This window comes from Paenibacillus qinlingensis (assembly GCF_013204845.1).
Classification (GTDB): domain Bacteria; phylum Bacillota; class Bacilli; order Paenibacillales; family NBRC-103111; genus Paenibacillus_E; species Paenibacillus_E qinlingensis.
Window position 1 is genome coordinate 57672 of the sequence record NZ_JABMKY010000003.1, and the last position, 230686, is coordinate 288357.

Genomic DNA, 230686 nt, shown 5'->3' on the forward strand with positions numbered 1-230686 from the left:
TTCCTCTGGCATACAGTAGAAGACTTAACCGTGTTAGTAGAGAATGCCATGATCTTCGCCTCCGCGTTAAGAAAGAACACAATACCCTTTGAATTGCATATCTTTCCTTATATCGGTCATGGCTCTTCAACGTCAGATGAAACGTGGTACACGAGGGGCCAGGACTACCTAAACTCGGACTCCGCACAGTTGTACAGGCAAATAGCCCTTAAAGAATTGACTGAAGCAAGTGGGAAACCAACTGTCAGTGACGCCGAGCTTCTGGATTTTTTCAACGAACCAGCGCTCAAATATAAGAAGCCTTTACCGGATCCGATGAACTATAATCATAATGCAAAATGGGTCAAACTATGTATAGAATGGCTGAATATCACATTCAGAGAATAGCCCAAAGGACCGTCAGGATAATCATCCTGATGGTCCTTTTTGCATGGCCGGGGATGGAAAAGGGCAGAGGATTGTGACAAAAGCGTCCAATCACAACAATTGGGACATTTTCGCAGAATCACTGTATATTTTTCGATGAAAGCGCTTGCTATACTGGAGTCGTTTCCATCTTAACCAAATTAAAAGGAGGAGATTTATGATGAGATTCAAAATAAAGTGGATAGGAATGATGGCCTCACTGACTCTTTTGTTGTTCTGCACAATGAATGCTTTCGTAGTGAATCAGGCTTCAGCAGCGGATGAATTCGATAGCCTGCGGGAGAAGTGGAAGGTGACACTAACGGGTGGAACCTCTTATAATCCGCTTGATCCCGATATTGCAGCTCAGATTGTTGCACTTACGGCGGAAGCCAATTCGAATTGGAGCACGATGGACAATTCGCCAGGCACTTATCTGTGGAGCGATCTTAACAATGCGTCGAATACGAGCCAAATTACAACGGGATACAATCGCATAAAGACAATGGCTCTAGCTTATGCAACAACCGGTTCCACCCTTCAGAACGACGCTATTCTACTTACAGATATCGGGATCGCGTTGGACTGGATGTATACCAATCGATACAATGAAACCAAAACCAACGTAGCCAACTGGTGGGATTGGGAGATCGGGGCTCCGCTCGCGCTGAATGATATTGTGGTGTTGCTCTACGCTCAATTGACTTCGACGCAAATTACCAATTATATGAACGCTATTGAGCATTTTCAACCAACCATTACATCAACTGGGGCTAATCGTGTTTGGGAATGCACGGTCATTGGCGTTCGCGGTATCATTGTCAAGAACGCTGCCAAAATAGCCAGTGCTCGAGATGGGCTTAGCAATGTATTTAATTATGTGACTTCGGGAGACGGGTTTTACAGAGATGGTTCGTTTATTCAGCATAGTAAACATCCGTATAACGGGGGATATGGCCTAGGGTTATTAAAAGATATGGCGGATCTCATCTATGTCCTACATGGTTCTTCCTGGTCAGTGACCGACGTGGATATCAAAAATGTGTATAGTTGGGTATACGATTCCTTCGAACCCTTCATGTATAAAGGTGCCATGATGGATATGACAAGAGGGAGAGATGTCTCACGTCACTATGATCAAGACCATGATAGCGGCGGCGCGGTAATTGGAGCCATTACACGCATCTCGCAATTCGCTCCTGCAGCAGATGCAGCAGCATTCCGGAGTATGGTGAAAAGTTGGATCGTAGGCGATACATCTCGGGATTATTTTACGTATGCGTCTATTAATTTCATCGTGTTGGGGAAAGAGATTGTTGCGAATGCCACATCACGAACAGCGTTGGTGAACAATTATCAGTTTCCTGGCATGGATCGTTCCGTCCATTTGCGTCCTGGCTTTGGGTATGGCATCAGCATGTCATCCAACCGGATCTACAACTACGAATCCATTAACTCAGAGAATTTGAAAGGCTGGTATCTGGGGGACGGCATGACATATGTATATAATAATGATCTTGCTGCCTATACGGATTTCTGGCCAACTGTGAATCCGTATCGGCTGCCAGGTACAACGGTGGATACGGTAACGAAAGCCAATTCATCAGGGCATGATTCCTTGAGTACTAAGAATTGGGTTGGTGGTACGTCTATTCTGGACAGCTACGGCATTTCCGGGATGGAATTGGATGCTTCCGGAAGCACGTTAACGGCCAAGAAAAGCTGGTTTATGTTTGATGACGAGATTGTCGCATTAGGATCCGGCATTACGAGTACGGACAATCGAACAATTGAGACAATTATTGAAAATCGCAAATTAAATAGCAGCGGCAGTAATGCATTTACGGTAAATGGCACTGCGAAGTCATCCGCCTTGGGCTGGTCAGAAGCAATGACGGGTGTGAATTGGGCTCATTTGGCAGGAAGTGAATCTGGTTCTAGTCTCGGGTATTATTTCCCAACAGGTGCTGCTGTGAAAGGGCTGCGTGAAGCAAGAACAGGCAAATGGAGTAATATCGATGGCCGAGCGGGGACGCCGACAACCAATATAACGAGTAACTATTTAACCATGTGGGTTGATCATGGCCTTAATCCTACGAATGGGATGTATGCCTATGTAACGCTGCCGAATAAAACAACTACGCAAGTAAGCAGTTATGCAAGCAGTCCGAACGTTACGATTTTGGAGAATTCTACTTTCGCACAAGCGGTTAAAGAAACGACATTAAATGTGGTCGGCATGAATTTCTGGACGGATGCATTGACATGGATTCAGGTAGGTGCTACAAATTTTGTTTCAAGTGATAAGAAGTCAGCAGTGATGACGAGCGAGACAGCAAACGATATTGAAGTGGCTGTATCTGACCCGACACAAGCGAACACGGGCAGTATGAACATCGAATTAAATCGAAGTGCTGCAAGTGTTGTCGCCGTTGATCCTGGCGTTTCGGTTACTCAGTTATCCCCGACGATAAAGCTATCCGTTAATGTAAATGCTGCGAAGGGGAAAACATTTAAAGCCAAATTTGGCTACACACCTTTGCCGCCAAGCGAAATCATCATTGATAACACTGCTGCGGAGTTTACAGGAACTTGGATATCCTCGACTGGATTACCCAACTATTATGGTTCCGATTATGTGTACAATAAAACAGGTACGGGTACAGATAAAATCCGCTGGAGACCTACGATTGTGACGGCGGGAGATTATCAAGTTTTCTACCGAATCCCAGATGGGAACACCGGCCGAGCAACGAATGCCCCATTTACTGTGTATTATGATGGGGGATCACAGTTGTTTTCGGTTAATGAGCAAACGATACCTGGAGGATCATGGATCTCCTTGGGGACGTATCATTTTCTAGCAGGAACCACAGGGTATGTGGAGTTGACAGACAATGCGAATGGTACCTACGTGAACGCGGATGCGGTCAAGTTCGTGAAGTAACTAACGTGAGACGATTTGAAGAAGCCGAGCATTTGATGCTCGGCTGTTTATAATGCCATTATTTGTTTTGGAGTCTTGGTGTCGTGTTGCGCTAAGCTAATAACTGGATTTTCTGCAGCTAATTTATGCAAAATCACGTCTTTTCGCAAACTAACTGGATTTCCTCCCTTTATTTTAGCGCGATTTCGCCAAACGGGACATTTTGAGCAATATTAGATGTAGGAAATCCAGTTATACTCCCGAAAAGTTAATTTTAACCGGAGATAGATGCAGGAAATCCAATTAATTTCAAAGTGGAACGGGCACAATCAGTCTGAATAACAAAAAGTAGAATCGTTATACTTTTTAGTATTTTTATTATAGTGTAAGCGTCTAAATTTAGGTACGCTTGAGATACGTTATAGTCAGTAACTTCTAGGAGGAACGTATCTTGAATCAACTATTAAATTTGCCAAGCACTTTTTTTGTAGGCTGTAATTATTGGGCATCACATGCAGGAACCGCGATGTGGTCGGATTGGAATCCCGAGCAGGTCGATCTCGATTTACGCAGATTGTCGGATGCGGGCATAGAGGTTATTCGTGTATTCCCGTTGTGGCCAGATTTTCAGCCGATTGAGAATATGTATACAGGGGAGGGCCAGCATTTCGGCTACCGGTTCGGTGAAGAAAGATTACCAGATACAGAAGCGGGTAAAGCGGGTATGTCAGTGGAAATGATGGCTCGTTTCCAAGCCTTTACCGAGATCGCCAAGAAATATGATATCAAACTCATTGTTGGATTAATCACGGGCTGGATGAGTGGTCGATTATTCGTACCTCCTGCACTCCGGGGCAAAGCGATTCTGACCGATCCGGATGCGATCCGCTGGCAAGTACGTTTCGTTCAATATTTCGTGAAAAATATGAAACATAATGATTCGATCATTGCATGGGATCTCGGAAACGAGTGCAACGTAATGGGCAAGGTTGCCTCTCAAGAAGAGGCTTATGTGTGGACAGCTTCCATTGCGAATGCGATCAAGGCGAAGGATGCGACGCGTCCGCTTATTTCAGGTATGCACAGCCTGTATCCCAAAGGAAACTGGACGATGCAGGACCAAGGTGAACTCACTGATATTTTGACAACGCATCCGTACCCGTTCTGGACACCTTACATGGATTTCGATCCATTAACTTCGATGCGACCAACGATACATGCCACGATGGAAAGCTTATTGTACGCCCATATTGGGGAAAAGCCTTGCTTCGCAGAGGAAATGGGAACGATGGGGCCGATGGTTTGCAGCGAAGAGGTCGCTGCGGCATTCGCACGTACAAGCATGCTTTCGCAGTGGGCACACGGTCTCCCAGGTTTGTTGTGGTGGTGTGCGAATGATCAAACAAAGCTGAACCATGCACCGTATGATTGGGTAGCTTGTGAAGGTGAGCTTGGTCTCATGACGGAGGAAGGGCGCGTAAAGCCAGCTCTCCAAGAAATGGGACGGCTGAAGAAAATCATTCAATCCATGCCGTTAGAAAATCTGCCTGCGCGCAGCGTCGAGGCGGTATGTATTCTCAACAGCACACAGGATCATTGGGCAACAGCAATTGGCTCCTTTCTATTAGCGAAGCAAGCCGGTTTCGATATCGATTTCCGATTCGAAGATCAACCACTGCCGGATGCGAACTTCTATTTGCTGCCTTGTGTAACTGGCGTCTTTGGTGTAGCGAAGCAGCGTTGGGAGCAGCTGTTGGATAAAGTTCGTGAAGGAGCGACATTGTATATGTCCTCCAATGACGGATACATGCTCAACTTTGCGGAGCTGACGGGGCTTACCGTACAGAATCGCCGTCGCAGGGCAAGTGAGGCGGTTGCTTACTTACAAGGGGATAGCGGTGACATTCCGCTTACAATACCAAGCACGTTTAAGCTGGATTTCCGCAACGATCGGGCTGAAGTTTTGGCAGCAGAGGCGGATGGTAATCCAGTTCTGACGAAAGCCACCTATGGCAAAGGAACCGTGTACTTCTGTGCCTTGCCAGTCGAGTTAGCGATGTCACAACAGCCAGGAGTCAGCTACAATCCGGACCAATTCCCGTACTGGAAAATGTATGAAACAATCTCCCAAGAAGCGCGGAACGCACGTGTTCTCCATGTGAAGGAGCCGCAAATCGGGCTTACGGAACACACGGCGGATTTGAATACAACTGTGGCAGTCTTGATTAACTACTCACCGGAAGATCGAGAAGTTCCGTTAGCGATAAAGTCGGGCTGGTATGTGGAGGAGAGCTTGTATGGTAACCGTCCACAGAATGTGAACGGAACTGTGAAGGTAAATGTTGGTGCGAATGATGCAGCAATTGTTATTTTGAGAAATAAACAATAGAATTCTGTGTTTCCTAAGATACTATCCAGCACCAACAGCCTGTCTGCTGTTCAGTGGCTGGATAGTTTTTTTTGGCAACATTCAGTGCTAAACAAAATGCAGTTCAAGGTGTATAATGCATGCTAAGAAGGCAAGGGAGGCGAATTATTTGTTCAGCTATATTAGAAGTTCCTTGCAGTGGAAACTCATTCTTATGATCTCGTGCATCGTCATCTTGGTTGTAGTTACGATTGGCAGCTTTAGCTATTACAAAAGCGCTAGAGCGATCGAATCGGATGCACAACGATTTAGTAATCAAATTTTGAAGCAGGCGACGTTGAATCTAACGCGATATATCAATGATAATGAACAATTTTTTCAAACGCTGGTCATAAGTCAAGATTTTCAGGATTGGACGCGAATTAACCAAGGAGATACTTACAGGAACTATAGTAAACTCAAGGATATGGAGAATCGAATTATTAATCCGTACATTAGTTTTCATAAGGAAACGCTTTCTATTGTGCTCTACAATGAGAATGGGAATCAGATTGTATATCGAAATGAAACACGAGATGCCGTTCTGGAAACGGAGTATTCCTTTGCTGCTTCGAATATGAAAGATAAGATAACCGATACGGGAAGAATTCAGTCATTTGTCAATCTTCGCGCGGATTACAAGAATAGCAATGGTCAAAAAATTCAACTGCCGATTCTAACCTATGTTCAAAAGCTGTATTATAGTGATCAACCAGTCTATCTGGCCGTAGATATTTCCTTGATGCCGACGCAACAGATTCTGAATGAAATTGAACTGGGACGCAATGGACAGGCCTTAATTACGACTGCCGAAGGCAATGTCATCTCTGCACCAGACCTGCATATGATCAATACGAAATTGGCTCATCCCATGATGGAAGCTATGAAGAAAAATCCATCAGGTTACATGTATAATCAGGATCATACTCAGATGATTGTGTATCAATCGATTCCGAAAGTGGATTGGCGTGTCATCGTTTTCGTGCCATATGAGGACTTAGCACAACGTATTATTGAAATTCGCAATTGGACGATCGCAATCGCCTCGCTTAGCTTGTTAAGTGCAATTGTATTAGTGTACCTGGTATCACACTCCATTACCAAGCGAATTAAGTTGCTGCGCAGGACGATTAGTACGACAAAACTGGGTCGATTCGATATTCGCCCGGATGTGAAAGGGACGGACGAGGTAGCGGATTTGGCCGAATCATATAATTTGTTGCTGGATCGGATTGACGCCTCGATTCATTTATTAGCGGAGTCCAAAATGGTTCAGCAGCAAGCGGTGTTATCAGCACTGCAATCACAAATCAACTCCCACTTTCTATATAACGCTTTAGAATCGATCAATGCGATGGCCAATTTGGCTGGGCATCAACAGATCCGAAAGTCAACCATAGCCCTTTCGAACATGCTGCGATATACATCGAATTACAAGGATTCTTTAGTTACCCTAGAAGAGGAAATCCGCCATATTCGCGATTACATTCAAATTATGGATAATTTGTATCCGAACGAGTTAACGTTTCATTTTGACATTGATCCCGAGGTGGCACAATCCGCATGTTTAAAAGCATGCATTCAGCCGTTTGTAGAGAATTGTATTAAACATGGCTATGAAATGACGGGGGAGAACCTCCAAGTTCGAATCTCCGCGTATCAATGGGAGAACGATTACATTCGCGTAGATATTGTAGATGATGGGTCTGGCATATCGCTTGGAAAGTTAAGCGAAATTCGGGAGGCACTGAGTCAAGTTAGACCTGAACAGGAATTCCTACAGCTGTTAAGGATCGGGATGTTAAATGTTCATTATCGTCTCAAAACATTCTATCCGCATCATGCACATGCAGGGATTATGGTAGAACGCGTTTCAGATAAAGGCGGCACACAGGTAAGTGTTATTTTTCCAAATCAGGTAAAGGAGTGAATAATAGATGATACGCGTACTTCTTGTGGACGACTCTTCCTTAATTCGAGATAGTCTGTCAGTTTCGATTGATGCTTATCAGCAAACAACCGTCGTTGCCGGAACCGCTGCTAATGGCGTTAAGGCATTGGATTGGCTGGAGGAACATTATGCCGATTTATGCATTACGGACATCCGGATGCCGATGATGGATGGGTTAACGTTAATAGGCGAAATTAATAAGCGATTCCCGTGGATGCGATGTGTGGTTGTCTCGAGTTATGATGATTTTCAATATGCCAAAATGAGTATTCAACTGCATGCCTTGGATTACATTATGAAGCCAGTTGATGAAGAGCTGCTGTTCAGTGCCCTTGATAAGGCCAAGGAACGATTAGAGGAAGATCGCAACCGTGATGCAGCTCAGCTGATGCTGAGAAAGCTTCCCCATCATAAACAATGGGTAGATAAATGGTTAGAACACATACGAACCTTGCATGTAGAAACACTGCCTTTACTCATCGTAGAAACGTTGGAATTGTTAGAAGGTTGGGTAGAAGGCAACTTTAACTTATTGAATCCATTGAGCAATTTGTGGCTTCGAACGATCATTGAAGAGCTGTCATCCGAACGCTTCCAGCTGGAGCTGGATGAAGGGAATGATTTGGGCTTAGGTGATACGACACTTTCCCTGCAAGCAGTTCGGAGCTATTACCGTCTCTGCGCGGTGAGAAGGCTGGAAGAAGGCTCTCATCTTCTGGTGGAAACGATGCGGGGGATTCGTGATCAGCAATCGGTGAAAGTCATTGATAAAGTGAAACAATACATTGATCTACACTTCGGTGAGCAAATTAACTTGCAGGAACTTGCGGATCACGTTGCCATGAACAAAACGTACATGTGTACCCTATTTAAGCAAGAAACAGAAATGACCATCGGCACCTATACGGTATCGATTCGAATGCGGGAAGCACGTAATATTTTGATGGAAACGTCGGAGAAAATCTACACGATTGCCAATCAGGTCGGCTACGAAGACGTCACGTACTTCTCTCAATTGTTCAAAAAGCACTACGGATTAAGCCCGCTTGATTATAAGAAGCGAATGAAATCATAAGATGACAGGAGAAGGACTGTCCCCTGCGGGGGATGGTCCTTTTTTTGGCATATAGGAATGTGCGTAAGGAGAATAGATGGATTTTCTACAGTTAAAATCGAAGATTTTTCGTTCAAATGCAAGTTAGATGGAAAACCTACAGTTAATCTCAACCATTTCAGCTGATTTGAGCAAAAGTAGTAGTTTTAGCTGCATATTTTACAGTTAAATCCAGATTTCAAGGGTATTCTGCTTACATAGATGTATATTTTCCAGTTAATGCTAATGCGTAGAGCGAGCCCTCTTTCAAACATGTACAGCCCTTCGGCACTGCACCCCCGCCAGCTTTCCATTACCTCAACAAGCACTCGCCTTTTATTCACCAAACGCAGGGTAATTGGTTTCAATGATAGGATTTCTGTCTTTTCATCTAAATTTCCGAAGATTGTCGTAGAAAAACGAAAGTCCCTCCACTGTTTGCAAGATGACCGCAGTCCTATAATTGGAGATAGTAAACAATGAGTCAGCAAGTTCAGGAGGAATGTAAGTTGCAATTAATGGGAGATGCATTAACCGTATTAGGATCACGACTGGGAATCGGATGGGATCCTGCTGGGCACCAAGCTTATCTAGTTCGTCATGGCAATCATCCGGGATTGCCGATTCATCTGCATGCAGGGATCGAAATAGGAGATCGCACACTCTCACTACCTTTGTGTGGTGATAAGCAATCGTTTGAATTTATGGATCAAGAAATGACAGCGACCACGATGACGTTAAGCGGAATTGATCCGACGACAGGGATTCATGTGAAACTAACAGCTCGCATTCCGTTCCGACCGAGAGACGAGGTCTTCAGCACAGTTCCGATCGTTTACTTGGACCTAGAAGTGGATCGTTTGCCATCCTCATTTCGATGGACTGCGCAATACGATGAAATTATAGAGGGGAAGCTGTTCCTAGGCTTTTCGGGCGAAGGGTTCAAATTTGAGTCACAATCACAATCAAGGAGCATCGAAGCTACGTACGATTCCGTTATCTTACGTCCGTTTGAGGAAGATGATCACAGCAAAGCGATTCGATCCAATGAAGAAACAATAGCATGTAAAGATCAACTTGCTATACTTTCAGGTGCATGGGATGGAACCAACCTAACCGCACCTTTTTCCTTACGTAAAGGGATGGAAGGGACGAAACTTTCCCTTGCTTGGTGTACGTACGATCAGCCTTTACTCAATGTATTAGGCACTCGCAGCCCCTTCAAATACACGCAAAGCTTTGCGAATCTTGAGCAAGTTGTGGATTGGGCAATCCAGCATGTCGAAGCGGTAAAAGAGAACTCGATTAAAGTAGATGGCATCCTATCCAATCATTCGTTGGGCGATTCCACATCGAAATTACTCGCACAGACGCTGCACGCTTGGCTAATGAACACATGGTGGGTGGTTCGCGAGAACGGCCAAGACTGGTTTACCGTATGGGAAGGTAATTGCTACTTCCACTCCACGGTGGATGTCGAATATACACAAGGACCGTTTTACTTGGCTTTCTGGCCTGAACTACTGGAGCTAGAACTCAACGAGTGGCCGTTGTTTGGTAAAGACGGGAAACGAGTTCTAGGAGAAAGCGGCGAGGGCACGTTATTTTTATCACACGATATGGGCGTATTCGGGGATAGTACGAAACAGTACTACCATCACGAAATGGAAGTCGAAGAGAGTACGAATTACATTCTTCTTGCGTATACGCATTGGCGACGAGCAGGAAGAGACGCAACAATTGTGCAGCATAGCGGATTCATTCGTCAATTAATGGATTTCATCGTTCGCTGCGATACAACGGGCAATGGCATTCCAGATAAGGGCTGTGCGAATACCGTGGATGACGCCTCTCCAGCGATTCAGTATGGCTCTGAGCAGGTGTATCTCGGTGTGAAAGCATTAGCAGCGTGTCAGGCTGGTATCCAGATTTTGCGTTATGCAGGGGAGTTGGAGCTGCAAGCATACGAGCATTTCGCTTTGGCGGCACTCACGACCATCGAGGAGCAGGGTTGGCTGGAGGATCATTATGCCGTGACGTTATCCCGAACGATGGATGGCACGGTGGATCCATGGACAGGCGAACCTCAGACAGGGGAACTGCTGGGTTGGGATGCTTACCATATTTACACGGTAAATGGACTTTCCTTACTCGATATGGTCGGACATCAAACAGGCCTTCGCGATGGTAGACTCCGTCAGGATATGGAAACAGCAACTGCGAAAACCTTGGGGCGTTACGGATGTCGTCACACCAGTTATATTGATATGCAAGATAAGAGTATTTTCATCCCTGGTCTGGCAAGTCATTCGCGCAAGGTGGGATGGGTTTCAATGAATATGCTGCGAGACATCGGAGCTGCTTATCGAGGACTCGATCTTTTTCATCTCACAGAAAACTACTGGAGCTGGCAGAGCACGACGAATACACAGGGCATCTCGATGTTCTTCGAAACCTTCTACGGCAACAGCTTAAGCTTCTATCCTAGAGGTGTGGCGGTATTTGGATATTTGGACGCAGCAGCGGGCTTTGCCTATGATGCGGTTCTTGGGACGAAGTCTTTTGCCCCGGTCCGTGGCTCTCTCCAAGTACCCCTTCTTTTATTCGCTGATTGGGAGAAAGGTACCGTCCCTAAGGTTATTTCGAGCTTGAAAGACGGTCATATTACGTATAGTGTCGAATCCTGAAAAGAACAGAAGATTACCATGAACTTCGAAAGATTCCCTACTAGGACCTCTACACATGAATTTATATAATAGAGATACAAAGAGATAAGGAGTGGGACCAATGAATAACGAGACCATAGAGGTAGCATCGGTCCAAGTGAGGAAACCTGCTGCAGCTAAGAAGAACAAATCAGGGGAATTAAGTTTCCTTGGATTTGTAAAGAAAAACAATGCCTTGTACATCATGTTGATCCCCGTTTTCATTTATTTTATAACCTTCAAGTATGTGCCCTTGTTAGGCAGTATTATCGCTTTCAAGGACTACAATATTTTCGATGGTTTCCTCAAAAGTAAATGGGTCGGGTTCCAATGGTTCGAACTGATGTATACGAATCCGCAATATGCTCGGCTCATTAAGAATACGTTATTAATCAGTCTTTACCAGATTGTATTTTCATTCCCAGCACCGATCATCTTGGCTTGCCTCTTAAATGAGGTTCGAAACATGGCGTTTAAGCGCTCTGTTCAGACAGTCCTGTACTTGCCTCACTTTTTATCCTGGGCGCTTGTGTATGGATTAGCCTACATGATGCTCTCGGAGCAAAGTGGTCTTGTGAATGACATGCTCAAAGGTTTAGGCTTACCGACCATGGATTTCCTGCAGTCGCCATCTGCTTTTCGTACTGTAGTTGTATCGGCAGGGATGTGGAAAGAGATGGGCTGGAGTACCATTATATTCTTGGCCGCACTGTCAGGGATCAGTCCTTCCTTATATGAAGCAGCCAAAATTGATGGAGCGGGTCGCTGGAAACAATTCCAGTACGTCACATTCCCAGGTTTACTGCCTGCGATTACGATTCTTCTTCTTTTAAAAATAGGAAATGTCATGGATGTAGGTTTTGAACAGGTGTACATCTTCTTAAGCCCGATTACATATGAGGTAGGCGAAATTCTGGATACCTATGCTTATCGATTAGGCATTATGAATGGACAGTTCTCTATGACGACAGCGATTGGATTATTCAAATCCGTTATTGGTTTCGTGCTTCTCGTAGGTGCGAATAAGATTAGTAAATCGACAACAGGTGAAAGCTTATACTAGGAGGCATCTTATGAAGATCAAACAATCCACGGGCGAGAAAGTATTCGATGCCTTCAATCTGATTTTACTTGTGGCGATGAGTCTTATCGCATTGCTACCACTACTACACGTTGTTGCCGGTTCCTTTTCCTCCAATAATGCGCTCATTCAATCCAAAGTTTCCTTCTGGCCTGTTGAGCCAACGTTGCAGCAATTCAAATATGTGATTGCCACGGATACGTTCTGGAAAGCGGGCTGGATGACGGTGAAAGTCGTCGTGATCGCGACAATTCTTAATATGATTTTGACCATCGTAGGGTCGTATCCGCTGTCCAAATCGTATCTGAGAGGCCGCAGAGCTATAATGGTCTTCATCATTTTTACATTGATTTTCCAGGCTCCGCTCATCCCGACCTACTTGGTGGTTAAGGAACTTCACATGATTAATACGATGTGGGCTTTAATCGTACCTGGAGCGATCAGCGCATTTAACATGATCCTCTGTATCACATTCTTCCGTAATCTACCTGAGGAGCTCTTCGATGCAGCGAAAGTGGATGGCATGAGTGACTATCGCATTGTATGGCAAATTGTCGTTCCACTATCCAAGCCGATTATGGTAACGCTGCTCTTGTTCTATGCGGTTGGTCATTGGAACAGCTATTTCGCGCCACTCTTGTACATTAATGACAGACATCTTCAAACGTTGCAAATGTACTTATACTTCTTAATCGCCGCAGGCAGCTCGAATGATATAGCTTCCGCTGTTGCAGGCGATACAGGTGGTAAGCTGCTTCCGAAAGCGCTTGAAATGGCAACTATTGTCTTAGCCACGGCGCCGATCGTCATTCTCTATCCGTTTTTGCAAAAGCATTTTGTGAAAGGGGCCACACTTGGCTCTGTGAAAGAATAAGTCGTTATGTCGACACTTGGTAAATGTTGCATGCACTTATGCGTCCGACATTTACCGCAAGTCTTCATATATAATGAAACACAACAGGGGTTATAAAAAGGGAGGAAATATCGAATGAATTCTTCAAAGAAATGGGTTGGCTTAGCTGTTGCTGTATCAATGGTAAGCGTACTTGGTGCTTGTGGCACCAAAACGGATAGCAGCTCCACGGCAAGTCCTGCTGCAACTGCGCAAGGTACGGAAGCTCCGAAAGCACCAGCTAAATTCAGCATGCTGTTAACAGACAATAATCAGCCAGTCCCTGGTGGAAATCCGATGGAAGATCCAACGATCAAATATATGGCTGAGAAAACAAACACAATCTTAGATATTACGTTCTTACCTGCCGCACAAGCAGATAATCTCAAAAAAGTTAAATTTGCGAGTGGTGAATTGCCGGATGTCATCTCAGATTTTGGCGTTAACGGGGAGTTGTTCGCAAATAACCAGTTGATCCCTTTAGATGAATATATCGATAAATATGGTCCTAACTTGAAAAAAGTTATTCCTAAAGCAGCTTGGGATGGCGTAACACGTGGCGGGAAAATATATGCAATACCAGAATCCTCTGCAGGAGATTCCCAGGTTAATCGGATGTTCTTCGTGCGTAAGGATTGGATGGACAAAGTAGGGATCAAGGAATCACCAAAAACACCTGAAGAATTCTTAGCCATGTTGCGAGCTTTCCGTGACAAGGATCCGAATGGCAACGGGAAAAAGGACGAAATTCCATTATCAGGTCGTGAAAACTTCACTTGGTTAGATACGGTATTGGGTATGTTTGGCGCCAACGCATTCGGTGGGAAATTAGTTAATGGGGAAGTCGTACCATCCAACACAAGCCCACAAATGAAACAAGCGCTTGCCTATGTGAGACAATTAAATGAAGAGAAATTGCTCGACAGCGAATTCATGACGAATAAACGGAATACGTGGGAACAGAAAATTCAGAACGATCAAGTCGGCGTATGGGTTCATGATCCTAGTCTTGCGTGGGATTGGCAAGACAAATTAAATAAAGCGCTGCCAGGCAAGGGTGCAATAGTTGCTCCGCTTCTATCACCTAAAGCTCCTGGTGTAGAATATGCTGGATTCGGGATTTCCGCGTTCAATAAAACGTTTTCTGTAACCAAAAAAGCAAAAGATCCAGCAGCGATTGTTAAATTCTTCGATTGGTTAGTGACACAAGAAGGGCAAGAATTTATTAACTTCGGTGTTCCTAACAATACGTTTACCAAAGATGCGGCAGGTAAAATTACTTATAACTTACAAAAAGATACAGATAATAAATCCGTATTATGGAGAAGCCAAATGTTCAATCTTGCTGGTTGGAATCCTGAACTGAAGAAAGTTCAAGTTGGTGCAGATGCTGTAGCTAAAATGGAAGAATTCTTTGCAGTGGGTAAAAAAGAAGGTCAACCGAACATTTTATTAGGAGCTCCACCATTTAAGTCTACACAACCGGAAATCGGAGAGTTCATTCAGCCAGGTACAATGTTCGTTGAAACTGCAGCTAAAATTGTTTTGGGGAACCAACCTGTTGATTATTTCGATGAATTCGTGAAAAACTGGAGAACGCGTGGCGGTAACGACCTGATCAAGCAAGCTACGGATTGGTATAACGCGAACGGTAAGAAATAGAATAGTTTCTCTTGGAATGTGAGAATCCAGATTCTCACATTCCGTATAATATCATTTTGAAAGTACATCCCCAAAAGGATGAATCAAGTTTACCTACCTATTATTTATAGAGCGATGGATATTTTTCAATAATTCATTTTTTAAATTTAATGAAAACGCTTGCAATAAGTTGGGAGTGTATAAAGTTTATGGAAAAAAAGAAATGGTGGAAGAAGACAATTAGTGGGCTAGTTATGCTTAGTTTGGTCGTTACTTCCTTAGGGGGGGCACTGACCCCAATTGAACACGCTTACGCTGACTCGACCGCGAGTGTATATCCACAGGCAGATGCGTATGTTCTCAGTACATCTCCCAAAATTTCTTATAACTACAGTTTAACCGCTCAGCAATTGCTGATAAGAGAGAATGGTTCTACTAGAAGTGCTGCTTATATGCGCTTTAATGTGAATCCGAGCACGAACACTAGTGTACCTCCTCTTAGCAAAATCAAAAGTGTGAAATTAAGAGTAACGTCAGTAAATGCAACAGCTACTCCAGTAACTACATATGTTTACGGAGCAGCGGACAATTGGAATGTTTATACAGCAACGGATTCATTTGATACGACAGCATCAGGTAACTATATTACTTGGGATAATAGACCTGCCAACACAGGGTTAATTACTTCCTTTCCCGCAGCAGCAGCTGCTGCTGCGACGTCTGAGGTAGACATTACATCCTACATAATTCAAGAGATGCAAGGAGATGGTTTGGCATCCATTTCTCTTCAAGTACAATCTTCAAGTGGAGATGTTCAAAGAAATATTTATAGCGCTGATCGTGGGTCAGACGCTCAAAAACCTGTACTGATCTTCACAGTAGACGATGTGCCTCCGGCTTATCAATCTTCTACAGTCAATGCAAACTTCAAAGACATTCAACTGAACTTCAGCGAACCGCTTGTACTGAACGCAGGAGCAACATTGAAGGATAACGTATACCTGGCAACCAATGGCATTGACTTCTCACCGCTGGGTGAGAACGGTACGGCAACGCTGAGCGGCAGCGGGATTCAGATTAGCTTACAGCAAGGGTTGGTCGGAACAGCAAATAAGATCAAAATTAATGGGGGAGCTTTGAAAGATGCTGCTGGCAATGTCATTTCGACACCTACGATAACAGAAGCGCTAACTGGTCAGCCAGATTCAAACCCGCCTGTATTTAACACGGCTGTCGTGGGCAGCAACGGCAAAAGTATAACATTGACTTATGACAAGCCAATCAGCATGACGGGCACTGCAGCTCAATTGAAGGATAGTGTCACTTTATCTCTTAATGGAGGTACAACATACGCAGCTTTGCAAACCGCTGATAGTGTTTCCATTAACAGCAATCAATTGATTATTACGTTCAATCAATCCCTGTCTGGATTGCAAAATAAAGTGAAAGTGGCTTCCGGCGCACTGAAATCCACAAGCAATAACGTAGTAACTACAGTCGACACGTTAACTGCGATTTTAGGCGGTTTGGAGAATAACAGAACGATTACTGTCTCTGAGGATGCCGGTGTAGACAGTGGTGCTGCAAATGTTAATACCAACTATGGTACTACAGCGGTTTTGAATCTGAAAGAAGGCGGCAACACATTTAATCGACGTTTCTTTATGAAATTTGCCGTAGGTACAGCTGGTGTTTTCAACTCGGCGAAAGTACGCGTGAACTTTGCAGATGCTACAGCCACAGAGGAGCCGTTAAAGCTCTATGTGGTTGGAGATAACTGGACGGAAGCGGGACTCACTTATACGAACCAGCCAGCATACGGAGCTGCTATTAGCAGTACGCAGGTAGGTGGAGCTAACGGTTGGTATGAATGGGATGTTACTTCCTACGTACAGCAACAAAAACTGGAAGATGGTACCGCATCTTTTGTACTCTTAGGTAACTTAAATCCTGCTAATCGCACAGTGAATGCCAAGGAAAGCGGAGCTGCTACTGCTCCACAATTGGTACTAAACTATGATACAATTCCACCTTCTTATTCCAGCGGCACGGTTAGTAATGAGAATAAGACGATTGATCTCCTGTTTAATGAACGTCTTACCAATGCAACTGCCAATCCGAGTACGTTGAAATCGGCAATTACAATTGCTAGAGACGGAAGCAACTTCGTTTCCCTGAACGGTAGTGATCAAGTCTCGCTGGATGGTACGAAGCTAACGATTACACTCGCCAATCGATTGAGCGCAGCTGGCGCGAAGTTCAAGATTGAAGCCAATACCTTGCAAGATGATGGGCAAAATATACTAACAAACAGTGTAACGACGAATGCCCTGTCTTATGATGTTACTGCACCTGATCTCAATTCGGTTTTACAAACGGATGCGCAAGGTAAGATTTTTACGGTGTCAGCGAACGAAGTATTAGTATCAAATATGGCGAATCTTGCTGATTTGAAATCTGCGATTACGTTCTCCACTGATGGTACGAACTTCTTGCCATTGAAGATAGGGGCTACCGAAAATGATAACGATACCGTGGCAGTCACTGGTGGCAAGCTCATAGTAAAACGAGTTTCACAGTTAACCGGCACTACGAATAAGCTTCGTATAGCGTCGAACACGCTTAAGGATGCAGCTGGTAATGTGATTTCAAACCAATACACGTCTGATCCCGTTGTTGCGGATACAAACGCACCGCAAATTCAATCCGTGTATCCTTCTGATTTTAACAAGAAAATTGTTGTTGTGTTCAGTGAGAATATCGTAAATAACTTTGCGGATGAAAACCAGCTTAAACAAGCGATCATGTTTTCTTCGAATGGAGGAGCAAGCTATAGTGCGCTTGGAAATTCAGAGCGTGTCATTCTGAGTGGAAGCATACTTACCGTGATACTTGCGGGGCCTCTTGAAGGAAGCAACTTAAAGATTCGTATTAACGCAAACGCATTAAAGGATGTTATTGGGAATATTGCAACAACAGATCTAACAACAGCGACATTTGCAGCGGCAACTATCGTCTATCCATTTCTGCCACCAAGAAAAGTCGATTTGGAGAAAGCGATGGGCGACACCGTTAATATTACTTTTGGCAACGCGGACGCAGCAGTAGGTTCTGCTGTGGAGCTGAAAAATACGAAGGGACTCAGCTTCCTTGTCGAAGAAATACTATCAGGTGATCGGGATCCCATTTATATCAATCGATATGTGTCGACTGTGAAGAAGATGCTTAGTACACCTGCGAATATGCCCAACCTGCAAGGTGGCCTGGACAGTAGAGGTCAGTCTCCGTTGATCTACAGCATCGGGCTCATGTGGAATGATCAAGAAGTGATGAATATGTTCACAGCTGATGAGAAATCCAAGTTATTGACGTTGTTCAAAGCGGGATTGATTAGTACAGCTTACACGATTAATGATTACAATGAGTCCGGGAATCTTCGTCCGGGGGATCGCCTTGGTATGAACGGGGACGCTAATAACTGGATTGGTACTGGAGTTAACTACTGGGAGCCTAATCTAACAATCTTCTATGCTGCTTCCTTTATTTTGGGCTTGGAAAATGTGAAGGATATCCTGCAGAATTATAATCATGCCTCCTTTATTAATGAGTTGAATGAAAAGGGATTAACCAAAATTAAGGAATCGTTCGAGAAAACGAACAATTTCTCCACTGCAGCTACAGAAGCAGCCAAATTGGCTGAAAAAGGTGTTAAAGTACAAAACACCATTAAACCATCTAACTGGTCTTTCAAAGGGGTATCGTTGGAACAATTCCTTCAAAATCCATTGAAACTTCATGATGCAACACAAAGCAAATCATGGACGCATCCGGCACAAGAAGGTGATTACTTAGGTCAGTTAGGCATGGGTCATGAGTTTGATGCAATCGATTCGAAGGGTTCCAGACAAAGTGCAAGCTATACGGTGCTCGGAATTGACCCGAGTTTGCAGAATACAAGACTTATGGCGTATTTTGGTTATTTGAATGCTCCAGGTAATGAATCCATGGCTGATAATATTACAAAGCTGCAACGTGTTGGCGTTTCGGATTACTATGCCAAAGTCATTAATGGCTACTTCACGCAATCTTCCTACGAGATCGCTATGAGCTACTTGCCAGAAAGCTTCTATATCGGCAGTATGAACTCGATGGGATATTTGAAGCTGGCTTTGTTCAACGACACGTTTAACTATGACGGTGTAACAAGTCGAATTACAGACAACTGGTTGTTGAAAAGCGGCAGCTGGCAGTCGGTTAATGACAGTATCGTCCCGTATAATACGAAGGAACCTGTGTCACACATGACAGGCGCCAAGCCAGTCGATGAAAATGAAAAGCTAGTAACTCAAAGCAATGCATCTGGTAGCGCAGTCATGTATTCCAAGCAAAGCTTTGATAATGTGAGCTACTTTGCTTGGATTAAAGATATGACTGGTGGGGAGACTGGTCTTCTGGCCAGAGTACAGGACGAAAATAATTTCTATCTATTCTCCTATAACAATGGCAAATTAGCTATCAAGAAGAAGTCAGCAGGTACTCTGACAACACTTGCTGAGAAAAATGTAACTTTAAACGCAGGAGCTGCTCATCGCATGAGGGCAATCCTGAACGGAGCTAACTTGGAGCTTCATGTGGATGGTGTGCAGCAATTAACTACGACGGACTCCACATTCGCTGCGGGTGCTGTCGGACTCTATTCTAATCAAGCTAGTGCAAAGTTCGATGGCATACTCGTTCAAAATGCTGGCACTCATCCGCCAGATTTCCAGTCCCTTAGCGTTGGAAATGGGAAGCTGTCGCTGTCGTACACAGCGGTAGAAGGCGTGAGTGCCTATAAAGTGAAATACGGCACTACATCAGGTGACTATACGAAGTCTTTTGTCACGACTATCACTAACCCGGTTATTCCAGGTTTAACGAATGATACGACGTATTATGTGGTCGTTTCCTCCGTCGATCCTTCAGGGGAAAGTGTAAATTCCCAGGAGCGGTCTTTAGCGCCGAAGGTGCCAGACGCAGTCGTGCCAACAATTACAGATATCGTCTCTGATGATAACAAACTCCGGATTAATTTTACAACGGATCCGAAGAATACGTCGTATACACTGAAATATGGCATCAGTTCAGGGAATTACACGAAGTCCATTGATAATATCACTGCTTCAGGTTATCTCTTGACGGTGCCTGTATCGCAAGCTCCTTATTATTTTGTACTTGAAGGCCGCAATGCCAATGGTGCAAGCGCCCTTTCCGCGGAAAAGGTAGCAAACGCGAACAGCACGACGCTGTTCACCGATGATTTTAATGATGGTGAGTATGTCAATGATTGGGTGCTGTCTACAGGCTCTCCTGTCATGGAAAACGGCAAAATCAAGACAAGTATTGGTAACCCGGAGCGACTGTGGCTGACGCAAGGCTCTACCTGGAGTAATTATGCGGTTTCAGCTAAATTCACACTTCCAACTGATGATGTAACGAAGGATGTTGCATTGCTTGGCAGAACTAACACATCAGCAAATTACTATGTGGTAGGGTATAAATATGACAAAGCTGCAAATACAGAGAAAGCAACCTTCAGAAGAAAAGTGAATAACGCATTCTTACCGGACATAACGTACGATTTCACCCTAAATAAGGCATTGCTCGAACACACGTTGAAGGCAACCTTTGAAGGTGACCGCATCAAGCTTTACATTGACGATGTGTTGGCTTATGACCTTGTCGATACAACATTAACGCAAGGAACTGTCGGTATTTTCTCCGTACTTACGCCTGTGTATTTTGATGACTTCAAGGTTGAGTTATTGAATGGTTTAAGCCAGCCTACTAATGTCAACCTATCCACTACAAACGCGACGACGTCAGTAGCATTTAATAAAGTTGCGGGTGCGGAAGCTTACAAGATTAAGTATGGAACGCAGTCTCACACCTATACGAATCAATTAACTGTTACGCAAAATGCGTATGCAGGGACAGAAATTCCTGGCCTTACAGCAGGTACTACCTATTACTTTACAGCTAGTGCAACGAACAGCTTATTGGAAAGCTTGAATGCGGAGGAATATAGCTACAAAGTACCGACGATTGTGGTTCCGGATCCAGGCCCAGGTTCAAGTTCAGGTCCAGGTCCAGTAACTTCAACGCCACCAACACCAGTTGATGGCAAAGTTGAGATCAAGCCAGTTCTTAAGGATGGTACAGCTCAGGCTGGAATTGATACGGCTACGCTCTCCAAAGCATTCGAGCAAGCAACGCCTGATAACAAAGGGAATAAAGTAATTAGTGTCACACTAAGTGAACAACCTGGTGCTAAGACATACAGCTTAGATTTGCCTAAAACAGGCTTCCTAGTTGGAAAATCAGGTAATGGTAAATCCGATAAGGCAATTAGCTTGCAAACGCCAATCGGTACCGTGACTATACCTGATAACATGTTTAAAGCCAATGATGTAAAAGAGACTACGCAAGTAGGTGTGTCCATTGGTTGGGCCGATACCTCACTTATAAATGCCGAAACGAGAGAGAAAATTGGTAATAAGCCGGTTATTGAGTTGAATGCGATGGTAGATGGAAAAGTAGTGCCTTGGAAAAATAACAATGCGCCAGTAACCGTAAGTATCGCTTATACACCAACAGCACAAGAACTGAAACATCCAGAGCATATTGCCATTTGGTATGTCGACGGGGCAGGTAAGATTACGAAAGTACCGGCCAAATATGATGTGTCCACAGGCAAAATAACATTTAAAACGACGCATTTTAGTATGTATGCCGTGGGATATGAGGTGAAATCGTTCACCGATCTCACTCAGGTGAAATGGGCTGAGGGAGCAATTCAAGTGTTGGCCTCCAAGGGGATTGTGAACGGAACCTCAGACACAACCTATAGTCCAAGTGCCAACATTTCCAGAGCAGATTTCCTTCAATTGTTAGTTGGAGCACTTGGGATCACGTCAGAAGTTGAATCGAATTTCGTTGATGTTTCCAAGACCGATTACTATTATGAAGCAGCAGGAATTGCCTTGAAATTAGGTGTTAGCAACGGAGTAGGAAACAATAAGTTGAACCCGACAGCAGCCATATCAAGACAAGATATGATGGTGATGGTGGAACGCGCTTTGCGCATATCGGGCAAGGACTTAAGCAGTGGAGCAGGAGTTGACTTATCCTCATTCCAAGATGCTGGGCAAGTAGCCGACTATGCGAAAGCAAGCTTGATTGCGTTGATTGCTAACGGATTTGTTGAAGGAGCTGATCATCTGCTTAACCCGTCTGGTCAAACGACACGTGCGGAAGCAGCCGTATTAATGTACCGCGTGTATAACTAATCTTAAAGGAATTGCAGGGGACTTCGGTCCCCTGTTTTTATCGCACATACTGAATACGCTTACAATTTATGTAAATGAATGAAAACTATAAAGGAGGTGATGGTGGAAATAGGCAATAACCCAATCGTATGTAGTTCTAGTCACACAGAAGCATGGTCGTTTTGGGAAGCAGTACAAAATTAAAGGAGTGAATGAAGAATGAGAAAATTAGGAAAACGAGTCATCCAGTTATGTAGTAGCCTAGGCATGCTTAGTTTGGTTATTAGTGTTACAACAGCGTTTGCGGCAACCCCAGGATCAGTCATTTTCCAATCTGGTTTTGAAGGCGGTTCAACAATTTCTCAGCTTAATGCGCAGAAAGATGATATTACAGGAACAGATACCTCGTATTCCACCTCAAATAATTGGGTTGCAGATTTGGAAGGCAATGCACAGATTGGCAATTTTGAAATCCAATATGAAGGCGGTACCATGACGGATCGCTATGCCAAAATTATTGCAGATCCCAGCTTATTCAAGCAATAAAGTGCTCCACTATTGGATGAAGAATGGCGTAATCCCAGACGGCAGCTATAACAAAGGACGTATTCAAGCCAATATCTATGATGAAAGTGGCAATCCTCAGCAGTTATTGAACGAAGTGTACTATAAAGTTCGCTTGAAGCTCCATCCTGATATGCAGAAGCTTGAAAGCTACTCTAATGCAATTCCTTGGCTGACATTGGCTGAATTCTGGAATGACGGGACTTGGTATGGGAGCAGTTACCCATTCCGGGTTACATTTGGGTTGAATAAGGATGCGAATGCGGGTTCGAACAAACCGTTGTACTTTGAGGTAAACGCAGAAAAAATGGATACTAATCCCCGAGTTGAATTATGGCAAGCGGAGGCCAAGTCTTTTCCGATTTCGTATAATCAATGGATAACCCTAGAGTTTTATTATAAAAAAGGTAATGCTACGTCTGGCCGTTTCTATGTAGCGGCAACGCCGGATGGCGGCAGCAGACAAGTTCTCTTTGATGTGAAGAATTGGACGTATCATCCCAATAATCCCTCGCCAGTAGGACTGGCTAATTTTAATCCTTTTAAGCTATATACAGGGGATTGGTTGATCGACCATGTTCGTAACAATGGCGGCATCATGCAGCTATATTGGGATAATTTTGAGCTATGGAATGGCTGGCCTCAAGCTGTTTATCAAGCTGAATCCATGATGCTCGGAACCACATCGGGTGAAGCACTAACGAATTCCAGCGATACCAATTGTAGTGGAGGGGTATGTCAGATTTTTGACAGTAATGGAGTTGCTGACTATATCAATTATTTTGCCAACATACCTCATGATGGCAAATATGATATTAAAGTCGGGGTCAAAAAAATAAATACACGAGGTAAATTTCAGCTATCTATTGACGGGGTCAATAAAGGAACTGTACAGGATTTATACTCGGCTACTGCACAGTACGCAGAATTGTCTATCGCGAATGATGTCCAGCTATTGGCTGGTGATCGCAGATTTAAATTTTATGTAACAGGGACGAGTGGCACGGGCTATCAACTCGGTATTGATTATATCAAGGTGATACCCAAGGATTAAATAAAACGTTACAAGCTCGGCATCCGATTTTTGGATGCCGGGCTTTTTTCATATGAGGTGAAATGTTATAATTTCTTTACGATCCGCTTCATCTAGAGAGGGAGAGACGGGAACGAGCATGAGTACTCACCAAATCTATTATTATCGTGATTTTATGGAGAAAGACTTCCCATTTAAAGTGGATTTCCGTATTGAAACCAATTTAAATCAGCAAGCACATGCGCATGAGCATGTCCAAATTTGCTATGTCATGCGTGGAACGTGTGTTCATTATACGGATAATCAGACCTATATGATGACCAAAGGGGATATGCTGGCAATTCCACCGTATGTACCCCATTATTTTGAACCTTACAAAGAGGAGAAGGTCGAACTTGTACAGATTGATTTCATGCCGCTGATCATTGACGAAACGGAAACAGGTTCAGAATCCTCACTTTCGAATCAATATTTTCCGAAAATTCAAATCTCATCCCAAACACAAGACGTTGTAGAGGGGCTTATCTCCAGCATGAGACGGGAGAATGAGCAGAAGCAATCGGGTTATCACTACTTGATCAAAGCGGATTTAATTCGATTACTCGTGACCATTTTCAGAGAAGCCACGAAAGAAGGGCCGTCCACAAGATTGAAGGATTCAACAGGAAGACGGTTGTTTCATGAAGCTGTAAGCTATATTGATGTACATTACGCAGAGAATCTTCAACTCGAGGATGTGGCACAACGTGCTGCTATGTCACCGACGTACTTCAGTTATATGTTCAAGGTGCTGAAAGGCCTACCTTTCGTGCAGTATGTGAATGATGTCCGCATTCGTAAAGCGATTGATTTACTGCGAATGACCGAAATGAGTGTATTGGATATTTGCTTTGAAACAGGCTTTAATAATGCAAGTCATTTTAACCGAATGTTTAAAAAAGTGACAGGGATGACACCACTGAAATACCGTCAGCAATCCGAAGCACATTCCTAAAAAACGTGTGTTTTTTCGTAAGATACTGCATGTAATACACATAACCTCGAGGTATAGTAGACGTATGTCAACTATACTTGGAGGTTATTTCACATGAAATTATCCTTTAGCACACTGCCCTGTGAAGGATGGAGTGTCGATTTACTCATTGCAAGCTGCCAAACCCTTGGTTACAAAGGAATAGAGCTCAAGGAGGATCATCTAAATGCCGTTAGTTTGGCTACACCAGAGGCTGAATTAACCGATATTGCTGCGAAGTTTCGCACGGCAGGTATTACAATTACGAATATTGGAAGCAAAATTATTTTTAACGGTATTGGGCCGGATGAAGAGAAAGCGCTATCAGAACTTAAGCAAGTTATTCGAATGGCTTCTACACTTAGGGCAAAAGGTGTTCGTATTTTCCTAGGAACGTATCTCCGCTTCGTGGAGCAACGTGTACAGCCCAAGGATGAAGCACGAATCATTACGTACGTACAGGAAGCTTGCGATTATGCCAAGGCGTATGGCGTGGAAATTTGGCTTGAAACTCATAATGAATATTCAACAGGGGCAGTTCTCAATCAGTTCCTTCAACGGGTTGATCGAACGAATTGCAAAGTGATTTATGACATCATTCATCCATATGAATTTGGCGAAAAACCTGAAGATACGATTCGACTTCTTGGAGATCGCTGTGCACATGTGCATGTGAAAGATGGTGAGCCATTTGCAGATCCGAAGATCCACGAATGGAAGTACACACCAATGGGAGAAGGACAGTTGCCGCTACACTCGATCGTATCACTTTTACTAGAAAGTGGATATGACGGCTACTTCTCGTTCGAATGGGAACCGAAATGGCGTCCAGAACTAAAAGAACTTAATTTGGAAGTACCATTGGTTTTAACTGATTATGTAACGTATATGAAACAACTTGCAGTGAGCAAATAAAAGCTTGAAGAGGAGAATTACAGGATGAAAACACTACTTGCAATTCAGGATTCCTATTTGAAAGAACTTTTTTTCCATGACTCGGTTATCAAAAAATTGCATGCATTCTCCGATGTAACTTGGTATGAATCTACGGAAGAAGAGTGGAGTTCGGATGGATTAGCTCGCCTGATTGGTGAGTATGATGCGTGTCTGACTTCGTGGGGGACGCCATTTTTTACACGGGAAGTACTTGCGAATGCAAGTAAACTGAAATTTATCGGACATGTGGCAGGCTCTCCTACGTCAGTAGTCGATGAGCGGGCATTCCACCAAGACATTACAGTTGCTACCGCGAATACCGTTTTGGCTAAATCAACAGCTGAAGCTGCCTTCGCATTAATGATGGCGGGAGCTTGGGATTTGCATGGATATAGTACAAGACTAAAGCGTGGACAGTGGGGTAATAACAGCAGAGACACCGTCATGGGTGTATCGAACCAAGTGATTGGTTTGATTGGATTGGGTGAAATATCCAAAAATGTGATCCGCATGCTCAGCGGGTTTCCTGTTCGGATTAAACTGGCTTCCCGTTATTGTACGGAAGAACAAGCTAGAGCACTCGGCGTGGAGTTGTGTTCATTAGAAGAAGTGCTGCAAACGAGCCAAATCATCTCGCTTCACAGCACGCTAACACCATCGACGGTAGGTTTCATTGGGAAACGAGAATTCGCTCTTATTCAGGACGGAGCGTTGTTCGTTAACACGGCACGCGCCAAAATTGTGGATGAAAACGCGATGATGGACGAATTGCAGTCAGGACGTATTTTTGCAGCCTTAGATGTGTATCACGAGGAGCCCGTAGCTGCTAATCACCCGCTTCACAGTTTGGAAAATGTCCTATGTGTGCCGCATATTGGCGGGTTTGCCAGCACGTTCAAAAGGTCCATGGGTGAGTTTGTTGTGGATAACTTACAACACTTTACACGTGGGGAAAAAGAACTCCCTGGTGTAATCTCATTGGAAGAGTATGGGCGTATGACGACGATTAGCCTACAATAATAGAGTAACTTACTAGATCGCTTCTTCGATTCATGAAGCGATCTTTTTTTATTTCATATTTAACATACATTTTGTAAAAATTATACCATTAAACAAATTAGTATAGCGTCAAACAGCCAAAAAGTGGAGTGTTTTCGAGGGTTAGTGAAGTATACAACAGGGTATGACATCATTATTATGAGTATGAAATGAGTCATCTTTATCACATATGAAAGGGGAAGTCGTATAGAGCGTTACCCGGTTAGCGAGAAAAATGTTAAGATAGTGCCTTTTTTAAAAAAAAGAAAATTGTTAAACCACCTAATTAAAGCGCTTACTAAAAAACGGTAATAGGAGGTATGGTTAATGTTAAAGAAACGTTTTCAACGAGTGTTCTCATCTGTCCTAGTTTGTTTAATACTCTTTACATCCATAATCACATGGCCCCCTCAGGTTCAAGCTGTTGCAGCAACCTTCAACCCAGATGTTATTATTGAGGCAGAAGATGGGGTGATTACTGGGAATATGGGCATCTATAATGATGATGCAACTGCGGCCGGAAGCTATATTACGTCAAAGAATAACCCCTCACCTGCTGCGGCTCCCGCCAACACAGACTCCCCGGATGCACTAATTTCAATCAATCTTCCTTCGGCTGCAAGTTATGCCATTTGGGCGAGAGTTTACTCTACGGATGGAGGTAATGACTCCTATTATTTCGCTTACGATCAATCAGCTTATGCGTTAAAAAGCATGACTGTCGTAAAACCAGAGTGGCAATGGATTAAAATGGACACCCTACAATTTACGCAGGGGGCACATGCGTTAAAAATCAAATATCGCGAGAATAATTTCAAAATTGATCGCTTTGTCGTGACGGGTAATTTGTTATATACACCAACGGGCATGGGCGTGAATGTCGCAGACAGCATCATTCAGGAAAACATCTATCCCAATCCCTTTCCTACTCCAACCATAACACCACCGGCTAACGAGCATCCTCGTCTATTTGTGCGAAGCAGTGATATTCCAACGATTAAGGCTAACTTAACCAAAGGTGAATTGGTGAAAGTATGGAGCCGAGTTAACACGACGGCAGCGATGAATGTGACGGGGTTATTAAATCCTCCAGCTTCAGGACAATCCAACTACGATGATTCACAGCGTAAAGTCATTGAGGCCAATGCTCTCTTATATTTACTTGACGGTAATCAGGCGGCAGGACAGAAAGCGATAAGTATTATGAATAACTATATCAATACGGCCATGATACCTATTGTCGGTGATTCGACTAGAGCGATGGGGCAAGTCATTATTACGGCAGCCATGGTTTATGATTGGTGCTATCCAATCATGACGAATGAGCAGCGTCTTAATTTTCGCTTAAATATGGATCGTATCGCACGCAATATGGAGATTGGGTATCCACCACTCGGTCAAGGAGCGGTTGTAGGTCATGGCTCCGAGGCGCAGCTCATGCGTGATATGATCGGTTTCGGTGTGGCTGCTTATGATGAAAACCCGAACATTTACAATATTGCAGCGGGTAGATTTTTCAAAGAATTCGTGCCGGCAAGAGATTTCTTGTATCAATCTAATAGTTACTCTCAAGGGGATTCGTATGGTCCGTATCGTTTCCAATGGGATATGTTTGCTTCCTATATATTCAAACGTATGGGAGCTGGGAATGTGTTCTCAGCAGAGCAGCAATATGTGCCTTACCAATCGTTGTATACGAGAAGGCCTGATGGTCAGCTATTGAGAAACGGAGATTCCTATACTCAAAATTACACAAGCGTAGGTACATACTGGAGTGTTTCTCCATCGTTATTTTATGCAGCTAGTTATTATAATGACCCGTATCTGAGATCCGAATTTAAGAAAGAGTATGACTACAATAATAATATCGTTGAAGATACCTGGATGGTATTGTTCGACAATCCAGATCAACAAAGTGAGAGTGTTGCTTCACTTCCACCATCTAAGTACTTTGGAGAGCCAATGGGTCAGATGGTAGCGAGAACAGGCTGGGGAACAGGTTTTAATTCCAATACAGTTGTCGCTAGTATGAATATTAGCAATTATAACTTTGTCAATCATCAGCACTTGGAAGCAGGAAGCTTTCAACTCTATTACAAAGGTGCACTCGCTATCGATAGCGGTGTTTATCAAGGTACTGGTGGTAAATTCGCGGGCAACCATGATGGCAATTATAATAAGCGAACGATAGCGCACAATGCCATGCTAGTCTATGACCCGAGTGAAGAGTTTCTTTTATACGGAAGTAAAAAGACATCCGATAATACAGACGTCATAAACGATGGTGGACAAAGATTCCCTAACAGTTATAACGAGCCTAGTACAATAGAAGAGTTGAAAGACCCTAGCAAAGGTTATGAGGTTGGGAAGGTTTTGCATCAAGCGATTGGAACGGATGCAGTGAAGCCAGATTTTACTTACATCAAAGGAGATATTACGAAAGCTTATACAAGCAAAGTGTCCGATTATAAACGTTCCATGGTATTCCTCAATATGAAGGATTCAACTTATCCTGGTGCCTTGATCGTGTATGACAAATTAACAGCCAGCGATCCTACTTTTAAAAAGACTTGGCTGCTGCACAGCGTAAATGAGCCTGAAATATCAGGCAATACGCAAACGATTAGGAACGGGAATGGCAACTACAACGGCAAGATGGTCAATACGACGTTGCTGCCTGTGCAAGGAAATACCGATATTACTAAGGTCGGTGGTGCTAATTTCCGTTATAGCTTCAATGGCATTAACTACCCAGAACCTATAGCTAGTGGCAATTCGGATGAATCGGGTTCCTGGCGTATTGAACTCTCTCCGAAAACGCCTGCTGCTACGAATGAATTCTTGAATGTTATGCAGGTCATGGATAATGACGAAGTGAAAGCCCCGCTCCTAACGGAACCCGTTACAAGTGATAAAATTATTGGAGCTAAAATTTCAGATCGCGTTGTAACGTTTGGCAAAGAAAGTCAGCAGTTATCGGGTTCTTTTCAATTTCAAGTTACTGGGAATGAGAGCAATCTCTATTATCTCGTAACAGATTTGGCGCCCGGCTACTGGAAAGTAGAGAAAGATGGCGTCACGGCAACTACACAATATGAAGTCACGCAAGAGAATGGGACTATTTATTATAAAGGGGCACCAGGTACGTACACATTAACTCATTCTGCTCAATTGACATTACCACTCGCTGCAGCAGTTAGTGATGATGACGCCATCGTTGTTGAAAAAATCGGATTAAACATCGACGGTGTTAAGACAGCAATTACACCAGCTCCAAAGCGCATCAATGGTATCCCTATGCTTCCACTGAAAAATGTGATGGAAAAACTAGGTGCCAGAGTGAATGAGGATGTGGCAGCCAGAACCGCTACAATTATCAAGTTGGGTAAAGCAATTACGTTGAATGCCGATAGTAAAGAAATAACTAAGAATGGTGTATCCCATCAATTAACTCAAAATGTTGTGATTTTGGATGACGCATTCTACGTCCCTACGGATCTCATTAAGCAATCGGGATGGGGAACGGCTGATTGGGATGAGTATTATGTAAGTTTTAATATCAAATCGATACGTCCTGTCGATAATAACGGTCTTATTGCCGTTACGGTTAGCGATGGTGGACAATATAACGGTGAGAATACGATAGATCTAGACGCTTCCAGCATTTGGTCAGCTCCCGGAGATAACGCAACAATTACGTACGATCTGGGGTCTTTAAAGCCCATAAGTAAAATTGGGATTGCCTGGTATAAAGGCAATGAAAGAAGAGCGATCTATGAGGTTCAGACATCATCAGATGGCCAGAACTGGGTCACTCAATTTGATGGGATGAGCTCTGGTACAACGAGCCAAATGGAGAGTACGGTATTTGATAATACCATTACCAGATATATCCGAATTGTTGGACATGGGTTTCTGTCGCCGTATGGAACGATTCATAATACGGCCATTTCCGAAGTGACCCTCTATTCAGCTATATCACCTATCGTTGGTGTGAAAGCTAAAAGCACGGATATTACGGATAGTGAAACAACGAAAGCATATGATGGAAACTTCAATACCTATTGGACACAGCAAGGTGTGGATCAATGGATTCAATTTGATCTAGGTGTAACGAAAACGGTTAGCGGCTTCGGAGGTGCATGGTGGAGAGGAGATATAAGACAAGAGATCTTTCAAATTAAGATCTCCGAAGATGAAGAGAATTGGACGACTGTGTTTGATGGGAAAAGCAGTGGTACGACGCTAAACATTGAAGATGTCTACTTTGCACCAGTGCAAGGAAGATATGTAAGGATTGTATGTAACGGGAATACAGCTTCTACGACTGTTCCGAATAATGGTTTTAACTCTTTGGCCGAAGCCGTCATCTATGCGAGTGATGCTAGAACGGTGGTAGCGGAACATTCCGTTTCTGTAGGCGCCATAACCTTCAAAGATGAATTAAACCATGAGATTTCCGCGATACCTGCAAATAGCAGCTTTACTGTGCATGCTGCTGTAGCAGGCAATGTAGATTCTGCGAAAGTAAAGCTGATGTATGCGCTGTACAAAAATAATGAAATACTAGCAATTGGGCAAGTTGAAGACACGCTGCAGAAGGATCAAGTGAAAGATGTTTCACTTGAGATTATAACGCCAGCGGATATTCAAGATCACGCCGTACGTATTTTCGTCTGGGATGAATTAAACAGACCCCTAACAAGCGCAGTTGTATTTCCCAAAGTTATTTCTCATGATGCGACGTTGAGCGGATTGAAAATTAATAATCAGGATTTGGCTGGTTTCGCAAGCCATACAAATGCTTACACATTCACACAAGGAAACACGACACCACCTGTATTATCGGCTACAACGACGCATAACTTGGCCACAACTGTCATCACGCAAGCAACAAGTGTACCAGGAACCGCAACGGTCGTGGTTACGGCTGAAGATGGTCATACCCAAGAAACGTACTCAGTGTCAATCAGCAAGCTAATGGGGACAGCTGCCACACTTAGTGATATGAAGATTAATAATGTTACGGTAGCTGGTTTTAATAAAGACACGTTAAGCTATTCGGTTACTTTGCCTTCTAAAGCGATTCCGACGCTTACCGTTACGAAGACGGATATCAACGCCAATGCCGTTGTGACTTTGCCTACGGTTCTACCAGGAACCGCGACAGTTGATGTTACATCGGAAGATGGATTACAGACGAAAAGTTATTCCATTTTGCTGGATTATGTAAGGTCAACAGATGCTTCATTGAAAGATTTGAAAGTAGATGGAACGATGGTTTCAGGGTTTGCACCTGCAACAACGGTTTATTCGTACACCTATGGGTCTACAGGTACACCGGTATCTAATCCGTTCCCCGTATTTACGGCAACGGCAACGGATCCTAATGCACAAGTGGTCATCAATAGCGGAGGCTTTGGCATTATTAAAGTAACTGCTGAAGACGGAATTACCATTAGGACTTATAAAGTGAATGTTATTCATAATTTGAAACCGACGGATGATAATTTTGTCAATAAAACCAACGCTACTACGGTAGCTGATGCTACTTTGCAACAAATTGGGGCAAAGTACGGCAGCGACACGCAATATGTACTACAGCAATTTGATTTGACTGGTATCACTGGCACAGTAAGCTCGGCCATATTAAACCAAAGAATTAAGGTGTCACAAGGTACATCAACTCCGGGAGTCACATCAGTTGTCTATGCATTTGACAGCAGCGACACGTCTTCATGGGCGGAAACAACCGTGAACTATGCTGCCGTTTCCACCGCTATTACCAGCGCAATCGCTTCACCATCGATAGGTCAATATGTTGTTGCAGCTAATACCGACTGGACTGTACTAAGTCTTGACGTTACAAGCTTTATCAATCAATTCATTGCTGCTGGCAAAACCAAAGTAACTTTTGTTTTTACTGGAACGGTGCAAGGTTTAGATCCCCTTATTGCAACAAAAGAAAAGGGTGCTGGTTATGTTCGACTATACGTGAATATCGTACCTTAAACTAATCAGAATGCTCGAATGTCAGCAGTAGGTTAATTACAGTAGTTGCCTACTGCTGATGCTAACAAACAGGAACGGAATAAAGGAGGAGCACGATGAAAAGAGTACTGATATTTATGATGATTCTTTCAATGAGCCTGGCTCTTTTACCAATCAGTTCTTTGGCTGCAACGATTGCAACTACAACGGTTACTTATGATGCAGATTCAAGAAATATAACGGTAGAAGGGAACCTTTCATCTGGTAGTGGAAAGTCGGTTACATTGACAGTGTTAGATCCAAGTAATTCGGTTGTCATCGTTGATGAAATAATGAGTGGTTCCAACGGCGACTTCCGTTTTGTGAATTCGTTAACGGCGAACGCACAAGATGGTGTATACCATGTAACGGTAAGCGGTGAGGGAGTCACAAGCTTATTGAATAAGACTTTTACAGTAGGGAACCTTCAAGATCAAATTGCATATCTCAGTGCGTTATCTGTCGGTGGGAACCGAATAACAGGATTTGATCCTGAGAAAACTGCGTATCAAGTCAACGTCGCGTCCTCAACTACAAATACTACGATTACTGCGACTTTAGAGCAGAGTTTAGCGACCTTGGAGATTAATAACATAGCGACTGCTAATCAAATAGCGTCTGCACCGATTGCCTTACATGAGGGAGAGAATGTGATACCCATTAAGGTAACTTCAAAGGATGGCTCGAATGTTAAGCAGTATACGGTTAAGGTTATTAAACCAACGACACCGGTAACGGATCCAAATCCAGATCCAAATCCAAATCCAGATCCAAATCCAAATCCAAATCCAAGTCCAAATCCAAATTCACCACCCACATCAACGCCAATCAATGGAAAAGTAGCACTCACGCCGGTACTGGCGGGAGCTACTGCACAAACTCAGATTGAAGCGGCAGTTTTAAATAAGGCTTTCGAGCAAGCACCAAAGGATAGTAAAGGAAACCAAGTTGTTACCGTGGCTATCAAAGAAGTTGCAGGCGCGAAGGATTATGCACTGGAGTTGCCTCGGTCAGCGTTCCGGGAAACGAAGCCGAATGATTCACAGTCCGATCGACAAATTGCCATCGAGTCGCCGTTTGGAACAATTACCATTCCAGACAACATGTTTAAGTCGAAGGATCTCGGTACGGCATCTTTAATTACGATTTCCATCGGCCAGGTAGATACCTCCGGATGGAAGGCCAATTTGAAGGAGCAAATCGGAAACAAACCTGTTGTGGAACTGAATGCTTACCTTGACGACAAGTTAGTTTCATGGAAAAACAATCAAGCTCCAGTTACGGTAAGTGTGGCTTACACACCGACAATAGAGGAGCTAAAACATCCTGAACATATCGTCATTTGGTATGTAGATGGAGAAGGCAAGATTAATAAGGTGCCATCTGGCAAATATCATGCAGGAACAGGTAAAGTAACCTTTACGACGACACATTTTAGTAGCTATGCGGTGGCATTTGACATCAAAACATTTGCGGATATCGGGCAGTTTACTTGGGCCAAAACGCAGATTGAGGTATTGGCATCCAAAGGAATTGTGAATGGCACAACAGAAACAACCTTTGCACCTGGTGCTTATGTGACAAGAGCGGATTTCTTACAGCTGCTGGTTGGCGCATTGGGAATAAATGCTGATTTCGATGCTAGTTTCGATGATGTTACGTCGGTAGATTATTACTATGAAGCTGCGGGGATTGCAAAGGCTCTCGGAATTAGTAATGGTGTAGGTGGTAACAAGCTGAATCCGAAGGATCTCATTTCTAGACAAGATATGATGGTTATGGTGGAGAGAGCGATGAGAATCGCAGGGAAAGATCTGAGTGGTGCGAAAGCGATAGAACTCAATCGCTTCCAAGATGCAGCCACACTTTCTGACTATGCGAAGGACAGTCTCTTTGCACTGCTTCGAAATGGTTTGATTGAAGGGGATGGGGAACGCTTGAATCCAGCAAGTCATACATCTCGAGCAGAAGCTGCCGTCCTACTGTACCGCGTGTACAATCAGTAGAATTCCATCAATGAAGGATCGGGAGTGAGTGATCAATTCGCTCACTCTCAAGATTTCATGATGTTCATTATAGATACTACACAGAAAGGAGCACTTAGAAAGTAAAACTATATATATGACGAGGTGAGTTTAATGAAGTTGAGCCGAAGATGGCTCATTTAATCGTTCGGTTGTTTTGAAAACGTTTTCAATAATGCGCATCTCGAGTAGAAGCGCGGCGGTAGCACAAAAAAGAGGAGTGATAAATATGAAAGCACCACAAAGTGCTAAGAAGTTTTTGTCCATGGTTTTAGTTGTATGTATCATGTGCATTTGTTGTTCATTATTAGCCCCCAATACAACGCTGGCCGGAACGCTTGATGCTTATATTGATGCGGAAGCCGCATCCGTAAATGCCGGTAATGATGTAACTGATAATGGTTTAACCTATTGGGGATATGAGCAAGGCACCTACTTGGCACCAGCTATAACAACGGCTCAAAAACGTGCTGGTTCCAACTCGATTAAATACGAAATTGCCAGTGATAGCTCAACGAATGGTGTACCTTATGATCGAGACAGAATAGAAAATTATGTTGAGTTGAACCGAAGTGACTATCCTGGTCTGAACCATAATATTTGGCAGACAACAAAGTATCTTGGGTTAAGTGTATATATTCCAAGCGATTTTATTACGCCATCCGACTGGTTTGTTTTCTATCAAATTAAACAACATGACGGCAGTATAAACCCTTCTCCCAACATTGCATTGGAAGTTGATACCAGTGGCAATGTAAGAGTTGCACTGAGGCACGGAACTGGAAATCAAGACTCGAGCACGGTTACAACATTTACCAACATTGGAACACTGGCAAGTTTTAAAGGTAAATGGGTCGATTTTGTCATCAAATTTAAAATAACGACAGGATCAGATGGGATTGCTCAAGTGTGGAAAAAATTATCAACTGAAACCACGTATACGAATGTCGTTAATTATAGTGGAATGACAGGATTTACAGCGTGCAGTACCACTTCGTTTGAAATAAAAGGCGGTATCTATCGAGCTGTAATGCCAATTAATCATAAGCTATATTTGGATGAAATCCGTTATGGCAATGCGATCAATGATGTGAAATTTCCTGGCACGACGATCAATGAAGGAGGGACTGGTACGTATTCCTTCCAAGCTGCAGCGGCTTCGTCACAGAGCGGTTTCTCTCCATGGGCAGTTGTCAATGATGCAGGAGCACCTAGCGGCAAATATATTCATGCTCCTGGTTTAAACAGCACAGTATCAGCACCAGCAACCGGCCAAGCTGTTTATAATTTTTACCGTCCAACTGCGGGTAATGCGACCCTTTCTGCGACAATACTTGCCCCAGATTTAGCATCGGATTCTTTCTGGTACAAAATTGACAATGGCAGTTGGGTAGTTTGGTATGCGCCATCTGTCAGCAGCAATTGGCAAACGTTAACGAAAACGATTACCGGCTTATCAAGTGGAAATCACACGGTAACGATTGCCTATCGTGAAGGGAACATGAAACTAGATTCACTAGGTATCAATTGAAATAAGATGCTAGAAGAAGCTGTACCTACGGAAGTAGCGTAGGTACAGCTTCTTTTTCATTACCGCGACTACCTAGTCATATGTTGAAACTGTTCAAAGGGGACTCGATAGAGAAGCTCATCTCCCCGCCCGAAACGTGCGATTTCCTCAACCATGGTGAGACTTAGCCGCTCTAATTCGACCATACCTGCAACATGCGGCATCAGGACTGCATGATCCAGTGCCATTAACTCACTGGACAGGGGGAGCGGCTCTTGTTCAAAAACATCCAACACCGCATGAATACGTCCTGTTTGTAGTTCTGCAATCAACGCTTGCTCATCAATAATAGCGCCTCTAGCTGTATTAATAAGCAAAGTGCCATCTTTCATAAGCGCTAATCGCTCTTTATTTAATAAATGCCAAGTTTCTTCTGTTTTGGAAGCGTGGACAGAGACGATATCTTGAGCGGATAGGGTGTCTTCCAAGCTGCAAAGTGTGACATTCGGATACGTTTCCATCATTTCCTGGGTAATATAGGGATCATAGATCTTGACCTTGACGTTAAAAGGTTGAAGCATTTCCAAGAGAAATCGCCCAACCGTTCCGAGGCCAATAAGTCCTATTCGAGCATTGAGTAGACTGCGACAAGGTGCGGGATTCCAGATGCCGCGCTTCATTTCAGCTTGTCGCTGCACGATTTGCCGCATGCCAGTTTGCATGTAGGCGAGTGTTCCTTCCGCTACGTACTTCGCCATCACCCGGTTGGCACTGCAGACTTCAATCCCCCTTTCATAAACAGCTTCAGTTAGAAAGGTGGCGACACTTCCTCCTGGCGTTACAATGAGCTTGAGATCCTTGGCTTGGTCAAGGACCTCTTTCGTAAAACGAGGAGCGCCTTGCCATGCCATGACTATGCAGACCTCGATTTGATATAACATCACCTTTAGTTCATCAGGGGTACAGACGGTGCTATGTGGATTTTCTCTCAGGTTGCCAAGTGCTCTAAGTTGTTTGAGAAGCGGTGAAGGGAAGAATTGCTGCTTCAATTTGCCCGTGTGCAGAGATAATAGGATATTCATACGTGACTTCCTCCTGTAACAAATTGACAACGATTGTAGCTATTCGTTCATAAGATTTCGCATATAGGAGATGAAGGCAGGAAGCGCAACTTCAGGGTCGGCAAGGTAAGGCCGCCACAGCTTCTCCCACTTAAACGTTACCCAACCTTGGAAATCATGCCCACCAAGTGTACTTACGTACGCATGCATTGGGATTTCTCCCATCCCTGGTAATACATCTTCATAGCCGTTCTCGTGGATTTGAATATCAGCGACATAGAACTGTTTCGTTATTCCCGTTGCTGCAAGTCCAACGGTCTGTGGATCTTCACCTTGTAGCCAGCAATGGTCTGAAGATACGATTAGCCCTAGCTTGGAAGTCCCACAATGCTGAATGATTTTGGCGCATTCCTGGATATTTAAATTGTTATAGTGATTCTGAATTAACAGTGTTAACTGATTCGAAGTTTGGCCTAAGACCTTTTGTATCACCTCGGTCAGTCGCGCAAGATAAATAAGTGCTTCGGATTGATCCTTTGGTTTCTTACCAAGGCCGATTCGCATGGAGGTTGCCCCCAGCTTATTCGCAAGCTCAATATGGCGTAGCAGGCTCATTTCCATTTGATTCCACGAGGCAGGACCCGATCCCCCATATTCGTTATAGGCCCAGAGACTGGCTAAAGCTATACCCTCACCATTTAGCGTATCGCTCAGCTCTCTCAGCTGCTCCTTCGAGGCATCAAGCGTCAGCTCCCCGGACATTTCAGAAACGCGCAAGTCTATGCCATCAAACTCATGAATTCTCGCTAGCCTTATAGCCTCTACACCGGATAGATCTGGTGTTGCTAGGGTGCTATAACTAAGTTTCATAGGTACTCAATTCCCTTCACTAGGCGGTTTAAAGCAGTTATCTATGCTTTCCACTATACAATTTTAGAAGCGAAAATACTTGTGTTGTATGAATGTCAAACATGTGTTATTTTGATATCGAGTCGTGATTGTTTCGAAGGGAGTTTATACCTATGCAGATCCGACATTTTACAGCAGAACAGGTCATTGATCCAGCAATCGAAGCTTACTATCGCATCCATAAAACAAGCAACAATGTTCGAATGTTGCATAATCATGAATATTACGAGCTTCATTGCGTGTTAAAGGGAACGCTCAAACATGCTTTTGCAGATGGGACAAGTCAACATTTACCTGTAGGGAGCTTACTTTTCATACGGCCAGATGATGTGCATGTATGTTTAGCCGGTTCCGAAGAGGAATGCGAATATATTAACATTGCTTATTCGGTAGATACCGTGAATGCGTTGCTTCATTTTCTAGGAAAAGGTTATCAACCAGAACGCTTGTTGGCTTCTCCTTACCCACCGTTGTATTTGCTATCAGAGTCAGAGCGGAAACAGTTCCTACACCAATTCGAGCGGATCGCCGCGATGCCAGTGGGGAAGAAAGAGGGGATCAAGACAGGTTTGAGGTCGATTCTGGTGGGCAGCTTGACCCAATATTTCTCCACATATACAGAAGCTAGAGAATCCGACGCACCAGAGTGGCTAACTAACGTGTATGGGGAGATGTTTAAGAAAGATAATTTCGTAGGGGGTCCCGAACGGATGGTAGAACTGTCGGGCAAGAGTCATCATCATGTATGTCGGGAGTTTAAGAAGTATTTTCAAATGACGCCTACGGACTTTATTAATAGCCTTCGGTTGAATTATGCTGCTAATATGCTCGCATACAGTTCCCAAAGCGTGATGGATATAGCCATGGATCTCCATTTCTATAATCTGAGTTACTTTCATCAATTGTTCAAAGGAAGATTTGGCATGAGTCCAGTGAAATATCGAAAGCGCCAAGGGACATAGAGACTTGCGGAGTGTTAGGGTAGGAGGCCTTACTTCCCAGGAACCGCGAATCTTGAATATGAGTGTGCAATGTGTGACAATGGGAGAGGTAAATCAGGAGCATGTAGGAATTGAAACAGTTTTAAAGGAGGATGTATTGGATGATTAAAACAATGAAGCTTGGAACCAGTCCCTTAGAAGTTCCGGTTATTGCAGTAGGATGTATGAGAATTAACTCGCTGGACAAGCTTGAAGCTGAACGGTTCGTCCAAGGTGCGATGGATATCGGAGCTAATTTCTTCGACCATGCGGATATATACGGTGGTGGTACTTGTGAGGAAATTTTCGCCGATGCGATTCATATGAACGCTAATGTACGAGAAAAGATCATTTTGCAATCCAAATGCGGCATTCGAAAAGGGATGTTCGACTTTTCCAAAGAGCATATTTTGGAATCGGTTGATAATATTTTGAAAAGGCTCAGAACGGATTACTTAGATATCCTGCTTCTACATCGTCCAGATGCTTTGGTAGAGCCTGAAGAAGTCGCTGAAGCGTTTGATCTACTGGAAAGCTCGGGGAAAGTCAGACATTTCGGTGTTTCCAATCAGACGCCTCTGCAAATTCAATTACTGAAGAAATCGGTTAAGCAGCCGCTTGTAGCGAATCAATTACAATTAAGCATCACCAATGCAACGATGATTTCGAATGGTATCAATGTCAATATGCTGAATGATTCCGCGGTTGACCGTGATGGCGGCATTCTTGATTTCTGCCGTTTGAACGATATCACGATTCAGCCTTGGTCACCTTTCCAATATGGGTTCTTTGAAGGTGTATTCCTTGATAACGAGAAGTTCCCAGAGTTGAATCTGAAGATTGATGAAATCGCAGCGAAATACGAGGTTTCCAATACGACGATAGCGATTGCATGGATTCTTCGTCACCCAGCACGGATGCAGCCGGTTACAGGGACAATGAATATGGATCGTTTAATCGATTGTGCCAAAGCTGGCGATATACAGTTGACTCGTCAAGAATGGTATGAGATTTATCGTGCCGCAGGAAATGTTCTTCCTTAGTGTTTAGAGTTAAAATCGAAACGTTCACTCCGATGGAGTGGACGTTTTTTTTGTCAACTAAACCGAAAATATTCTCCTATTCTCCCAGTTGCATTTGGAAGCATTTGCTATAAACTAAATACGAAGATGCTATTGGAAAATGTAATCAAATGGTGGATTTGGTACAGAGCGGGAGGTATTCAGATTGCGCGGAGTCAGTTTAATTTTTAAAGTATTGCTTGGATTTGTCGTTATTACTGCAGCGCTCATTCTGTTTCTCTATTACAATAACGCCTATGGGATGAAGATCCTGCGTGAAGAAGTGTCCAAAACCAACTACACCTTATTGCAATCACACGGTTTACAGATGGATAGCGGACTTCAGGAAGCGACATATTATCTACTCCGGTTAATAACGAGTGATACCTCATACCCTGATTTGATAACGCTTTCGCTATTTCCGATAGATTCGAGTAACTACTTTTTTGCGAAGCAGCGAACGATGAGATCGTTCACGAATAATTTAGATGTATTTCGAGAGGTCGATATCTTTTTTGTATACTCCAAAACGACGGATGATATCATTTTTGCTACGAGAGATCAACACTTGCTAACGGAATCGGATCGTATGATTCGCACAGAAATGCTCCAAACCGCTGACGATCCGAACAAAAGCTGGAGGTCGACGAAGCAGGGGGATCACAGATATTTATATCGTACTGAGAAAATTAGCCCAGAACTCATTGTTGGTGCCGTAGTTAATGTAGGTACGTTCCTGTCCCCGTTAGGTGATGTTCGATTCGGAGATAAAGGTATGGCCATGCTGTTGGATGTTAACCGAGAACCGATAAACGATAGTTCCATACCTGCTGAGCAAATGGCGGTCGCTCGAGGCGCCAAAGGTTCGGAACCGTTAGGGGATGGGACATTCCGAATGAGTTATGAGGGAGTGCCGTATTTATTAATCGGGTATCCATTGAAGGAAACGGGACTTGAATTGGCGGCTATTTTGCCAGAACAGGATTTGTTGCGAAGGTTGACGTTTTTCCAACGCATGATCTATATGATTCCGATTGCAGGTACGTTGGTACTCATCTTGTATTTCCTATTTCTGAAAAATGTGCTGCAGAAACCGCTCCAAGAATTAATGAACGGGATGCGCAGTATTATGCGCGGTAATCTGGAGTTTCGAATTGCTGCAGGGAATGTCAAGGAATTTGTATTTCTAACGGATACGTTTAATAAAATGGTCACGCAGATACGATATCTCAAAATGGATGTGTATGAAGAGCAACTGAAGAAGAAAGAGGCTGAATATAAGCATCTTCAGGCGCAAATTAATCCGCATTTCTATTTGAATTCACTCAATCTCATCTACAGCCTTTCAGAGCTAGAGGAGAATGCATTAGTTCAAAAAATGACCGAGCATCTGGCTGATTATTTTCGCTTTATTATGCGAGGCAGTCGAGAATATGTGACCATTGAAGAAGAAACTGTGCATATCCGTGACTATTTAGAAATTCAAAAGCTCCGTTTCCCAAGCAAAATGTTCTATACCTGTGAGATTTCTGACAAGCTTTTGGAGATCCCTCTTCCACCGCTAAGTATTCAACCCTTCGTTGAAAATGCGGTTGTTCACGGGATGAAAAAGCCAGGGCATGTGTTTCGATTAGATATCTCAATTAAACAGTCTGATACGAATCCAATGTGCATGGACATTCGGGTAGCCGATAATGGTCCTGGATTTCCAACTGACCTCTTACGTGCTTTACAAGAAGGCAGCTACGCAGGTAACAGTTCTGTGAAGCATCTAGGAATCTGGAATGTGCAAGAGAGGCTGAGACTGAAATATGGGCAAGGGGCAAGATTCACTTTTGAGAATCTGACTTCTGGCGGGGCTGTAGTGATTCTAACTGTACCGATCGAGCAACGAAGAGGAGATGAGGATACCCATGATTAATCTGTTAATGGTAGATGACGAAGAATATACCGTGAAAGCACTGTATAAGGCGATTGATTGGGGAGCTGAGGGGGTAACGACGATTTACACTGCCTCTGATTCAGATGAAGCGATGTCGCTTATCCAACAGCATAACATTGACCTCATCATATGTGATATTGAAATGCCAGGGATGAACGGACTGGAGCTACAAGAATGGGTGAACCTTTATGAGCCAACCATGGTTACGATTTTCTTAACGGGACATGCAGACTTTACCTATGCCCAAAGAGCGATTCAGCTGGGAGGCTTTGATTATCTGCTGAAACCTGTGAAAAGAGATCATTTACGCAAAGTCGTGGAAAAGGCAGTGAGTCAAGTTAGGCAAGAGAGAGAATGGCAGCACTACAATGACAATGTTCAGAAATATACATCCATATGGGAAAAGCAGAAGCCTGTATTAATCGAACGGTTTTGGCAGGATGTACTGGACGAGCGAATTCGAATGGATGCAAATGAACTACAACAATCTTTAGTCGCCTCCGAATTAGCACTGACATTGACAACGTCAATCGTTCCAATATTAATCAGCGTGGAACGTTGGCATAAAGAATTTACACTTCGCGATGAAGAGATTATGAATTACGCGCTGCGGAATGTAGCTAGCGAGATGTTGCTGGGAGGTCAAACCGGAACCGTCATTCAAGATCGAAGCGGGTTGAACCTTGTATTATGTTATGTGAATGAGGACAAAGGGGGCTTACCATGGCAGGAATGGGAAAAAGCTTGTGAAGCATATGCCCATGCCTGCTCCCTTTATTTGTATGGCACCGTATCTTGTTTTATTGGCAAACCTACGGTGCTTTCCAATATTTCGCAAACGGTATATGAGTTAATTGACAAGGAGCATGAGCATGTATCTGGTCAGAGTATCATTCGACTCGTTGATAGCGAGGTGCAGAAACCAATGAATGTTCGGCAATTCGCTATTCCCATCGCGTGGGAGGAATGGATCAAGTTATTCGAGAGCGGTAAACGAACGGAATTAACAACTCGACTTCAGGCCTTGTTTACGGAACTTCGTGAATCGGATGTGGACGCGGAGATTATTAGTGCGGTGTACCATTCCTTGCTAAATTTCATTTATCATGCTGCACATAAAAAGGGTTGGCCCGTCAAAATGCTATTGCCTGAAGGCAGGCGGGGTGAGGAGAAGAATCCACCACGTTCCCTTAACCAGTTACAAACGTGGGCGGAACGACTATTCTCGGCGGCTATGAGACAAATGGCGGAGAGCGGCGTGGAGAATCTCGCCTTAATTGAGACGATTAAAGCGTATATTTTGGAAGATTTGAATGGTGTGACACGTGAGAAAATTGCCGCCTATGTTCATCTCAATGCAGCTTATTTATCTCGAATTTTCAAAAAAGAGACGGGTCAATCCATGATGGATTACATTATTGCTGAGAAAATGAAGCAAGCCAAAGTGCTGCTCATTGAATCACGCACACGAATTAGTGATATCTGCGAGCAATTGGGTTATGAGAATTTCTCTCATTTCAGCAAAATGTTTAAACGTGTCGCGGGTATGACGCCTCAAGAGTATCGGAAGAGCTATCAAAGTCTATACCTCGATTCAGGGAACGGTAGTCATTCTTGATTTGGAGCTGCACATCACGCAAGGCCGAAGCAGAATGGATTTCCTGTTTCGGTCTTTTTAATTTCAATCAAGTCATAAAAGCAGTAATAATGTCATTTGACTTCGTAGTTCAGATTCTCTTCCAGCGATAAACTAAGCTATATAAAGTTCAACTGGAGAGAGAGGCGGCACACGTGTACAAAGCAATACGTTTCAAATTGTTTCTTCGTAAAGTTATCAAAGATCGATTCTTGCTGTTGATGCTGCTTCCTGGGACATTGTATTTATTAATTAATAACTACGCGCCCATGTTCGGTACATTAATTGCCTTTAAGAGCATTAATTACGCCGATGGTATTCTGAGAAGCCCTTGGGTGGGGTTCAAAAATTTCGAGTTCCTCTTCCAAACGACAGATGCATGGTTAATTACACGGAATACACTGCTTTACAATTTAACCTTTATCGTATTAAATCTCATTTTCGGCGTTGGTGTTGCCATTGCGCTTAACGAGCTTCGAAGCCGATTTATGGCGAAAATGTATCAGAGCGTCTTATTCCTACCTTACTTTTTATCTGCGGTCATCGTAGGATACCTTGGATTTTCCTTACTGAATCAAGAGTATGGGTTCATCAATAAAGCTATTCTTGAGCCGTTAGGCTTCGAGGCTATCGCTTGGTACAGTGAGCCTAAATGGTGGCCATACATTCTTCCTCTCGTGCAGCTTTGGAAAAATATTGGCTATGGAAGCATTATCTATCTAGCTGCCATTATTGGCATCGACGGTGAATATTATGATGCGGCTCTGATGGACGGAGCTTCAAAATGGCAGCAAATCACGAAGATAACGATTCCGATGCTGAAGCCGATCATGATCATATTAACGATACTGGCTGTCGGACATATTCTAAATGCTGATTTCGGCTTATTCTATCAAGTACCGTTGGATGCGGGTGCCTTGTATAGCACAACGAATGTCATTGATACGTATGTATACCGTGCTTTGCTTCATTTGGGTGATATCGGAATGGCTTCCGCTGCTGGCTTATATCAATCCATGGTAGGATTTGTTGTTGTTGTCGTTGCGAACAGCATTGTTCGAAAAATAAATCGCGAACATGCGCTATTCTAGGAGGTTCAACGTGAATTCAATTGCTATGGAAACGAAAAAAAAGTCGTCTGCTTCTCCGATCACACAGCGTACTCGAAACCCGAACAGCATCTCGAGACCGGCAAGTATGGTACTGAATGTATCTTTTATCCTGTATTGTGTGCTCAGCCTGATACCAGTTCTACTTGTCTTATCCGTCTCTTTCTCGGATGAAAATGCCATCGCTCTGCATGGTTACAGGCTAATCCCGGAATCCTTTAGTCTTGCCGCCTATCAATATTTGTGGCAGGATGCTGCGCATATTGCTAAGGGATATAGTATTTCTATTTTCGTCACATTGGTAGGCAGTTTATTGGGTTTAACGGTGACCGCCATGTTCGCCTACCCACTCTCGCGTATGGATTTCAACTTTCGTGGATTTTTCTCCTTCTTCATCTTTTTTACGATGATCTTTAGTGGCGGGCTGGTACCTTGGTACCTCGTATATACGAAGTTGTTTCCTATCAAGGATACGTTATTCGCTCTGATTATTCCGAATCATCTCATGAATGCTTTCTTCGTCATTATGGTGCGAACCTTTTTTCAAACGACGATCCACCCTTCATTAATCGAGTCGGCCAGTATAGATGGGGCAAGCGAGATGAAAATATTCCGCAGTATCGTTCTTCCCTTATCGCTGCCAGTGCTTGCGACGGTGGGTTTATTTTATACCATTGGTTATTGGAATGATTGGTTTAATAGCTTGGTGTTCATCAACAACGATAACCTCGTGAACTTGCAATATATGATGTATAAGGTAATGAGGAACCTACAGTATTTGACTGCAAATGCCCAAGTAAGTGGAAGTATTAATATTTCATCTGAAATTGCCAAACTACCTAATGAGACCGTTCGTATGGCTATGTGTATTACGGGAATGGGACCCATTGTACTCGCATTTCCGATGTTCCAGAAGTATTTCATTAAAGGGCTTACTGTAGGCGCGATTAAAGGCTAGTTCCGGAATGTAACCGGTTAGCATATATGATTTGTACAAATAGGAGGGTTCATATGGCAAGAAGAAGCACAATTCCAGCTCTACTGGCTTCAGCAGTATCGATGTCACTGTTGTTCAGTGCCTGTACGTCATCGAATTCGAGTGAAGGCAACAAAGCATCTAGTGCACCAACAACCGCACAAATGACACCAGGAGCGACAACGAAAACACTTGCGCCTTACAAACTCAGCATGTACATTCCAGCAGCGGGTGCGCCTGCCGATTTGAAGCTAGTGAATGAGGAAATCAGCAATTACTTAAAAGATAAGATCAATGCTACTTTCGAATTGAATGTGTTAGCTTGGGCTGATTGGCAGGACAAAATGAATTTGAAATTTGCTTCCAGCGATGCGTTCGATTTGATTTGGACAGTGGCGTGGGATAACTTTACGACCAAAATTCAGCAGGGTTCGCTGATTGATATGACAGCACTTATTGATAAATTTGCTCCCGACGCGAAGAAAATTATTAATCCAGCTCTGCTGGAAGGCTCCAAAATTAACGGCAAGAATTACTCGCTTCCTGTTAATAAGGAGTTGGGTAGTCAACGTGGCATCATGCTGCGCAAGGACTTAGTGGAGAAATATAAGATTGATATTACACAAATTAAATCCATGTCGGATCTGGAACCTGTTTTCCAGATGATCAAAGAGAAGGAACCTAAGGTAACTCCGCTTTATATCAATAAAGACAGCAATGTTGTATATACACTGAATGTTGCTAATTTCGATGGAAATCTGATGCGAAATGCGACGGACTTTAAGGTTGTCAACATGCTTGAAACAGCGGAATATCGCAAATCACTGGATTTGGCACGGAAATGGTATCTGGGTGGTTATGTCAATAAAGACGCTGCCACGCTGACCGACATGATGAGCGGGCTGAAGTCAGGTAAAGCGTTCTCCTTCTTCGAATGGTTGAAGCCAGGGAAGGATGCGGAAGTCAGCACATCGATAGGTGTTGATTGGGTGCAAGTGCCTTTGACGCAGCCTCTGATTGCGACGAGTGACACAACTGGTTCCATGGTCTCTATTTCCCGTACATCCAAGGACCCAGAACGTGCTGCGATGTTTTTGAATTTGCTCTACACGGATAAGAAGCTGTTGAATATGCTTGCATTTGGAATTGAAGGCAAACATTATGCCAAGGTAGAGGGTAAGAACGATGTCATTGATTTCCCGAAAGGTGTAACAGCGCAAACCTCAGGTTATAACCTAAACCAAGGGTACATGTTCGGTAATCAGTTTAATGATTATCTCTGGGCGAATGAAGACCCAGCGAAATGGGATAAATTTAAATCGTTCAATGAAAAGGCAGAAACCTCCAGGTTGCTAGGCTATAATTTCGATCAGTCTAGTGTGAAGAATGAAATGGCCGCCATCACCAATGTGAAAAAGGAATTTGAACCTGGACTTGTTACGGGTACGCTTGACCCGAATGAGATTCTTCCGAAATACATCGAAAAGGCGAAATCGGTTGGTCAAGAAAAAGTATATGCGGAGCAGCAGAAGCAGATTGATGAGTGGGTTAAAACAAAAGGAAAGAAGTGAGTACAGACAATGGTAACGAAGGTCCTGACGACGGAAGAAATAGAGCAATTTCAGGAGCGGGGATGGGTTAAGGTTACGCAAGCATTTAGCCGTGAGCAGGCGCTTGCTTGTCAGGATTTCCTGTGGAATAAGGTTGAAGAAGCCTATGCCGTAAAGCGCGATGATCCAGATAGCTGGATTCGCTCTCTTATTTTTCACCAAGTTTCGTACAAAGGTCCTGAGTTTGATATTTGCAATACCCAACGGATGGCCGATGCTATTGAAGATTTAGTGGGCGAAGGGCGGTGGCGGGAGCACGTTGTTTATAACGGAGAAGATGCCGACTACCCCACTTGGGGATGGTGGCCAGTGAACTTCCATATGGGAAGAGATAAGCCATGGGATGTTCCTATGGATGGTTGGCATTGGGATGGTCAACATTTCCATCACTTTGTGGATAGTCCAGATCAAGGATTGTTATGCTTGTGCTTGTTCTCTGACATCGGTTCACAAGCAGGAGGTACCTTAGTCGCGGAAGGATCGCATAAGGTGGTTGCCAAGTTTCTTGTAGACTACTCGGAGGGAATTGACCTTGGCCAAGGGATTCAAACGCTGAATGCGAAGCATCCTTGGTTAGCCGAATTGACTGGATTATCGCCTGCAGCAACTGAGAATCAATCGCGTATAGATCGGTTTATGAATCAATTCACGACAGATTCAGATGGTTTCAAGCTGAGAGTAAAGGAAGTTACGGGTGAGCCAGGCGATGTTATCTTGTGTCATCCTTTCCTTTATCATGCTCCGTCTCAGAATCATAGCGGTAAGGTACGATTTCTGTGTAATCGAACGACACCATTGTTTGAACGGATGAATCTGGACAGAGCTGACGAAGTGAATTATTCACCATTAGAAAGAAGTGTTCGAGCGGCATTAGGTAAGGTGAAATAGCCGTATTGACTAGAGGGTTACTTCCATCGGTTTCGAAATGTTGGTTGCCGGTGGAAGCGGCTCTGATAGATATCAGAGGAGTATCGAGAGGGGGGATTAAAAAAGATATTTCTGTTGCACTGAATGAAAACGCTTTCAATAAAGCTAAATTCAGTTTTATAGTTAACATCCAATAGGAGGCGAAAGAATGAATCTAATGATTAGCAATCGATTCGTGGCTCGACTGTTCTCACTAGTCCTTGTTATGACACTGCTTGGGGCACAATTGCTGCTTGTTGCACCTACTTCTGTATCAGCAGCTGCAACAACCTATTATGTTGATTCCGATGGAGGAAATGATGGGAATAGCGGCACAAGCGCAGCATCGCCATGGAAAACATTAGCCAAGGTTAACAGCATGACTTTTGGTGCGGGAGACAAAGTGCTTTTCAAATCGGGCTCCTCGTGGACGGGGACCTTACAGCCAAATGGATCTGGCAGCAGCGGCTCACCTATTATTTTTGATAAATACGGAAGCGGGTCTAATCCTGTTCTGAATGGCGCGGGAGCAGCTTCAACGGTGTATCTTTACAATGTCCAATATATCACGGTGCAAAATTTGGAAATCACCAATGATGCAGCAACGGTTGCGAAACGCAGTGGAATTCTTGTTGTAGGTAAAGGTTCTGGCCTCTTAAATAGTATTCATCTTAGAAATCTGAATATCCACAACGTCAAGGGAAGCTCTAACCGCGATACCGACATGTACCTGAACGCAGCGATCTATGTGATGACACAAGATGGTCCGACGGGATCTCCGCTGGCTAGCTTTAACGATTTGGTCGTGGAAAACAATAATATCCATGATAATACAACAATGGGCTTCTACTCGAATGGCACGGGTACACATTGGAATGATGTGACGACGTTCCAGTCCTGGTATACGAATGTCCAAATTAAAAACAATACGATCGCAAGAACAGGCGCGGACTGTATCGTAGTTGGTTATGGCAATGGGGTGTTAATCGAACATAACGCTTGCTATGATATCGGGGTGAATGGCACGAATCATCGCTGGATCGCTGGCATATGGACATGGGCGACCAAGGATGCGACGATTCAGTACAATGAAGTAGCAAGAGTACATTTCCAATCAGGTACAGATAATGATTCAACGGCCTTTGACAGTGATATTCACACGTATGGCACACATACGTATCAATACAATTATTCGCATGATAACTCAGGCGGTTTCTTCATGAGTATGGGGGATTTGAGAAGATTCGGAGGGCAAAATATCGTTCGCTACAACATTAGTAAAAATGATAACCATCTACATTGGGCTGACGCTACGTTTTCCAGTGCTGATCAGGAAGCCACACATGTCTATAACAACACCTTCATTCAAAACAGTGGAAACGGCTTTAAAATTCAAGGTTTGAAATCTGTGTCTTGGGAAGGCAGCTATTACAACACGAAATTCGAGAATAATATTTTTTCTATCTCAGGAGGCGGACCCATCGATTTCCCATCTACGCATATTTATGATAGCAATTTGTATGACGGCTTCACGCCGCCAACCGATGCGAATGGTGTGATCGGTACACCACAATTCGTCAATAGCTCCTCAGGCGGGGATGGTCGAGCAACAACAAGCGGTTATCGTTTACAGGCGACTTCACCTGCTATTGATGCAGGTAAAGTAATTGCGAACAACGGCGGCCAAGATTTCTGGGGCGGTCCTGTCGGCAGCAGTCCAGATATCGGAGCAAATGAATACAATGCCTCCTACACCGATACACAAAACCCAACGACTCCTGTTAATGTGACTGTCTCAAGTGTAACTGATGTTTCTGTTAAACTTACCTGGAATTCCTCTGTGGATAATTTCGGTGTGATGGGATATAACGTGTATAAAGATTATAATGCCATCACACTTACACCGGCTTCTGCCAATTCTGTATCTATCGTTGGTCTTCAGCCGAACACAACGTATGTCTTCTATGTAAAAGCTGTAGATGCTGCATGGAATTACTCATCTGGAGGTAGCGCCTTGACCGTGACGACGAAATCGGCGCCGCCTGCCGTTTCAGCCATTCATACAGCTGCCCCCGTAACGATTGATGGCAATCTGACGGAAACAGACTGGCAGATTACAACGCCGATTACTAAAACGGTGAGCGGAGCCACCTATACAAGTTCACAGTTCGGTGTCATGTGGGACAGCACCTATTTATATGTCGGTGTGAACATAGCGGATCCTGCACTCTTCAATGATTCTACCAATATCTATGATGATGATTCCTTTGACATTTATATCGATGCAAATCATAATCGAAATTTCACGTACGATGCTTACGATCGTCAATTTGCGTTTGGATACAACGATTTGACAGGATCAGAGAAGGCTGGTCATCTCACAGGTGTGTTGTTCAAAACAACACCAATCACAGGTGGATATAGCCTGGAAGCCGCTATTCCTTGGAGCAATTTAGGTATAACACCAACTGCGGGTATGAAATTCGGGTTTGATATTGCGAATAACGACGACAGTAATGGCGGCGCTCGTGATAGTCAGACGATGTGGAACGGAACTGGTAACAATTGGACAAATACGGCTGCATTTGGTGATGTGCTGTTACTGCCTTAGATTTTAAATAATGATAGGGAGTAAGAATGGAAGGGAGCCGCGGTATGAAGAACAAAGCGATCTATCATCGAACCGTTGCAGGTAATGGAAAAGGTGCATGGCATTCGATGCGCAGTCCTAGGCTCATGCTATTCGCGGCCTGCCTAATCGGGTTTACTTTCATAGGGATTCTGTGGTGGAATTTGACTCAAGCGCAAGCAAAGGTCACAACCATTGACAATGAAGAGGTGATTGCCACGGTAAATGGAGAGTCCATCGTGGAGCAGGAACTCCAGTGGCAGATGAAGAAGCTGCGTTCTCATGCAGATGGCAATCTGGAAGAAAATGTTGCAGACAAACGTGAATTAGCGTTAAATGAAAGTATACAATTGAAAGCGCAACTTCTTGAGGCACAGCGAAGAGGATTACTCGAATCGGTTCGGTACGCGGATTACGTGACGAAATGGCAATCAGAGCAAATAAGAAGAAAGAACGCAGCCTTGAACAACGAAGTTGTCTATGGTCCTATAACGGTTGAGGAAGATCACTATTATGACTTTTTCGTAGCCGATATCCTTGCTAAATTGCGAGATCACATGATGGCAGAGAAACCTTTCTCCCAAGAGGAGATTGCTGCGTATTACCAAGAACATCTATCTCTATACAAAAAACCGAACCGCCTTCAAACGAATATGTTTGTGATAACGTTCGGTAAAGAGTTATCCAAGGATGAGGCATTTCGTACGGCTCAGTCGATTGCGGAGGGCTTGAAACGCGGTGAGGATGCGGATAAGCTTCTTCAACAGGAGAACAGAAAGAATTTTGTGCTGCAACAGCGAGCATTTAACGAACAAACAGCCAAGCAAGACACGATGAATGGAACGGACGTGTGGCGCAGCGTTCAAACGTTACGAGAAGCTGACGTAACGAACCCAATTGAGGAAAACGGCAGCTATTATATTTTCCAATGCTTAGCGTTGGAGGACACCGGCTTCTTACCGCTGGAGAAGGCTAGTCCAGGTATAGAAATCGCGCTCATGGAACAAGCATTTCCACGGATGACGGAGCGTTGGGTCAAGGAATCGACTGTTATTATCAAAACGTCAACTAAACAAGCGGAATAGGATGCCTCATCTAAGAAAACGACCATCATTTCTCCTATATGGAGGAAATGATGGTCGTTATTTCTCATCATATTCGATTGGAAATCGTATCCAGTAAAGTTTGAACATAGGCATCAATACTGAACCAGCGCGTATCTATGGTAACAGGGACTTTATTTTGTACCATTTCAATAGCTTCTCTTGGATGCAGAAGATCATATCGAGGGCTGTACATTTCGGTGAATGGAGGCAAATCATCTCGACCCTTGGGAGCAATTGGCGCAGCGCCTAGCAGCTGAGCTTCGTAGAGCGCCAAGGTGAGACTGCCGCCAATCGTCACGGATACGGCAGCTGTTGCTTTTGATAAAAGTTGATAGTACTCAGCATGCGGCAGCCTTCCCACTTCAATGCCTAATTCTCTCCACATGGCAACAGGATAGTGGGACAACGGTGTAACAGGTGAGGCTATGACCACGCGATACCCTAACTCCATAAATTCAAACGCCAAGCGGACGGAGAGATAAGGCTGATAGAACTCATTCATACGGCCTGGGAAAACAATTAGTTTCTCCCGCTCATTAGAAGGTTGGATGCCATTCAAGGTGGCGTTCACATAGTCATGATCATAAGGAAATCCCGCCGCGATGACTTCGACTTGTGAACCAGGAGGCAGGCAACGTTTGCCCCAAGGCACCATGCTGGGATTCGTATAGAAAATGGCCTTCAGAGAAGGATGCTGGAAGATCCATAATGACTCTAAGTCTAACACGTTCGTAAAAGGGTTCCAGACGTCATGTTCTTGAATATACAGATGCTGCGGAACAGGATTGGCATCTTTGATCATATCAAATAGGGTGAAGCGTGTTATGAGAACGGGATGTTTGGGGTCTTTTGGCAGTTCCGGGGTAAAGATATACGGGACTCCCGCGGATTCAAGCCCTTTTTTCAAACCACTGAGATAATTCGGATACCACGCTGTTTGATCATTTTCGTCTACAAGTACATGTAACATGATAAGTAAGCCTCCATGGGGACTATGAATTAACTTTATATGCCAAATATATCATATTTTCTAATGGATATCATGCCCATTAAACTATGTGATAGGGGAAGTATAGATGATAAGCAGGACAAGGATGGTGAAAATAATGGTTCTTATGGACAACCAAATCTTCTTAGAATCTGGCCATGTTCGTGACGATATTCCGCATGTAAGAGAAGTTATCTACGTGGGTCGTAATGGTCAGAAAGTTGAGCGGATTCACATTCAGGCAGATGATACCACGACAAGCTTTATTTATAAACCACTCACGAATTATCCCAATAAGGGGAAGGAAGTATGGTTACAAGAGAATGTACACGTTCGAATTCCTGAGGTTCACATCCCCAAGATTCTTTACTATTCACAAGAGTTGGAACCGGAAAAGGAATGGATGGTTTTCGAAGATCTAGGTGAATTGGAACATAACTTTAACAGCGATATGATGCTAAAAACGGCGGAGTTCATTCCCTATTGGCATCTCTTGCCGACATCGCTTCTGCCTGAAGAATTTGATGGGCACTCTCCGAGAGTGAAAGAAATTCAAAGCTTTATTTTGTCTAAGGATGTGCAAATGAGGCAAATATGCCAGAGATTGGGATTTCTTGATGATGACATTGCCTACTTTGATCAGAATATTCTACGCTATGATCATCTTGACTTGGAAACCGTCGTTTCACATGGCGATTTGTATCCGTTAAACATCGGTGAAGTGAATCATACAATCTTCATTTTCGATTGGGAGTACGTACATACGAACAGTGTATTCTGGGATTTATATTCTTTGATGGACATTACGAGCCCGCAATACAGGCGCTTGGTCATTGGGCAGGATTCACGTTTAGCTATTCTTACTAAATATATCTCCGTACGCGAAAGTCTGCAGTCTCCCACACATGGCAGCTTCATTGCGGAGTATCATATATTCAGTGCGTTGTATTCCATGTGGTTGTTGCTTCTAATAGAAGAGGATATAGCACAAGAAAAATTTGAGAAATCTGCCCTGTTAAGGCAGTATAATGAAACAAGTGAGATTTTAAAAATCGTTTTCGATTATCTAAAATACACCAATGGACAATTTTTTTAAAAAAACTGCAAAATTCGACAAAATTGCTTTATAATAAGGTTACTAAATGCTGCTGAGGGAGATCGTAAGCATGTTTTCATCATTAGACAAGTTCCCATTAAAAACGATTCTTATCTTCTTAATCGCCATATTAAGTATGAATTTAACGTATTTTCAACATTCCAAGATACTTCTGAATAATCATCAAAAAGAGAAAATAAATCTCGTTACTTCTACAATTTCTGCCGAACTTGGTAAGCAAAGTGAAGTAGAGGCAACCTATGATGAAATGCTTGGACATGAACTAAGAACCGCTTCAATTGTTATTCAGAAGTCCTTACATCCTGATTTCCACCAAGTTACGAACGATCAACTGGTCGCCTTGGCGAAGGAGCTGAATATTGGCGGGATTACGTTATTCGAGAGGCAAGGTGATGACTTCATTGGAGTAAGATCCTCGGATCCCAAAGAAATCAATGCAAGCTCGAAAACGTGGGGAATCGTATATTCCGCCCAATTACAATTAACGGATCGTAAACGTGTAGATGTTGGCACGGGATTAACCCTCGATAATTTCTGGAGCGGCCCCATTGATACAGCTTCGACGGATGAAGCGAACATCAGGAAATGGGGAGAATATTACGATGGAACGACCAATTATATTATTAATCCCTATTTAAACGTATCCAGTAGTCTTGAGAATTATCGTGAAAAAGTAGGGGTGGATGTCAGTATCCAAGAACTCCTCGAAAGTAACAAAGGAAATTTAATCGAAATCGGCGTATTAAATCCGGAGAAGATCTTCGATAAAACGCCAACACCTAATAATAGAGCCAGCTGGTATTCAGAGCGACTCGTATTAAATGGAAGCTATAAGTATAGAGACGGCGTTGAAGAGAGTAAAATCAAGGAAGCTTTGACTAAGAATAGTACGGTTTTTTACAATGTTGTGATTAATGGAACGAATATTCTAAAGAGCTTTACTCCGATGGTCACAAGCAATCTGAAGTATAAGCGTGATGACTTACCCAAAGTGGTTATGGTTGCAACCGATTACACGCAGATCGAAAAAACATTGCATCAGCAGTTTCGTGAAGTATTTATATTCATGAGCATTGTCACACTTCTAGTTTGTGTTGTTATTATCATTCTGTATTCGATTACTCGGAAGAAGAATGAGGGAGCAGTGAAAACAGTTCAAGACGTGTATCTGGCGAATATTAATTCAATTGTTCAGTCGATCAAAGAACAGCGTCATGATATCATCAACCATATTACGACCATCTCGTGGATGATTAAATTGAAGAAATATGAAAGTCTGCAGGACTATATTGATCCTTTAATCCAAGAAGCGAAAATGATGGATAACAAAATTAAAGCGGTTGAAATTAATATTCCAGCATTAAGCGGAATTATCCAAGCGAAGTTGGCACAATCCGAATTGCATAACATTGACATGCAGGTTGATTTTAAAAATATGGAAAATTTGCGGTTGACAACGATTAAGACGACTGACTTAGTCCGCATATTAAGTAATTTGATTGATAATGCGTTTGACGCGACGATCGAGCTGCCTGTCAACGAAAGGAAAATCAGTGTAGAAGGCATCGTTCAAGCCAATCAACTCACGATTCAGGTGCAGAATTCTTGTAATCCTGTTACTCCTGACATCCACACACGAATATTTGAATCAGGCTTCTCCACCAAAACAGGAAAGAACAATAAAGGTCTCGGACTTCATATCATTAAGCAGTTAATTGAACGGTATAAAGGGAAAATTGATTTCACAACGCAAGAGGCTGGAGTTACGTTCTCCATCGTCATTCCATTAAAACATGAAAAATGAGAAAAAGAATGTATAAGATTTCCTTACACTCCACATCCTAAGTGTACACCACGAGAAGGAGTGATTTACGAATGGCTAACAACAACACATTGCTAGTTCCACAGGCCAAAGCCGCTTTAAATCAATTGAAGTATGAAGTTGCTCAAGAATTAGGGATTGCCTTGCAACCAAATGGTTATAATGGAAATCTCCTTACACGCGACGCTGGTTCAATCGGTGGTACAATCACGAAAAGATTAGTACAAATTGCTGAACAACAACTGCAAGGCTTCAAACGCTAGACCATTGGTTATAGGCACAAGTTTAAAAAAGACTACAATCACTCTTCCTACTCGGGTGACTGGAGTCTTTTTTTCTTTACAAATCTAATCGTTTAGGGAATTATGTAATTTGAGACTATGTTTAAAGTGAGAGGAATAAACTATGATTTTACCTGGACTAGTATCCGTCACATTTCGTGAAAGATCAGCAATTGAAATTCTTGAATTGAGCAGTCATTGCGGATTGAAAGCAATTGAATGGTCAGAGAACGCGCATGTTCAACCTGGGGATGCAGCTGGCGCTCACAATCTGTACGCAAGGACAATCGATTCCGGTATGCAGATTGCCGCATATGGTTCTTATTTTCGTTTGCTTGTGAACCAACAACCTGAGCAAGTTTTTCGAGAGAGCCTGATCGCTGCAAAAGCGTTGCACGCCCCGCTTATTCGCATATGGGCTGGAACCGTTCCCTCTTCGGCAGCATCATCAGACTATTATGCTCGCATTGCACAAGAAGCAAAACTTATAGCTGAGATGGCTGCAGCAGAAGGTATAAAAGTTGCACTTGAGTGGCATAGAGGGACATTAACAGATACGAATCAATCGTCTATGCGGCTGCTGGAGGAGGCAGATCATGCCAATCTGTTTTGCTTGTGGCAGCCAACACCGGAGCTTTCCGTGAAAGAGCGGTGTGAAGGACTGCATGAATTAGCGGAGCGTAAGAAGCTTTTAAACCTCCATGCGTATTATTGGGAAGGCGATATTCGCAGACCATTTGCTGAAGGCATTCACGAGTGGTCACAGTACTTGGCACAGATAGACAGCCGAGAAGACCGTTACATGCTAATGGAGTTCGTCATGGGTAACACCGTTGAACAATTTAAATCAGATGTCGCCGCTATCCAGCAATTATTAAATGAATTATCTTAGCGTCTTAATATGGAAAAAACGGAGCACCGCGATAAGCGTGCTCCGTTTTTTTCCATATTCACACACATCCTTAACATTTAGGAGTGTAGATAACTAACACTTATAGGCTAAAGTGAGTGTATTGAGCGAAGTTATAACCGGTTACAACCAACTGGATAGGGGAGAAAAGCATGACTCAGCATTTGCAAAATTTATTACTGGATAGTGTCCGAGCATCAATTGGCAACATGCTACCACAATCATTAGATCAAACCGAAGTTAGCACAAGTAATGAACCGATCCGTATGGATGAAATCGGCGTCTCCATCAATTTCACGAATAGTGAATATTGTATGATTTTAGACGGGCAGCGTGTCGTATTTAGCCGAATGAGTGAAGCGATTTTTGGGATGTACATGGAAGGTGAAATGTTAGACAGCTGTGTGAGTGAAATTGCCAACATCATTGCAGGCAGAACCACTACGATCCTTGGTGAACAAGGTGTTGCACTGGATATTACGCCGCCGTCTTTATTAGAGGAAAATCACCATTTTGATAATCAGGCTAACAAGCTGATGCTGCCCATTTCCATCCAGACGGTTGGCGATATCCGTATCGTTTTATTGAAAGAGCAGTGATAAGAGGAGTGAGAGATCATGGCAAAAATTTTAATCGTTGATGATGCAGCTTTCATGCGAATGATGCTGAAGGATATTTTGACTAAAGGCGGACATGAAGTTGTTGGTGAAGCGGAGAATGGACGAGTAGCTATCCAGAAATATCAGGAGCTTAAACCAGATATCGTTACGATGGATATCACAATGCCTGAGATGGAAGGTGTAGAAGCCGTTAAGGAAATTAGGAAAAAAGATGCGAATGCGAAAATTGTGATGTGCTCAGCAATGGGGCAGCAAGGCATGGTCGTACAAGCGATTCAGGCTGGTGCCAAGGATTTCATTGTCAAGCCATTTCAAGGAGATCGTGTGTTGGACGCCATACGCAGAGCTATATAATACAGAAGAGAAACGTTCTTCCCTTGCTATTTTTGCAAGCGGGATGAACGTTTTTTTTCTTCTCCCAAGTTATTCTGCCATCATCCGCTACAGACTATTTCCGCTTAATGAGAAGAGTAACGATTAGCGTATCCGTTTTTTGGTTTTTATGTGTAAAAGCTCAAACTTTTCTTGAGAACGTACCGTCTTATTCATATCTGATTATAGTGTTTATTGTAGCAGCAGGAGGAAGCATCTTATGGGAAATAAGTCGGTAAGTAAGCTGATGGTGAGCAGTGTCAGCGATGGTAGGCACTACATGCCAGGATTAGACGGGCTGCGAGCGCTGTCGGTGCTGGTTGTTATTGTCTATCATTTGAATAGCTCATGGATTCCAGGAGGTTTGTTGGGTGTGGGGGTATTCTTCACATTATCAGGTTATCTGATTACTGATCAGTTACTTATGCAATGGCAAACAACAAGGCGAATTGATTTGAAGCATTTCTGGAAAAAGAGGATGCTAAGGCTCATGCCGGCTATGATCTTCATGCTTGTGATCGTTGGCTTGTGGCTGCTAATCATAGATCGCTCAAGATTAATGCCACTAGCGGATGAATTCATATCGGTATTATTTTATTTCAATAACTGGTGGCTTATCTTTCATCATGTATCCTACTTTGAGAGTTTCGGTCCGCCATCTCCGATTGGTCATCTTTGGTCATTGGCGATTGAAGAACAGTTTTACTTTCTTTGGCCACTGTTACTAGCAATTGTCCTGCAGGTTGCGAAGCGCCGAGGTTATCTCATTTTGTTCACGTTATTGGGTGCGCTGGCTTCTATGCTTGTAATGGCTATGGTGTATCAACCAGGTGTAGATCCGAGTCGTGTTTACTATGGGACAGATACACGGGCTTTTGCGCTGCTCATTGGCGGAGCGTTAGCAATTGTATGTCCGAGTCGAAGGTTAACCAAACACGCGGCAAGCGGTAGATCGAGTTCGATGCTCAACGGGATCGGTGGGGCTGCCTTTGTCGGTATCTTGCTCATGATGTGGAAAAGCGATGCCTACGATGCGTCTCTTTATTACGGTGGGTTAGCTTTATTTTCAGTGTTGTCGGCCATTGTCATTGTGGCCATTATTCATCCTGCTTCACGACTGAGTAAAGTCATGGGGTGTAAGCCATTACGTTGGATCGGCAAGCGATCATACAGTCTGTATATTTGGCATTATCCAGTCATTATTCTTACTAGCTCTGCCATAGATACTGGCGAAACGAATTGGGTCAAAATGGGCATGCAGGTTGTCCTAAGTTTCCTTCTGGCCGCATTTTCATTTTCCTATATTGAGGAACCTTTTCGACGGAATGGATTTCAACCGTGCTTTTGGAAAATGAATTTCTGGTCGCCAACACGATTCCGGTATTTGGTAGTGATCACCATGATGCCAATCCAATTATTTGTCATTTCTTGTTCGAATAATTTGTCCGCTCAGAAATCAATAGACAGTCTGTCTTCGGCTATGGAGGGAGTATCGACAGTCAATGTGACATCAACAACCGGAGCATCAACGGGGGCATCAACATTACCAGTAACATCACCAGTAACGGAAACTCAATCAACACCAGTACTAGAACCGCCATCACCGTCTATCCCGACACCGGTGCCGTCAGGAACACAAAATGCGGAAAAGACTGTCGTACCTGCTGCCGATCCCGCGCATGAAAAGGAAAAACGCATAACCGTTATTGGTGATTCTGTTATTTTGGATGCAGCGCCATTCCTTGAGGAGTTATTTCCGGGCATTGTGGTAGATGGCAAAGTTGGCAGACAGATGGTCCAAGCGCAGTCAACGATTAATGAACTCAAGTCTAAGGGATTACTAAACGATCGCGTGATCATTGAGCTGGGTTCGAACGGGGCGTTTAACCCGAACCAATTGCGTGACTTGTTAGCTTCGCTTGGAGAAATGAAGCAGATAATACTAGTGAACACTCGTGTACCTCGAAGTTGGGAAGGCACTGTGAATGCCACACTTAAAAAAGTAGCGACGGAATTTCCAGCAGCGACAGTTGTAGACTGGTACTCTGCAAGTAAAGGAAAGGGAGCGTACTTCGTCAATGATGGCGTACACTTAACTGAAGTTGGTGCACAGACATATGCCACACTTATTAGCAAAGCAATCCATTAAGTTAGTGATTAAACTGGAATATATTAGTAATTAATGGCAACAATAATGAATAGGTGTCGAAGAAGGGGTGAGCAAAGCTCGCCTCTTTTTGACATGCTTGAGGAGCTAAGCATTAGCTAATTATTAGTAAAAAACATGGTTATCTAAAATTCGAAATAGAAGTTTCACAACAATTCATCGGTAAGATAAAAATATTGAGAAGTAACAAACTTTGCTATGGAATTGCGAGGGCCCTACAACAATGAATCTAATCCACTACTACCGCGAGCAATTTCTCGAATTAAAATCACAATTCGAGCCAAATTGGGAGGAGGAGCCATTTTATCAATTTGGATATCGATGGAACGCATTTACGGCGAATATGTATAAAGAATTTTTTCAGATGACACAGATGCAAAATGAACCATTGTGCTTAATGTATGCGATTGAACTTCCGGAGATATACAAGAACACGAATATAAGTGAAGTTGTTAAGCGTGTATCTTCTTCCTACGAGCTTTCCATGTATGTATTCTCGGAAAAGATTCTTCTAACATCGTGTATCTCGATTGAAAATCTACAGCAAACTTCATTAGGTTTTTTAAATCAAGCACGTGGGGAAATTATTGATCTTGTGTTCTCAGCGATTCAATTAAATAAAGGATAGTTCTTCTAGAAATCCCGAATTGCCGGAGACGGCGATTTGGGATTTTTTGTGCGAAGTGATGCAGGATGCGTGGAATAGTGAAAGAGAATCGTTCATTTACCTACTGGTTTTGAACGGAAAATCAATCTTATAATATGGCATATTGAAATTAAGAGGAGGTCACACATGTTGCTTCAGCCAAAAAGATTGAAACGGTCATCCTTATTCCTCGCCATTGTACTCGTAATTGGAATGGTAAGTTCTCTGCTTCCGGTATCTCGTGTTCAGGCGGCACCTGTCACGGGAATGATCTACTATGTAGATGCGACAGGAGGTAATGATTCGCATACAGGTACGAGTGAAGGCTCAGCATGGCAAACGCTTGAAAAAGTAAACGCTACCACGTTTCAGCCTGGGGATCAGATTTTGCTTAAGTCAGGTGAAGTTTGGGAAGGTCAGTTATGGCCTAAGGGCTCAGGTAGCTCTGGCAAGCCGATTATCATTGATCAGTATGGCAGCGGGAGTAAGCCAGCCATACAGGGGAAAGGGTTAGTAGAAGATGCGGTACGTTTATTTAATCAGGAGTATTGGGAGATTCATCATGTAGACGTTTCCAATGCGAAGCCAGCAACGGCAACCCCAGGTGAGAACCTTGGTGATTACAGGGGTATTCATATATCTGGTGATAATAGTACAACGTTGGATTATTTCCGTATCGTAGCAGTCGATGTTCATGATGTAACGGGGCAAATTAACTGGATTAGCGGTACACAGCCAATTCCACCACAGCCAGGCATCCGTTTTAAGACAGGCTGGGACGGCTCCAAAAAAACAGGAGGCATCGTATTTGACACAACTGTGCCGAATATATTTAGTCCCCCTAGTCAAGCGACCGTTATAAATGATGTAATCGTGGAACAATCGACAATTACGAATACTTCATTTGCGGGTATTACATTTAAGCAATACACAGGGGATGGGAAGGATGCGGATGGGAATACCATCGCCGTATCAACGGGCTGGGGCGAGCGTGCCAATGGGACCGATCCGAAATTCACCCCGCATACCAATATTATTATTAGAGACAATTACATAACGCAAAAAGATACAGCATATGGCTGCAATGCGATGTATTTGACAGATATAAGAGGCGGACTTGTTGAAAATAATGTGGTCTATAAAGCAGGAACCTCAGGGATTGAAATGTACTATGCAGATGATATCGTCGTGCAGCACAATGAAGTTTATGAGACCACGCAAAAAGCAGGTGGAGCCGATTCCAATGGGATTGATCCGGATAAAGCGACAACAAAGATACTCATTCAATATAATTATATTCATGATAATGGAGATGGCATTCTAATCTGCCAATTTTCATTTGGCGATACCGTGATTCGTAACAATGTGATAAAAAGCAACACCAGATATCCCATTTATCTGCACTCGGATAAGAAAGCGATAGCTGAGGTGTACAACAATACCATTTATAATGATAAAAGTAATTATTTGATCTATGGCTATGGTACATCCTTAGAAGCAACCTACAACATTCGGAATAATAATCTGTACACGACACGTGCAGGAGCAACGATAACTACAAGTGGAACAACGTTCTACGAGAATAACAATTATTTTGGTACGGGATTAATGATTCCTACTAGCGATACCAAAGCCCTTCAAGTAGATCCTAAATTTGTTAGCACGGTGGCTGGCCCCTCTGGAACCATCGAAACAGGGCCAAGGTTAGATTCAGCGCTGGGTTTTCGTTCAAAGTCAGGTTCAGCGATGATTAATGCCGGTATGGCGATGCCGAATAACGGATTGAAAGACTATGCAGGTAAGTCGCTGTATAACGGACTCCCGGATATCGGGGCATTTGAATATTACACAGAAGTAGGCAGCACAACAGAATCAGTGAATGGAAAGGTAAAGGATGGCTCTGGCAAAGCAGTTGCTGGAGCGAAGGTATCCATGGTTGTTAATACGGTGAGTTATACGGCAACCAGTGATGCGAAAGGCTCGTTCGTGATTGCGGATGTACCGTTAGCTACGGGGGTGGAGCTTAAAACTGAAAAAACAGGTTATACGACGACAACTTCGACAATCGCTATTCAACCACCGAATATGACGACATTGGACATTGTTATTACATCCACAAGTCCTTATGGCAGTTTACGCGGAAGCATTTTGGATGAGAAGATGTCCGCTCTTGAGGGAGTTTCTGCCAAAGTCATGTATGAAGGTGAGGAAATTGTTAGCGGAACAACGGATAGCGCAGGAGCTTTGCAATTAGATCAGGTGCCAATCGGTGAGAATTATACAATTATGCTCTCGAAAGCAGGCTACTTTCCTGTATCCAAAGGGAATGTGACTATCACACCGGAGAGTCTCACAGATATTGGCAAAGTCTTGCTATCGAGCAAACAACCGCAAGTGCTATACAACCATACATTTAACAGCCTTTCGACAGGAGCATTGAGCTCGGGTAATAATTTGACTGTAAGCGCTAGTGGAGGGAGTGTTGAGGTCGCTGAAGTCCCTAGTGTGTCAGATAAAAGTGTCCTCTTAACGAGAAGCAGCAACTCTGGAAGCACCAGTTTGTCGCAAACTTTTGCTACACCACTAACAGGGATTGTCACCATTGAAGCTGATTTGAAAAGAAAAGACACGTATGTTAGCGGGAATAACTGGATTAGCTTGCCCTATGTGTATGGCAGTACGAATCTAACGAACCCTGGCATTAGCTTTGCTTTTGATAAAGGGACAATAAAGGGATACAAAGGTACAACGACGACTGATTTTATGAAGTATGTTGTAGGCCAATGGTATAACATGCGTATGGTGATCGACATGGCTGCGCAGAGTTTCGATCTATACATCGATGGTCTTAAAATAGTAGACCGTGCCCCATACCGAATCGCCATGGCGGATATTAAGAAAATTGATTTTTATGCGAACAGCACCAATTATGGCAGCGTGTATATCGATAATATCCGCGTCACACAAGGGATTGGTTACTCAAAGACAGACGCAACCCTTGCGGATTTATCAAGTGATGCAGGAACATTAACACGTCTGGATGAAACACATTACGCGATACAAGTGCCGACTGATGTGGAGTATGTGAATCTGACACCTTTAGCTAGCTCTCCTAATGTAAAATCAATTCTTGTAAACGGTGTACCTGTGGGAAGTGGTAATAGCTCCGATTCCATTGCTTTAACTGGAGATGATACGGACATACCCGTTGTTGTAAGGGCAGAAGATAATCTGACAACGGCGACATATACCGTTTCAATTCATCGGATCTCTGCTCAGGTCGATGCATCTTTGCAAGGACTACTTGTGAATGGTGGTACACTATCACCTGATTTTGATCCGAACATAACGCTATATCAAATCAATGTACCCTATGACCTTCATGACATCACACTCGTTCCGACTGCAGGCAACAGCCAAGCGGATATCACGATCAATGGGAAAACGGTGTTAAGTGGTGCAATTTCAGAAGCAATTTCTTTATTGGAAGGACAAAATCTAATTCTTGTTTATGTGGTTTCACCTGATGGAACTGCTAACAGAACGTATGAGATTACCGTCAACAGGGCGAATAGTCCTTATGGTCAAATAGCAGGAACTGTCATGGATCAAAGCAACCATCTCGTATATGGTGCCAATGTAACGCTTACTAAGCTTGGCGAGTCAAGAACTGCGATAACAGATGCGTCTGGTACATTTACCTTCTCTGACGTGGTACCTGATACAGAATTTACGATTACAGCTCAAAAAGCAGGCTATGACGAATCGATGGTGGGCAATGTCACTGTGACGGTTGGACAGACTACGTTGGTGGGCCCATTGTTCTTGCAAGCACACGGAGCCATTGCATCTTTAACAGGCGCCGCAGAAGCGATACCAGGACAATCAATGCAATCTACGTTCCAAATTAATAATGTGTCGAGCAGTGTGTACTCGGCCGTGTATTCGGTTGACCTCATAGTCGACTATGATTCGACGAAGCTGCAGTGGATATCCACACTTCCAAGCTCAAGTCAATTGAACATTATACAGGGTGATCAAACAGCTGAGGGATCACTTACGATCAAAGTGTTGATGGCGGATGTCACTCAAGCTATCCAGCCTGATACGGATCTCTTCGTTGTAAATTGGAAGGTTAAAGATGCAGCTCCTTCAGGAGAAACCGTAGTCAAATTAACGAAATCTGACTTAACGAATGGTCGGGGAGATTTATTTCAAGCGACGGCTTCAGAGCATGCGTTTGAGATCAAACGGGTAGTAATTGTAGATCCAGATCCAGATCCGAAACCAGATCCTGGTCCAGATCCAACGCCAGATCCAGATCCTGTGACTGAGCCAGACACGGGACAGAATACGACCAAAGACCCGTCCCAACTTGTGCTACAGTCGAACGATCAAGGAACTGCTATGATTACGAAGGCTATCTTAGAAAGCGCTATTCAATCTACATCAAATGATCCAAATGGCCAAAAGGTGATCGTTGTTAACTTGAAATCCAACGCGTCCCTAGAACAATTTGGCATGCTGCTACCAGCCCATCTGTTGAAGGCGAATAAGCACGCATTCCAACTTAAGCTTCAATCGGAGCTAGGCACTATTGTAATCTCTGATCAAATGCTGAATGGTCTTGATAATCTAGGCGAGATGGTGGAAATTCGCTTAACGAAAGCTAACTCGATTGATAATCATCCTGTTTATGACATAGGGCTGCTAGCGAATGGAGAGTCGATTGCTTGGCATAATCCAGAAGCGCCAGTTACGATTCAGATTCCTTATTTGCCTTCACTCGAAGAAAAGCAGAATCCGGATCACATCGCCGTTTTTTATGTCGATCCACAAGGACAGATGATCCCTGTACCGAATGGGCATTATGACGTACAGTCAGGTCAAGTCATGTTTACAACTAAACATTTTAGTCAGTATGCAATTATATATAAGAGCCCGGCTTTCACTGATCTAGCTTTTGTGAAGTGGGCGCAACCTTCAATTGAGACACTCGCGGCCAAGGGAGTTATTGAAGGCAGAAACGTACACGAGTTCGACCCACAAAGCTCCATTACTCGAGCAGATTTCATGGTTCTGCTCATGCGTGCATTGGATCTTCCGGCGCGAACTGCAGATACCTTCACGGATGTTGACAGCCGTACATATTATTTCAATGCGCTGACCAATGCCAAGGCATATGGCATTACAACGGGTACTGGAAATAACCTTTTTGAACCGAATAAACAGATCACTCGTGAGGATACGATGGTATTGACTGCCCGAGCGCTCCAAGTAAGCAAGCAGCTTGCTAGTAGTTCAAGTTCAATAGGGGCAAAACTAGACTATAAAGATGCTTCTGACATTTCTGATTATGCCATAGGTAGCATTGCTGCCCTTACCGCTAATGGCTTTGTTCAAGGTGATGAGACAGGCATTCATCCCAAGCAGAACCTCTCCCGTGCACAAGCTGCCGTTCTGATTCATCGCATTATCGTGAATAATTAATCGTATAAAGGCAAGACCCAGAGCGACAGTGCTCTGGGTCTTCTTTTTTTTACACACTAGAATTTAAATCAGCTTCTCCTTATTTCAATGTTATCAGCGTGAGTTATGGCGTTAGGCGTTGCTGCACGTGCTGGTATAGGCACAAGCATTAGCGCTAGCCACAGTGCTAAGCGAATAACTGGATTTCCTGCAGCTAATTCAAGCGAAAACACGGCATTTCGCAAACTAACTGGATTTCCTCCCGTTATTTCAGGCCAATTTCGCCAAACGGGACATTTCGAGCGAATTTAGATGTAGAAAATCCAGTTAATGCCCGAAAGCAACCCAGCCTGGGAACGTAAAAGAATACCACAGTCCAAGAAGACGGCGTAGACGTTTTTACTGTGAAATAGTGAAAGAACTTCATTCGATGCGCAATGTAACTAACTTGGGATGCCTTTTATAATAAACCTATAAGATAACAAGCGAATCTCGTAGCGCTTTGAACAGGGAGTGGAATGATCAATGGAAAGCACCGTGGAGCAAACAGGCCGTTTGCTTGCAAAACCGAAGAAAAAGAAAATCCCGTTTCTGAGCCGATGGGAATCTCCCGTAGCCGGTTACCTCTTTTTATCCCCGTGGCTGATTGGGTTTTTCCTGTTAACACTAGGGCCAATCCTGATGTCCTTGTATTACTCGTTTACGGATTACTCCTTGCTGGATGCACCGCATTGGCTAGGAACACAGAACTACAAGCATATCGTGATGGAGGATGATACCTTCCGCGAGTCAATCAAGGTAACTTTGCTATTCGTCGTATTCTCCGTACCGCTGAAGCTCGTTACTGCGCTATTGGTGGCGATGCTGCTGAATAAGAAAATAAGAGGGATCTCCTTCTATCGGACGATGATCTACTTCCCATCATTAATTGGAACGAGTATCGCAGTTTCGATTCTGTGGAAAAATATTTTCAGCAAAGACGGCTTTATTAACCAAGCCCTAGCGCTTGTCGGCATTCAAGGGAAGTCATGGATTGCTGACCCCGACACTGCTTTGGGGACACTAGTACTTCTAATTGCATGGCAATTTGGATCGGCGATGATTATTTTCCTTGCAGGACTTAAACAAATTCCAATGGATTTGTATGAAGCCTCCTCCGTGGATGGCGCTAGCAAGGTACGGCAATTTTTCACGATCACACTGCCGATGTTGTCCCCGATCATTTTGTTCAACTTTGTGCAATCAACGATTAATTCCTTCCAGATGTTTACGCAGGCATTTATCATTACCAATGGGGGACCTGTGAATTCAACCTATGTGTACGTCATGTACTTGTATGAGCGAGCGTTCTCGAAGTTTCAAATGGGTTATGCCTCCGCGCTAGCTTGGATTCTACTGGTCATTATAGCAGCGGTAACTGCACTTATTTTCGCAACCTCTAAATACTGGGTTTACTATGAGACGCAAGGAGGGAAGGGGAAATGATGGCAAGACGCCAAGGTTTGACCCATCTGTTATTACTAATTTCAAGCCTTATTATGATGTATCCTGTTTTCTGGTGGCTAGGTGCTTCGCTCAAAACGAATGATGAGATGCGCTCACCGAATTTATTTCCCGAAACATTCCGCTGGGCTAACTACACGGAAGGCTGGGTGTCGGTTCCTAACTATGATTTCAGTGTATTTTATATCAATAACTTTCAGCTAATTTCGGGGGTATTATTTACAAGTATCGTATCTTGTTCTCTTGTTGCCTTTGCTTTTGCTCGCCTGGATTTCCCGCTTCGTAAGTTGTGGTTTGGCATTCTGCTTGTGACGTTAATGCTTCCGACACAAGTAACAATCGTACCGCAGTATGTGTTATTCAGTAAATTTGATTGGATTAATACGTATTTACCCTTCTATGTCCCCCATTTGCTTGCAGGCGGTGTGGGAGGCCCCTTCTTCATCTATTTGCTTGTGCAATTTATTCGTTCCATACCGAAAGAGTTGGATGAGTCTGCGAAAATAGATGGATGCTCTTGGTTCGGTATATATTGGCGCATCATTATCCCGTTGACCAAGCCTGCATTGGTTACTGTCGCAATCTATTGTTTCCTTTGGAATTGGGATGATTTCTTTGGTCAATTACTGTATATCAATTCTGTCGATAAATACACAGTGAACTTAGCATTGAAGCTGTTCATAGATTCTGCGGGAACGGTGCCGTGGGGGCAAATGTTAGCCATGTCTTTAGTCTCTGTTATGCCTGCCGTGATCATTTTCTTCATCGCTCAGAAGCATTTCGTCGAAGGTATTGCTTCGGGTGCTTTAAAAGGATAAGCTTAGAAATGACTAGGAAAGCTGCTGCATTTGCCGCGGCTTTCTTTGCATAAGAGCTTAGTTTGAATCATACGGAGGGCAGACATATGCTGCAAAATCCATTCAAAACATATCGCATTATCGCGGTTTATTTCTTCAGCTCAGCCGTCATTATTGCCATGTTGATCGGCATTATCATTGCCGTTAGTTATTCGGGGACTTCAAGCGAGATTGCGTCGAATACCTCTTTTTATCAGCAACGCTTGTTGAATGAATTGAGCAAGAAAATGAGCACAAGCTTAATTGGTATTGAACAGACCTCGGGAACCTCGGCCAAAAACGTCGATCTCCTTTACGGTCGTTTGCGAGATAAGGACGCTTATGAGCGCCTGCAAATCGAGACGGATTTGCAGAGTCAATTGAACTATCTTGTCTTCGGCACGCCGATTCTGCAATCGATCCATGTCTATTCCGATTACCCGTTCACATCGGATACCCAAGGTCCTGTTACGTTCTTCCAGATGTCGCAATTAGATAAGGAAGCCTGGTATCCCAGCATTCTAGAAACGGACAGCGCGTGGCTTGGCGAGCACAAAATCATGTCCAATGGACGTGAAGAATCGGTGATAAGCTTCGCCCGCAAAGTCATCAATAATAGCAATCAGTATTACAGCTTAATGGTTTTTAACATTAAAGTATCGAGCATTCGTCATCTGATTTCAACAGAAGACGATACGACCAATATGGCGTTACTTGATGCAGCAGGCAGACTAATTACGCATGCTGGCAACAGCAGCAAATTGCAGCAAGCGACACTCACGTTGAAAGGGGAGATGGATAAGCCAAGCGGTTCCTTACGGGTGGATGATGATTTCTTCGTTTGGGCCAAATCACCAGATTCCCAGTGGACACTCTTCGAGGCAAGCTCTTGGAGTGAAATGACCAAAGGCAGTAAAAGCATGGCGAAGCTCTTCCTTCTTCTTGGGGCTACCTCGATTGTGCTCGTGCTGCTACTTACTCTATTCCTATCGCATCGATTCATGAGACCGATGAATCAATTGATTCGGGCCATGGGACAATATTCGCCTGGTGAAGACCAAGGTTTACCTACCGACTATAAGAATGAGTTCGGCAAGTTATTTCATGGGTATCGAAAATTAACACAACGAATCGAGGACCTCTATGAATCTCTGCGGGAGCAGCATGTGCAGCAGAGGGCAGCCGAGCTGAAATCCTTGCAAATGATGATCAATCCTCATTTTCTATATAATACCCTCGATCAGATTAACTGGACAGCGATTGAAGCGGGGCAGAATAAGATTAGCTCTATGCTCGCACAAGTAGCGAGTATGTTTCGTTTAGCGCTATCGAATACGAATAGTCTGGTGGCAGTAACAGAGGAAGTCGCGCATATTGAACACTATTTGAAATTTCAGCAGGTGCGTTGGGAAGATAAAATGTCGTATCTCATCACAGTGGATGAAAGTTGTAAGACTACATTGATGCCGAAGATTTTTCTGCAGCCGTTCGTAGAAAATGCTTTTATGCATGGCTTTCATGGCGCTTCCGAAGCTGAGATCGGTGTAGATATCTATCGAGATGAGAATAACTTATATGTAACCATTACAGATAATGGAAAAGGGCTCAGTGATAACTGGCAGAACAAGCCGAGGAAGCGCGGAGGCTACGGACTACGTAATGTGAAGGAAAGACTGGATGCCTTATTCGGCAATCAATATAGCTTACAACTGAGTAATCGGGAGCAAGGCGGCGTTCAAGTGGACATTCGATTCCCGTTATCAGACCAATAATATATTCACAACATAAGGGAGTAAACGACTATGTGGAAAATAGCCATCGTGGATGATGATTTTCAGGTTTTACGAGGTTTACGACATATCATACCTTGGGCCGAGCTGGATGCTGAATTCGCGGGAGAGGCAATTGACGGTGAAAGTGGACTAGTGTTAATCCGTGAAGTAGAGCCCGATATCGTCATTACGGACTTATATATGCCTGGTATTAGTGGAATTGAAATGATCGAGAAACTGCGAGGGGAAGGCTTTCAGGGCAGATTTATTATTCATAGCGGTTATACCGACTTTGAGTATGCTAGGCAAGCGATTCGACTGGATGTTGATGATTATTTGAATAAACCGATTACGATTGAACAGATTCGTGAAGTCTTATTTCGGACGATTGGTCAATTAGAAGATTTCTATCTGGAAAAAATGGAGAAGAAGAGGCTTGTTCGTTTTGTGCAAAACTATGAGAAACAAATGGCCGATGAGCAGCTTGCAGCTCTGCTTAATGGTACTCTTCAGCCTAATGCGGTTGACATGAAACTGCCTACAGTCGAAGCGTACTGGACAGACTATGATCAGCAGGTAGTCGTGCTGGAATTGGTGAAAACAGACCGAATTACCGATATCTCGGTGGCAGATTGGCATTTATTTCGCTTCGCCATGTCCAATATCACGAAGGAGCTGACGCAGCAGGAATGGCCGGAATCGGCGTTTATTTGGCTATTCGGGCCGTATTCAGCACTTGTTCTACATATTCCTCGGGGCGAAGCAGATGAGCAATCTCTTGAAAGATCTGCGCGCTTCATTGAGACATTAACAAGCAGTATGCTGCGGTATCTGGGCTTAACGGTGAAAGCGGCGGTAGGTGAACGCATAAGTAAATGGGAAAATTTGAAGGAGTCAGCAGACGTTGCTTTCGAATCATTACAAGCATTTGAACAGGGACAAGGTGCGGTGGATCTCGTACGTTATCTGTCCCAATCATTGCAGGAAAGCAGTGAGGAAGAGTTATGGTCGCATATTCAGCGATTCATTCATCGGCAAGAGGCGTCAGCGAAAGGCGGAGATCCCAAGTTATTTTATCGCGTCCTAGCTACGGAAATTTGGACGCTGCTGCAATACGCAGCGCAACAAGCTGACATGTCGATCACCCCTACGGATGAGAATGAGTTAGTTACGTCAACGGACACGATTATTCATCGTGCGGATGTGGAGAGCTTCCTGCAAGCGAAGGTGAAGAGCATAGGACTTAAGCGACAGCCAACCATTAACCAGAAACATAAAGGGGCAGTCGATTTTATGCTTGGTTACATTCATGAGCATTATGCGAAAGACATTACGATGGATGAGTTGGCGGGTCAGTTATTTATCTCGAAAAATTATTTGAATCAGTTGTTTAAAAAGGTGACAGGGGAAACCTTTATGAACTATGTTATTCGTGTCAGGCTTGAGAAAGCGAAGGCTCTTCTCTTAGAAGGGAATTTGTTGATTTATGAAGTCTCTGAGCAGGTTGGATATCAAAATGTGCCATATTTCAGTACGCTTTTCAAGAAATATTGCGGAATTAACCCGAGTGATTTGCTGAAAAAGTAGAATATCTCCCCACTTGTTTCAAAAACTGAAAGAAATCAGTTCGATCCTCTCCTATACCGTTCAGGCTTTCAGCGATACGATAAGTGTGTGAGATCGACATATGCGAGAGGGGTAATTATACAATGAAGAAAAAATTAATGACTACTGCATTATCACTTGTTGTCGTGGCATCCATGTCAGCTTGTGGATCCAAAACGGAGGAAGCTCCAGCGAAAGCTTCGGTTCAACCAACAGCAGCTGCCACGACTAAAGCGGAACCGGCCACTCCAGTCAAATTGCGTATTGCTTGGTGGGGGGCGCAAGAACGTCATGATGCGACTCAGAAGGCACTAACCCAATATACGGCACTACATCCGAATATTACTTTTGAAAGCGAATTCTCGGGTTGGGACGGCTACTTCGATAAGCTCGGCGTTCAGTTCGCAGCGAAAAATGCCCCTGACATTATCCAAATGGATGCTGCTTACTTGAATGAGTATGTTGGACGTAATTTGGTCGCTGATCTAGGCAGCATTAATGTTGCAGATATGGATAAAGCGCTTATCGAATCAGGTAAAGTGAATGGCAAGCTCTTCGCAATGCCGTTAGGAACTGCCGCACTTGGCATGGCTTACGATAAAACGGTGATCGAGAAATTAGGCTTAAAAGCACCAGCTTGGGATTGGACTTGGGATGACTATTATAAATTCGGTCAAGATGCCAAAGCCAAGCTAGGGAAAGATAAATACGTTTTCGTCGATCAAAGCTCAGATTTAGTTGACTATACAGCTTATCAGCTAAGCCATGGCAAAGGGCAGTCTTTTACAGATAACAAGCTATCCATTGACAAAGATACTTGGATTAAATATATGAATAAGCAAACTGAAATGCGTAAAGCAGGCATCGTTACACCTGCTGATATTACGGTCACAGACAAAGAACTTGATCCGAAAATGGATAGTGTGGTCAATGGAACAGCGCTTGCTCGTCACATTTTCTCCAATCAAGTGGGTGCAATCAATGGTCTTAAACCAGACGCTTTTGGATTTACAACACTTCCGAAAGCAGGTCAAACGGGTGGTTGGTTGAAACCAGGCATGTTCTGGAGTGTGAATGCAGGATCCAAGCAACAAGATGAAGCGAAGAAATTCGTTGATTGGTTCATTAACGACCAAGAAGCAGGGAAAACATTATCATTAACACGTGGTATTCCAGGAAATGCGAAAATCGTAACGACATTAGCACCAAATTTCAGCGCGTCCGACAAAACATCCGTTGATTTTATTAACAAAGTAGGGCCGGCGGCACAGAAATTCGTCGCTGAACCTCAAGGCTGGGGTAACTTTAAAAAAGATTACAAAACGATCGTAGAGAAAGTCATGTTCGACAAAGCAACAGCGGATCAAGCTTACGAAGAATTGATGAAAAAAGCTAAAGAGTATGATACAGCAGTAAAAAAATAATAGATGGCATTGAATCATGGCGTTGTCGCTTCTTAGGACGCGCCATGATTTTTTCCTTCGTCAGGGGTGTAGACATGGGTTTAAATGTGAATAGTAAATCTACGTTACGACTGGAGGGGGTAATTTCCATTTGCCCGCCAGATCACTTGGCAACGCCAGTTCGCCATGCTTTGAATATGCTGACGAGAGATATCAGGCAAGTGCTCGGTACGGAGCCCATTTTAGTGAATGAACAAGCCGAGGCTGAGATCGTCGTTCGTTATGCGTCTGAGCATGATGGCTGTGCGGTGCATCCAGAAGCTTTTGCTCTGCGATACGCGCACGATGGTGAGAAGTCGCAGCTACATATCGTTGCTAATGATCACTTGGGACTCGTTTATGGCATCTTGCATGTGAGTGAAACGGTTCTGGGGATTCATCCATTCTGGTTTTGGATGGATCAGTCGATACAGACATACACGTCGATAGATGTAATTAGCGAGCCGTATGACTCACCCGTTGCTAAAGTTAGATTCAGAGGGTGGTTCGTCAACGATGAGGTATGTCTCATTGGATGGAAAGAGGCTTACCCACCTTCGCGTGAAGTATGGTTGCCAGTGTTGGAAGCATTGCTTCGCTGCGGTGGGAATATGGTGATCCCAGGGACGGATTTACCGAAGACAGGCATTCATTTGGAGCTTGCGGCAGAAATGGGGCTCTGGTTAACCCATCATCATGCGGAGCCTTTGGGTGCAGAAATGTTCCTAAGGGCATATACAGGGAGATCAGCCAGTTACAAAGAGGCTCCAGAATTATTTGAAAAGCTATGGCTCGAAGCCATTGAGAAGCAAAAGGATCAGAACATCCTGTGGGTACTCTCATTCAGAGGGCAGGGGGATAAGCCTTTTTGGGAGAATGATCCATCGTTTGACACGCCAACAAAGCGTGGGGAAATGATTTCCCGCGTCATTTATCGCCAATACGAGATGATTAAGGAAGCCGTTGTTAACCCTGTCTATTGTGTGGCGTTATACGGTGAAATTGCCGAGTTGTACAAAGACGGTTATATCGAATTGCCTCACGATGTGATCAAAATTTGGGCCGATAATGGGTATGGCAAAATGGTTTCGCGCCGGCACGGGAATTTGAATTTGCGGATGCCAGCGCTGCCTTCTGTCGATGATGGTGGTGGGCATGGTATCTATTACCACGTGACCTTCCATGATCTTCAAGCGTCGAATCATTTGACGATGTTTCAAGGTTCGGCTGCCTTTGTGAAGGAGGAAGTGGAGAGCGCTTTTGAAGCGGGATGCACCGATTATCTCCTGCTGAATTGCGGGAATATTCGTCAGCACGTGTATATGTTAGATATCATTCGTGAGCTGTGGCTTCAAGGAATAATGGATACGGAGACTCATTTACACGCATTTGTTAGTCGTTATTACCCATCACATCAGGAAGATATTGCCGATTTGTATCGCACGTATACAGATGCCTCCATTGCATATGGGCCTCATGCTGATGATTTGGCTGGAGACGAGTTTTATCATCATCCTGCGCGAAGATTGATCGGTCATTGGCTGCAAGGGCGCACAAGTGAAGCGGACCGCGGAATGCTGTGGGCGACGGGAGAAGGTAGTTTCGCTGAGCAAATAGCGTGGTTCGAGCAGCGAGGTGAAGAGGGGCATGCATCTTGGTCCAAGTGGGTCAAAGCATGTGAGGAGTTGCTGAGCAAGTTGGATGGTGAGGATAAACAGCGAGTTATTGACCATTTGTGGTTGCCGGGCGTCATTCACCTGACCGGTTCGGAAGGCTTGCTCTGGCTCTGCCGTTCCTATGCAGCTGCAAGAAGTGAGCAGTATGCGCAAGCCTTCGTATTTGCTTCCCAATCTATGTGGAGCTATGACAGAGGCCTACAAGCACTTCGCTTGGCTGAGCACGGCAAATGGGCAGATTTCTATCGAGCCGATTGGCTAACGAACATTGCAAGTACCATTAATAATGTAGATACACTGCGCCGATTCCTGCGCATGCAGGGGGATAGTCCAGACTTTTTCCACTGGTACAAAGAATATCTCATGCCAGAAACGGAGAAATATATTTACTTGGAGAACACACACCGGAATCCACTTTCGGATGATGAGCTTGCTAACCAATTGCAGCACTATTTTCATAAACAAAAATAGCGTGATTTGAACCATTCTTTATTCCGACGTATAATAACAGGACTTCGAGATAAAGGATGATGGTAATCATGAAAGACAATGATGGAAGAATCTATATTCGGTTTCTGGATGCAAATGACACAGATGATATGCTGAACCTCATGCTGCGCAACCGTGAATTATTCGAGGGAGTAAGTCCTAAGCGCAATGAATCTTTTTATACAAGAGACGTACAAGCAAAAAGCATTGAAAACGGGATCAATCAAAGAGAAGAAGATAAGCGATACGCTTTCGGCATTTTTCTAACGGAAACGGATCAACTCATAGGTGATATTTCGCTATTTGAGGTGCAGCGTGGGCCGCATCAGAAGTGCATTCTCGGCTATAGCATGGACCAGGCGCACAATGGAAAAGGGTACATGACAGAAGCAATTCAACTAATCATGAAATTTGCTTTTAAAGAAATAGGCTTACTGCGTGTAGAAGCTGGTGTCATGCCGCGAAATGTGGGGTCGATGCGTGTCTTGGAAAAAGCGGGATTCAAGCAAGAAGGACTGGCTCGCAAGTTGTTGGAAATTAATGGCGTACGTGAGGATCACGTGTTGTTCGCTATGTTGGCTGAGGATTATTAGATAATACTAATCAGGTTGAGTGAATAAATGGAAAATATCCAGTTCTTTCAACTCGATTGGACTCAAAATCGATTTTAACTGGAAAACCTCCATCTAATTTTAGGTGATTCTGCTACAATTGCCGAGAAAGCTTGATTTTAGCTGTATGTTTTCCAGTTATTTCATAAAACATGGAAGAAAGCGCGGAAATAGATGTACTTTTTCCATCTAATCTAGCTGATAGATTCATACGTACTCTCCAACTGCCGCAGATCCCCGATCTGTGGCAGTTTCTCATTTCAGAAGTCACAATCGTTGCATATCGCATAGCACAATCGTAGCAGACCAAACATTCTAATCTCGCTATACTAGGACATTATTATATAATACAGATATCACTAGGCTGAGGAGTGCCCATCCATGAAGAAATCAAGTTTGCGATCACAATTGATCATTGGGTTCCTACTTGTCACGGTCCCGCTCATTGTGCTGCTGATCCTAAATAATTGGTATGCGATCGAAGTTGTACAGAAACAGGTAGCGGGTTCGAATAAAAACCTAGTTACGATGAACATGAAGCAAATGGATCAGAAGCTAGCCGAAGTTGAAAAATATCTGTTAAAGACATCTCTCCAGAATGCGGATCTGCAATCGTTTGGCTCTTATCCAAGTGGAAGTGAAGAAGCCGTCTACGGCAAGGTGAATACGTTTAACCTATTGACCCAAGATATAACGTACTATGCGGATATGGATGCTTTTTTTGCGTATAGTGCGAACGCTCGAGAAGTCATTGTAGCCGCTCAGCAGAGCACAAGCTATGAAACGAAAGAACGTATTCGCATGAAATTGAATGAATTAATGACGAGTAGCATCAAACTTCAATCATTCACGAAGCAATGGACGGTGCTGGATCTTGGCGGCGAGTATGCCATGCTGCGTATTATCAAATCAAATGAGGGCGCATACATGGGCGTTTGGGTGGATTTGAACCGATTCCTAAGCCCGTTTCATACATTGGAACTGAGTGATAAGGGGCGAGTCGTCATCGCTTCTTCGGATGGCATGATCCTCACGCACGAGACCGATGCGGAGAAAGGCATGCTCGCAAGGAAAGATTTGGAAGAAGCACTGTCTGAGCAAGCAAATGCCTATAATTTGGTGAGGGTAGCAGGTACGAAGGCGAATGTAATGATCGTCAACAAACAATCGCAAGCGGCGGATATTCATCTAGTTGTTATTCTGCCAATTAAGAGTTTGCTTCAGCAATTACCGCTATTCCAATGGTTTATTTATATCATGCCTGCCATAGTTACAATTATATTGATCCTATTTCTGTTGTATCTACAACGTTCGATTACACTGCCGGTACATCGTCTGCTCAAAGGAATGCGGAACATTCGTGAAGGTAACTTCATGACACGCCTCGAGCCTTCACGATTACGTGAATTTAACGATATTGATCAAACATTCAATACCATGTCGGATGAAATCGAGAACCTCAAGATCGGTATTTATGAGGAAAAGCTCAAAACGCATCGCGCCGAGCTCAAGCATCTGCAGGCCCAAATTCATCCCCACTTTTTCACGAATTGTCTGAATCTCATCTATAATCTGGCGCAAGTTAAAAATATTGCATTAGTCCACAAATTGATTCTTCTCCTTGTTCAGCATTTGCGATTTACGATTCGGACGAATATTACGTCGGTCTCGGTAGAGGAAGAACTAAATCATATTCAGAACTATTTGGATATTCAGAAAGTCCGCTTTCCCGAATCTTTCGAATATGAGATTGTTCGGAACCGAGGTCTAAGTGTGTATGCTATACCGCCATTAACGATTCAACCCTTTATTGAAAACGCGATGGAGCATGGTTTCATGTATAAGGATGAAGAGCCATTTCGAATTCATATTTCGATGGGGATAGAGCGTCAAGACCATGCGAGTATTGATTATCTCGTAATCCAAGTATCCGATAACGGAGTGGGATTTCACGCTGATATTCTAACGAAGCTGCAATCAGGTGAATATTTCCAGCATGAGTTCGATGATCATATCGGGATTTGGAATGTGCATCATCGCTGCAAATTGTTCTTCCGGTCAGAGACGCTCATTACGTTTGATAATAGCTCCAGTGGAGGCGCTATCGTAACGCTTAAATTGCCCGTTGAATATGAGCAGCCAGAGAGGCGGGATTCACATGTATCAGGTACTCATCGTTGACGATGAAATATATGCGGTAAAAGGAATTGTTGATGGCATCGGCTGGGAACACTTGGCCATTGCCGAAGTTCATGAGGCTTATAATGCGCAGCAAGCGAAGAAGATTTTACAGGAGCATCCCATTGATGTGATGATTTGCGATATTGAAATGCCTGTTATGAATGGCTTGTCATTGCTTGAATGGGCCAATACGGAATTCCCAGATTTGAAGACGGTTTTCCTCACGAGCCATGCCGAATTTTCGTATGCGCAGCGTGCGATGCAATTAGGAAGCAAGGATTACATGCTGAAGCCTGTCATTTATGAAGAGATGGAGGAGGTCATCGCCAAAAATCTCAAGGAACTTCAAGACAAGCGGAACCATAGCTCGCAGACGGAAACGTTCAAGAAATACTACCAGCTTTGGCATGAGCAGAAGCCTGAATGGGTTCAAACCTTTTGGCGAGATGTGATGAATGGTACGGGGGATTGGAAGCAGCAGAAATTGGAGCAAGCGATTCGTGCGTATGATTTGCCACTTTCTGAGAAGGATCATTTGCGATTAATCCTATTGAGTATAGAGGAATGGACCAAACCGTTGAATGCGCACGATGAAGAATTGATGGGTTACGCCCTTCGCAAAGCGGCAGAAGAGATTATCATCCCTGATCAAGCTGGACATATCATTGAAGATGAGCTTGGCAATCTCATTATTATCATCTATTTGCGTGATCATGTAGAGAAGGGTGACAGTTGGAAACTTCGTTGCGAGGCTTATATGGAAGCCTGTCAGCAGTACTTCTTTTGTCATGTGTCCTGTTATATTGGCAATGTATCTGCGATTGCTGAAATGAGTTTACGCTATCATGAACTGCTGGAGATGGAGTTTCGCAATGTGACAAGGCATCATCAAGTCATTGTGCATGCCGAACACGTAAGCCAGCAGCCGCAGAGCGAGCAGATGTCTTTTTTGAAATGGACGGAAAGTTTGGAGTCCGGCAATTTGGAGCAGATCAAGGGATATATGGCGGAAACCTATGACTGGATCCGTGATCATCAGGGACGGAAAGAAGCGTTGACAACGGTGTTCCACGGTGTTTTACAGGTTGTATATTATGTTTTGCTGCGCAAAGGGATATCGCCAGATACGTTATCTCGTCAAGGAGTCGCCTCTGACCCGCAGGAAGTGACGCGTTCTTCGGTGCATGTACAGATGTGGATGGAGGGAATGATCAAGGCCGTCTTGTCGCTGACAGACCCGGGTTCTGAAGACCAGCAGGCAAATAGCATTGTGTTACAAATTCAAAGTTACATTCATCAACATATTAACCAAGATATTACGCGAGACGATTTGTCGGCGTTGGTTCATCTCAATCCATCGTATTTATCCCGGTTGTTTCGACTCAAAACAGGCACATCGATTACCGAATACATGCTGCATGAGCGCATGAACCGAGCCTCGGATTTGCTGGCATCTACACAGGATACCATTAGCTCCATCGCGATGTCGCTCGGGTATGATAATTTTTCTTACTTTTCTAAAATGTTCAAAAAAGTCCATAACGTCACGCCTCAAGAATTTCGGAGAGCCCGTGACGAATAGCAGATGAAAGCGGAGGTGCTGAGGCGCCTTCGCTTTTTTACATACCATAAGTCGTAACAATTGTTGCATACAACTGGTAACTCACGTAGTAGGGGAGATTTCCTAGAAATCATATAATGGCCATATAGGGATCAGAAAGATAGAAATGGCAGTCAGAAAGTCAGACAGGAGGGGCAGTCGACAATGAAGTCACAAGAGGCAACAGTTAATCCATCACAGCCAGTCATCAAGTCTAGTAGAGCATCAGCCAAATGGGTTTTGTGGAAAAAAATGAAGCAATATCGGTACCTGTACCTGCTTATGCTGCCGGGTTTACTGTATTTAATACTGAATAACTATGTACCGATGTTAGGTGTCATCATTGCATTCAAAAACATCAATTTCACCAAAGGCATATGGCATAGCGACTGGGTTGGTTTTCACAATTTCACTTACTTATTTGCGACCTCGGATGCCCTAGTTATTACCCGGAATACAATTCTATACAATGTAGCGTTTATTATCATCGGTTTAGTGTCATCGGTCACGGTGGCGATCCTGCTCAATGAAGTTCGCGCCAAAATAGGCAAGTTTTATCAGAGTGCCTTGCTGCTGCCTTATTTTATCTCCATGGTCATTGTGGCGTATCTGCTGTTTGGCTTATTGAGTCCGGAATATGGTTTCCTTAATAAAACGATTCTGCCACTCTTCCATATCGATCCGATTTATTGGTATATGGAGCCGAAATATTGGCCGTTCATTTTAATTATCGTGAATGTGTGGAAAACCATTGGCTATTCGAGCGTCGTCTACATCGCCGCCATTGTTGGGATTGACCAAGAGTATTACGAGGCAGCGGAGATTGACGGCGCGTCCAAATGGATGCAGATTCGGCACATCACTTTGCCATTATTAATTCCGATTATGACAATTATGACACTGCTAGCCGTTGGTAGAATCTTTTACTCTGATTTTGGCCTGTTCTACCAGGTACCCATGAATTCGGGAGCATTGCTTCCCGTCACAAATACGATCGATACCTATGTGTATCGAGGTCTCATGCAGCTTGGTGATATATCCATGGCCTCCGCCGCTGGCTTGTACCAATCTGTCGTAGGTTTTGCCTTGGTGTTATTTTCAAACTTTGTTGTGCGAAAAGTCAGCCGAGATAACTCATTATTTTGAAGGTGGCATGGCATATGGGAAATAAGAAAAAAGATTCATGGGTTATTCATCTCCTGTTCAGCTTGCTGTCCTTCGGGATGATCATCCCCTTCGTACTGGTGCTGATTGCATCGTTTACGGATGAAAAGGCTATCTTAGCCAATGGTTACTCATTTTTTCCAGCCCAATGGAGTATGGATGCGTACCGTTATCTTTTTATATCGGATCCAGGTGTAATTCTTCGTTCTTATGGTGTCACGATTGCCGTGACCTTGATTGGTTTGGTGCTGAGCTTACTTGTCACTTCCATGCTGGCTTACCCACTATCTCGTGGCGAGCTGCCGCTCAAAACCGCGCTTTCGTTCTTCATCTTCTTTACCATTTTATTTAACGGCGGCTTGGTGTCATGGTATCTCGTGTATTCAACGGTATGGGATTTGAGAGATACAATTTGGGCCTTAATCATACCGAATTTATTGCTAAACGGATTCAATGTCCTGATCATGCGCACCTTTTTCGCGACAACGATTCCTCCAGCTTTAATCGAGTCAGCTTATATTGACGGAGCGGGTGAACTACGGATCTTTGCACAATTTGTAATTCCCCTATCTAAGCCAGTGTTCGCAACCATTGGACTGTTTAATACACTCGCTTATTGGAATGATTGGTTTAATAGCTTGGTGTTTCTATCCAAAGCGAAATTCTACAGCTTGCAATACTTGCTGAATATGTCGCTTTTGAACATTCAGTTCTTATCACAGAAATCGCAGAACGCGAGTACCGCATCACTCATGGATATGATTCCTCAAGAGACGATGCGCATGGCGATGGCCATTATCGGCGTGGGTCCCATTATTCTGGCCTATCCTTTCTTTCAGAAGTATTTCGTCAAAGGTTTAACGATCGGTTCGATCAAGGGTTGAACGGTGTATGTTGAGTGCCAATAGGGGTTCGACAGAAGTCCGATTACCATAGATAATGAAATTACGGGAGGGTTTAACATGAAAAAGAGACTTGGAACGATCATGTTGGCGGTTACGATGGTCTTGTCACTATCACTTGCTGCTTGTTCGAAAAGTAATGAAACGGCATCTGTGAGCAATTCACCAGTACCAACAAGTGCGGCAACAGAGAAAGCAAATAGTTTAAAGCCTTATAAGCTCGTTATGGCGTTTCCCGGAAGTACACCGAAAGATTTGGCAGCGGTGAACGAAGAGATGAGTAAATATTTGAAGGACAAAATAAATGCCACCATCGAGCTTCGTCCGATCGATTGGGGAGCTTGGAATGATAAGACGAACCTGATGTTTGCCTCGAATGAACAGTTAGATGTCATGTGGACGTCTTCCTGGATGGGACTTGGGCAGCAAGTAGCCAAAGGACAAGTGATTGCACTAGACGATCTAATCAACTCGAATGGGCAAGGCATTAAATCCATCATTGACCCAGCTGTCGTTGAGGGTGGGAAGATTAATGGGAAAGTGTACGGCGCAGTCACGAATAAGGAATTTGCCTCTACCAGAGGTATTGTGATGCGGAAAGATTTGGTGGAGAAATACAAGATTGATGTGACGCAGCTCAAAGAGTTGAAGGATTTTGGTCCAGTTTTTGAAAAAATCAAGCAAAATGAGCCGGGGATGACGCCTCTCCAAGCCGAAGCGGGCAACTCGCCGGTGACGCAAATGTTACCTTTTGACTCGTTAGGTGACGGCCCTGGTGGCTTGGTTCGCGGAACGACGGATCTGAAAGTGGTCAACATGATCGGTACACCAGCGTATATGGATCTTGCGAAGCTCATGCGGCAGTGGTTTGAAGCGGGGTATGTCAATAAGGATGCAGCATCACGCAATGATGGGGTAGCTAATGCGGTGAAATCGGGTAAAGCGTTCTCCTATGCGGTTGCGATGAAGCCGGGGATTGAACTCCAAGAATCACGGAATACGGGGACGCCGATGGTTGCGATTGAGCTAACAAAGCCATTCATGACCACAGGGGATACAACAAGCTCCATGTTGGCGATTCCAACGACGAGCGCCGATCCGCAGCGAGCGATGATGTTTATCAACCTTTTATTTACGGATAAAACGCTGATTAATATGCTTAATTGGGGCCTTGAAGGCAAGCATTTCGTCAAAGGTGCTGATGGTTCGATTGATTATCCAACTGGCGTTACGGCGGCAACTTCTGGCTACAACTTGAACCAGTCCTGGATGTTCGGGAATCAAATGAACACGTACTTGTGGAAAGGCGAGGATCCGAAGCTTTGGGATCTCTACAAGAAGTTTAATGACTCCGCTGAAAAATCGCCTGCACTAGGCTTTGTATTTAACCCGGATTCTGTTAAAAACGAAATTACAGCGATCAATAATGCTAGTCAGCAATATTCAGGGATCGTGGCAACGGGCTCGTTGGATCCGGAGAAAACGATACCGCAATATTTGCAAAAGTTAGAGGCAGCTGGTGTAAACAAAGTCATTGCAGAGAAGCAGCGTCAATTGGACGAATGGTTGAAAACGAAGAAAAAGTAGGGGGACAATTGGGGCTAGAAGGGTTGTTTTCCTGGATAGCCCCTTTCTACTAAGCAAATAAGTCAAATTCATACGCGGATAGGAGCAGCGCAGATGGCCAAAGATACGCCGAAAAGTTTAAGAAATCAAGTGATGTATGCCATTTATATCCGGAATTATAGTGAACAAGGAACGTTTGGAGCGGTTGAGGAAGACTTGGATCGAATTCAGGCGTTAGGGGTAGATTGGATTTGGATTCTCCCCATTCATCCGACTGGTCAGCAGGCTCGAATTGGCGAACTTGGCTCGCCTTATGCGATTCAGAACTATCGGGAGGTTAATCCAGAGTTTGGTACCTTGGCAGATTTCAAAAGTTTAGTGCAAGCCATTCATGACAAAGGGATGAAATGCCTCATTGATGTGGTCTACAATCATACTTCGCCAGACTCGTGGTTAGCGCATCATCATCCTGAGTATTTCTATCGGAATGCCGAGGGACGAATGTACAATCGGATCGGCGATTGGAAAGATATTATCGATTTAGATTACAGCCATCTTGCTTTATGGGAGTATCAGATTGATACGCTTAAAATGTGGGCAGAAATCGTTGATGGCTTTCGATGTGATGTAGCGCCGCTAGTGCCGCTAGATTTCTGGCTGCGCGCGCGAGAAGAGGTGGCGAAGATCAATCCAGATTGTCTGTGGCTAAGCGAGTCCGTTGAGCCAGCTTTTATCATGGATAATCGGGCAAGAGGCATGGTCAGCTTGTCGGATTCGGAGATTTTCCAGGCTTTTGATATTTGCTATGACTATGATGTTTTCGAATACTTCCGAGGGTACTTAACCGGTGCTAACACGCTTAGTGCGTATGCGCTCCGAGTGAATATGCAGGAGTTCATCTACCCGGACAACTATATCAAGCTTCGCTATTTAGAGAATCACGACCAAGCTCGGGCGAAAGACATCATTCCTGATGGCCTGTCACTCATCCATTGGACGGCGTTCATTTATTTTCAAAAAGGGATGACCTTGCTCTATGCGGGGCAAGAATACGAGAACGATTTCCGACCGGACTTATTTAATCGAGATACGGTGAATTGGGATACGGGGCGAGATATTTCGGAATCACTGAAAGCGCTTTATTCGATCAAAAGCAAAGAGATCTTCGCGAATAGCCGTTACCATCTAACAGCCTTAGATGAGAGTGATATATTGGTGGGCACGCATACTTGGGGAGAGGAGAGACTGATTGGCGTATTCAGTTGTAAAGGGAAACCTGCCGAAGTAGCAGTTCCACTTGCAGATGGTGTGTATCACAATTTGTTGTATGGCAACGATGTTGTAGTGAAGGATGGCAAATTAGCCATTCATGTTGCACCTATTATGATTGAAACACGAAGTGACACATAATCGTTAGGGAGGGAATTAAATTAATGAAACTTGGCATGAGGGCATGGAAGGTAACGTTTGTGTTAGGTGTTATGATTGCGATCATCGGTATGCTGCTGCCGAATGGGGCGTATGCGAGGGACAGTTTGAGTACGCGAAAAGGGACCTCACTTTACCCGCTGTATTGGACGGCTTATGAAAATTCGTTTGTCAATGATGCACCTATTTCCGAAACGAGATGGAAGGATAACATTGATTGGGTGTCCAGTACCTTGCTTCCTCATGGTTATAACATGGTAACGACCGATGGCTGGATTTATGGTGCTACGCAGACCAATGCGAACGGTTATTTGCTCAAATATAATGATGCGTGGTCCCATGATTGGGCCTATTGGGTGAACTATGCGAGCACCAAAGGGTTGGACATGGGTGTGTACTATAACCCACTCTGGATCGAGGGCAATGCTGCAGCGGATCCGAACAAAAAGGTTGTAGGAACCAACATCGCCTTATCCAGTATCGCGTCTAGCGGTTGGGTTGATGTAACCAAAACAGGAGCGAAAGAATATATCCAAGGCTATGTGAACTATTTTAAAAATATGGGGATCCGCTTCCTGCGTATTGATTTCTTGTCGTGGTACGAATCAGGTGCTGCTGCGGGGGCACCGGTTGGATCGCCTTCGTTCGGAACGACGAATTACGCGACTGCCCTGCAGTGGATGCATGAAGCAGCCGGAGATAATATGGAGCTTAGCTTGGTGATGCCAAACTCGTTCAATCATGCCAGCAATGAGCTGAAATACGGCGACTTGATGCGGATTGATACGGATACAGCCAATGGTGGTTGGACGTGGCTTAATCGTGGGAGTTTCGGAGATGAGCGTCAAACTTGGAATTCTGGCTTTAGCCAATGGGCCAATCCGTTCCAAGGGTTTACGGCATTTGCTGACATCGCAGGTCGAGGTGGACTGACATTAGACGGAGACTTCTTGCGATTCAGCACCTTTAGCGGCACTTATGCGGATAATGAGAAGAGAAGCGTCGTATCGTTATTTACGATGGCAGGCTCGCCACTTGCAGCGGCAGATCAGTATGATACGATCGGGACGAACTTATCTTATTACACGAACAAGGAAATTCTTGCTTTGAAAAAGGAAGGGTTCGTTGGAAAGCCAGTATTCAACAATGGGAACCCGTTTGAGCCATCCGTTAGCGGGCAGCCCGACACGGGAAGCCGCGATTCTGAGCGCTGGCTTGGGCAAACGGCGAATGGCGATTGGATCGTCGCGTTATTCAACCGTTCGGATTCAGCAGTGACCAAATCCATTGATTTTGCGAGTAGTTTGGGACTCGCGAGTGGCGGACAAGTGCGTGATATTTGGAATCATACGGATCTTGGTTCCAAAACCAGTCACAGTGTGACGCTGAACCCCCATGACGTATCGATGATACGGATTCGTCCGAATGCTTCCAGCTTATTTACCAACCGGTATGAGGCTGAAGTTGGCACTTACCGTGGGGGTGCTCATTTCAATAATGATCATACGAGTCGTTCAGGGATGGGTTTTGTTGATCAATTTAGTGGCAGTTATCCAGGCGCCAATGTGGTGATTGGCGTTCAGGCGGAGCAGACGGGGACGTACACCATGGGCATTCGTTATGCCAATGCAACTGGTAGTGCGAGTACGGGAAGTTTCAAGGTAACCGATATCAACAATACGCAGATCTCGACAGGTACGTTCTCGCTTCCAACCCTTACGAATTGGGATACATGGGGAACTGTCAATAAAACCGTGACGTTAAACAAAGGGTTAAACTTGATCACGATGACGCGTGGTTCAAGCGATACAGGCGCATTTAACCTGGATTATCTTGAATTAAATAATCGGAATCCTGTGATTAACGGTGGATTTGAAAGTGGATCGGATTGGAAATGGATAGAATGGCACCCAACAGGTCAAGTGGCGTCCTACGGCGTTGATGGCAGCGATGTAAATTCCGGTACACAAAAAATGTATTTTTATAATGGCACCTCCGCCTATCAACAAAGCGTTCATCAACTCATCTCCGTTCCTAATGGCACTTACACGGTACGTGCAGCGGTCAAATTACAAAGCAGTACCACACCGACAACAGCGAGAATGGAGCTAAGTAATTATGGTGGATCACAGTTGAATGTGAACATCTCAGTGAACAGTTCTTATCAGACGATTTCACAAACTGTGACGGTGAGCAATGGGCAATTGGATATCGGTTTTTATTTGAATGCACCAGTAAACGCCTCTTTGCAAATGGATGATATTGTATTGGTTCCATAAACGAAAGCGAAAGGGATCGGGCAGTTATTTGCTCCATCCCTTTTTTCGAGCAATCCATGATTCTTCCTAAAATGAACTAGGCTTGATGAAGCGCCGCAGGTTGTTAGGTACAGCGTCGTGGAAAGTGGAGAAGAGCAGAAGAGTAGAATCGGGGAGGGGAGCAGAGCAGAAGAAGAGCGGGAAGGTAGCTGGAAAGTAGAATGAAAGGAGTAGGAGATAGCAGGAGATTAGTATGAAGGAGTAGGAGAGTAGCAGGAATTTAGAAAGAAAGGTGCAGGAGAGGGGCGAGGAAGGAGAAGGAATGTAGTAAGAGTAGAGTAAGAGTAGTGAAATTGTAGGGAAATAGTAGCAGTGAATGAGCATTCCTGGAAAATAGAAGGATTTTCTGTAGTTAAATTGTTGAAATTTCCGATCCCATGAAGAATAGATGGAAAAAATACAGTTGATTTTAACCATTTTGTCCAATTTGAGCAAATCAGGAGTAATTAACTACAGGTTTTCCAGTTAAATTCAGATATTGGGCGAATTTCCTATTAATAACTGTATATTTTCCAGTTAATGATAGTTGTGAGGCTTCAGAGCCAATCAACCCACTAATTCATCAACTTAGCAATTCATCACCTCATCACCTCACCCCCATATCAAATCCGCTCCTCAGCACTCCAGCACTCCAGCACCCCATCAACTCAGCCCCATCCTCCTTGCCGCCGTATAACCAATCTTCGTGTACCTAAATTCCGCTAACAGTATGCCATACGACCTTACGAATCCTTCACAGTACATAGTTACACTGAACAAATTTGCTAGTTTTCACGTTTGTAAGTGCAAGAAAATTCACTCTGAATTCAGTACGATGAAAGGGAAGTAATCATTGGATAATGAGGAGGCTGTCGCGATGTCACAAGTTACGAACTTTCAATTAACAGAGGAAATGATTAACCAGTTTTATCGAGAGGGATATTTCTACGCGCCAGGGTTTATAACTGCGGAGACTGTGGATGCGATTAACCATGAGAATGCCGCGTTCGCGAATACGCAAGGTAATGGGCAATGGAAAAGTCATGCGATTATCGATATCGCCAGTGAAAAAGCTGCTTATCCTGAAACAACAAGTTTTCTGACGAATCAGGATGTCGTTCGTGTGTTTGAACGGATTCTGGGCGATGACGTCAAGCTATGGATGGGGATGTACGCTGTCGTGGACCCGCAAGGGAAGGGACTGGAGTGGCATCAGGATAATCAATATACGCACATTCTTGGACATATGCTGAACGGTTTTATTGCACTTGATTCGATCACGCAAGAAAATGCGGGACTTTGGCTAGCACCTGGCTCTCATCTACTGGGCCGGCAACCGAATTTGAATACAGAGGAGGGGCATAAGCGAGCAGCTGAGCCGGCTAATGGAGCGCCATGCGATCCTATGGCACCGGGGGATGCCGTATTTTTCCATCGCGAAACACTTCATCATAGTAAAATGAACCATACAGATAAGCCAAGAAGAGCCTATGCTTTTCAAGTTGGAGCGGCGAACTGCCGTTATGCGAAGACGGGCAAGTTGTTGGAAGACCGCGTGCAGTTGTCAGGTTACCAACGCTAGTCTGTAGGGGGCGAGGGTTCAACGCTTGCGGTATTCTCTTGGCGTCATGTGATGGAACTCTTTGAACACTTTATTAAAATAACTCGCTGACCCGAAGCCACAAGTTAAGGCGATGTCTGTAATGGATTTCAATGTGGATTGCAGCATATGTCCGGCATACTGAAGCCGTAACCGAACGATAAATTCATTCGGAGTTAAGCCTGTCACTTCCCTGAATTTGGTGTAGAACCATGTTCTCCTTAGGTGTGATTGTTCAATCACATCGTCCATATCGATTTCCTCGGCCCAATGCGTCATGAGATATTCGATAGCTTGGATAATGCCCTGCGAGTAGGATTCTTCTTGTTGTTGATCGCGATTATACGTCATATAGTATCTCTGCATATGAACTAGCATTTGGATCATCAAGGTTTGTTGCTGAAGTTCCCAGCCTGGTAGTGATTGCTTCCCCTCCTCGAGAGCTTCAAGGGCCAATCGTTTCACCGCTTGAGCGTAGACCGTATCCGCAGGAATGAGTGGTGAGGTATTCGTCATGTAAAAGGGTGTAAGCAAGCTGGAACCTCGGGGCATGAGCCCGACGAATGAAGGAGAGAAAAGCAGCATGATCCAACGACTAGGCTGTCCCTCTTCTTGGATTAGATTCCAATGCGGCTCAAAGGGGCGCAGCAGGAAGATATCCCCTGGACCTGCATTATAGCAGGCATCTCCAATCTTATATTTCATCCCTTGATCCAGCGCAATGCTGACCTCAAGTGCATCATGCATGTGTAATTCATGGTCGGTGAATTGGGCGAATTTCTCTTGAATAGTGTAGCCGGAAGATAGGGGCAAACGCTCGTACTGCAAGGTTGGATCACTCCCATCGGAGATTCATATGAACTAGTATAACTTTTTCGCGAAAAGGAAAACAGCTGTATATCCGAATATCTGCGCGGGAGGTATCTTCTCCTTTTGATTGGATATAGAGGGAGTGCGGTACAAGCCGTTTCATTGCATAACGCTTATTGGAGCGATGCAGTGGAACGGTTTTTGTTAGTAAAGAGTATTCAGAAGGTGACGATTGTTTTCGTATGTGAGATGCGCACCTAGGTGAAGCTGTACGGACACGCTGCACAGCAACTGAGCCGCTGCAACCATTTTCGAATGACTTGCGTTAAAGATATCGAATACATCTTAGAGAGGCTGGTTGAATAACAATGTTGAAAAAAACAATCGCATCCACTGCTATGGCAGCCGTGTTATTGGCATCTGTCGTACTTGGTTCTTCCGTAGAAGCCATGGACAATGAACATACATCGGGTAACACTGTTATTAAAAATTTCCCGCTTTCCGCGGTTTCAAGCCCATCATCTCCATATTTGGAGGAGGGGAACATGATGGTACCGGTTCGCGAAATGGCCCAAAGTCTAGGCTGGGATGTCAGTTGGGACGGGAATCAGCAACAAGTGAAGCTCGTTAAAGGCAACAATGTCATTCGGCTCACGATGAACAGAACCCACGGTACAATTGGCGACTCCGAGCCATTCTTGCTGACGACACCTGTCGTGTTGAAGAATGATATTTCCTTTGCTCCGCTTAGGGTACTTACAGCTAGAATGGGGGCAGTTACATTGTGGGATTCCGCGACTAGTACGGCTTCTATCGCGATTCCCAATGACTCTCAGCAAAATCACCTCACCTTTGATTTCAAAAAGGATAACGGAGGATGGCAAACAGGCGTCGCAGATCTCCCTGTCACGTATCAAAATGAGGATTACCGTATTAATACTAAAGTAGATAAGGTTAAGCTAAGCGATGACACCGAAGTAAACGGTATGTTGCTAAGCGGAATGAACCGCAGTGACGACTTGTTCATGTTTATGTCCAAAAAGCTGGACAGTACCGCGGGGGTGAAACCAAATACAGAGTACGAAGTGAAATTACGATTCGACATGGCCACGAATGAAGCTGAGAGTTCCTTCGGGATCGGAGGCGGTTCTGCTTCTGCGGTATATGTGAAAGCTGGCGTTGTTGGCAGAGAGCCTTCTGTCATCAAGGACAACACTATCGAGAATACGCCTTACTATCGCCTAAACATCGATAAAGGCAACCAATCGACCGATGGCAAAGAAGTAGCTCTTCTTGGCAACATTGCCAAACCAGACGCTGAGAAAAGCGGGTTTCAGTTGAAAAGTTTTGAACAGACATTTCAAGTGAAAAGTAACGCGGCTGGTGAAGTATACGTCATTATCGGCACGGATTCTGGTTATGAGGGTTTGCAGACGCTCTATTTCACGAATATCGACGTGACACTCGCACCTAAAATCTAACCTGTTACTATATCCAGCTGAAAAAAAGATCGCTCTACCACTGCCACAGCTGGTTAGAACGATCTTATAATGTGCATGAGTCGCCTTTACTGAATGATATCGGATACTTCGGGTATCGAGGAGCCGTCAGTCTTGGCGGCTTTTTGGCGTGCACGGAACCGCCGGACTTTCAATAAGTTGCCACACAATTTATCGTCACAGAACCGTTTGGAACGGTTTCGAGTTTCGTCATAGTAGACGGCTAGGCAATCTGAATTTTCGCAAATGCGCAAGCGAGACGGCTCGCAATCGGTAAGGACGCGACCGAAGGAAGTCGCCACCGCCGCTCCGATACGGGACCAGCCAGCTTCTAAAGGGATGGATTCTAGGCGGAAATTCGAATCCGATTCCGTGATCCGCAGATACATCGGTCCGCCGGACAGTGCCCGATTCAGCCCTTCCAGATCGGCGGGGTCCGCAACCTCGCGCACCGTCAGCTTCTGAACGATACGTCGCATGTGCCCCCGCAACCGTTTCAGTTCATCCAATTCTTTCGTCGACGGAGAGCCAGGAAAGGGGAGATTGTGGATAGCCAACCATTGTTCCAGCCATCCCGGCTTGTCTAGTCGGTCTTCGGACTGACCAGTGCCTCTCCAATCGTGGTAGTCGCTTTTGATAAAATCGTCCCATAACATCGCGCCGCAACTCCCTTGTTTTCAAAAATATAGATGTTATATGTTTCACATACTAATTTGTCTATATTTCTCCATAAACACTGTGATTCCGTCCTCAAGGGACGGCGTAGCCGTTTATTGTGTGTGGAATGGTTTTATTGTAACATCCAAATCCATACTAAGCTAGTGTCTTAACGGGAGTGGACTCATGTTCTTATTGTTCACTTAATGGAATAACTTTCGTTCCTGAATTGAGGATTTTTATTTTTACGTTAATGTGAAAGGGAACTACTGGAAAAACTTCATCCCATTTTGGCTTAAAGGTATGTCTCCATTCTTTGCGATGCTGTTGATAGAAATTGAGTCCTATTCTTAAAATGTCGGAATTCTCTTTTTGTGCTTTTGTTATGGCAGCTTCGAGTTCTTTTTTTACGTTTCCTTCCAGATTCCGTTCACATGCTTGGAGAACTTCCTGCGTTATGGCTCCAATGTTACCATCGAATTGGACCATTGTAGCGGTGACTTTTGTTGAAATGAACACTTCGGGTATCTCAGAGCCGGTCTTGATTTTTATTTTTGTTGAATTATCTTGAAGTCGAAATACAGCAGATGCAGGAGTTCCTGTATCGGGATCTGTAATGGTAACTTCGGATAGTTCCTGTATTTTTTGATTGGTTATTCGTCCAACGCCTTTTGTTTCGTTCCCATCCAGTATACCTGCCAGTTTAAAGCCTTTAAATACAAACATATCCGACAAATAGAGTTTTCCATCTCCATTTATTCTAATTAAAGGGGCGACAGGCTCAATGCCTTCTGCCATCAGCATTTTGTTGAATTCTCTTAACCTGACTGGAAATGAGAGGCCTACATGCGTTGTTACCTTAAAATAATCCACTAACGCTTCTCCGACCATGATCCCTGTTTTTCCTTCGGACATGCGCAGAATATGTTCTGGTTTCTCTTTTGTAAAGGCGATAAATACTGACTCTCTTATGCTTGGTGTAATAAAAAAAATATCCAAAATATTTTTCAATTGTTGTTTTGCCGCGCCTTCGCTGATAATGACAGTTGTAGCATAGCCTAAGAAACAGGTTCCTGGCACCATGGTTTGGATGTTATCGAAGGCTTCTGGCAATGTTTTTCCTGTTCCTTGGATAATCTGACTGGCATTTCCTCCATCCTGATTTTTCTTGCGGGTCTGTATGATCTCATAAGTCAACAGAATCTTCCCTGTCTTATCCATATCGATACCGATTGCACGCACTAAAGCCATGCTCTCATATTCCATGTAATCCCAGCACCCGGTGCATGCAGTTAGAAGGACAATACTTAGCAGGAGTCGTGTCCATGTCGAGTAGGTCATGTTTTCCTTAATACCGCCTTTTTACCTTGTGCAATCATTAGAATAGAAACGGTACCCAGAGCTACGATGTAGAATGGATATACGCAATATTGAATGACCAACATGTAATAGTAGAAGGCTTGGTTAAATGAGCGCATACTCAATGTGAATATAAAGGTAGCTATCGTAATGAGGATGATAAGTACCTTGGAGCTTTTGTTTATGATGGTTTCGGATGCTACCCAGCTGCTATAGAAATTGCCGGATAACTTTAATATGGTGATGATCACATAAGGAATAAAGATGAAAATTTCTAATCCTTGAATGAATTTTCCTATCGTTATTGAGAAAGCGACATTGACACCAGCAAAGGAAATTCTGGAAGCCTCTTCTGGAGAAATAGCAGCTGAGAATAAAAAAGATGCAACTCCCGGCATGAGAACGACCGATAGAAGTAAACCAATCGTAAGGGAAGAAAATTGCTTCCGAGGTTGATGCAAAGATTCAACCATAATGAACATGAATAAAATAACTTCCGAATGTCCTCCTCCTGCCAATAAGACAGCCCTGAGAAAGGAAGGAACGTCGCTGTCCAGCATGGGGAGAATGTTGGAAGAATCGAATTGCGTGATGACAGCAATAGCTAGAACAAAAGTAAACATGATGCCGATCAAAATCGTCTCCAAAGTTGAGCTTAACCTGGCTAAATTTTCAATGCCGCTGCTTGCGATTAAAAATGCCAGTAAAAGCATCAGAAACATGGGTGCCCATATCGGTGAATTGTGCAAAACAAAGGTCTTCACTAGCCCTCCGCACATCATTAACAACAGGGAAGACAGTACGATGTTTAAGGCAACATAAGGGATAACGAATAGGGCACTGATCCATTTTCCGCCAAACATCTGGAGAATTTGAAACATATTTTTTCCTGGATATTTTTTGGCAACGGTCAAAATCCATAAGGCAAAGCCAATATTGATAAACCCGCTAATGAACTCCGCAATCCACGCACTTCTTCCTGCTAAATGGGTAATGTAGGAATGATAAAAAAAAACGCCGCCATATGCCGTTGCAAACGTAAGATAGATGGCTTGTAGATTTGAAATCTTTTGCTTTTGCAACATGTCCCTTGAACGCCTCCTTCATTATTTAGGACCTGGCTTACGGGTACTATCCCCCATTGACGTTTTGTTTTCTGACAATAATTTGGAGCGGGTTCTCAATTTCCATATAGGAGACCTGATCAGCATGTCCTTCATCAGGCGAATATCTCCGACATCCATAGGATGGGCAATGGGGATGCCGAAAGAACGCAGGGTAACCAATCGCCATTGCAAGAAAAGAATACCGATAATGACGCCAAATAGCCCAAAAATAGTCGCTAAGAAGATTAAAAAGTAATTCGTTACTCTTGACATATTAGTCAGGTTTACGGATGACAACGCAAAGCTTGAGATCGCAGAGATCGCAACAATGATGATCACGCCAGGGCTGACATAACCGGCTTCCACAGCCGATTGGCCGATAACGACGGCTCCAAGGATACCCATGCTCTGCCCCAAACCTTTAGGCAGTCTTAAACCTGCCTCTTTCAGGACATCAATCATGAAGGTCATGAGCAGCACCTCAATGACGGAAGGGAAAGGAACTTGGCTTCTTCCCTCCGATATACGAATGGCCAAAGCCGGGGGCATAATCGAATGATTATAGGCGACAAACGAGACATACAGGGAAGACAATGTCGAAGAGAGGAAAAAAGCGGCATATCGCATAATTCGCATGATGGAACTGAAGATCCATTTTTGTGAATAGTCGTCAGGTGTCTGAAATTCCTGTAAAACCAATAAGGGTACAATGACTACAAATGAAAAATTATCGCATAGTATCGCTACGCGTCCCTCGCCCATATTTGCAACGGTAACATCAACGCGTTCAGTCAGCTTATGCTGAGGCCAAATCGATAAAGGATTATCTTCGATAAGTTCAGTTATGACGGATATCGAATGGACGATGTCGATGTCGATGCGGGCTAATCTGTCGCAAATCTCTTCAATAATTTCGGGCTTGGCTGCGTTGTTTAGCCAAACCATTCTTACTTTCGTATGGGAGGTCCGCCCGACTTCCATTTGCTTAAACCTAAAGTCTGGGGAAGGCAATCGGAGTCGCAGCAGGTTCATATTTTTACTTAAATCTGTTGTAAACGCTTCATTTCCGCTCTGTATGGAAGGCTCTGTTTCTGATTTCTCAGCAGCTTCACGCTTTAGTGCGGGAATAACTAAAGCATAATCAGCATCCTTCCATGCTACTGCAACATGACCTGTAAGAATCGCTTGTACAAGGTCAGCTTTCTCGTCAGAGCGATAAACTTTCGCTGCGGCGATGACGCTTGATGTCATCATCGCCATGAAATCGTCTACACTTGATGCACTTTCCTCGGGGTTGCTGTCCTGTAATCTTTCGATAACATAGGTATTCATCATGTCGTTTTCAACTAGATTTTCTATGTAACTGACATGGACTTCGCCTTTACCGTTCATTACGGCAATGTTCCTCGTGACGAAATCAGCGTCGTTGCAGAAGGCTTCTTTTAAATATGCCTGTAAACATATCTTTTCTTCGATAATCGACATAAATAATGAGACCTCCTTATTGTTCTGCCATAATACCAATAGTTATGTTCATATTGCTTCTAAATTATGTAAAAGCCAACAAGTAACCTTCTAAAATATTTTAGGAGGTTACTTGTATTCTGGTTTAGTTCGTGCTATATTACGTTTTGTAACCAATAAAATATAATTAGAAGGTTACATTAATTGCGGAGGGATCGTATGATCCGAGTGGAATCATTACTTTTTTTCTATGATAAGTTCCTGAATGTGCTATTCATGTCCGTTGTGATCACGGTCTTTTCTAGCGATAACCACGCAAAAACCAAAAAAACCAAAACAATCAAAAGGAGATTAACAAAATGACACAAACAACTACTAACAGCAACGCCATTCGTCCATTTCAAGTACATATCGCGGAGGAAGAAATTATTGAATTGCGTAGACGTATTAACGCGACAAGATGGCCTGAGAAGGAAACCGTCACGGATCAATCGCAAGGCGTACAGCTAGCAACGATTCAGGAACTGGCTCGTTATTGGGCGAATGATTACGACTGGCGTAAAGTCGAGGCTAAGCTTAACGCCATGCCTCATTTCATTACGGAGATTGATGGTCTGGATATTCACTTCATCCACGTGCGTTCAAAGCATGAAAATGCCATGCCGATCGTCATTGCACACGGTTGGCCAGGTTCGATTTTCGAGCAAATGAAGCTTATTGAACCATTGACTAATCCTACGGCGTTTGGCGGAAACGAAGCGGATGCGTTCCATGTGGTCATTCCATCGATGCCTGGTTACGGATTCTCGGGTAAACCGACAACAACCGGCTGGGATCCTAAACGGATCGCGAGTGCTTACGGAGAGCTGATGACTCGCCTTGGCTACACGAAATATGTGGCACATGGCGGTGATTGGGGGGCAATTGTTGTTGATTTCATGGGTGTTCAGGAGCCAAAAGGATTGATTGGACTTCACACCAACATGGCTGGTGTCATTCCGGCAGACGCTGACGCGGCGATTTGGTCTGGCAATCCGCTGCCGTCTGGTCTCTCCGACGAAGAGAAGAAAGCTTGTGCGCAAGTTCTCGAAAATAAATTCGCTTACGCCGCCATGATGGGAACTCGACCGCAGACGCTGACTGGATTGGTGGATTCACCTATCGGTTTGGCAACGTTTATGCTTGATCATGATTGGAAGAGTCTTGCCTTGATTGCAAGATCTTTCGCGGGAGTCCAAGAAGGGCTAACGCGCGACGACGTTCTCGATAACATCTCGCTCTTCTGGTTTACGAATTCAGGCATTTCCGCATCCCGTATTTATTGGGAGAATGGGCAAGCTGGCATTTCCTTCTTCGGCATCAAAGGTGTTAAACTTCCGGTTGCGGTAAGCGTCTATCCAGATGAGCTATATGAAGCGCCGAAGAGTTGGGCAGAGAAAGCTTACCCGAATCTGATCCACTACAATAAACTTCCTAAAGGCGGACATTTCGCAGCTTGGGAGCAGCCAGAGTATGTGACGTTAGAACTTCGCACGGCATTCAAGACGCTGCGCTAAACGGCATGATGGTTGGATAGCAAGAAAGGTGAAGATCATGGATCCAGCAGAAAAAGAGCTTATGGAATCACGGTTAGTTCAATTAATTAAAAAATACCCAGGCATTACACCAGAAATGGAAGCTATGTTTTACATCGCCTATACACGAGGATTTAGTGATGCATGGTGGAGTCAACAACATAACAATCAACAGGTGATACATTAGGTAGTAATCATATCTAAATTAGAGACCCGCAGCCCCTTGCTGTGGGTCTTTTTGTGCTGGACATTCATAGGACATCGCGATCTGGTTAAGACTATATCAATAGGGTGAAAATCCCTTACATGGCGTCACATGAGAAGGGAGTTATCGATGAACCCGAAAGTTACGGATATGGTCTGGAAAAATCCTGCTTCATTGAGGTGGCTGTTCGGGCTGAAGCTCGTGTATGATGTCGTCCTGACGGGTATGTTTTATTTTGAAAACTCGATTGCAATCTTTTGGAGATTAAGTTTTATTGTACTGTCATTGTTCGTTTTTCTATTCGTGAATCTGTATTACGCCAGAATGAAAAAGCAGTGGCTCTTGTTCCTCTTAATCATCGATTTCTTGTTAACCGCTTCTTACGGCTATGTGTATATCGGCGGCCAAATCCCTAATCATTTATTTAATGGCATTACGGCATTAGCGATATGCATGTTTGTCAAGAATACCCGTGCGCTGATCTTAACTGGCATAGGTTTATTAGTGATCTATTTGATTACGATGGGCAGCATTGATTGGTATATGTTTGGCCGATTTGATAAGGCAAGTTATTTTATTTCTTCTTCTTTCATTGTGTTTGCATGCATAGTCAGCTATTTGATTCATTTTTATCAAAGGGCAAGCAAGGAAACCATGGAATTGTATACACAATTGATGCAATCTCACGAACAACTGCAGGCCTATGCGCGCCAGACGGAAGAGTGGGCAGCCGCGAGGGAAAGAGTTCGCATTGCACGGGATATCCACGATACGGTGTGCCATAAACTGACAGCCTTGTTGGTCCAATTGCAAGCGGCTCGCAAGCTAAGCGGAGTGGATCCTCTGCGCAGCGAACAAACCTACTTGGTATGTGAAGAGTTGGTCAGGTCTGCCTTGCTAGAGGTACGTCTTTCTGTAAGAGCTATACGCGATGAATCGATTACATCAACTTCATTAGCAGAAAGCCTGACCCGTATAGCCGAAGAGTTCACCCGATTTGCCAAGGTACAAACGGTTCTTGAAGTCGCGGGTACCCCTGTTGCCCTCCCGGGAGATCTTCAATTAACAGCGTATCGAATTGTACAAGAATCGCTTACGAATGCGCAAAAGCATGGCCATGCGGCCCATGCTGTCATTGTATTGGCTTTTGACGAAACAGAATTTTCACTAAGCATACGGAATGATGGTGAATTGCCTAAGGAACTTAATCTGGGGTTTGGTTTGCTGAATATGAGGGAAAGGGTGAAGGAGTGGAAAGGAGATGTACATTTTGATATCGATCAGGAAATAGGCTTTACTGTTGAAGTGAAGCTCCCCTATTCGCAAACAGAAATGGAGGAACCTCCTTGAGAATCCTGATTGTCGACGATCAGCGGCTGATGCGAGACGGTCTTGCTACAATCATTAGTTTGGAGCTGGGGATGGAAGTGGTTGGAACCGCTGAGGACGGCAGAGATGCCTTTGCCAAAGTCGTCGAATTGCAACCGGATGTTGTGTTGATGGATATTCAAATGCCGGGGATGGATGGCGTTGAAGGTACGGAATTGATTCTGAAACACTATCCAGAGACGAAGGTGTTGATTCTAACTACTTTTGATGATGCGGAACTCATTATGAAGGTGTTGGAAAAAGGGGTTCACGGCTATTTACTGAAGGATATGCCCTCGGAAGCGATCATTAGTAGCATTCAAACAGTGTACAATGGTGGAACCGTGCTTCAACATGATATCACATCGATGCTGCTCAAAGAATTAATTGCCAAGTCGGATAGGCTCCCCAATCAGACACCTGTATTAGGTAACCCAGAACCGGAGCAGCTAAGTCAATTGACTGATCGAGAGAAGGATGTGCTCGCCTTATTAGGACGCGGGCTTAATAATAAAGAAATTGCAGGCATGCTGTATTTGACAGAAGGGACCGTAAAAAATCACGTTTCCAGTTTAATAGCCAAGCTAGGGCTTCGTGACAGGACACAAGTAGCTTTATTTGCAGTGCGTCATTTACTTGGTTGAAGGGGCATGACTTTTGGCATAGAAGCATGAAATTTATCATGTGCGGCTATCCGAAGTTGTGCTTTTTTGCGTAGGCAGATCATGACTTTTCACAGCTTTGTTTACAATCTATTCATGTTATACTTCTCAGGCATAGAGGTAAAGGAAGTGAATGGATGAAAAAAGGCTGGTTTGAACTGGACAAATTCAAGCATGCGGATTGTTATTGTTGCGATTGTCCGGATTGCTTGAAAACATGGAAAATTCATATTTATTCTTACGAAGCCGACGACGATTCAGCACCTGATGTTACCTTGATTTTGAATAAGTCGACAGAAACCGGCAACGGATATTATGTCATGGAGTATTCGATTACTTATGTGGGGCGTGCGATTATGTTTGATGAGGCAACGGCCATGGTCAAAAAGATAGATGAGATCAGCAGTACCAATGACGCAATGGGCTTGACCGATCATTTGGTCATTTGCCGCGAATTCTTTGATTGCGGGAAAATGAATAAGACTTGCCCATCGGATGAAAGCTAAAGGAAGGTTATTCCAAAATACACTTTCCGAATGGAGCGCTATTCCTTATGAGCATCAGGTACTGGCATCGCTTTGTAATGATTTTGGCTATATCGCTTGTAATGACGGCCTTCGATTCCCGCGCGAATGAGATAGAAAAACAGCCTGTAGACAAAAATGCTATTCGTCCTTTTCATATCCAAGTTTCAAATGAGGAGCTTGCCGATTTACGTCGTCGCATTCATGCGACCAAATGGCCTGAGCAAGAAAGAGTCGCGGATGCATCGCAAGGCGTGCAGCTAGCAATGATGAAAGATCTAGCACACTATTGGGCAAACGATTACGATTGGCGTAAAGTGGAGGTGAAGCTCAATGCATTGCCTCAATTCGTCACGGAGATCGATGGGCAGGACATTCATTTCATCCACGTCCGATCGCCCCACAAGAACGCGCTTCCGATCATCATCACGCACGGTTGGCCTGGCTCGATACTTGAGCATATTAAGTTAATTGAGCGACTGACCGATCCAACGGCGCACGGCGGGAAGGCCGAAGATGCATTTGATGTTGTCATCCCGTCTTTGCCAGGCTACGGCTTCTCAGGGAAGCCGGCGAGCCCGGGCTGGGGGCCAGAGCGCATTGCGCGAGCTTGGGCAGAGCTCATGAAGCGACTCGGTTACACTCATTACGTCGCACAAGGCGGCGACTGGGGGGCGATTGTCGTCGATCAGATGGGTTTGCAGGCACCCAAGGGGTTGCTCGCCATCCACACCAACATGCCGGGTTCGGTTCCCGTTGAGATTGATAAAGCTCTAGCGGGGGGTCCAGCCCCTACGGGGTTGTCGGCAGACGAACAACGTGCCTATGATCAGTTGGTTCGTAATACCATGCAAAGTGAATATGGCAGGTTTATGGGGTCACGTCCTCAAACCTTGTACGGCATTGCAGATTCACCAGTAGGCCTTGCCGCTTGGCTTCTCGACCACAATGATGCTGAGGGCCAGCCAGCTGGTGCGTTCGTCTCAGGACTGAAACGGAAGTCGAGCAAGACTGGCGAACTAACGCGTGACGAGATCCTCGACAACATCACATTGTATTGGTTGACGAACACGGGAGTCTCTGCGGCAAAACTCTATTCGGAATATAAAGGTGGCTATTTCAACACCAAAGGTGTCTCTATTCCGGTGGCTGTGAGTGCATTTCCAAACGAAATCTATCAAGCTCCGCGGAGTTGGGTAGAGAAAGCCTATCCCAACCTCATCTATTACAATAGACCTGACAAAGGCGGTCATTTCGCCGCGTGGGAGCAGCCAGATATTTTCGCAAATGAGCTCCGTGCCGCATTCAAATCGCTACGCTAATTCGCATTAGTTGGAACCATCAGGTAAATCATGCAGCCCAAATTATCATTGGGTTGCATTTTTAATAAAATGCATTTGTAACTATCATTAATTTAAATAGATAGTTACTTGTAATCATTCCTTATTCATGGTATATTCGTAACCAATAAAATAAATATAAATAGTTACATCGTTGTCGTAATTCACTAATTCATGAAAAGGGGTTTTCCGATATGCGAAAAAAATTAGTTATTGTCATTCTTCTCGTTATTCTAACTGCGGGCTCTTTTTATGAAGTTAATTGTTTTTTGAACTACTAATAGGGGGAGGAACAATATAATGAGAGCTGAATTCGCATTACGCTTATTGGATAAACACATGAATCAATTCATACATGTATGCAATCAGTGCCCACCGGACAAACGCGGCGTCATTCCGGAAGGATATACAAACAATATTCATTGGCATCTGGGTCATGTTCTTTATATTGCACAATTGGAAGTGCTCGGTCTTTCTAAGCAGACAATGGTCCTTCCGGAAAGCTATAAAGGCTTTTTCGCTTACGGTACGAAACCGACAGATTGGAAAGAAGAACCCCCGGAGTGGAACGTGCTAATCGCTCATTTGAAAGAACTCTGCAATTATATCCTAGATACGTTACAAGATAGACTGGATGAGCCCGTGAGTGAGAATTTCCTGCATGCGGAGAATATTGGCGAACTCATCTACGCGACTACGATGCATGTGAGCTATCACCATGGCATCGTATACGGCATGAACAAATCACTGAAGTCGCAAGCGAACGAGGCTCAAGATCAAGATGTGTTGACGGCGGTTAATGAAAGCTCAATTCCGTCAACCGATAGGGCTGTTTTTGCTGGCGGCTGCTTCTGGCATATGGAAAAGTCGTTCCGTGAGCTTGAAGGCGTGACGGATGTGTACACCGGCTATACAGGTGGAAAAGATGACAAACCGACTTACGAAAAAGTCGTTTCCAAAACGTCCGACCAACTTGAATCGGTTGAGATTCATTATGACCCCAATGTGATTACGTATGAGGAGTTGCTCCAAAATTTCTGGAAAAACGTCGATCCAACGGATGCAAGCGATCATTCTGCCATTTTTTACACAAGTCCTGAACAAAAAGAGATCGTGGAAGCATCCCAAAAAGATTTGGAAGCATCCGAACAGTATTCTAAACCTGTTGTAACGAAGATTGCCGCTGCATCAACGTTTTACAAAGCCGAGGACGAACATCAGAACTATTACAAAAGAGCTCGTGTAGCAGTCAAGAAGACGTTGAACAAGTACTTCTCTGATCCTCGTTATCTTGAACAAAATATGTGGGATTGGGAGTGATGAGAATGAATACGAACTCAAAGCAAAGTTATAATGGCCATTTTGATAAAGAAGAAAAGTTAAAAACACTGACCAAACAACAATATAATGTAACCCAGCATGGTGTGGACGAGAGTCCGTACGCGAATGAATACTGGGATAATGAAGCTGAGGGTATTTATGTAGATATCGTTTCAGGTGAGCCGCTGTTTAGTTCGAAGGACAAATTCGATGCACGTACAGGCTGGCCGAGTTTTACCAAGCCATTGGAATCCACTAACGTTGTGCTGAAAAATAAAGGATTCTTTTCTGGGTGCGAAGTCAGAAGTCGAAATGCAGATTCCTTCTTAGGAGATGTATTTAATGATGGACCAGACGAGACAGGATTGCGATTCTGCGTGAACTCTTCATCCATGAAATTCATCCCGAAAGAGGAACTTGAAGAAAAAGGATACGGTACCTATCTCTCACTATTTGGCGAGGAATAGAATCAAACCTTTATGCCGTGTTCATATAAATCTGTGGAAAAGGGTATCTTCCTTACTGATTACTAGTGTGCGAGCACTGGAATTGGATAGGGATTTGGATATCCTTTTTATTTTAAAGCAATGCCAACATCTGTTTGAGCTTAAGATTTATAAAGATCGTTAATTAACGTTATATATCTGAACATAATCGTGTAGAGATCTCTTTGATTTCATTCCTATAATGGATATGAATGTAATTACATTGTAGAAGGAGAGATTTTATGCGAGATAGGATTGCGAAATGGCTAGTTGTGTTCATGCTTTTGTTAGTGGCGCTACCAGCCAACGCGGGTATTGGCGTTCAGACTGCGTATGCGGAAGGTCAAAGCTATGAAGCAGAAGCCCAGGTTAATGTTATAAGTGGTAACGCTTCAATAGCCGAATGTCCCGTATGCTCGGGAGGAAAGAAGGTAGGAGGTCTCTATCAAGGTAGCTCACTGCAATTCAATGACATTAGCTTGAACGAAGTTGGAAGTTATAAGGTGTCCATTTCTTACATATCCGGTGATCCTCGTTCGGTGAACATCCGTGTAAATGGAGGTAGTGCGGAAAATTTCGATTTTCCCAAAACGGCTGACTGGAGCACGGTTGGCACATTTGATGTTACGCTTCAGCTGAATGCCGGTACGAATACGATCGTGTTTGACGATGGAAATTGGTATTCGCCGGACATTGACAAAATAGTAATCGATTCCAAAGTAACTCAAAATCCTGGTGGTGGTGACGGAGGCGGAACAGAGCCGCCATTCGCACATAATTATGAAGCTGAGTCTGCTGTAAATATACTTACTGGCAAAGCTTCGGTGTCCAATTGCGGGAAGTGTTCAGGAGGCCAGAAAGTCGGTAATTTGTATCAAGGCAGCGACTTACAATTCAATCAAATCCAAGTGAATGCTCCTGGTCTCTACTCCGTGAACTTATACTATATCTCAGGTGATCCCAGATCTATTCAAGTCAGTGCGAACGGAGGAACGTCTGAGTTGTATGATCTGCCGAAGACGGCGGATTGGAATACAATCGGCACGTTTGACGTTGATCTTCATTTAAAGGCAGGCAGCAACACGATCGTCTTGTCTGACGGCTATGCTTACTCTCCTGATATCGATATGATCGCTGTGTCGCCTAAAATCGTAACCTATGAAGCAGAAGCTTCCGCTAACACATTAGCTGGCAAAGCGAGCATTTCCAATTGCAGCAACTGTTCAGATGGCAAGAAAGTCGGCAACTTATATCAAGGCAGTTCCCTGCAATTTAATGGGGTTGAAGTGGCTTCAACAGGGAATTATCAAATAACAGTATCTTATATATCTGGCGATCCTCGCTCCCTACAAGTCAGTGCAAATGGTGGATCTGCGGAGACATATGATTTTCCCAAGACACCTGACTGGAACACGGTGAATACGTATGTGATTACTTTAGCTTTAGTGGCTGGCAGCAACACGATCCAGTTTGCTGATGGCAACGGTTACTCCCCGGATTTGGATAAAATCGTTGTCGGTCCAAAGGTTGTACCGAATCCTGGTGAAGACGATAACGTCGACAGCAACCTTGGCGATCTCGGCGAGTCCAAACAGTACGGTGCCATCACCGTAACGCATTATACGTATGGCGCGACTTTTTCGAACGGTGACACGACCATTACGTACCATACGGATAGCGGCATGGCAGATTATGCATGGGAGGGTGCCAAAATTGTAAAAGGTGTATATGGCAGCCTACAAGTGGGCGAACTCGTCACGAGTAAGAGTTATCCACGGCATATCTTATCGGACGCAGCAATCGTTCCCGTTCATGACGGCTTCGGTGTAGGACTTCGTTTCACCGTTATTAACGAATCGCCTGGCAAACCTAAGCTTCATCAAGTCTATACCTTGTATGAAGGAAAGAACTTCTTCCTGACTCAGTTAAAAGCGGTTAACTCCTCATCCATGACGACGAATACGATAGCTCCTATCGTTGTGAACAATACTGGCGGGGTGGATATTGGAAGCTATGAGGATAACCGAGCACTATTCGTCCCTTTTGATAATGATAATTGGATTCGGTATAAAGCCCAATCGATCAACACTTCGAACACGGGTTATGAAGTAACGGCTATTTACAATAATGCGAATCGGAATGGTCTCGTAATCGGCTCTGCTACGCATGATACGTGGAAAACGGGTATTACCTGGAACGGGTCTAACCATAAATTAAATAACCTCACTGTGTATGGCGGGGCATCATCCAACATTACACATGACACTGTGCCTCATGGAAGTATTTCGGGTACGGAAGTAACATCACCTACTATGTTTGTTGGCTACTTTGCGGATTACCGTGACGGTCTCGAGGAATATGGGCGTGCGAACGCCGTGTTTACTCCGCCATTAAGCTTCCAGGGCTCTGTTGCCCAAGAAGTGCCGGTAGGCTGGAACAGTTGGGGAGCCTATGGCAGCGATCTAACCTACCAAGATGTCATCGATACGTCGAACTACTTCAAGGAGCACCTACAGAACAAATCTTTTAACAATAAGGGATCACTCTATATTAACTTGGACTCCTATTGGGATAATTTAACGGATACGCAACTGCACAATGCGGTGACAACGATTCATCAAAATGGTCAGCAAGCCGGTATTTATTGGGGACCTTTCGTCTACTGGGGCACGAATATGAGTCAGATAGTTGAAGGGACGAACAATCAATATACATACGGCGATATCGTATTAAGGGATAACACCGGGAAGATTTTGCCGACGCTGGATGGCGCTTATGCACTTGATCCAACTCATCCGGGCACGAAGGCACGAATGGATTACTTTTTGGGCAAATTTAAAGGTTTAGGTTTCACGTATATTAAATTGGATTTCTTAACGCACGGTTCGTTGGAAGGGAAGCATGCCGATCCGACGGTGACCACCGGTATTCAAGCCTATAATCAGGGGATGGCGTACGTGAATCATGTCATTAATGGCAGCATGTTCATTAGCGAATCAATTGCGCCGTTATTCCCTAGTCAATATGCGCACAGCCGTCGAATATCTTGTGATGTGTATGGCAAAATCAGTGAAACCGAATACGAGCTGAACTCGCTCACGTATGGTTGGTGGCAGAATGGAACGATTTACCCCTACACCGACCCAGATCATATGTCGTTGTCGAGGGCAAGTTCCATGGACGAGGCGCGCAGCAGAGTTAATTCCGCCGTTATTTCGGGCACGGTTTTCTTGAATTCGGATGATGTTCATAATGAGACTGCTCAAGCCTACATGAACGAATTGTTGACGAACAAGGCAGTCAACCAAGTCGCTTTACTAGGTAAGGCCTTCCAAGCAGTGGAAGGGAATACGGGAGCGAATGCGGCCGAGACTTTCGTACTGAATCACAATGGGACTTACTACGTGGCTGTCTTCAATTACAGCGGAGCTTCCTCTTCGACGAAATCCATCGATTTGGCCCGTGTTGGCTTGAATGGCGTCAGTACCTATCTAAGAACGGATCTATGGACAGGATCCGAGGATAAGGTGAGTGGTATGCTGAACGTAACCCTGAAGCCGGCGGAGTCTAAACTATTTAAGCTTCAGCTAGATACGGTACCTCCTACGACGAATGTCATCTTGGATGGGATCAGCGGGTCAGGCACTTTTACCAAGAAAGACATCAAGATGACCTTTAACGCAGTGGATCAACCAGGAGGCACTGGGATACTCATGACGGAGTATCAGCTGAATGGTGGGAATTGGGTAACGGTTAACGGACCTGTGACGCTATCGACGGAAGGTGTTTACATCATTCATTATCGTTCGAAGGATCGATACGGCAATGTGGAGGCAGCCAAGCAAGTGACAGTAGGTATTGATCGCACAGCACCTATTGTCCGAGTCAACGGTCCATTAACCATTTGGCAGACAGATCCCTTAAACCTGTCTGTTCAGATGACAGATTCGTTAAGCGGCCTAGGCAATAGCACCATTCAATTGGATAAGAAAAACACGGTCAATCCAATTCAAGCTGCTCCTGCAACTTTAGCTGTTGGAAACCATCTCATTGAGATCATCGGAACTGATTTGGCTGGCAATGTGACGGCGAGTACGTATACGCTTCAGGTACAGATAGATACCAATCATTTCATGGATCTCATCAACATCGGTGTTACGAATGGTGCAATCACCATTTCAGACAGAGGCAAGGAGTTGCTTGCCAAAGTGGAAGCGATTGTGCGCAGCCATAATAAAGAAGCGACTGTGCTGCAATTAAAAGCGCTGCGAATCTTTGTGCAAGTTGTAACCGTCGGTAAGAAAATCACCAAAGAATTCTCTGACATTCTTATTGCCGACATTGATTATTTCATCCAACAAGCCAGTAAATAGCAACAACAAAGGGGCTCTCGCAAGAGCCCCTTTGTTTCACATTTTCAATCATGTTTGAGAACTAATACCATGCAGAGGAATCCGTATCTGCGCCTTCGTTCCGATCCCAAACTTACTATACAGAGTAACACCGTATTCGTCGCCAAAAGCTAATTTGATCCGCTGGTCAACATTCGTAATCCCATACCCCGAGATGCTATCGGTTTTATTTAGCGCGCGTGCCATTGTTTCAGCTCGCATGCCCATCCCATCGTCAATCACTTGCAGATAAATATCGCAATCATCTCTATACACCTTAATGATGATATTAATGCCGACTTCATCGTCCCAAACAGCATGATTGATGGCATTCTCTACAAATGGCTGCAAGGCTAGCTTGACTGTCTGATAAACAAGGACAGAATCATCAATGTCATAATGGATTCGAAGCAGTCCCTCAAACCTATGCTGTTGGATGGCGATGTAATACTTCGTGAGTTTGATTTCTTCACTGATAGGCAATATCATTTTTCCTTTGTTTAATGAAATTCGATAAAACTTAGCGAGGTGCGAGACCATTTCGTTAATTCGGTTATCCCCATGCTTAATGGCTAATGACGAGATTGAAGCCAACGTATTATATAAAAAGTGAGGATTGATTTGGGCTTGCAGCATGTTCATTTCCGCTTCTTTTTTGGCAATTTCCTTCTTGTAGACCTCATTGATCAATTCTTTGAGGCGACCAATCATCTTTTGGAAGGCAAAGGCCAGCTGTCCAATTTCGTCATGCCCCATAAACGTCATATTGACATTGAAATCTTCTCTTTCAACCCGCCGGATGACTTGAAGCAGGGATTCGATGCGTTTGGTGAAGAACCGTGAGGTGATATAAATCAAAAACACGGAGATCGCTATAGAGCTCAAAGCCATGAGTAGAACTCGTTTGGATGCTTTTTGGGCGTTAGAAATGAAGCTCTTGTAGGGGATAACGGAAATCGTTTTCCACCCATTTTTAATCGTGTTGTACACGACGAGCGACTTCTGACCATTGTACATGCTGTCGAAGCTTCCTGATTGGTTTTCACCGAAAGTACCTGGGATTAAGCTTGTGATATTTTGATTCAGAAGCGATTTATTACGGTTGGATAAAATAGTGCCGTTCTCGTTGACGATGTAAATATCTTTTTGTTTATCTTCTTTCTCCATGAGTCGGTAAATGTCGGCTTCGGCAATCTCGAACGTAAGGATACCATAAGGATAGTTAAGGCTGTTGTTATTTAGCAATCGCGCCAGCGTGAATACAGGCTCAGTGGTATCCGTATTGGCAGAAACGCTGTAAGTCACATTGCCATGCGAGTTGGCGATAGATGCGTACCAATTGGTTGCTTTGGCTGCAGCATCAATTCGCTTAATATAGACGCTATCCGCAGGAAATGTGGTATTGCTTATGTAGATGGATACCGCTCGAATATCGGGATTCGTTGCTAATACGTTTTTCATTACATTATTGAAGTAAATATAGGAATCCAAGTATTCTGTTTCGTCTTCGGAATAATCTTTGATCAATAGCAGACGTAACGTATTATCCAAATAAATGGAAGCTGATATTTTGGAATAGGAATCGAGCTTCGTTTCCAAATTTGTGTTAATTTGATCGGTCGTTGCAATCATATTGGAGTAGATTTGCGTCGTTAACTCTTGTTTGGTCGTGTCATAGGAATATTTGACGAAGAATAATAAGGGCAAGATCGAAACGATGCAAAAGACGGCGAACGATTTGCGGTGCAAACTGAGATTAAGAAACGTTCTAGCTATAAACCGGAGTGGCAATGGCAATTGTCTTTGTATCATAATAGTTTCTTCCTGTATTCATTAGGGGTCGTTCCTTTGAACTTCTGAAACACAGAGCAAAAATAAGAAACGTTTTCGTATCCAACGGATGCAGCAATCTCATGGATTTTCTTGGACTTATCTTTCAGTAATTCAGCGGCATGATGAATCCGTACACGTGTCAGATATTCCAAGATCGTTTCTCCTGTTTTTTCCTTGAATAAGGTTCGAACATAATTGGGTGACAGGTACACTTGTTTAGCGATATCCTCGATGGTTAACGGTCTGCTGAAACTGCGGTCAATAAGACTAACGATTTGATGAACAATATGAAGATTTTTGTCCTTGTCCTTGTCCTTCATAAGGGAGAGGATGGAATGGCAGACATCAAGGATATGTTCTTCGATTTCATTAATGGTTGAATAATTGGCTATACGCTTCCAATCGTCGACGTACATGGAATTGACGGAGTCACCTCCGATTATATTGGCAAAATGCTGCTCTATAGCTGTAATAAGACGCAATGAGCTTGAGCAAACTAGATCTCGGTCAACTTTGGAAGTGCGCATTTCTTCATAAAAATCTCGAATCAAGGTAATGCTTGTAGATTCCTGTAAGTGGGAAATGGCATGACAAAGTGATGCTATGACCGTTTCATGGTTAATTTCTTTATACACCGGCTCAACAGCTTGATCGGCCTTTGTACAGGATCCTAAGCCGAAATAAAATTTGCTTTCATTCGCTCGTCTGGCGGCTGCTGATAATTCGTACAGGCTATCCAAGCCCATACGAACATCGGATACACCGATTGAAATGATGGCGTCGTTCCTGTCATTTACATACCGAATCAGTTGCTCTGATGCAAGGTAAAGCTCTAATGACGATACATCAAGCTTGTGGCAGAGGAGTACGAATGTTCCTTCTTTGATTTGACAGAGAAAGGAATGAGGGATTTTCGCATGAGCGAAATTGCGGATATGAGTCACAAGCTCCACACTATAATGGCTAACAGGGTCGACCGTTATATAACTCATTTGAAAAAGCCCGCTCGCTGGCAGCTGGGATGGCAGCAATAACAGTTTCTCGATCCATTGCGATCTAATCGAGGGACTACTTTCTAGGAGCAGTTCCCTCAGATAGGATTCCTTTAATATTTCCGAAGTTTGGGAGGAAATCCGGAATTCATCGCACTTTTGTTTGATTTTCTCCATTAAATGCTGGAGTTCTCCCATGTCGAGAGGCTTCAACAAATAGCCGATCGCTTCCACAGACAGGGCTGCTTTAATATAGTGAAACTCATCGTGGCCACTTAGGAAAGCGATTTGGACATTGCGATTGATCTGCTTAGCCCGCCTGCTGAATTCCAAACCGTCCATGATTGGCATTCGGACATCCGTTAATATGATATCAGGTCGAAGCTCTTCCATGCGTTGAAGCGCTTCTCTGCCATTCTTCGCTGTTCCAGCGACACGAATGCCCATGTCTCCCCAACGAACGTAATCGGCTAGCATTTCGAGCTCTATTTTTTCATCGTCTACAAGTAGAATGCTGTACATTGAAAGCGTTACCACCTTTCTGAACGCTTAATCTTACCAAATGTATTGTAAAACGTATAGCTCAAATAAACAATGACTTCGGAAAAGGATCGTTCTTTTGGAATATGTTTCTGAAGAAACTTGTATAGAATTTCCTTTTGCCCATTCCTATAATGAGAATATACAAAACGATTATGGTTGTGACGGAGTGACACAAGCCGCCGCAGCCTGGAAAAGGCGGGTTATTCATATGGAAGCGCAACTTAAAAGGATGAAGGGGCAAAAGTATTTGTACCTCATGATCCTGCCGGCCTTCATCTCTACCATCTTATTTTCATATGGTCCAATGTTTGGCCTGTACATGGCATTTATTAATTACTCGCCCGGCGGAGGTTCTTTTTTTCACCAGTTTTTCACGAGTAAGTTTGTTGGTTTCGAGTGGTTTCGATACTTCTTCACAAGCGGTGATTTTTATATCATCATGCGCAATACGCTTGCGCAAAGCTTCTTATCGCTATTGGTTGGATTTCCGGCACCGATTCTATTGGCTCTTATGATCAATGAGGTGAAGACCGGAGTGTTCAGAAAATTGGTACAAACGGTATCGTATTTACCTCACTTTATATCTTGGGTTATTGCTGCAAACATCATCATTACACTGCTATCTTCGCAAGGTCTAATCAATAAGCTGTTGATGCTAATGAACATTACGGAACAACCGGTACAATTTTTCCAAAATGGCCATTATTTCTGGGGGATCATCGCCGTATCTAATATGTGGAAAGATATGGGGTTTAACGCAATCATGTATTTGGCCGCCATATCCGCAATCAATCCCGAACAATATGAAGCAGCAAGAGTTGATGGTGCTAACCGCCTACGCCAAATGTTTCATGTCACACTTCCGTCTTTACGTCCCACGATTGTCATTCTGGCTATTTTATCAATAGGAGGTATCTTGAACGCGGGGTTCGATCAGCAGTATTTGTTGCAAAACAACACCATATTGAAATATTCAGACGTTATCGATACGTATACGTACAGATACGGACTGCAGAATGGCATGTTTTCTTATGGTGCTGCGGTGGGGTTGTTCAAATCGGTTATTGCTTTCATCCTAGTGGTCAGTGTCAACACGTTCTCCAAGCGAATGAATCAGCAATCTTTGTTCTAATACGATTTAGATAGGAAAAGGTGGGTTTGAATGAGAAGAAAATCGAGTGGTGATATCGTTTTCACCGGGTTCGTTTATGGATTCCTTTTTCTGGTGTTCCTTGCAACGTTTTACCCCTTCTGGAACATATTAGTGCTGTCACTCAATAGTGCGGAGGATACGATCAGGGGCGGTGTTTATTTCTGGCCGAGGGTGTTTTCCTTAACAAGTTATGTGCAGATTTTAGGCGATCAGGAGATTATTAATGGGGTCAAAGTGACGCTGGCACGCACATTGATCGGCACACCTCTCGCTGTTCTGGTAATTAGCCTACTTTCCTACCCGCTCAGCAAGCGTGATTTGGTCGGTGGGAAGTTCATCACACTTTTCTTCATCTTCACGATGTACTTTGGCGGAGGGTTAATTCCCTACTATATGATCTTAAAGAGTCTGCACCTCATTGATACTTTCTGGGTGTACATTGCGCCAGGTCTGATGAATGTATTTTTTATGATTCTAGTTCGCACATTTATTCAACAGCTTCCTGGAGAATTAGATGAATCTGCGAAAATGGACGGCGCGAACGATCTGCAAATTTTCGTCAAGATCGTGTTGCCATTGACGACGCCAGTACTTGCTACGATCGGTTTGTTTACGGCGATAGGCCATTGGAATTCTTGGTTCGATTCTTACGTATTCACCTACAAACCTGAACTGAAGACGCTGCAAGCTGTTCTTGTAAAAATTTTGAATCAATATCAGACATCCTCTATGGTGTCGGATGCTCAGCAGATGGCGGATTCAGCAAAACGCCTCGCCGTATCGTCGGATTCGATCCGTATGGCTGCAACGATCGTCGCTACCTTGCCTATTGTCATCGTTTATCCGTTCTTGCAAAAGTATTTTGTCAAAGGCATGACCGTGGGAGCAGTTAAAGCCTAATCCTACTTGCTCACTCTTGAAAGGCGGTGGTTGGGAGCCCAATCCACACGGGATAGGACGATACCCTAGTAATTAAAGTAATCAGATGTATCCAATACAATTAGTCAAGGGGGATTTTATTCCATGTTCAAAACCAGGAAATCGTTCCATGTGCTGCTTTCAACGCTCCTTATGGGTTCAGTCATCGCGGGTTGCTCTACAAAGGAAAATACAGCCTCTTCAAGTGACAAGCCAGCTGCTGCAACGGATAACAAAGCAAACGATACGACACCGATTAAAATGACATTCTTTGATAAAAATACGGGTGATGCTTTCACGAACGATGTTGCGAAGGAAATTACCAAACGGACGGGTGTTACGATCGAAATTCAGCAGCCAACGGGTAATCCTTCCGAAAAGCTGAATCTGATGCTCGCCAGCAGCGATCTGCCGGATCTTGTTCTCATGGACCGCGGAGATATTGTAAGTAAATACATTGCTGCAGGGGCGATTATTCCGTTGAATGATCTCATTGCGAAATACGGTTCTAACGTGCAGAAAATGTATGGGGATACGTTAAAACAGACGCGATTTACCGACGGGAAAAACTATTATCTTTCGAACTGGTACGGCCCGGAGAATGAGCCTGTATTCGGTATTAATATGCGCAAGGATTGGCTTAAACAGATTGCTCCGGACAAAGCTGAGGGCGGAAAAGCGTTCACGGCAGATGAATTCGAAGCACTGCTGAAGGATTTTAAAACAAAGCTAGGCAAAGTGGACGGCAAAGACGTGTTCCCAATGAGTTTCAACGGTGAAAACATGGGCGCTGTGCTCGGAACGTTTAAAGGCATGTGGGGAATGAGAACGTACTTCGAAGAAAATGGAAGCCTGAAGTATGATGTGAAAGACCCTAAATATAAGGAAATGCTATTGTACTTGAATAAACTGTACCGCCAAGGATTGATTGATCCGGAATGGCCAGTCAACAAGAAGCAAACGTGGGAGCAAAAGATTTCTAACGGACTCGTATTTGCATCGCCAGGCGCTTATTGGGATTTCGGTACGCCAAACGGTGTGCTTAAGAAAGCAGGCGGACCTGAAAAACAGCTATATCCGTATAAACTAGTAGGACCTGGCGTTGACCCTGCCAAAACGACATTAGGACCTAAAAGCTCGCTAGGTTGGGATGCGATAGCAATCACAAAAACGAATAAAAACCCAGAAAGAACGATGAAACTTATTGACTTCCTTGCTAGTGAAGAAGGTCAATACCTTCTCATGTGGGGGATAGAGGGTGTGCACTGGGATAAGAAGGACGGTAAGCATACACCGCGTCCGGAGGTTCTTCAAGGATTTAAAGATGATTGGGATAACTATGCGAAGAAAACAGGTATTCGCAAATGGACTTGGTTCGTAAAGAACGGTAAAGGCTCCGATGGTACACCGTTTGATTTGCCAGGACGTTATCAACGTAATGAGATCGACCAGATGGCACTGAAGAACTTGTCCGACACGGTGTGGGAAACAGCAGCTTATGATAATCTCGGCCCTGCCGGCGGCACCCCGGATGCACTTGTCAGTCAGAAAATTTCAGATATCATGAGCCAGACAATTACGAAAGTGATCATCTCCAAGACTGAAGCGGATGCCTCAGCATTGTTCGATAAAATGCTTGCCGATATGAAGGCAGCAGGTGACGAGAAAGTAGAGAAGATCATGAACGACAACTACAAGAAGCGTATGGATCTTTGGAAATAAGCGAGGATGCAGATTAGGAAGCCGATGCACTGTTCGGCTTCCTTCTTTATTAAATAAGCATGAGGGAGAGATTCATAATGATATCCACTAAGATTATCTTTCAAGAGTTGAATGGGCAAGTGGTTGTAGAAAATGGGTTCTGCCGAATAATCGTCGATTTGGCAAGCGGATTAACCGAATATGAATGGGATTCTGGGAACCGCTTGAGCAGCGCATACAGTGCAGCCCGGGTCAAAGGCCAATACGTTGTCTCGACTGAATATTCAGCGCACAAACTAGCTATAAGCGACTCTCACATGATCCATGATGATTTCGGCACTGGCTGCCGCTTCTCTGTGGTTCATTCAGCTGAATCTCTTCCGGTTATGACGCAGACGTTCTGGCTCTATGAAAAAGCACCCTTTTTTTTCATTCAAGTCGAGTTGGAGAGTGAATCGGAAGCTTTGGAGACGAATTATATGTCTCCATTAACGGTGAATCCAACTAGGGGATCATCAGCGATTTCTTTGGACATGGAGGTACAGGAACTACGTGCTTTGTTGATCCCTTTCGACAATGACAAGTGGGTGCGTTACGAATCAATTGCCATGCCGAATCAATTGGAAAGCTACGAGGTAACGGCTATTTTTGAACCTGTAACCAGAAAAGGGTTAGTTATTGGTTCTGTTACACATGATACTTGGAAAACCGGTCTGAAAGTGGTCGGATGTGAAGGAGCCGCTGTACACCATCTGGAGGTATACGGTGGTGCGGCAGGGGAGTACACACGCGATTCGATGCCACATGGTACGCTGATCGGCCATACAGTTGCTTCACCGCGCATCTTTGTGGGCATGTATGAAGATTACAGAACCGGACTGGAGGAATACGGGAAGGCTAATGCTGTAATCGTGCCACCACTTGAATGGGAACACGGTGTTCCGTTCGGATGGAATAGCTGGTCTGCGGCAGGTGGGGAGCTCGACTACGAGCTTTATACCCATACGTCGGATTTCTTGAAAAGCTTGTACGATGGCGGTTTTCATCATCAGGGTACGGTCTATATCAACTTCGATTCCTTCTGGACGAACTTATCACAGGAGCAGCTCCAAGAAGCGGTGCGCCACGTTCGTGACAATGGACAAAAACCAGGCATTTATTGGACACCTTTTGCTTTCTGGGGGAAAGATTTCGATCAGGTTGTGGAAGGCACCGATGGCAAGTTTACGTACCGAGATCTTCTGCTGCGCGATGAACAGGGACAAATGTTACCCGAGTTGGATGGCGGGCTTGCAATTGATCCTACCCACCCTGGCAATTTGATGCGGACGGAATGGCAACTTGAACGTTTTGTCAGGTGGGGCTTCGAATACATTAAACTCGACTTCCTAGGACACGGTGCTTTGGAAGGCATGCACTTCGATAAAGAAGTACGTACAGGACTTCAAGCGTACAATCTGGGCATGGCGTTGATCAAGACTAGGCTTGATCCTAAGGTTATTGGGCGTCCATTCTTTATAAATCTGTCCATTGCGCCGATGTTTCCACATCAATACGCGCATAGCAGGCGCATTTCATGCGATGCTTTTGGTACACTCGAAGATACGGCGTATATGTTGAATTCACTCACATATGGTTGGTGGATGAATGGCACCCTATTTCCTTTCAACGATCCTGACCATACCGTGCTATACAAGAGTTTCAACCAGGCATCAACGATGTTATCAGAAGGTAGAAGTCGTCTAAACGCTTCCCTTATTGCCGGTACGGTTCTTCTCATGGGAGATGATTTCCGAAATGAGGAAGCGAGAACGAGGGCAGGGGACTGGTTGAGCCGTCCGGAGCTGCTTACGATTGCCAAGACGGGAAAAAGTTTTGTTCCGGTTGAAGGCAATACAGATGCTGGTTCTGATCATGTGTTTTACCAAATGACAGATAAGAACTGTTGGATAGCCGTGTTTAACTTTAATAAAGATGAAACGGTTGAGAAACGTATATCGATTGAGCGCTTGGGTCTGCCCCAAAATGCGACGTATTGGCTGCATGATCTTTGGGAGGATACTGTTCTTCAGTCAAAAGGGGATATAAGTGTGCGCTTAAAACCAGCAGAGTCGAAGATTTTTAAGTTAATTCAGTAGCGAATAGAGCTGTATCGGCGTAAAAGAAAATGTCAGGAAAGCCAGGCACGGCTGTATCTCTCGTAGATGTTATACGGAGAGATACAGCCTTTTTACGTAATTTCAAGGTGTTTTTCCAAAAAGATTTGGTGGAAGGTCTTCGCTTTTTTGAGATTCAGTACTATAATTTCAATAAAGTTAGTTGGAAGTATTTTACTTTGGAAGGAGAAACACAGACATGAGTTATCAGAACGTCAGTAATCCGCCATCTCTCCCATGGGACCTTGCTGCCCTATATCAGGTGCCGATTCAAGTTTCCATGCCCGAAATGGAAGAGGACAAGATTAAAGCCATCATGTATGAAGCGCTGCCGTACGAAAGAAAGCAGACACGCGTATTCGCATATTACGGGATACCCGATGCACCAGCAGGGACCAAGGTACCAGGCGTAGTTCTCGTACATGGAGGCGGAGGGACTGCATTCAAAGAATGGGTACAGCTGTGGAACGACCGGGGATACGCCGCTATCGCCATGGATCTGGAAGGACACCTTCCATTATCCAAGGATGAGGAAGGTGTAAGGCCAGTCCACGCATGGAGCGGACCTTCTCGGCAAGGCGAATTTGCCGATTATGAAAGCCCGGTGGAGGATCAGTGGATGTTCCATGCCGTTGCCAACGTGATCGTTGCCCATTCGATCCTGCGTTCCTTCGAAAGCGTAGCAACGGATCAAATCGGTTTGCACGGGATATCATGGGGAGGCATTGTGACAGGTATTGCTGCAGGGGTGGACGAACGCTTTTCATTTGCCATTCCAGTCTATGGATGCGGTTATTTGTTCGAGGCTAGTAATAAGTACGGACAAAGCTTTCAGCAAATGCCGCCTTCTTATGCTCAGAAGATTAAGCAACTGTGGGATCCTTCGGCTTATTTCGATCGCATTAGGATTCCCATGCTATGGGTGAATTGGAGCCATGATCCTCATTTTCCGCTTCACTTATTTAGCAAATCGTATCAAGCATCGCGTAATGGCAACATGAATTCCAGCCTTAGCATTCATTTTGGACTAAGACACTCGCATGCAGCGGGATGGAAACCTACTGAGATATATGCCTTTGCGGATCACATAACGAAGGGCGGGCGCGCACTGCCACAAATTCTACGAGAAGAAGTGACCGTGAGAGAAGTAGTAGTCGGATTTAGGTCAGAGATTCCCATTGTGAAGGCAGAGCTGCGATATGCGACAGAGATTTCAGACTGGTTTGAGATGGAATGGCTTACGAAGGAAGCACACATCGCGTGTGGTCCCAATGAAATTCGCGCATATCTTGAGGAAAATACGTCTGCGTATTTTATTCAAATCACAGATGAACACGGTTACATCGTGAGTACTCCTGTGCATATCTTTACACACCTCAACTAACCATTTTCAAAACAAACACAAGTTAAGTGTAAAAAAATACATGTCCTTCGGTTATTTGGAAGATTAAGATAGGAATAACCAAGTGAAACTTGAGAAATTTTGAAAAAGAGGTGGGCATGTGAAACAAATATGGGGTAAAGTATGGCTCGGTGTCTTGGCGATTAGCGTTATTTCAGGATGCAGCAGTGAAGTTACACAGAAGAGCAGTGAAGAAACTGCAAAGGTTAATGAGAAGTTGAAATTCTCCATGTCAATTACAACATCTGGGAATAAATACGCCGAGAAATCAGCAGATGTCAATAAAGAAAAGTGGGTTATGAAGCTCGAGGAATTGACCAAAGCGGACTTAGACCTTCGCATGATTCCACTCAAAGATTTTGATTCCAAAATGTCCTTGATGTTTTCATCTAATGATATTCCTGATGTCGTGCAGAATGTTGGAGGTGCCACCACTAAAGGCATGTCCGGTTCCGTGGAAGCCGGTGTGTTCATGCCGCTTGATGATCTTTTGAAACAATATGCGCCGAATATTATGAAAGCGGTACCGAAAGAGGCATGGCAGGAAACGAGCTTCAATGGGAAAATATACGGCATACCCTCTTGGCTATCCAATCCATCCAGGCGTGCGACATTCATTCGAGCTGATCTGTTAGCCCAAACGGGTTTAGCGGCGCCGAAAACGGTTGATGAGTTCTTGAATGTCATGCGAGCTTTTAAAAAGATTGGGGTTGAAAATCCCTACCAACTACGTGAGAACTTCAAATATGCGGATACCATACTGGGAGCTTATGATGTCTTACCGTCCCAATTCGAAGTACAGGGAGACCAAGTGGTCCCAAAATTTTTTGATGTAGATAATATGTCCAAAGCGCTTCAAGCGTACAAAGCCATGTTCGATGAAGGATTAATACCGAAGGATTTTGCCTCTATTTCCTCTACGGACTATGGCAAAAACATTGATGCCGGAAAAGTCGGGATGTGGTCTGCCAACGCGGCGGGACTATCCAATTATCGCAATAAAGTGAAAACGGCCGTTCCGACTGCTCAAATTGACATTATTTCATCGCCACGCGGACCTGAGAATTGGGGAGGCCACATGCTGTATTCAAGTATTAACACATCCTACTACTTGAATAGTAAGGTATCGAAGGAGAAAGCGATTAAAATCATTCAATTCTTTGAATGGATGACGACACCGGAAGCTGAAAAATATTTCTCATTCGGTATTGAAGGCGAAACGTACACGATGGAGAATGGCAAAGTGAAGTTTACGCCGCCAACCAAACCAGAAGAGATCGATGAGGATGGATTCCGAAGCATGTTCTGGTTCGTCCATGACGCTAAATACAATAAGGCAAGAGAAGAGTTGACGCCCGAAGGTCGAGATATGATTCAATATTTAGATACGGTTGTTTCCAAAGAAGGTCTAGGATCAGTTCGTTTTGTACCAGGGCTTGAAACCTTCTCCAGATATCCAGATTTGGCGCCAATCGGAGATGATGTCGGCCCTAAACAGATCATTGACCATATGATCAAAATGATTTATGGCAAAGAGCCGATTTCAGACTGGCCGAAAGTCATTGAAGAATACAAGAGCAAAGGCGGAAACGAGATTCTTAAAGAAGCTAACGAGCGTTATAAAAAGGGTTCAGGTGTGATCGTTTCAAGTAATCGAAAATAGCTGCCAAAGTGATGGAAAGTATTTGTTTGGTCTTCCGAGCAAGTACTTTTCCGTTCTTAATGCGCAAAGACAAGGAGGATACATCATGAACACGAAACATCTCATCTCAATGAACTATCCGGCTTCCTGGTGGCGTTCATTATGGCGTGAAGCACTGCCTTCCGGTAACGGTAAGATTGGAGCGGCTGTCTATGGAGGGGTTCATGAAGAGACAGTTCTGCTGAATCATGAGGACCTGTGGTGGGGTGGTGTAACGATGCCGCTGCCAGATGTTAGTGAACGATTAGCTGAGACAAGACGCTTACTAAATGAAGGTCAGGCTCACGAGGCAGACAAATTATTGTCAAATTCGCTGAAAGATCTCGGTTACCAACCCAAACTAGCTTCCCCTCTGCCACTAGGAGATCTTAAGATATTTATGCCCACGCGACGAGCATTTCGCTCGTATAAACGAACCTTGCAAATGGAGACCGGAGAGGTGTCCGTTAGTTGGACAGATGGGGAGACCCGTTATGAGCGAAGGTTGTTCGTATCTCGAACAGCGGATGCCGTCGTTATGGATATTCGCAAATGGGGGCCGCATTCCATTGAAGCAAGGTTGCGCATGCAGCTTCATGATAAACGAGATTATCGAAGGTCAGGCATTGTGTTCCCCGAAGGAGAAGAAATGAAATCAGAGGGTGACACCCTATATTATGCCGCTCAACATCCAGACGGGAGTGATTTCGGAGGGGTAGCCCGCGTCATCCATCAGGGAGGACACACAGATGATCGTCAGGAAGGCATAACTGTGAAGAACGCGGAGTCTGTGTTGGTCGTAATCAAACTATTTACTGGGGGAAATAGACAAGAGGAATGGCGCAGATTGGATGAAGAGCTGAACGAGCTTCCAATGTGCTATGATACCTTGCTTTCAGCGCATGTGCTTGAACATGGCCGCTTGTTTCACGCGATGGAGTTTGACATTGAAGCAGTAGGAAGGGAACTCTCCAACGAAGAGTTGCTGATGCAAGCTTATCAAGGAGAAACACCGGATGCACTTATTGAGAAAATGTGGGCGTATGGACGATATTTGCTCATTTCTAGTTCACGTGCGGAAGGGCAACCTTGTCATTTATATGGTCTATGGTTTGGCGATTATGACGCTGTTTGGGCGTTTCACATGGTCAATGAAAACCTGCAGATGATGTATTGGCAGGCTTTGTCGGGCAATATGACTGAACTGCTGCTTGCCGTCTTTAACTACATGGAAAAGCTGATGGTTGATTTCCGTGTCAATGCCCGACAGCTATATGGCTGTCGCGGAATCTTTATCCCGGCTCCAAGCGTACCTGGCTCAGGGCTGCTAAAACATACTTCCCCCCACATTATTCATTGGACAGGTGGAGCGGGATGGGTCAGCCAACATTATTATGATTACTACTTGCATACGGGAGATTTGGTATTTTTGCGAGAGAGAGCACTTCCGTTTATGCGGGAGGCGGCTTTGTTCTATGAAGACTTTTTTACGATGGATGATGACGGATATTGGATGAGTTCCCCATCCAACTCGCCGGAAAATACCCCGGGGAATTATTGGAAGGGCCCTGGTATGTCGATGGGAACGACTATGAATGCGACGATGGACTTTGCCATTGCCAAGGAGCTTCTGACACATCTTATTGAAGGGGCGCAGATAACGGGGATATTTCTAGAAGACATCTCGACCTGGCGGCAAATGCTTGAACGAATCCCACCATACCAGCTAACAGAAGATGGCGCCGTTAGAGAATGGATGCATCCATATTTTGAGGAAAATGATCATCACCGCCATGAATCGCATGTGTACCCTGTATTTCCTGGAACAGAGGTGACGCGTGAGAGCGATCCTATTCTTTACAAAGCTTTCGTCACATCCATTGAGAAGCGCTTAGGATTGGGACTGAAAGAACAATCGGGCTGGTCACTGGCGCATATGGCGAACAATTACGCTCGAATGGGTCAAGGCGATTCAGCACTCGAATGTTTGGAAACATTAGCCCGATCCTGTGTCATGAACAATCTAATTACCCTGCATAATGACTGGCGCGGTATGGGAATTGGTGTTGACATGGATTGGGCACCCGTACAGCTCGATGCCAATATGGGATGGACTTCAGCGATTCAGGAGATGCTGCTCTTCTCGATTCCCGGTGAGCTTCATATTTTGCCTGCGCTGCCTGTTCGTTGGAGAAAAGGAAAAGAGGGTCCATTGCTTGCGCGTGGTGGAGTCGAGTGCACCTTAGAGTGGGACGTTTCGGAGCAGCGGCTCGATATCATGCTTCGCTCAACGCATGGATACAAACCAATAGATCTAGTATTGCCTGAAGCAGCTGTTGGACTAAGAGACAGCTCGGACCCATTTGAATTGAAGCTGAGGCAAGTAGTGGTCTCGGAAGCTCCGCTTCATCTATCAGTCATACTTAGGCGTATGGAGGCTTGAAGAATGAAAGTACTGATTGTGGATGATGAACCGATAATTCGCAGCGGGATGATGAAAATGGTACAACAATATACGCAACCGTTTCAAACGATTGAGACGGCGAATAACGGACTCGAGGCAATCGATCGGTTTAGCCAATTCGAGCCGGACCTACTCATTACGGATATCCGTATGCCCAAAATGGACGGATTGGAGCTTTGTCGGATCCTGCATACTAGTCATCCTAATTTACTCAAAATCGTCATTTCCGGTTATAACGATTTTGAGTATGCACAAAAGTGTTTGTCTTACGGGGTTAAGCACTATTTGTTGAAACCAGTTACACCGCCTGATTTACACGATATATTCGATCAGATTCTCAAGCTGCATGCACAGAGCTGCCTATCGATTTCAAAATATGTAGAGTGGATTGAACGTATAAAAGGGAGCGTTTGGTCGCTGCAGATGGATGAAATGTCCCGACTCCTGGCGGAGTGGCGAGAAAGCTGCAGCTTGTTAACTATCAATCAAATAAAACATCTATTGGATGAAGTATTGCATCTATTGGATAACTATTTTCAAGAAAAGAAACAATTTAACATGCCAGGTTTGCAAGAACCGTTAAGTGCTGCTACAAGAGAGGATCTATATATCTTGTTTGAGTGTCGCATGAGAGCGTTGATGAAAGAACTGCAATGTTCACGACAAGGAAATTACAAGGATCCGATGGAAGAAGCGAAGGTCTACATCGATACGCGATTATCTGTGGAGGTCACGCTAGCAGAGGTGGCGGATTTGATCGGAATTTCTCCCTCCTATTTCAGTACGTTGTTTAGAAAGATGACGGGCGAAACGTTTGTAAGCTATCGGATGAATAAAAGGATGGAGAAAGCGAGGGACTTGCTGTCCATCCCCCATAAACGAACGTTTGATATTGCCATTGAAGTCGGTTATGAAGACTATCCGCATTTTACAAAAACGTTTAAGAAGATTTATGGCGTGTCTCCGTCGGAATACCGTAGCTCTATGGGGATTAAATGAGAAATTTCAATTTATATCAAAAGTTGTTTCTATCCTACCTCGTCGTTATTTTAATTTCGTTAACCAGTGTTGGTTACTTTTCGTACAAAGCCTCTTCGCGTGAGTTGGAACACATTGTTGAGAAACAGTTGACACAGGTCGTAGGTAATGCGGTGTATCATACGGACTATTATATTCGCGCCTATGAGCGCGCAATGGTGTCTCTCCTCAGCAATAATGATGTCAAACGATTCATTGATTTACCAGAAGGGGAGATTGGATATCCGTATTACGAACTTCGTAAACTGGTTAAAGAAGTTGGCATCGAACCTATTTTTATAAGAAATCCAGAAATTACTGACATCTTTTTAATGAATTTCAATGGTAACGCCATGTATGTTTACAACGGGATTAACGCGGGTTCGTTTACGAAGGAGCAAGTAAAAGAGCAGCTAGACTATTTCCGAAATAATACGACGCCGGATGGCAGTTTGGTTGTACTGAATCATAGTATTTTACCGGAGCAAACCAATCAGACACTGACACTGGTTCGCCGTATTCGCGGACTTTCTTCGACTGAACTTAAGGGTGTTCTCGCCATTGAGTTGAGAGCCTCTGAGCTTTCTGAGTTATGGAAGGGCATTGATTTAGAGAGCGATGGTTATTTCTTTATTACCGATGGCAATGGGAACTATGTCTACCATCCGAATGCTGCCCAGATCGGCAAAGGGATGCAGGAAGCGATTCATCAACAGGTTATCGAAGCTGGAGCTCATGCATTTACCTCTACGATTGATGGGAAATCACGCATGTTTATGAGTCGACGCTCCCAATATGGCAATTGGCGGCTTGTCGTATCCATGTCCGTAGATGAATTGCATAAACCCACAGACACGATACGTACTACAACGCTTATCGTTGGTGGTTTTACACTCATTCTCGCCTTATGGCTTGCGATCAGGTTTGGTAAGTCGATCACGGGTCCGATACGCAAACTAAAAAGTGCGATGCGTGAAACGGAGAAGGGAAATTGGGTCATACTGCCGCTTCCCAATCACCGTGATGAAATTGTAGAGCTGATTAATCGCTATAATCTGATGGTCAGTCGACTAGCAGAGCTTGTTGATGAAGTGTATCAGGCCGAGTTAAGGGATCAGGAAAATCGAATTGAACGTCAGAAAGCGGAGTTACAATCGCTGCAGCTTCAAATTAATCCTCACTTTTTGTATAACACGTTAGAAACGATTGTTTGCTATGCGGTTATTAAGGATAGTAAGGAAATCTATGAGATCGTGAAGGCAATGGCCTATATGCTTCGCTATTCTGTACAAACCCATTTGGAAGAAATCACAGTAGCGAATGAACTTAAACATGTCCTGCACTACTTACTCGTGATGAAACATCGAATCGGACGAGAGTTTGATATGGAAGTGGACATTGATCCGGCGTATTTGCTGCGTCATATGGTGCGGTTAACACTTCAACCGTTAGTAGAAAATACGTTTCAGCATGCTTTTGCGGACGGAGTGGAGGACCACCATTATATACGTGTTCATGCGGGTGAAGACGATGCGCTTTTTTGGATCAGCGTAGAGGATAACGGAGTAGGGATTGAAGAAGTGAGGCTGCGAGAATTGCGTGAAAAGCTTAGTGAAAACCGGCTTGCTGAGAGCGGGCGGACGAAAGGGATCGGTGGCATTGGTATCGTTAACGTGCACCGTCGAATTCAGATGGTGTTCGGCGAGCAGTATGGGCTGCAGATCGTCAGCGAGATAGGCCAAGGAACGAAGATTATGATGTTGATGCCAAAAAAATGAAAGGAGCTAATCGAATGGCTTCGAAAACGGACATCTCTGGCGAAAAACAGTTCCAGTTTGCCAATGCGCGAGCTCAGTGGGCATTTGTTCAGAAATATTGGCCTTTGTATGTGCTTTCCATTCCAGGACTCTTGTATTTTGCCTTGTTTAAGTATATCCCCTTGTTCGGTTCCTCCATTGCTTTTCAAAATTATAATATTTTCAAGGGGGTATCCGGCAGCCCTTGGGTAGGTATGGCACATTTCAAACGATTGTTTACGTATCCAGAGTTTCTGATTATTCTGAAAAATACGCTGTTAATCGGCATGTATGACCTGATATTTGCCTTTCCAGTACCTATCATTCTTGCTTTATTGCTGAATGAAATTCGGTTCAATGGTTATAAGCGGTTAGTGCAAACCGTCATCTACATGCCGCACTTTCTGTCATGGGTCATTGTCGGTGGGATTATTATTGGGTTGCTGTCTCCAACAACGGGGATTGTAAATCAAGTGATGGGTTGGTTTCATATCGAGTCCATTTATTTTATGGGCGAGAGCAGTTATATCCGCTCTATTCTGATAGGATCTGGGATATGGAAAGACAGCGGATGGGGAACCATTATTTATCTTGCTGCCATTGCAGGCATTAACCCAGATTTATATGAAGCGGCAGAGATTGATGGAGCGGGTCGGTTTCGTCAGGTGATGTCGATTACCTTACCTTCCATTCTCCCTACGATCACCATTCTACTACTTCTCCAAATCGGACATTTTATGGATTTCGGTTTTGAACGAGTGTATTTATTTCTGAACCCTCTGAACAGCGAGAACGGAGAAATTCTGGATACCTATGTGTACAGATCTGGTCTGATTGACCGACAATATAGCTTCACCACCGCGATTGGACTTTTTAAGTCTTTTGTTGGTTTAGCATTGATCATGATCGGCAATACCCTGAGTAAAAAAACGTCGGGAGAGAGTCTATACTAACATTCGTCATAAGGAGGTCAGGGATGTGATTTCTACAACTAGTCAGCGAGCTTTTCAGGCAGTTAACATGATGTTACTGTTGATGATTGGACTTACTATGCTGCTTCCACTTCTTCATGTAATCGCTCAATCCTTCAGCGACGCTGTTGCAATCAATAATAGACAGGTCAGCCTATGGCCGGTAGGATTCACGCTTGAGAATTATCATATGATATTGAAGGATTCCACGATCTGGATGGCGTTTCGGAATAGTGTGACAATAACTGTACTCGGAACGTTCATCAATTTGGCAGCTACATCAAGTTTAGCGTATCCGCTATCTCGTTCAGAATACGTATTTCGGAAACCTGCATTGGTTTTTGTTTTGATAACCATGATATTCCATGCACCTCTGATTCCGAATTATCTGCTATTGAAAAACCTGCATATGCTGAATACACTCTGGGTGTTAATGATTCCATCCGCAATCAGCGCTTTTAATCTATTCGTTATGCGCTCTTTTTTTATCCATCTTCCGGTTGAGCTGTTGGATTCTGCCCGTATTGATGGTTGTGGCGAGCTGCGGATGATATGGAAGGTCGTACTGCCACTGTCCAAACCGGTCATGGCAACAATGGGGATTATGTATGCGGTATCGAATTGGAATATGTATTCGCAAGCCCTCTATTATATTGATAAACGCTCGCTGATTACGCTCCAAGTGCGGTTACGCGAGATTGTTATTACGGATAATATGGGATCATCGGATACAACCTCGGATTTGATGCTCTTGGTCTCACCCGAGGGACTGAAAATGGCTGTTATCGTCGTTGCTACATTACCGATTATGTTGGTGTATCCGTTCTTGCAAAAGCATTTCATGAAGGGAATGATGGTTGGGTCTATTAAATCGTAGGTCGAGCTGGGGATGGGATATAGTAAAATAAGGAATAGGATCGTAAGAAAACATAATACATGGAGGTGACGGAGAGACGTATAGTGTAGAAAAAAGTTACTTATGAATTATCACTGTGGTAAAATATGCACAAGGATTTTTTTTAACCTAGCGTACAGAGGGAGTGCTTGCAAAGTGAAATATATCCTCATAGTGGATGACGAACCGATGGTTCGGATGGGGCTGGCCCAACTCGTCAGACAGTGCAACCCCTTGTTTCGCACGGTTGTCTCAGCGAATGGCATCGAGGCACTTGAACAAATCAACAAGCAACGCCCTGATTTGCTTCTAACCGACATTCGTATGCCGAAGATGGATGGTCTGGCCTTGTGCAAAGCCATTCAAGAGCTGCAAGTGAATTTCCCTGTTGTTGTTATTTCTGGTTATGATGATTTCTCTTACGCGCAGAAATGCCTTACTTTCGGCGTCAAAGAATACTTACTGAAACCGCTTACGGAACATGAGTTGTATCCGGTGCTTAATAAATTGCTCATACAACAGGATCAGGTGAAGCAAATCTCCTTCTTTCAAATAGAGGAGTGGTTGGAACGCGTTGAAGCAACGATTTGGTCTGCGGATTTGGATGCCCTCCATGCCCTGCTAGATGAGTGGTCACAAAGCGACATGTTGAAAGGGATACAAGTTCAGCAGTTGGATCAGATGATGGCAGATGAGTTGAAGAGTGTAGTGAAAAAACTGAACTCTCGTGGCTTAGTGACCTTTACGACGCAGGCTTCGCCAGTACAATTGAATAGCTTGACGGAGGCTATGGACTATTTAAGGTCAGAGTTCGTCTATTTGTATCATCAGTTATTTCAATGGCGGGGTGGGAATCAGAAGAGCTTGTTTGAAGAAGCGAAAACCTACATTGACAATAACATTTCCGAAGAGTTGAGCCTCGAAGAAGTGGCGGAGAAGATGGGACTTGCGCCAACGTATTTCAGTTATATTTTTAAGAAAATGACGAATGAAACATTTGTTCAATACCGTATGAAGAAGCGGATCGAAATGGCTAAGAAACTTCTCGAAATGCCGCACTATAAAGTTGTTGACGTGGGTGTGACGATTGGCTATCAGAACTATCCGTATTTCACTAAGATTTTCAAGAAGATGACAGGCTGCTCGCCGACGGAATACCGCAGTATGTTGGGGATCAAATAATGAGATCTAGCTTGGCATTGCGTATGTTCGTTTATTTCGTGATCGTCATTGTGATATCTTCCTCTATCGTCGGCCTAGTCCTGTATGTTCAATCCACCAAGGAAGTGGATAAGCAAACCAATGAGCTCTTAACTCAAATCGTCGATAATGCCATGAATCATACGGATATGTATTTGAAGAAATACGATCGCGCGACCGTATCAATGATGACTTCTACCAATGTGAAAGAATTCTTGAATTTGGACAGCAATAATTTCATTCCATATTTTCTATCGATCAGGCCAATGAAAGAAAAGGTCCTTCAGCCACTTTTTATTAATAATCCTGAAATTAGTATGGTGTATTTGCTCGGATATAACGGGCTTAGCATCTATGATCATAATGCGGATACGTCAGATTTCAGCAACTCGCTCCTGTTGGATAAGCTGGACTCCTTGAAGGAAATTACAGATAAAGACGGCAAATTAACGATTATGGATTGGAGTTTTCTAGACGGGAAGCTAGCACTAACACGGAAAATCTCAGATCGCCAGACATCAAAAATTTTTAAAGGGATACTTGGTATTGAGCTTAATATTGAAGAGCTGACATCGTTGTGGAAGGGTATCCGTCTGGGGGAAACCGGGTATTTCTATATTGTGAATGACACGGGGAAAATTATCTATCATCCGATGTCCGGGATGATAGGCAAGCAGCTGGATGCCAAGCTGTTTACCAAACTCCGCGAAAATCAAAATCAGATTTTCGATTATAAAGATGATGTTGAACGAGTCCATTTTAACCGAAGATCGGACTATACGGGCTTGACATTGGTAGCATCCATGCCCCTAGATGAACTTAGAGCCCCTGCATTAAATATTCGTAAAACGACGGTATACACCTGTGCAATTGCGTTAATAATCGCGTTGATTCTTGCCTACCGATTCGGGCAATCCATTATTCGGCCCATTAAAATGCTGGAAAACGGCATGCGCAAAACGGAAAAAGGTAATTGGACACATGTCGCCATCAGCGGTAGAACGGACGAAATGGATCGTCTTACGATCAGCTACAATATGATGGTCTCACGACTGCAAGAGCTTATGGAGCAAGTGTATGCCGAGGAGCTGAAGAATAAGGAATATTTGCTGAAAAGGCAGTCTGCCGAATTTCAAGCGTTGCAATTGCAAATCAATCCTCACTTTCTCTACAACACGCTTGAAACGATCGTCTGTTACGCCGTCGTGCAGGATTCGCAAGAAATCAAAGAGATTGTACGCTCTCTGTCATATATGCTGCGTTATTCAGTGCGTGCCGACTTGGAGGAGATTACGGTTGCCAATGAGTTGAAGCATGTGCTGCATTTTATGAACATTATGAATTATCGATTAGGCCACGAATTCGAAATTGAAGTTACGGTTCCGCCAGAGCTTCTATTGAAAAAAATGGTGCGCCTCACCTTACAGCCGTTAATCGAGAATGTGTTTAAGCATGCATTTCCCGATGGCATCGAGAGCCACCATCAGATCCGTATTGATGCCAGTATGGATGAGGATGATTTCATCGTAACGGTTACGGATAATGGTGTGGGTATTACGCCAGAAAGACTGGAGGAGCTGCAGACTAAGATGGCAGAACAGCACGTGAGTGTGTCCCAGCTGCCTGTTCGTATAGAGCGCGAGGGTGGAATCGGATTAGCCAATGTGCATAGTCGAATTCAAATTGTTTTTGGCGAGCAATATGGGTTAAGTATTAGCAACAATGAGACTGCGACAGGTGCTCAGCTTACATTGCGCATGCCTAGTCAGCGAGAAGAGCGGAGCTGTGCCCCAGAGGCGGTAGCGATTTAGAGCGATAGGATGAAGTTCCTTCTATGGGGCAACATCCTATTTTTTGTTTGTTTGTACAAGGTAAATGAAAACCATAAATTAGTTATCTAGGTGCTTAAAAAACTAGTATGTTGGCCTTCTCTTGAAAACGTATCATGAAGATAACAAAAGAGAGGAGGAAGCCTGGAGTGGAAATCGTCAGTAAAGTGACTAGCTCACAACATAAGGTCAGAGCCAATTTTGCTAGTAAGTTATTGGCTAACATTAGAAAAGTGCCTCAATTGTATTTACTATCCATACTGCCCATCTTGTACATACTCATTTTTAAATATATACCGATGTACGGTGCAGTTATTGCCTTTCAGGATTATGTACCTCATAAAGGTTTTTTTGGGAGTGACTGGGTTGGATTGAAGCATTTTAAAAACTTTTTTAACTCCTATGAATTCTGGAAGGTGATTAAAAATACGCTGGGCTTAAGCTTCTACAGCTTGCTTGCAGGGTTTCCGTTTCCGATCCTTCTGGCACTTTGCTTAAACTATGTGAATCGGTCTTTTGTCAAAAAGTCGGTGCAGTTAATTACCTACGCCCCGCATTTCATTTCGATGGTCGTGATGATGGGGATCGTCATCCAACTGCTCGATCCCAAAACAGGTATCGTCAACATGATTATTGCCCAATTGGGCTTTGAGAAAATCGATTTCTTCGGAAATCCGGATAACTTTAAGTCACTGTATGTCTGGTCAGGTATTTGGCAAAATGTAGGATTTGGCTGTATCATTTATTTAGCCGCTCTGGCAGCCATTGATCCTTCTCTGCATGAGGCCGCTGTCATGGATGGTGCGAGTAAAGTTCAACGCATGAGGCATGTGGATATTCCCGGGATACTGCCGGTTGCCGTTATATTATTGATTCTTAGTGTTGGGAATTTAATGGATGTTGGATTTGAAAAAGTGCTGTTGATGCAAAATCCACTTAATCTCAGTTCATCAGAGGTTATTGATACCTATGTGTACAAGGTAGGGTTGCTCTCTACGGGAATTAAATATTCCTACGCTTCCGCAATTGGATTGTTCACCTCTGTCATCAATCTTATTTTATTGTACACAGTCAACAAAGCAGCCAAAAAATTAGGGCAAACCAGCCTGTGGTAGAGAGGTGCAAAGAAAAGAATGAAGTCGACCCGAATTCAAGAATCCAGAGGCGATCAACTATTTAATATCGTGAACTACACGGTGCTTTGCCTCTTTACACTGTCTGTTTTATATCCGCTTATTTATGTGTTAAGCGCTTCCTTCAGCTCATCAACGGCGGTTATTTCAGGAAGAGTATGGTTGTGGCCTGTCGATATCACATTGCAGGGATACGAAGCCGTATTCAAGAACAATCGCGTTTGGGTTGGGTTTGCCAATTCATTGTTCTATGCGGTTGTAGGAACCATCATCAATGTGATGATGACTCTGATTGCAGCGTACCCTTTGTCACGTAAGGACTTCTATATTCGCAATGGGGTAATGGCACTATTTGTATTCACCATGATGTTTGGCGGAGGGTTAATACCAAACTATCTCTTGATCAAGGAACTAGGCATGCTAGATACCCGCTGGGCATTGATTATCCCAGGTGTCATGAGCGTCATGAGTGTCATCATTGCAAGGACGTATTTCCAAACGACGATTCCCGATGAAATCCTAGAAGCCGCACATCTGGATGGGTGCAGTGATTATAAATTTCTAGTGAAAATCGTGGCACCCTTATCAGGACCTATCATTGCTGTACTCTCGTTATTTTACGCAGTAGGACATTGGAATACCTATTTTGCCGCTCTGCTTTATTTGAAGTCGCCGGATCTGTTTCCCCTTCAAATCATTCTGCGTGAAGTGCTCGTGAAGAACACATTCGATGAAGAAATCATCACGGATGTCGTAGGTGCAGCACAACGAGAAGGTATGCGAGAACTTCTCAAGTATTCATTAATTGTTATTGCGACCATTCCGGTTTTAGTTGTTTATCCTTTTATTCAACGTCATTTCGTCAAAGGGATGATGATCGGTTCACTAAAAGGGTAAGCTTATATACATTTTATAGATAAATAAGGGAGGATTTTCACATGCAAAGAATGAAATTGTGGGGCCCAGCGATCAGCCTCATCTTAAGTGCAACAGTGGTGCTAAGCGGTTGTAGTAAAACAGCGGATACGAGCTCTGAGGCTACGAAACTGCCAGATTCAACAGCAGCAGCACAGAACGAAGTCGTGAATCCACCTGGTGTGCTTCCGATTACCAAGGAGAAAACGACACTCAAAGTGTTGTCGCGAACGAATCCAGCGGTAGAAAATTTTGCAACGAACGAGTTTACCAAATGGCTGGAAGAAAAAACGAACATTCATCTCGAATGGGAAGTAGCAAGCGATCCGAAACAGAAGTTAAATATTTCTCTTGCCAGCGGTGATTATCCGGATGTTTATCTAGGATTCAACATTGATCAAATCCAATTAACCTTATATGGCAAAGACGGTGTGTTTATCCCACTGAACAAACTCATCGATAAATATGGCGTTGAATCCAAAAAAATGTTTACAGCACTCCCGTACACGAAAGAACTTTCTACTTCACCAGATGGCAACATTTATGGTCTACCGTCAGTTAACGAGTGCTTTCACTGTACGCAGCCTACCAAATTATGGATTAATCAGAAGTGGCTCAATGCGGTTGGTATGAAGATGCCAACAACGACAGATGAGTTTTATCAGGTATTGAAAGCGTTTAAAGAGAAAGACCCGAACGGCAATAAAAAAGCGGATGAAATTCCGTTTATCGGAGCCAACATTGCCAACTCTTACATTGATACTTTCCTCTTGCAAGCATTTATTGACAGCGATCGTAATATGCAGTTTATGAAAGACGGCAAAATTAACGCGGCCTTTACGCAACCAGAATATAAGGAAGGGCTTAAGTATATTAACAAGTTGTTCAAAGAAGGCTTGGTTGATCCCCAATCATTAACACAGGACCGGAATCAATTAAGGAAATTAGGTGAAAATCCGGACAATGTTATCTTGGGTGTAGTTGCGGCACAACATCCTACGATCTTCAACACATTGGAAGGAACGCGTTGGTTGGATTACGTTGCTGTGCCACCTTTAAAAGGTCCTAATGGCGTCCAAGCTTCCAAATATATTCCGCAAAGTATTACATCTGGATCATTTGTGATTACGAACAAAGCCAAGAATCCGGAAATTGCCATGCGCTTAGCAGATTTCCTGTACTCGGAGGAAGCCACTAATCGCGCCATACTGGGCAGACCGGATATGGAATGGAAAGTAGCTGCTCCTAATGAGATTGGTATCAATGGCAAGCCTGCCAAATACACGTTAATCGGTAATACTTCCCCTGGAGCAAAGAATGCTACTTGGGGACAAGTGGGTCCTTCGCTCCGTACGAACGAGTGGCGTTTAGCGCAAACAGCTGATCCCAAAAATCCACTGGAAGACATCCTGTATAAAGAAACGCTGACGAAATATGAGCCGTATAAACCGGACCCTAAGAAGATGATTCCGGCTTTAAACTTCACAAACGAGCAGACAGATGAAATCGCTAATATTAGTAAAACCATTGATGATTATCGGAAAGAATCAACCGCGAGAATGATTATCGGGGACTTGGATATTGATAAAAAATGGGATGAGTATTTGAAGAATTTGGATAATATGAAACTGCCGAGGTACTTACAAATCTACCAACAAGCATTCGATACTAAGAAAAAATAAGGGTAAGACCTTTAATGACGAATGGGAACTATGCTTCGCCTGCCTAATGGCAGGTGGGGCTTTTCTCAATTCGATAAAGGATGTGGAAGCTGTGCCCATAACAAATCATATGTTGTATCATCAGCTTTCCGATTTAAGAGTGAAATTATTATATGCGAAGCATTCCGTATGTACCCAGGACTGGAAACATCTCAATTTTATTCCCGCTTATAATAAATTCTATTATATTTGTGAAGGCGAAGGATGGATCCAAATTGAGGGCAAGCTGTATCAACCGAAGTCTGGGCAATTGTTTTTCGCTCCAGCAGGGGTTAACCAGTCCTTTTCCGTAACAAACGGTCCACCGTTTACCATGTACTGGTGCCATTTCACATCCAATATCCGTTTCAGTCAACTCTTTCGATCGATCGGGATCCCCCCTATCATTACTGTGGGGAATAGTTCGCGATTGTTGGGTTATTTCGAGGAATTGATTATCAATCGAGGTCATGTTGGACTGACATCTTCTATTAAAATCCAGGCAGCCTTGCTTGAAATGATGGCTTTTTATATCGACGAAGGATGGAAGGAAACAAAAATAAATATCAAGTTATCATCCGTGAACAAATTGGTTCACACAATCAAATACATTGATGAGAATTTGGACAAAGAATTGACCATTCAGGAGCTATCGCAAATGGCACATTTTCATCCCAATTATTTCATTCGTTATTTTAAAACACATTTCGGCGTCTCGCCAATGCGGTATATTTACGATCGAAGGATGGAGAAGGCCAAAGAACTACTCGTGTACTCATCCTTCTCTGTGACCGAAGTCGCTTATATGACAGGATTTCAAGATGGTTCCTATTTCTCAACCTCCTTTAAAAAACATGTAGGCATGTCACCATCCGATTATCGGCAGGTCTATCAATTAGGTTAGTTTAACAAAAAAAGTAGTTAGCAGCACTTATTCCTATTTTTATGAAAACGCTTTAATATGAGTGGGGGAATGAATAAGGAGGTGCTATATCTCCAACTTATGATGTTGAATGGCATGACAAAAAGTCGAGCATGATGTCAGCAAATACCCCAGCCGATGGGGATGTGTAAAGAGGGTTGTATAATGTCAGCTTCCATCATTTCTTACAACAAGAAGAAGCCATATGGTTTTACTTTCTCCCAAAAACAACTGATTTTATTTGGACTCATGTTCGCTTTTCTCATTGGCATGTTCCAGGGAAACCATGCCTCGGCCGCCGGGCCCATGGTGGTTGACAGTTTCGATGGACCCATCACACAGAACGAGATAAACTCCTTCAAATCCTATATTCAGACGGTGGAGCCTGTTGTCTGGCCCAATACCGGCTCCATGCAAAGCGAATATGCGCAGGGCAAAAGCGGTGAGAACATCAAAGCGATGGGGCTCATGTATGAGTTAACGAATGATACAGAAATCCTCGATCGTATGATCTATTTCTGTGACGTGCTGCTTTCGCAGCGTAACGATATCCTCCCTGCTCCATATGGGCAGCGCACCGTGTGGACTAACACGATTGCGCCAGTATGGCCGGGGAATAACGCCGGTACGGCTTCTGCAGATTCAGCCAATGGCGACTCCATTGGCCATCTTGCCTACTGCGGCAGGCTGATCCTGCAGACACCGGGAATTGCGAACACAACGGTTCCCATCGGCGATGCTTATGGACATGGCGCGACCTATGTTCAACGGGCGAATACCTTTATTACAGAAGCCGATTATGTGGTTAGCCAATTCCTCTTTCCCAAGCTGCTAGATCTGTCGAGAGGGAATAAACTGTACTTCCAAACGCAATCGCCTTACATGCCTGGCGGGGTATTTCCGTGGAATCAGCAAATGATGATCACCTACGGCCTGCAGAATTTGGCAGCGGCTCATGCGATTAAAGGAGATAACCCTTCTCTCGTTACACAATACGACGGGATTGTTCAGACGAATCTCAATTGGTTTTTTAGCGACAATTCAGCCAAACAAACTTATACGGACAGTAAAGGAAACACAGCCTATAACTGGGGTTATAATCCGACCCTGCTGGGAGGCGAAGATTCCAATCATGGCGCACTGGATATATCAGGCTTTTATCGAGCGTTTCTGATCGGTCGTTATGGTATTACAGCGTCGATGATGACGCCATTTGCCAACATGTATGCCGATGTAATGATGAGGGGACCTGGTGATTACGCGGGTCGAGTTGACGGAACGGACGGGACGGGGCATGGTGCGCCGACGACTTATCCTCGCAGCGGCAATCTCCAATTAGCAGCGCTCCGCCCGGATGTTTATTACACGTTGGCTAATGCGACCATGCCTAATATGACAAGTACAACGATGGCTTCATTCGCCCGTCTAATGTATGTGAAAAATCAAAGATACACGGGCAGTGATACGCAAGCACCGACTACACCGACCAATTTGACCGCAACCGCAGCATCAAGCAGTCAAATCAATTTGAGCTGGACGGCTTCTACAGATAACGTGGCCGTTACTGGTTATAACGTCTATCGTGGTGCAATATTAGTCGGTACTTCTACAACGACATCCTTCACCGAAACAGGACTCAGTGCTTCGACGGCCTACAACTATACGGTAAAAGCGAAGGATGCGGCAGCTAATGTATCAGCAGCAAGCAATACAGCTAGTGCAACGACATTGGTCTCATCTGGCAATCTCGCGTTGGGCAAAACTTACAGCGCGTCCACCACATGGAGCGCAGCATACTTGGGGGATAAAGCCTTTGACGGAGATACAGCGACTCGCTGGTCTGCATCGAGTGGTTCCTTTAACAATCAATGGATTAGTGTTGATTTCGGCTCACCTGTCACGTACAACCAAGTCGTGATCAAAGAAATTTCGTTCCCAAGGGTCACGGCATACAAGCTCCAGTCCTCGACGGATGGAACGACCTTTACGGATATAGCAGGAACCACAGGAACGACAATCGGTTCTAATAAAACGATTACTTTTTCGAATGTAAGCTCCAGATATGTCAGGCTTTATATCACTTCAGCCAGCAACATACCGAATATCGAAGAGATGGAAGTATACGGCACAAGCGGAACGGATACTACAGCACCATCGGCACCGACCAATTTAACAGCAAATGCGGCATCCAGCTCTCAAATTAATTTGAGTTGGACAGCTTCGTCAGACAATGTAGGGGTAACAGGGTATAATGTCTATCGCGGTGCCACATTGGTCGGGACTTCAACGACAACGTCTTACAGTGATACAGGACTCACTGCCTCAACAGCCTACAGTTATACGGTAAAAGCGAAGGATGCGGCAACTAACATTTCAGCAGCAAGCAATACAGCTAGTGCAACGACGCAAGCGCCTTCAGATACCCAAGCGCCGACAACACCGACGGGCTTGACTGCAACGGCAGCATCTAACAGTCAAATCAATTTGAGCTGGAGTGCTTCGACAGATAATGTGGGGGTAACGGAATACAATGTATACCGGGATGGCACATTAGTTGGGTCTTCAACATCGCCATCATACAGCGATACGGGGCTTAGTGCTTCGACCGCATACAGCTATACGGTAAGAGCAGAGGATGCTGCAGCAAACTTGTCCGCAGCAAGCAATACAGCTAACGCAACGACGCAATCGGGCGGGGGCAATCTCGCTTTGGGCAGAACGTACAACGCATCTACGATTTGGAGTGCCACTTATCCTGCGGCGAATGCGTTTGATGGCAGCTCAGCTACCCGCTGGTCAGCATCAAGTGGTTCCCTGAATAACCAATGGGTCAGCGTCGATTTGGGTGCCGCCACCTCGTTCAATCAAGTCGTTATCAAAGAAATTACCTTCCAGAGGGTGACGGCTTTCAAGCTTCAGTCCTCTAGCGACGGCACGACCTATACAGATATTGCAGGTACATCGGGCACCACGATCGGCGCAAGCAAGACGATCAACTTCACAGGTGTGAACGCCAGGTATTTGCGATTATATGTAACCACTGCCAGCGCTGTACCGACAATCGACGAGATAGAGGTATACAACAACATTGGGAATCTCGCTTTAGGCAAAACGTATAATGCATCTACGATATGGAATGCGTCTTATCCTGCCGCAAATGCGTTCGATGGAGATACCACCAATGCGTCCCGCTGGTCAGCATCGAGTGGTTCCCTGAATAACCAATGGATCAGCGTCGATTTGGGTGCGGCCACCACGTACAATCAGGTAGTGATCAAAGAAGTCACGTTCCAGCGAGTAACGTCTTACAAGCTCCAGTCATCGAGCGATGGCACAACCTTTACGGACATAGCTGGAACATCGGGGACGGTAATCGGTACCAATAAAACGATCAACTTTTCTTCCATTTCATCCAGATTTATGCGACTTTATATCAGCACGGCAAGCGATACTCCGACGATAAACGAGATGGAAATATATAATCAGTAAGTCAATTGTCTCTTTTATCTGCGAACATACTTGAAGTGGAGGTATTAGCATGGATGAGATCCAAGTAAGACCTGTCACAAACAGGAGGAACAAGTGGTCAATTGCTGTGATATGCGTTACCCTTTTTATGGCACCCATTCTTTCGCCGGCTTTCGAGCAGAGTGCGCATGCGGCAGGTGAGCAAAAGCCTTTTCCACAGCAAGTCAACTATCCAGGGATTACAAAGCCTGATCATATTTCGCAGTCTCAAATGAATACAGATGTCGCAGCGTACTATAATTCATGGAAATCAAGCTATTTGAAAAATAACTTGTCCTCCTTGCCTGGCGGTTACTATGTGAAAGGGGAAATAACTGGTGACGCAGATGGGTATGTCCCCCTAGGCTCTTCTGAAGGTCAAGGATATGGCATGGTCATTACGGCGTTAATGGCAGGCTATGACGCCAATGCAAAAACGATTTACGACGGGCTGTTTAAGACAGCTAGGGCTTATAAAAGCACACAAAATGCCAACTTGATGGGTTGGGTAGTGGCAGATAACGCGGGCGCACAAGGACATTTCGATTCGGCGACTGACGGTGATATGGATATTGCTTATTCCTTGATTCTAGCTCATTATCAATGGGGATCAGCAGGAACGATCAATTACTTAGCGGAAGCCCAAAAAATGATTACGGACGGAATTAAAGTCAGTAATGTTACAACCAATAATCGATTAAACTTGGGCGATTGGGATGGCAAAAGCGTTTTGAATACGAGACCGTCTGATTGGATGCTCTCTCATTTAAGAGCCTATTACGACGTTACAGGTGATCAAACTTGGCTGAATGTCATTAACAATCTGTACAGTGTTTACAGTTCATTCAGCACTTCTTATTCGCCAAGTACAGGGCTGATTTCGGACTTTGTTGTCGGTAATCCTCCGCAGCCAGCTCCCGCCAATTATTTGGATGAGTTTCCTGAAACGAACGAATATAACTACAATGCGGCTCGCGTACCGCTCCGAATCGTTATGGACTACGCGCTCTATGGAGATGCGAGAGGAAAAACAATCGCTGACAAAATGGCTGTTTGGATTAAGGGGAAAACAGGCGGAAATCCGAACAATGTGAAAGACGGTTATAAGTTGGATGGAACCGTGACTGGTTCAGCTAGCGGACCAGCAGGCGTTTTCGTCTCTCCATTCATTGCAGCAGCCGTTACGAACAGCAGCCATCAAGCCTGGATTAATGCGGGATGGGATTGGATGAAAAGCCATAAAACAGGCTACTACGACGAAAGCTATACGTTGTTAAACATGCTTTTCATCTCAGGTAACTGGTGGAAGCCAGTGGCAGGTAGCACACCGGATACACAAGCTCCTACAGCACCAACGAATTTGACGGCATCGCCAGTTTCGGGCAGTCAAATCGATTTGAACTGGACAGCTTCAACTGACAATATAGGGGTAACGGGCTACGATGTATATCGAGGAACTGCTCTAGTCGGAACTTCGACGACAACTTCGTATAGCGATACGGGACTTAGCGCATCGACAGCTTATAGCTATACGATTAAAGCCAAAGATTCGGCAAGTAACGCATCCGCTGCAAGCAACACAGCAAGTGCAACGACGTCATCTTTGTCGGGGAATCTCGCTTTAGGTAAAACATATAGTGCTTCAACGACATGGAGTGCATCTTATTTAGGTGATAAAGCGTTTGATGGAGATGTTGCGACTCGTTGGTCTGCATCGAGTGGTTCCTTCAACAATCAATGGATTAGTGTTGATTTTGGCACACCTGCCACGTACAACCAAGTCGTGATCAAAGAAATTTCGTTCCCAAGGGTCACGGCTTACAAGCTCCAGATCTCTAACGACGGTACCTCTTATACAGATATCGCCGGTACGGCAGGTACGACAATCGGCGCCAATAAAACGATTAACTTTGCGAGTGTGAGCTCCAGGTATGTAAGACTGTTCATAACAACAGCCAGCAACATACCGAACATCGACGAAATGGAAGTATTTGGTCCAAGCGGAACAGATACAACGGCACCATCAGTACCGACAAATGTGACAGCAACGGCAGCATCAAGCAGTCAAATCAATTTGAGCTGGAGCGCTTCGACAGATAATGTGGGCGTAACGGGGTATGATGTCTATCGTGGTGCCGCCTTGGCCGGATCTTCGACGACAACTTCGTTTAGCGATACGGGACTCGCTGCATCGACCGCATACAGCTATACGATAAAAGCGAAGGATGCGGCAAGTAATGTTTCTGCTGCAAGTAATACGATCAGCGCAACGACTTTGGCAGCAGGAGGCAACATCGCATTGGGCAAAACATATACTGCCTCAACCATATGGAATGCGTCATATCCTGCCGCGAATGCGTTTGATGGTGAGATCTCGAATACCTCTCGTTGGTCCGCATCCAGTGGTTCCCTGAATAATCAATGGATAAGCGTCGATTTCGGTGCTGCCACCACGTTCAATCAGGTTGTGATGAAAGAAATCACGTTCCAGAGGGTAACTTCTTACAAGCTGCAGTTCTCGAACGATGGCACAACCTATTCGGATATTGCCGGAACATCAGGAACCGCAATCGGTGCTAGCCAAACAGTTAACTTCTCTCCGGTGACTTCTAGGTACCTGAGGCTGTACATTAATACGGCAAGCGCGGTACCGACGATTAATGAGATGGAAGTGTATAATTAAAGAAATGAACGACTACATAGCCGTAATAGGTTATGTGGTCGTTTTTTCGCATAGGAACTTAGCTACGGTCCACGATTAATGAAGAATCATAATTTTGTTGAATAGGTGCTTAAAAAACTAGTATGCGAGCAAGTGACACAAAAACTATGATAAATGATGTAAGCGATTACAATGCATCGCGAAAATAAGGAGGGTACATAATGTTAGCTGCAATTCCAGCGAAAATAACAAAAGGATGGCGCAAATTACTGGTCTCATGCTTGGCGATTACACTAAGTTGTTCGGGAATATGGGCTCCTTTAACGACGCCAAACGCATCTGCTGCCACAGGGGCGCCTATGGTGGTTAACAGCCTAGACGGTCCTGTTACGCAAGAGGAGATTCTTTCGTTTAAGCAATATATCTTATCTACATCTGTCGGTCTGCCGGTTAGTAATATAGGCAATGATTTCGTCTATGGTCCTAGCGGTCAGAATGTTGAAGCAATGGGCTATATGTACGAAATTAGTGGAGATCAAGCTATTCTCGATCGGATGATTTCCTTTAGCGAGAATATGCTTTCTGCTAGGAATAATCCAGTTACTGGCCGTGTTCTGTGGAATGGAAACAGGGAGCTGGCATGGCCAAACAAAAAGGTTGGCGAAGTTAATAGTGATGGTTTGCTCATTGATGGTTATTCAGGCAGCGAGAATGGCGATGTGATTGGACACATTGCTTACAGTGCGAAACTGATTCTTCAGAACAAGTCATTGTGGAACCAAGTTGTTCCTTATGGCAATGGCTCACTATACGGTGAGACGTATTTGCAACGAGCGAAATCGTACATCACCGAGTTAGATAAATCCATGGATACGTATATGATCCCAAATTTCGTGAAGCCAGATACCTTGCGCCAGTATTGGCCGAACGATGTACGCTGGAGTACAACGGGAAGTGGAGCTCCTAACTCAGCGATTCCATGGAATCAGCAAATGATGATCAATAACGGTTTAATGCGTTTGGCGGAATGTCATGAACTTCTAGCCGACGATCAGACAAGAGTAGACCTCTATGACCGCATTGTCCACGCATCGATCGATTGGTTTACGGCTTCCTTAGAACCCTATCAAGTACAAGGCCATGATGTGTATAAATGGTGGTATGTGGCCGACTACTTCGGTAAAGTCGAGGACGCCGACGGTGTTCACGCAGCGAATGATATCATGGGCATGACGAGGGCATATGATCGCGGGAAATACGGCGTTACGCAAGACACATTAATTAAACTTTCCAATACGATTCGTTATGTGATCGCTACGGGTACAGGCAACTTCTATTGTAAAGTGGATGGACTCCCAACGAACTGCACCTTAACGAATCTCTGGAGTGAGTACCTTCATATTTCACCGTACAATCCAGATCCAACGGTATATAAATTGCTTGCAAATCCCTACTATATGAGTACGGTTTTAACCAGTCCCATTTATTTTGCCCGCATCATGTGGGTGAAAGACCATACGAGCTGGACGCGTCAGGTTGATGCTGATTTATCGCCAACGTGGGAAGCGGAGAGTTACGCGAGCAGGACGGGTTATTTTACGAGAGGGGGTTGTGACCCTTGTTCCAAAGGCGCTTTCATGCGATCCCCTGAAGAGGGGACAGCCTCATTAACGTATGATTTGAATGTCTCGCATGGCGGCATTGTATATTTGCATGTGTTAGGCTCCTCAAGCGGAGCAGGTGAGGGAAGCTTACAGGTATCCGTGGATGAAGGGACTGAAGTTCATTTACCTGTAGCTGCGGGATCGACTTGGGGATGGACGACGGCAGAACTGCCTTTTGCATTAACAGATGGATTTCATGAGGTTAACATAAAATCGCAAGGAAACGGTGCCCGGCTGGATAAGCTCGTTTTGTCTAAGAGCCCTACACCGCCAATTGAATCATTATTGCCGAAATTAACGGATATTCAAGTCAACGGTGTATCAATGGTCAGTTTTTCACCTTCGAAGTATACCTATGCTGTAGCTCTGCCGCTGGGTACGAAAGTCATACCAACAATTAGCGCTAAGAGCGATCATATTGTGGAGATTGCGCAGCCGCAGCAGGTGTTCGGAACAGCTGTCATTACTGTGAAGGATCGACAAGATCCCTATTTGCAAGCTAAATATGAGGTGCAGCTGACGGGTTATCCTATTTACGGTGAGGTGCCGGATCGTTTCATTACTTATCCCATTCAAGCTGTGTCGGCTAGCGCAGGTTATCATGCGAGCTTCCCGCCTGCCAGTGCCATCGATGGTGATTTGACTACTCGTTATGCGGCAAAGGGGATTACGCATTGGATTCAATTCGATCTTGGCGAAGTGAAGCCGATTCGATCAGTGCTTCTTGCTTTTCTCAAAGGGGATGTCGATAAATACAACTTCGATCTGCAGGTTTCACAAGACGGAATGAACTGGAAGACTGTGTATAGTGGCAAAAGCAGCGGGAAAACAGCAGGCTTAGAGATTTTTCAGTTCGGGAAAGAAAATGCGCGATATGTCAAATACAACGGAAAGGGCAACTCCAAGGATACGTGGAACAATATTAATGAAATCTACGTAGGCGGAGATGCAGATGTGACCGCGCCAGCTACGACAGATGATGTGGGAAGCGGATGGCACAAAGATGTACAAACGATTCACCTTGCTGCAACAGATGGAGGCAGTGGTGTTGCACATACGTATTACAGTGTGAACGGTAGTAGCTTCATAGAAGGAACTACCATTCAGATTGATAGCGAAGGTACGACGGAGCTCAGGTATTACAGCGTTGATGTGGCTGGCAACGAGGAAGCTCAGAGATCAACAACGATTCAATTGGATCGAAGCGGTCCTCGTATCACCTCATCAGTCTCCATGGCTGTTTACGCAACAGACACCATTCACTTGGACTTTGGCATTACGGATGCCCTAAGTGGCGTTGCGAATCAAACGATACAACTGGACGGCAAACCGATTGATTCGCCATATGTCATTGAACCGATGTCACTTACACTGGGGAACCACTTGGTTACTGTTACAGCGACAGATCGGGCTGGCAATATAACCACGCAGCAATATGATCTGCAAGTTCATATGGATGTAGATCACTTGGACGAAGTCTTAGCTGTTGCGAAACAAAAGGGGTGGATCAAAAACGAAGGCATCTACAGAGGCTTAATGTCCCTCGTAAACCTGATTCAGAGGGCTTCCAAACAAGAGCTCAATCCTAAGCTATATGCACTACAAGCACTTATTCAAGCACAAAAAGGTAAATTCATTGAGGAAACGATGGCAGCCCAATTGCTGGACTGGTTAAGAGCTTTACGGAATTAGAAGTAAAGATACTGAACAAGAACCGTCCGGGTGAATGACCTAGGCGGTTCTTTGTGTCATAAACAGCGCTCCATCATAAAAAAAGACATAGGGGTATAAGTATGAACAATGACAAAGGGGAACAGGGATAGTAACATCGAATCGAAGGTCGAGTATTCTCACTCTTTGGCAATTTCTGATAAGGAGGTCCTAGCATGCAGTACAGACGATTAGGCAAGAGTGGCTTAAAAGTAAGTGAAATCAGTTTAGGCAGTTGGTTAACCTATGGTGGTGCGATCGATGCCAAACAATCGGAATCGATTATTGATAAAGCCTACGAGTTAGGCATAAATCTGTTCGATACAGCGAATGTGTATCATAAGGGAGAGGCAGAACGTGTGATGGGCAGGGCACTGTCCAAGTATCCAAGGGATTCCTACGTGCTAGCGACCAAGGTATGTGTGCCCATGGGGGACGGGCCTAATGACCGCGGATTGTCCCGTAAACATATTAGGGAGCAATGCGATGCCAGCTTGCTAAGGCTCGGTGTAGATTACATTGACCTGTATCAATGTCATAGGTATGACACGGATACGCCACTTGAAGAGACGCTTCGTGCCTTGGATGATCTGGTCGCGCAAGGTAAGGTTCTTTACACGGGTGTTAGCATGTGGAAATCTGAGCAACTGCTTGATGCCGTTCATATGGCCAAGGCGCTGCAATTACATCCAATCATCTCCAACCAACCCCAATATCATATGTTTAGGCGTGGCATCGAAAAGGAAATTGTTCCCTTAAGTGCAAGGGAAGGAATCGGGCAGATCGTTTTTTCGCCGCTAGCTCAAGGGATATTAACGGGTAAATATAAACCGGGAATGCCGTTCCCAAGCGATTCAAGGGCAGGGGATCCCGAGCAGAATGGCGCTATTTTTCAACTGATGAAGGATGAGCAGCTAAGTAAGGTGGAGAAGCTAATACCCATCGCAGAGCGTAATGAATTAAATCTGGCACAGCTAGCATTGGCATGGATCCTGCGGTTAGAGAATGTTGCTAGCTGTATTATAGGTGCTTCTCGCCCCCAACAAGTGGAAGAGAATGTTAGGGCGTCGGGGGTCAAACTTTCCGAAACGGATCTATTGGATATTGAACGGATATTTCAGGCTTAGGCTGTTGCAGAAAAGGGGGAACTACGATGTCGACGAAGGATCATCTCATGGATAATGCAGAAGCGAATAATCTACAACAGATTCGTTTCCAAGACGAAGATGTGCTGGCAGTTGAACAGCGTGAGCTGCGAATCGCGTGGTGGCGCGAAGCAAAGGTAGGCTTGTTCATTCACTGGGGATTATATTCATTGCCCGGCGGTGTTTGGAAAGGTGATCCTGTGAATGCGGCTTACGCGGAGCATTTGCAGCTAAGGGCTCAAATTCCGATTCACGAATACGAACAGATAGCCGATCATTTTCATGCTTCACGATTTGACGCGACTGCGTGGGTTCGGGTTGCGAAAGATGCCGGGTTGAAATATATGATTTTTACAGCTAAGCATCATGAAGGTTTCGCCATGTACGATTCGCAAGTCAGCGATTATTCGATTGTTAAAGCAACTCCTTTTGGCAGAGATCCTGTGGCGGAATTAGCGGCTGCTTGTCAGCGCGAAGATATGGTTCTTTGCTTGTACTACTCGCACGCAATGGATTGGCATCATCCAGATTCCCAAGGAAACACATTGGATTATCCAGCTAATATTGGTGCTTATGATGCGCTCCACACATGGGAGAAGGATGATAACAAAAGCACCCGTTATGAGCGATACTTACAAGAAAAAGCCTTCCCCCAAGTGAAGGAACTTCTAACACAGTATGGCCCTATCGGCATTCTTTGGTTTGATTGTGGACATAAAATTACGGATGAACAGGGTAAGCAATTTGTGGATTTGGTCCATGACGTGCAACCAGGCTGTTTAGTCAATCGCCGGGTTCGTCGTGAGGGATTCGGCGATTATGAGAACACTGGCGACAATCAACGCCATATGCGAACACCAAGGAGAGACTGGGAATCGATCGCAACGTTAAATCATTCGTGGGGCTATAACCAAACCGACCAACAGTGGCGAAGTTCCGAAGATATTCTCCATGATATGATCCATGTCGTTAGTTTAGGTGGGAACTATGTCATCAATGTAGGGCCAACGGGAGATGGAGAAATTGACGCGAAATCAATCGAATTACTTGGCGTCATCGGCACTTGGTTAGGAGTGAATGGTGAAAGCATATATGGCTCTCAAGGAAGTCCGATCGGCAGAACACCATGGGGCCGCTGTACGTTGAAAGGAAATACGTTATATCTGCACGTTTGGGATTGGCCTGCTGGAGGGAAGCTATTGCTGCCTGGTTTACTTAATTCAATTCAGAAGTGTTACCTCTTGGGAGATTCGTCGAAACGAAACTTACCCCATCAATTGTTGAATGATTTTGGTGATCATATCATCCTGCTGCCTAGTGAAGCACTTGATCCAATCTGTACCGTAGTAGCTGTGGAATTTCAAGGAGAAATAGCTTCAAATCCGAAACAAGTCGTAGTTGCCAATGGTGTGTCTCATGTATTCGGGGTATTCGATGGTGAATTAACCGGAGAGACAATTCGTTATGATACGGGGAAAAAAGGGAGAGACAATCTTAAAAACTGGTCTTCCATGCAAGACTCAATCTCATGGGAGTTTCGCGTGATAACGGCTGGCACATATCGGGTTGCTGCTGTGTATGGGGCAGGTGATGCATCCGTTGGAGGCATCTTCGAAATTGCAGCGGGTGACAATAAGGTAGTTGCTAGCGTCATGCAAACAGGTGGGGAATACGAATTCCAGACCTTTGAGATTGGGCCTTTATATGTTGAGAATTTTGGTGAATATACACTGACTATCCGGCCTCAAGCTATTTGCGGTGCTGTATTAATGAACTTAAAAGAAATTAGATTAATGAGTGTCTAGATGACGAATAAACAATAGAAGGAGAGCGATCATATGCTTTACAATTTCATGCCTGCACCTGTGAACGGGGGCTTCCAAATGGAAGATTACTGGGTCTGGTGCGGTTCCGTAGTTCAAGGCGAAGATGGCCGATTTCACCTATTTGCCTCGAGATGGCCGAAGTCACTTCCGATGCATCCGGGCTGGCTTGTCCAGTCGGAAATTGTACGTGCTGTTGCCGATCAGCCCGAAGGACCCTTTACATTTCAGGAGGTAGTCTTACCTGCACGTGGAGCCGAGTATTGGGATGGCCGCAGTACACATAATCCGCATATCGTTAAGCATAAAGACAAGTACCTATTGTTCTATATGGGATCAACGCATCCCTTTCCTGATCCGATTGCTGGTGATGGATATGACCTCCAAGATCCGCGATGTATCGTAGCGCGAGCGAACAAGCGTATTGGATTAGCCCTAGCGAACAGTGTTAACGGACCGTGGGAAAGACGCGATGTCCCTATTATATCTACAAGGCCAGGGAAGTTCGATAGCTTCTTAACGTCCAATCCTGCACCGTGCGTAGAGGAAGACGGTTCTGTGTTATTGATTTACAAAGCTAGACAATATGAAGGTCACGGCCATGGGAAGATGACATTTGGCGTTGCGCGTGCGGCTCATTACGAGGGTCCTTATCTGGTCATGAGTGAAGAACCGCTATTCCCGCCAGACGTTCATTTGGAAGACCCTTTCATTTGGCGAACTGAGGATGGATATGAATTGATTGCGAAGGATATGGACGGCAATTTGTGTGGTGAAAAGTATGGCGGTGTACACGCGTCTTCGACGGACGGCATGAATTGGCGAATCCTTCCATCACTCGCCTATTCCCGAAATGTGACTTGGGATAATGGAGTTACACGTACAATGGGCAATTTGGAACGACCTTTTTTATTCTTTCAGGATGGGAAGCCAACGCATCTGTTTGCAGCAACATCGGATGGTACCAAGGGCTTTCATGATGCGTCGCAGACGTGGAATATGGTCATTCCGATAGGCAAAGATGAATAGCAACTGGATCAACATAAGGAGGTTGAGAAATGATGTCTAGAACGGAAGCTGTATGCGAAGCCAATCTCGCACTAGCATGTCCGGTAACATGTAGTTCAGAAAGTGCGAATGGCGCTGGCAGTCAAGCGGTAGATGGTTCCGAGAGTACCTATTGGCAACCATTAAGTGTTGATCAGAAGGATGATAACCGCGTCTGGTTAACGGTTGATCTTGGCCGAAATTTCTCGTTCAATAAAATCCAATTAAAGCTGGCGTCAGGCTTCATAAGTAGTTACCGTATCCGTTATTCGGATGACGGAGTAGCTTGGCAGGATGCGTATAGTCGGCAGACGGATATAGGCGGAATCGGAACGATTGAAAGAGCTCTGTTCCCGAAAGTTAATGGACGGTACGTATCACTGGATTTAATACTATTTGATCCGGAACGGGATGTTCAACTCATCGATTTCGGCTTATATGAGCAGGTATCTATTCCTTCGGGTCCCTTGTTAGATCACTTGGTATTCGATGTTGGTGGCAGGGTTTACAGTCAAGATGATACGTTAGCCATGCAAGTGAACAACCATGTGCAATTGGCGCTGAGAGGGATTCTGACAGACGGTTCGGACGCTGATTTGACGAAAGCGGAAGTCACGCTCAGCAGCCGCAACGAAAATGTGATGTCAGTTAATGAGAGTGGCAAACTGACCAGTCATCAATCAGGAATTACCCAGATCCATGGTGTTGTAACTTTACATGGTGTGATCAAGGAAACTAGTTTCTTCGCAGATGTTTACGACTCAACAGAGTGGTTGGTGGATCTTGCGTTAGAACACCCTTCGTTAGTCTGCGAGACGGGTCAGCCTGCTTTCTTGGATAGGGACAGCCCATTCCCCATACTGCATGTGCGAACGGCAGAAGCTGTGACTTTGCAAGTAACTCTAATGAATGTAACTGGGGATCAAGAGATATGCGCACATCCAGCAACGAAATTTGCTGCAGGCGAGGCATCAGTTTTTACATTTCCTGGTGAAGTAAAGGAGCCTGGGCAATATCGGATAAACATTGAGATTGAAGCAGAAGCTGGATTCACTTACTTTGATGCGTTTTATTTTACAGTCCAGAATCCTCTGATTTCGACGGAGGGACAGAGTCGCATTGTTCATATTGGTGAGAATGGGAAACTGGTCTATGTGCCTGATTTCAAGGGGAATCAGATCATCGATTTCTCCAATTGCGGATATGGTGGAGGCGGCGTAGCGATCCCAGATATCGCACCTGTTATTTCACTTCAGCCCGTTGAGGGAGATAATACGACGCACATTCAGTCGGCGATTGATCGGGTTGCTGATCTGCCTCGATCTTCGTCAGGTTATCGTGGAAGCGTTCTTCTATGTAAAGGTGTATACCCCATCAGTGGTTCATTGCAGATTATGACTAGCGGCATTGTTTTGCGTGGTGAGGGACAGGAAGAAGGTGGCACCTTATTATATGCAACAGGGACGAAACAACGGAATCTCATCGACATTAGAGGTGAAGCCTCTCCTAGTCTTTTGCCAGATACGCTGACCTCTATTTGTGATCTGTATGTACCATCAGGTGCACGTATAATCCATGTGCAGGATGCTTCTGGTTATCGTGTAGGAGACACTGTTAAGGTGATTCGTTACGGAAATGCACGCTGGATTCATGCTATTGGCATGGATGCGATTCGCTTGAGGCCAGTTGCAGGCGGAACCATTCAATGGTCTCCGTTCCAACTGGAGTTCGACAGAGTGATCACCCACATGGTTGGCAATTGCATCACATTGGATGCGCCTATCGCGAATGCGATTGAAAGCCGCTGGGGAGGCGGAGCACTTATGAAATACGAGGATAAAGGCCGTATCGAACAGATCGGCATCGAGGATATACGGGTGGTTGTTTCGTATGATCCTAGTATTGGTGACACGAGAATCGACGGCAATGAGGGCACTGAAACCTACATGGCTGATGAGCAGCATGCGATTACTTGTATTCATCTTGATCATGTCAAAAACGCATGGGTCCGCAAGGTGGTCGGCTTCCATTTCCAACACGCATTGGTCCAAGTTGGGCGCGATACGAAATGGATCACCATTCAAGATTGCTCCGTATTCGCCTTTATCAGCGTGATTACGGGAGGACGTCGGTATCCATTCCATCTTATGGGTGAATTAACGCTTGTGCAGCGAGCCTACACAGAAACCGCGAGACATGCTTTTGTCGTTGATGCGCGTGTTGCAGGGCCAAATGTATTCCTCGACTGCGAGTCGCAAAAAGATTACAACTCGAGTGAACCCCATCATCGGTGGTCAGTGGGCTGTCTCTATGACAATGTAAACGGCCGCATCCATATTCAGGATCGCGGGTGGTTGGGGAGCGGCCATGGGTGGTCTGGAGCAAACTATGTCACTTGGAATACCACGCATGAGTTGGTCTCCCAGCAGCCTCCAACTGCTCAAAACTATACGATCGGACATATCGGAAGTCGAGGCAAGCCACTCCTCCCTAGTCCCTATGATCAACGGCAGCGCAAGGATGCGTACTGGGAAAGCTTCGGGAGCCATGTAAGTCCACGCAGTCTTTATACACAACAGTTACTGGACCGGCTCATACAGCCTACTCTCACCTAAGGAGTGAAATGAAGCATGACAAACGCTGCGATGATTGACAAGTATAATCCCATCATTTTGAAGCTGATCCGACAAATGAAAAATTTACAGCCAGCATTTCAAGAAAGTGTCGCGATTGGTATTGTTTCGATGGACAATTGGGAGTGGCCGCAAGGCGTTGGGTTGTTTGCTTTATACGCCTATTACAAGGAAACAGGCAACTTGGCGATCAGAGATGAGCTCATTCAATGGTTTGATAAACGAATCGCTGAAGGTTTACCAGACAAGAATGTAAACACGATGTGTCCTATGTTGACGTTAAGCTATTTGGCTGAGGAAACAAGGAATCCAATATATGTGGCGCTTTGTAAAGAATGGGTCACCTATGTTATGGAAGCTATGCCTAGAACAGATGAAGGCGGACTTCAACATTGCGTTACTCGGAATTTGAACGAGGGACAATTGTGGGATGATACGTTGTATATGACCGTTTTGTTCGTTGCACGCATGGGTGTCCTGTTACAAGATGATGCCTATTTCCAAGAGAGCATTAGACAGTTCTTAATTCATCTCAAATATTTATCGGATGTGAAGACAGGGCTATTCTTTCACGGGTGGACATTTCTCGGGCATCATCATTATGCGCAAGCCTTATGGGCACGTGGCAATTCTTGGTATACAGCCGGACTGGTCGATTATCTGGATATCGCTCCTCTACCAGTGGGTGTAAGCCAGTTCCTGATCTCGTCGCTTGAACGACAGGTGAGAACGCTCGCCACCCTCCAGCATGAAAGCGGCCTATGGCATACACTATTGGATCAACCTGATTCGTATTTGGAAACATCGGCTTCTTCAGCGTTCGCCTATGGCATCCTGAAGGCAGTACGAAAAGGTTTTATTGATGAGCGTTATCGCGCTGTGGGTCTGAAAGCATTGGAAGGTGTACTGAGCAAAATTGATGATGAAGGTATTGTCCATGGTGTTTCTTACGGTACAGGGTTAAAAGATAATCTTGATTATTACCGCAATATCAAACAATGTCCGATGCCGTATGGGCAGTCCATGGCACTGATGCTCATGGTGGAGGCATGTAAGTAAATCATTCGAATAATCGTCGGTGGTCCATGCAATTGAGCATGGGCCTCTTCCTATGCCTTGACATCCATATTTGAATAGCGAGTTTAGGTAATGAGGGTAATCATTTTCGATTTTGAAGATGCATTCACGATTATGATGATGCTTATTTTCCGAGATTTGTATTAAATTGGAGAAGAGTGTACGCACTCGAAATGAATGAAAGGAGTTCAAAGATTAACTAGGATTCATGGGTTCAAACGAAAATCAAGGGAGGATGTATTTATGGGGAATGGTAAAAAAGTTGGTATTGTTATGCTATTAATTAGTTTGCTTCTGACCATGATTCCTTTCGCTGGTTATGCGGCAGACGCGAAATTCACGGTCGCGGCTTCTGGTGTGACAGCAAGTAGCGATGATGGGAACGTGCCTGCCAATACGGTGGATGGAAGTTTAACAACTCGTTGGTCAGCAAGCGGAGACGGGCAGTGGATCAAATATGATCTAGGCGCGGTGAAAAAAGTATCTTTCATTAAAATAGCTTTTATTAGTGGGGATACAAGAACCTCAAATTTTGATATTCAAACATCGACAGACAACGTTACGTTTACGACGGTTCAGTCCAATGTGACAAGCAGTTTGAATACAAGTCTGCAAACCTTTGATTTTCCTGATGTAGATCCAGCTCGTTATGTGCGAATTGTCGGACATGGCAATTCTGCGAACTTATGGAATAGTTACACCGAGGTAGAAATTTACGGCGACAATTCTGCAAGCGCTTCCGTAAATACAAAATTCACCATAGCTGGTGCTTCCGTAACGGCAAGCGCGGATGATGGCAACGTGCCTGCTAACACAGTGGATGGCAACTTAACCACTCGTTGGTCAGCTAGCGGCAACGGTCAATGGATCAAGTACGATTTAGGCACAAGCGTCAGGGTTGGCTATATTAAAATGGCATTTGTAAGCGGGGATACGAGAACGTCCACTTTCGATATTCAAACGTCAACAGATAATGTGAATTTCACGACGGTTCAGGCCAATGTGACGAGCAGTTTAAATACAAGCCTACAAACGTTCGACTTTACGGATGTAGCGTCAGCACGTTATGTGCGAATTGTTGGCCATGGTAACTCTGCCAACTTATGGAACAGTTATACCGAGGTCGAAATTTATGGAGATGCACCAGTAGTACCGGGTGTTTCTGTTTCCACATCCGCACAGTTAGCAACAGCCTTAAGTAATGCTAGTGCGGGTACGACAATCGTACTAGCCAATGGAACTTACTCGCAAACAGGACCTTTTGTCTTAAGCAACAAAAATGGTACAGCGAGCAACCCCATCACGATCAAAGCAGCTAATTCAGGCCAGGCAATCATTTCTGGCGGTGCTTCACTTCAAATTCAGAATTCGTCTAATGTCGTTATCGAGGGATTGAAGTTCACAAACTTAGGAAATACAGCACTGCTTTTAGATGGTTCTAACAACATTCGTGTGACTCGAAATCGATTTGCCCTACAAGCAACTGGAGGAACGCTCATCTGGCTGCAAGTTAGTGGCGTCAATAGTCATCATAATCGCATCGATCATAATGATTTTGGTCCGAAGAGCGACACGGATCCGCTTATTGCCTATCAAGGTGATGGAAACGGAAACATCTCTCAGTATGACGTTATTGAATATAATTATTTTCATGATGTGGGACCATGGGTCGCAAATGGCAAAGAAACAATCCGTCTTGGCTTGTCTGGAATTTCCTTGTCCAATGGATATAATACGATCCAATATAATTTATTTGAGAACTGTGACGGCGAACCAGAAATCGTTTCAGTAAAAAGCAGTAACAACACGGTTCGTTATAATACTTTCAAGACTTCCAAAGGTGGACTTACTTCCAGACATGGGCATAACAACTCTTTTTACGGCAATTATTTCCTTGGTGATGGTGTAGAATCAGAACAAGCGGGCATTCGTATTTATGGGAATGATCATAAGATTTACAACAACTACATGGAAAATCTAACAGCCAATGCGATCATTCTGGATAATGCTGATTATGATGGTGGTACAAGTGGCTATCCTTCCAACCCATCCGCGGATGACTTGAAAGAACAATGGAAAATCTACCGTGCACAAGTCGTCAACAATACGATTGTGAACAGCACCACGGGCATCATAGTTGGTTCTGGTAAACCCTTAGCTCCTCAGGACAGCAGAGTAGCTAATAATATCGTGAAAAATTCCACAGGAACACTATATTATGAAGTTGGCACTACCAACACAGTATTCGAGGGGAATATAGGTAACGGCAGCACTGTAAGCAACAATGGTTCGAGGACTACAGCACAAATATGGGCAACCAATCCATTGCTCACGACGGTAAACGGATTGCAAAAGTTGTCATCCACAAGTCCGGCGATCAATGCTGCAGTAGGAAGTTATACGTATGTGACAGAGGATATGGATGGAGAAACACGTTCCTCTAATGACGTTGGAGCGGATGAGCGCTCTTCAAGCACATCTTTTGGGAAACATCCAATGGCCGTTTCTGAGGTTGGACCTAATGCACCATAAGTAAGATATATATAGTTCGAATAGCGCGAGTTTATCAATCAAGAGCGTTACAGCTTAGCTGTGCGCTCTTGGTTTATTTTGCAATCGTTATCATTTTAATGGTTATAAGGCAGGATAATAGCCGAGAAAGGAGAATAGTATTCTTGTGTTTGCGTTACTTCCGAGCTTTTACGATCTTAGACACTGTGTATGAATGGGACTAACTCAACATAATTACTGTGTGAGGGGACGAAGACGATATGGCAGGAAATAAAGCGGTTGTGTATAGCAAACCAGGAACTGTTGAAATTCGTGACACCGATTATCCAGAATTAGTATTAAAAGATGGACCTGGCGTTAATCCACTGAATGTAGGTAGAAAATGCGAGCATGGTGTTATTCTCAAAGTGGTAACGACTAATATTTGCGGTAGTGATCAACATATGGTTCGAGGTCGGACAACTGCACCTTCAGGGCTTATTCTGGGTCATGAAATTACAGGGGAAGTCATTGAAGTAGGTCGTGATGTCGAGTTTATTAAAAAGGGAGACCTCGTTTCCGTGCCCTTCAATATTGCCTGTGGTCGATGCCGCAGCTGTAGAGAACGGAATACGAATGTTTGCTTGAATGTCAATCCAGATCGGCCAGGTTCTGCCTATGGCTATGTCGATATGGGGGGATGGGTTGGCGGTCAATCCGAATATGTGATGGTGCCATATGCCGATTTTCAGCTGCTAAAATTCCCTGATAAAGAGAAAGCCATGGAGAAGATTCTCGATTTGACGATGCTTTCAGATATTTTCCCAACAGGTTATCATGGCGCCGTTAGCGCAGGTGTTCGTCCAGGCTCTACCGTATATGTAGCTGGGGCAGGTCCCGTTGGTCTTGCTGCTGCCCATTCTGCACAGTTGCTAGGAGCAGCGGTTGTAATAGTTGGGGATCTAAATGCAGAGCGCTTAGCACAAGCGAAAAGCTTTGGCTGCGAAACCGTTAATCTGCGTGAGAATTCGGATCTTGCGGGCCAAATTGACCAAATTCTAGGCTCCCCTGAAGTGGATTCAGCGATTGATTGTGTGGGGTTTGAAGCGCATGGTCATGGCAAAGCGCACGGTGAAGCACCAGCAACTGTGCTCAATTCCATCATGGAAGTTACTCGTGCTGGAGGCAGCTTGGGAATTCCGGGGCTTTATGTCACGGGAGACCCTGGTGCTGTGGATGAAGATTCCAAGATCGGTACGTTGAAAATTCGTTTTGGTTTGGGCTGGGCGAAATCACATACATTCGTCACGGGACAAACACCGGTTATGAAATATAACCGAGATCTGATGATGGCGATTCTTAGTGGCAAGGCTCAGATTGCCAAAGCGGTCAACGCGACACTCATTTCTTTGGCCGAAGCACCTCAAGCCTATCAGGAATTCGATCGTGGTGTTTCTCGGAAATTCGTCATTGATCCGCACGGACTTGTGAAATAATTTCATTTTATTCATTTGAGGCTGTCCTATGGGACAGCCTCTTTGTGCTGCTAACTTTTTCACCCATTCATTGTCATTTGTATAGCTTCATGAATAACATGTTACAGATGCCTAAGCCTACGGGATATAACAAGAAAGGATATGATCGTTAACATATGAAAAGAACATATAAGGTTAATGAGATCGCACGTTCCCTAAGAAAAACCCAAGGGACTGTCGTGGAATGGTCCAAACAATGGGCTGAATTTCTTCCAACCACCGCTGTTGCAGGAAGCTTAAGATATACAGAAGAAGCACTAGAGGTCTTTCGCGTGATTTCAAAAATGAAAGATGCCAATAAATCAGTGAAGATGATTCACGAACATTTACAAGAAATGTCCCAGAAAGCAATTCGTATACCTAGTGTTGAGGAGAACCTTGTCACTCCAACACCTCCGATTGTACCAGATTTGAACTTGCCACTTGTTGAAATCAAGTCTAGCCAGCTAGTAAGTAATGACATCTTGGAATTACGTAACCTGGTACAGTTTTTAACGCAAAAAATAGAAGTAAATAAAACCCCAAGGCGTATGAACGAACAAGTAGATGATAGTCAAATGGTGGGTATATCTTCTATTTCAAGCGGTAGACAAGTAGCACCAACTAAAAATTACGTCAACATTCTATTCGATGAAATTACGAATGAAGTCGCAGAACTTCGCAATATTGTCCTTTCATTTATGGAAAAGATGATCGAAGTTACGAAGGACGCTAATCAGAATGAACATTTTACAAAAATTGCTGAATCACTACATCTTCAATTTAATGGCATATCCGAAGAAGTTGCAGAGCTGCGTAATATCATTAAGATTTTTACTTACAAGGTAGCAGAGGTCATTGAGCAAGATGACAGCAACGAAGTGGCGGCTAACGTTGACGTACTCAACATACAAGTTAAGAATGTTTCAGAGCAGGTTAATGAACTGCAACATGTGCTCTATACCGTTCAGCCTAAACTAATAGAAACGTTTGAGCACGATCTCAAAGGTGAAATGCTTGCAGGGACAAAGAAGATGCAGGAGCAGCAACATGAAAGCTTAACGAAGTTAGAAGATGAACTTCAAGAGCTTAATACCCTTCAGCTCAAGATGACAGAAGCTCTAGAGCAAAGTCTCAGAGGAGAAATAATTGCATCATCCAATGAGTTACAGAAGCAATTTCATGAAAGCGTCTCGTCATTGGAACAAGAACTCCATGAGTTTTATACGGTTCAGCCAAAGCTGAGAGAATTGCTGGAGCAAAATCTCAGAGGTGAGATGCAGGCAACGACAAATGAGTTACAGAAGGAGCTTCATGAAAGTGTCTTGACGTTGGAACAAGAGCTTCAAGAGCTCCAAGAGCTCAGTATTGCTCAGCCTAAAAGGACAGAAGCACTGGAGCAAAGTCTCAGGAGTGAAATACTTGCAACGGTAAGTGAATTACAGAAGCAACAACAAGAAGGTGTCTCGGTATTGGAGCAAGAACTCCAAGAGCTCCAGGAGCGTAATATTGTTCAGTCCAAGTTGACAGAAGCTCTGGAGCAGAATCTCAAGGGCGACTTGCAGGCTACGACAGTAGAAATAAAGAAACAACTTCAAGAAAGTGTCTCTAAGTTGGAATATGAGCTCCAAGAACTCCAAACGATTCAGCCGAATTTGACAGAAGCTCTAGAACACAGTCTCAGGGCTGACATGCAAGCAGCGACCAGTGAGTTAAAGAATCAACTTCATGAGACTATCTCGAAGATGGAGCAAGAACTCCTTACCATTCAACCCAAGATCACAGCAGTTCTAGAGCAAAATCTCAGGAATGAAATGCATGCAGTGACCTATGAACTGCGAAAGCAACATAAGGAAAGTATCACAGAATTAGAACAAGAAATGCGCGATAATTACGCTATCAATACTCAGAAATTAAATGAGTTAATCGATGAAGCAATTAACAATCAAGTTCTTTCCAATGAAGAATTATTAAACAATCGATTTGACACGATATCGATACAGTTGTCTTCCCAACAACGTTTGCTTGATAAACTTGCCAAATTTCTGGGTATTTAGTGAAGGCCTATAAAACGCCACATCAACTGTGTGGCGTTTTTTTACGTGCAGATCTAACTAAAAATAATTGTTGATATTATACAATATACAATATACAATTTAATCAAGAACAGAAACCTAACGAAAAGAGGAATCACATCATGGCGACTATTACGAGTTTGAAAGATGAGAAGTATGTATTACCGATGGATTGGGGCAAAATTCAATGGCTCTGCGGCCAGGAAATTGATCCCGATTGTGAGATGACATTTGGCATGGTATACATTGATGCCGGAACTTCAAATCCGCGTCATATTCATCCGAATTGTGAAGAGTTCATTTTCGTCCTATCTGGCGAATGTGATCATTCGCTTGGCGATGAATCTTATCATTTGGAACCAGGCATGATGCTTCGCATTCCAAGAAATGTCCCGCATAATGCGACTGTTACGGGTTGGGAGCCTTGCAGGATGATTATTGTTTACTCCGCTCCTGATCGCAAAACGATTGGCGAATAGCTTGAAGTAGCCATCCCAAGGAGGGATTCTCATGATAAGCTTAAGGGGAACTGTCGTTATCGTTGGCGCCTTGGATACCAAGGGAGTCGAGTTTCGTTTTGTACAAGAAATACTACAAAAACAAGGATTGGGCACCCTGCTCATTGATGTTGGTGTCTTGGAAGATTCGGGCATGCTGGTGGATATTACGAGCAGCGATGTCGCCGTCGCGGCAGGAACAACGATTGAACAGCTGCGCTTCTGGAATGATCGTGGAAGAGCGGTTACCGCGATGTCAGAAGGTATTTTTCACATTGTGAATCGTCTTGTGCAAGAGGGAAAAGTGGATGGTATCTTCGGTATGGGTGGGACTGCTGGTACTACAGTAGTCGCTTCCGCCATGAAAGCCGTACCGATCGGAACGCCAAAGTTGATTGTCTCCACGGTCGCTTCAGGTAACACACGACCTTATGTCGGAGTAAAAGATGTCACCATGATGTATTCCGTTGTTGATATAGCTGGTTTGAATCGACTGTCACGCACCATTCTAAGCAACGCTGCTTATGCACTGGGTGGGATGGTGCTCGGAGCTGCATCCGAAGCATTAGCTCTTGATGAGCATGAACAACCAAAAACCACGATTGGGATGACGATGTTCGGTGTCACAACCCCATGTGTAACGAAGGTTAGGGAGATTGTAGAAGCGCGAGGATACGATGTGCTCGTTTTCCATGCTACAGGTGCTGGAGGACTTGCTATGGAAGCCTTGATTGATGCCGGATTTATTCAAGGCATTGTAGATATAACAACGACGGAACTTGCCGATGAGTTGGTTGGTGGTATTTTCAGCGCAGGACCTGAGCGACTCGAAGCGGGAGCAAGAGCGGGAATACCGCAGGTTGTTTCTGTAGGCGCATTGGATATGGTGAATTTTGGCTCGCCAGATACGGTGCCAGCCCAATTTCAAGACCGTCTCTTCTATCAGCATAATGCGACGACGACGCTTATGCGCACGACAACATTAGAGAATTCAGAGCTAGGCCGAGTATTGGCAGGTAAACTGAATGGAGCCAAAGGGCCTGTCGTGCTCATTTTCCCATTAGGCGGAGTATCTTTGTTAGACCGGAAAGGTCAACCGTTCGAAGGAAATGAACAACGAGCAGCCCTGCTAACTAGTATTAAACAAAATCTAAGAACCGATATCCCTCTTATCGAGGTAGAACAGGATATTAATGATGAAGCCGTGGCAGAAGCGATAGCCGAACATTTTCTTCGAATTATAGGGAGTGAAATGAAAAGATGACAATCAGCAGAAGTGAGATAAGGACACGTTTATTACAGCAAATAGCAGAAGGTAAGGCCATTATTGGTGCAGGTGCAGGGACAGGCTTATCAGCCAAAAGCGCCGAAGATGGCGGTGTTGATCTTATTATTATTTATAATTCGGGTAAGTATCGGATGGCGGGAAGAGGGTCATTGGCGGGTTTAATGCCGTATGGGGATGCGAACCAGATTGTCGTTGAGATGGGTCGTGAAGTGCTGACAATTGTGAAGGATACACCGGTGCTTGCTGGGGTGTGCGGTACGGATCCTTTTCGCTCCATGGAATTATTCTTAGAAGATTTAAAGCGCCAAGGATTTGCGGGTGTTCAAAATTTCCCGACTGTGGGATTAATTGATGGTGTTTTCCGTCAAAATCTGGAGGAAACAGGCATGGGCTATGCCCTTGAAGTTGAAATGATCCGCATGGCTCATGAGTTAGATCTCTTCACGTCCCCTTATGTGTTTAGTGAAGAGGATGCGATCGCGATGGCCAAAGCAGGAGCCGACCTGCTCGTCGCACATGTGGGACTTACAACCAAAGGCATGATTGGTGCGCAAACCGCAATGTCGCTCGATGAGTCGGTTGATTTGGTGCAACGTATTCACGATGCAGGAAAGTCCATTAATCCAGACATAATCGTCATTTGTCACGGCGGTCGAATTTCAGAACCTGAAGATGCTGCGTATGTGCTTAGTCGTACAAGAGGCGTATACGGTTTCTTCGGAGCATCAAGTGTGGAACGACTGCCGACGGAAGTAGCGATTTCGAATCAAGTGAGGCAGTTCAAGGAACTGAGCATTCATCAACACTAGACAACAGCAGGGAGGTCATCCCCATGGTTCAAGTAACAATGTTGAATAATATGGTTGATGCAGATTTCATCACAGCGCTGGATAAGCATGTAAGGTGGGGAATTCCTGTACTTGATCTTAAGCAAGGAATCTTCGGCAAGTCACTTATTGATTTGACGCTTGAAGAGGCGGAAGAAGCAGCAGCAGCTATCGAAGAGAGAGATTTGTCCGTGTACTGCTTCTCAACGGAGTTGTTCCATGGTGAAGTGGAGCAGGGGGCAGCTTTTTTTCGAACCCACTATCTGGATAAAATAGATCATCTTCTTGACCTGGCCCAGATTCTAAAGCCAACCGTCATCCGACTTCTCTCGGCCAAAACGAATCGCAGAAATGACATTGCTGATAGTACGCTGTATATCCTTAATGGACATGCGTGGCTCATTCCGATGTACCAAGAAGCAATTGATCGCATCGCGGCAGCAGGCTTTGAGGTGACGATTGAAAACGAATGCAGTGCTAATGTATTCGCAACACCAAAGGAAATCATTGATTTCTTCCACGTAATCGATCGCGTAGATCGCGTGTATTTCACCTATGATGTGCAGAATTTATGGCAAATGGGTACGTATCCCACGCTGTCTGTTTATCGGGAGTTGGCGCCAGTTATTGGCTTTTACCATGTCAAAGGTGGGCAAAAGGATGAAGATAGCGACAAGCTTATTTGGAAATCCAGCTTAGAGGATGCGTCCTGGCCAGTTGCCGAAATGACCTTGCAGGTTATTGCAGATGGAAGAAGTCCCGTGATTTGCATCAATCCTTCACATGGGACGACGAAACCTGGCTATAACTACGACGATGTGTATCAACGTGATCTTGCTTTTATGACCAACCTCATTCATGGCGGTGAATAAATGACGTATCAAAGAGAGTTTGAACAGGTATTGAAAGTTGCTGTCGTAGGCGTAGGGAATCATAGTTATCGAAATATATTGCCTACACTGCATCATTTACCGATTCAATTAGTTGCCGTCTGTGATCTGGATGCAGACTTAGGTCGTCGTACTGCCGCTCAGTTCGGCTGTCGATCTTACACAAGTACGGCGGACATGTACGAAAAAGAGCAGCTGGATGCCGTATTTCTCTGTGTGTCTCCCAAAGCGCATCCGAAGCTTGCCATTGAAGCCTTTCAAGCAGGACTGCATGTTTGGATGGAGAAGCCAGTAGCGATGAGAGCTTACGAGGTGGAAGAAATGATCCTCCATCGCAAGGATCATATTGCCACGGTTGGCTTTAAGAAAGCCTTCATGCCTTCGACAGACAAAGCGATTGAAATTGTGCAGTCAGCGGAATACGGCCCACTGCATTCGATGCTTGCAGTGTATCCGATGAGTATGCCTGACAAGGGTCAAGAAGTCCTTGATACAAGAAGTGCCACGAATTGGCTGGCAAATGGCGTGCATCCTTTATCGCTGATGATGGCCGTAGGCGGCAAGGTTGAAGCGGTTACCGTTCGTCGCAACGCCATGGGGCGAGGCGTGTGCATGTTGGATTTTGCAAGTGGTGCCATGGGGAACTTCCATCTTGCCTCTGGTCCGCAGCCGCTGGAGTCGTATCGCTTTTTCGGGGATTCCTGGCATTTGGAAATCGAGAACTCGTTGCGCGTTAAGTTCGAGAGGGGCATACCGCACACCTATGATCGCACCCACAATTATGTACCATCGGGCATGGACTCAGGTGCCATTGTTTGGGAACCGCAGAACTGCTTAGCTACGTTAGAGAACAAGGCTATTTTTACACAAGGCCTGTATGGGGAAATGAGCTATTTCTGTGACAGTGCGCTTCTTGGGCAGCAAAGAGAGAGAGGTTCGCTGGAGTTTGCTTTAGATCTTATGAAGGTTTATGAAGGTGCATTGGTATCCGAGGGCAAAACGATTATAATATGAGTGGTTGTATTATGAGAAAGCTCACTCGGAAAAGGTCGTGAAACAACGTTATGTTATCCAATAAATTAGCGAAACAACCCATGAAACAAGAGGTATATAATCATCTGCTTCAAGCCATTATTCAAGGCGAACTTGAACCAGGCAAACAGCTAGATGAAAAGGAAATTTCGGAGAGTTTAGGTGTAAGTCGGACACCACTGCGAGAAGCGATTAATCGCCTAGCACAAGAAGGTATTGTGATGGAGATTCCGTATCGGGGTAATTTCGTTAGAAAGTTTAGTACGAAGGAAGTTACTGATCTGTACGCGGTGCGTCAAACACTTGAGGTTATGGCGATTCGACTAGCAGTCGCTCACATGACTACAGAAGAGGCGGATGCGATTGCAGACCTTGTTCACCTGACAGCGAAAGCCGAGGAAGAAGGCGATTTGGCATCCTATGCGAAGTATGATACGGATTTCCATAATCTTATCGCAGTATTTTCCGGTAACCAAATGCTTAACCAGATGTTGAATTCCATGAGTACACAAATTAAAATCATTCGCCATATGGCTAACAGCAGTGAGAAGGTCGTCAAGAAAGCACAGTTCGATAGAGAGCTTATTCTCAAGGCGATTATGAATCGTGATCCAGAGGCGGCAGGGCAATTTATGCAAGAACATATCCAACATGTTATGGAAGAAGTCATTCATCATTTGGAGGACACAACCGAATCATAATACTTCTTTTCATATGAGAATAGGAGATTTTCTACTGTGGCAAATAAACCTTCATTTATATTGTTGGGAACGGGTGGTTTTGGGTCTTATTGGTGTCAAAAGTTTTTGCCTGATCTCGTTGGTCCGGATGGGATCGCAGAGCTTGTCGCCATTGTCGATGTCAATCCAGCAGCGCATCAGAATGCGATTGAGCATTTGAACCTAGCTCCTTCGAAGTGTTACACGGATATTCACAAGGCGCTGCAAGAAAATCCATGCGATTTTGTGGCTATCGTGCTGCCTGCACATTTGCATGAGTACGCCGTGGACATTGCGCTTGAGTATGATAAACACATCCTGATGGAGAAGCCGATTTCAGATTCCATGGAAGGCAGCTCCCGTATCTATCAGAAGGTTAAGCAAGCCGGCAAGAAAATGGCGATAACAAGCTCGCATCGTTTTGATCAAGATAAAACGACGTTGAAAGAACTTATTCAGTCCAAACAATACGGTGATCCGCATTATTTGGTTGGTCGCTTCACTTGCAACAATCGCGCAGCGGTTTCGAATCCAAGGGAATATGCGCATCATCATTTTTTGATATCATCTGCGGTGCATCATTTTGACATCATTCGTTCTCTGTCAGGAGCGAATGCGAAGACCGTATATACCCAGTCATGGAATCCCGCTTGGGCACCATTCAAGGAACATAGTACAGCCCTCATCAATATTGAAATGGAAAATGGTGTACGCGCTTTCTTCGAAGGCTCGAAGTCCAACGCAACACAGTTAAACGGGTGGAAGAACGATTATTTCCGTGCGGAGTGCGAGCTGGCCACATTGGAGCTGGATCATCGTAAAATTACAGTAAGAAGCGACCTCGGGTTCCCGCATCCGAAATATGCGGAAATTCCGCTGCTCGAGCAGAAATATTGGACACACCAGTGGCTTATCGAGCAGTTTGTACATTGGTTACAGGGCGGAGAAGCGCCGCCTAACAATCTCGAGGACAATTTCCAATGTACAGCATTGCAATACGCGGCCATTGAGAGCGGATTGACGAATCAAGTTATCGATGTTCAGGCGTTTAAGCAATCATATTTGAAGGATTAAAGGTGATTAAGCGTTCGCTCTTTGGAGCGAACGCTTTTTATATATCATAGAGGAACTACACATTTGATTGGATCAATTGGAACTAAGTGACACTATGTGTAATTAGGGTGAAATATGTTTTAGGTTTAGGAGCATCTTTTTGCTTCACTGAAAACAGATGAAAGAACTCTGAATGGTGGCATAGTCAAATAGAAGTATAATAAATCGCATGTAATCCTGTTGAATAAATGGATTTTATGCAGTTAAGTTTGGGGATTTTCTGGTCAAAAGCTGATTAGATGGATAACCTACAGTTAATTTTAACCATTCCGCCCAATATGAACAAAAAAGGTGAATTTAAATTCATATTTTACATTTAAATTGAGTTTGCGAGGGAATATCTCATAAATAGCTGTACATTTTCCAGTTATTACAAGAGTGGTCATCGATCTGAGTACACGGGACTTGGGATGCGAGATACGTCCACCAATCTAGTTGTTTTTTTGTATATAAAGCAGGATTTCCAACACACCTGAAGATAGTCTCACTATACCTGTGAATAAGGTGAGAATGGTTTCCTCCTATGATTTATGATGAGCATGTAGAACAAATTCAGCCATAGGAGTGAAGATCATGTTGAAAATTTCGGAGTCAGGTGCAGCGCAGTATCAAGAGAAAGGGTATTATTTGTATAAACAACAGCTTTTTTCCGAAGATAAGTTGAATCGTATTGAATCCATTTTCGATGATCATTTACGTGAAAAAGGAAGCAAGCTATCCGATGAGCTGGATAGACCGCATATTCGCGATCCACGCTTACTAGAGTTCCTGCTTAGCGACGAAGTGCTGGATGTTGTCGAACCGATTATCGGACCGAACATTGCTTTGTGGTCAAGCCACTTTATTTGTAAGGACCCGTACGTAGGTCGGGCAACCCCATGGCACGAGGATTCTGCTTACTGGAAGGGTCGGGCAAGCTCTTTCGAAAATATCGTGACAGTATGGTTAGCGATTGATCGCAGTAATAAGGAGAATGGTTGCATGCGAGTCATTCCGGGTACACATGCGGGCGGCTTCTCGGATTACGAGAAAATCGATGCGTCAACCAATACATTTGATACACAAATCAAAGGCGTAGATGAATCCGCAGCGGTTTACTTTGAATTAGAGCGCGGCGAGTGCTCACTGCATGATTCCCGCATTATTCACGGTGCGACCGCTAATGAGAGCCCGTTCCGTCGCTGTGGTTATACGATGCGCTATTTCTCTGCAGATACGAAAGTATTGGATAAAAGAGAGATTTGGCTTGCCCGCGGAAAAGATCTCGCTGGCAACGTCTATCAGAATGTGTAAGAGTTCTCTACTTATAGCATTCTGGGTAATGGAGCCTCTTTATCACGAACAAAAGTTTGAATCGAATCCGGCTGCAAGTTATGATGAGATGGAATCCTGAATACAGAGTTTGGAGGAGTAAACGCCGAGATGATGGAACCGACACGACTTATTATTCATGATTTTGTCTTGAGTTTACCTTCTTTTCATATGGCCATCCATGAGCTGAAGGAAAGTGTGCCGATGCATTGGCACGACTTCTACGAATTGAGCTATGTGATCTCAGGCACCGGCACACACAATTTGAATGGTACCGTTCAACCCCTTGCGAAAGGGGTTTTCATGCTGCTCACCCCAGCAGATTTCCATGAAGTGATGCCAGATGAGGGGAATCTGCTACGTAAATTTAATGTGATTTTCAAAGAGGATATGCTTGAGCCTGAGTTGGCTTCTCTGTTATTTCAAGATTTGAGTCATAAAATGGTGGCTCTCGATGAAATGGATTGTGCAGCCATTGAAGCCGATTTCAACAGGTTGTGGATGGAATATAGCTCCAATCAGGAAGGGCGCAGAGTTGGTGTTCGAAGTACACTTAACCGATTATTACTCGATCTTTTTCGCAAAAGTGAAGTGCAGATGACGAAAGAGGGCTCGCCAGCTATAACGAATGAGACGATACGGCGAGCATTGATTTTTATCCAGCATCATTTTCGTGAAAAGCTCACACTGCAAGAGGTTGCCGCGAGGGTGAATCTTTCGCCGAACTATTTCAGCGAGCAATTCCGCAAAGAAACCGGCATCACGTTTCAAAGTTACATCTTGGAATTACGATTGGATTATGCAAGATCTTTGTTGAGTGCTTCAACCCTATCAATTACGGAAATCTGTTTCACTTCAGGTTTTCACACACTAAGCCATTTTGAACGTGCGTTTAAGCGGAAGTTCGGTCAAACACCAAGAGAAGTAAGATGAAATCCTCGAAATAAGTGATAGCTGCGCTCAAGGTGTGCGTGCGATGGGCATCTCCTAGCTCTGTGGTGTACGACATGGTAAAATGGTTGCGTGCGTGGAATATAAGGTTCAAGGAGGAACTTCCTGTGCAAGTGACCATTGGTAAAATAAGTGAAATCAATAGGTATCCTATAAAGTCATTCGCAGGTGAGCGTTTGACATCTTGCCAGATTGAAGCCTATGGCATGCTAGGCGATCGGTTTGGTGCCTTTTATGATGAATCCAAATCGGGCTGGTGGCGATATGTAACGGCACGAAATATACCTAACATGTTGACCTATCAAGCAACTTATCTTGATGGAGATATCCGTATTACAGCAGGAGATGGGCGAGTATTCGGCTGGAATGACGTACTATTGCAAGAAATACAAACTCAAACGAAGACTCCCCTTACCATGTCGCGCTTAAAGGAACCGCATCCAGAGCATCCACAACTGCTTTCTGTTGATGGTGCCAGCATTCTTCTTGTCACAGATGCCAGCCTAAGAAAACTCGAGAGTATGCACGGTAAGGATTTGGATCAACGTCGGTTTCGAGGCAATTTCGTAGTTACGTTAGATGACGATGCCTGCTCCGAAGGAGAATGGATAGGTCGACAGATTGCTATAGGCGAAGTACAATTGCAGGTAGACAGCTTTTGTACGCGCTGTATGATGATTACGATAGATCCAGATACGCTGGATAAAGATCCTTCGGTACTCAAACAAGTAAACGAAGGCTTTGATCTACAGTTTGGTGTCTATGCTTCTGTCGTTCAAATAGGTCAAATTCGACTCGGCGATACGGTCAAATTACTGTAATGCAGCTTTAGTTGAAACGGTTATAGACTGTCAAGTTTAAGTGAGGTATACGCATGGAAAGAAAATATTGGGTCCCCGCACTGGAACGAGCACAAGATGTTCTCCAATTAATAGCGGATAAGCCTTCTAGGCTAAAGTTAATGGACTTGAGCGTTGCAACGGGGATTAATAAGAGCACGATGTTTTCGCTTTTACATACGATGGAGACGTTGAATTGGGTCATCAGAGAAAAAGGGGATACCTATGTGCTCGGCTCCTTTTTCGGTGTCATTGGCAACGCCTATTTCGCTGGCATGTCGCTAGTGAAATTATTCGAGGAGAAAGCTGCTCGTTCCGTGGAGCGACTCGGCGAAACCTTTCAGTTGGCTAGATTGGAGAAAGGCGAGCTTGTGTATTTGGCTAAAAAAGAGGCACCAGCGCAAGTTCGTCTCATCTCTGAGCCTGGCATGAGGTTGCTGGCGTACGCAACAGCGATGGGTAAAGTATTGCTGTCTGCTTTGGAAGATTCACAGGTGCTCGCTTTGTTCGAAGAAGGCAGCTATCAAGCTTTTACGCCACATACTGTTCAAAGTGGAGAAGAACTGCTGAAACAGCTTCGAACGGTAAGACAACAAGGCTATGCAGTGGATCAAGAAGAAATCGTACTCGGCTTTTGCTGCTTGGCCATGCCAATTGTTGATCGTAACGGGAAGTGGATCGCAGCTGTTAGTTGTTCAATGCCCGTACATCAATGGGCGCATAAACGAGATCTGGCGAAGGAAGAGATACAGATTCTCACACAAGCGTTATCGGCCACAGTACCACTGTAACCACCAAGACGAAGTTCCAGGTAAACCAGTTAACACCCGCGGTCGTTGGGTTGGATCTGGTTTATTTTGCGTTGACGCGAAAGATATTGGATGCTAGACTTAGTGTATGTAAATTTATAAACTAAGTTTATTATAATAAACTACGAGGTGAAACCAAATGAGATTACAACATAAAGTAATCCTGATTACAGGTGCTGGATCTGGTATCGGGCGAAGCACAGCATTGCTTTTTGGCCAAGAAGGTGCACAAGTGATCGTCAACGATTTGGATGCGGTCAAAGGTGAGGAAACGGCCTCAGAGATTCGAGATAATGGTGGAGAAGCGCTTTTCTTGCAAGCGGACGTAACGGATGCTGATTCCGTGAAAACGATGGTAGACCGAGCAATCGAAACATATGGACGAATTGATGTGCTTTTTAATAATGCGGGAATTAGTGGTGTTGGTGCCCTGCATGAATTAGAGCCAGAGCAATGGGATCGAGTTATTCGTGTGAATATTCGCGGTGTTTTTCTTCCATCCAAATATGTCATTCCTCATATGATGGAACAGCGCAGCGGATCCATTATCAATATGTCCTCCTGCATTGCAGAAATTGGGTTGGCTAGACGCGCATCTTACGCAGCTACCAAGGGAGCTGTATTGTCATTGACCAAATCTATGCAAGTCGATTATGCGCCTTATCAAATTCGGGTGAATGCCCTGCTGCCTGGCACGATTTTAACACCTTTTGTTGAGAATTATTTGAAAACCTCTTATGATGATCCTGAGGCTGCCATTGCTGCTCTGAAAAGTAGACAACTCAGCAATGAACTCGGAACGCCAGAGGATGTAGCGAAAGCTGCCTTATTCCTAGCATCAGATGAATCCAAATTCATGATGGGCTCTCCCTTGTATATTGATGGTGGCGTTGTGTTCGGTAAGAATGCGTAAATAAAGAATCGAATTTCCAATTATTCGAAAAGAGAGGATGTTAACTTTGAAACTAGTCACAATAGATCATTCCGGTAGTAGTCATCTTGGTGTGAAGTTGGACAACAACGTATTTAATATAACAGAGGCATTGAAAGCGTTCCCTGAGGAAGGAATTCCAACGGATATCATGTCAGTCATTGCGAACTCTGAAGCTGTGATTCCTCAGCTTGAACGTTATATTGCAAGAGTCCTTGAAGGGGCAACAGCGGGAACTCCATATCTTTTGGATGAATCTCAAGTAAATTATGGTCCATGCGTCACCAATCCAGGTAAAATCATCTGCGTAGGCTTGAACTATCGCAAGCATGCCGAAGAAACGAATGCACCAATTCCTCAGTATCCTATTTTGTTCAACAAGTTTAATAATACGATTGCTTCGAACGGCGATGATATTCCGCTTCCTAATCGTGTCACGAGTCAGGTTGATTATGAAGCTGAGCTGGTTATCGTCATCGGCAAACAGGCGAAATATGTGTCCAAGGAACAGGCGTTAAGCCATGTTTTTGGCTATTGCAATGTGAATGATTTATCAGCGCGTGATTTGCAAATGCGTACCCAACAATGGTTGCTGGGGAAATCCTGTGATAAATTCAGTCCGCTTGGTCCGTATTTGGTAACGGCTGATGAAGTTGGGGATCCGAATCAGTTGACGATTACTTGTACGGTGAATGGCGAGACGAGACAGAATTCGCATACATCGGATATGATTTTCCACTGCGATGAAATCGTTAGCTATATTTCCCAACACATGACGTTGTCGCCTGGTGATATTATTTTGACAGGAACGCCTGAGGGTGTTGTGCTCGGTAAGCCGGTAGATCAACGCGTTTATTTAAAGCATGGCGACGTGGTTACGATTGCGATTGAGAAATTAGGTGCGTTAACGAATCGCATGGTGGATGAGCACGTATAGCTGATTTCGTTAATCGCTTGTATAATAAAAGAATACCGCTTAGTGAGAGCAAGAGACAGCCTGCGGGTTGTCTTTTTTCTGTCCAACGAAAGGAAAGACTGTATGAATCAGATCCGTTTGCACACGGGGTACTTTCCATGGATTCGAGATATGGGGAAGACGTTGACCCAAGAAGGCTGGATTCATCCGGACCGAAATTCGGATTTTAATGTATTTATTTTTGTTATTAAGGGTCAAATGCAGGTGGTAGAAGAAGGCAAAGAGTATTTTTTGCAGGAGGGTACGGGCTTTTTTCTCAAAAGTGGTTTGCATCATTGGGGAGGTGCAGGCACACTGCCTGATACTTCAACGATATGGATTCATTTCTATGATCGGCAGGAGGAACAGACACCTACGAAGGAAGTTCATATAGGGAGTTTGCCATCGTTACAAGCTTCTCAATCCTATCAATTATTCACACCAAGTGATTATCAGCATGAGCTGGTGCTGCCCAAAATATTTCATCTAGCCCAACCCTCTCCCTTTATTAGTAAACTAAAAGAGCTGTACGAGTTGTACAGCTCCGCCCCTTTATTTAGTCACTTGTCTTTGAGTATGAAAACCATGGAGATTTTTCTGGATGTGTACCGTCAATCCCTAGAACGACCCAAGTTATCTAGCAAATCGGATGCTGTTGTCCAGAAGCTGGCAATCTATCTGGAAGAGCATTGGGAGAGTAAGCTGGATCCTGATCGAATCGTTTCGGAATTTCAGCTCAATTATCGGTATATGAGCACGTTGTTCACGAGCAAAATGGGAATATCTTTGTTTCATTATCATGAACGTCTGCGCATTCACAAATCAGCCGAGCTTCTGCGCAATACGCTATTAAATATTTCAGAGGTCAGCCATCAGCTCCAGTTTACGAACCCGTATTATTTCTCGCGTGTTTTTCGAAAAGTGATGGGCGAGTCACCTTCCGATTATATTCGCAATATTTATCGGTCATAAATGAAGGGACTATTCAAAGCTAGGTATGACGACGGCTTTACCATCTTGCATCGCGGATTCGTGCGCGCAGATGCCTGCTGCAGTCCAATTCGCTGCAGTTACCGCATCAATGTAGGGCTTACGCTCTTCTACGATACTGCGCAGAAATTCATGGACTAAGTGAGGATGCGAGCCATGATGACCATTGCCTTGCAGCACGGATTGATGCGGATTGTTCTCATCAAGCACGGCTTGGTGCGTAATATGGTAAGCAAGCTCTTCAGGAAGCAAGTCTGGCCGTGATGGTGCTTTGATCTTGGTCACGTCGGATTTGCGGCCACGTTCGCCCTGCAGCTCGGCTGTTTTAAACAGGGAAAGCGGTTCATCCTCCATATGCCATTCCAGCGTGGCTTCTTCGCCATAAATGTTGAAGCTTTCCATATAAGGACGCGTTGTTTGGAAAAGTGTACGTGTAACTTCTGCGCTTACTGGCGATTCCTCCAATTGGAAAATGGCCGTTTCAATCGGATACGGATTGCCGTATTGCTTGACAAGCTCGTCTTCCATGACGCCTGAGCCGATACAATTTACTTTCGTTGCACGTTTCCCTAGTAAAGCAAGTAGTGGGGAAATAGCATGTGTAGCATAATGCATTGGTGGAAGGCCTTTCCAGTAAGGAGGCCAATTGACCATGTCTTGATAATGCGCGCCACGAAGGAACTGAACGCGACCGAATTCACCTTTGCGGTACATCTCTTGTGCATACAAGAATTGGTACGTGTACACAGCCGTTTCCATCATCATATAATTACGATTGCTTTCTTTCTCTGCTGCAACGATTGCGTGCAAGTCTTCTAGACTAGTCGCCATTGGAACTGTACATGCGCAGTGCTTGCCAGAGCGAAGTACCTCTACGGATTGCTTGCCGTGTAACGGAATCGGAGAAACGAGATGAACCGCATCATAGTCATCCGAATGGAGGATGTCTTCTAAACTCGTGTGACGTCGTTCGAAGCCATATTTATCACCGTATTGATGCAATAGTTCTTCATCCGTATCACAAATACCAACATATTCGACATCCGGATGCGCATGATAAATGGGGGCAAAAGCACCTCCAAATCGAAGTCCTACTAAAGCAATTCGTACCTTTTTGTTAGTTGTGGTGCTCATTCTAGTCGCTTCCCTTCCTTGTCAAATGCGTAGTCTACATCTTTAATAGTAGACGTATCGGGTGCTGATGTGAATGAAGCAATCGATAGAAAAGTTGTACAATGTTCAGGTTTTAAGGGAATTGCACTGGAGAAGGTGAAAAAGGGGCTTCAGCGAGACAAGCCGCTTAGCTCCTTGGTTTGTGAAACATGTGTGAGTGTAGTGCAGATGCTGAAAAGGCTGGGAGATGCGATTAACTGGAAAATGTACAGCTATTTTCACGATTTACGGCTGACATTCACAATTAGATGGAAAAAAGGTAGTTATTTTTCGTGTATCTACTAGTTTCACTGAAAATCGGTTCATTTAACTACATATTTTCCATCTATTCCAGTTTATCGGGGAATTATGCTGGATTTAACTGTAGGATTTCCATCTAATTGGCTGTTCGACCAACCCGCCCCTGCCTTCGACTCAGCTTAACCTCAACCATTCGCTGACCCAACCTAATCCAACCCCGAACCCGAACCCGAACCCGAACCCGAACCCGAACCCGAACCCGAACCCGAACCCGAACCCGAACCCGAACTCAAACCCAAACCCAACCCGAACCCGAACTCAACCCCAACCCCAACCCCAACCCCAACCCCAACCCCAACCCCAACCCCAACCCCAACCCCAACCCGAACCCAACCCAAACCCGAACCACTTAGTCAAGATAGCCCCTCTGCCAAGATACTAGTCGTACCCACTGCATGAATGTATAGTGAGGAAATTGAGAACGAAGTGGACGTCCCGATGAATTTTGTGAGCCCGATTGTAAGAAATGTGGGGTATCGCGAAGAAGTAGAAGTAGAAGTAGAAGTAGAAGTAGAAGTAGAAGTAGAAGTAGAAGTAGAAGTAGTAATAGAAGTAGGATGTGGATCTGAATGTGAATGAGGAGTAATATTGCTTAGGAGTGAAGGCGGCGAATGTAGTGCAGATGGAGCATGGGTGTTGATCTTCTGATAATTTTTGCACCCCCAAATCATTTAAATCTTCTCCCCCTGTCAAAATTGCAAAAGAGCACTTTTCGAATGGTTTTCCGCACCGTTACCCCCAAATTGATGCAAATAGGCATCAATTTGAGGTGATTTCAGAAGATTTTCATGAAATACCTTAAAATTGTTGCCTTTTTGCACGCATTTGTTAATTTCAGCCATAAATTCGTATAAAGGTTGTATTTTTGCATTTTTGAGAAGGGGGGATGGGAATAACCCCAACCCAACCCCAAGGTTTGTTTGTAATATAAAATTTACACGTCGAACGAATCTATCTCTACGTCTTTTCTCAAATCTCTAACACCGGCATGCTTCCCCTAGAGCTTGCTTGCTTCGCATAATGTTTCGGCAGGACACCGACTTTTTTCTTGAACATCCGAAGAAATCCCGTGTAATCGTTAAAGCCTGAGCCCAAACAACTTCCGTCACGGTGGCCCCGTCTTTGAGCAGTCTTTTGGCAAGCGCAATGCGTTTGAACACGATATATTCATGTATGGTGCTGCCGGTATGCTTTTTGAACAGACGACTGAGGTGGTATCTGCTAATATAGAATTGTTTTTCTAACTGTTCTAAGGACAAATCCTCTGCCAGATGCTGATTCAAATAAGCAAGAATAGGCGTCAAGCGAAGGGGTAAGTCGATTCCAAGCGCCTTCTCTTTGTTGGTCTCATAAAACCGATGCACATGCGAAAGGATGGCTAACAGATATCCTAGCTTCATAAGAGCATCTCCTTCAAAGGGATGCTTTTTGGCATGGTTATATTTCTGGAAAAGGTCAACCAAAGTCGTGTGTTCCAGTTCGGTAAGTGTGATTTTATTATTTTCACCAAGAGGCCGGTCATAGAAGCATTGCAAAGGTTGAAAGAATTCTGTTTGGAAATGTGCGAGCAAAGCGGGATTGAATTCGATCGTGACACGTTCGTACATGGCATCGGTCGTTAAAGCTGGCTTGTGAATTTCGTGCTCGTTCGTAATGATGAGATCACCATATTGCAAGGGATACACCGTTTTCTCTACAAAGTAATTCACATCACCGCGGATAAGGAAGAAGATTTCGCACCCTTTGTGCAAGTGGAAATGAACATTAAAAGGCGGTTTTCTAGTTGCATGCAGGAAATTGATATGATCATCGATTTGTGTCAAATAGTCTGAAATCATCTGTTTTCCTTCTTTCACTGAGCAAGATTATCCATATCTGCGGCAATTTCTTCAAGGAAGTAGTAATTAGAATGATATAGGATGGGAGTGAGATATTCAATATGTGGGAGGGAATAGGCATGAGTAATACTAGTATTAATTTTGGACTTGTTGGCATTGGCAACATTGGTCGCGCGCATCTGAAATATTTGAATGAGATGGATAATGTGGCTTTAATTGCTGTCTGTGATGTGGATCAAGAGAAGGCTGATCAGTTTGCCAGCACATATGGAGCACAAGCCTACTATAGTGCTAGTGACATGTTAGCGAATGCGGGTATCGACGTCGTGATTATCGCGGTTCCGCATTATGATCATCCGACAATCGCCATTGAAGCTTTCGAACGTGGCATTCATGTCATGTGTGAGAAGCCAATCGCGGTGCATGTTAATGATGCGAATCGCATGATTGATGCCTATGAAGCAGCAAAACAGACGTATCCGAACCTCCAGTTCGCGATCATGTTCCAAGAGAGAACACTCCCGTTCTATGCGAAGCTGAAGGAAATTGTGGCAAGCGGCGAACTTGGGCAGTTGACGCGTGCGACATGGATCCATACGAAGTGGTTCCGCTCCCAAACGTATTACAATAGCGGCGGTTGGCGCGCGACTTGGGCGGGTGAAGGCGGCGGGATCCTGACAAATCAGTGTCCACACACGCTGGACATGTATCAGTGGTTGTTTGGCTTGCCAGCACTCATCTCTGGTCACGCGCATATTGGAAAGTACCACGATATTGAAGTTGAGGATGAGGTAACAGCTTATTTGGAACATGCTAACGGGATGATTGGCCATCTGATTGTAACAACGGCAGAGTTGCCTGGGACGAATCGTTTGGAAATCGTCGGAGATCACGGCAAGCTGCTTCTCGAAAATGGCAAACTGCTCTACTACAAATACCCGGAATCCATGCTTACTTTTACTAGAGAGACGGAGCAGCAATTTGCCTCATGGGAGCTTGAACCGGAGGAAGTTCCTGTAGATACGACAGTTCCGAATGGACATGCGGTTGTAACGAGACGCTTGGTGGATCGATTGATCGGCTTAGATGTGGACTTGATTGCAGAGGGTCCTGAAGGGTTAGGTGCGCTGACTTTAGCGAATGGGATCATGCTTTCCTCTTTCGAGAAGCGTCCGGTCACAGTTCCGATTGATGGTGATGCATTTTTAAGACATTTGGAAGAGAAAATTCGAACGTCCAGTTTTATTAAAAAAGTAAATGAAGGACCTGAGACGCTCGTTGATATGTCAGCATCCTTCGGGACTGCGAAATAAGGGAGGAATCGTTTTGTCTACAGTAAAAATAACTTGTTTCGCTGATGAAATCTCACATGATTTGGAAGAACAGCTGGATGTTCTTGCGCAAGAAGGGCTTGCCCATTTGGAACTTCGCAATGTATGGGGAAAAAATGTGCTCGATTTAACCGAGGATGAGTTGTTGTCAATTCGTACTATACTGGATCAGCGAGGCTTCACAGTCTCTTCGATTGCTTCGCCAATCGGTAAATATCCTGTAGTGGACGATTTTGCACCTCAAATAGCGGCTATGCAGCGTGCCATTCATGCCGCAAAAACGGTAGGTACACCGTACATTCGAATCTTCTCCTATCATCCACCAGAGAATGGCGATCTAGATGCGTGCAGGGAAGAAGTATTGCTCAGAATGAAACAGCTAACACAGCTTGCTGAACAGAATCAGGTCATTCTTATTTTAGAAAACGATAATAATCTGTATGGCTCGAAGGATGACCGTGTGTTGGATATTTTACAACATTGTAACTCAATCGCGCTTCGCTCAGCGTTTGATCCTGGTAATTTCGTTATGAATAACGTCAAACCGATGGAAGAAGCTTATCCGAAGCTGCATGCATATACCGATTACATTCATGTCAAAGATGCAACGCGCGAGCCCAAACAATTCGTTCCTGCAGGCGCAGGGGAAGGTCAAATAGCTGACCTGTTGCTCCAATTACGTGAGCGCGGTTATACAGGGTATCTCTCGGTTGAGCCGCATTTGCAACATTATTTGCCATATGCCAGTAATCCCAAGCGCGTGGTATCAGCGGTTCGTGCTTTGAAGGATTTGCTTGCCCGTGCTGAGATGGCTTGGGAGTAAGATTGCTTACTCTTCAAGATGTTCATACGTAACCTGTAATCGGTCTCTACGATAGCGTTTAGGAGAGACACCTTTAATACGCTTGAATTGTTTAATGAAATAGCTGGTGTGATTAAAGCCAGTTTCCAAAGTGATTTGTGTGATACTTTTCGTCGGGTCGAGCAGTAATTGCTCGGCTCTTCGTATTTTGATAAACAGGACATATTGGGTGAATGAGGTATGCATGACACCTTTGAAAAAGCTCGCGAATCGACTATAGCTCATTAAGCATAGCTTGGCTGCTTCTTCTGCGGTAATCGTTAGTGTGCTATCTTCATTGATGGAGACTAGGAGTTGGCGGAATGCGGCCATCTTCTTCGTGTCTTCACCGGCGTCATCTGTAAAAGTATGGGATAGATGCGTTCGCTGATAGCGCAGCAACCATAGAATTAACTTAAATATCGAGGATGATACAGCAAGCTCGAAACCGAAAGTTTTCGAATGGTACTCCGCGTACATCTCCTCAATAAGCGTGTGGAGGTTATACGTGTCCTGAACCCCTGGTGTCAACCAAGTCGTCATACCATGAAGCGGAGTCGTATAAGGCAAATAATACTGGAGCTCAAAGGCTAGCTGCGGCATGGGGCTTAACATGTCAGGATCGAAACCAATGACATAATGCTTGGAGGGTTGAAGAGGTTCAACCGTGACACTATGTACTTCACAGGGATGAATGAGTATGAACGCACCTTGTTCGGCTTCAAAGCTATGATTTCCTACTGTAATCGTGGCTTTTCCAGATGCGATAAAAAGGATTTCCATATGATAATGCCAATGCGAAGCAATCTGGTAGCCCTCATGATGCGTGGTTTGGCACCCCACATAGAAGGGTCTATCGATATCGGTTAAACCACTTTGGTTTTTATTTTGCTCAAAATAAGGCTGTTGTGACATAAGGGTTTATGCATCTCCTTCATGTTAATTGTTGCAGGCGATATCGGCGAGGAGAGAGTCCTGTCTCTTTTTTGAAAAGGGAGCAGAACTGCGTATCATTGGAGAAACCACTCTCATTAGAAACGGCGGAGATGGAGAGACACGTTTGCTTCAACAGTCGTTTGGCCAGTTCGAAGCGCTTGGACATCACGTATTGCATAGGTGAAAGACCATATTCTTCTTTGAACAGATGCCGGAATCGATCATAGCTGTAGCCAACCAAATCTGCTAGTAGGTCAACGCTAATTTTCTGACTGACATTCTCATCAATGTAATTTTTGGCATAAATGACTTTATCTACAGATGGCTCAGAGGTCGTGAATTCATCATAACGAAGGAGTTCAATAATCAATTCGCCAACAAGGTGATTCAACTTAGCCGTATAGAAAGAGCGTTTATTCTGCATCTCGATGATCATTCTTTGCAGCAAAGCAAGAATTGCTCCTTCGGATTGGTCGATATATAAGCCTTCCCGAAGGGGATATTTGCCTAACTCCGCTTGAAATCCAACAAATAGAACTTCGCTGTCAGTCGCATGTTTCTCATCATGCAGGGTACGAGGCTTAATTAACGTGAAAGTGTCATTGTGAAAAAGGTGAGTGTACTCTCCTACTCGAGTTGAGCCACTTCCTTGCATATAATAAACCAATTCATAGCACTCGTGTCTATGAGGATAGATCATCGAATTCTGAGACCTTGTTGTTCGGAAAAGAAAATCCAAATGTCCATTCATTGCAGTTCGTCCTTCCACTTGCAATTTCATATAGATAGCCGAATCGTATAAAAAATAAGCCGATCTATGATAAAAATATAGCATGAAATTAGGTAGAATATCACTATATTCTCATTTGTAGAGTAAATAGGTAAGCCAATTCATGATATAAAATATGAGGAGTTGTCCCATGCAATATCCAATAATTACGGAAACGCAACGAATGGAACGCTTGAGTTCAAGAACTGGCAAGTTAAGAATGGTATTGGATACGGATACCTTTAATGAAATTGATGATCAGTTCGCTGTCGTGTATGCTTTGCAATCCCCAGAAAGACTTCAAGTAGAAGCTTTCTATGCAGCACCTTTCTTTAACGATCTATCGACTGGGCCGAAGGATGGCATGGAGAAGAGCTATCATGAACTGCACAAAATTCTAAATCTGATGGGTCGCACCGACATTCCTATTTACAAAGGGTCTGAGTCGTATTTGCCAGGTCCAGATACGCCGGTGGAGAGCGATGCAGCACGTAATTTGGTGGAACGCGCAAAGGCTTCCTCTCCGGAGGATCCCTTATATGTTGTAGCCATTGGTGCCATCACGAACGTAGCCTCCGCGATTCTTATGGAACCATCCATTATCGAGAATATCGTAGTTGTATGGCTAGGGGGGCATGCGCTCCACTGGCAGAATACGCGGGAATTTAATTTGGAGCAGGATATTCCTGCGGTTCGCATTATTTTGAATAGCGGTGTGCCACTCGTGTTAATTCCATGTATGGGCGTTGCCTCGCATTTAAAAACAACGCTATCCGAGATGAAGGATTATGTGAAAGAATCAGGTGTGATTGGTGAGTATCTGTACGAGACGTTCCGACAAGTTCATCCAGATCATTTCGCTTACTCACGCGTAATTTGGGATATTTCAACGATTGCCTATCTTGTGAATGAATCAACCACTCCAAGTGTACTTCTATCAAGTCCGATTGTATCCGATGAGGCAAGATGGAGCCAAGATCAGTCACGACATCTCATTCGATATGTTCATTATATTGATCGTGATGGAGTATTTCGAGATTTTTTCCAAAAGCTGCGCAGCAGTTCAACCTAGTTTTTGATAGAACCGTTTGTGTATGATACTCGGCAAAAAAGGAATTCCTACCCAATGGAGCGAACCTTTAGTGACAACGCGTAATTACAAATTCCGGGATTCTATCCCATGAAAGGGTCTAACTTACATGAAGACAGTACGTATTGCTGTTGTGGGCAGCCTGAATATGGATTTAGTCGTGTCCATGAGCCGAATGCCTAAGATTGGCGAAACCTTGCAAGGAGATGAGCTGCATACAATTCCTGGTGGTAAGGGTGCTAATCAAGCTGTGGGTTGTGCGAAGCTCGGAGCTCAAGTTTCCATGATCGGCGCGGTGGGCCAAGATGGCTTCGGGGATGTGCTCCTAGCTCAAATGACCGCTCACGGTATTCACACAGAGGCCATCGTTCGCAGAGAGGATTGTTCCACGGGAACGGCAACCATTTTACATACCAAGGATGACAATTGTATCGTCATTGTGTCGGGAGCGAACGGCAAAGTGACACCCGAGCAAGTGCATGAGCATGCGCAGCTCATTCAAGAAGCAGATGCTGTGCTGGTGCAACTCGAGATTCCGCTGCCTGCCGTGCAGGCGGCGCTTGAGATTGCACGTGAAGCTGGCGTTCGCACCGTACTTAATCCGGCACCAGCAATCGAGCTTCCTACCGAGTTGTTGCAGCTAGTTGACTTCATTACACCGAATGAAACGGAGTTTGAGCTGATCAGCGGGGGTAGTTACACGAACGAGCATGAGTTGTTGGCTGGCATGCAGCAATGGGAAACTGCGGGACCTCGGTTGTTGCTCACACGAGGAGAGAAGGGCGTAGCTATGTTGGCAGAGGGCAAGCTGACCACAATTCCAGCACCTCGTGTCCAAGTTGTGGATACGACGGGTGCAGGGGATGCATGTAATGCAGCTTTCACAGTCGCTCTGGCTCAAGGCAAAGAGGTGCTGGAAGCAGCAACGATTGCTGTTAAGGCGGCTTCGTTGTCGGTGACGCGCTTTGGTGCACAGGCGGGGATGCCGCTGCTCGCGGAATTAAGCTAGTCGCTATATAAGAAGCTCGGCCGGTTTTTTAACGGCCGGGCTTTATGTATTAGTCCGATATGGCCGAACTAAATAGAGGCTTTCTCTTCTAAAGTGTCATTATTCCGATTTAAAGACAGAATAACGATTTGTCTTTTATTCATAAACAGCGGTATACTTGATCATATTGATGATGCAAAGGAGCCGTCACACATGGATATTCCGAATCGAATTGCTATTGGGATATTAGGGCCAGAGGCTCTGGTGAATAAAGTATTGAGTGTGATATCGACGTCATTCCCATCCTTTGAACCTATCGCACGTGCATGTTCGGCAGAAACGGCGTCTGATATTGCGGAGCAACTGCTTTTGGAGGTTGAAGTACTGTTAGTTACAGGCCCGACACTCTATCGACGAGTCAAAGAGAACGTTCTTACACATTTGCCAGTGCATATGATCCCGTTGACGGACACCGGGCTATTTAGTGCGTTATATCGACTGCGCAGTAAGCCGCAGCTTCATGCGGTGGACGCGATTTTTAGTATTGATTCTTTTACATCCTCTTCGTTAAGCAGGCATGTCAAAGAGATTGGTGAAACTCCGTCGAGCTTCCTGATCTATGATGGCGTGCCATATCCGCAAGTGGAGACGATGACGCAGTTCCATGAGAATGCCTTCCGCAGGGGAGCAACGAAAGCAGCGCTGACCACGGATATTCAAGTCGCTGATACGCTTAATAAGCAGGGGATTCCGTGCGAGTGGATTACTCCGACCGATCAGAACATTACGGTAGCCTTGGAGCGTGCCCTTCTTTCAACGGAAACACGGCGTAGTAAAGAAGCGCAGATCCTAGTTGGTATGATCAATGTAGATGAATTCGGCAAAAAACTGCAACTGCAAAGTACAGAGCATGATATTCAACGATTCAAGCTGGAAGTGCACAGAAAACTGATCGACTATGTAGAGTCGTTAGATGGATATTTAACACATCTGGGTGCGGATGAGTATTTGTTTTTCACGACACGGGGGATTTTCGAACGCGAGACGGTTGGTTATAAATCGGTTCCACTAGCACGCGAGGTGTGGAAATCACTGGGTCTCTCTCTCAGTATGGGGATCGGCTTCGGTCGCAGCGCGAATGAAGCGGGTACGCATGCTCGCCTTGCGCTGCGCAGATGCAAAGAAGCCGGAGGCAATACGTGCTTCATTGTGCGGGAAGACAAGACGTTAATTGGCCCTCTAGAGATGGCCGACCCACTCAGCAGGGACTTGTCGATGACGGATCCTGAGCTGCTGAAGAGTGCAGAAGATGCTGGGATGACATCGACGTATTTGAGTCGTCTAATGACGACTGTGGCGCGGACGAGCAAGCTGGATTACGAAGTGCACGAATTAGCGAGTATCCTTGGCGTAACTGTCAGGAGTACGCACAGGCTCTTGCTGCAATGGATGGATCACAACTTGATTTCGAGTGTGGGCTATGTGAAGGTGCCGAAAGGAAGACCGAAACAAACGTTCCGACTTCACTTTCTAGAGAATTTGGCAGCTGATCCGAGCAGAGTTTAAGTTCTTGAAGAGAAACCGTTCCATGAATGGCTTCAGCCACGTGGAGTGGTTTCTTTTTTTTAGCGAATAGATGGATTTTCTCCAGCTATATAATGGGATTTCCCGATAAAACTAAGGATAGCTGGAAACCATACAGTTCATTTTGTGGATTCTTGCCGATTAGAACAAAAGGAGCAGTTTTAACTGTGTTTTTTACAGTTAAATCCAATTTAAAAGGGGATTACGTATATTTAGCTGTAAATTTTACAGGTAATGGTATCAATTCGTAGCTATTGGTGAACTACCACCACATCGACCCATGATCCGAACGCTAGAGCATCCGCATTCTCGGATGTTAATTCATATATTGAAGAAAGAAGTTATGTTTATTTAAAGACAATATAAAGATTTGTCTTTTATGTTTGAGAGTCCGTATACTACAGTCAGGAAGCTTAAATATAGATCATGACGTGAGGAGATTACGAGAATGAGAACATTAGAAGATTTGGATGGAGTCATGTCAACACCTTCACCTGCCCTAATCCAGTTTATGCAGGAATTAGAGGGAGATATTATGCTGCTTGGTGTCGGTGGGAAAATGGGACCGAGTCTAGCTAGGCTTGCGATGAATGCCATTCGGGCAGCAGGTGTTGATAAAAAGGTATATGGGGTTTCGAGATTCTCCGAAAGTGGGTTGCAGGAAGAGCTACAATCCTTCGGTGTGGAAACGATTGCCTGCGACCTGTTAAATGATGAAGCACTTCAGGCATTGCCAGATGTTCCTAATGTGATCTACATGGCTGGTACCAAGTTTGGGACTACAGGTAAGGAGCATTTCACATGGGTGATGAATGCATACCTGCCAGGTCGAGTAGCTGAGAAGTTTAGCAAGTCCCGTATCGTTGTATTCTCTACCGGCAATGTATATCCGTTCACACCAGTAACGTATGGCGGTGCTCATGAAGCGATTAGTCCAGCTCCAATCGGCGAATACGGTCAGTCATGTCTAGGCCGCGAGCGGATGTTCGAGCATTATAGTCACAAGAACGGAACACCGGTTTTGATCTATCGTTTGAATTATGCCATTGATTTGCGTTATGGCGTTCTGCTGGAGATTGCGAAGTCCTTGAAGGAAGGCCGCGCTATCGATCTATCCATGGGGCATTTCAATTGCATTTGGCAAGGAGATGCGAATGAAATTGCGATTCGCTCCCTGTTGGCCACACAAAGTCCAGCTAATTTCTTGAATGTAACGGGTCCAGAGACCGTTTCCGTGAAATATGCAGCAGAGCAACTGGGTCAAAGACTGGGAATTGAGCCTATCTTCAAAGGTCAAGAGTCGGAAACAGCATTGCTCAGTAACGCAGCGAAGAGCATGCAACTATTTGGATACCCGCGGGTATCATTGCTCCAGATGTTTGATTGGGTAGCAGAGTGGATCGAGCATGGGGGCAGTATGATTAATAAACCTACTCATTTTCAAGAGCGAGAGGGGAAATTTTAATTATGACGATACGTAGGGAATTAACGAATGAGCAACGTATTGCACTGCATGAGGGGCTTGTTATACCTGCCCATCCGCTTGCTTTAACCGCAGATCGTCAACTGGATGAACAAAGTCAACGGGCATTGACACGTTACTACATGGCCGCGGGTTCCGGTGGTATTGCTGTTGGTGTTCATTCCACACAGTTTGAAATTCGCGATCCGAAATACAATTTGTACGAGAAAGTGCTTCGAATGGCTGCTGAAGAGGTAGACCGTGCAGGACTCACTCGACCATTTATTAAGGTTGCTGGGATTTGTGGTCCAACGGAACAAGCGGAGCAAGAGACAGATATCGCGATCTCGCTGGGCTATGATGCTGCCTTATTATCTATGGGTGGCTTAAGCGGATGGACAGAGGCGCAAATCTTGGAGCGTACGGCACGTATTGCCGAAAAAATGCCTGTCATCGGCTTCTATTTGCAGCCATCCGTTGGCGGTAAGGTATACAGCTTCGACTTTTGGAAGCAATTCGCGAACATTCCAGGCATTATCGCGATCAAAATGGCACCCTTTAATCGCTATCAAACGATTGACGTCGTGAGGGCTGTCTGCTACTCAGAGCGCCGCGATGAAATTGCCCTATATACAGGAAATGATGATAACATTATTACTGATCTTCTAACTGTTTATAAATTCCAAGTCGAGGGTAAGAACATAGAGAAAAGAATTGTTGGTGGTTTACTTGGACATTGGGCCGTATGGACACAAAAAGCAGTTGAACTGTTAAATGAAATAAAAGTGGTAAGAATGAATCCGACACTTGCCTCCGAGTGGCTTACCCGCAATATCGAAGTTACCGAAGCGAATGCAGCGTTCTTTGATCCTGCCAATGGCTTCGCTGGATGTATACCGGGAATTCATGAAGTGCTCCGTCGACAAGGTTTGTTGAAAGGAACTTGGTGTTTGAATCCGCATGAAGAATTGTCCCTGGGACAATCGGAAGAAATTGACCGCATGTACAAGGATTATCCACATTTGAATGATGATGCTTTCGTGAAAGCGAATCTTTCGAATTGGTTAGTCCAGTAAGGAAAAGATAGCCCGCCAGAGAAGTTTCTGATACATTGAAAGAATGTATTAGACTTATATTTGGAGGGATTCTTATGCGCATTCGATTTGATCGGTTTCCACAAGGTGTTACCAAGGCTTTAACGCTAAGTTTCGATGATGGAAGGGTACATGATCGCAGGCTCGTGCGTATAATGAATGACTACGGACTTAAAGGAACGTTTCACTTAAACAGTAGTTTCTTGGGGAAAGAAGGCTACATTGAGGCATCCGAAGTCGCATCCTTATTCGAAGGACATGAGGTATCTGCTCATACCATTGATCACCCTTTTTTGGAGCAATCACCGCTTGATCAAATTGTTCGCGAAATTTCACAAGATCGCGAAGCGTTGGAATCGTTAGTTGGCTATCCTGTGCGTGGTATGAGCTACCCCTTTGGATCTTACTCGGATCTAGTCATCCAGGCGCTTCCTACACTAGGTATTGAGTATGCGCGGACAGTTGCTAGCCACGGCGGCTTTCAAATGCCGAAAGATTTCTTGCAATGGCACCCAACGTGTCATCATAAGAACATGCTCGAGCTTGCTGATTCGTTCGTACAGTTAGAACAACGATTTTCACGTATGGCGTTATTGTATGTATGGGGACACAGCTATGAGTTTGAGAACGATAACAACTGGGAGATCTTTGAGCAATTTGGTGAGAAAGTAAAGGGCAGATCCGATATTTGGTTTGCAACCAATGCTGAAATTGTGGCCTATATGAAAGCGCTTGAAAACCTGCGGTTCTCTGCCGATTGCCATCTCATTCACAATCCTTCGGCCATCACAGTTTGGCTTAGTGCTGAAGGAGAAATTGTGGAAGTTCCAGGGGGGCAATTCATCAAAATTTAACAATTTACTGTAAAATTTCGTAAAATCGTGTAATTTGCTAATAGTTTCTTAACATTAATTGATTATGATAAAGGTAACAAAACGTGTGAGTTATCCACAGTAGGAAATTTCGAAATCGGAGGGATCAATATGGGATATCGATATGAGTTGGAAGAGAAGATTGAGGCATTGCGCAATGAACTGAATCTCGCTAGTCAAACATACGGCCTATTGTCTGAAACGGTATTGAAACTTTCTATCGAGCTGGATGAACTTTTGAATGCCTATTATCAATATCTTTTTCTCAGAACCATCGCATAATTAGAATGACCGAGTTCACACTTGCGGGTGTGCATCTCGGTTTTTTTTGTTTTTAAGTGAAGAAATTCCCCATAAGAGAAGGGGGACACCTAGCATGTGGATTGGGAAAATGTAGGGAACAGCGATTTTTTGTGGGAAAAATACGGAACTATCAAAATAACTGCGTGGCAACATGGCAATGAGTAGAATAATAGGCGTTACAATCCATAGCATGCGCCGCCATTTCGCAACGTTGAATACTTGAGCGGTACCGTAGGTACACACAAACAAGTACAGGGATACCTTCATGAAAACACCGATGATCCAAATCGGAATTAGGATGGCGTCTAAGTTTTGGAAGAAGTTGTACACAGAGATGTAACGAACGAGATTGAAAAAAGGATAGGTCTGTCCTGCAGCCATTTGTGAACCAAAGAGTGTAACGAGAACGAAAGTTGCTGCACTGGTAAGCAAGCCGGTTGTTGCGACACCGAATACGGCGGGCTTCGTGCCCTCGTCGGGATGGTTTAAGAAAGCAAGCAGAAAGACAAGCATGACACAATCGCCTAGAAATGTACTTGTTGGCAGTGAGCCCTTCAGAATAACTTTCCAACCCGAATCTACATAGAAGGGGAGAATATGCTTTAGTTGGATATCTTGTATACTGAGCAATAAACTTAAGATTATTATGATCAATAGGAATGGGCCCAGTACTTCACTGCAACGTCCAATGCCTTCAATGCCGATTCTCGTGACATAGACGGCAACAAGCAACATGGCAACAACGGGCACAAAAATTGGCGTTTGGGGCAAGATCGTGGCAAGAATGAAGTCGGCGTATTGCAGCAAGACCATGGCAAGTACGACAAACCAGAATGCCCCGTAGATGACAAATAGGAATCCTGCCATCCATTTACCAACTAATTGTGGAAGATAGGTAACAAGAGTTTGTCCTGGATATTTACGATTGATTCGTGTGCAAATGAAGGCGATAAACATGCCAATAAGTGTCGCACTGAGCATAGAGAGCCAAGAATCTTGTTTGGCCGCTATTAAAGCCGGATGTATGGTTAGCAGAATGGTCATGCTGACTTGCATCGTAGCTATCATCCAGAATAATTGTTTACTGCTAATCCGCATGTCCATTCTCCTTCATGAATCTATCACTTTGCCTAGCGGTCGAAAAATAACGTTCACCCAGTCTGTAGGACCTGGAAGACTGGGATGAAGGAAGAGCATAATAGCCAAGATCCAACACAAGCAAAGAATAGACCAATAAGTCACTCTTTCCTTAGATGTTATTTTTTTTCGAATACAATACCATTGTACTCCTGTGATTAGCAAGCAAAGCGACATGATCCATGGAATAGCTTGCGACGTCATCTTCGCGGTTTCTCCTCAAATTCGACTTCTTTGATACTTGTAAGTCCTGGCCGTTGAATTGTAGCATGTGGGTGTATTGTCACCTCTAATTTGGGAAATATCTCTTCCCAGTTTCCTTTGTTTTGTTCCCATTCTTTGGGGTATGCACGATGAAAGGCACCTCCAAAATCGAAAATGTCCGCTTTTAGCTCTTTTTGAACTTTATTCAACGCAATGCGGACACGATCTTCGATATCCTTATTCATCGCAGTTTCAATGATTTTAACCGCTTCGGGATCCGCACTAATCTTGAGCGATGTTGAGTTTTGCAAGGCGTTATTTTCTGTTCGTATTTGGATATCCATCGACCAGGTTCCGTTCTTAATCAATGGACGAATTTTGGTTCTACTGGTTATTAATCGAAGTGAAACGGAGTTAAGGCTATTTTCTTCCGGATTCACGGTAACGACTGCTTGTTTAATGTCATTGCGGATCCAAAGTACGCCTCGAGTGGTAAATTCATCGATGACTCCAACCAATTTGCCATCCCGAAAAATAGCTGTACCATTAACGGGAGAAGGCATACTATCGTAATTGTTTGGTGCGGATACAGGCTGCATATCAATCCATGGGGTTGCTGCTGCGCCAGTCTCATCGACAAGCATTCGAGCAAGTTCAGCGAGTGTCGTACTAAGAGAAAGTTTACCTTTTGAGATTTCTCGCATAATCTCTGCTGAATTTCTTTCAAGGAAAGACTGCGTTGTAAGCATTTGTCTCGCCTTTCCTTTGGCTACATACATATAGGCACGTTCCCGCGGCTGTGGAGCGCGCATTAAATAGTCAATTTCATCCCGAATACCATCCTTCGCAATATCCTCGCTAAAAATAAATACCTCCGAATGTCCCCAAAACAGCTTCCTAGGCAACTTCTCTTGAATGTGGGAAAGTGCATCAGCAATATTTTCTCCTGTAGCAGAAGTGACGATTGAAGCTTGGTTGCCAACATTTGCTCCTTGATTACCCATTGCATTGTTAGAGGAACTCCTTGGGACGAAAATTTGGACAGATAGCAAAATAGTATTTGGGCCTACTTTATCTATTGCTGCACCTGTAATTAAAGCGACATCATTGACTTCAATGCGATCCCAACAACCAGTGAGAGGCAGTAAGCTCAGTACTAGCGCTAACAAGAATCCACGGTGACGTGTAGGAGCACTCATCGCCGGAGTATCCTCCCTTTGACTACGACTGTAACAAGTAGACATGCTGGGATGACCACTTGCATCAACAGTGAGAAGAAAGGGATGCTCGTGCTAAGTGCATGATTCATTTCCTGGAAAGTAGGGGAAATCCAAATGCTGCACAGTATGACTAGGAATCCTATAGGTATTATTATGGGGCGATAGTCAGAAAGCTTAAACAATTGAGCTGTTCCCTGCAAGACCAAATAATAGACCATGGCAATTTTCACGAAAATTCCAATTAACCATATGGCCATCAAGAGGGATTCAAGATGCTCCGCAAAATCAGAAAGAGCGATGTAACGTACAGCTACCAAAAAAGGATAATTCATCGCTGGTGTAAGTGCACCAAAAGTTAGCAAAATAGGGAAATTAATAGCTAACATCGTAACCATGACGGCCAGCACACTGTAGATGCTCCATTTCATTGCATGTTCCTTTTTATTCAAATATGGATATAGGAATGACAGAATGAAAAATTGGGAGAACCAAGAGGCAGGAACGATAGATCCTAGTAGTGGAGGCAGTGGACCATTTCCAAAAATAGGTTGCATTTGTTTTAATTGAAAATCAGGAATCAAGGCAATCACCATTGCGACAATAATAAAAATAGCTACCGGAATCAAGATCTGTGTAGATCTAGCCAGCACTTCAAGACCCTCATATAGTGCATAGGCACAAACGGCAATGATGGGTATTACAACGAAGAGCATCGGGGTGTTCATTAAGAAATTACCCGAAATAAACTCACCGTACTCTCTTACACTTATGCTTGCGGAATAAAGAAAGGCTATGACATATGCAAGGGAAACTAGTGCACCTGCAAATCGTCCCACAATCCGCGGCACATATTGCACGAAAGTCTCATTTGGAAACTTCATATGCAAGTGATAAACGATATAGATGGTTAAAAGACCGACAAGTGAGGACAGGATAGGCGCCATCCACATATCTGTTCCTGCTACTCTCATGGTGATGGAAGGGACAGAAAGCGCTGCTGTAGCCATTATCGTCGGATGCATGATGAGCGCCATCTGCATAGGAGAGATTCTACCTTTTTCGATCATGGGCATCATTTCCTTCAGGATGATCTGGTTTTTGCCCCTTAGGTTGACGAATAGGGTTCGTGCCGGCAGTAAATAAAGGTCTGCGTCTCATCGACCAAATCGGAGCACGAACGAGAACATCCTTCAGTTCACTTCCTTTCATAGGAGCAAGTGGCTGAAGATAAGGTACACCTAAGGAGCGTAACGAACACAGGTGAATCACAATCACAATGAATCCGAGCATCAAACCTAATAAACCTAACATGCCGGATAAGAACATGATCGGGAACCGGAGCATGCGCAGCGCTATGCCTGTCGCATATTGCGGCATCATGAAGGAGGCGACGCCGGTAATGGCTACTACCATAACCATCGGAGCAGAAACTAAGCCGGCTGATGTAGCTGCTTGTCCAATGACGAGTGCACCTACGATACTGACCGCCGCGCCAACTTGCTTAGGTAGTCTAACTCCGGCTTCACGCAAGGCTTCGAATGAGATTTCCATAAGCAGTGCTTCAACAAGCGCTGGGAAAGGAATATCCTCACGGGACTTCGCGATGCTAAGCAATAACGAAGTAGGAACCATTTCTTGATGGAAGGTCAGAATCGCGATATACAGAGACGGCAATAAAAGCGTTGTAAAGAAAAATACATAGCGCATCCATCGTATTAAGGTACCGATAATAAAACGTTGGTAATAGTCCTCTGGAGATTGCAGCATGGAAAAGAGAGTTGCAGGCGCAATTAATGCGAAAGGTGTCCCATCGACAAGGATCGAAATTTTGCCTTCTAGGAGTGCGGCGCAGACCACATCAGGTCGCTCGGTTACTTGAATTTGAGGGAATGGCGAGAAGGGACTATCCTCAATCAGACCTTCAATGTAGCCGCTCTCCAAGATTCCGTCGATTCGAATGTCACTAATTCGCTGATGTACTTCCTCAATTAACGAATCTCTCGCGATGCCTTCCATGTAAACGACAATAACTGTAGTCTGCGTATGGGTACCAATGGTGTAAGCAATCATTTTCATTGCTGGACTCTTGATTTTTCTACGCAGCATGGAGGTATTGATCGGGAGTGTTTCCGTAAAGCCTTCACGAGGTCCTCGTACGACAGATTCAGCACTTGGCTCATTAATTGCGCGTTTCTCCCATTTGGCCAAGCCTAGAGCGAAGCAAGTGGGAACACCTTGAATGAATAGTCCAACACACCCGCAAGATAAATGGGATGTCAACTCATCCATACTTACAGTTTCAGTGATATTTGAGATAGAGACAAGAGCAGATAAATCCTTGACTGTGTAGTTCCATTCGGCTTCAGGTTCATTAATTAAGGGTGTGAGGACGTCTTTATTTAAAAGCTCGAGATCAATTAAGCCCTCCACATAAATAACAAAAGCTTTGGTCGTTTGACCGATGTTAAATGTGTGAATGTGAATATCATGACATTTATGATAAATGAGGTGGAGTTCACGAAGGTTATCTTCCAACTGGTCAGAGATGTATGTGGGCTTGGGTGGGACTGTAGACATGGCATCCATGAGCAAGACTCCTTGTCCAAATTGACACACCTATCCGAAATGGACGGCATCGTCGTATATTTTGGTAATACGTATCTTTTTGTCCAAATTTGTCATTATTTAAACGCAAGAGCGTAAAATGCATCACATCTTTCATTGATATTAGTTGTACACGCGCTACCTTGGACATGGTATAATTTGTGAGGAAATTATTTGTATGTAAGAAGAAGCAGAAGTGGTCAATCAAAGGAGGATTCGTTCGAATGGCAGTATGGTTGGAGCAAGGAGATATCGTACTATTTCAAGGGGATAGTATTACGGATGCAGGACGCATTCGTGACAATGGCAATGATTTAGGCAAAGGCTACGCACTTATGACTGCTGCGCAATTTTCAGCGAAATACCCAGAGAAACAAGTTAAATTCTTAAACCGCGGGATTTCTGGTAACCGTGTGCCTGATCTTCAGGGGCGGTGGCAAGAAGATTGTTTGGACTTGAAACCTAATCTCGTTTCGATTTATATTGGCATCAATGATACATGGCGCAGATTTGATCGCAATGACGGGACTTCAACTGAAGCTTTTAAAGAGGGATACCGTCAACTCTTGGATCAAACCGCAAGCACAGGAGCGAAGTTGCTTCTTATCGAGCCTTTTGTACTACCTGTACCAGAAGATCGTAAGCTATGGAGAGAAGATTTGGATCCGAAGATTACCGCTGTGCGTGAATTAGCGAGAGAATTCGGTGCGCGTTTATTATGTTTGGATGGATTATTTGCACAAGCGTCAACACAAGCTGACAGCGCTTTCTGGGCACCGGATGGCGTACATCCATCACCAGCTGGACATGCTTTAATTGCCAATGCGTGGCTAAAGGCAGTCGGAGCAGCAGAGTAATTCATAGTGTCGGGTGAAGAAAGCTTCCGCTTGTTGCGTGAGGCTTTTTTTTTCTTAGCAGCGAAGAGGTCAATTTTTGACGTATATAGGTAAAGATAATAGCTAGTTCGTAGCAATCGTTTGCGGTTATATTTAAAGGTAAACGAAATCACATTCACATAGGGAGGTAGTGGCTATGAATAGTCGATATCTATTAAATGCTTTGTTAGAAGCTGAAAGTGATCATGGCAGTTTGTTTCAAGAAGCTTTACAGATTGCCACATCACCAATTAGGCATACGGAAAGTCCACTACTTACTACCATTTATAATGAAATATCACCATTGGTTAAGGAGTTCGGGAGCACGCCAATTGCAGCCTTACCCTTTCGAGAGTGGGATTTGTATCGTTCAAAGGGAACACGTATCGAATTCGAGGCTTTGTATTTCGATCGTCGTCGGCGGTTAGCGGCTTTGGTTGTGGCTGCGCTGAAGGATGGTGTTGATCCTTATTTGCATGCTTTGGAAGATACAATATGGGCTATTTGTGATGAGTATACGTGGTGTTTGCCTGCTCATTTGATGAACCATGATGCTGCTGCAGAGGGAGAAGAATATAAGCATATTGATTTATTCGCTTCAGAAACGGCACATGCGTTAAGTGAGACTTGCCATATGTTCCGCGATCAGTTAAATGGTCTCATCGTGAGAAGAGTACAACGCGAAATTATGGAGCGAGTTCTCGAACCTTACGTGACGCTCAAGAGAGCCTATTGGTGGGAAACGTGCGAAATCAATTGGTCCGCTGTGTGTGCAGGGAATATTGGGATGGCGGCCATTTATCTTATTCAGGATTCGAAAGTACTGATGCCTGTCATTACACGAGTACTCACAGCGATGGATTGCTTTCTTGAGGGGTTTTCAGAGGAAGGCGCTTGTTTGGAAGGCTTAGGCTACTGGTATTATGGTTTCGGCTACTATGTGTACTTCAGTGAGCTTCTGAAGCAGCGTACAGGCGGTAAAGTGGATATTCTGCAAGCGAGTGCCAAAGCTCGGAGAGTTGCCCAATTCCCGCAAAGTTGTTTCCTGCAAGGCAATCATATCGCCAATTTCTCCGATTGCTCGCGGAACAATGGAATTCAAATTGGCATCTTCAGCCGCTTATGCGAGCAGTTTGCTGAGATTCGGATTCCGACCTTAGACAATCAGCCTGCAACGATTGATCATTGTGGCCGCTTCGCAAGTGCCATACGGAACGTGGTGTGGTTGAATGAAGATCTGCTTCGTGAACGTGAAGAAATGCCATTGCAAACAGATTTCTTGCCAGAAGCACAATGGATGGTGAGCAGGGCGAAGGTGGGAAGCAAGCTTGTTAGCTTTGCGGCAAAAGGCGGGCATAACGATGAACCCCATAATCACAATGACATCGGACACTTTATATGGATCGTCGATGGTGTCAGATGGTTTGAAGATTTGGGAGCAGGTCTATATACGAAGCAATACTTCGGTGAGGAGCGGTATTCAATTCTCTGTAACAGCTCAGCGGGTCACAGCGTTCCGATCATCAACGGTAAACATCAGGAAGCTGGCATCGATCATCGTGCAGAGTTACTGGCAGCAGAATGTACGGAGGGAAGTGACAGATTCAAGCTTGAACTGAGTCAAGCCTATGCCGTGCCAACACTTGAGAAGCTTGAGCGAAACTTCGAGTTTGATAAACTGCGAGGCAAGCTGACGATTTCGGATACGTTTGCGTTCCTTGAGTCAGGTGCTTCGGTAACGGAACGCTTCGTCACACAACATAAACCGGTTATCGTGCAGGATGGAGAAATTCGGTTGGAGCTTGGTTTGGGTGAGCGACAGCAAATAATTCGTTATGATGCGAAACAGTTGAAGGCTTCGATTGAAACCGTGGAACATCAGAATCACGAGGGCGGGACAGAGATTGTCTACTTAATTGATCTGTCTGCAGCTGAGGTGGGAGACCAGGTAAGGATATGGGTTACGTTGGAGCTGGAGTAGAGTAGATTCTTTCTCGAGGTGCCTCAAGGAGTCTCATTGGGGAGATAAATGTAAAAAACACAGCTAATTTATCCATTTTTAGTACGATATAACATTTAAATGGAAAACCTACAGCTATATTTCAGGTTTTAGCTGCAAATGCAGAGATAAGCCCGAATTAGCTGTAGGTTTTCTGGTTATTTCTATCATTTTGGCGAAATCGACGGATTTAGCTGTAGTTTTTGCATCTAACCATGCGTCCTCCACGTTCTGAAAGCTCCACCTAATCGTTCAACCATAGTCCGAATTGCTGCCGATACTGCAGCGGGGTTAAGCCGGTTTTGATTTTGAACATGCGCGAGAAATAGTTGGCATTCTCAATGCCAAGCTCATAAGAAATTTGAGACACGGGCTTCTCGCTAGTAGCGAGAAGCTTTTTGGCTTGCTCAATTTTAATACTGTGTACAAAATGAAGTGGCGCCTGTCCAGTTTGTTTGATAAACAATTTACGCAAATGGGAATCACTCAACTGAACAAGCTCAGCCAGTTCATTAATTTCTGGCATCTGTTGTGGATGTGCATGGAGATAATGGATGATAGTATGAATCCGCTTATCCAACTGCGAATAGTTGGTACTCTGCTCAGTCACGCCTCCATGATGCAGCAACTCATATATAATTCGTAGCAGCGAAGACTGCTGCAGCAGATGAACGAAAGATGTCGCATTACGCTCAGCTGTATGCATTTCATGAATAATGCGTTCAATCGAGTTAGTGTTGTCCTCGTAAACGAGCGGAATATTTAAAAGCTGTACCCATCCTCGATTGCTGACTAAGGAGATTTCGGCATCAAAGTTAATGCTGGTTAACAGCAGATCATCCGAAATGGCGTGAAAGCTAATTAAGCTATGAGCAGGCAGAATGATAATTTGCCCTTCTTTACAACGGAACGCGGTTTGATCAATCGTAAGTTGGAAGCTTCCCTTATGCACGAACCACAGCACACAGTGCCGCAATTTACGCTCTTTGGCCTGCCAATGATAATCTAGCTGATATTGTGTGAGATGCAGAAAGCGAACTTCTAATGCTTCGATCATCATCTGAAAAGAATTCAATGCGTATCCCTCCGCACCCACGATCTAGTCTTATTATTCTATCATGCTGGATGCGGAGGTGACAGCGATTTCCTAACTAATCTTGCGGCACGACGCCCTTGATATCTTCGTTGCGTTTCAAGCGATCCTCACCATTCACGAGGAAGGTACGGATGCGCGAAGTGTCTCCGCCCCATTCGTCAATTTTGAACTTGACCTCAGGGGTTGTATAGCGAACGGAAAAGGCTACACGCGGTATATTCGATTTATTATTTTCAGAACCATGGAAGGTAGCTTCATTAAAGAAGGCAATCTGCCCTGGAGACATCTCAAGGTCTATGGCTAACGATTCATCGATGGACTCCGCAGGCAATCCTTGCTCGAAAGCGCTTTGATCAGTTCCCGTTGAAACGTGCTCAACGATGGATTTGTGTGTACCTGGAATCACTCGAAGACAACCATTTTCACGAATCGACCAGCCTAAGCTCACCCAGGCCGTCGCATTAATCGCAGGCTCCATCGGCCAATAATTAATATCCTGGTGCCATGGGATGAATTTATCGTTATTAGGCTCCTTATACCAGAAATGCATGGCCCATAGTACCAAATCATCTCCGAGAATCTGCTTCATCGCGTTTACGATACTTGGATGTGTAGCTAGCGTATAGGCCCAATGATGGCGCTGATGCCAGGCAGACAAATTCATTTTGGAAGGACCAGGTTCATATTTATTCTGTTCAATTACTTCGAAAAAGTGGTTATAGTACATTTCGGATTCCTCAAGGGAGAGTCCTTGCATAGGTCCGCTAAAGCCTTCGTTGACATATTGGCTGAGTGAGAATGGATTACCTTTGGTTATCATTCGTGTAACCTCCCGTATTTGCAAGCTTTTATTTACTTTCATATTGTCATTGTAAGGGATGAAGCGCTAGACGAATAAGGTGGTAAAACGATTATGAGTAGCACAAAACGATTATTGGAGTCATAACTGTACAACTCGCTTTAATGAATAGAATGGAGAATGTGGAACTACTCAGGAAGGGATCCAAAAGTACGATGTCGAATACATAGTACAAACTGCCTATTGCGGGCCAAAAAGCTTAGGTTATTCGAATAAAGGAGTCCTACGGATGACAATTCCTGCAACGACAACATTGGATTTGAATTTACTGCAAATGATGCTGGATGATATTGAAGACTCTATTTACATTATGAAAGCGACAGGGCCTGAAATCACGTATTACTACGTAAATAATGCTGCTACGAAGTTTAGTGGAATCACGATGGATAGAATGGGAACTACTTTTTTTGAATCAAATTCGAGCCAAATGGCGAATTACTTATATAACAAATATGCCAGAGTACTCGAGGAACGTCGGACGATTCGATACGAAGATGGCGTTATATTACCAAACGGGACTGTAAGCGGAGAGAGCATTTTAACACCTATTCTGGACGAGAATGGGAATGTTAGTTTTATTTTTTCGGTGACTCGAGATATTACAGAACGGAAACTGCATGAGAATACCCTGTACAATTATGCTTATCAAGATGATCTCTCTAATTTGTTCAATCGCAGATACTTACTCGAGCATGTGCTGGAACCTCCCACGATTTATTTAATGGATTTGGATAATTTCAAGAATATTAATGATACTTTCGGCCATCAGGCGGGGGACTCGGTGCTTGTTGAAGTATCGTGCCGATTGATTGAGGTGTTTGGTGATAGTCGTTATGTACTGGTTCGACTCGGTGGAGATGAATTCGTAGTCGTGGATTTAATCGCATCCGACCAAATCGAAGAGACAGCGGGCCAATTAAGCGGGCTTTTCCATGAACCCTTCCGTGTCGATGAACATGCCGTGAGAGTGAATGTGAGTATCGGAATCGCAGAGCGAAAGCACAATGAAACTATTCAAGATCTGTTAAAGCAAGCTGACATTGCTTTGTACACCGCTAAAGGAACGGGTCGAAAGCGCTATCATTTGTATGAAGCATCTTCTAAATACGATCATGTCGAGAATTTTATCCATGAACTAGCTCTTTCACAAGCCATGGATAAGGACGAACTTCATTTGCATTATCAGCTTATTTATAATCCAGCCTCGGAAAGGGCTATTGGCGCGGAAGCACTCCTACGATGGTATAGCGAGAATGGCGGGTACATACAGCCTGGCGACTTTATTCCTATTGCTGAGAAAACAGGACTGATCGTGCCTATCGGTTATTGGGTTATTCGTCAAGCCTGTAAGGATTGGCATCAGTTGAAGGAAATGTACGGTCCTTTGTTCAAAATATCTGTCAATATCTCACGCATCCAACTCAATGAATTGAATTTTGTTGCCCAGGTCTTGCAAATTTTGCAAGAGGAGGGGGTAGACCCGACCTCCGTGGAACTTGAAATTACAGAAAGTACGACACTGCACTCGTTGCATGAGGTACAACTCATTCTTGGTAAGTTGCGTCATGCAGGCTTTACCATCGCTTTGGATGATTTCGGAACGGGATATTCATCGTTAAGTATGCTGACGCAGCTGCCGATTGATAAGCTGAAGATTGATCGCATCTTCATCGCAGATGGCAATGTGCCATTGATTGGGGCTATTCTAGCTATGGCGAAAGCATTGAACTTAGAAGTTGTCGCGGAAGGCATTGAAACAAGTGATCACTTCAACATGCTCGCCGCTATGCAGTGCTGGGGTATACAGGGATATTACATCAATAAGCCGATGCCCTATAGGGATTTACCTATGCAGCCAGAAATAATAAATCGTTAATATCCAAGTGTCACCATTCGCTGTAGAGCGGGTGGGGATACTTTTTTTTGGTTCCACAATGGGATATGTTAAAATAACAATGGTTAATTAAGCGTGGGAGGTCACTTATGAAAGCATTAACTTTCGCACAATTCGGCGGACCCGAAGTTCTTGAATATAAAGAAATTCCAGAACCTATCGTAAATGGGGATCAAATTCTGATAAGGACGAAAGCGATTGGTCTCAACTTCGCAGACGTCTATCGTCGCAAAGGAAATTATCATTTGGCAGGGGAGCCGCCGTATATTCTCGGGTATGAAGGTGCCGGGATCGTCGAAAGCGTGCCAGAACACATCAAGCATATTCGAATTGGGGACCGGATCGCTTTTGCCGATGTCCCCTTTGCCAATGCAGAGCTTGTCGCTGTTCCTGTAGACCGTGCGATTCCATTGCCGGAAGACATCTCGTTTGAACATGGGGCGGGCCTGCTTTTACAGGGCATGACTGCCCATTACTTGGTGAACGACAGCTATCGCGTCCAAGCCGGGGATGAAGTTCTGATCCATGCCGCTGCAGGCGGTGTGGGTCAGCTTTTGATCCAACTGTGTAAAAGTAAAGGTGCAAAGGTGATCGGTCTCACCTCTTCGGAAGTGAAGAAGCAAGTCGCGCTGGACGCGGGTGCAGACCATATCGTCCTTTATTCTACAGACTGGGTCCAAGAGGTGTTACAGTGGTCTCAAGACAAAGAAGGTGTCCGAGTCGTCTATGATTCGGTAGGCTCCACTTTAATGGACAGCTTCGCTGCGGTAAAAACGAAAGGGACCGTCGTATTCTACGGTATGGCCGGTGGGGATCCAGCCCATGTAGATCCAAGAATGCTGATGGATACCTCCAAAACCTTAACAGGTGGTGACCTCTGGAATCATGTGACTAGTTTAGCGAATCGGATCGAGCGGGCCCATGCTTTGTTCGACGCACTTCGTGCCGGCAGTCTCAAGATGGATTCCGTGACAACGTTTGCCTTGGAGGATGGCGCTGAAGCTCATCGATTACTCGAAAGTAGGCAAAGTACAGGAAAAATTGTGTTACTACCCTGAGCGAACAACGGTTAACCTTCGGTGCGATTTTGAACATATAGTCCATGCACCTGCTTATACTAGGTATTCTCGCTATGTCCAAAGCATGTTAACTTTAAGGAGTAGTTATTTAAAGGAGGCTTGAATGTGCAATGAGCATAAACAAATTGAGAATTGGTGTTATTGGTGCAGGTTCAATTTCAGATTTGCACTTTGCGTCATATACGAAATCAGAGGATGCTGTTATTGTTGCTGTCTGTGACCTTAATCGTGAACGTGCTGCCGCGAAAGCGGAGAAGTATGACATTGCGAACATTTATACTGATTATAATGAGCTTTTGGCTAACCCTGAGATTGATGCTGTCAGTATTTGTACATGGAATAATACACATGCCGAGATCAGTATTGCTGCTCTTCATGCTGGTAAGCATGTTTTGGTAGAGAAGCCGCTATGCAAAACAGTGGAAGAAGCGCAACGCATTCAAGATGCGGTTCGTGAAACAGGAAAAATTCTGCAAGTGGGATTTGTAAGAAGATATGATACGAATGCTCAGTTAGTGAAGCATTTTATAGATAATGGTCAATTAGGTGAGATTTATTATGCCAAAGCATCTTGCCTTCGTCGATTAGGAAATCCAGGCGGGTGGTTCTCTGATGTTGAACGCTCCGGCGGCGGACCGCTGATTGATATTGGTGTGCATGTGATTGATGTGTGTTGGTACTTGATGGGCAGACCGAAGCCTGTTGCAGTAAGTGGGCATACGTATAACAAGCTTGGAAACCGGAAGAATGTGAAGAACTTATCTTTTTATAAAGCAGCCGACTATGATGCGGAGCGCAATACAGTTGAGGATTTGGCGAATGTGCTGATTCGTTTTGAAAATGGGGCTTCCCTTATGGTGGATGTGAGTTTCACGCTGCATGCCAAAAAGGATGAAATCGCTGTCAAGCTCTATGGTGACAAAGGTGGCGTTGAGCTTGAGCCTGAGATTGTGTTCGTAACAGAGATATTGGATACGATTACGAATGTGACGCCTCAAATCAATAACAAATCGATTGACATCAATGGCGCTTTCCAAAATGAGATTAATCATTTCGTATCCTGTTGTCAAACAGGCGAAACACCAATCAGCCCGGTTGAAGATGGTCTTGAGATGATGAAAATCCTTTGCGGTATTTATGAATCCGCAGCAAAGGGACAAGAAATCAGATTGTAGCCCGAACGAATCGGAGCATAGGAGTATTGGAGGAGCGCATATGAAATTAGGGGTTAGCACATATAGCTTATATCAGGCTTTAAAGTCTGGCGAAATGTCGATTATGGACGTCATCGATTGGATTGCGGATCAGGGAGGTGAACATGTCGAGATTGTACCATTGGGTTATGATTTACCGGGTAACTTTGCGCTTGCGGATGCGATTCGTGAGAAAGCTCAGGCTCGAGGTATTGATATCTCCAATTATGCTATCGGCGCTAATTTCCTGACCGAAACAGAAGAGCAGTATCAGGAAGAAATCGAGCGTGTGAAGGGCGAGGTTGACCTGGCTGCCCGATTAGGTGTAAAGAAAATGCGGCATGATGTTGCTCGAAGTGAGGATCTCTCGATTCGTAATTTCAATGCTAACTTGGAGCTATTAGCAGTAGCTTGTCGTCAAATCGCTGATTATGCGAACCAATTTGGGATTGTAACGAGTGTTGAGAATCACGGTTTCTTCGTACAGCATAGTGAACGTGTTCAAGCCCTGATTCATGCTGTGGATCGTCCGAATTTCAAAACAACTTTGGATGTTGGTAATTTTGTTTGTGTGGACGAGGATTCCGTTGCCGCTGTGACGAATAATCTTCCTTATGCTTCTATTGTCCATGTGAAGGATTTCTACATTCGCCCCTCTAATCAGAATCCAGGAGAAGGCTGGTTTAAGTCTTCCTACGGCACCTATTTGCGCGGAGCGATTGTGGCGCAAGGTGATTTGAATATTCCTGAAATCCTGCGTGTGGTCAAAAGCTCAGGTTACGATGGTTACATCTCCCTGGAATTTGAGGGAATGGAAGAGTGTAAGCGAGGCACATTGATCGGATTACAAAATATCCGTAGAATTTGGGACGAAATTAACTAACGTTAAGCTCGCGATAAGGAGTGTTTGAAGACATGGTAATCAATCCAATCGGTATTATGGTAGATAGTTTGCGTCTTGGACTACGAGACGGATTAAAGAAGTCGAAAGAGCTAGGAGCAGATGGCGTCCAAATTTATGCGGTTTCTGGAGAGATGGATCCTGCTAATTTAACGGCGGGAGCACGTAAAGAGTTACGTGACTACATCGCGTCGTTAGATCTTCAAATCTCGGCACTTTGCGGGGATCTAGGTGGACATGGTTTTCAAGATCAAACCGTTAATGCAGCGAAAATTGAGAAATCCAAGCGCATTCTTGATCTTGCGGTTGAACTAGGTTCGTCCGTGGTAACGACGCATATCGGTGTTGTACCCGAGGATCGGAATGGCCCCATTTATCAAACGATGCTGCAAGCATGTGAAGAACTGGGTGTGTATGCGAGCAGTTTAGGTGCCTATTTCGCAGTAGAAACAGGGCCTGAAACGTCGGCACATTTGAAAAGCTTTCTAGATAACCTATCCACCAAAGGTGTATCCGTTAACTTTGACCCAGCGAATATGGTGATGGTAACCGGAGATGATCCTGTTCAAGGTGTCTACACGTTGAAAGATTATATCGTTCATACACATGTGAAGGACGGTGTCCGTCTTCGTCAAGTTGATCCGCGTGAAGTGTACGGTTCACTAGGCTATAAGCCGATGACACACGAGGACATTGCTGAGGCGGCAACATCAGGAGATATGTACCGTGAGCTAGCGTTAGGTGAAGGTCATGTTGATTTCGGACGCTACTTTGGTGCGCTGCAAGAAATTGGCTACAAAGGCTACCTAACCATTGAGCGTGAAGTTGGTGAACAGCCAGAGAAAGATATTGCTAGTGCGATTGCTTTCATTCAAAAGTATAAATAAACTTGGAAACCCTCGTCATTGGCGAGGGTTTTTGTTTGCTGCTAACGCTATATGGAGTAACGATATTTACAAAATGGGCTTCTTAATGTTCGAAATTAAGAGTAAAATAAAGGACAAGAGGAGGATTGATCTTTGATGAGTACACTGAAGCGTTTCACGGATTCGGAACAACAGATTTCGTTGGAGTTTAGAGATGATCATTTGACAGTGCTTCGTTTCTACGGTGAAACATCCATTTACCCGTTCAAAAATATTTCACTTGCCTCTGACCCCATACCCGAGTATCCCCTTAATCGCGTTGCGCTAAGTGTTATTGATTTCAACACAGGTGTAACCGATTTCAAATTTTCGTCGAATTTACTAGACTTTGAGATTTTCGTCCAAAAGCTGCTCGAAGTGCATCGTGAATTCATTCCTAATCATTCTATTTCATAAGCCAATGTTTTGAAAAACCGCTGTGGCGGTTTTTTTTGTTTAGAAGTGGACATCTCGAACGATTCGAGGAGAATAACTCAACTGAAACATTGGCTAGAGTAGCAATTTCGGAACTGATGGCAGCACGAGCAGCAACCCCAGCGACCCCGGCAACCCCGGCAACCCCGGCAACCCCGGCAACCCCCGGCAACCCAAGCAACCCCGGCAACCCCGGCAACCCCGGCAACCCCGGCAACCCCAGCAACCCCAGCAACCCCAGCAACCCCAGCAACCCCGACAACCCCGGCAACTCCGACAACGCCAGCCCACCCCGGCAACTCCGGTAACCCCGGCAACCCCGGCAACTCCGACAACGCCAGCCCACCCCGGCAACTCCGGTAACTCCGGCAACTCCGACAACCCCGGCAACTCCGACAACGCCAGCCCACCCCAACAACTCAAGCAACCCAACCTCACCAACAAGTAAACACAATAACTGGAAAACATACATCTAATTTCAACTGAAACGAAGATATATTTCAAATAAATGTAAAAAGTACAGTTAATTTCTCACTTTCTCAACAAATTAGAAAGAACCCAGAGAAATAGCTGTACATTTTCCATCTAAAGTTCAAATTGAGGCCAAATAGACAGAAATAGATGGATTTTTTCCAGTTATTTGGCACATCCGTGAGATCTATTGGCTACAAGTAGCCAATAGATCTCACGTTTACTTCAAATACGGATGTCTAAATACATCCGGCGTCAGCCCAACGGCTTTGCGGAAGGTGGAAATGAAATGCGATGCATCAAGAAAGCCAGTGGCTTCGGCGATTTGCTTCACTGTCTGATCAGGCTGCGCAATCAGCATTTCTTTGGACTTCTGCAGGCGAAGCTGAAGCAGGTATTGGTACGGAGAGAGCCCGAATGCACGGCGAAATAATGTATTCACATGCTGCGCTGAGACTCCGAGCTGAGTCGCCATCCAGCTAAGCCCAACGTGAGCAGCGCCGAAGCTATGCTCCAGCTCGAGCAGGAGCGGCAGAAGCCGCTCATGACTTTGCGAGAAGGAGGCGCTTTTATTGATAATGCCGTGCTTCTTTAACAGCGTCAGGAATTGATAGATTTCCAAGGAACCGTTGGTGCCGGTGAAATCGTGACTATCATGATATTTATGATAGTAATATTCGTGAATACTAGCGAGCGGCGTCTCGGATCCCCAGCTAATTTGCGTAGAAAGTGGGATTTCCAGAGCATGTACAATAGAGGCTGCTAACGCACCATCAAAGGTTAAATACCACGTCGACCAAGGTGTATCTGGCACTTGATAGGCATGAGGGACTCCGCCAGCCAGCAGCATGCCTTGCCGTTCACTCAGCTTGACGGGGACGCCGTCTAGAATGATTTCGCCGCTGCCGGAAATCGTTTGCAGCCAATGAAAGCAAGGATAGCCTTCTTCGCGTTGATAATATTGCTGTTCGCTCTCATAGCCGATCGTTTCAAGAATGAGTGGGAGCTTGCGGTCTGTTTCCGTAATGACAAAAAACTTTCGATAATCACTAGCCAAGGAATAACCATCTCTTTCATTTTTTAATATATCATGCGTTATTTCTTATATTTTAAAAGAAATAATTGTCTTGTACAATAAGGTGATAAACAAAATCCTTATTCAAAAACGTAAAGTGAGGAAAATCATCCATGGCGAATAAATTTGTATACACGGCTCCTGAAAACGGTTACCCCGAATGGAACAATAATCCGCACATCTATCAATTGAATCGCTTAGATGCACATGCGACGCTGATGCCCTATCATACGGAAGCAGAAGCGCTGGCTGGAGTTCGGAATGCATCGCAATTTTATCAAGACTTGAATGGCACATGGAAATTCCATTTTGCAGAAAACGCGCAAGCCCGCCCGCAGGAGTTCTTCAAAACGGACTTCGACACTAGGAATTGGGCGGATATGCCTGTGCCGTCACATTGGCAGCTGCAAGGTTTTGATTTTCCGCAATACACAAATATTATTTATCCATGGGTAGGTCACGAGGATCTTAAGCCCCCATTTGCCCCTGTAAAGTATAACCCTGTTGGCTCTTATGTGCGCAGCTTCTCAATCCCTGAGGGTTGGAACGGCCAACCTGTGTATCTAAGCTTTCAAGGTGTGGAGTCAGCTTTCTATGTATGGGTGAATGGTGATTTGGTTGGTTTTAGCCAAGATTCCTTTACACCAGCGGATTTTGATATTACGCCTTATTTGATCGAGGGTGAGAACAAGCTTGCTGTAGAAGTGTATCGTTGGAGTGATGCAAGCTGGTTAGAAGATCAGGATTTCTGGCGTTTGAGCGGGATTTTCCGCGATGTGTATCTGTATACGACACCAACGGCACATATTGCTGATTTCAAAGTAAATACGAATTTGGACGCGGCTTGCGAGGATGCTGAACTGCACATTCAAGCGACGATCACGAACTATGATGGGAAGAGCCAAGGCGTACATCATGTGGAAGCGATGCTATACGATGGTGAGCAGCAAGCCCTATGGCAAGCGCCGCTTCGAGTAGGCATTCAAACAAGCAACATTGCGAGCCAAGCCGTGGAATTGTCCGCGCATATGGATCGTCCAGCCAAATGGAGCGCTGAAAGTCCATACCTGTATACACTCGTTCTTCGTTTAGTAAATGAAGAGGGCACGCTTCTCGAGACGGAAAGCTGTAAAGTAGGCTTCCGCAAGTTTGAGATTGAAGATGGTTTGATGAAAATTAACGGTGAAGTCATTGTCTTCAAAGGTGTTAATCGTCATGAATTTGATCGTGATCGCGGACGTTCCGTTGATGCGGAAAGCATGCTTGCCGATATTTTGCTTATGAAACAATATAATATCAACGCTGTACGGACTTCGCATTATCCGAATAATCCGTTATGGTATGAGCTTTGTGATCAATATGGTCTGTATGTAATTGATGAAACGAATTTGGAGACCCACGGCTCATGGAGTTACCCGCAATTCGAATTAGGTGAAACGGTGCCAGGAAGTCGTCCTGAGTGGACGGGGGCTGTGCTTGATCGTGCAAACTCCATGATGCAGCGAGACAAGAATCATGCGTCGATTGTCATTTGGTCTTTGGGGAATGAGTCTTTTGGTGGAGATAATTTCTTCAAAATGCATGATTTCCTTCGTGAAGCCGATCCTTCCCGGGTTGTTCACTATGAAGGCGTGTTCTGGTGGCGCGAATCAGAAAGAGCGTCGGATATGGAAAGTCAAATGTATTCCAAAATTGAAAAAATCGAAGAATACGCCAAAAACAATCCGAAAAAGCCATTTATCCTTTGTGAGTATAGTCATGCGATGGGGAACTCTTGTGGTAACCTATTTAAATATTGGGAATTGTTTGATCAATACCCTGTCTTACAAGGTGGATTTATTTGGGATTGGATCGATCAATCCATTCGCACAACGACGCCAGATGGCATCTCGTATCATGCCTATGGCGGGGATTTTGGCGACACGCCGAATGATGGCAACTTCTGTGGCAATGGCTTGATTTTCGCTGATCGCTCGGTTTCACCGAAGCTGCACGAAGTGAAAAAGTGCTACCAGAATGTGAAGTTCGAAGCGGTAGATGTGGCTAAGGGACAATTCAAAGTAACCAATCAATTCTTGTTCACCAACTTGAATGAATATGATTGGACTTGGACGATTGCACGCAATGGTTTAGTGGAAAGTAAACCATTTACCGGAACATTCGCAGTTGCACCAGGTGAAACTACAACGGTTGAGCTAGCACTTGATGCTGTTGAAAGTCTTTTCCCGAACGATGAATTCGTGTTAACACTAAGTCTGGTTCTGAGAGACGCTACATTGTGGGGAGTAAAAGGACATGAAATCGCATGGGAGCAGTTTATTCTTCCTGCAGTGAATGCAGCGGCTCATGCACGCAACTGGGAAGTGGAACAAGAATCCGCGGTTACACTCTCTGCGGAGGCAGCTGTTCAAGTCACGCACACTGCTGAAAGCATCAGCTTGCAAGGCGAGCGTTTTGCACTTCGAGTTGACGCAGTAACTGGCGATATCACTTCTTACTTATTTGACGGAGTCGAGTTATTCCAAAGTGGGCCAGTACCTAACTTCTGGCGTGCCTATACCGATAACGATCGCGGGAATCAGCACCACATTCGTTGTGCACCTTGGCAAGAAGCAGGCAGCGGACGTAAGCTCCTTTCCTTGAACGCGAAATCATTGGATGCAGGACACGCTGAGGTTCGGGTATGCTATGAACTGGGAACAAAGCCGGCTTCTGAAGTTCAGCTTGTTTACACAGTGTCAGCAAACGGGGAAGTTGAAGTAGGGATGCAATTAACACCGGGTAATAAATTGCCAGAAATTCCTGAAGTGGGCGTCATGTTCGAACTAGATGCTGCCTTCGAGAACTTGACTTGGTACGGTCGCGGGCCACATGAGAATCACTGGGATCGCAATGTAGGAGCTAAACTTGCGCTTCATAACGGAACTGTCGAAGAGCAATTCGTTCCATACTTGCGCCCACAGGAATGTGGCAATAAGACCGATGTTCGCTGGGCGACAATCACGAATGCGGCTGGGCGCGGACTCCGCATCGGAGGCTTACCAACCGTAGAGCTCAATGCATTGCCATACTCGCCATCCGAGCTGGAAGCACATAATCACCCTTACAAGCTGCCTACGAGTGATAAAGTTGTGGTTCGTGTGAATTACAAGCAGATGGGGGTTGGCGGAGACGATAGTTGGGGAGCAAGAACACATCCCGAGTTTACGTTATTCGCGAACAGAACTTATGCGTATGCATTCACTTTCCAAGGTATCTAAACGTTGATAAAAGCCGTTCCGAGGGTGGTTATCCCTGTGGAACGGCTTTTTTGGATTTTTGGTGGAAGTGAAGCAGATCCCTGTGCGGTATCGCCGCCGCCAATCGCCCGCTAGCGCACAAATAATGTGCGCAAGGGCTTAATCGCCGCCGCCAATCGCCCGCTAGCGCACAAATAATGTGCGCAAGGGCTTAATCGCCGCCGCCAATCGCCCGCTAGCGCACAAATAATGTGCGCAAGGGCTTAATCACCGCCGCCCGTCTCACGCTAGCGCACAAATAATGTGCGCAAGGGCTTAATCGCCGCCACCCATCGCCCGCTAGCGCACAAATAATGTGCGCAAGGGCTTAATCGCCGCTGCCCGTCTCACGCTAGCGCACAAATAATGTGCGCAAGGTCGGTATCGCCGCTGCCCGTCTCACGCTAGTGCACAAATAATGTGCGCAAGGGCTTAATCACCGCCGCCCATCGCCAGCTAGCGCACAAATAATGTGCGCAAGGGCTTAATCGCCGCCGTCAATCGCACGCTAGTGCACAAAAATTGTTCGTCATATCACGTTTGACCAGAAGGAGAGAGGGTGATAAGTTTAAATGGAGATAAAATCGACAACTAGGTAACGGGGAAAGGTGGACATCTATATGACAGAACTTACGGCACAACCAATCATAGGACTCATTGGAACAGGCGTGATGGGTAAAAGTATGGCGGGACATTTGATTCATGCGGGATATGAGGTTCATGTGTATACACGTACGAAAGCTAAGGCACAGGAGCTATTGGAAAATGGGGCACAATGGCAGGAAACGCCAGGCGCATTAGCGCAGAAATGCCAGGTTATTATGACCATGGTCGGATTTCCAAGCGATGTCGAAGACATTTATTTTGGGCAAAATGGCATCATTGCTATGGCAGAGCCCGGTAGCTTCCTGATTGATTTTACGACGTCGAGCCCGTCTCTGGCCAAACGGATTTATGAGGAAGCGCTGACGCGTCAGCTTTTCTCTTTGGACGCTCCAGTTTCTGGTGGAGATATTGGGGCAAGAGAAGCGCGATTGTCCATTATGGTCGGAGGCGCTCGAGACGTGTTCGAGCAGATGTTGCCTATTTTCCAAAAGATCGGCACAAATATCGTCCACCAAGGTGAAGCGGGTGCTGGGCAACATACGAAGATGTGCAATCAAATTGCGATTGCAAGCAACATGATGGGTGTCGTCGAAGCGCTTGTTTATGCGAAGAAAGCGGGTCTTAATCCGACAACTGTGCTGCAAAGCATTGAAACAGGTGCCGCGGGTAGCTGGTCGTTAAGTAATTTGGGGCCACGCATGATTGCGGATAATTTTGCACCAGGTTTCTATGTGAAACATTTTATTAAGGATATGAAGATTGCTTTGCAATCGGCGGAAGAAATGAAGGTAGAGCTTCCAGGCTTAACGCTTGCCAAATCGCTATATGAACAATTAGCTGCAATGGGCGAAGAGGAAAGTGGTACCCAAGCGTTGTATAAATTAATTAATAAATAAGCGTGTGCTGTTCGACCTGGAGGTTGACTTATGAAAATCGTGATTGCACCTGATTCGTTTAAAGGCAGCCTTAGTTCAGAAGAAGCGGCCAAGGCGATTAGGGATGGAATTCTGCGGGCTATGCCAGCTGCAGAAACCGTCCTCATCCCTATGGCAGACGGGGGAGAGGGAACCGTTGATAGCCTCGTACAGGCGACGCAGGGCAGCAAGATCTCAGTTCCCGTGCGAGGTCCGTTGCAAGATGAGGTGATAGCCACGTATGGCGTCTTAGGCGATGGCGTTACGTGTGTGATTGAAATGGCTTCGGCTTCCGGACTCGAGTTAATTCCAGAGGAACATCGCAATCCGATGCTGGCGACAACCTACGGCACTGGCCAATTAATTCGCCATGCGCTCGACCACGGTTATCGTTCCTTCATTCTTGCACTCGGCGGTAGTGCAACGAACGATGGTGGAAGCGGCATGCTCCAAGCGTTAGGCTTACGACTCCTAGACGCAGATGAGCGTGAGATTGATACAGGAGGACAAGCTCTGTCTGACCTAAAGCGTATTGATGCCTCGATGTGGGATGCGCGCGTTATTCGTGAATCGCGGTTTATCATTGCATCAGATGTCACGAATCCATTCATTGGTCCGCAAGGGGCGTCCTATGTCTTTGGACCGCAGAAAGGTGCGACACCGGAGATGGTTGAAACGCTCGATGCAGCACTCACCAACTGGGCAGATGTGATGGAAGCGCATACGGGGATTGCGGTGCATCATCTGCCTGGAGCTGGCGCTGCAGGCGGGCTTGGCGGCGCTTTTCAAGCGTTTTTCCCGGCAAGCACGAAGCGTGGGATCGACGTGGTGATCGAGATGACTAAGTTAAAGGAGCAGCTGCAGGATGCCCAACTCGTCATCACTGGCGAAGGTCAGACCGACGCCCAGACAGCCTCCGGCAAAGCACCGATGGGAATCGCACAGGCTGCTTCGAAACTTGGCGTGCCAGCTATTGTTTTATCAGGATCCGTCGGGCAGGGGATTGAGAAGCTGTATGAATATGGGATGACAAGTATTCATAGCATTGTAAACGGTCCGATGACGCTTAAGGAGGCGATGTGTCGTACACCTGAGCTTTTAGCGCAAAAGGCAGAGCAAGTTATGCGTACTTTTTTGGCGGGACGAAAGAAGGAGGTCTAGACCTTGTCAACGAATAAACAAGAGGAAGAACAATGGGTACTTCCCAAAGGTGTGGCAAGTCCAGCGAGGCGAGCTTTAGCAGGGGCAGGTATTACGAAGCTCCATGATTTCACACGTATTACCGAGACAGATCTTATGAAGCTGCATGGCATGGGTCCCAAAGCGAGAGATTTGATTCGGGAAGAACTAACTGCGAAGGGCTTATCTTTTAAACCAGGCTCCTAGTGAATGAAAGTGGTATACCTACAAGCTCCTAGTCATAAATAAGGTTATTATGATGTGTAAAGGAGTAAGCTCATGGCTATGGCAACCCAATTGTATGTAGCAACAACCGGAAACGATGATCAAGATGGAAGTAAAGATGCGCCATTCTTAACGATAACCAAAGCTCAGATGACAGTTCGGGAAATCATCCTCAAAGGGATGAACCACGATGTCATCGTCTTTGTGTTCGGTGGTACGTATTATTTAGAAAATACATGGAAATTGGATGAGCGCGATTCAGGCAGGAATGGGTACCGGGTTAGTTATTGTAATGTACCTGGTGAAGTGGTAAATATCATAGGTGGCAGGCCAGTTACGAACTGGGAACCCTATAGTTCCGACATGTGGCGGGCGTGGTTAGGGGCTAGAAGCAGCTTCCATACGCTATATGCGGATGGCGAACGCATAACGAAAGCTCGTTTGCCAGCAACGGGATATTTTCAAGTGGACGGGGAAGCTGAGGCAGCCTTCCGAGATGGTATTTACTATGGGAATGGAGACATTCCAGTAGGATGTGACCTTACTCAAGCTCAAGTATTCATTTGGCCAGGGAAAGGGGAATGGAACTGGTTCTCAGAGCTGCGATCCGTGAAATCTCATGATGCTGAGGCTAGATATGTTGCCTTTCAGCTCCCTTCCATTTGGGAAATAGGTGAAGGCTCACGTTATTTTATTCAAGGTTCACTTGATTTTCTTCAAGCACCAGGTCAATTTCACTGGGATGAAAAGGATGGTTGGCTCTACTACAGGCCGCGTAAAGGTTCACCCCTGCACCAAGAGATTATTGTACCAACGGTCACAAGGTTGATTGAGATCAAAGGCAAAGATCAGGATGAGCCAATTCAACATCTTGACATTCATGGTCTGCACTTCTCCTGTTCAGACTTCTGGTCCGATTACCAAATGATTCAAGAAGACGAGGGCTTGAGTAATGTAGAGCGAGATGAGCACCGTGAAGGATTGGTTTACATCCAGTATGCAGCCGATATTGAAATATCGCATTGTCAACTAATCAACTCGGGAAGCTGCGGTATTTTCTTGGATCAGCAAACGCGAAACATTCGAATACATGGCAATCATATTGAGCATTTGGGGTATATGGGGATATGTGCCTCAGGTTATTCACCGCTCCAAGGCTCATTTACATCCGCAGACGCTTCTTATACCAATAAAGAGCATCGGATTACGAATAATGTGATTCGGTATGGCGGCGAGCTGATTGGGCATGGCTGTGGAATTCTGCTGTATCAAAGTGGACATAACCAAATTACCCATAATCGGATATCTCATATGCCTCGCTATGGTATTTCCTTGAAAGGCTTGCGCCATAAGGTCATGCCAGCAAGCATTTATGGAATACCAGTAACGTGGGAGAATCACTGGGATTTCTTGCATACGCGCAATAATTACATCGCTTATAACGATATTTCGAATGTCATGATCGACAGTCAGGATGGTGGAATGATTGAATCCTGGGGTGTTGGGGCAGGGAATGCGATTCATAGTAACCGCTTACACAATAGTGGGATTCATTTTTCTTTTGGTTTCGGCATTTATTTGGATGATGCTTCAGACTACTTCACGGTTACCCAGAATGTGCTGACGGGTCTCTACAGCACAGGGGAGGGGAAGCTCTGGATGCTCATTTTTTCCAAAGGCATTGGCAACCTCATTCAAGGGAATTTGCTGGTGTCTAACCCAGATGCTATAGCTGCAATTGGCACACAAGAGATGGCGGGTGAAGAGAATAAAGAGGTGACGGTGAAAGGGAACATGATAGTTAATTCAGGGTACCTTTACTACTTCGTCAATTGGCGGGAAGATAAGTTTGCTGAAGCGGATTGTAATCTCTATTGGACGGATCGAGCCCAGGGCGTTTGTCAGGTAGCAGGGAAACTACCACTGCCCTCGTCAGGAACAGATTTATTAGGGCGGGATGTCTATGACTGGGAGGCATGGCGCTCCTTACTGGGTGGGAAATTCGATGCCCATTCGCACATAGCAGATCCTCAATTGATACCTTTACCAGATGGAAAGATTCGCCTTGAGCTAACATCACCCGCCTATGCGCTTGGTTGGGTTGATATTGATGATAATCAAATAGGGCCACAGTAAATTCGTCATAACGAGAGGGGGCTTGGTACTTATGAAAGGATTTGGTTTCTATAAATCCAAGAAATATTTGCAGCGCGTACTAAGCTCGATCATGTTATCGATGGTTGTTGTCCTATTAGCCTCTTCATTTGCCAATACGTATCTGCTGGAAAAGTCAGTAAAACGGATTCAAGAGGACTCGAATCTCAAAATTCTCACACAAATGCAGTACAATTTTTCTTACATGAACGAAATCATCACACACTTATCTTACTTTGTTTTAAAAGATAACTTGCTCATTCCTTTGATGTTTGATGAAACTTTACCCAAAATGGATTTAATTCGCGGTTACCAACGCATGTCCAGTATCATGGACAGTTCCTCCTTCTTGCATTCCATGGTCGTCTATAATCATTCTCAAAATGAGATATACGGAACAACCACCAATTTCTTGTTGGATGGCGGTGTGACCAAAAAGAAAATTTCGGATTGGTTGCTAGATCCTATCAACCAACATGAAACGTCCAGACTTATTCCAGTCAGTCTCGAACGTGAGGACGGTCAAATCGATGCCTTCGCGTTCGTCGTAACCGAATCATTAAAGCCTTTTTCACGCGGCGAATCCGCCATTGTTCTCTATATCAAGTCGGACTGGGTCTTCGACAGCTTGAAGAAAATGAACGATACGGGCAGCCGATCGCAAGGTGATATTCTTATGGCAGACCAGGAAGGTCGCTTGTATTCCTCTCATAACATAGATGGGTACGGCAGCAAAGCCACACAGGAAACCATCCACACCTACATTAAGAATCATAAGTCTGCAACGGGTGATCCTTCCGGATTCGTTATTGGGGATGTGGAAGGTGAGAAAAGTATGATTACCTATATGGCAGATCCGATTCCGAATTGGACGATTCTGTATGTACAGTCGTATGACCAGTTGATGGCAGAAGTCACTCAGACACGTGTGAAATCGTTAGTTGTCTCTGGCGTTCTCCTATTGATTGCGATTGCCATCTCGGTCTGGTTGTCTTATAAATTGTATCATCCCATTGAAGATATGCTGCATCGGATTCGATTTCAGCATCCACGAGGTGAACCTACGAGGCGAACTGAGGGGGATGAGCTTCATGCGATGAGTGAGAATTATTTGAAATTGTCTCATACGCTGCAAGAAATCAGCTCTGAGCACATCGTCAATAAATATTACATCCGTAAATTTATGACAGACGGTCAAATGTTCTCACACCACGATATGATTAGCTTGATTGACAAGCATCAACTGAATATTGCGTACCCTGCCGAAATTATCGTGTGTGTCCTTCGTTTGGATCATTTTCAAGCGTACACGAACCATACAGCTCTAGCGTTGAAGAAGATGCATAGCTTTGCTATCACGAATATTGCGCAGGAAATGATGTCCAAAGCGTATCCTTGTGAAGCAGTAGAGGTATGGGGGGATCATATTATTCTCATTGTATCCTTGATGGACGCGCCTACAGTGGCGAAAACAGAGAGGATTGTTCCCATCCTTCGGGACATTCAGCATACGATTGAGACATATTACGATCTGAGCCTCTCTTGTGGACTTAGCGATCCCATCTCTCAATTGACACGGCTGTCATTTGGTTATACACAAGCGTTGCAGAATAGCTTGTACACCCTTATTTTCGGCTACAAGTCCATTATTATGAGTGATATGGTCAAGGAGAACAACGCGAATAAGCGAGTCTCAATCCCAGAAGCCATCGAACGTAAACTATCCGAGAGCTTGAAGAAGGGCTTAATGACAGAAGCGGGGATTGAGCTTGAGAAAGCGTTCTCCCTTTTTGCCACCTTTCATTATCATGATATTCACCGCGCCGTAACGAATTTAACATGGGTAATCAAATATACAGTCGTTGAAATTATGGAAAATCGCGTAACGAAAATGAGCTTTAATGTGGATTATATTCATCACATTCCGCAAGAGAATGAAACGTTAGAGGAAATGTATCTAGCTTTATTAGCCTTATGTTCACAAATTTGTGAAGGTCAGAAGCCGTCGAATGTAGAACGGAATGATATGATTCTCGAAACAGTCAAAGAACTTATTCATCAGAAGTATGCGGATATTAACCTGAGTCAGCAAACAATTGCAGCGACCGTAAAACTGTCATCCGCGTACTTGGGAAAACTGTTTAAGGACAGCTACCAACTCACGCTTACGGAGTATATCAATGAAGTTCGTTTGCAGCACGCCCAGCATCTTCTTGAGAACGGGGATCATTCAGTCCTAGATATTATGGAAAAATGCGGTTATGCCAATCCGAGCTATTTTTTTCGGTTGTTCAAAGCCAAATTCGGAAGTACACCGAAGGAATATCGCATGAAGAAATCGATTTCATAACAGGGGAAATGTGATCTAGTGGCCGCCACTTCTTCCACCAATTGGTGTATGGAAGGGCGGTTTTGTGCTTTTTGATGGGAAAAAGAGAGTAATTCGAACATTGTACATATGGTTTCTACATGTTTTCGAACATCGTACGCTATGTAAACGCTTTATCCTGTGGCAAGATACGAATAGGGAAGGAGGAGCACAATGACGAAATCACATCCCAACAAACAACGAAAACTATTTCGAGAATTCAAACACCTGCGTAAAAATCGCGAACTGCTGTTGCTTGCGACTCCAGGGATTTTGTTTGAACTGGTCATTAAGTACTTGCCCATGATCGGTCTCATCTTAGCCTTCAAGTATTTCAGGTATGATCAAGGGATTCTAGGGAGCAAATGGGTCGGCTTCAAAAATTTCGAATTCATATTCAAATCACAGGATGCCTGGCGTATTATTCGAAACACCCTTTTATACAACATGAGCTATATCGTACTTGGAACGCTTGCTGCGCTCGTCCTTTCTATCCTGTTATATGAGGTAAGCGGCCGCATGGTGAAGGTGTATCAAACTACACTATTTCTACCGTATTTCATTTCATTAGTATTGGTCGGTTACATTGCGTATGGTTTCCTAGAGCATAAGAGTGGTTACCTCAATAGCTTTCTAAGCAACATCGGGCTTTCTCCGCACAAATGGTACTTCGAGACGACACCGTGGCTCTTCATTTTACCTGTGGTTGCTGTATGGAAAAGTGTCGGTTTCTCGACATTAATCTACTACGCTGGGATTGTTGGCATAAACACGGAATATTACGAAGCAGCTAAACTAGACGGCGCATCACGCGTTCAAATGATATTTCGGATTACATTGCCGCTTATGAAGCCATTGATAATCATTGTGTTTATTCTAGGCTTAGGCAATATCTTCCGCGGTGATTTCGGATTGCATTACTTTGTGCCGAATAATGTTGGCGCTAATTTGGCGACGACAGATGTCATAGATACCTATGTGTATCGTGCCCTTGCGAAGCTTGGTGACATTAATTCTGGGGCAGCTGTGGGTTTTCTTCAATCAGTTGTGGGGCTAATCACCATTGTGTCAGCAAATGCAGCGGTGCGCCGAATGGATAAGGATAACGCATTATTTTAATGGGGGAGGAGCCTTGGCGCTTTATGGAGCTTGTTGTAGCTAAACCAGTGAAAACGGTATCGATATGGTATATCCATGTGTTTTTCACTCTGATATGTGTGTTGATGATTATCCCTTTCGTGCTTGTCATTGCGGTGTCACTGTCGTCGGAGAACAGCTTGATTCAATTCGGTTATCGATTTATTCCGAAAGAGCTAAGTTTAGAAGCATACCGAATTGTCTTCAAATCTCCCGAGATTTGGCTGAAATCGTATGGGGTGACGATAGGCATCACCATAATTGGGACCGTGCTATCCCTGTTATTAACAACATTGACGGCTTATCCGATGTCACGACGAGACTTTCGCTACCATCGGCCGCTTACGTTTTATATTTTCTTCACCTTGTTATTCAATGGGGGGACGATCCCGTTCTATATCCTAATGACACAATACTTGCATTTGAAAAATTCCATCCTGGCACTGATCATTCCACTGCTCATGAATCCTTTCAATATTATTATTATGAAAAGCTTTCTAGATAAAATTTCGATGGAAATTATTGAATCTGCCAAGATCGACGGCTCTAGCGAGCTTCGTATTTTCTACCGTATTATTCTGCCGCTTTCCACACCGGCGTTAGCAACACTCGGATTATTCATCTCTTTTGCCTATTGGAATGATTGGTTTAATGCCTTGTTGTTCATCGATGATAACAAATATGTGCCACTCCAACTGCTTCTCGTTCGTATTCTGTCACAGATTGAATTTCTAGCGAATTCGCCTCTAGCCGAGGCGGCGAGTAAATTACAATTTGCAAACTTCCCAACACTATCTGTCCGGATGGCGATGGCCTTGGTTGCGGGCGGTCCGATGATGATCATGTTCCCTTTTTTCCAAAAGTACTTTGTGAAAGGGATTACGGTAGGTTCACTCAAAAGCTGAGAGGAGGTGAGGGCGCCTGTAAGGAAGGTTCGATGTTCTGATGATACTAGGGGTTCTTACTATGGAGGTGTGAAGGTTGATCCAAGGAAAAAAAATGTACCTGAGCTCTGCAGCCATTATGCTTCTGAGTATGTCCGTGTTAGCTGGATGCAAGACCGACACGGCAAGTGAAACGACATCACCGGCAGCAACAACACCTGCAACAACGACAAGCGCGACGCCTGCAACACCTGCACCTAGCACATTGCCTGAAGTCAAATTAACATTCTATTATCCAAGTAATCCGCCAGGTAAAGATCAGGCACTCGTGAATGAGGAAGTCAATAAATATGTGAAGAGCAAAATCAATGCAACCGTAGATCTTAAACCACTTTCCTTTGATGAATATGATCCGAAATTGAACACGATCATGGCCTCTGGTGAAGCTTTCGATGTGGCATGGGGCTCGAAATATTGGCTGCTCAGCTATCAGCCGAACATTGATAAAGGTGCGCTCTTGGAGCTGACCGATGCGATGATCAGTAAAAATGCTGCAGCAGCCCGGAAGAATATTCCCGATAAATTCTGGCCAGATATGAAAGCAACGGATGGCAAAGTGTACGGCTTCCCTGTATATCAAATCGCAGCCAAGACGAAAAGTCTTGTCATTCAAAAGCAATTTGCGGATAAGTATAAATTGGATGTTAATTCAATTAAGACGTATAAAGACCTCGAGCCTTTCCTGAAATCGATTAAGGACAATGAAAAAGATGTTATTCCTTTCGGGATGGCTCAGAATTCATGGGGCCTCTATACAGACCCAAATCTAGTCGCCGCAGATGGTCTTGCGGTTGCTTACAAGAAAGATGACAAAACGTACACGTCCATCACGAAGATTCAGCAGCTGCAAAACAAGAAAGACTTCTTCACGACGATGCATAAATGGTCACTAGCGGGATATATCAATGAGGATGCCCCTCTTTTGAAAAACATTACGGACCTCAAGAAAAAGGGGAAAGTGGCGGTAAGCCTTGAGTTTACAACGAAGCCAGGCGGCGAAGTCGATGAGATGGCTAATAACGGTAACAATGCTGTCGTGTATGTGCCGATCTCCGACTCCTACTTCACAGGCGTTGCGAGTGCGATGCAGGTCATTAGCAAAACGTCCAAAAATCCAGATCGCGCCCTCATGTTCATTAACCTTCTGAACACAGATAAAGTGTTATATAATCTGATTTCAAATGGATTGGAAGGCAAGCATTATACGAAGAAGGATGACAAATATATTGAACCGATTAAGGATTCCGGCTATGCACCGAACGTGGATTGGGTGTTCGGCAACCAATTTAATGCCTACTTGAAAGGTGCACAGACGCCAGATGTATGGGACAAAACGATAAAATTAAACGAAAGCGCCATGGTGCCGGTTTCCTACGGTTTTGATGTGAATCGAGACACGATCAAATCTGAGGTTGCCAATGTGACGGCCGTAGATCTGGAGTTCCAAGTTGCTCTTGAAACCGGTGCGGTAGATCCTGCGGATCAACTGCAGAAATACATTGACAAGCTGAAAGCGGCTGGTCAAGACAAGATTGATGCGGAAACGACGAAGCAATGGCAAGCTTTTTTGAAAGCGAAAGGCTTGTAAGAAACGTGATGCAAGAAGCCGTCCCTTGGGGTCATGAGACCTAAGGGGACGGCTTTTGCTTCGTTGCATCATATTAGGCCAAGCTTTCGAATATAGATGAGTAAACGTAAGACGAAGTAAGCTATCTTTTCAAAGTAAAAGGATAGCTGTTTTTGTTTAGATGCATATACTAATCATACAAAAGCAGGAATGAAAGAGGTGATCTTGGTGGGAACACGGCTACTTTCGGAACAGCTTGTGAAAACTCGCTTTCCCCATTTAAGGTACATCCGAATTCACACTTCAGATAAATATAGGGCAACGATTTATGCTTGGACGGATGATTTGCAGCTATCGAAACAGGATGCGTTGAATGTCGAAAAATATGCAAACGCTTACTTGTACCCGTATGTCGTGTTTCAGGTTAAGGCATATTGCGCAGTTCGAGCAGATAAAGTGCCATTACTGCAAGAAGTGCCATCCGAAATTGTTTTAACGGCACTCCGCTCAAACTTGAATCAATATGGTATTCTAGCTGCTATCAATCGGCAATTCCCTTTTGGGCGTTTGCGATTTAAGCACTATGATGTCATCAATAGTATCATTCATTTTGATTTCGACGCATTAAAGCGAATGGGAGAGCAAGAGAAGGAACACATGCTGCGCTGCTTGCGTGAAATGATTCCACTCGGCTGCTACTGCGAGGTTCGCTTTTTGGAGGATGATAGCTAATATTCGTGAATAATTCACCTAAAGTCTCCATGAAAATCGGGGACTTTTGTTTGTGTTAAAAATATTAATGCTTGCCAATCGCATGCTTTAGTATGTATCTTTTTCCAAGGGGCTATTCGAGTATTCTGACTTAGTCCCATCTAAGAAATTCAACCACTTAATTAAAGGAGCTACTCATGCCATGCTGAAACGATCCCCCTATCTATTATTAATTCTCGCAACTTGCATTTGGGGAGGGAACTTTGTTGCAGGTAAGTCACTCGTTTTACATATTCCTCCGATCACACTCGCAACAGGACGTTGGGGTATTGCCTTCTTATGTTTACTACCCTTGTATGGCAAAGCAGCTTGGCGGCTTAGAAATGAGTTTCTAGCGAATTGGAAAATGGTACTATTCCTCTCCCTGACAGGTGTAGCGGGATTCAACTCACTTACGTATGTTGCTGTGCAATATACGGGCTCAATCAATGCCTCGCTAATGAATTCGGCGACACCAATATTCGTTGTCCTCATCACTTGGGCAATTATGAAGGAAAGACTTGCTTGGTGGTCACTTCCAGGAATTGGTATATCCATCCTGGGTGTGTGTTGGATTATTAGCCAAGGGGATTTGTCTGCGCTCCTTCGGTTGTCCGTCAATCAAGGTGATATGTATATGTTGATCGCCGTCTTATGTTGGGCTTTATATTCAGTGGGCATGAAGAAAATGGCTGGTCGTTTTCCTGCAAGCCCATTTTTACTGGTACAAGTAATTGTGGCGCTTGTGGTGTTGATTCCAAGTTCTTCTATCGAGTGGATGATCAAGGCACCTCACGTTTCATGGAGTCCTGCGTTAGTCAGTGGTTTATTGTATGTAGGCATCTTCGCGTCTATCGTAGCTTTCCCGAGCTGGAATAAAGCTATTGAGCTTGCTGGTCCGCAGCGATGTGCTGGATTTCTCAACTTCATACCTTTGTTTAGCGCTATCTTCGCAACCACGTTTACTGGGGAATCGTTGCAGCTATATCACCTATTGGGAGCCTTCTCGATTGTGTTAGGTGTCTATGTGACGAATAGGGCTATGAAGAAGCAAGCTCGCCCCTTTTTATCAAAATGAATCAAATCGTACAAAGGAAAAGCGGCTTATTGGGTGGAAGTCACACATTATAAGCATATTCACGAAAAAGGATTACGATTATTGATTGGATTTCCCTCCTACTTTAGTTCAAAATAGAATTAAGTGGGAGGTAAACGTTATGACAGGGAATATTCTAAGTAAGTTGATTCGCATATTTTGGACATTTCTACGAATTAGTCCATTGACCTTTGGTGGTGGCTACGCGATGCTGCCTGCCATTCACCGAGAAGTTGTCTACATGAAGAGGTGGATGTCAGACGCGGAAATGTCAGAGCTTCTGGCCATCTCTGGTGCAGCACCGGGTGGTGTCGGCGTCAATGTTTCGGCATTGGTCGGTTACCGTCTAGCCGGCATCGCTGGTGCCATTGTGGCTGTTGTCGGAATTACACTTCCGACCTTCTTGATCGTCCTCATGCTAAGTGTGCTGTACGCTTGGCTTGAACATTACGCCAAAATGCAAGCTCTTATGGAGGGGATCCATGCTTCGATTATAGGTCTTATTGCGGCAGCAGCGTACAAAATGGCGAAATCATCGATCTTCGATCGGCTTACCCTCCTTATAGCGGTAGGCACTGTGGTTGTGATGCTCGTCGTTCAGGTATCGCCTCTCGTCTTGATCACACTCGGTGTATTGGTTGGTCTCATCGCAACTTATCTCAAGAACAAATGGGGCATGTCGAAACCCCTTTCTCATACAGAACCACCTGTATCTACAAGTGCTGACAACAAGACCGCTGACTGGTATATGGCGGATGGGATTTAAGAAATGAGGTGCTTCGTAGATGCTACTCCAATTATTTCTCACCTTTTTCCAAATAGGACTCGTATCCTTTGGCGGCGGCTATGCCATGATTCCTGTCATCCAGCTTGAAGTTGAGCAGCATCAATGGCTGACAATGGATGAATTCCATCATGTGATTGCCTTGGCTGGAACCAGCCCTGGTCCCATTGCTACGAATAGTGCCACGTTAATTGGCTATGAAATAGCGGGTATCCCTGGAGCAATGTTGGCGACATTAGGCATGGTACTGCCGTCTTTGGTTCTCATCATTTTCGTAGCGGCATTCTTGATGCGCTGGCATTCGCATACGTGGTTTAAATCTTCCTTTTACGGTCTCAAGCCTGTTGTAACAGGTTTTATCATCTATGCAGCGCTGCATTTTGGCCAATCATCCTTTGGAACTGTAGAGACAGGAGTTACTTGGCAACAAGTTGCAACACTCCTCATCGCAGGTGGCGCTTTTATAGCTATCGTCAAGTATAAACTGCATCCGATTTTTGTTATCGTTGGCGCAGGCATGTTGGGCATCGTTTTTTTCTTGTGAAAATGATATTCCAGTGGGAGATGTATGACTCAGCAGAGGGGGCAATAATCGCCGTCTCCGCACTGAATCCGCACCAAATTCCCACTGAGCCGTCGAAAATCGCCCTCTCAGCAGCAGCGATCAAGTAACCGAAAACTCCCATGTTGCCTACTAAGGCAATAAAAGGGAGTTTTTTTGTGATAAATATTTCTTTTATAGGCAATAAACATCTTTATATTTCAGATATTTGTTATATAATGTACAATATATAACAAATAGAACATACTATATAACGGTATTTCATTGCTTTAGGAGGGAAACATCATCGAACTTACGGCTCGCCAGTTAGAAATAATTGATCTCGTCGGCAAATATGCGCCAATTACTGGCGAACGCATCGCTGAGCTGCTCGGCATTAGTCGTCCAACCATTCGATCAGATTTAGCTGTATTAGTCATGCTACGGCATATCGATGCCAAGCCGAAGGTAGGCTATTTTCTAGGAACAGCGGCACTGGATGTACACACACCTTTCAAGTTGATCGATTCGATGAAGGTCAAGGACGTGATGGGAATCCCCGTCTTACTTCGCGAGACGGTCACTGTGAGCGACGCAGTGGTTACCCTTTTTCTCGAAAATGTAGGGAGTCTAATGATTGTCAATCAGGAAGGTACATTAGCAGGAGTGGTATCACGAAAAGATCTACTGAAGGTTACGTTAGGACATGCTACGGCAACGGCCATGCCAGTCTCGCTGGTGATGACCAGGCAACCCAACATTATTACGGTCAAGCCTGAAGATAGCGTGCTAGAAGCAGCTCGGAAAATGATTCAGCATGAAGTGGACAGCTTACCCGTCATTAATGCGATTGAGGGTCGGGAAGGGCTGGAAGTTGTAGGCCGAATTACGAAAACAACAATGACCAAATTGCTGCTGGATGTAGCGCTAGGTACGTAAATCAGGGGGAATTTACATGGGAGAGAAGCTGCATACCATTTTCGTATGTTCGGATTCGGTAGGAGAAACAGCAAATACAGTTGTTCAAGCAACGATTCGGCAGTTTAATGCAAGTCAGGTTGTCGTTAAGCGACATGGTTCCATTCGAACCGAAGATGAAGTACGTGCGATCGTAGAGGAAGCCTCCCGACAGAAGGGATTTATCGCCTACACGCTTGTTTTGCCTGAACTTAGAGAAATGATGCGGCAAGAAGCCATCCGATTGAATGTGAATGCCATCGATATTATGGGACCCATGATGCAAGCCTTTATTGACACGTTTAAGGATTCGCCTAAGCGTAAAGTCGGGCTGCTCTATCAACTGGATGAACAATATTATCAACGGGTTGAAGCCGTAGAGTTTACAGTCAATAGTGATGATGGCAAGGATCCTAGCACAATGAAGCAGGCACATATCGTCCTGATAGGACCATCACGAACTTCCAAGACTCCGCTTAGCATATATTTGGCGCACAAAGGATTTAAGGTATCGAACTATCCTTTAGTTCCGGAGGTAAAACCGCCTAGCATATTGTTTGAACTTGATCCAAAGAAGCTAGTTGGACTGACGATGAGTGTGGATAAGCTGATTGGTATTCGTACAGAACGGCTGAAAGCCGTTGGACTTCCTTTTGGTGCTAAATATGCAACGAAAGAGCGCATAGAGGAAGAATTAGCTTTTGCCATGAAACTATATCGTGAATTGGGTTGTTCGATTATCGATGTGAGCGAGAAAGCAATCGAGGAAACAGCGGGTTTAATTTTGGCGGAGAGATCATAACGCATCAGTTAAACAAATCAAACCAATTTCGGGAGGGTGGATCGCTTATGCAAAGAGACTTATCGTTGGAAATTGTACGGGTAACGGAAGCAGCAGCCATTGCATCATCTAGCTGGACAGGTAAAGGGAATAAGCATGATGCGGACGGGGCAGCAACCTCTGCGATGCGGGAATATTTTCGTGCCGTTCCTTTCCGGGGGACGGTTGTCATTGGTGAAGGGGAAATGGATGAAGCGCCAATGCTTTACATTGGTGAAGAGGTAGGCAGCGGCATTGGACCTGAATTTGATGTGGCCGTTGATCCCTTAGAGGGAACTGATATTGTGGCAAGTGGTCGGAATAATGCCCTATCTGTTGTGGCTATCGCTGAGAAAGGCAATCTCCTCCATGCCCCTGATATGTATATGGCGAAGTTGGCGGTGGGTCCACGGTTGGCTGGCAAGCTGAGTCTTGAAGATCCGCTTGAGATGACTATTCAGAAAGCGGCAAGTATTCTGCAGAAGGAAATCTCAGAGATGACGGTCTCCATCCTAGATCGCAATCGACATGCCGAACATATTATGATTTTGCGTAAACTAGGGGTCAAAATATATTTACTAAGCGACGGCGATGTGGCCGGGGCGATGGCAGTGGCTTTCCCAGAAACGGGAATTGACCTGCATGTAGGTTCTGGGGGAGCACCTGAAGGTGTTCTTGCAGCAGCGGCTTTGCGCTGTATGGGAGGCGAACTGCAAGGGCGTTTGCTGCCCGAGAATGAAGAGGAACACGAACGTTGCCTAGCCATGGGGATTTCGGATCCTTTGAAAGTTTTGGGTATGCGGGACCTTGTGGGTGATTCCGATATTATTTTCGCAGCAACTGGAGTCACATCAGGCGATTTCTTAAACGGTGTCAAATATGGCTGGGGCGGTCGTGCGCAAACCCACTCGGTCGTAATGAGAGCACAGACGCAGACGGTGCGTTTTATCCAATGTGTTCACCAGTTGCAGGAGGAACAACGCGGGAGCGCCTAACCTAATTCAACTAATTCTGCTAGACATGTGCCAAGTTCCCCTCCGCATATACTTGAGTTGAGAAGATGCGAAAAGAGGGATAACATGAGCTTGTCTTCAATTGATTTTCTTTCTGTCGTCCGCAGTTGCATACCTGAGGAGGCCGAGATTGTCGTGCTGAAGCAGGAGGGAGATCCCGCGGCGATTCTTTACGCCGATGTGGATGGTGATGGGTTTCCAGAAATCACAGCCCTATATAGATATTTAGACCATCAATATTTGTTTTCCTTGAAAGAGTACTCAGGCAATTGGTTTCCGATCGGGTCAGCATCAACAGGGAAGAATCTGGCTGTGAAGGACTTCGCTGCAGCTCCCGTTTCACGCAAAGAAGGCTGGGATGTCCTTATTGGTTGGGAGCGGGTGGATGAACCTGCAGTAGAACTGGATATTATTCAATGGACACAGACAGGCTTCCAGCGCGTAATACCACCGGGAACGACCTATTCACATTTGGAAATCGAGGATATGCCGACACGCAATGGTCAAGACGGCCTTTGTGAAATCGCGTTATGGACGCAGGAGCAAGGTCAAGCTTATCGTGTAGAAACGTATCGCTGGGATCCCTACCGGCTTGTGCCGACAAGTGATGTGCATGCCTACTATTTCCAAAAGGTTGCTCGCTACTACGAGAATTTAACACAGGAACAACCGAATGAGGGGCTGTACCGAAGTTATTTAGAGGATGCTCAGAAGCGGGCAGGGGCTAACTAGGGGAATTCAATAAAAGTCAGGAGGATTTTTCTCTTGGCTTTTTTTGTGTCGCAATATCTGAGTATGATTGTCCGAATGTTAGACTAAAAATAAGCGTTTTCATGTGCTACATTTAAGAAAGTTGTCTAAATATCATATATGCACATGCAAGGAAAAAACCTACTGGAGGTCTTCACATGTCACGTAAGTATCGAATTGGAATTATTGGTTGCGGTGGAATTGCGAATGGTAAGCATTTACCTAGTTTAAGTAAGCTCTCCAATGTTGAATTAGTCGCATTTTGTGACATCATTCAAGAGAGTGCGGCAACTGCTGCAGCGAAATATGGGATTGAAGGCGCGCTAGTTTGCGAAGATTATAAAGAAATTCTACAAGATGCCACGATTGATATCGTGCATGTCTTAACACCGAACATTTCACATGCGGAAATTTCAATTGCTGCTCTTGAAGCTGGCAAGCATGTTATGTGTGAGAAACCGATGGCGAAAACAGCTGAAGATGCGAAACGTATGGTTGAAACAGCGAAACGCACTGGCAAAAAGCTGACCATTGGCTATAACAACCGTTTCCGCCCGGATAGTCAGCATTTGAAAAATGTATGTGCTGATGGCGAGCTTGGTCACATTTATTTTGCTAAAGCACATGCGATTCGTCGTCGTGCTGTACCGACATGGGGTGTATTCCTTGATGAAGAGAAACAAGGTGGCGGTCCGTTAATCGATATCGGTACGCATGCCCTGGATCTTACACTTTGGATGATGGACAACTACAAGCCGAAGGTTGTATTAGGTACGTCCTACCATGAATTGTCCCAAACGGAAAACGCTGCTAACGCATGGGGGCCATGGGATCCTAGTAAATTTACCGTTGAGGATTCTGCTTTCGGGATGATCGTGATGGAGAATGGTGCAACCATTATTCTTGAATCCAGCTGGGCGTTGAACACACTTGAAGTAGACGAAGCGAAATGCTCGCTGAGTGGTACGGAAGGCGGCGCGGATATGAAAGGCGGCCTTCGCATCAATGGTGAGAAGCATAGTCGTCTATACACAACTGAGGTTGATTTAAAAGCAGGCGGAGTTGCTTTCTACGATGGCAAAACCGAGAGCGCTGCTGATGTGGAAATGCGCACTTGGATCAATGCGATTGATCAAGATATTGATCCGGTTGTTACGCCTGAACAGGCTTATGTTGTATCGCAAATTCTTGAAGCCATCTATGAGTCCGCTCGCACGGGCAAAGCTGTTTACTTAAACCAATAGGATTGTCAATGGAAAACCATGAGGATGATAAGTCCTGATGGTTTTTTCTTTGCTGTTGATTTTGATGGGATTTGAAAAATGGCGCTGTGATGGCGTATGCTTATCAATAGATTGCCATTATATTGTTATTGAGGGAAAGGAAGCGAACCATATGCAATTAGGCTTGCAAAATAAGGTGGCTTTAATCACCGGAGGAAGCAAAGGGATCGGACTCGCTACCGCCATTTCTTTGTCCCGCGAAGGGGCGAAAGTGGCTATACTTGCGCGAAATGCAGAGCAGCTTCAGGAAGCTGCGATCCAAATTGCCAATCTAACCGAGGGCGAAGTTCTCACGATTGAGGCGGATGTGACTTCAGAGGCTGATTGTCGGAGAGCAATTGAAGAGACAGTTCAACGTTTTGGCGGTTTACATATTCTTGTGAATAATGCAGGGACTTCTGCGGCGGCACCGTTTGAACAAGTAGGTTCGGCCGTGTGGCGCCAAGATTTGGAATTGAAGTTATTCGGCGCGATTCATTGCTCGCAATTTGCCATTCCACATATGCGAGAAGCAGGCGGCGGCTCGATCGTGAATGTTACAACTTCTGCAGCCAAGACTCCTCCAGCATCTTCTCTGCCAACATCGGTTAGTAGAGCGGCTGGTTTGGCATTAACGAATGCCATGAGCAAAGATTTGGGTTCTGCCCAGATTCGGGTCAATACCGTATGTATTGGAACAATTCGCAGCGACCAAATCGAGAAGGTTTGGAAAAAGCATGCACCAGAGCTTACTTGGGAAGAGTTCGCTAGTGATCCGCGACATGATATTCCCTTAGGCCGTATTGGCAATGCAGAGGAAGCAGCAAATGTGATTACCTTTTTGGCATCGGATGCAGCGTCCTATGTAACGGGGACCTCTGTGAATATTGATGGTGGAAAAGGCGCAGCCTTATAGAAGTTCAAATGCAACAAAGCCTATGTCTCTCCGTTAACGGAAGGGCATAGGCTTTGTTCATCTTCTATGTTTCTTAGGGGAATGGCTAAGATTACGCTCTACGTTTCTTTCTTAGATACCAGACGACCATCGAGATAGCGTCTCGGATTGAAGTGTTTTGGTGAAAAGCGAATGTGATTGTCATAAGCAAGAAACCTCCCTAACCCTGAAAGAATGTCAAGCATGAATAGTATTACGTAAGTAAATCGACGTTGGTTCTATTTTTTTTTAGTGGGTTAAGCCTATTTTCTTAAATAAATCTGATCGATGGTTCACTTTAACTATAGGCATTATTTTTGGATCCTCTAGCTTGTTCAAAAAGGACGTCAAAAATGTTAATTTTGCTTGACAGGTTAAACGTTTCAATTTAATCTAAATATGAGTGTTAAACGTTTAACTCGCTAGTGAAGTTGAGGCAGTTATTGAGCAACCTATAACAAGGGATACGGAGTGATTCTATCATGTGGAAACAAGCTATTGAGGATGCTTTGCAGAAGACGAAAGTGAATATTGAGCGTTTCGGGGATCTATTCCCTCATGTCAGTGAGAACGATATTTATCATTTGAATCCGAATACCGATTGGACGGATGGCTTCTGGTCAGGGATATTGTGGCTGAGCTACCAGTATAGCGGCGACAAAGTATTCCAAGAGGCTGCACAGAAAACGGTGGCAAGTTTTAAACAAAGACTTGAGAAACATGTTGGATTGGATCATCATGATATTGGCTTCCTATATTCTCTTTCTTCGAAAGCGCAGTGGATTCTTGAGAAGGATGAGAACGCGAAGCAACTTACCTTGCAAGCTGCTGATGTATTGATGAAGCGTTGGAGACCGAAAGGCCAATACATTCAAGCTTGGGGACCTGAAGGTGACGAGCATAATGGCGGGCGAATCATTATTGATTGCCTATTAAACCTTCCATTGCTTTACTGGGCATATGAACAAACCGGAGATTCAAATTATAAAGAAGTAGCAATCATCCATGCAGATTTGTCACGCCGTTACTTGGTGCGCGGTGATGATTCATCGTATCATACGTTCTATTTTGATCAAGAAACAGGCGAACCGCTGCGTGGTGGAACGCATCAAGGTTATCAAGATGGATCGACGTGGACAAGAGGACAAGCGTGGGGCATTTACGGGTTTGCGCTTTCGTACCACTATACGAAAAATCCGCTCTACTTAGAAACAGCTAAACGTTTAGCGCGTTATTTCTTCGAGCGTTTGCCAGAAGATGACGTTGTATACTGGGATTTCAATGCGCCAGTCAATGCGGAAACGAAACGTGATAGCTCTGCTTCCGCGATTGCTTCTGCAGGGGCGTTGGAGATTCTTGAACATTTGGCAGCAGATGACCCGGATCGCGCGTACTTGGAAAATGGCGTGCAACGTTCGATGGCTGGACTTGTGAAATCCTACGCTACAATTGGCAAACCGGATGCACAAGGATTCCTAGAGCGCGGTTCCTACAGTGTTCGCGGCGGTGCTGCACCGGATGATTATGTCATTTGGGGAGACTACTACTATTTAGAAGCATTGCTTCGTCTTGAAAAAGGATTCAAGGGGTATTGGTATGAGTAATTCCCAATCGGCGGTGGTAACAGATCGCGCCTATTGGGTTCAGACGATGCTTCGCATCGCTGAGCCTGTCCTTCGGGCGCTGGCAAGTAGACAGCTTAGAGCCACAATGCCAGTTGAATGTAAAAAAGAAGAGCAACGCGCGTTCACGTATCTCGAAGCGTTCGGTCGTACACTCGTCGGGATGGCGCCTTGGTTAGAAACACCAGCGTTAGATGCCGAGGAAGAAGAACTTCGTTTGGCATATGGTAAGCTTGCCAGAGAGGCTATGGATGCGGCTACGGATCCAGAGTCTCCGGATTTCTTGAACTTTGCGATGGGCATGCAGCCCATCGTGGATACCGCTTTTCTGTCGCATGCGATTTTACGTGCACCGAATACGCTGTGGCATAACTTGGACCCTCGCGTTCAAAAGAATCTTACTGCCGCGATGAAAACTTCGCGGACACGCAAGCCAGGCTTTAATAACTGGCTGCTTTTCGCAGCAATGACAGAGACTGCGCTTGGTGTGATGGGCGAAGACTGGGACCATATGCGTGTTGATTTTGCGTTGAAACAGCATGAGCAATGGTATCTAGGCGATGGCATGTATGGGGATGGCGTAGACTATCATGCAGATTACTATAACAGCTTCGTTATTCAGCCGATGATGGTGGATATCATTGAGCATGTGCATGCGCTATATTCGGATTGGGGCAAAATGCGTGAGAACATCCTGAAGCGCGCGCAGCGTTATGCTGCCGTTCAGGAGCGCATGATTTCACCTGAAGGGACGTTCCCTGCGATTGGCAGGTCGTTAGCTTACCGCTTTGGGGCTTTCCAAGCGCTGGCGCAGACATCACAGCGGCGCGAGTTGCCCATAGGCGTTCAACCAGCACAAGTACGGGGAGCTTTAACAGCTGTCATTCGCAGATTGATTGAAGCACCAGGTACCTTCGATGAAGGCGGTTGGCTACGGATTGGACTTTGCGGACATCAGCCAGAGCTTGGCGAGCCGTATATCTCAACAGGGAGCTTGTACTTATGCTCTGCGGTCTTTCTACCGCTTGGCTTGGCGGCAAATGATGAGTTCTGGCAAGGTGCGGATGTGCCGTGGACCTCACAGCAGGTTTGGTCGGGTCAGACGGTTGCAATAGATAAAGCGTTATATGAGTAGTTGAGATAATACAAAGCACAAAGCACGTACTTGTCCCGATGGGATGGGTACGTGCTTTTTTGACGGCATATTGTTCCAGCGGGGGAATCGGCGA

166 protein-coding genes and 1 pseudogene (1 of these 167 running past the window's edge) are annotated in these 230686 nt (G+C 44.5%); 145 read left to right on the top strand and 22 right to left on the bottom strand.

Annotation, left to right across the window (positions count from 1 at the left end; all coding sequences use genetic code 11):
• The 18 genes from HQN88_RS07095 to HQN88_RS07180 form a co-directional block, all read left to right on the top strand.
• Positions 1-387: the final stretch of an alpha/beta hydrolase gene (locus HQN88_RS07095; RefSeq protein ID WP_173109556.1), read on the top strand. It extends 606 nt beyond the left edge of the window; 387 of the gene's 993 nt are visible here — the last part of the coding sequence; its start codon lies off the left edge, out of view; its stop codon occupies positions 385-387.
• 196 nt (positions 388-583) lie between these two features.
• On the top strand, positions 584-3352 hold the full coding sequence (locus tag HQN88_RS07100; protein WP_173109557.1) for a polysaccharide lyase family 8 super-sandwich domain-containing protein: 2769 nt from the start codon (positions 584-586) through the stop codon (positions 3350-3352).
• Between the two features lie 430 nt (positions 3353-3782).
• The gene (locus HQN88_RS07105; RefSeq protein ID WP_246320107.1) at positions 3783-5720 is read left to right on the top strand and encodes a glycoside hydrolase 5 family protein; all 1938 of its coding nucleotides are present in this window, start codon (positions 3783-3785) and stop codon (positions 5718-5720) included.
• A gap of 148 nt (positions 5721-5868) precedes the next feature.
• On the top strand, positions 5869-7668 hold the full coding sequence (locus tag HQN88_RS07110) for a sensor histidine kinase (RefSeq protein ID WP_173109558.1): 1800 nt from the start codon (positions 5869-5871) through the stop codon (positions 7666-7668).
• 7 nt (positions 7669-7675) lie between these two features.
• Positions 7676-8764 carry a response regulator gene (locus HQN88_RS07115; RefSeq protein ID WP_173109559.1) on the top strand — a complete coding sequence of 363 codons (1089 nt, stop codon included), beginning with the start codon at positions 7676-7678 and terminating at the stop codon, positions 8762-8764.
• Positions 8765-9261: 497 nt separating this feature from the next.
• On the top strand, positions 9262-11469 hold the full coding sequence (locus HQN88_RS07120) for a glycoside hydrolase family 52 protein (RefSeq protein WP_173109560.1): 2208 nt from the start codon (positions 9262-9264) through the stop codon (positions 11467-11469).
• Positions 11470-11569: 100 nt separating this feature from the next.
• Positions 11570-12550 carry an ABC transporter permease gene (locus tag HQN88_RS07125; protein ID WP_246320108.1) on the top strand — a complete coding sequence of 327 codons (981 nt, stop codon included), beginning with the start codon at positions 11570-11572 and terminating at the stop codon, positions 12548-12550.
• 10 nt (positions 12551-12560) lie between these two features.
• Positions 12561-13442 carry a carbohydrate ABC transporter permease gene (locus HQN88_RS07130; RefSeq protein WP_173109561.1) on the top strand — a complete coding sequence of 294 codons (882 nt, stop codon included), beginning with the start codon at positions 12561-12563 and terminating at the stop codon, positions 13440-13442.
• A 114-nt stretch (positions 13443-13556) separates the two neighbouring features.
• Entirely contained in the window at positions 13557-15122 is a 1566-nt protein-coding gene (locus tag HQN88_RS07135) for an extracellular solute-binding protein (protein ID WP_173109562.1), read from the top strand.
• Between the two features lie 188 nt (positions 15123-15310).
• Positions 15311-22429 carry a CBM96 family carbohydrate-binding protein gene (locus HQN88_RS07140; protein ID WP_173109563.1) on the top strand — a complete coding sequence of 2373 codons (7119 nt, stop codon included), beginning with the start codon at positions 15311-15313 and terminating at the stop codon, positions 22427-22429.
• A gap of 198 nt (positions 22430-22627) precedes the next feature.
• Positions 22628-22954 (top strand): hypothetical protein, encoded by a 327-nt coding sequence (locus HQN88_RS07145; protein ID WP_173109564.1) that lies wholly within the window; start codon positions 22628-22630, stop codon positions 22952-22954.
• A complete protein-coding gene (locus tag HQN88_RS07150; RefSeq protein WP_173109565.1) occupies positions 22914-24026 on the top strand; it encodes a carbohydrate-binding protein in 1113 nt (370 codons plus the stop codon). The genes HQN88_RS07145 and HQN88_RS07150 overlap by 41 nt, the downstream gene beginning before the upstream one ends.
• A 118-nt stretch (positions 24027-24144) precedes the next feature.
• Complete coding sequence (locus HQN88_RS07155) at positions 24145-24999, top strand: AraC family transcriptional regulator (RefSeq protein ID WP_173109566.1); 855 nt, start codon at positions 24145-24147, stop codon at positions 24997-24999.
• A gap of 93 nt (positions 25000-25092) precedes the next feature.
• Positions 25093-25932 (top strand): sugar phosphate isomerase/epimerase family protein, encoded by an 840-nt coding sequence (locus HQN88_RS07160; protein WP_173109567.1) that lies wholly within the window; start codon positions 25093-25095, stop codon positions 25930-25932.
• Between the two features lie 24 nt (positions 25933-25956).
• Positions 25957-26973, top strand: a complete 1017-nt coding sequence (locus HQN88_RS07165) for a hydroxyacid dehydrogenase (RefSeq protein ID WP_173109568.1) — start codon at positions 25957-25959, stop codon at positions 26971-26973.
• 345 nt (positions 26974-27318) lie between these two features.
• The gene (gene hepB / locus HQN88_RS07170; protein WP_173109569.1) at positions 27319-33003 is read left to right on the top strand and encodes a heparin/heparin-sulfate lyase HepB; all 5685 of its coding nucleotides are present in this window, start codon (positions 27319-27321) and stop codon (positions 33001-33003) included.
• A 95-nt stretch (positions 33004-33098) separates the two neighbouring features.
• Positions 33099-35027 carry an S-layer homology domain-containing protein gene (locus tag HQN88_RS07175; protein WP_173109570.1) on the top strand — a complete coding sequence of 643 codons (1929 nt, stop codon included), beginning with the start codon at positions 33099-33101 and terminating at the stop codon, positions 35025-35027.
• A gap of 247 nt (positions 35028-35274) precedes the next feature.
• On the top strand, positions 35275-36576 hold the full coding sequence (locus HQN88_RS07180; protein ID WP_173109576.1) for a heparin lyase I family protein: 1302 nt from the start codon (positions 35275-35277) through the stop codon (positions 36574-36576).
• 68 nt (positions 36577-36644) lie between these two features.
• Here HQN88_RS07180 and HQN88_RS07185 read toward each other — a convergent pair whose 3' ends face one another.
• Both HQN88_RS07185 and HQN88_RS07190 read right to left on the bottom strand, forming a co-directional pair.
• Positions 36645-37637, bottom strand: a complete 993-nt coding sequence (locus HQN88_RS07185; protein WP_173109578.1) for a hydroxyacid dehydrogenase — start codon at positions 37635-37637, stop codon at positions 36645-36647.
• Between the two features lie 39 nt (positions 37638-37676).
• Positions 37677-38486: a sugar phosphate isomerase/epimerase family protein gene (locus HQN88_RS07190; protein ID WP_173109580.1), complete on the bottom strand. Its 810-nt coding sequence runs from the start codon at positions 38484-38486 to the stop codon at positions 37677-37679.
• A gap of 152 nt (positions 38487-38638) precedes the next feature.
• On the opposite strand from HQN88_RS07190, the gene HQN88_RS07195 reads away from it, so the two are divergent.
• The 10 genes from HQN88_RS07195 to HQN88_RS07240 all read left to right on the top strand — a co-directional run bounded on the left by HQN88_RS07195 (position 38639) and on the right by HQN88_RS07240 (position 52459).
• The gene (locus HQN88_RS07195; protein ID WP_173109582.1) at positions 38639-39487 is read left to right on the top strand and encodes a helix-turn-helix domain-containing protein; all 849 of its coding nucleotides are present in this window, start codon (positions 38639-38641) and stop codon (positions 39485-39487) included.
• Positions 39488-39630: 143 nt separating this feature from the next.
• Positions 39631-40548, top strand: a complete 918-nt coding sequence (locus HQN88_RS07200) for an aldo/keto reductase (RefSeq protein WP_173110431.1) — start codon at positions 39631-39633, stop codon at positions 40546-40548.
• Positions 40549-40732: 184 nt separating this feature from the next.
• On the top strand, positions 40733-42487 hold the full coding sequence (locus tag HQN88_RS07205) for a sensor histidine kinase (protein ID WP_173109584.1): 1755 nt from the start codon (positions 40733-40735) through the stop codon (positions 42485-42487).
• The gene (locus HQN88_RS07210) at positions 42480-44126 is read left to right on the top strand and encodes a response regulator transcription factor (RefSeq protein ID WP_173109586.1); all 1647 of its coding nucleotides are present in this window, start codon (positions 42480-42482) and stop codon (positions 44124-44126) included. The genes HQN88_RS07205 and HQN88_RS07210 overlap by 8 nt, the downstream gene beginning before the upstream one ends.
• Before the next feature lie 173 nt (positions 44127-44299).
• Entirely contained in the window at positions 44300-45235 is a 936-nt protein-coding gene (locus HQN88_RS07215; RefSeq protein ID WP_337995167.1) for an ABC transporter permease, read from the top strand.
• A gap of 10 nt (positions 45236-45245) precedes the next feature.
• Entirely contained in the window at positions 45246-46211 is a 966-nt protein-coding gene (locus HQN88_RS07220; RefSeq protein WP_274318776.1) for a carbohydrate ABC transporter permease, read from the top strand.
• A gap of 53 nt (positions 46212-46264) precedes the next feature.
• On the top strand, positions 46265-47800 hold the full coding sequence (locus HQN88_RS07225; protein ID WP_173109588.1) for an ABC transporter substrate-binding protein: 1536 nt from the start codon (positions 46265-46267) through the stop codon (positions 47798-47800).
• A gap of 9 nt (positions 47801-47809) precedes the next feature.
• Positions 47810-48727 (top strand): phytanoyl-CoA dioxygenase family protein, encoded by a 918-nt coding sequence (locus tag HQN88_RS07230; protein WP_173109590.1) that lies wholly within the window; start codon positions 47810-47812, stop codon positions 48725-48727.
• 187 nt (positions 48728-48914) lie between these two features.
• Positions 48915-51356, top strand: coding sequence for a sugar-binding protein (locus tag HQN88_RS07235; RefSeq protein ID WP_173109591.1), 2442 nt, complete (start codon positions 48915-48917; stop codon positions 51354-51356).
• A gap of 44 nt (positions 51357-51400) precedes the next feature.
• Entirely contained in the window at positions 51401-52459 is a 1059-nt protein-coding gene (locus tag HQN88_RS07240) for a peptidylprolyl isomerase (protein ID WP_173109593.1), read from the top strand.
• Between the two features lie 67 nt (positions 52460-52526).
• On the opposite strand, the gene HQN88_RS07245 is transcribed toward HQN88_RS07240, so the two are convergent.
• On the bottom strand, positions 52527-53450 hold the full coding sequence (locus HQN88_RS07245) for a hypothetical protein (RefSeq protein ID WP_173109596.1): 924 nt from the start codon (positions 53448-53450) through the stop codon (positions 52527-52529).
• Positions 53451-53556: 106 nt separating this feature from the next.
• On the opposite strand from HQN88_RS07245, the gene HQN88_RS07250 reads away from it, so the two are divergent.
• The 24 genes from HQN88_RS07250 (at position 53557) to HQN88_RS07365 (ending at position 89526) form a co-directional block, all read left to right on the top strand.
• Positions 53557-54564, top strand: a complete 1008-nt coding sequence (locus HQN88_RS07250; RefSeq protein ID WP_173109598.1) for a hypothetical protein — start codon at positions 53557-53559, stop codon at positions 54562-54564.
• A 70-nt stretch (positions 54565-54634) separates the two neighbouring features.
• Positions 54635-56389, top strand: a complete 1755-nt coding sequence (locus HQN88_RS07255) for a sensor histidine kinase (RefSeq protein ID WP_173109600.1) — start codon at positions 54635-54637, stop codon at positions 56387-56389.
• Positions 56390-56460: 71 nt separating this feature from the next.
• Entirely contained in the window at positions 56461-56670 is a 210-nt protein-coding gene (locus HQN88_RS07260) for an alpha/beta-type small acid-soluble spore protein (protein WP_056615159.1), read from the top strand.
• A gap of 142 nt (positions 56671-56812) precedes the next feature.
• Complete coding sequence (locus HQN88_RS07265) at positions 56813-57580, top strand: sugar phosphate isomerase/epimerase family protein (protein WP_173109602.1); 768 nt, start codon at positions 56813-56815, stop codon at positions 57578-57580.
• A 170-nt stretch (positions 57581-57750) separates the two neighbouring features.
• Positions 57751-58197: a chemotaxis protein CheX gene (locus HQN88_RS07270; RefSeq protein ID WP_173109604.1), complete on the top strand. Its 447-nt coding sequence runs from the start codon at positions 57751-57753 to the stop codon at positions 58195-58197.
• A gap of 18 nt (positions 58198-58215) precedes the next feature.
• The gene (locus tag HQN88_RS07275; protein ID WP_216855656.1) at positions 58216-58572 is read left to right on the top strand and encodes a response regulator; all 357 of its coding nucleotides are present in this window, start codon (positions 58216-58218) and stop codon (positions 58570-58572) included.
• Between the two features lie 238 nt (positions 58573-58810).
• Positions 58811-60739, top strand: a complete 1929-nt coding sequence (locus HQN88_RS07280) for an acyltransferase family protein (RefSeq protein WP_246320109.1) — start codon at positions 58811-58813, stop codon at positions 60737-60739.
• A gap of 241 nt (positions 60740-60980) precedes the next feature.
• The gene (locus HQN88_RS07285) at positions 60981-61385 is read left to right on the top strand and encodes a hypothetical protein (RefSeq protein WP_173109606.1); all 405 of its coding nucleotides are present in this window, start codon (positions 60981-60983) and stop codon (positions 61383-61385) included.
• Positions 61386-61550: 165 nt separating this feature from the next.
• Complete coding sequence (locus HQN88_RS07290) at positions 61551-66893, top strand: carboxypeptidase regulatory-like domain-containing protein (protein WP_173109608.1); 5343 nt, start codon at positions 61551-61553, stop codon at positions 66891-66893.
• A gap of 504 nt (positions 66894-67397) precedes the next feature.
• A complete protein-coding gene (locus HQN88_RS07295) occupies positions 67398-68357 on the top strand; it encodes a carbohydrate ABC transporter permease (protein WP_173109610.1) in 960 nt (319 codons plus the stop codon).
• Positions 68357-69193 carry a carbohydrate ABC transporter permease gene (locus HQN88_RS07300; RefSeq protein WP_173110442.1) on the top strand — a complete coding sequence of 279 codons (837 nt, stop codon included), beginning with the start codon at positions 68357-68359 and terminating at the stop codon, positions 69191-69193. Before HQN88_RS07295 ends, HQN88_RS07300 begins: the two co-directional genes overlap by 1 nt.
• Positions 69194-69279: 86 nt before the next feature.
• A complete protein-coding gene (locus HQN88_RS07305; protein ID WP_173109613.1) occupies positions 69280-70983 on the top strand; it encodes a sensor histidine kinase in 1704 nt (567 codons plus the stop codon).
• Between the two features lie 30 nt (positions 70984-71013).
• Positions 71014-72570: a response regulator transcription factor gene (locus HQN88_RS07310; RefSeq protein ID WP_173109615.1), complete on the top strand. Its 1557-nt coding sequence runs from the start codon at positions 71014-71016 to the stop codon at positions 72568-72570.
• 122 nt (positions 72571-72692) lie between these two features.
• Positions 72693-74012 (top strand): ABC transporter substrate-binding protein, encoded by a 1320-nt coding sequence (locus HQN88_RS07315; RefSeq protein ID WP_173109617.1) that lies wholly within the window; start codon positions 72693-72695, stop codon positions 74010-74012.
• A gap of 74 nt (positions 74013-74086) precedes the next feature.
• A complete protein-coding gene (locus HQN88_RS07320) occupies positions 74087-76177 on the top strand; it encodes a glycosyl hydrolase 115 family protein (protein WP_173109619.1) in 2091 nt (696 codons plus the stop codon).
• 68 nt (positions 76178-76245) lie between these two features.
• The gene (locus HQN88_RS07325; protein WP_173109621.1) at positions 76246-76788 is read left to right on the top strand and encodes a GNAT family N-acetyltransferase; all 543 of its coding nucleotides are present in this window, start codon (positions 76246-76248) and stop codon (positions 76786-76788) included.
• 399 nt (positions 76789-77187) lie between these two features.
• Positions 77188-78987, top strand: coding sequence for a sensor histidine kinase (locus HQN88_RS07330; RefSeq protein WP_173109624.1), 1800 nt, complete (start codon positions 77188-77190; stop codon positions 78985-78987).
• Entirely contained in the window at positions 78965-80569 is a 1605-nt protein-coding gene (locus HQN88_RS07335; protein WP_173109626.1) for a response regulator transcription factor, read from the top strand. The genes HQN88_RS07330 and HQN88_RS07335 overlap by 23 nt, the downstream gene beginning before the upstream one ends.
• 183 nt (positions 80570-80752) lie before the next feature.
• Positions 80753-81733, top strand: a complete 981-nt coding sequence (locus tag HQN88_RS07340) for an ABC transporter permease (RefSeq protein WP_173109629.1) — start codon at positions 80753-80755, stop codon at positions 81731-81733.
• A gap of 14 nt (positions 81734-81747) precedes the next feature.
• A complete protein-coding gene (locus HQN88_RS07345) occupies positions 81748-82635 on the top strand; it encodes a carbohydrate ABC transporter permease (protein ID WP_173109631.1) in 888 nt (295 codons plus the stop codon).
• A gap of 78 nt (positions 82636-82713) precedes the next feature.
• Positions 82714-84240: an ABC transporter substrate-binding protein gene (locus HQN88_RS07350; protein ID WP_173109633.1), complete on the top strand. Its 1527-nt coding sequence runs from the start codon at positions 82714-82716 to the stop codon at positions 84238-84240.
• A 93-nt stretch (positions 84241-84333) separates the two neighbouring features.
• Entirely contained in the window at positions 84334-85629 is a 1296-nt protein-coding gene (locus HQN88_RS07355) for an alpha-amylase family glycosyl hydrolase (RefSeq protein ID WP_173109635.1), read from the top strand.
• A 23-nt stretch (positions 85630-85652) separates the two neighbouring features.
• Complete coding sequence (locus HQN88_RS07360) at positions 85653-87926, top strand: CBM35 domain-containing protein (RefSeq protein WP_173109637.1); 2274 nt, start codon at positions 85653-85655, stop codon at positions 87924-87926.
• A gap of 895 nt (positions 87927-88821) precedes the next feature.
• Entirely contained in the window at positions 88822-89526 is a 705-nt protein-coding gene (locus HQN88_RS07365; RefSeq protein ID WP_173109639.1) for a phytanoyl-CoA dioxygenase family protein, read from the top strand.
• An 18-nt stretch (positions 89527-89544) separates the two neighbouring features.
• Here HQN88_RS07365 and HQN88_RS07370 read toward each other — a convergent pair whose 3' ends face one another.
• Positions 89545-90372, bottom strand: a complete 828-nt coding sequence (locus HQN88_RS07370; protein ID WP_173109641.1) for an AraC family transcriptional regulator — start codon at positions 90370-90372, stop codon at positions 89545-89547.
• A 105-nt stretch (positions 90373-90477) separates the two neighbouring features.
• Between HQN88_RS07370 and HQN88_RS07375 the strand changes: the two genes are divergently transcribed.
• Positions 90478-90615, top strand: a complete 138-nt coding sequence (locus HQN88_RS07375) for a hypothetical protein (protein WP_173109643.1) — start codon at positions 90478-90480, stop codon at positions 90613-90615.
• A 107-nt stretch (positions 90616-90722) separates the two neighbouring features.
• The gene (locus HQN88_RS07380; protein WP_173109645.1) at positions 90723-91835 is read left to right on the top strand and encodes a copper amine oxidase N-terminal domain-containing protein; all 1113 of its coding nucleotides are present in this window, start codon (positions 90723-90725) and stop codon (positions 91833-91835) included.
• Positions 91836-91921: 86 nt separating this feature from the next.
• On the opposite strand, the gene HQN88_RS07385 is transcribed toward HQN88_RS07380, so the two are convergent.
• The 4 genes from HQN88_RS07385 to HQN88_RS07400 form a co-directional block, all read right to left on the bottom strand.
• Entirely contained in the window at positions 91922-92509 is a 588-nt protein-coding gene (locus HQN88_RS07385) for a CGNR zinc finger domain-containing protein (protein WP_173109647.1), read from the bottom strand.
• Between the two features lie 193 nt (positions 92510-92702).
• On the bottom strand, positions 92703-93851 hold the full coding sequence (locus HQN88_RS07390) for a Ger(x)C family spore germination protein (RefSeq protein WP_173109649.1): 1149 nt from the start codon (positions 93849-93851) through the stop codon (positions 92703-92705).
• Complete coding sequence (locus HQN88_RS07395) at positions 93848-94954, bottom strand: GerAB/ArcD/ProY family transporter (protein ID WP_173109651.1); 1107 nt, start codon at positions 94952-94954, stop codon at positions 93848-93850. Before HQN88_RS07395 ends, HQN88_RS07390 begins: the two co-directional genes overlap by 4 nt.
• A gap of 21 nt (positions 94955-94975) precedes the next feature.
• The gene (locus tag HQN88_RS07400) at positions 94976-96460 is read right to left on the bottom strand and encodes a spore germination protein (RefSeq protein WP_173109653.1); all 1485 of its coding nucleotides are present in this window, start codon (positions 96458-96460) and stop codon (positions 94976-94978) included.
• Positions 96461-96798: 338 nt separating this feature from the next.
• Here HQN88_RS07400 and HQN88_RS07405 point away from each other — a divergent pair, with 338 nt between their 5' ends.
• The 9 genes from HQN88_RS07405 to HQN88_RS07445 all read left to right on the top strand — a co-directional run bounded on the left by HQN88_RS07405 (position 96799) and on the right by HQN88_RS07445 (position 108290).
• Positions 96799-97995, top strand: coding sequence for an epoxide hydrolase family protein (locus tag HQN88_RS07405; protein WP_173109655.1), 1197 nt, complete (start codon positions 96799-96801; stop codon positions 97993-97995).
• A 37-nt stretch (positions 97996-98032) separates the two neighbouring features.
• A complete protein-coding gene (locus HQN88_RS07410; protein ID WP_173109657.1) occupies positions 98033-98200 on the top strand; it encodes a hypothetical protein in 168 nt (55 codons plus the stop codon).
• Positions 98201-98347: 147 nt separating this feature from the next.
• Entirely contained in the window at positions 98348-99568 is a 1221-nt protein-coding gene (locus HQN88_RS07415; RefSeq protein ID WP_173109659.1) for a sensor histidine kinase, read from the top strand.
• Entirely contained in the window at positions 99565-100230 is a 666-nt protein-coding gene (locus HQN88_RS07420; protein WP_173109661.1) for a response regulator transcription factor, read from the top strand. The genes HQN88_RS07415 and HQN88_RS07420 overlap by 4 nt, the downstream gene beginning before the upstream one ends.
• Before the next feature lie 155 nt (positions 100231-100385).
• Positions 100386-100754, top strand: coding sequence for a hypothetical protein (locus HQN88_RS07425; RefSeq protein ID WP_173109663.1), 369 nt, complete (start codon positions 100386-100388; stop codon positions 100752-100754).
• A gap of 47 nt (positions 100755-100801) precedes the next feature.
• Positions 100802-102094: an epoxide hydrolase family protein gene (locus HQN88_RS07430; RefSeq protein ID WP_173109665.1), complete on the top strand. Its 1293-nt coding sequence runs from the start codon at positions 100802-100804 to the stop codon at positions 102092-102094.
• A 318-nt stretch (positions 102095-102412) separates the two neighbouring features.
• A complete protein-coding gene (gene msrA / locus HQN88_RS07435) occupies positions 102413-103432 on the top strand; it encodes a peptide-methionine (S)-S-oxide reductase MsrA (RefSeq protein WP_173109667.1) in 1020 nt (339 codons plus the stop codon).
• A gap of 5 nt (positions 103433-103437) precedes the next feature.
• The gene (gene msrB, locus HQN88_RS07440) at positions 103438-103899 is read left to right on the top strand and encodes a peptide-methionine (R)-S-oxide reductase MsrB (RefSeq protein ID WP_216855657.1); all 462 of its coding nucleotides are present in this window, start codon (positions 103438-103440) and stop codon (positions 103897-103899) included.
• Between the two features lie 260 nt (positions 103900-104159).
• Positions 104160-108290, top strand: coding sequence for an OmpL47-type beta-barrel domain-containing protein (locus HQN88_RS07445; RefSeq protein WP_173109677.1), 4131 nt, complete (start codon positions 104160-104162; stop codon positions 108288-108290).
• Positions 108291-108338: 48 nt separating this feature from the next.
• Here the strand turns inward: HQN88_RS07445 and HQN88_RS07450 are convergent, their stop codons facing one another.
• On the bottom strand, positions 108339-110120 hold the full coding sequence (locus HQN88_RS07450) for a cache domain-containing sensor histidine kinase (protein WP_173109679.1): 1782 nt from the start codon (positions 110118-110120) through the stop codon (positions 108339-108341).
• On the bottom strand, positions 110117-111655 hold the full coding sequence (locus HQN88_RS07455) for a response regulator transcription factor (RefSeq protein ID WP_173109681.1): 1539 nt from the start codon (positions 111653-111655) through the stop codon (positions 110117-110119). Before HQN88_RS07455 ends, HQN88_RS07450 begins: the two co-directional genes overlap by 4 nt.
• A 229-nt stretch (positions 111656-111884) precedes the next feature.
• Between HQN88_RS07455 and HQN88_RS07460 the strand changes: the two genes are divergently transcribed.
• The 43 genes and pseudogenes from HQN88_RS07460 to HQN88_RS07680 all read left to right on the top strand — a co-directional run bounded on the left by HQN88_RS07460 (position 111885) and on the right by HQN88_RS07680 (position 172010).
• Positions 111885-112808, top strand: coding sequence for an ABC transporter permease (locus HQN88_RS07460; protein WP_173109683.1), 924 nt, complete (start codon positions 111885-111887; stop codon positions 112806-112808).
• Between the two features lie 30 nt (positions 112809-112838).
• Positions 112839-113729, top strand: a complete 891-nt coding sequence (locus tag HQN88_RS07465) for a carbohydrate ABC transporter permease (RefSeq protein ID WP_173109685.1) — start codon at positions 112839-112841, stop codon at positions 113727-113729.
• A 123-nt stretch (positions 113730-113852) separates the two neighbouring features.
• Positions 113853-115469 carry an extracellular solute-binding protein gene (locus HQN88_RS07470; RefSeq protein WP_173109692.1) on the top strand — a complete coding sequence of 539 codons (1617 nt, stop codon included), beginning with the start codon at positions 113853-113855 and terminating at the stop codon, positions 115467-115469.
• A 77-nt stretch (positions 115470-115546) separates the two neighbouring features.
• The gene (locus tag HQN88_RS07475; protein WP_173109694.1) at positions 115547-117586 is read left to right on the top strand and encodes an alpha-galactosidase; all 2040 of its coding nucleotides are present in this window, start codon (positions 115547-115549) and stop codon (positions 117584-117586) included.
• 217 nt (positions 117587-117803) lie between these two features.
• Positions 117804-118988, top strand: a complete 1185-nt coding sequence (locus HQN88_RS07480) for an alpha/beta hydrolase family protein (protein WP_173109696.1) — start codon at positions 117804-117806, stop codon at positions 118986-118988.
• A gap of 118 nt (positions 118989-119106) precedes the next feature.
• The gene (locus tag HQN88_RS07485; RefSeq protein WP_420794140.1) at positions 119107-120669 is read left to right on the top strand and encodes a type 2 periplasmic-binding domain-containing protein; all 1563 of its coding nucleotides are present in this window, start codon (positions 119107-119109) and stop codon (positions 120667-120669) included.
• A gap of 85 nt (positions 120670-120754) precedes the next feature.
• Positions 120755-123130: a glycosyl hydrolase family 95 catalytic domain-containing protein gene (locus HQN88_RS07490; RefSeq protein ID WP_173109698.1), complete on the top strand. Its 2376-nt coding sequence runs from the start codon at positions 120755-120757 to the stop codon at positions 123128-123130.
• A 3-nt stretch (positions 123131-123133) separates the two neighbouring features.
• A complete protein-coding gene (locus tag HQN88_RS07495) occupies positions 123134-124150 on the top strand; it encodes a response regulator (protein WP_173109700.1) in 1017 nt (338 codons plus the stop codon).
• Positions 124147-125946 (top strand): sensor histidine kinase, encoded by a 1800-nt coding sequence (locus HQN88_RS07500; RefSeq protein WP_173109702.1) that lies wholly within the window; start codon positions 124147-124149, stop codon positions 125944-125946. The genes HQN88_RS07495 and HQN88_RS07500 overlap by 4 nt, the downstream gene beginning before the upstream one ends.
• A gap of 14 nt (positions 125947-125960) precedes the next feature.
• Positions 125961-126917, top strand: a complete 957-nt coding sequence (locus tag HQN88_RS07505; protein WP_173109704.1) for an ABC transporter permease — start codon at positions 125961-125963, stop codon at positions 126915-126917.
• Positions 126918-126984: 67 nt separating this feature from the next.
• The gene (locus tag HQN88_RS07510; RefSeq protein ID WP_173110446.1) at positions 126985-127812 is read left to right on the top strand and encodes a carbohydrate ABC transporter permease; all 828 of its coding nucleotides are present in this window, start codon (positions 126985-126987) and stop codon (positions 127810-127812) included.
• 174 nt (positions 127813-127986) lie between these two features.
• Complete coding sequence (locus tag HQN88_RS07515; RefSeq protein ID WP_173109706.1) at positions 127987-129012, top strand: response regulator; 1026 nt, start codon at positions 127987-127989, stop codon at positions 129010-129012.
• Complete coding sequence (locus HQN88_RS07520) at positions 129012-130841, top strand: cache domain-containing sensor histidine kinase (RefSeq protein ID WP_173109708.1); 1830 nt, start codon at positions 129012-129014, stop codon at positions 130839-130841. Before HQN88_RS07515 ends, HQN88_RS07520 begins: the two co-directional genes overlap by 1 nt.
• Before the next feature lie 167 nt (positions 130842-131008).
• Positions 131009-131974 (top strand): ABC transporter permease, encoded by a 966-nt coding sequence (locus HQN88_RS07525; protein WP_274318775.1) that lies wholly within the window; start codon positions 131009-131011, stop codon positions 131972-131974.
• 18 nt (positions 131975-131992) lie between these two features.
• Entirely contained in the window at positions 131993-132889 is an 897-nt protein-coding gene (locus HQN88_RS07530) for a carbohydrate ABC transporter permease (RefSeq protein WP_056615080.1), read from the top strand.
• 41 nt (positions 132890-132930) lie between these two features.
• A complete protein-coding gene (locus HQN88_RS07535) occupies positions 132931-134589 on the top strand; it encodes an ABC transporter substrate-binding protein (RefSeq protein ID WP_246320111.1) in 1659 nt (552 codons plus the stop codon).
• Between the two features lie 91 nt (positions 134590-134680).
• Complete coding sequence (locus tag HQN88_RS07540; protein ID WP_173109712.1) at positions 134681-135511, top strand: AraC family transcriptional regulator; 831 nt, start codon at positions 134681-134683, stop codon at positions 135509-135511.
• Between the two features lie 183 nt (positions 135512-135694).
• Positions 135695-139018, top strand: a complete 3324-nt coding sequence (locus tag HQN88_RS37295; RefSeq protein WP_216855658.1) for a discoidin domain-containing protein — start codon at positions 135695-135697, stop codon at positions 139016-139018.
• A gap of 163 nt (positions 139019-139181) precedes the next feature.
• Positions 139182-140351: pseudogene (locus HQN88_RS37545) on the top strand (family 8 glycosyl hydrolase); the annotation flags it as partial.
• On the top strand, positions 140349-141719 hold the full coding sequence (locus HQN88_RS37550; protein ID WP_274318777.1) for a discoidin domain-containing protein: 1371 nt from the start codon (positions 140349-140351) through the stop codon (positions 141717-141719). The pseudogene HQN88_RS37545 and the gene HQN88_RS37550, both read left to right, overlap by 3 nt.
• Positions 141720-141919: 200 nt before the next feature.
• Positions 141920-145054, top strand: a complete 3135-nt coding sequence (locus HQN88_RS07570; protein WP_173109716.1) for a discoidin domain-containing protein — start codon at positions 141920-141922, stop codon at positions 145052-145054.
• Positions 145055-145248: 194 nt separating this feature from the next.
• Complete coding sequence (locus HQN88_RS07575) at positions 145249-146199, top strand: aldo/keto reductase family protein (RefSeq protein WP_173109718.1); 951 nt, start codon at positions 145249-145251, stop codon at positions 146197-146199.
• Positions 146200-146225: 26 nt separating this feature from the next.
• A complete protein-coding gene (locus HQN88_RS07580) occupies positions 146226-148022 on the top strand; it encodes an alpha-L-fucosidase (RefSeq protein ID WP_173109720.1) in 1797 nt (598 codons plus the stop codon).
• A gap of 33 nt (positions 148023-148055) precedes the next feature.
• Positions 148056-149069 (top strand): glycoside hydrolase family protein, encoded by a 1014-nt coding sequence (locus HQN88_RS07585; RefSeq protein ID WP_173109722.1) that lies wholly within the window; start codon positions 148056-148058, stop codon positions 149067-149069.
• A 29-nt stretch (positions 149070-149098) separates the two neighbouring features.
• Positions 149099-151702 (top strand): discoidin domain-containing protein, encoded by a 2604-nt coding sequence (locus HQN88_RS07590; RefSeq protein WP_173109724.1) that lies wholly within the window; start codon positions 149099-149101, stop codon positions 151700-151702.
• Positions 151703-151717: 15 nt separating this feature from the next.
• Positions 151718-152779, top strand: a complete 1062-nt coding sequence (gene bglB / locus HQN88_RS07595) for a beta-galactosidase BglB (RefSeq protein WP_173109726.1) — start codon at positions 151718-151720, stop codon at positions 152777-152779.
• A gap of 261 nt (positions 152780-153040) precedes the next feature.
• Complete coding sequence (locus HQN88_RS07600; protein WP_246320112.1) at positions 153041-155329, top strand: chondroitinase-B domain-containing protein; 2289 nt, start codon at positions 153041-153043, stop codon at positions 155327-155329.
• Between the two features lie 239 nt (positions 155330-155568).
• Complete coding sequence (gene fdhA / locus HQN88_RS07605) at positions 155569-156783, top strand: formaldehyde dehydrogenase, glutathione-independent (protein WP_173109728.1); 1215 nt, start codon at positions 155569-155571, stop codon at positions 156781-156783.
• A gap of 155 nt (positions 156784-156938) precedes the next feature.
• A complete protein-coding gene (locus HQN88_RS07610) occupies positions 156939-158858 on the top strand; it encodes a MerR family transcriptional regulator (protein ID WP_173109730.1) in 1920 nt (639 codons plus the stop codon).
• 140 nt (positions 158859-158998) lie between these two features.
• Complete coding sequence (locus tag HQN88_RS07615; RefSeq protein WP_173109732.1) at positions 158999-159355, top strand: cupin domain-containing protein; 357 nt, start codon at positions 158999-159001, stop codon at positions 159353-159355.
• A gap of 31 nt (positions 159356-159386) precedes the next feature.
• Positions 159387-160637 (top strand): Tm-1-like ATP-binding domain-containing protein, encoded by a 1251-nt coding sequence (locus tag HQN88_RS07620; RefSeq protein WP_173109734.1) that lies wholly within the window; start codon positions 159387-159389, stop codon positions 160635-160637.
• On the top strand, positions 160634-161470 hold the full coding sequence (locus HQN88_RS07625) for a phosphoenolpyruvate hydrolase family protein (protein WP_173109737.1): 837 nt from the start codon (positions 160634-160636) through the stop codon (positions 161468-161470). The genes HQN88_RS07620 and HQN88_RS07625 overlap by 4 nt, the downstream gene beginning before the upstream one ends.
• A gap of 23 nt (positions 161471-161493) precedes the next feature.
• A complete protein-coding gene (locus HQN88_RS07630; RefSeq protein ID WP_246320113.1) occupies positions 161494-162360 on the top strand; it encodes a TIM barrel protein in 867 nt (288 codons plus the stop codon).
• A complete protein-coding gene (locus HQN88_RS07635) occupies positions 162361-163392 on the top strand; it encodes a Gfo/Idh/MocA family protein (protein ID WP_173109739.1) in 1032 nt (343 codons plus the stop codon).
• An 80-nt stretch (positions 163393-163472) separates the two neighbouring features.
• The gene (locus HQN88_RS07640; protein ID WP_173109741.1) at positions 163473-164111 is read left to right on the top strand and encodes a GntR family transcriptional regulator; all 639 of its coding nucleotides are present in this window, start codon (positions 163473-163475) and stop codon (positions 164109-164111) included.
• Between the two features lie 36 nt (positions 164112-164147).
• Positions 164148-165203 (top strand): Gfo/Idh/MocA family protein, encoded by a 1056-nt coding sequence (locus tag HQN88_RS07645; protein ID WP_173109743.1) that lies wholly within the window; start codon positions 164148-164150, stop codon positions 165201-165203.
• Positions 165204-165815: 612 nt separating this feature from the next.
• Entirely contained in the window at positions 165816-166535 is a 720-nt protein-coding gene (locus HQN88_RS07650) for a phytanoyl-CoA dioxygenase family protein (RefSeq protein ID WP_173109745.1), read from the top strand.
• 129 nt (positions 166536-166664) lie between these two features.
• On the top strand, positions 166665-167486 hold the full coding sequence (locus HQN88_RS07655; RefSeq protein ID WP_173109747.1) for an AraC family transcriptional regulator: 822 nt from the start codon (positions 166665-166667) through the stop codon (positions 167484-167486).
• A gap of 125 nt (positions 167487-167611) precedes the next feature.
• Complete coding sequence (locus HQN88_RS07660) at positions 167612-168325, top strand: MOSC domain-containing protein (RefSeq protein ID WP_173109750.1); 714 nt, start codon at positions 167612-167614, stop codon at positions 168323-168325.
• Between the two features lie 53 nt (positions 168326-168378).
• Positions 168379-169134: an IclR family transcriptional regulator gene (locus tag HQN88_RS07665; protein WP_173109752.1), complete on the top strand. Its 756-nt coding sequence runs from the start codon at positions 168379-168381 to the stop codon at positions 169132-169134.
• Between the two features lie 157 nt (positions 169135-169291).
• Positions 169292-170065: an SDR family NAD(P)-dependent oxidoreductase gene (locus tag HQN88_RS07670; protein WP_173109754.1), complete on the top strand. Its 774-nt coding sequence runs from the start codon at positions 169292-169294 to the stop codon at positions 170063-170065.
• A 46-nt stretch (positions 170066-170111) separates the two neighbouring features.
• The gene (locus HQN88_RS07675; RefSeq protein ID WP_246320114.1) at positions 170112-171020 is read left to right on the top strand and encodes a fumarylacetoacetate hydrolase family protein; all 909 of its coding nucleotides are present in this window, start codon (positions 170112-170114) and stop codon (positions 171018-171020) included.
• 102 nt (positions 171021-171122) lie between these two features.
• Positions 171123-172010 (top strand): helix-turn-helix transcriptional regulator, encoded by an 888-nt coding sequence (locus tag HQN88_RS07680; RefSeq protein WP_173109758.1) that lies wholly within the window; start codon positions 171123-171125, stop codon positions 172008-172010.
• 9 nt (positions 172011-172019) lie between these two features.
• On the opposite strand, the gene HQN88_RS07685 is transcribed toward HQN88_RS07680, so the two are convergent.
• Together HQN88_RS07685 and HQN88_RS07690 are read right to left on the bottom strand one after the other, a co-directional pair.
• Positions 172020-173162 carry a Gfo/Idh/MocA family protein gene (locus tag HQN88_RS07685; protein WP_173109760.1) on the bottom strand — a complete coding sequence of 381 codons (1143 nt, stop codon included), beginning with the start codon at positions 173160-173162 and terminating at the stop codon, positions 172020-172022.
• A 485-nt stretch (positions 173163-173647) separates the two neighbouring features.
• Positions 173648-173839: a hypothetical protein gene (locus tag HQN88_RS07690; protein ID WP_173109762.1), complete on the bottom strand. Its 192-nt coding sequence runs from the start codon at positions 173837-173839 to the stop codon at positions 173648-173650.
• Positions 173840-173939: 100 nt separating this feature from the next.
• Here HQN88_RS07690 and HQN88_RS07695 point away from each other — a divergent pair, with 100 nt between their 5' ends.
• The gene (locus HQN88_RS07695) at positions 173940-174080 is read left to right on the top strand and encodes a hypothetical protein (RefSeq protein ID WP_173109764.1); all 141 of its coding nucleotides are present in this window, start codon (positions 173940-173942) and stop codon (positions 174078-174080) included.
• Between the two features lie 398 nt (positions 174081-174478).
• Here the strand turns inward: HQN88_RS07695 and HQN88_RS07700 are convergent, their stop codons facing one another.
• A complete protein-coding gene (locus tag HQN88_RS07700) occupies positions 174479-175339 on the bottom strand; it encodes a cupin domain-containing protein (RefSeq protein WP_173109766.1) in 861 nt (286 codons plus the stop codon).
• 119 nt (positions 175340-175458) lie between these two features.
• Between HQN88_RS07700 and HQN88_RS07705 the strand changes: the two genes are divergently transcribed.
• Together HQN88_RS07705 and HQN88_RS07710 are read left to right on the top strand one after the other, a co-directional pair.
• Complete coding sequence (locus tag HQN88_RS07705; RefSeq protein WP_173109768.1) at positions 175459-176652, top strand: Gfo/Idh/MocA family protein; 1194 nt, start codon at positions 175459-175461, stop codon at positions 176650-176652.
• A gap of 13 nt (positions 176653-176665) precedes the next feature.
• Positions 176666-177493 (top strand): sugar phosphate isomerase/epimerase family protein, encoded by an 828-nt coding sequence (locus tag HQN88_RS07710; protein WP_246320115.1) that lies wholly within the window; start codon positions 176666-176668, stop codon positions 177491-177493.
• 6 nt (positions 177494-177499) lie between these two features.
• On the opposite strand, the gene HQN88_RS07715 is transcribed toward HQN88_RS07710, so the two are convergent.
• Together HQN88_RS07715 and HQN88_RS07720 are read right to left on the bottom strand one after the other, a co-directional pair.
• Entirely contained in the window at positions 177500-178426 is a 927-nt protein-coding gene (locus HQN88_RS07715) for an AraC family transcriptional regulator (RefSeq protein WP_173109772.1), read from the bottom strand.
• A 19-nt stretch (positions 178427-178445) separates the two neighbouring features.
• Positions 178446-179198 (bottom strand): helix-turn-helix transcriptional regulator, encoded by a 753-nt coding sequence (locus HQN88_RS07720; protein ID WP_173109774.1) that lies wholly within the window; start codon positions 179196-179198, stop codon positions 178446-178448.
• Positions 179199-179367: 169 nt separating this feature from the next.
• Between HQN88_RS07720 and HQN88_RS07725 the strand changes: the two genes are divergently transcribed.
• From HQN88_RS07725 to HQN88_RS07755, 7 genes are all read left to right on the top strand, one after another.
• Positions 179368-180288, top strand: a complete 921-nt coding sequence (locus HQN88_RS07725; RefSeq protein ID WP_173109776.1) for a nucleoside hydrolase — start codon at positions 179368-179370, stop codon at positions 180286-180288.
• Between the two features lie 127 nt (positions 180289-180415).
• A complete protein-coding gene (gene rbsK / locus HQN88_RS07730) occupies positions 180416-181315 on the top strand; it encodes a ribokinase (RefSeq protein WP_173109778.1) in 900 nt (299 codons plus the stop codon).
• Between the two features lie 192 nt (positions 181316-181507).
• Positions 181508-182860, top strand: a complete 1353-nt coding sequence (locus tag HQN88_RS07735; RefSeq protein WP_173109781.1) for a hypothetical protein — start codon at positions 181508-181510, stop codon at positions 182858-182860.
• Positions 182861-183326: 466 nt separating this feature from the next.
• Positions 183327-184343: an NAD-dependent epimerase/dehydratase family protein gene (locus tag HQN88_RS07740; protein ID WP_173109783.1), complete on the top strand. Its 1017-nt coding sequence runs from the start codon at positions 183327-183329 to the stop codon at positions 184341-184343.
• Positions 184344-184345: 2 nt separating this feature from the next.
• A complete protein-coding gene (locus HQN88_RS07745; RefSeq protein WP_173109785.1) occupies positions 184346-185416 on the top strand; it encodes a dihydrodipicolinate synthase family protein in 1071 nt (356 codons plus the stop codon).
• 74 nt (positions 185417-185490) lie between these two features.
• On the top strand, positions 185491-186288 hold the full coding sequence (locus HQN88_RS07750) for a polysaccharide deacetylase family protein (protein WP_173109787.1): 798 nt from the start codon (positions 185491-185493) through the stop codon (positions 186286-186288).
• Between the two features lie 129 nt (positions 186289-186417).
• Positions 186418-186588 carry an aspartyl-phosphate phosphatase Spo0E family protein gene (locus HQN88_RS07755; RefSeq protein ID WP_173109789.1) on the top strand — a complete coding sequence of 57 codons (171 nt, stop codon included), beginning with the start codon at positions 186418-186420 and terminating at the stop codon, positions 186586-186588.
• A gap of 15 nt (positions 186589-186603) precedes the next feature.
• On the opposite strand, the gene HQN88_RS07760 is transcribed toward HQN88_RS07755, so the two are convergent.
• The 4 genes from HQN88_RS07760 to HQN88_RS07775 all read right to left on the bottom strand — a co-directional run bounded on the left by HQN88_RS07760 (position 186604) and on the right by HQN88_RS07775 (position 191756).
• Positions 186604-187707: a GerAB/ArcD/ProY family transporter gene (locus HQN88_RS07760; protein ID WP_173109791.1), complete on the bottom strand. Its 1104-nt coding sequence runs from the start codon at positions 187705-187707 to the stop codon at positions 186604-186606.
• 239 nt (positions 187708-187946) lie between these two features.
• Positions 187947-189149, bottom strand: a complete 1203-nt coding sequence (locus HQN88_RS07765; RefSeq protein WP_173109793.1) for a Ger(x)C family spore germination protein — start codon at positions 189147-189149, stop codon at positions 187947-187949.
• Positions 189146-190237: a GerAB/ArcD/ProY family transporter gene (locus HQN88_RS07770; protein WP_173109796.1), complete on the bottom strand. Its 1092-nt coding sequence runs from the start codon at positions 190235-190237 to the stop codon at positions 189146-189148. Before HQN88_RS07770 ends, HQN88_RS07765 begins: the two co-directional genes overlap by 4 nt.
• Entirely contained in the window at positions 190221-191756 is a 1536-nt protein-coding gene (locus tag HQN88_RS07775; protein ID WP_246320116.1) for a spore germination protein, read from the bottom strand. Before HQN88_RS07775 ends, HQN88_RS07770 begins: the two co-directional genes overlap by 17 nt.
• A gap of 242 nt (positions 191757-191998) precedes the next feature.
• Here HQN88_RS07775 and HQN88_RS07780 point away from each other — a divergent pair, with 242 nt between their 5' ends.
• Both HQN88_RS07780 and HQN88_RS07785 read left to right on the top strand, forming a co-directional pair.
• Positions 191999-192631 carry an SGNH/GDSL hydrolase family protein gene (locus tag HQN88_RS07780; protein ID WP_173109798.1) on the top strand — a complete coding sequence of 211 codons (633 nt, stop codon included), beginning with the start codon at positions 191999-192001 and terminating at the stop codon, positions 192629-192631.
• 175 nt (positions 192632-192806) lie between these two features.
• Complete coding sequence (locus HQN88_RS07785; RefSeq protein WP_173109800.1) at positions 192807-194630, top strand: heparinase II/III domain-containing protein; 1824 nt, start codon at positions 192807-192809, stop codon at positions 194628-194630.
• 262 nt (positions 194631-194892) lie between these two features.
• Here HQN88_RS07785 and HQN88_RS07790 read toward each other — a convergent pair whose 3' ends face one another.
• Positions 194893-195723: an AraC family transcriptional regulator gene (locus HQN88_RS07790; RefSeq protein ID WP_173109802.1), complete on the bottom strand. Its 831-nt coding sequence runs from the start codon at positions 195721-195723 to the stop codon at positions 194893-194895.
• Between the two features lie 76 nt (positions 195724-195799).
• Positions 195800-196564, bottom strand: coding sequence for a phytanoyl-CoA dioxygenase family protein (locus HQN88_RS07795; protein WP_173109804.1), 765 nt, complete (start codon positions 196562-196564; stop codon positions 195800-195802).
• 268 nt (positions 196565-196832) lie between these two features.
• Between HQN88_RS07795 and HQN88_RS07800 the strand changes: the two genes are divergently transcribed.
• The 6 genes from HQN88_RS07800 to HQN88_RS07825 all read left to right on the top strand — a co-directional run bounded on the left by HQN88_RS07800 (position 196833) and on the right by HQN88_RS07825 (position 202992).
• Positions 196833-198479 (top strand): putative bifunctional diguanylate cyclase/phosphodiesterase, encoded by a 1647-nt coding sequence (locus HQN88_RS07800; RefSeq protein ID WP_173109806.1) that lies wholly within the window; start codon positions 196833-196835, stop codon positions 198477-198479.
• 107 nt (positions 198480-198586) lie between these two features.
• Positions 198587-199555: a quinone oxidoreductase family protein gene (locus tag HQN88_RS07805; protein WP_173109808.1), complete on the top strand. Its 969-nt coding sequence runs from the start codon at positions 198587-198589 to the stop codon at positions 199553-199555.
• Between the two features lie 131 nt (positions 199556-199686).
• Positions 199687-200751, top strand: a complete 1065-nt coding sequence (locus HQN88_RS07810) for a Gfo/Idh/MocA family protein (RefSeq protein ID WP_216855660.1) — start codon at positions 199687-199689, stop codon at positions 200749-200751.
• Between the two features lie 40 nt (positions 200752-200791).
• On the top strand, positions 200792-201652 hold the full coding sequence (locus tag HQN88_RS07815) for a sugar phosphate isomerase/epimerase family protein (RefSeq protein ID WP_173109810.1): 861 nt from the start codon (positions 200792-200794) through the stop codon (positions 201650-201652).
• A 32-nt stretch (positions 201653-201684) separates the two neighbouring features.
• On the top strand, positions 201685-202557 hold the full coding sequence (locus HQN88_RS07820; RefSeq protein ID WP_173109812.1) for a sugar phosphate isomerase/epimerase family protein: 873 nt from the start codon (positions 201685-201687) through the stop codon (positions 202555-202557).
• A gap of 135 nt (positions 202558-202692) precedes the next feature.
• Positions 202693-202992 (top strand): hypothetical protein, encoded by a 300-nt coding sequence (locus HQN88_RS07825; protein ID WP_173109815.1) that lies wholly within the window; start codon positions 202693-202695, stop codon positions 202990-202992.
• A gap of 709 nt (positions 202993-203701) precedes the next feature.
• Here the strand turns inward: HQN88_RS07825 and HQN88_RS07835 are convergent.
• A complete protein-coding gene (locus tag HQN88_RS07835) occupies positions 203702-204538 on the bottom strand; it encodes an AraC family transcriptional regulator (protein ID WP_173109819.1) in 837 nt (278 codons plus the stop codon).
• A gap of 131 nt (positions 204539-204669) precedes the next feature.
• Between HQN88_RS07835 and lacZ the strand changes: the two genes are divergently transcribed.
• The 21 genes from lacZ to HQN88_RS07940 all read left to right on the top strand — a co-directional run bounded on the left by lacZ (position 204670) and on the right by HQN88_RS07940 (position 230592).
• The gene (lacZ, locus tag HQN88_RS07840) at positions 204670-207816 is read left to right on the top strand and encodes a beta-galactosidase, LacZ type (RefSeq protein WP_173109821.1); all 3147 of its coding nucleotides are present in this window, start codon (positions 204670-204672) and stop codon (positions 207814-207816) included.
• 638 nt (positions 207817-208454) lie between these two features.
• Entirely contained in the window at positions 208455-209336 is an 882-nt protein-coding gene (locus HQN88_RS07845; protein ID WP_173109824.1) for an NAD(P)-dependent oxidoreductase, read from the top strand.
• Between the two features lie 30 nt (positions 209337-209366).
• Positions 209367-210515 (top strand): glycerate kinase, encoded by a 1149-nt coding sequence (locus tag HQN88_RS07850; protein ID WP_173109826.1) that lies wholly within the window; start codon positions 209367-209369, stop codon positions 210513-210515.
• A gap of 3 nt (positions 210516-210518) precedes the next feature.
• A complete protein-coding gene (locus HQN88_RS07855) occupies positions 210519-210740 on the top strand; it encodes a helix-hairpin-helix domain-containing protein (RefSeq protein ID WP_173109828.1) in 222 nt (73 codons plus the stop codon).
• Between the two features lie 72 nt (positions 210741-210812).
• Entirely contained in the window at positions 210813-212894 is a 2082-nt protein-coding gene (locus HQN88_RS07860; RefSeq protein WP_173109830.1) for a right-handed parallel beta-helix repeat-containing protein, read from the top strand.
• Positions 212895-212925: 31 nt separating this feature from the next.
• Positions 212926-215262 (top strand): AraC family transcriptional regulator, encoded by a 2337-nt coding sequence (locus HQN88_RS07865; RefSeq protein ID WP_173109833.1) that lies wholly within the window; start codon positions 212926-212928, stop codon positions 215260-215262.
• A 192-nt stretch (positions 215263-215454) separates the two neighbouring features.
• Positions 215455-216399 (top strand): ABC transporter permease, encoded by a 945-nt coding sequence (locus HQN88_RS07870; protein ID WP_173109835.1) that lies wholly within the window; start codon positions 215455-215457, stop codon positions 216397-216399.
• Between the two features lie 23 nt (positions 216400-216422).
• Entirely contained in the window at positions 216423-217322 is a 900-nt protein-coding gene (locus HQN88_RS07875; RefSeq protein WP_173109837.1) for a carbohydrate ABC transporter permease, read from the top strand.
• Between the two features lie 76 nt (positions 217323-217398).
• On the top strand, positions 217399-218949 hold the full coding sequence (locus tag HQN88_RS07880; RefSeq protein WP_173109839.1) for an ABC transporter substrate-binding protein: 1551 nt from the start codon (positions 217399-217401) through the stop codon (positions 218947-218949).
• 207 nt (positions 218950-219156) lie between these two features.
• Positions 219157-219660: a hypothetical protein gene (locus HQN88_RS07885; RefSeq protein WP_173109841.1), complete on the top strand. Its 504-nt coding sequence runs from the start codon at positions 219157-219159 to the stop codon at positions 219658-219660.
• 181 nt (positions 219661-219841) lie between these two features.
• Positions 219842-220756 (top strand): DMT family transporter, encoded by a 915-nt coding sequence (locus HQN88_RS07890; RefSeq protein ID WP_173109843.1) that lies wholly within the window; start codon positions 219842-219844, stop codon positions 220754-220756.
• A 139-nt stretch (positions 220757-220895) separates the two neighbouring features.
• Complete coding sequence (locus tag HQN88_RS07895; protein WP_173109845.1) at positions 220896-221540, top strand: chromate transporter; 645 nt, start codon at positions 220896-220898, stop codon at positions 221538-221540.
• A gap of 19 nt (positions 221541-221559) precedes the next feature.
• Positions 221560-222102 (top strand): chromate transporter, encoded by a 543-nt coding sequence (locus HQN88_RS07900; RefSeq protein WP_173109847.1) that lies wholly within the window; start codon positions 221560-221562, stop codon positions 222100-222102.
• 300 nt (positions 222103-222402) lie between these two features.
• Positions 222403-223038 carry a helix-turn-helix transcriptional regulator gene (locus HQN88_RS07905; RefSeq protein WP_173110458.1) on the top strand — a complete coding sequence of 212 codons (636 nt, stop codon included), beginning with the start codon at positions 222403-222405 and terminating at the stop codon, positions 223036-223038.
• 16 nt (positions 223039-223054) lie between these two features.
• A complete protein-coding gene (locus tag HQN88_RS07910) occupies positions 223055-223858 on the top strand; it encodes a pyruvate, water dikinase regulatory protein (protein ID WP_173109849.1) in 804 nt (267 codons plus the stop codon).
• Positions 223859-223905: 47 nt separating this feature from the next.
• On the top strand, positions 223906-224871 hold the full coding sequence (gene glpX, locus HQN88_RS07915; RefSeq protein WP_173109851.1) for a class II fructose-bisphosphatase: 966 nt from the start codon (positions 223906-223908) through the stop codon (positions 224869-224871).
• Positions 224872-224955: 84 nt separating this feature from the next.
• Positions 224956-225621, top strand: a complete 666-nt coding sequence (locus HQN88_RS07920) for a hypothetical protein (RefSeq protein ID WP_173109853.1) — start codon at positions 224956-224958, stop codon at positions 225619-225621.
• A 176-nt stretch (positions 225622-225797) separates the two neighbouring features.
• Positions 225798-226883, top strand: coding sequence for a Gfo/Idh/MocA family protein (locus HQN88_RS07925; protein WP_173109855.1), 1086 nt, complete (start codon positions 225798-225800; stop codon positions 226881-226883).
• Between the two features lie 151 nt (positions 226884-227034).
• Positions 227035-227817 (top strand): SDR family NAD(P)-dependent oxidoreductase, encoded by a 783-nt coding sequence (locus HQN88_RS07930; RefSeq protein WP_173109857.1) that lies wholly within the window; start codon positions 227035-227037, stop codon positions 227815-227817.
• Between the two features lie 500 nt (positions 227818-228317).
• On the top strand, positions 228318-229439 hold the full coding sequence (locus tag HQN88_RS07935) for a glycoside hydrolase family 88 protein (protein WP_173109859.1): 1122 nt from the start codon (positions 228318-228320) through the stop codon (positions 229437-229439).
• Positions 229432-230592, top strand: a complete 1161-nt coding sequence (locus tag HQN88_RS07940) for a DUF2264 domain-containing protein (protein ID WP_173109861.1) — start codon at positions 229432-229434, stop codon at positions 230590-230592. The genes HQN88_RS07935 and HQN88_RS07940 overlap by 8 nt, the downstream gene beginning before the upstream one ends.
• Positions 230593-230686 lie beyond the last annotated feature (94 nt).

Bases quoted from the DNA above. Each gene is read 5' to 3' on its own strand.
- HQN88_RS07715 (WP_173109772.1), bottom strand. From the start codon at position 178,426: ATGTCACAACAGCCTTATTTTGAGCAAAATAAAAACCAAAGTGGTTTA.
- HQN88_RS07315 (WP_173109617.1), top strand. From the start codon at position 72,693: ATGAAGAAAAAATTAATGACTACTGCATTATCACTTGTTGTCGTGGCA.
- HQN88_RS07815 (WP_173109810.1), top strand. From the start codon at position 200,792: ATGAAATTAGGGGTTAGCACATATAGCTTATATCAGGCTTTAAAGTCT.
- HQN88_RS07355 (WP_173109635.1), top strand. From the start codon at position 84,334: ATGGCCAAAGATACGCCGAAAAGTTTAAGAAATCAAGTGATGTATGCC.
- HQN88_RS07615 (WP_173109732.1), top strand. From the start codon at position 158,999: ATGGCGACTATTACGAGTTTGAAAGATGAGAAGTATGTATTACCGATG.
- HQN88_RS07630 (WP_246320113.1), top strand. From the start codon at position 161,494: ATGGTTCAAGTAACAATGTTGAATAATATGGTTGATGCAGATTTCATC.
- HQN88_RS07750 (WP_173109787.1), top strand. From the start codon at position 185,491: ATGCGCATTCGATTTGATCGGTTTCCACAAGGTGTTACCAAGGCTTTA.
- HQN88_RS07115 (WP_173109559.1), top strand. From the start codon at position 7,676: ATGATACGCGTACTTCTTGTGGACGACTCTTCCTTAATTCGAGATAGT.
- glpX (WP_173109851.1), top strand. From the start codon at position 223,906: ATGCAAAGAGACTTATCGTTGGAAATTGTACGGGTAACGGAAGCAGCA.
- HQN88_RS07935 (WP_173109859.1), top strand. From the start codon at position 228,318: ATGTGGAAACAAGCTATTGAGGATGCTTTGCAGAAGACGAAAGTGAAT.
- HQN88_RS07580 (WP_173109720.1), top strand. From the start codon at position 146,226: ATGTCGACGAAGGATCATCTCATGGATAATGCAGAAGCGAATAATCTA.
- HQN88_RS07350 (WP_173109633.1), top strand. From the start codon at position 82,714: ATGAAAAAGAGACTTGGAACGATCATGTTGGCGGTTACGATGGTCTTG.
- HQN88_RS07325 (WP_173109621.1), top strand. From the start codon at position 76,246: ATGAAAGACAATGATGGAAGAATCTATATTCGGTTTCTGGATGCAAAT.
- HQN88_RS07665 (WP_173109752.1), top strand. From the start codon at position 168,379: ATGGAAAGAAAATATTGGGTCCCCGCACTGGAACGAGCACAAGATGTT.
- HQN88_RS07195 (WP_173109582.1), top strand. From the start codon at position 38,639: ATGCAGATCCGACATTTTACAGCAGAACAGGTCATTGATCCAGCAATC.
- HQN88_RS07225 (WP_173109588.1), top strand. From the start codon at position 46,265: ATGGCAAGAAGAAGCACAATTCCAGCTCTACTGGCTTCAGCAGTATCG.
- HQN88_RS07670 (WP_173109754.1), top strand. From the start codon at position 169,292: ATGAGATTACAACATAAAGTAATCCTGATTACAGGTGCTGGATCTGGT.
- HQN88_RS07610 (WP_173109730.1), top strand. From the start codon at position 156,939: ATGAAAAGAACATATAAGGTTAATGAGATCGCACGTTCCCTAAGAAAA.
- HQN88_RS07910 (WP_173109849.1), top strand. From the start codon at position 223,055: ATGGGAGAGAAGCTGCATACCATTTTCGTATGTTCGGATTCGGTAGGA.
- HQN88_RS07860 (WP_173109830.1), top strand. From the start codon at position 210,813: ATGGCTATGGCAACCCAATTGTATGTAGCAACAACCGGAAACGATGAT.
- HQN88_RS07340 (WP_173109629.1), top strand. From the start codon at position 80,753: ATGAAGTCACAAGAGGCAACAGTTAATCCATCACAGCCAGTCATCAAG.
- HQN88_RS07275 (WP_216855656.1), top strand. From the start codon at position 58,216: ATGGCAAAAATTTTAATCGTTGATGATGCAGCTTTCATGCGAATGATG.
- HQN88_RS07410 (WP_173109657.1), top strand. From the start codon at position 98,033: ATGGATCCAGCAGAAAAAGAGCTTATGGAATCACGGTTAGTTCAATTA.
- msrB (WP_216855657.1), top strand. From the start codon at position 103,438: ATGAATACGAACTCAAAGCAAAGTTATAATGGCCATTTTGATAAAGAA.
- HQN88_RS07805 (WP_173109808.1), top strand. From the start codon at position 198,587: ATGAAAGCATTAACTTTCGCACAATTCGGCGGACCCGAAGTTCTTGAA.
- HQN88_RS37295 (WP_216855658.1), top strand. From the start codon at position 135,695: ATGTCAGCTTCCATCATTTCTTACAACAAGAAGAAGCCATATGGTTTT.
- HQN88_RS07500 (WP_173109702.1), top strand. From the start codon at position 124,147: ATGAGAAATTTCAATTTATATCAAAAGTTGTTTCTATCCTACCTCGTC.
- HQN88_RS07760 (WP_173109791.1), bottom strand. From the start codon at position 187,707: ATGCGGATTAGCAGTAAACAATTATTCTGGATGATAGCTACGATGCAA.
- HQN88_RS07140 (WP_173109563.1), top strand. From the start codon at position 15,311: ATGGAAAAAAAGAAATGGTGGAAGAAGACAATTAGTGGGCTAGTTATG.
- HQN88_RS07640 (WP_173109741.1), top strand. From the start codon at position 163,473: ATGAAACAAGAGGTATATAATCATCTGCTTCAAGCCATTATTCAAGGC.
- HQN88_RS07445 (WP_173109677.1), top strand. From the start codon at position 104,160: ATGCGAGATAGGATTGCGAAATGGCTAGTTGTGTTCATGCTTTTGTTA.
- HQN88_RS07135 (WP_173109562.1), top strand. From the start codon at position 13,557: ATGAATTCTTCAAAGAAATGGGTTGGCTTAGCTGTTGCTGTATCAATG.
- HQN88_RS07385 (WP_173109647.1), bottom strand. From the start codon at position 92,509: ATGTTATGGGACGATTTTATCAAAAGCGACTACCACGATTGGAGAGGC.
- HQN88_RS07725 (WP_173109776.1), top strand. From the start codon at position 179,368: ATGCAATATCCAATAATTACGGAAACGCAACGAATGGAACGCTTGAGT.
- HQN88_RS07755 (WP_173109789.1), top strand. From the start codon at position 186,418: ATGGGATATCGATATGAGTTGGAAGAGAAGATTGAGGCATTGCGCAAT.
- HQN88_RS07235 (WP_173109591.1), top strand. From the start codon at position 48,915: ATGAATCTAATGATTAGCAATCGATTCGTGGCTCGACTGTTCTCACTA.
- HQN88_RS07430 (WP_173109665.1), top strand. From the start codon at position 100,802: ATGAGCATCAGGTACTGGCATCGCTTTGTAATGATTTTGGCTATATCG.
- HQN88_RS07780 (WP_173109798.1), top strand. From the start codon at position 191,999: ATGGCAGTATGGTTGGAGCAAGGAGATATCGTACTATTTCAAGGGGAT.
- HQN88_RS07800 (WP_173109806.1), top strand. From the start codon at position 196,833: ATGACAATTCCTGCAACGACAACATTGGATTTGAATTTACTGCAAATG.
- HQN88_RS07870 (WP_173109835.1), top strand. From the start codon at position 215,455: ATGACGAAATCACATCCCAACAAACAACGAAAACTATTTCGAGAATTC.
- lacZ (WP_173109821.1), top strand. From the start codon at position 204,670: ATGGCGAATAAATTTGTATACACGGCTCCTGAAAACGGTTACCCCGAA.
- HQN88_RS07190 (WP_173109580.1), bottom strand. From the start codon at position 38,486: ATGAAACTTAGTTATAGCACCCTAGCAACACCAGATCTATCCGGTGTA.
- HQN88_RS07290 (WP_173109608.1), top strand. From the start codon at position 61,551: ATGTTGCTTCAGCCAAAAAGATTGAAACGGTCATCCTTATTCCTCGCC.
- HQN88_RS07925 (WP_173109855.1), top strand. From the start codon at position 225,798: ATGTCACGTAAGTATCGAATTGGAATTATTGGTTGCGGTGGAATTGCG.
- HQN88_RS07405 (WP_173109655.1), top strand. From the start codon at position 96,799: ATGACACAAACAACTACTAACAGCAACGCCATTCGTCCATTTCAAGTA.
- HQN88_RS07250 (WP_173109598.1), top strand. From the start codon at position 53,557: ATGATAAGCAGGACAAGGATGGTGAAAATAATGGTTCTTATGGACAAC.
- HQN88_RS07185 (WP_173109578.1), bottom strand. From the start codon at position 37,637: ATGAATATCCTATTATCTCTGCACACGGGCAAATTGAAGCAGCAATTC.
- HQN88_RS07480 (WP_173109696.1), top strand. From the start codon at position 117,804: ATGAGTTATCAGAACGTCAGTAATCCGCCATCTCTCCCATGGGACCTT.
- HQN88_RS07575 (WP_173109718.1), top strand. From the start codon at position 145,249: ATGCAGTACAGACGATTAGGCAAGAGTGGCTTAAAAGTAAGTGAAATC.
- HQN88_RS07165 (WP_173109568.1), top strand. From the start codon at position 25,957: ATGAAAACACTACTTGCAATTCAGGATTCCTATTTGAAAGAACTTTTT.
- HQN88_RS07160 (WP_173109567.1), top strand. From the start codon at position 25,093: ATGAAATTATCCTTTAGCACACTGCCCTGTGAAGGATGGAGTGTCGAT.
- HQN88_RS07145 (WP_173109564.1), top strand. From the start codon at position 22,628: ATGAGAAAATTAGGAAAACGAGTCATCCAGTTATGTAGTAGCCTAGGC.
- HQN88_RS07100 (WP_173109557.1), top strand. From the start codon at position 584: ATGATGAGATTCAAAATAAAGTGGATAGGAATGATGGCCTCACTGACT.
- HQN88_RS07255 (WP_173109600.1), top strand. From the start codon at position 54,635: ATGTTTTCATCATTAGACAAGTTCCCATTAAAAACGATTCTTATCTTC.
- HQN88_RS07785 (WP_173109800.1), top strand. From the start codon at position 192,807: ATGAATAGTCGATATCTATTAAATGCTTTGTTAGAAGCTGAAAGTGAT.
- HQN88_RS07300 (WP_173110442.1), top strand. From the start codon at position 68,357: ATGGCAAGACGCCAAGGTTTGACCCATCTGTTATTACTAATTTCAAGC.
- HQN88_RS07495 (WP_173109700.1), top strand. From the start codon at position 123,134: ATGAAAGTACTGATTGTGGATGATGAACCGATAATTCGCAGCGGGATG.
- HQN88_RS07890 (WP_173109843.1), top strand. From the start codon at position 219,842: ATGCTGAAACGATCCCCCTATCTATTATTAATTCTCGCAACTTGCATT.
- HQN88_RS07125 (WP_246320108.1), top strand. From the start codon at position 11,570: ATGAATAACGAGACCATAGAGGTAGCATCGGTCCAAGTGAGGAAACCT.
- HQN88_RS07695 (WP_173109764.1), top strand. From the start codon at position 173,940: ATGAATTTTGTGAGCCCGATTGTAAGAAATGTGGGGTATCGCGAAGAA.
- HQN88_RS07310 (WP_173109615.1), top strand. From the start codon at position 71,014: ATGTGGAAAATAGCCATCGTGGATGATGATTTTCAGGTTTTACGAGGT.
- HQN88_RS07590 (WP_173109724.1), top strand. From the start codon at position 149,099: ATGATGTCTAGAACGGAAGCTGTATGCGAAGCCAATCTCGCACTAGCA.
- rbsK (WP_173109778.1), top strand. From the start codon at position 180,416: ATGAAGACAGTACGTATTGCTGTTGTGGGCAGCCTGAATATGGATTTA.
- HQN88_RS07745 (WP_173109785.1), top strand. From the start codon at position 184,346: ATGACGATACGTAGGGAATTAACGAATGAGCAACGTATTGCACTGCAT.
- HQN88_RS07395 (WP_173109651.1), bottom strand. From the start codon at position 94,954: ATGTTGCAAAAGCAAAAGATTTCAAATCTACAAGCCATCTATCTTACG.
- HQN88_RS07130 (WP_173109561.1), top strand. From the start codon at position 12,561: ATGAAGATCAAACAATCCACGGGCGAGAAAGTATTCGATGCCTTCAAT.
- HQN88_RS07775 (WP_246320116.1), bottom strand. From the start codon at position 191,756: ATGGATGCCATGTCTACAGTCCCACCCAAGCCCACATACATCTCTGAC.
- HQN88_RS07700 (WP_173109766.1), bottom strand. From the start codon at position 175,339: ATGATTTCAGACTATTTGACACAAATCGATGATCATATCAATTTCCTG.
- HQN88_RS07475 (WP_173109694.1), top strand. From the start codon at position 115,547: ATGATATCCACTAAGATTATCTTTCAAGAGTTGAATGGGCAAGTGGTT.
- HQN88_RS07620 (WP_173109734.1), top strand. From the start codon at position 159,387: ATGATAAGCTTAAGGGGAACTGTCGTTATCGTTGGCGCCTTGGATACC.
- HQN88_RS07820 (WP_173109812.1), top strand. From the start codon at position 201,685: ATGGTAATCAATCCAATCGGTATTATGGTAGATAGTTTGCGTCTTGGA.
- HQN88_RS07380 (WP_173109645.1), top strand. From the start codon at position 90,723: ATGTTGAAAAAAACAATCGCATCCACTGCTATGGCAGCCGTGTTATTG.
- HQN88_RS07360 (WP_173109637.1), top strand. From the start codon at position 85,653: ATGAAACTTGGCATGAGGGCATGGAAGGTAACGTTTGTGTTAGGTGTT.
- HQN88_RS07680 (WP_173109758.1), top strand. From the start codon at position 171,123: ATGAATCAGATCCGTTTGCACACGGGGTACTTTCCATGGATTCGAGAT.
- HQN88_RS07245 (WP_173109596.1), bottom strand. From the start codon at position 53,450: ATGTTACATGTACTTGTAGACGAAAATGATCAAACAGCGTGGTATCCG.
- HQN88_RS07520 (WP_173109708.1), top strand. From the start codon at position 129,012: ATGAGATCTAGCTTGGCATTGCGTATGTTCGTTTATTTCGTGATCGTC.
- HQN88_RS07265 (WP_173109602.1), top strand. From the start codon at position 56,813: ATGATTTTACCTGGACTAGTATCCGTCACATTTCGTGAAAGATCAGCA.
- HQN88_RS07365 (WP_173109639.1), top strand. From the start codon at position 88,822: ATGTCACAAGTTACGAACTTTCAATTAACAGAGGAAATGATTAACCAG.
- HQN88_RS07465 (WP_173109685.1), top strand. From the start codon at position 112,839: ATGAGAAGAAAATCGAGTGGTGATATCGTTTTCACCGGGTTCGTTTAT.
- HQN88_RS07735 (WP_173109781.1), top strand. From the start codon at position 181,508: ATGGATATTCCGAATCGAATTGCTATTGGGATATTAGGGCCAGAGGCT.
- HQN88_RS07180 (WP_173109576.1), top strand. From the start codon at position 35,275: ATGAAAGCACCACAAAGTGCTAAGAAGTTTTTGTCCATGGTTTTAGTT.
- HQN88_RS07850 (WP_173109826.1), top strand. From the start codon at position 209,367: ATGAAAATCGTGATTGCACCTGATTCGTTTAAAGGCAGCCTTAGTTCA.
- HQN88_RS07825 (WP_173109815.1), top strand. From the start codon at position 202,693: ATGAGTACACTGAAGCGTTTCACGGATTCGGAACAACAGATTTCGTTG.
- msrA (WP_173109667.1), top strand. From the start codon at position 102,413: ATGAGAGCTGAATTCGCATTACGCTTATTGGATAAACACATGAATCAA.
- HQN88_RS07895 (WP_173109845.1), top strand. From the start codon at position 220,896: ATGACAGGGAATATTCTAAGTAAGTTGATTCGCATATTTTGGACATTT.
- HQN88_RS07260 (WP_056615159.1), top strand. From the start codon at position 56,461: ATGGCTAACAACAACACATTGCTAGTTCCACAGGCCAAAGCCGCTTTA.
- fdhA (WP_173109728.1), top strand. From the start codon at position 155,569: ATGGCAGGAAATAAAGCGGTTGTGTATAGCAAACCAGGAACTGTTGAA.
- HQN88_RS07930 (WP_173109857.1), top strand. From the start codon at position 227,035: ATGCAATTAGGCTTGCAAAATAAGGTGGCTTTAATCACCGGAGGAAGC.
- HQN88_RS07175 (WP_173109570.1), top strand. From the start codon at position 33,099: ATGAAAAGAGTACTGATATTTATGATGATTCTTTCAATGAGCCTGGCT.
- HQN88_RS07585 (WP_173109722.1), top strand. From the start codon at position 148,056: ATGCTTTACAATTTCATGCCTGCACCTGTGAACGGGGGCTTCCAAATG.
- HQN88_RS07345 (WP_173109631.1), top strand. From the start codon at position 81,748: ATGGGAAATAAGAAAAAAGATTCATGGGTTATTCATCTCCTGTTCAGC.
- HQN88_RS07570 (WP_173109716.1), top strand. From the start codon at position 141,920: ATGTTAGCTGCAATTCCAGCGAAAATAACAAAAGGATGGCGCAAATTA.
- HQN88_RS07240 (WP_173109593.1), top strand. From the start codon at position 51,401: ATGAAGAACAAAGCGATCTATCATCGAACCGTTGCAGGTAATGGAAAA.
- HQN88_RS07765 (WP_173109793.1), bottom strand. From the start codon at position 189,149: ATGAGTGCTCCTACACGTCACCGTGGATTCTTGTTAGCGCTAGTACTG.
- HQN88_RS07770 (WP_173109796.1), bottom strand. From the start codon at position 190,237: ATGATCGAAAAAGGTAGAATCTCTCCTATGCAGATGGCGCTCATCATG.
- HQN88_RS07455 (WP_173109681.1), bottom strand. From the start codon at position 111,655: ATGTACAGCATTCTACTTGTAGACGATGAAAAAATAGAGCTCGAAATG.
- HQN88_RS07530 (WP_056615080.1), top strand. From the start codon at position 131,993: ATGAAGTCGACCCGAATTCAAGAATCCAGAGGCGATCAACTATTTAAT.
- HQN88_RS07510 (WP_173110446.1), top strand. From the start codon at position 126,985: ATGATGTTACTGTTGATGATTGGACTTACTATGCTGCTTCCACTTCTT.
- HQN88_RS07330 (WP_173109624.1), top strand. From the start codon at position 77,188: ATGAAGAAATCAAGTTTGCGATCACAATTGATCATTGGGTTCCTACTT.
- HQN88_RS07460 (WP_173109683.1), top strand. From the start codon at position 111,885: ATGGAAGCGCAACTTAAAAGGATGAAGGGGCAAAAGTATTTGTACCTC.
- hepB (WP_173109569.1), top strand. From the start codon at position 27,319: ATGTTAAAGAAACGTTTTCAACGAGTGTTCTCATCTGTCCTAGTTTGT.
- HQN88_RS07655 (WP_173109747.1), top strand. From the start codon at position 166,665: ATGATGGAACCGACACGACTTATTATTCATGATTTTGTCTTGAGTTTA.
- HQN88_RS07210 (WP_173109586.1), top strand. From the start codon at position 42,480: ATGATTAATCTGTTAATGGTAGATGACGAAGAATATACCGTGAAAGCA.
- HQN88_RS07875 (WP_173109837.1), top strand. From the start codon at position 216,423: ATGGAGCTTGTTGTAGCTAAACCAGTGAAAACGGTATCGATATGGTAT.
- HQN88_RS07845 (WP_173109824.1), top strand. From the start codon at position 208,455: ATGACAGAACTTACGGCACAACCAATCATAGGACTCATTGGAACAGGC.
- HQN88_RS07810 (WP_216855660.1), top strand. From the start codon at position 199,687: ATGAGCATAAACAAATTGAGAATTGGTGTTATTGGTGCAGGTTCAATT.
- HQN88_RS07120 (WP_173109560.1), top strand. From the start codon at position 9,262: ATGAGTCAGCAAGTTCAGGAGGAATGTAAGTTGCAATTAATGGGAGAT.
- HQN88_RS07155 (WP_173109566.1), top strand. From the start codon at position 24,145: ATGAGTACTCACCAAATCTATTATTATCGTGATTTTATGGAGAAAGAC.
- HQN88_RS07335 (WP_173109626.1), top strand. From the start codon at position 78,965: ATGTATCAGGTACTCATCGTTGACGATGAAATATATGCGGTAAAAGGA.
- HQN88_RS07505 (WP_173109704.1), top strand. From the start codon at position 125,961: ATGGCTTCGAAAACGGACATCTCTGGCGAAAAACAGTTCCAGTTTGCC.
- HQN88_RS07535 (WP_246320111.1), top strand. From the start codon at position 132,931: ATGCAAAGAATGAAATTGTGGGGCCCAGCGATCAGCCTCATCTTAAGT.
- HQN88_RS07425 (WP_173109663.1), top strand. From the start codon at position 100,386: ATGAAAAAAGGCTGGTTTGAACTGGACAAATTCAAGCATGCGGATTGT.
- HQN88_RS07865 (WP_173109833.1), top strand. From the start codon at position 212,926: ATGAAAGGATTTGGTTTCTATAAATCCAAGAAATATTTGCAGCGCGTA.
- HQN88_RS07900 (WP_173109847.1), top strand. From the start codon at position 221,560: ATGCTACTCCAATTATTTCTCACCTTTTTCCAAATAGGACTCGTATCC.
- HQN88_RS07940 (WP_173109861.1), top strand. From the start codon at position 229,432: ATGAGTAATTCCCAATCGGCGGTGGTAACAGATCGCGCCTATTGGGTT.
- HQN88_RS07705 (WP_173109768.1), top strand. From the start codon at position 175,459: ATGAGTAATACTAGTATTAATTTTGGACTTGTTGGCATTGGCAACATT.
- HQN88_RS07450 (WP_173109679.1), bottom strand. From the start codon at position 110,120: ATGATACAAAGACAATTGCCATTGCCACTCCGGTTTATAGCTAGAACG.
- HQN88_RS07625 (WP_173109737.1), top strand. From the start codon at position 160,634: ATGACAATCAGCAGAAGTGAGATAAGGACACGTTTATTACAGCAAATA.
- HQN88_RS07390 (WP_173109649.1), bottom strand. From the start codon at position 93,851: ATGACCTACTCGACATGGACACGACTCCTGCTAAGTATTGTCCTTCTA.
- HQN88_RS07280 (WP_246320109.1), top strand. From the start codon at position 58,811: ATGGGAAATAAGTCGGTAAGTAAGCTGATGGTGAGCAGTGTCAGCGAT.
- HQN88_RS07400 (WP_173109653.1), bottom strand. From the start codon at position 96,460: ATGTCGATTATCGAAGAAAAGATATGTTTACAGGCATATTTAAAAGAA.
- HQN88_RS07150 (WP_173109565.1), top strand. From the start codon at position 22,914: ATGCCAAAATTATTGCAGATCCCAGCTTATTCAAGCAATAAAGTGCTC.
- HQN88_RS07295 (WP_173109610.1), top strand. From the start codon at position 67,398: ATGGAAAGCACCGTGGAGCAAACAGGCCGTTTGCTTGCAAAACCGAAG.
- HQN88_RS07740 (WP_173109783.1), top strand. From the start codon at position 183,327: ATGAGAACATTAGAAGATTTGGATGGAGTCATGTCAACACCTTCACCT.
- HQN88_RS07285 (WP_173109606.1), top strand. From the start codon at position 60,981: ATGAATCTAATCCACTACTACCGCGAGCAATTTCTCGAATTAAAATCA.
- HQN88_RS07920 (WP_173109853.1), top strand. From the start codon at position 224,956: ATGAGCTTGTCTTCAATTGATTTTCTTTCTGTCGTCCGCAGTTGCATA.
- HQN88_RS07720 (WP_173109774.1), bottom strand. From the start codon at position 179,198: ATGAATGGACATTTGGATTTTCTTTTCCGAACAACAAGGTCTCAGAAT.
- HQN88_RS07600 (WP_246320112.1), top strand. From the start codon at position 153,041: ATGGGGAATGGTAAAAAAGTTGGTATTGTTATGCTATTAATTAGTTTG.
- HQN88_RS07305 (WP_173109613.1), top strand. From the start codon at position 69,280: ATGCTGCAAAATCCATTCAAAACATATCGCATTATCGCGGTTTATTTC.
- HQN88_RS07490 (WP_173109698.1), top strand. From the start codon at position 120,755: ATGAACACGAAACATCTCATCTCAATGAACTATCCGGCTTCCTGGTGG.
- HQN88_RS07685 (WP_173109760.1), bottom strand. From the start codon at position 173,162: ATGAGCACCACAACTAACAAAAAGGTACGAATTGCTTTAGTAGGACTT.
- HQN88_RS07270 (WP_173109604.1), top strand. From the start codon at position 57,751: ATGACTCAGCATTTGCAAAATTTATTACTGGATAGTGTCCGAGCATCA.
- bglB (WP_173109726.1), top strand. From the start codon at position 151,718: ATGACAAACGCTGCGATGATTGACAAGTATAATCCCATCATTTTGAAG.
- HQN88_RS07470 (WP_173109692.1), top strand. From the start codon at position 113,853: ATGTTCAAAACCAGGAAATCGTTCCATGTGCTGCTTTCAACGCTCCTT.
- HQN88_RS07320 (WP_173109619.1), top strand. From the start codon at position 74,087: ATGGGTTTAAATGTGAATAGTAAATCTACGTTACGACTGGAGGGGGTA.
- HQN88_RS07230 (WP_173109590.1), top strand. From the start codon at position 47,810: ATGGTAACGAAGGTCCTGACGACGGAAGAAATAGAGCAATTTCAGGAG.
- HQN88_RS07795 (WP_173109804.1), bottom strand. From the start codon at position 196,564: ATGATAACCAAAGGTAATCCATTCTCACTCAGCCAATATGTCAACGAA.
- HQN88_RS07415 (WP_173109659.1), top strand. From the start codon at position 98,348: ATGAACCCGAAAGTTACGGATATGGTCTGGAAAAATCCTGCTTCATTG.
- HQN88_RS07650 (WP_173109745.1), top strand. From the start codon at position 165,816: ATGTTGAAAATTTCGGAGTCAGGTGCAGCGCAGTATCAAGAGAAAGGG.
- HQN88_RS07635 (WP_173109739.1), top strand. From the start codon at position 162,361: ATGACGTATCAAAGAGAGTTTGAACAGGTATTGAAAGTTGCTGTCGTA.